This is a genomic window from Aeromonas popoffii, assembly GCF_037818705.1.
GTDB classification, from domain to species: domain Bacteria; phylum Pseudomonadota; class Gammaproteobacteria; order Enterobacterales; family Aeromonadaceae; genus Aeromonas; species Aeromonas popoffii.
On record NZ_CP149129.1, the window covers coordinates 1,842,440 to 2,073,125 of the forward strand.

General features: G+C 58.5%; 164 protein-coding genes, 1 tRNA gene, 1 other RNA gene and 8 pseudogenes (2 of these 174 cut by a window edge). 93 read left to right on the forward strand and 81 right to left on the reverse strand.

What is annotated here, in order from left to right; all coding sequences use genetic code 11:
- The 3 genes from WJM78_RS08640 to WJM78_RS08650 form a co-directional block, all read left to right on the forward strand.
- On the forward strand, nucleotides 1–6,427 hold the 3' portion of the coding sequence (locus tag WJM78_RS08640; protein WP_339015135.1) for an Ig-like domain-containing protein. Its footprint begins 11,573 nt before the window's first position; the window shows 6,427 of its 18,000 coding nt (coding positions 11,574–18,000); its start codon lies off the left edge, out of view; its stop codon occupies nucleotides 6,425–6,427.
- Nucleotides 6,428–6,601: 174 nt separating this feature from the next.
- Nucleotides 6,602–8,779 carry a type I secretion system permease/ATPase gene (locus tag WJM78_RS08645; RefSeq protein WP_339015136.1) on the forward strand — a complete coding sequence of 726 codons (2,178 nt, stop codon included), beginning with the start codon at nucleotides 6,602–6,604 and terminating at the stop codon, nucleotides 8,777–8,779.
- Complete coding sequence (locus tag WJM78_RS08650; protein ID WP_339015137.1) at nucleotides 8,776–9,951, forward strand: HlyD family efflux transporter periplasmic adaptor subunit; 1,176 nt, start codon at nucleotides 8,776–8,778, stop codon at nucleotides 9,949–9,951. Before WJM78_RS08645 ends, WJM78_RS08650 begins: the two co-directional genes overlap by 4 nt.
- A 139-nt stretch (nucleotides 9,952–10,090) precedes the next feature.
- On the opposite strand, the pseudogene WJM78_RS08655 reads toward WJM78_RS08650, so the two are convergent.
- A pseudogene (locus WJM78_RS08655) lies at nucleotides 10,091–10,767 on the reverse strand (transposase); the annotation flags it as partial.
- A gap of 169 nt (nucleotides 10,768–10,936) precedes the next feature.
- Here WJM78_RS08655 and WJM78_RS08660 point away from each other — a divergent pair.
- Nucleotides 10,937–11,347, forward strand: a complete 411-nt coding sequence (locus tag WJM78_RS08660) for a hypothetical protein (protein ID WP_339015139.1) — start codon at nucleotides 10,937–10,939, stop codon at nucleotides 11,345–11,347.
- A gap of 345 nt (nucleotides 11,348–11,692) precedes the next feature.
- On the opposite strand, the gene WJM78_RS08670 is transcribed toward WJM78_RS08660, so the two are convergent.
- Nucleotides 11,693–12,427, reverse strand: coding sequence for an EAL domain-containing protein (locus WJM78_RS08670; protein ID WP_339015141.1), 735 nt, complete (start codon nucleotides 12,425–12,427; stop codon nucleotides 11,693–11,695).
- A 326-nt stretch (nucleotides 12,428–12,753) separates the two neighbouring features.
- Here WJM78_RS08670 and WJM78_RS08675 point away from each other — a divergent pair.
- The 9 genes and pseudogenes from WJM78_RS08675 to WJM78_RS08710 all read left to right on the forward strand — a co-directional run.
- Nucleotides 12,754–13,006: pseudogene (locus tag WJM78_RS08675) on the forward strand (ATP-binding protein); the annotation flags it as partial.
- Between the two features lie 164 nt (nucleotides 13,007–13,170).
- A complete protein-coding gene (locus WJM78_RS08680) occupies nucleotides 13,171–13,518 on the forward strand; it encodes an ADP-ribosylglycohydrolase (protein WP_339015143.1) in 348 nt (115 codons plus the stop codon).
- A 629-nt stretch (nucleotides 13,519–14,147) separates the two neighbouring features.
- A complete protein-coding gene (locus WJM78_RS22815) occupies nucleotides 14,148–14,318 on the forward strand; it encodes an Arm DNA-binding domain-containing protein (protein WP_422388447.1) in 171 nt (56 codons plus the stop codon).
- Between the two features lie 173 nt (nucleotides 14,319–14,491).
- A pseudogene (locus tag WJM78_RS08685) lies at nucleotides 14,492–15,226 on the forward strand (IS3 family transposase); the annotation flags it as partial.
- Between the two features lie 383 nt (nucleotides 15,227–15,609).
- Complete coding sequence (locus WJM78_RS08690) at nucleotides 15,610–16,155, forward strand: fimbrial protein (RefSeq protein WP_339015145.1); 546 nt, start codon at nucleotides 15,610–15,612, stop codon at nucleotides 16,153–16,155.
- 774 nt (nucleotides 16,156–16,929) lie between these two features.
- Nucleotides 16,930–17,538, forward strand: a complete 609-nt coding sequence (locus tag WJM78_RS08695) for a fimbrial protein (protein ID WP_339015147.1) — start codon at nucleotides 16,930–16,932, stop codon at nucleotides 17,536–17,538.
- 125 nt (nucleotides 17,539–17,663) lie between these two features.
- Nucleotides 17,664–18,296 carry a molecular chaperone gene (locus WJM78_RS08700; RefSeq protein ID WP_339015801.1) on the forward strand — a complete coding sequence of 211 codons (633 nt, stop codon included), beginning with the start codon at nucleotides 17,664–17,666 and terminating at the stop codon, nucleotides 18,294–18,296.
- Nucleotides 18,297–18,414: 118 nt separating this feature from the next.
- Complete coding sequence (locus WJM78_RS08705) at nucleotides 18,415–20,886, forward strand: fimbria/pilus outer membrane usher protein (protein WP_339015148.1); 2,472 nt, start codon at nucleotides 18,415–18,417, stop codon at nucleotides 20,884–20,886.
- Complete coding sequence (locus tag WJM78_RS08710) at nucleotides 20,883–21,929, forward strand: hypothetical protein (RefSeq protein ID WP_339015150.1); 1,047 nt, start codon at nucleotides 20,883–20,885, stop codon at nucleotides 21,927–21,929. The genes WJM78_RS08705 and WJM78_RS08710 overlap by 4 nt, the downstream gene beginning before the upstream one ends.
- Nucleotides 21,930–21,948: 19 nt before the next feature.
- On the opposite strand, the gene WJM78_RS08715 is transcribed toward WJM78_RS08710, so the two are convergent.
- On the reverse strand, nucleotides 21,949–22,980 hold the full coding sequence (locus tag WJM78_RS08715; RefSeq protein ID WP_339015151.1) for an IS630 family transposase: 1,032 nt from the start codon (nucleotides 22,978–22,980) through the stop codon (nucleotides 21,949–21,951).
- Nucleotides 22,981–23,153: 173 nt separating this feature from the next.
- Between WJM78_RS08715 and WJM78_RS08720 the strand changes: the two genes are divergently transcribed.
- The 3 genes from WJM78_RS08720 (at nucleotide 23,154) to WJM78_RS08735 (ending at nucleotide 25,374) form a co-directional block, all read left to right on the forward strand.
- Nucleotides 23,154–23,852: a molecular chaperone gene (locus WJM78_RS08720; protein ID WP_339015152.1), complete on the forward strand. Its 699-nt coding sequence runs from the start codon at nucleotides 23,154–23,156 to the stop codon at nucleotides 23,850–23,852.
- Between the two features lie 275 nt (nucleotides 23,853–24,127).
- Nucleotides 24,128–24,709, forward strand: a complete 582-nt coding sequence (locus WJM78_RS08725) for a hypothetical protein (RefSeq protein ID WP_339015154.1) — start codon at nucleotides 24,128–24,130, stop codon at nucleotides 24,707–24,709.
- A gap of 416 nt (nucleotides 24,710–25,125) precedes the next feature.
- The gene (locus tag WJM78_RS08735) at nucleotides 25,126–25,374 is read left to right on the forward strand and encodes a DinI family protein (protein WP_021140432.1); all 249 of its coding nucleotides are present in this window, start codon (nucleotides 25,126–25,128) and stop codon (nucleotides 25,372–25,374) included.
- A gap of 149 nt (nucleotides 25,375–25,523) precedes the next feature.
- On the opposite strand, the gene WJM78_RS08740 is transcribed toward WJM78_RS08735, so the two are convergent.
- The 5 genes from WJM78_RS08740 to dcuC form a co-directional block, all read right to left on the reverse strand.
- Complete coding sequence (locus tag WJM78_RS08740) at nucleotides 25,524–26,348, reverse strand: DUF2927 domain-containing protein (RefSeq protein WP_422388443.1); 825 nt, start codon at nucleotides 26,346–26,348, stop codon at nucleotides 25,524–25,526.
- 25 nt (nucleotides 26,349–26,373) lie between these two features.
- Entirely contained in the window at nucleotides 26,374–26,877 is a 504-nt protein-coding gene (locus tag WJM78_RS08745; RefSeq protein ID WP_108536115.1) for a M48 family metallopeptidase, read from the reverse strand.
- Nucleotides 26,878–27,028: 151 nt separating this feature from the next.
- Nucleotides 27,029–28,672, reverse strand: coding sequence for a hypothetical protein (locus tag WJM78_RS08750; RefSeq protein WP_287146335.1), 1,644 nt, complete (start codon nucleotides 28,670–28,672; stop codon nucleotides 27,029–27,031).
- A 180-nt stretch (nucleotides 28,673–28,852) separates the two neighbouring features.
- Nucleotides 28,853–30,514 carry a bifunctional UDP-sugar hydrolase/5'-nucleotidase gene (locus WJM78_RS08755; RefSeq protein ID WP_339015156.1) on the reverse strand — a complete coding sequence of 554 codons (1,662 nt, stop codon included), beginning with the start codon at nucleotides 30,512–30,514 and terminating at the stop codon, nucleotides 28,853–28,855.
- 146 nt (nucleotides 30,515–30,660) lie between these two features.
- A complete protein-coding gene (dcuC, locus tag WJM78_RS08760; RefSeq protein WP_339015157.1) occupies nucleotides 30,661–32,013 on the reverse strand; it encodes an anaerobic C4-dicarboxylate transporter DcuC in 1,353 nt (450 codons plus the stop codon).
- A 337-nt stretch (nucleotides 32,014–32,350) separates the two neighbouring features.
- On the opposite strand from dcuC, the gene WJM78_RS08765 reads away from it, so the two are divergent.
- Nucleotides 32,351–32,950, forward strand: a complete 600-nt coding sequence (locus WJM78_RS08765; RefSeq protein WP_339015159.1) for a DUF922 domain-containing Zn-dependent protease — start codon at nucleotides 32,351–32,353, stop codon at nucleotides 32,948–32,950.
- 89 nt (nucleotides 32,951–33,039) lie between these two features.
- On the opposite strand, the gene mnmC is transcribed toward WJM78_RS08765, so the two are convergent.
- A complete protein-coding gene (gene mnmC / locus WJM78_RS08770; RefSeq protein ID WP_339015161.1) occupies nucleotides 33,040–35,058 on the reverse strand; it encodes a bifunctional tRNA (5-methylaminomethyl-2-thiouridine)(34)-methyltransferase MnmD/FAD-dependent 5-carboxymethylaminomethyl-2-thiouridine(34) oxidoreductase MnmC in 2,019 nt (672 codons plus the stop codon).
- A 90-nt stretch (nucleotides 35,059–35,148) separates the two neighbouring features.
- On the opposite strand from mnmC, the gene fabB reads away from it, so the two are divergent.
- Complete coding sequence (fabB, locus tag WJM78_RS08775; protein WP_042035490.1) at nucleotides 35,149–36,360, forward strand: beta-ketoacyl-ACP synthase I; 1,212 nt, start codon at nucleotides 35,149–35,151, stop codon at nucleotides 36,358–36,360.
- A gap of 62 nt (nucleotides 36,361–36,422) precedes the next feature.
- Here fabB and WJM78_RS08780 read toward each other — a convergent pair whose 3' ends face one another.
- From WJM78_RS08780 to WJM78_RS08790, 3 genes are all read right to left on the reverse strand, one after another.
- A complete protein-coding gene (locus tag WJM78_RS08780; protein WP_339015805.1) occupies nucleotides 36,423–36,917 on the reverse strand; it encodes a GNAT family N-acetyltransferase in 495 nt (164 codons plus the stop codon).
- Nucleotides 36,918–37,038: 121 nt separating this feature from the next.
- A complete protein-coding gene (locus tag WJM78_RS08785) occupies nucleotides 37,039–37,362 on the reverse strand; it encodes a DUF4377 domain-containing protein (protein ID WP_275930180.1) in 324 nt (107 codons plus the stop codon).
- 96 nt (nucleotides 37,363–37,458) lie between these two features.
- Nucleotides 37,459–38,745, reverse strand: a complete 1,287-nt coding sequence (locus tag WJM78_RS08790) for a citrate synthase (protein WP_339015164.1) — start codon at nucleotides 38,743–38,745, stop codon at nucleotides 37,459–37,461.
- Between the two features lie 425 nt (nucleotides 38,746–39,170).
- Between WJM78_RS08790 and sdhC the strand changes: the two genes are divergently transcribed.
- From sdhC to WJM78_RS08840, 10 genes are all read left to right on the forward strand, one after another.
- Nucleotides 39,171–39,560 (forward strand): succinate dehydrogenase cytochrome b556 subunit, encoded by a 390-nt coding sequence (sdhC, locus tag WJM78_RS08795; RefSeq protein ID WP_042035494.1) that lies wholly within the window; start codon nucleotides 39,171–39,173, stop codon nucleotides 39,558–39,560.
- Complete coding sequence (gene sdhD, locus WJM78_RS08800; RefSeq protein ID WP_042035496.1) at nucleotides 39,554–39,898, forward strand: succinate dehydrogenase, hydrophobic membrane anchor protein; 345 nt, start codon at nucleotides 39,554–39,556, stop codon at nucleotides 39,896–39,898. Before sdhC ends, sdhD begins: the two co-directional genes overlap by 7 nt.
- 1 nt (nucleotide 39,899) lies before the next feature.
- Complete coding sequence (gene sdhA / locus WJM78_RS08805) at nucleotides 39,900–41,666, forward strand: succinate dehydrogenase flavoprotein subunit (protein WP_042035497.1); 1,767 nt, start codon at nucleotides 39,900–39,902, stop codon at nucleotides 41,664–41,666.
- A 134-nt stretch (nucleotides 41,667–41,800) separates the two neighbouring features.
- Complete coding sequence (locus tag WJM78_RS08810) at nucleotides 41,801–42,517, forward strand: succinate dehydrogenase iron-sulfur subunit (protein WP_065401783.1); 717 nt, start codon at nucleotides 41,801–41,803, stop codon at nucleotides 42,515–42,517.
- 122 nt (nucleotides 42,518–42,639) lie between these two features.
- Entirely contained in the window at nucleotides 42,640–45,450 is a 2,811-nt protein-coding gene (gene sucA, locus WJM78_RS08815) for a 2-oxoglutarate dehydrogenase E1 component (protein WP_042035499.1), read from the forward strand.
- A 33-nt stretch (nucleotides 45,451–45,483) separates the two neighbouring features.
- A complete protein-coding gene (gene odhB, locus WJM78_RS08820; RefSeq protein WP_339015168.1) occupies nucleotides 45,484–46,668 on the forward strand; it encodes a 2-oxoglutarate dehydrogenase complex dihydrolipoyllysine-residue succinyltransferase in 1,185 nt (394 codons plus the stop codon).
- A gap of 121 nt (nucleotides 46,669–46,789) precedes the next feature.
- The gene (gene sucC, locus WJM78_RS08825) at nucleotides 46,790–47,956 is read left to right on the forward strand and encodes an ADP-forming succinate--CoA ligase subunit beta (RefSeq protein WP_108537620.1); all 1,167 of its coding nucleotides are present in this window, start codon (nucleotides 46,790–46,792) and stop codon (nucleotides 47,954–47,956) included.
- Nucleotides 47,956–48,828 carry a succinate--CoA ligase subunit alpha gene (sucD, locus tag WJM78_RS08830; protein ID WP_108537619.1) on the forward strand — a complete coding sequence of 291 codons (873 nt, stop codon included), beginning with the start codon at nucleotides 47,956–47,958 and terminating at the stop codon, nucleotides 48,826–48,828. Before sucC ends, sucD begins: the two co-directional genes overlap by 1 nt.
- A gap of 231 nt (nucleotides 48,829–49,059) precedes the next feature.
- On the forward strand, nucleotides 49,060–49,527 hold the full coding sequence (locus tag WJM78_RS08835; protein ID WP_339015170.1) for a GNAT family N-acetyltransferase: 468 nt from the start codon (nucleotides 49,060–49,062) through the stop codon (nucleotides 49,525–49,527).
- Nucleotides 49,528–50,063: 536 nt separating this feature from the next.
- Entirely contained in the window at nucleotides 50,064–50,501 is a 438-nt protein-coding gene (locus WJM78_RS08840; RefSeq protein ID WP_212513751.1) for a YcgN family cysteine cluster protein, read from the forward strand.
- 404 nt (nucleotides 50,502–50,905) lie between these two features.
- On the opposite strand, the gene pflB is transcribed toward WJM78_RS08840, so the two are convergent.
- From pflB to ycaO, 3 genes are all read right to left on the reverse strand, one after another.
- Entirely contained in the window at nucleotides 50,906–53,188 is a 2,283-nt protein-coding gene (gene pflB, locus WJM78_RS08845; protein WP_275930176.1) for a formate C-acetyltransferase, read from the reverse strand.
- A 45-nt stretch (nucleotides 53,189–53,233) separates the two neighbouring features.
- A complete protein-coding gene (gene focA, locus WJM78_RS08850) occupies nucleotides 53,234–54,082 on the reverse strand; it encodes a formate transporter FocA (RefSeq protein ID WP_042039345.1) in 849 nt (282 codons plus the stop codon).
- 379 nt (nucleotides 54,083–54,461) lie between these two features.
- On the reverse strand, nucleotides 54,462–56,222 hold the full coding sequence (ycaO, locus tag WJM78_RS08855) for a 30S ribosomal protein S12 methylthiotransferase accessory factor YcaO (RefSeq protein ID WP_339015172.1): 1,761 nt from the start codon (nucleotides 56,220–56,222) through the stop codon (nucleotides 54,462–54,464).
- Nucleotides 56,223–56,755: 533 nt separating this feature from the next.
- Here ycaO and asd point away from each other — a divergent pair.
- A complete protein-coding gene (asd, locus tag WJM78_RS08860; RefSeq protein ID WP_339015174.1) occupies nucleotides 56,756–57,871 on the forward strand; it encodes an aspartate-semialdehyde dehydrogenase in 1,116 nt (371 codons plus the stop codon).
- 614 nt (nucleotides 57,872–58,485) lie between these two features.
- On the forward strand, nucleotides 58,486–61,266 hold the full coding sequence (locus WJM78_RS08865) for a pitrilysin family protein (RefSeq protein ID WP_339015176.1): 2,781 nt from the start codon (nucleotides 58,486–58,488) through the stop codon (nucleotides 61,264–61,266).
- Between the two features lie 88 nt (nucleotides 61,267–61,354).
- Here WJM78_RS08865 and WJM78_RS08870 read toward each other — a convergent pair whose 3' ends face one another.
- From WJM78_RS08870 to WJM78_RS08880, 3 genes are all read right to left on the reverse strand, one after another.
- Entirely contained in the window at nucleotides 61,355–62,518 is a 1,164-nt protein-coding gene (locus tag WJM78_RS08870) for a PLP-dependent aspartate aminotransferase family protein (protein ID WP_339015178.1), read from the reverse strand.
- A gap of 95 nt (nucleotides 62,519–62,613) precedes the next feature.
- A complete protein-coding gene (locus WJM78_RS08875; RefSeq protein WP_339015180.1) occupies nucleotides 62,614–63,684 on the reverse strand; it encodes an isopenicillin N synthase family dioxygenase in 1,071 nt (356 codons plus the stop codon).
- Between the two features lie 436 nt (nucleotides 63,685–64,120).
- Nucleotides 64,121–64,759: an NAD(P)-dependent oxidoreductase gene (locus WJM78_RS08880; RefSeq protein ID WP_339015182.1), complete on the reverse strand. Its 639-nt coding sequence runs from the start codon at nucleotides 64,757–64,759 to the stop codon at nucleotides 64,121–64,123.
- A gap of 101 nt (nucleotides 64,760–64,860) precedes the next feature.
- Here WJM78_RS08880 and WJM78_RS08885 point away from each other — a divergent pair, with 101 nt between their 5' ends.
- The gene (locus WJM78_RS08885; RefSeq protein ID WP_339015184.1) at nucleotides 64,861–65,766 is read left to right on the forward strand and encodes a LysR family transcriptional regulator; all 906 of its coding nucleotides are present in this window, start codon (nucleotides 64,861–64,863) and stop codon (nucleotides 65,764–65,766) included.
- Nucleotides 65,767–65,864: 98 nt separating this feature from the next.
- Here WJM78_RS08885 and WJM78_RS08890 read toward each other — a convergent pair whose 3' ends face one another.
- Nucleotides 65,865–66,605: an SDR family oxidoreductase gene (locus WJM78_RS08890; protein WP_108536111.1), complete on the reverse strand. Its 741-nt coding sequence runs from the start codon at nucleotides 66,603–66,605 to the stop codon at nucleotides 65,865–65,867.
- Here WJM78_RS08890 and WJM78_RS08895 point away from each other — a divergent pair.
- A complete protein-coding gene (locus tag WJM78_RS08895; RefSeq protein ID WP_339015186.1) occupies nucleotides 66,583–66,918 on the forward strand; it encodes a hypothetical protein in 336 nt (111 codons plus the stop codon). The genes WJM78_RS08890 and WJM78_RS08895 overlap by 23 nt on opposite strands.
- 42 nt (nucleotides 66,919–66,960) lie before the next feature.
- On the opposite strand, the gene WJM78_RS08900 is transcribed toward WJM78_RS08895, so the two are convergent.
- On the reverse strand, nucleotides 66,961–67,881 hold the full coding sequence (locus WJM78_RS08900; protein WP_108536109.1) for a LysR substrate-binding domain-containing protein: 921 nt from the start codon (nucleotides 67,879–67,881) through the stop codon (nucleotides 66,961–66,963).
- Between the two features lie 161 nt (nucleotides 67,882–68,042).
- On the opposite strand from WJM78_RS08900, the gene metE reads away from it, so the two are divergent.
- Both metE and WJM78_RS08910 read left to right on the forward strand, forming a co-directional pair.
- On the forward strand, nucleotides 68,043–70,307 hold the full coding sequence (gene metE, locus WJM78_RS08905; RefSeq protein ID WP_339015189.1) for a 5-methyltetrahydropteroyltriglutamate--homocysteine S-methyltransferase: 2,265 nt from the start codon (nucleotides 68,043–68,045) through the stop codon (nucleotides 70,305–70,307).
- A 229-nt stretch (nucleotides 70,308–70,536) separates the two neighbouring features.
- A complete protein-coding gene (locus tag WJM78_RS08910; RefSeq protein ID WP_339015811.1) occupies nucleotides 70,537–71,202 on the forward strand; it encodes a substrate-binding periplasmic protein in 666 nt (221 codons plus the stop codon).
- An 86-nt stretch (nucleotides 71,203–71,288) separates the two neighbouring features.
- On the opposite strand, the gene WJM78_RS08915 is transcribed toward WJM78_RS08910, so the two are convergent.
- Nucleotides 71,289–72,410: a glycosyltransferase family 9 protein gene (locus tag WJM78_RS08915; RefSeq protein ID WP_339015191.1), complete on the reverse strand. Its 1,122-nt coding sequence runs from the start codon at nucleotides 72,408–72,410 to the stop codon at nucleotides 71,289–71,291.
- Nucleotides 72,411–72,833: 423 nt separating this feature from the next.
- Nucleotides 72,834–74,111 carry a D-amino acid dehydrogenase gene (locus WJM78_RS08920; protein WP_339015813.1) on the reverse strand — a complete coding sequence of 426 codons (1,278 nt, stop codon included), beginning with the start codon at nucleotides 74,109–74,111 and terminating at the stop codon, nucleotides 72,834–72,836.
- Between the two features lie 641 nt (nucleotides 74,112–74,752).
- Here WJM78_RS08920 and WJM78_RS08925 point away from each other — a divergent pair.
- A complete protein-coding gene (locus WJM78_RS08925) occupies nucleotides 74,753–76,138 on the forward strand; it encodes a tryptophanase (protein WP_339015193.1) in 1,386 nt (461 codons plus the stop codon).
- 97 nt (nucleotides 76,139–76,235) lie between these two features.
- On the opposite strand, the gene pbpG is transcribed toward WJM78_RS08925, so the two are convergent.
- The 9 genes from pbpG to nrfA form a co-directional block, all read right to left on the reverse strand.
- Complete coding sequence (gene pbpG / locus WJM78_RS08930; RefSeq protein WP_108537741.1) at nucleotides 76,236–77,156, reverse strand: D-alanyl-D-alanine endopeptidase; 921 nt, start codon at nucleotides 77,154–77,156, stop codon at nucleotides 76,236–76,238.
- 301 nt (nucleotides 77,157–77,457) lie between these two features.
- Nucleotides 77,458–77,913, reverse strand: a complete 456-nt coding sequence (locus WJM78_RS08935) for an NUDIX hydrolase (protein ID WP_339015195.1) — start codon at nucleotides 77,911–77,913, stop codon at nucleotides 77,458–77,460.
- Between the two features lie 315 nt (nucleotides 77,914–78,228).
- A complete protein-coding gene (nrfF, locus tag WJM78_RS08940) occupies nucleotides 78,229–79,434 on the reverse strand; it encodes a heme lyase NrfEFG subunit NrfF (protein ID WP_339015197.1) in 1,206 nt (401 codons plus the stop codon).
- Complete coding sequence (locus WJM78_RS08945; protein ID WP_339015199.1) at nucleotides 79,431–80,045, reverse strand: DsbE family thiol:disulfide interchange protein; 615 nt, start codon at nucleotides 80,043–80,045, stop codon at nucleotides 79,431–79,433. The genes nrfF and WJM78_RS08945 overlap by 4 nt, the downstream gene beginning before the upstream one ends.
- The gene (nrfE, locus tag WJM78_RS08950) at nucleotides 80,042–82,009 is read right to left on the reverse strand and encodes a heme lyase NrfEFG subunit NrfE (RefSeq protein ID WP_339015815.1); all 1,968 of its coding nucleotides are present in this window, start codon (nucleotides 82,007–82,009) and stop codon (nucleotides 80,042–80,044) included. Before nrfE ends, WJM78_RS08945 begins: the two co-directional genes overlap by 4 nt.
- 175 nt (nucleotides 82,010–82,184) lie before the next feature.
- Nucleotides 82,185–83,138, reverse strand: coding sequence for a cytochrome c nitrite reductase subunit NrfD (gene nrfD / locus WJM78_RS08955; RefSeq protein WP_042039325.1), 954 nt, complete (start codon nucleotides 83,136–83,138; stop codon nucleotides 82,185–82,187).
- A gap of 90 nt (nucleotides 83,139–83,228) precedes the next feature.
- Complete coding sequence (locus WJM78_RS08960; protein ID WP_339015203.1) at nucleotides 83,229–83,903, reverse strand: 4Fe-4S dicluster domain-containing protein; 675 nt, start codon at nucleotides 83,901–83,903, stop codon at nucleotides 83,229–83,231.
- Entirely contained in the window at nucleotides 83,900–84,544 is a 645-nt protein-coding gene (gene nrfB / locus WJM78_RS08965; RefSeq protein WP_339015205.1) for a cytochrome c nitrite reductase pentaheme subunit, read from the reverse strand. Before nrfB ends, WJM78_RS08960 begins: the two co-directional genes overlap by 4 nt.
- A 51-nt stretch (nucleotides 84,545–84,595) precedes the next feature.
- Nucleotides 84,596–86,032 (reverse strand): ammonia-forming nitrite reductase cytochrome c552 subunit, encoded by a 1,437-nt coding sequence (nrfA, locus tag WJM78_RS08970; protein ID WP_422388444.1) that lies wholly within the window; start codon nucleotides 86,030–86,032, stop codon nucleotides 84,596–84,598.
- 723 nt (nucleotides 86,033–86,755) lie between these two features.
- Here nrfA and WJM78_RS08975 point away from each other — a divergent pair.
- On the forward strand, nucleotides 86,756–99,604 hold the full coding sequence (locus WJM78_RS08975) for a retention module-containing protein (RefSeq protein ID WP_339015207.1): 12,849 nt from the start codon (nucleotides 86,756–86,758) through the stop codon (nucleotides 99,602–99,604).
- A 170-nt stretch (nucleotides 99,605–99,774) separates the two neighbouring features.
- Here the strand turns inward: WJM78_RS08975 and glpC are convergent, their stop codons facing one another.
- The 4 genes from glpC to WJM78_RS08995 all read right to left on the reverse strand — a co-directional run bounded on the left by glpC (nucleotide 99,775) and on the right by WJM78_RS08995 (nucleotide 104,699).
- A complete protein-coding gene (gene glpC / locus WJM78_RS08980) occupies nucleotides 99,775–100,977 on the reverse strand; it encodes an anaerobic glycerol-3-phosphate dehydrogenase subunit GlpC (RefSeq protein ID WP_042034214.1) in 1,203 nt (400 codons plus the stop codon).
- A gap of 103 nt (nucleotides 100,978–101,080) precedes the next feature.
- Nucleotides 101,081–102,358 (reverse strand): glycerol-3-phosphate dehydrogenase subunit GlpB, encoded by a 1,278-nt coding sequence (glpB, locus tag WJM78_RS08985; RefSeq protein ID WP_339015208.1) that lies wholly within the window; start codon nucleotides 102,356–102,358, stop codon nucleotides 101,081–101,083.
- Nucleotides 102,355–104,049, reverse strand: coding sequence for an anaerobic glycerol-3-phosphate dehydrogenase subunit A (gene glpA / locus WJM78_RS08990; RefSeq protein ID WP_339015209.1), 1,695 nt, complete (start codon nucleotides 104,047–104,049; stop codon nucleotides 102,355–102,357). Before glpA ends, glpB begins: the two co-directional genes overlap by 4 nt.
- 194 nt (nucleotides 104,050–104,243) lie before the next feature.
- Entirely contained in the window at nucleotides 104,244–104,699 is a 456-nt protein-coding gene (locus WJM78_RS08995; protein WP_339015211.1) for a YchJ family protein, read from the reverse strand.
- A 129-nt stretch (nucleotides 104,700–104,828) separates the two neighbouring features.
- Between WJM78_RS08995 and WJM78_RS09000 the strand changes: the two genes are divergently transcribed.
- From WJM78_RS09000 to WJM78_RS09015, 4 genes are all read left to right on the forward strand, one after another.
- Nucleotides 104,829–106,496 (forward strand): methyl-accepting chemotaxis protein, encoded by a 1,668-nt coding sequence (locus WJM78_RS09000; protein WP_339015213.1) that lies wholly within the window; start codon nucleotides 104,829–104,831, stop codon nucleotides 106,494–106,496.
- A gap of 105 nt (nucleotides 106,497–106,601) precedes the next feature.
- Nucleotides 106,602–107,813, forward strand: a complete 1,212-nt coding sequence (locus tag WJM78_RS09005; RefSeq protein ID WP_042034221.1) for an ROK family transcriptional regulator — start codon at nucleotides 106,602–106,604, stop codon at nucleotides 107,811–107,813.
- A complete protein-coding gene (locus tag WJM78_RS09010; protein WP_339015215.1) occupies nucleotides 107,810–109,393 on the forward strand; it encodes a sensor histidine kinase in 1,584 nt (527 codons plus the stop codon). Before WJM78_RS09005 ends, WJM78_RS09010 begins: the two co-directional genes overlap by 4 nt.
- The gene (locus WJM78_RS09015) at nucleotides 109,394–110,068 is read left to right on the forward strand and encodes a response regulator (protein ID WP_339015217.1); all 675 of its coding nucleotides are present in this window, start codon (nucleotides 109,394–109,396) and stop codon (nucleotides 110,066–110,068) included. It abuts the gene before it with no gap.
- A 109-nt stretch (nucleotides 110,069–110,177) separates the two neighbouring features.
- On the opposite strand, the gene WJM78_RS09020 is transcribed toward WJM78_RS09015, so the two are convergent.
- The 5 genes from WJM78_RS09020 to WJM78_RS09040 form a co-directional block, all read right to left on the reverse strand.
- A complete protein-coding gene (locus tag WJM78_RS09020; RefSeq protein ID WP_339015219.1) occupies nucleotides 110,178–111,710 on the reverse strand; it encodes a tripartite tricarboxylate transporter permease in 1,533 nt (510 codons plus the stop codon).
- A 9-nt stretch (nucleotides 111,711–111,719) separates the two neighbouring features.
- On the reverse strand, nucleotides 111,720–112,181 hold the full coding sequence (locus WJM78_RS09025) for a tripartite tricarboxylate transporter TctB family protein (protein WP_339015221.1): 462 nt from the start codon (nucleotides 112,179–112,181) through the stop codon (nucleotides 111,720–111,722).
- Between the two features lie 46 nt (nucleotides 112,182–112,227).
- The gene (locus WJM78_RS09030) at nucleotides 112,228–113,193 is read right to left on the reverse strand and encodes a tripartite tricarboxylate transporter substrate binding protein (protein WP_042034228.1); all 966 of its coding nucleotides are present in this window, start codon (nucleotides 113,191–113,193) and stop codon (nucleotides 112,228–112,230) included.
- A 247-nt stretch (nucleotides 113,194–113,440) separates the two neighbouring features.
- Complete coding sequence (locus tag WJM78_RS09035; RefSeq protein WP_042034229.1) at nucleotides 113,441–115,126, reverse strand: aspartate:alanine antiporter; 1,686 nt, start codon at nucleotides 115,124–115,126, stop codon at nucleotides 113,441–113,443.
- 774 nt (nucleotides 115,127–115,900) lie between these two features.
- Nucleotides 115,901–115,976 (reverse strand) — tRNA-Asn (locus WJM78_RS09040).
- A 133-nt stretch (nucleotides 115,977–116,109) separates the two neighbouring features.
- Here WJM78_RS09040 and uvrB point away from each other — a divergent pair.
- The 3 genes from uvrB to WJM78_RS09055 all read left to right on the forward strand — a co-directional run bounded on the left by uvrB (nucleotide 116,110) and on the right by WJM78_RS09055 (nucleotide 119,207).
- On the forward strand, nucleotides 116,110–118,122 hold the full coding sequence (gene uvrB, locus WJM78_RS09045; RefSeq protein ID WP_339015225.1) for an excinuclease ABC subunit UvrB: 2,013 nt from the start codon (nucleotides 116,110–116,112) through the stop codon (nucleotides 118,120–118,122).
- Entirely contained in the window at nucleotides 118,122–118,376 is a 255-nt protein-coding gene (locus WJM78_RS09050; protein WP_339015227.1) for a YkvA family protein, read from the forward strand. Before uvrB ends, WJM78_RS09050 begins: the two co-directional genes overlap by 1 nt.
- A 177-nt stretch (nucleotides 118,377–118,553) precedes the next feature.
- On the forward strand, nucleotides 118,554–119,207 hold the full coding sequence (locus WJM78_RS09055) for a DedA family protein (RefSeq protein ID WP_042034745.1): 654 nt from the start codon (nucleotides 118,554–118,556) through the stop codon (nucleotides 119,205–119,207).
- A 403-nt stretch (nucleotides 119,208–119,610) separates the two neighbouring features.
- Here WJM78_RS09055 and WJM78_RS09060 read toward each other — a convergent pair whose 3' ends face one another.
- Nucleotides 119,611–121,206: a methyl-accepting chemotaxis protein gene (locus WJM78_RS09060; protein ID WP_339015230.1), complete on the reverse strand. Its 1,596-nt coding sequence runs from the start codon at nucleotides 121,204–121,206 to the stop codon at nucleotides 119,611–119,613.
- Nucleotides 121,207–121,470: 264 nt separating this feature from the next.
- Between WJM78_RS09060 and hutW the strand changes: the two genes are divergently transcribed.
- Entirely contained in the window at nucleotides 121,471–122,841 is a 1,371-nt protein-coding gene (gene hutW, locus WJM78_RS09065) for a heme anaerobic degradation radical SAM methyltransferase ChuW/HutW (RefSeq protein WP_339015232.1), read from the forward strand.
- A 72-nt stretch (nucleotides 122,842–122,913) separates the two neighbouring features.
- Here hutW and xseA read toward each other — a convergent pair whose 3' ends face one another.
- From xseA to WJM78_RS09080, 3 genes and pseudogenes are all read right to left on the reverse strand, one after another.
- A complete protein-coding gene (gene xseA / locus WJM78_RS09070; protein WP_339015234.1) occupies nucleotides 122,914–124,284 on the reverse strand; it encodes an exodeoxyribonuclease VII large subunit in 1,371 nt (456 codons plus the stop codon).
- 90 nt (nucleotides 124,285–124,374) lie between these two features.
- Nucleotides 124,375–124,668: pseudogene (tolA, locus tag WJM78_RS09075) on the reverse strand (cell envelope integrity protein TolA); the annotation flags it as partial.
- 24 nt (nucleotides 124,669–124,692) lie between these two features.
- Entirely contained in the window at nucleotides 124,693–124,884 is a 192-nt protein-coding gene (locus WJM78_RS09080) for a hypothetical protein (protein ID WP_339015236.1), read from the reverse strand.
- Nucleotides 124,885–125,426: 542 nt separating this feature from the next.
- Between WJM78_RS09080 and guaB the strand changes: the two genes are divergently transcribed.
- From guaB to WJM78_RS09115, 7 genes are all read left to right on the forward strand, one after another.
- Nucleotides 125,427–126,890 (forward strand): IMP dehydrogenase, encoded by a 1,464-nt coding sequence (guaB, locus tag WJM78_RS09085; RefSeq protein WP_108537589.1) that lies wholly within the window; start codon nucleotides 125,427–125,429, stop codon nucleotides 126,888–126,890.
- Between the two features lie 83 nt (nucleotides 126,891–126,973).
- On the forward strand, nucleotides 126,974–128,554 hold the full coding sequence (gene guaA / locus WJM78_RS09090) for a glutamine-hydrolyzing GMP synthase (RefSeq protein WP_275931413.1): 1,581 nt from the start codon (nucleotides 126,974–126,976) through the stop codon (nucleotides 128,552–128,554).
- 358 nt (nucleotides 128,555–128,912) lie between these two features.
- Nucleotides 128,913–129,185: a hypothetical protein gene (locus WJM78_RS09095; protein ID WP_181364839.1), complete on the forward strand. Its 273-nt coding sequence runs from the start codon at nucleotides 128,913–128,915 to the stop codon at nucleotides 129,183–129,185.
- 668 nt (nucleotides 129,186–129,853) lie between these two features.
- A complete protein-coding gene (locus tag WJM78_RS09100; protein WP_275931414.1) occupies nucleotides 129,854–130,354 on the forward strand; it encodes a DinB family protein in 501 nt (166 codons plus the stop codon).
- Between the two features lie 319 nt (nucleotides 130,355–130,673).
- Nucleotides 130,674–131,591, forward strand: a complete 918-nt coding sequence (locus WJM78_RS09105; protein WP_339015241.1) for an IS5 family transposase — start codon at nucleotides 130,674–130,676, stop codon at nucleotides 131,589–131,591.
- 211 nt (nucleotides 131,592–131,802) lie between these two features.
- Nucleotides 131,803–133,146, forward strand: a complete 1,344-nt coding sequence (locus tag WJM78_RS09110) for a leucine-rich repeat-containing protein kinase family protein (RefSeq protein WP_339015243.1) — start codon at nucleotides 131,803–131,805, stop codon at nucleotides 133,144–133,146.
- A 235-nt stretch (nucleotides 133,147–133,381) separates the two neighbouring features.
- Nucleotides 133,382–134,029 carry a thiopurine S-methyltransferase gene (locus tag WJM78_RS09115; protein ID WP_108537788.1) on the forward strand — a complete coding sequence of 216 codons (648 nt, stop codon included), beginning with the start codon at nucleotides 133,382–133,384 and terminating at the stop codon, nucleotides 134,027–134,029.
- Between the two features lie 303 nt (nucleotides 134,030–134,332).
- Here the strand turns inward: WJM78_RS09115 and WJM78_RS09120 are convergent, their stop codons facing one another.
- Nucleotides 134,333–137,101 carry an insulinase family protein gene (locus tag WJM78_RS09120; RefSeq protein ID WP_339015247.1) on the reverse strand — a complete coding sequence of 923 codons (2,769 nt, stop codon included), beginning with the start codon at nucleotides 137,099–137,101 and terminating at the stop codon, nucleotides 134,333–134,335.
- A gap of 162 nt (nucleotides 137,102–137,263) precedes the next feature.
- Here WJM78_RS09120 and sixA point away from each other — a divergent pair, with 162 nt between their 5' ends.
- The 3 genes from sixA to WJM78_RS09135 all read left to right on the forward strand — a co-directional run bounded on the left by sixA (nucleotide 137,264) and on the right by WJM78_RS09135 (nucleotide 139,200).
- Entirely contained in the window at nucleotides 137,264–137,731 is a 468-nt protein-coding gene (gene sixA / locus WJM78_RS09125) for a phosphohistidine phosphatase SixA (protein ID WP_108537786.1), read from the forward strand.
- Nucleotides 137,732–137,864: 133 nt separating this feature from the next.
- Nucleotides 137,865–138,071: a DUF1107 domain-containing protein gene (locus WJM78_RS09130; RefSeq protein ID WP_042037401.1), complete on the forward strand. Its 207-nt coding sequence runs from the start codon at nucleotides 137,865–137,867 to the stop codon at nucleotides 138,069–138,071.
- A gap of 208 nt (nucleotides 138,072–138,279) precedes the next feature.
- Nucleotides 138,280–139,200 (forward strand): DMT family transporter, encoded by a 921-nt coding sequence (locus tag WJM78_RS09135; RefSeq protein WP_108537785.1) that lies wholly within the window; start codon nucleotides 138,280–138,282, stop codon nucleotides 139,198–139,200.
- A gap of 48 nt (nucleotides 139,201–139,248) precedes the next feature.
- Here WJM78_RS09135 and WJM78_RS09140 read toward each other — a convergent pair whose 3' ends face one another.
- Nucleotides 139,249–140,865: a peptide ABC transporter substrate-binding protein gene (locus WJM78_RS09140; RefSeq protein WP_212512342.1), complete on the reverse strand. Its 1,617-nt coding sequence runs from the start codon at nucleotides 140,863–140,865 to the stop codon at nucleotides 139,249–139,251.
- A 384-nt stretch (nucleotides 140,866–141,249) separates the two neighbouring features.
- Here WJM78_RS09140 and fbp point away from each other — a divergent pair, with 384 nt between their 5' ends.
- Nucleotides 141,250–142,284 carry a class 1 fructose-bisphosphatase gene (gene fbp, locus WJM78_RS09145; RefSeq protein WP_339015249.1) on the forward strand — a complete coding sequence of 345 codons (1,035 nt, stop codon included), beginning with the start codon at nucleotides 141,250–141,252 and terminating at the stop codon, nucleotides 142,282–142,284.
- An 83-nt stretch (nucleotides 142,285–142,367) separates the two neighbouring features.
- Here fbp and mfd read toward each other — a convergent pair whose 3' ends face one another.
- A complete protein-coding gene (gene mfd, locus WJM78_RS09150) occupies nucleotides 142,368–145,832 on the reverse strand; it encodes a transcription-repair coupling factor (protein WP_339015251.1) in 3,465 nt (1,154 codons plus the stop codon).
- A 9-nt stretch (nucleotides 145,833–145,841) separates the two neighbouring features.
- Nucleotides 145,842–146,417: a PilZ domain-containing protein gene (locus WJM78_RS09155; RefSeq protein WP_108537994.1), complete on the reverse strand. Its 576-nt coding sequence runs from the start codon at nucleotides 146,415–146,417 to the stop codon at nucleotides 145,842–145,844.
- A gap of 76 nt (nucleotides 146,418–146,493) precedes the next feature.
- Here WJM78_RS09155 and WJM78_RS09160 point away from each other — a divergent pair, with 76 nt between their 5' ends.
- From WJM78_RS09160 to lolE, 3 genes are read left to right on the forward strand one after another with little or no spacing between them, the layout of a single operon-like run.
- Complete coding sequence (locus WJM78_RS09160; protein WP_339015255.1) at nucleotides 146,494–147,729, forward strand: lipoprotein-releasing ABC transporter permease subunit; 1,236 nt, start codon at nucleotides 146,494–146,496, stop codon at nucleotides 147,727–147,729.
- 43 nt (nucleotides 147,730–147,772) lie between these two features.
- Nucleotides 147,773–148,471 (forward strand): lipoprotein-releasing ABC transporter ATP-binding protein LolD, encoded by a 699-nt coding sequence (gene lolD / locus WJM78_RS09165; RefSeq protein WP_339015257.1) that lies wholly within the window; start codon nucleotides 147,773–147,775, stop codon nucleotides 148,469–148,471.
- Nucleotides 148,471–149,712 (forward strand): lipoprotein-releasing ABC transporter permease subunit LolE, encoded by a 1,242-nt coding sequence (gene lolE, locus WJM78_RS09170; RefSeq protein ID WP_042037409.1) that lies wholly within the window; start codon nucleotides 148,471–148,473, stop codon nucleotides 149,710–149,712. Before lolD ends, lolE begins: the two co-directional genes overlap by 1 nt.
- Nucleotides 149,713–149,800: 88 nt before the next feature.
- Here the strand turns inward: lolE and yfbR are convergent, their stop codons facing one another.
- Both yfbR and WJM78_RS09180 read right to left on the reverse strand, forming a co-directional pair.
- Nucleotides 149,801–150,391, reverse strand: coding sequence for a 5'-deoxynucleotidase (gene yfbR, locus WJM78_RS09175; RefSeq protein ID WP_042037410.1), 591 nt, complete (start codon nucleotides 150,389–150,391; stop codon nucleotides 149,801–149,803).
- 94 nt (nucleotides 150,392–150,485) lie between these two features.
- A complete protein-coding gene (locus WJM78_RS09180) occupies nucleotides 150,486–150,920 on the reverse strand; it encodes a YccF domain-containing protein (RefSeq protein ID WP_339015260.1) in 435 nt (144 codons plus the stop codon).
- A gap of 427 nt (nucleotides 150,921–151,347) precedes the next feature.
- Between WJM78_RS09180 and tig the strand changes: the two genes are divergently transcribed.
- The 6 genes from tig to ppiD all read left to right on the forward strand — a co-directional run bounded on the left by tig (nucleotide 151,348) and on the right by ppiD (nucleotide 159,787).
- Nucleotides 151,348–152,658: a trigger factor gene (gene tig / locus WJM78_RS09185; protein WP_287147312.1), complete on the forward strand. Its 1,311-nt coding sequence runs from the start codon at nucleotides 151,348–151,350 to the stop codon at nucleotides 152,656–152,658.
- A gap of 86 nt (nucleotides 152,659–152,744) precedes the next feature.
- On the forward strand, nucleotides 152,745–153,368 hold the full coding sequence (gene clpP, locus WJM78_RS09190) for an ATP-dependent Clp endopeptidase proteolytic subunit ClpP (protein WP_181364722.1): 624 nt from the start codon (nucleotides 152,745–152,747) through the stop codon (nucleotides 153,366–153,368).
- Between the two features lie 70 nt (nucleotides 153,369–153,438).
- A complete protein-coding gene (gene clpX / locus WJM78_RS09195) occupies nucleotides 153,439–154,713 on the forward strand; it encodes an ATP-dependent protease ATP-binding subunit ClpX (RefSeq protein ID WP_042037414.1) in 1,275 nt (424 codons plus the stop codon).
- A gap of 141 nt (nucleotides 154,714–154,854) precedes the next feature.
- Complete coding sequence (gene lon, locus WJM78_RS09200; RefSeq protein WP_339015264.1) at nucleotides 154,855–157,209, forward strand: endopeptidase La; 2,355 nt, start codon at nucleotides 154,855–154,857, stop codon at nucleotides 157,207–157,209.
- Nucleotides 157,210–157,448: 239 nt separating this feature from the next.
- Nucleotides 157,449–157,721, forward strand: coding sequence for a nucleoid-associated protein HU-beta (gene hupB, locus WJM78_RS09205; RefSeq protein WP_005315375.1), 273 nt, complete (start codon nucleotides 157,449–157,451; stop codon nucleotides 157,719–157,721).
- 152 nt (nucleotides 157,722–157,873) lie between these two features.
- A complete protein-coding gene (gene ppiD, locus WJM78_RS09210; RefSeq protein WP_339015266.1) occupies nucleotides 157,874–159,787 on the forward strand; it encodes a peptidylprolyl isomerase in 1,914 nt (637 codons plus the stop codon).
- A 57-nt stretch (nucleotides 159,788–159,844) separates the two neighbouring features.
- On the opposite strand, the gene WJM78_RS09215 is transcribed toward ppiD, so the two are convergent.
- From WJM78_RS09215 to WJM78_RS09225, 3 genes are all read right to left on the reverse strand, one after another.
- Nucleotides 159,845–160,807: an IS1595 family transposase gene (locus tag WJM78_RS09215; RefSeq protein ID WP_339014202.1), complete on the reverse strand. Its 963-nt coding sequence runs from the start codon at nucleotides 160,805–160,807 to the stop codon at nucleotides 159,845–159,847.
- A 222-nt stretch (nucleotides 160,808–161,029) separates the two neighbouring features.
- Nucleotides 161,030–162,622, reverse strand: coding sequence for an ABC-F family ATPase (locus WJM78_RS09220; RefSeq protein WP_042037417.1), 1,593 nt, complete (start codon nucleotides 162,620–162,622; stop codon nucleotides 161,030–161,032).
- A gap of 1,068 nt (nucleotides 162,623–163,690) precedes the next feature.
- Entirely contained in the window at nucleotides 163,691–164,431 is a 741-nt protein-coding gene (locus tag WJM78_RS09225; RefSeq protein ID WP_052449365.1) for a LuxR family transcriptional regulator, read from the reverse strand.
- 222 nt (nucleotides 164,432–164,653) lie between these two features.
- Here WJM78_RS09225 and WJM78_RS09230 point away from each other — a divergent pair.
- Nucleotides 164,654–165,487, forward strand: a pseudogene (locus tag WJM78_RS09230) (IS1595 family transposase); the annotation flags it as partial.
- Between the two features lie 38 nt (nucleotides 165,488–165,525).
- On the opposite strand, the gene WJM78_RS09235 reads toward WJM78_RS09230, so the two are convergent.
- Nucleotides 165,526–166,730, reverse strand: a protein-coding gene (locus tag WJM78_RS09235; protein WP_265453242.1) for an IS3 family transposase whose coding sequence is annotated in 2 segments (ribosomal slippage) — nucleotides 165,526–166,412 and nucleotides 166,412–166,730 — 1,206 coding nt in all. Because the reading frame shifts where the segments join, the coding sequence is not laid out codon by codon here.
- A gap of 625 nt (nucleotides 166,731–167,355) precedes the next feature.
- Between WJM78_RS09235 and WJM78_RS09240 the strand changes: the two genes are divergently transcribed.
- Nucleotides 167,356–168,351, forward strand: a complete 996-nt coding sequence (locus WJM78_RS09240; protein WP_339015272.1) for a DUF2860 family protein — start codon at nucleotides 167,356–167,358, stop codon at nucleotides 168,349–168,351.
- 159 nt (nucleotides 168,352–168,510) lie between these two features.
- Here the strand turns inward: WJM78_RS09240 and WJM78_RS09245 are convergent.
- The 5 genes and pseudogenes from WJM78_RS09245 to WJM78_RS09265 form a co-directional block, all read right to left on the reverse strand.
- Nucleotides 168,511–168,692: pseudogene (locus tag WJM78_RS09245) on the reverse strand (transposase); the annotation flags it as partial.
- Between the two features lie 195 nt (nucleotides 168,693–168,887).
- Nucleotides 168,888–170,543 carry a cation acetate symporter gene (locus tag WJM78_RS09250; RefSeq protein ID WP_042037419.1) on the reverse strand — a complete coding sequence of 552 codons (1,656 nt, stop codon included), beginning with the start codon at nucleotides 170,541–170,543 and terminating at the stop codon, nucleotides 168,888–168,890.
- Nucleotides 170,540–170,851 (reverse strand): DUF485 domain-containing protein, encoded by a 312-nt coding sequence (locus WJM78_RS09255; RefSeq protein WP_275930314.1) that lies wholly within the window; start codon nucleotides 170,849–170,851, stop codon nucleotides 170,540–170,542. Before WJM78_RS09255 ends, WJM78_RS09250 begins: the two co-directional genes overlap by 4 nt.
- 109 nt (nucleotides 170,852–170,960) lie before the next feature.
- On the reverse strand, nucleotides 170,961–171,587 hold the full coding sequence (locus WJM78_RS09260; RefSeq protein WP_339015274.1) for a 3'-5' exonuclease: 627 nt from the start codon (nucleotides 171,585–171,587) through the stop codon (nucleotides 170,961–170,963).
- Between the two features lie 2 nt (nucleotides 171,588–171,589).
- Nucleotides 171,590–173,377: a putative nucleotidyltransferase substrate binding domain-containing protein gene (locus WJM78_RS09265; protein ID WP_339015276.1), complete on the reverse strand. Its 1,788-nt coding sequence runs from the start codon at nucleotides 173,375–173,377 to the stop codon at nucleotides 171,590–171,592.
- Between the two features lie 187 nt (nucleotides 173,378–173,564).
- Here WJM78_RS09265 and WJM78_RS09270 point away from each other — a divergent pair, with 187 nt between their 5' ends.
- The gene (locus WJM78_RS09270; protein ID WP_042037423.1) at nucleotides 173,565–174,371 is read left to right on the forward strand and encodes a crotonase/enoyl-CoA hydratase family protein; all 807 of its coding nucleotides are present in this window, start codon (nucleotides 173,565–173,567) and stop codon (nucleotides 174,369–174,371) included.
- Between the two features lie 74 nt (nucleotides 174,372–174,445).
- Here WJM78_RS09270 and WJM78_RS09275 read toward each other — a convergent pair whose 3' ends face one another.
- The gene (locus tag WJM78_RS09275) at nucleotides 174,446–175,939 is read right to left on the reverse strand and encodes an alanine/glycine:cation symporter family protein (RefSeq protein WP_042037424.1); all 1,494 of its coding nucleotides are present in this window, start codon (nucleotides 175,937–175,939) and stop codon (nucleotides 174,446–174,448) included.
- 302 nt (nucleotides 175,940–176,241) lie between these two features.
- On the opposite strand from WJM78_RS09275, the gene WJM78_RS09280 reads away from it, so the two are divergent.
- The gene (locus WJM78_RS09280) at nucleotides 176,242–176,679 is read left to right on the forward strand and encodes a GNAT family N-acetyltransferase (protein WP_108535741.1); all 438 of its coding nucleotides are present in this window, start codon (nucleotides 176,242–176,244) and stop codon (nucleotides 176,677–176,679) included.
- Between the two features lie 18 nt (nucleotides 176,680–176,697).
- Entirely contained in the window at nucleotides 176,698–177,513 is an 816-nt protein-coding gene (locus tag WJM78_RS09285) for a M90 family metallopeptidase (RefSeq protein ID WP_339015278.1), read from the forward strand.
- 81 nt (nucleotides 177,514–177,594) lie between these two features.
- Here the strand turns inward: WJM78_RS09285 and WJM78_RS09290 are convergent, their stop codons facing one another.
- The 8 genes from WJM78_RS09290 to WJM78_RS09325 form a co-directional block, all read right to left on the reverse strand.
- Nucleotides 177,595–178,191: an acetate uptake transporter gene (locus WJM78_RS09290; protein WP_042037427.1), complete on the reverse strand. Its 597-nt coding sequence runs from the start codon at nucleotides 178,189–178,191 to the stop codon at nucleotides 177,595–177,597.
- A 565-nt stretch (nucleotides 178,192–178,756) separates the two neighbouring features.
- On the reverse strand, nucleotides 178,757–181,648 hold the full coding sequence (locus WJM78_RS09295; RefSeq protein WP_339015280.1) for a DUF748 domain-containing protein: 2,892 nt from the start codon (nucleotides 181,646–181,648) through the stop codon (nucleotides 178,757–178,759).
- A gap of 420 nt (nucleotides 181,649–182,068) precedes the next feature.
- Complete coding sequence (locus tag WJM78_RS09300; RefSeq protein WP_042037440.1) at nucleotides 182,069–182,479, reverse strand: MerR family transcriptional regulator; 411 nt, start codon at nucleotides 182,477–182,479, stop codon at nucleotides 182,069–182,071.
- Between the two features lie 75 nt (nucleotides 182,480–182,554).
- Nucleotides 182,555–183,499, reverse strand: coding sequence for a hydroxymethylglutaryl-CoA lyase (locus tag WJM78_RS09305; RefSeq protein WP_212513514.1), 945 nt, complete (start codon nucleotides 183,497–183,499; stop codon nucleotides 182,555–182,557).
- A gap of 14 nt (nucleotides 183,500–183,513) precedes the next feature.
- Nucleotides 183,514–185,478, reverse strand: a complete 1,965-nt coding sequence (locus tag WJM78_RS09310) for an acetyl/propionyl/methylcrotonyl-CoA carboxylase subunit alpha (RefSeq protein WP_339015281.1) — start codon at nucleotides 185,476–185,478, stop codon at nucleotides 183,514–183,516.
- Nucleotides 185,475–186,308 carry an enoyl-CoA hydratase-related protein gene (locus WJM78_RS09315; RefSeq protein WP_042037431.1) on the reverse strand — a complete coding sequence of 278 codons (834 nt, stop codon included), beginning with the start codon at nucleotides 186,306–186,308 and terminating at the stop codon, nucleotides 185,475–185,477. Before WJM78_RS09315 ends, WJM78_RS09310 begins: the two co-directional genes overlap by 4 nt.
- 11 nt (nucleotides 186,309–186,319) lie before the next feature.
- A complete protein-coding gene (locus WJM78_RS09320; RefSeq protein ID WP_339015284.1) occupies nucleotides 186,320–187,921 on the reverse strand; it encodes a carboxyl transferase domain-containing protein in 1,602 nt (533 codons plus the stop codon).
- Entirely contained in the window at nucleotides 187,918–189,066 is a 1,149-nt protein-coding gene (locus WJM78_RS09325; RefSeq protein WP_339015286.1) for an isovaleryl-CoA dehydrogenase, read from the reverse strand. Before WJM78_RS09325 ends, WJM78_RS09320 begins: the two co-directional genes overlap by 4 nt.
- 252 nt (nucleotides 189,067–189,318) lie before the next feature.
- On the opposite strand from WJM78_RS09325, the gene WJM78_RS09330 reads away from it, so the two are divergent.
- The 9 genes from WJM78_RS09330 to ffs all read left to right on the forward strand — a co-directional run bounded on the left by WJM78_RS09330 (nucleotide 189,319) and on the right by ffs (nucleotide 198,842).
- On the forward strand, nucleotides 189,319–190,830 hold the full coding sequence (locus tag WJM78_RS09330; protein WP_339015287.1) for a CoA-acylating methylmalonate-semialdehyde dehydrogenase: 1,512 nt from the start codon (nucleotides 189,319–189,321) through the stop codon (nucleotides 190,828–190,830).
- Nucleotides 190,831–190,941: 111 nt separating this feature from the next.
- Entirely contained in the window at nucleotides 190,942–192,099 is a 1,158-nt protein-coding gene (locus WJM78_RS09335; RefSeq protein WP_181364678.1) for an acyl-CoA dehydrogenase family protein, read from the forward strand.
- Nucleotides 192,100–192,204: 105 nt separating this feature from the next.
- Nucleotides 192,205–193,005: an enoyl-CoA hydratase gene (locus WJM78_RS09340; RefSeq protein ID WP_042037436.1), complete on the forward strand. Its 801-nt coding sequence runs from the start codon at nucleotides 192,205–192,207 to the stop codon at nucleotides 193,003–193,005.
- Nucleotides 193,002–194,114, forward strand: coding sequence for an enoyl-CoA hydratase/isomerase family protein (locus tag WJM78_RS09345; protein ID WP_339015288.1), 1,113 nt, complete (start codon nucleotides 193,002–193,004; stop codon nucleotides 194,112–194,114). The genes WJM78_RS09340 and WJM78_RS09345 overlap by 4 nt, the downstream gene beginning before the upstream one ends.
- Before the next feature lie 77 nt (nucleotides 194,115–194,191).
- Nucleotides 194,192–195,112 carry a 3-hydroxyisobutyrate dehydrogenase gene (gene mmsB / locus WJM78_RS09350; RefSeq protein WP_339015289.1) on the forward strand — a complete coding sequence of 307 codons (921 nt, stop codon included), beginning with the start codon at nucleotides 194,192–194,194 and terminating at the stop codon, nucleotides 195,110–195,112.
- A 65-nt stretch (nucleotides 195,113–195,177) separates the two neighbouring features.
- Nucleotides 195,178–195,939, forward strand: a complete 762-nt coding sequence (locus WJM78_RS09355; protein WP_339015291.1) for an SDR family oxidoreductase — start codon at nucleotides 195,178–195,180, stop codon at nucleotides 195,937–195,939.
- A gap of 388 nt (nucleotides 195,940–196,327) precedes the next feature.
- The gene (gene arcD, locus WJM78_RS09360; RefSeq protein ID WP_339015293.1) at nucleotides 196,328–197,764 is read left to right on the forward strand and encodes an arginine-ornithine antiporter; all 1,437 of its coding nucleotides are present in this window, start codon (nucleotides 196,328–196,330) and stop codon (nucleotides 197,762–197,764) included.
- 91 nt (nucleotides 197,765–197,855) lie between these two features.
- Nucleotides 197,856–198,644, forward strand: coding sequence for a sulfite exporter TauE/SafE family protein (locus WJM78_RS09365; protein ID WP_339015295.1), 789 nt, complete (start codon nucleotides 197,856–197,858; stop codon nucleotides 198,642–198,644).
- A 101-nt stretch (nucleotides 198,645–198,745) separates the two neighbouring features.
- Nucleotides 198,746–198,842, forward strand: an RNA gene (gene ffs, locus WJM78_RS09370) — signal recognition particle sRNA small type.
- Between the two features lie 436 nt (nucleotides 198,843–199,278).
- Here ffs and WJM78_RS09375 read toward each other — a convergent pair.
- On the reverse strand, nucleotides 199,279–199,992 hold the full coding sequence (locus tag WJM78_RS09375; RefSeq protein WP_339015297.1) for a Crp/Fnr family transcriptional regulator: 714 nt from the start codon (nucleotides 199,990–199,992) through the stop codon (nucleotides 199,279–199,281).
- 410 nt (nucleotides 199,993–200,402) lie between these two features.
- On the opposite strand from WJM78_RS09375, the gene WJM78_RS09380 reads away from it, so the two are divergent.
- From WJM78_RS09380 to WJM78_RS09395, 4 genes are all read left to right on the forward strand, one after another.
- Nucleotides 200,403–200,741, forward strand: coding sequence for a hypothetical protein (locus WJM78_RS09380; RefSeq protein ID WP_339015299.1), 339 nt, complete (start codon nucleotides 200,403–200,405; stop codon nucleotides 200,739–200,741).
- Entirely contained in the window at nucleotides 200,741–201,124 is a 384-nt protein-coding gene (locus tag WJM78_RS09385) for a phage holin family protein (protein ID WP_339015301.1), read from the forward strand. Before WJM78_RS09380 ends, WJM78_RS09385 begins: the two co-directional genes overlap by 1 nt.
- Nucleotides 201,125–201,588: 464 nt before the next feature.
- On the forward strand, nucleotides 201,589–201,738 hold the full coding sequence (locus tag WJM78_RS09390; protein ID WP_157013264.1) for a lmo0937 family membrane protein: 150 nt from the start codon (nucleotides 201,589–201,591) through the stop codon (nucleotides 201,736–201,738).
- 308 nt (nucleotides 201,739–202,046) lie between these two features.
- Nucleotides 202,047–202,358, forward strand: coding sequence for a BON domain-containing protein (locus tag WJM78_RS09395; protein WP_042034919.1), 312 nt, complete (start codon nucleotides 202,047–202,049; stop codon nucleotides 202,356–202,358).
- 399 nt (nucleotides 202,359–202,757) lie between these two features.
- On the opposite strand, the gene WJM78_RS09400 is transcribed toward WJM78_RS09395, so the two are convergent.
- The gene (locus WJM78_RS09400) at nucleotides 202,758–204,413 is read right to left on the reverse strand and encodes a sensor domain-containing diguanylate cyclase (RefSeq protein ID WP_339015305.1); all 1,656 of its coding nucleotides are present in this window, start codon (nucleotides 204,411–204,413) and stop codon (nucleotides 202,758–202,760) included.
- 252 nt (nucleotides 204,414–204,665) lie between these two features.
- Nucleotides 204,666–205,544: a LysR family transcriptional regulator gene (locus WJM78_RS09405; RefSeq protein ID WP_275931451.1), complete on the reverse strand. Its 879-nt coding sequence runs from the start codon at nucleotides 205,542–205,544 to the stop codon at nucleotides 204,666–204,668.
- Nucleotides 205,545–205,709: 165 nt separating this feature from the next.
- On the opposite strand from WJM78_RS09405, the gene WJM78_RS09410 reads away from it, so the two are divergent.
- The 3 genes and pseudogenes from WJM78_RS09410 to WJM78_RS09420 all read left to right on the forward strand — a co-directional run bounded on the left by WJM78_RS09410 (nucleotide 205,710) and on the right by WJM78_RS09420 (nucleotide 209,463).
- Nucleotides 205,710–207,143, forward strand: a complete 1,434-nt coding sequence (locus tag WJM78_RS09410) for a glycoside hydrolase family 1 protein (protein WP_275931452.1) — start codon at nucleotides 205,710–205,712, stop codon at nucleotides 207,141–207,143.
- Between the two features lie 184 nt (nucleotides 207,144–207,327).
- Nucleotides 207,328–207,464 (forward strand): annotated as a pseudogene (locus WJM78_RS09415) (IS1 family transposase); the annotation flags it as partial.
- 364 nt (nucleotides 207,465–207,828) lie between these two features.
- Nucleotides 207,829–209,463 carry a methyl-accepting chemotaxis protein gene (locus WJM78_RS09420; protein WP_339015308.1) on the forward strand — a complete coding sequence of 545 codons (1,635 nt, stop codon included), beginning with the start codon at nucleotides 207,829–207,831 and terminating at the stop codon, nucleotides 209,461–209,463.
- Nucleotides 209,464–209,576: 113 nt separating this feature from the next.
- On the opposite strand, the pseudogene WJM78_RS09425 reads toward WJM78_RS09420, so the two are convergent.
- From WJM78_RS09425 to cra, 3 genes and pseudogenes are all read right to left on the reverse strand, one after another.
- A pseudogene (locus tag WJM78_RS09425) lies at nucleotides 209,577–209,918 on the reverse strand (IS1-like element transposase); the annotation flags it as partial.
- A gap of 308 nt (nucleotides 209,919–210,226) precedes the next feature.
- A complete protein-coding gene (locus WJM78_RS09430; RefSeq protein ID WP_108537700.1) occupies nucleotides 210,227–211,420 on the reverse strand; it encodes an aromatic amino acid transport family protein in 1,194 nt (397 codons plus the stop codon).
- A 437-nt stretch (nucleotides 211,421–211,857) separates the two neighbouring features.
- Entirely contained in the window at nucleotides 211,858–212,844 is a 987-nt protein-coding gene (gene cra / locus WJM78_RS09435) for a catabolite repressor/activator (RefSeq protein WP_212513219.1), read from the reverse strand.
- Nucleotides 212,845–213,140: 296 nt separating this feature from the next.
- Between cra and fruB the strand changes: the two genes are divergently transcribed.
- From fruB to fruA, 3 genes are read left to right on the forward strand one after another with little or no spacing between them, the layout of a single operon-like run.
- A complete protein-coding gene (gene fruB / locus WJM78_RS09440) occupies nucleotides 213,141–214,241 on the forward strand; it encodes a fused PTS fructose transporter subunit IIA/HPr protein (protein WP_339015313.1) in 1,101 nt (366 codons plus the stop codon).
- Nucleotides 214,241–215,230, forward strand: coding sequence for a 1-phosphofructokinase (gene pfkB, locus WJM78_RS09445; protein WP_339015315.1), 990 nt, complete (start codon nucleotides 214,241–214,243; stop codon nucleotides 215,228–215,230). The genes fruB and pfkB overlap by 1 nt, the downstream gene beginning before the upstream one ends.
- On the forward strand, nucleotides 215,227–216,963 hold the full coding sequence (fruA, locus tag WJM78_RS09450) for a PTS fructose transporter subunit IIBC (RefSeq protein WP_339015317.1): 1,737 nt from the start codon (nucleotides 215,227–215,229) through the stop codon (nucleotides 216,961–216,963). The genes pfkB and fruA overlap by 4 nt, the downstream gene beginning before the upstream one ends.
- A gap of 105 nt (nucleotides 216,964–217,068) precedes the next feature.
- Here fruA and WJM78_RS09455 read toward each other — a convergent pair whose 3' ends face one another.
- Nucleotides 217,069–217,320: a DUF1289 domain-containing protein gene (locus WJM78_RS09455; RefSeq protein WP_042034931.1), complete on the reverse strand. Its 252-nt coding sequence runs from the start codon at nucleotides 217,318–217,320 to the stop codon at nucleotides 217,069–217,071.
- Between the two features lie 150 nt (nucleotides 217,321–217,470).
- Here WJM78_RS09455 and mltA point away from each other — a divergent pair, with 150 nt between their 5' ends.
- Entirely contained in the window at nucleotides 217,471–218,622 is a 1,152-nt protein-coding gene (gene mltA / locus WJM78_RS09460) for a murein transglycosylase A (protein ID WP_275929863.1), read from the forward strand.
- An 85-nt stretch (nucleotides 218,623–218,707) separates the two neighbouring features.
- Here the strand turns inward: mltA and yfaE are convergent, their stop codons facing one another.
- The 5 genes from yfaE to ubiG form a co-directional block, all read right to left on the reverse strand.
- Nucleotides 218,708–219,028, reverse strand: coding sequence for a class I ribonucleotide reductase maintenance protein YfaE (gene yfaE / locus WJM78_RS09465; RefSeq protein ID WP_275929862.1), 321 nt, complete (start codon nucleotides 219,026–219,028; stop codon nucleotides 218,708–218,710).
- Between the two features lie 73 nt (nucleotides 219,029–219,101).
- Nucleotides 219,102–220,235, reverse strand: a complete 1,134-nt coding sequence (nrdB, locus tag WJM78_RS09470) for a class Ia ribonucleoside-diphosphate reductase subunit beta (RefSeq protein ID WP_108536887.1) — start codon at nucleotides 220,233–220,235, stop codon at nucleotides 219,102–219,104.
- A gap of 81 nt (nucleotides 220,236–220,316) precedes the next feature.
- Nucleotides 220,317–222,584: a class 1a ribonucleoside-diphosphate reductase subunit alpha gene (nrdA, locus tag WJM78_RS09475; RefSeq protein ID WP_042034935.1), complete on the reverse strand. Its 2,268-nt coding sequence runs from the start codon at nucleotides 222,582–222,584 to the stop codon at nucleotides 220,317–220,319.
- A 557-nt stretch (nucleotides 222,585–223,141) separates the two neighbouring features.
- Entirely contained in the window at nucleotides 223,142–223,828 is a 687-nt protein-coding gene (locus tag WJM78_RS09480; protein ID WP_287146536.1) for an HAD family hydrolase, read from the reverse strand.
- Complete coding sequence (gene ubiG / locus WJM78_RS09485) at nucleotides 223,828–224,544, reverse strand: bifunctional 2-polyprenyl-6-hydroxyphenol methylase/3-demethylubiquinol 3-O-methyltransferase UbiG (RefSeq protein WP_042034937.1); 717 nt, start codon at nucleotides 224,542–224,544, stop codon at nucleotides 223,828–223,830. Before ubiG ends, WJM78_RS09480 begins: the two co-directional genes overlap by 1 nt.
- Before the next feature lie 201 nt (nucleotides 224,545–224,745).
- On the opposite strand from ubiG, the gene gyrA reads away from it, so the two are divergent.
- Both gyrA and WJM78_RS09495 read left to right on the forward strand, forming a co-directional pair.
- The gene (gyrA, locus tag WJM78_RS09490) at nucleotides 224,746–227,541 is read left to right on the forward strand and encodes a DNA topoisomerase (ATP-hydrolyzing) subunit A (RefSeq protein ID WP_339015325.1); all 2,796 of its coding nucleotides are present in this window, start codon (nucleotides 224,746–224,748) and stop codon (nucleotides 227,539–227,541) included.
- Nucleotides 227,542–227,824: 283 nt separating this feature from the next.
- On the forward strand, nucleotides 227,825–227,995 hold the full coding sequence (locus WJM78_RS09495) for a hypothetical protein (protein WP_167335265.1): 171 nt from the start codon (nucleotides 227,825–227,827) through the stop codon (nucleotides 227,993–227,995).
- Nucleotides 227,996–228,069: 74 nt separating this feature from the next.
- On the opposite strand, the gene WJM78_RS09500 is transcribed toward WJM78_RS09495, so the two are convergent.
- Complete coding sequence (locus WJM78_RS09500) at nucleotides 228,070–229,125, reverse strand: PA0069 family radical SAM protein (RefSeq protein WP_339015327.1); 1,056 nt, start codon at nucleotides 229,123–229,125, stop codon at nucleotides 228,070–228,072.
- A gap of 176 nt (nucleotides 229,126–229,301) precedes the next feature.
- Here WJM78_RS09500 and WJM78_RS09505 point away from each other — a divergent pair, with 176 nt between their 5' ends.
- On the forward strand, nucleotides 229,302–229,889 hold the full coding sequence (locus WJM78_RS09505; protein WP_339015329.1) for a tetratricopeptide repeat protein: 588 nt from the start codon (nucleotides 229,302–229,304) through the stop codon (nucleotides 229,887–229,889).
- Nucleotides 229,890–230,123: 234 nt separating this feature from the next.
- A protein-coding gene (thrS, locus tag WJM78_RS09510) for a threonine--tRNA ligase (RefSeq protein ID WP_339015331.1) crosses the window boundary here: on the forward strand, nucleotides 230,124–230,686 show its 5' portion. Its footprint extends 1,366 nt past the window's final position; only the first 563 of its 1,929 coding nucleotides appear in the window; its start codon is at nucleotides 230,124–230,126; the stop codon falls past the right edge of the window.

Consider the following 230,686-nt stretch of genomic DNA (forward strand, 5'->3'; position numbering starts at 1 on the left):
TCTGGCGACGGTCGCGATTAGCGTTGACGCCATCACGTCTGATGATGTGATTAACGCGGCGGAGAAGAGCGCGGATCTGGTGCTGTCCGGCACCACGACCAACGTGGAAGCCAACCAGACCGTCAACATCCTCTTTGGTGGTAAGAGCTACACTGCCAATGTGGATGCCGACGGTAAATGGACTGCCATTGTGCTGTCTACCGATCTTGCGGGTCTGAAAGACGGTGATGCCAGCGTGCAGGTCAGCGTGATCAACGTGAATGGCAACAGCGCGTCGGCAGGTCGCGAGTACAGTGTGGACGCCACCGCCCCGTCCGTGACCATTGATAAGGTTGCCGGCGATAACATGATCAACGTCAGCGAAGCGTCCGCAGGAGTGACGATTACCGGCACCAGCACCGCCGAAGTGGGGCAGACGGTCACCGTTACGCTGGGCGGTAAGAGCTATATCGCGCAGGTGCAGCAGGGCGGTATCTGGAGCGTCAACGTGCCAGGCACTGACCTGTCCGCACTGGCGGATAACGGTTACACCGTGCAGGTTAGCGTGAGCGATGCTGCCGGTAACCCGGGCAGCGCGGGCAAAGCGATTACGCTTGATACCACGCTGCCGACCGTTAGCTTTAACGTCGTGGCGGGCGATGACGTCATCAACAGCGTGGAGCATGCACAAGCGCAGATCGTTAGCGGTACGACAACCGGCGCGAACGTCGGCGATAAGGTGGTGATTACCATCGGTTCTAGCCAGTACACCACCACCGTTGACGCCAGCGGCAATTGGATCGTGGGCGTACCAGCCAGCGTGATCTCCTCGCTTGCCGACGGCACCGTGACCATCAGCGCGACCATCACGGACAGTGCGGGTAACAGCAGCACCCAGACGCACGATGTTGTGGTTAACACCGTCTCCGTGGCGCTCACCGTCAACACTATTGGTGGCGACGATGTTATCAACGCGGTAGAGGCCGGAACCTCATTGGTGATTAACGGCTCAAGTGCGCAGTTCGCCAGCGGCACGCAGGTCACAGTGACCCTGAACGGTAAGAGCTATACGGCCACCATTCAGAGCGACGGCACCTGGAGCACAACCGTACCCGCCGTAGACGTGGGCGCACTGGCCGATGGCGCGCGCTTTCAGGTCTCTGTCTCTGCTCAGGACAGCGCGGGCAATAGCGCCTCGGCAACGCATAACATCAGTGTGGATACTACCGCGCCGGTGATCAGCGTTAATACGCTGTCGGGCGACGATGTGTTGAATGCGGCGGAAGCACAACAGCCGTTGACCGTTCACGGATCTTCCAATGCGGAAGCGGGTCAGACTGTGACCGTCACGCTGGGCGGCAAAACCTATGCCGCAACGGTCGGCAACGACGGTACCTGGACACTGGCCGTTCCAGTTGCAGACATAGCCACGCTGAGTCAGGGCGCGCTAACGGTAACCGCCTCGGTCAACGATAAAGCCGGTAACAACGGCCAGAGTACGCATACCTTAACGGTAGATACAGTAGCGCCAACCGTCACCATCAGCACCGTGGCAGATGACGATATCGTCAACAACGCCGAGCAGCAGGCTGGCCAGACTATCAGCGGTACCACCACGGCGGAACAGGGGCAGACGGTGACTGTCTCCTTCAACGGTCACAGCTATCAGGCGACCGTGGGGGCTGGCGGCTCGTGGTCGGTGTTTGTGCCGGGACGTGATTTTCTCGGTCTGAGTGACGGCGATTACACCATTACGGCAACGGTAAGTGATAAGGCCGGTAACCCGGGCAGCGGAACGCACGACGTGACGCTGAACGGTGACGTACCGACCATCACGATCAACACCTTTGCGAAAGACGGTATCGTCAATGCAGCCGAACACGGCACCCCTCTGGTTGTCAGCGGCACCACCGACGCGCCTGCGGGCCAGACGGTGACAGTGACGCTGAACGGCAAAACCTACACCGCAACTGTGCGGGCTGACGGCAGTTGGACTTACACGGTCGGCAGCGCAGACGTGACCGCGCTGGCGGATGGCGGTTCGTATGTGATTAACGCCTTGGTGAGCAACACTATTGGTAACAGTGTCAGCGATAATCATACGGTAACTGTGGATCTCACCGCGCCGTCTATGGGGATCAGCATTGATTCGTTGCAAAACGATACTGGCCTCCGCGCGAGTGATTTCATCACTAACGACAGCCATGTGATCGTTAACGGCTCCCTGACCGCACAGCTTGGCAACAACGAGAAAGCGCAGATTAGCCTAGATGGTGGATCAACCTGGATTGATCTGACCGTCACCGGTACCAGCTGGCGTTACACCGATGGCCGCACCCTGACGGACGGTACGTATCAGTATCAGGTTCGCGTTATCGATAATGCTGGTAACGTTGGGGCAACGGACAGCCAGGACGTGGTGATTGACCTTACCGCGCCTGCGGCAACCACCATTACCGTGGATTCCATTACACAGGATACAGGATTCTCTGGCAGCGACTTTATCACCAGCGACAACCAGATCAGTCTGAAAGGGACCATAGGGGGGGCGCTGGGCAGCGGTGACCACGCGCAGATCAGTCTAGACGGTGGTGTGACTTGGACCGACGTCAGCGTAAGTGGTTTGAGCTGGACCTATGTAGATAGCCGAACGCTGGCCGACGGTGATTATAACTACCAACTGCGCGTTGTTGACGATGCGGGCAATATCAGCGCCACCGCCAGCCAGGTAGTGACGATTGATACAGTCGTGCCGGACGCCAGCAAAACTATCTCCATCGACCGCATCAGCGATGATACCGGCCTGAGCAGCAGCGACTTTAGCACTAAAGATACCTCACTGACGCTTAACGGTTCACTCGGTGCGACGCTGCAAGATGGGGAATTTGTGCAGGTCAGTTTGGATAGCGGCATAACATGGCAGTATGCCACCGTTATCGGCAACAGTTGGTTCTATATTGATGGTCGTACGCTGGAAAATGCCACCTATGACTACTGGGTGCGTGTAATTGATACCGCGGGAAACGTCGGTGCGTCTGCACACCAGGAGGTGACGGTCGATCTTGTGGCGCCGGATAGCGCAATTACCGTTAGCATCGACAGCATTTCGACAGATACAGGCTATCGCGACAGCGACTACTTGACCAAGGATACGTCTCTGACCATCAATGGGTCCATCGGTGCCCCGCTGGGCAGTGGCGAATATGTTCAGATCAGCGTAGATAACGGTGTGGTCTGGCAGTATGTGACCATGAATGGTAATCGCTGGACCTTCGTTGACTCACGTGACCTGCCGGAAGGCGATCACACCTATCAGGTCCGTGTGGTGGATTTGGCAGGGAACACTGGCGCTACGGCTCAGCAGATTGTCACCGTTGACCTGACGCCGTCTGCTACCGCCGCGACCATTGTCAGCTATATCGACGAGGTGGGGTCGTTACGCGGCGAATTCGGGTCTGGTACGACAACGGATGATCGCCTCCCGGTGCTTAACGGTACCTTGTCTGCCGGTCTTTTGAATGGAGAACTGGTGCGAGTTTATAGCGCTGATGGCACGTTGCTTGGCGAAGCAAATGTGAACGGTATCGCATGGTCATTCGCACTGATCGATCCGCTGGTCGACGGCCAACAAGGTGAATTCTACGCGGTGGTTGTCGATGCCGCCGGAAACGAAGGCGCACATTCTCCGGTGTTTAATTTCACTGTTGACCTGCAAATGTATGTGGGGACTCAGGACACGTTGGATAACACGCCAATCATTACTGGTCGCGTTTATTTCGAGATCCTTGATGGTGAATACGTTGAAGTGACGGTCAACAATGTGGTTTACAGTTCCCACAACGGTGTCGTGGTCGTCGATCCGAAGAACAGTACCTGGTACGTGCAAATTCCTGACGGAGATGCGCTCGCACTGGGAACATATGATGTTAAGGCTGTGCTTTATAAAGCCGATGGTACGCATATTACGGCGGATGACTCCACGAATGAACTGACGGTATCTCCAACGCCGCAGATTAGCTTTACCTCAAATGCGGCGTCTTCTCAGGATACCGGTACTGCGTTGACCCTTGCTGAAGATGGTTCATGGCGTCTTCTCAGTAACTCGACGGTCTTCACGCAGAATGCGACCAGTTCGACGACGTTGGGATCATTTGGTTCCGTTGTCATCAGTGGTCCAGACAGACAGCAACAATCATCATTTGTCGATTTTGACCGCGATGGCCTGATGGATATCCTGGGGGCGGATACCGGCTTTGCGAACGGCCAGCAGTCGTTCAAATACAATGCTGATGGTACGTACACCACCTTCCAGGTAGGTTCCTTCGGTGTTGTGGGACAAACCAACGATGCTAACAGTAACACCTACAGCTGGTTTGGCGGCGTGATGGGCATTGATATTGATGGCGATGGCTATGTTGACATGGTCTACGGCGATGGCACTCCAAACGACTCCAATGCACGGGGCGGTTATGACACCCAGGTCGTGATGAACACGGACGGCACGGTCATCGGCTTCAATAAAAGCGGTGCGTACGTTGAAACCTCTACGATACAGGACGGTGTGGCATCAACCAACAATAACAACGCGCAGATGAGTCGTGATCTTTCCGGCGTGGATCTCAATAACGATGGCTATGTCGATATTGTGTATCACGGAACGACAGGAACCAACTTCACATCAGGTGGTGGTTCCAGTACTGCGACTACCCGGTTGGTGGTGGTGACCAATGGTGTGAATGCCAATGGTAACTATACGCTTACCAATACCCAGATTGTGACGGGCGTTTTCTCAGGAAACCAAGGAGCAACAAGCAACTACTTCACCACGATGACCTGGGCCGATCTTAACGGTGACGGTTATATGGATCTGTTTGTTGGGGGGCTGACCGGCCAGGGTAACGCCACCAGTGCCCTTTTCTACAACAATGGCTCTGGGAATTTAACTGCGGCGGCTAACGGTGTGGGAACAGGGTCGAGTATTCAGACCTTTGGCGACAGCGTGAATAGTATGTCCTCGCTGGCTGTGGACTGGAACGGCGATGGCAAGATGGACTTGATCGAAATTGCGGGTGCTGCGGGTAGTACTGTTGCCACTAACGCCAATAACATCGGTCTGCTGTGGCTGAATAACGGTGTGAACACCAGTACCAGTCAGGTTAACTGGACGTCGCAAACGCTGTTAACCGGTGCAAACCAGGGTAGTACTAACATTACGACAGGCGCGCTGGCGCTGGATCTCGATTATGACGGTGACCGGGATTTGGTTGTGTTCCGCGCGGCAGGCGGCAAGACGGAGTACATCGAAAACACCAGTACTATTAATGATGGCACCAGCATCATTCTGCGTATTTCTGATGCAAATGGTATTAATGCCTTCTATGGTAATACGGTGCTACTGGTGGATGATAATACCGGTAAGGTTGTCAGCTCGCAGGTGATTAACCCGCAGGGCGGCGTGAACATGAACGACTCCACCGGACTTGTTTATTTCTACGGTCTTGATGCGAGTAAGTCCTACAGTGCCGTATTGCTCTCCAGTGGTAATGACTTCGGCGGTGTATCGTCCGTGGGTTTCGACTCTTCCGGCGTTACGAATACTATCGAGAGCGTTAACGCCTCCTGGGCCGGTCTTAAGGCGGTAGAGAAGAACCATACTTATGTGCTGACGGCAGAAAATGGAGACTCGGCGGTTGATAGTTTGCTAGCCGCCACTGACGGTACCAACACAGTCGGTATTGTGGGGACAGGCTATAACGACACGTTATATGCAACGGCTGGCACACACATCTATAACGGAGGTGGCGGTAGCCGTGTGGTGTCGGATTTTAACGTCTGGTCCTCGGAAGGCGGTATGGATATCGTTGACTATAAACTTGTGGGCACGACATCGTTGAGCATCGACTTGAGTAAGACCACTATGCAAGATACCGGGTTTGGTTTTGCTCAGTTCGTTAACATAGAAGGATTAGCCGGTGGTACCGGTAATGATGCCTTTACCGGTAATGTAGCGGACAACTTCTTCGAAGGCCGTGGCGGTAATGACATCTTCAATATCGGTAGCGGTGGTCAAGATACGCTGCTCTATAAATTGATCAATGCGTCAGATGCCACGGGCGGCAACGGTAGTGATGTGGTGAACGGCGTTACCGTGGGGACCTGGGAAGGAACAGCGGATACGGATCGCATCGACCTGCGCGATCTGTTTTCTGGCAGCGGTTATACCGGCACAGGCTCGGCGAGCTATGTGAACGGTGTGGCGACGCTGGACAGCGGTGCGGGCAACATCACCGATTACATCGGCGTTGTGCAAAACGGCAGCAGTACCGAGATCCACGTTGACCTAGACGGGACGGGAGGCCAGTTCTCACCAACCACGCTGGTGACGTTGAGCGACGTGCAGACGGATCTGGCTACACTGCTGGCTAACCATCAACTGTTAATTGTGTAAAACAACGCCTCTGGGAGAAATCCTCGCAATCTTTTGCGTTTTTTACACGAATTGCGTTAACCCTATATTTCACAAGATTCTTTTCGGACCTGCTTGGAAGCTGTTCGGTTTTGAATCGTTTCGCAAAGGCATCATTTCAGTGCGAAATTACCGCACTGGACAGGGCGTAGCATTATGAATACACATCCGCAGTACGAGCCTTGGTTGCAAGGCATGCTTATTATCGCTAAGCACTATCGGCTGGACTTCTCTGCGGAGCATGTCCGGGTCACGATGAACCATGAAAGTCAGTCCCCGCACCAGTTGGTACTTGAAGAGATGGCACGCCAGCTCGGACTTGGGCTACGGGTGGTTGCTGCTGAGTCGGTCTCTCTTGACCCGTGGCGTTTGCCACTGCTCGCTGAATTTACCGAAGGGCAAATTGCAGTGATTAACCGCATGGACAGTGACGGGAATGTCAGCCTCCAGTTTAGCGGGGATGGCGGTCTGGAAACGGTCCTTGTGCGTGAAGAGCTGGGTTCGCGTTTAAAACGTTTACTGGTGCTGCGTCCGATTGAATCAACGCCGGATGCGCGCGTGGATGACTACATCAAGCCTTATGAGAAAAACTGGTTCTGGCAACTGGCACTGAAAGACTGGCGTCGTTACAGCGATATTATGCTGGTAGCGTTGGTTGCCAACGTGCTAGCACTGTCCGGGATGGTATTTTCCATGCAGGTATACGACCGGGTTGTGCCATCACAGTCGGAGGCTACACTGTGGGTGCTGTTTGGCGGCGTTATGATTGCCATCATCTTCGAATTCATTATGCGCATGCTACGCGTGCATATTTCCGATGTGGTGGGTAAACGCGCTGACCTGCGCATTTCTGAACGCGTCTTTGCCCACGCGCTGCGTATCAAAAATGGGGCTCGCTCCAAATCGACAGGATCGTTTATCGCACAGATCCGCGAGCTGGAGTCGGTGCGCGAACTGATTACCTCAACCACCATTGCTGCGATCTCCGATCTGCCATTCTTCCTGCTGTTTGTGTTTATTTTGTGGATGATTGGCGGTCCTCTGGTATTGGTTGTGCTGCTCGCCGTGCCGTTACTGCTTATTCCTGGCCTGCTGGTACAGTGGCCACTGGGGAAACTCTCCAGTGAAGGGATGCGCGAATCAGCCATTCGTAACGCCACGCTGGTTGAAGCTGTACAGGGCATTGAAGACATCAAACTGATGCGTGCCGAGCAGCGTTTCCAAAATCAGTGGAATAACACCAACGATGTCGCGGCCAACGTGGGCATGAAGCAGCGCTGGCTAACGGGGCTACTGCTGACCTGGACGCAGGAAGTGCAGTCGATTGTTTACGCGGCGGTGTTGCTGGTGGGTTGTTATCTGGTGATCCGCGGGGACATGACCATAGGTGCGCTGGTGGGGACATCGATCCTAGCGTCCCGTACGATTGCGCCATTATCACAGATTTCAGGCGTGCTTTCCCGCTGGCAATCGGCAAAAGTGGCGCGAAAGGGGCTAGACGATTTGATGCAGTGCCCGATTGACGATCCACTGCAGGGCAAGAAAGTGCATAAAGCCCATCTGCGTGGTGATTATGCGCTCGAAGGCGTTGGGTTTTATTACGACGAAGAAAAACTTACCGTTCTGAACATCAGCAAACTGCAGATACGTGCCGAGGAGCGTATTGCTGTGCTTGGCCGTAATGGTTCGGGTAAAAGCACTTTGCTGCACCTTCTGGCGGGCATGCAGGAGCCTCAGCAAGGTAGCATCCTGCTGGATGATATCGCGCTGAATCATCTGGATCCGTCCGATGTGCGCCGCGACATGCAACTGCTCAGCCAGCAGGCTCGGCTGTTCTTTGGCTCCGTGCGTGACAACATCCTGATGGGTAATCCACTGGCAACTGACGATGAAGTCCATCAGGCGCTGGTCAACAGTGGCGCTCTGGAGTTTGTCCGCAAGCAAAAAATGGGGCTGAACTACATCATCAACGAAGGTGGTGCTGGATTGTCTGGCGGTCAGCGTCAGGCATTGCTGCTGGCTCGTGCCCTGATTACCTCGCCTAACATTCTGCTGCTGGATGAACCAACCGCCTGGTTGGATGAGATCAGCGAGAAGCAGTTTATCCAGCATCTTAATCAGTGGTTAGGCAAGCGCCGGACGCTGGTGGTGGCTACTCATCGTCTGCCGATCCTGGAGCTAGTCGATCGTATCATTGTGCTGGAAAACGGTAAGGTGGTGATGGATGGCCCTCGCGATAAGATCTTTCGCCAGTACAGTAGTGTCCTGCAAAAGGCACCACAGCGTACCGTTACCATGAAACCGGCGGCGGTAGCAGAGGAGGGCGTAGCATGAATGATTTTGCCCGCTTTAACTGCCGTCTGAAGGAGCCGCCCCTGCCGCGATCAACGTGGGTGGCATGGTCGCTGTTTGCCCTGCTGACGATATTTGTCACTTGGGCGAGCGTGTTTCATCTTGATGAAGTAACCACCGGTAGTGGCAAGGTGATCCCGTTTTCCCACGAACAGGTGATCCAGTCCCTGGAAGGGGGCATCATCCACAGTCTGCTGGTGCGCGAAGGCGACATCGTCGAGCGCGGTCAGCCGTTGGCGCAGCTTGACCGGACGAAAACCGAGTCAAGCGTGCTGGAGAGTGCGTCTCGCTTGAATGCTGCTATGGCAACGGCTGCACGTCTGAATGCGGAGGTGAACGACACGGAGCAGGTTTTCCCATCTGAACTGGATGATGACGTGGAATTGGTCAGGCAGGAGACGGCGCTGTATCAGTCACGCCGCGAGAGTCTTGAAAAAGGGTTAGCCGGCTTACGCCAGGGGGTAGAGCTTGTGCAGAGCGAGTTGGCGTTAACCCGCCCGCTGGTGATGCAGGGGGCGGCCAGCAAGGTTGAAGTCTTACGTCTTGAGCGCCAAAAAAATGAGCTTGAGAACAAAATCATAGAGATGAAAAACCAGTATTACGTCCGTGCCCGAGAGGAGCTGGCGAAAGCGAATGCGGAGATCGAAGCGCAGCGTTCTGTGATGAAAGGGCGTGAAGATTCCCTGACTCGTCTGACATTTAATGCGCCGGTAAGAGGCATCGTTAAGGATATCGACGTCACTACGTTCGGAGGTGTCATCCCCCCGAACGGTAAGCTGATGAGTCTGGTGCCGCTTGACGATCAGATGGTGATTGAAGCGAAAATTTCCCCGCGGGATGTTGCCTTTATCTATCCGGGTCAAAAAGCGCTGGTGAAAATTACCGCGTATGACTACTCCATCTACGGTGGACTGGAAGGTGAGGTGACGATGATTTCGCCGGATACGCTGCAGGATGAGGTGAAAAGGGATGTTTACTACTATCGCGTCTATATCCGTACGAACAGCAACCATCTGACGAACAAACAGGGTAGGGAATTTGCGGTGTTTCCAGGTATGATTACCACCGTTGATATAAAAACGGGAAGTAAAACTATTATTGATTATCTACTAAAACCGTTGAACAAAGCTAAGGAGGCATTGAGAGAGAGATAAAACGTCGCTCACGAGCCTAGGTGAGAGTGCGATCAAGTTGGTCATCATGAGTGACATGCCCACATTTTAAATTTTCATTATTCCATGCATCGGTCTCATTCCCTCCCAAATACGGCGCTTTAGCGCATGCTCCCCATGCCCTTATCATCTGGTCCACTCGAACCAGATTCGCCAGCGTAAACAACATCGCCAATTGGTTGTCGTTTTTTCGGAGCCCCTTGTACCGCGTTTTCACAAAGCCAAACTGGTATTTGATGAGCCGGAACAGTTGGGGCGAATGCTGGATTTGAGCTTCTCAAATGCAATCACCGCTTTGTTTTTACGAGGGTGCTTTTTTGAGCTACTTGAGCTTGCCGGGGTGCATGGAAATCGCCCATGCGGCCTTTACATCGACCAGCGAGCCTTGCTTCATCAGATGCCAGCCTCACAGAGCCACGGGTTGACGGCGTCAAAGAGTTGGCGTGCCAGTTGGTGCTGCTCCAACAGATGGCGGAAGTTCATGACGGTCGTGCGGTCAGGGATGGCCTGGTCCAGGGAGAGTTTGGCAAACAGACGTATCGAGGCAATCTCCTAGAGTGCGTCTTCCATGGTGCCGTCGCTGAGGTTATACCACTTCTGCATGCAGTGAATGCGGAGCATGATGTCGAGTGGATAGGGACGACGACCGTTACCCGCTTTGGGGTAGATAGGTTCGATGAGACCGAGCATTCTGGCCCATGGGATCAAAGCGTCCATGCGGGTCAAGAATATCTCTTTGCGGGTTTTGCGGCGTTTACCATTGAACTCGCTATCCGCGAAAGTGCGTTGATGACTCATGCTGAACCTCATCTCTAATATCAGTAGGGGACATGATCTCACTGAGCGGGCTTAATTGGATCTGTGCTGGGTAGCAAAGCCGAAAAAAACATAATTTACCCTCATAAAAACCGGATGTTAGCCGATAAGATAATCATTCTACAGAGAGCATTTAAAATGGAGCTGGGTGATGAAAGAAAATATCATAACAATGTTACTTCTGATTCTTAGTGGAGCGTGTAATGCTAATGCACAAAAAGGCAATGTAACTTGGTATGCGATAGCAGCCAAGGAACATTCAGACTTTATATCACTAACACATAGGGGCCTTCAAAAAATAAATATATTAAATGTTGATCAAATTCATCAGACTCTTGCTGTGCGTATGCACCTTGGTGATGGATGCTATGAGATGTATGCTCGCACCTTGCCTGATTGCATAGAATGCCCGACCGTAAAGTTTAATAATATAATTGTGACGGAAAAGTTCAGTAGCATTCCTGATGAAGCTGGAATATATATGCACTACGAAATTAAAGAGCAACCTAAACGCAGTTTTATTGAGGCTGGATATGATATGGTAATATATTGGAAGTCGTGATTTGCATATGTGTGTACAGAGTGTGCTCTGGCCTCAAACCGGAGTCTTGTTTGCTCTACTTTAGAGCCGCTAACAAAACTGAGTTGATTTGAATGATGCCAATCCCCATATAGGTAGCATGACACGAAATCATCAGTTAGCAGCTCTGGAAATCTCTGAAACTACTCCTGCCACTTCAACAGCTTTCGCTAACGTCTTGATGACCATGCGGTTCTAAATGGCATTCTGCTTGTCCTTACAATCGGTATTGCGTGGGAGGACCTGCCCCAGTCGCGGGGTGTTGGCAGCGGGATGACATGCTGATGCCGCCTGCGTGCGAGAGGCGTGATGAATGTCCGGGCCCGATCAGGCCCAACGGGAGAGGGGTGAGGGCATGGCGTAGGCGTAGCCCTGCTGGTAGTCGCAGCCGAGCCGGTTGGCTATCTCGATATGTTGCAGTGTCTCGACTCCTTCACACACCACCTTCATGCCTAGTCGTTGCAGGTATTCCACCAGACCGGCCAGCATTTTGAAGGCATAGGGCGTGCGTGCTGCCTGCAGCAGCAGGGAGCGATCTAGCTTGATTATCTCGTAGGGCAGCGCCATTACCCGCTGGAAGTTGCACTCCTGAGTGCCGAAGTCATCGCAGGCGATGTGGGCGCCATGAGCACGCAGCACCTCGAGCAGTGCCCTGTGCTTGCTGCGCAGCGGAGCGTGCTCAAGCACCTCGAACCAGATCTCCATACCCACCTTATGCGCCTGCATCAACACCAGCAGCAAGAGGTTCTGATAGGTCGGGCTACACAGCGTCGGGTTGAGGTTGATAGAGAGCAGATAGGGGCCGGACTTTGCTAGGGTCGGCAGATCGCGCATGATGGCCCTAAGCATGACGATGTCCAGATGCAGGGATTCATCCTGGCTTAGGGAGAGAAAGTCGATGCCCTGATAACTCTGTTGTGCCGGCTCCCAACGTCGGGCCAGTACCTCATAGCCTTTGACCTGATGATCGCGGCCTATGATCGGCTGGTAAAAGGGCACTGCGACCTCGGCCACGGTTGCCATGTCATTCATCGGATACTCTTCTTTTTTAAACGCAAACATGGCACTCACCTGATTAATGGATATGGTTGCATATAATACAGGAGGAAATGATCAAAATGCCGTAGGAATAGTCTGATAACTGGCAGGATTTAGTGACGTCAATATAGGGGATTTGTTGCCCATGATGCATGGCTTGAAGGGGGAAGTGGAGATCAGATCACCGCTTCCTCAGTTAGGGAAGGTGCGAATAAGTCATATGGCATAAAAGCGCCACCTACTAATTAATTGATTTTAAATGGATAAAATTTCCATTTTTTGTTCATCAAGTACTTATTCGCATATTCCTTAGTTCTATTCAAGAAGCACCGATTTGGGAAACAGCGCCCTGGGGATTGGAAGCGGTAAATGCCGAGCAGCGCAACGCACTGCTGGAAATCATGGATGATCTGTATGGGAAATACTCGACGGAAGTGGTCAGCTAGTTGCCAACTGAAGAGTGGTACGCGAGCTTGGGGGACAACACCCATGGCAGATGCGATCCTGGACCGGCTGATGCACAACGCTCACCGGCTGTCACTGAAGGGAGAATCGATGAGAAAGAGGAGAAGTGAGTTGACCCAATCTGAACCGTCGAGTTAGAAACGAGATGACGTGAGCGCGTTAAGGATCAGGGTTTTCACGTTGGCCGGAATGGCTGTTCAACTTCGCCGGAATACGCAAATATGACATGAGCTCTATATTTCGAGAGTAATAGCTTGCTGGGGGGAAAATCCTAGTTTGAAGATCAGGATGCGTTTCGTCTGTTGGCGCTGCTACTCGACAAATTGCTGCGAGGAGGGCGCGGCAGCCGTCAGGCCAAGCTGGATGGACTCACGCCAAGTGTGATGGAGCAGCGGGCGCTGGCGGCCATATCCCCGAATAGCGGCGCTGTGGTGCGTGGCAGCTGGCGGCGCAAGTCACGCAATCAGCTGGGCCATGCCAGCTGGCTGGATGTAGTGGAGACAGCCCTCTGGTGCTTCTGGCATGGGGACGATTCGGCCAGCGGCGAGGTATTGCTCGGCGTACTGCTGGGGCGGGATGAGCGAGTGCGGCTTGTTTATGGTCTGCTGGTGGGTGCTTTCTACATGGGTGAGCCTTTTAGTCTCGAGTGAGGATGTTTGAATTCTTCAGCAACTTATTTAAATATAAAAGAAAAATGAACTTCTGCAGTTTATGTCCACGAACTTCTGCATGTGGTGTTTCAAATATGAAACAGCTGGACGGGTCTGGCTTGGCTCTATTACGGCAAAAAACGGATGAAGTTCTGTCGGTTAAGTTGCTCGGACGAATACTGTTACTATCTGTAGCAATGCCTCTCAAATTTTACCACGTCCCAATTGTGTACCGCTCTCATCAGCGTTAGAGCCATAAACCTTTATAAATCCGGTTATTAAAAAAGACATATTGCAAAACGTGGAAATAGAAGGTTTGCTGTGTGGCTTGGTTCTTTGATGTGCTCATGTATTCTTTTATGTTCACGCTTCTGATTGATTTTTCAGGGTTTAGTGTCGCTGTGGTGAGGTGTAAATGCCGAATACACTTTCATCGTTCACCCGAACCTGACGTTGTTCAATGGCCTGCTGGTACATTATCTGGTACAGAACACCCCATGAGAGTGGTACAAAATTTTATGGGGTAGCAATGGCATTATCAGATAACTGGCTTCGAGGGGGAATGGTAAACCATATGCTGGCCCGAGCGAAGTGAGTGACGGTGATGGGGTTAGTGTCAGGGTCTGCTTATTGCGTTCCAGGTTCGGCATGTGGTCGACGGGAAGCGGATCCGGACCTCTTTTGGTCGGTATCCGACTCTGACCCTGAGAGAAGCCCGGATCAAGGCCGATGAGCTCAAAAGGGTGCCGCGCCAATCAGTGCATCGATGCCATCGGCGAGCGGGCCCCAAAGGGCGTTAATGGGATGGTCGTCTCTCTCTCATCTATGGAAACTTATATTCGCCACGTTGGCACTCAGATACCGTTTGGGGGAGGAAAGCCCCCCCATTAATACCCCCTGATTTAGGCAGCTCCACCTTGTATTGTAAAAATCAGCCCCATCAGAATAGCTCATACTAGATTGGCCCCTTGAAGATGCAGCCTTACTTGGCCGTATCATGGAGGCGATGGCAGAGCTTCCCTCCTATGGCTATCGCCGGGTCTGGGCGCTGTTACGGCGTCAGTCAGAGGCAACACGACTGCCTGTAGTAAACGCTAAGCGGGTACATCGCGTTATGCGCGATCATGGCCTGCTGCTGGAAAGAAAACCGGCGGCACCGTTGGCCCAGCAGGCACATAAGGGGCGTGTTGCCGTCAAAGAGAGCAATCGACGTTGGTGCTCGGATGGCTTTGAATTTCGCTGTGATAACGGTGAAAAACTACGTGTCACGTTCGCCATGGACTGCTGCGATAGGGAGGCGTTGGACTGGGCGGCCAGTACCGGGGGTTACGACAGTGACACAGTGCAAGATGTCATGCTGAGATCTGTCGAACGTCGCTTCGGGGATGCGTTGCCGGCATCACCGGTAGAATGGCTGACAGATAATGGTTCGGCGTATCGAGCCCATGAGACCCGCGCGTTTGCACGAGAAATCGGGTTGGAGCCCAGAACGACGGCGGTGAGAAGCCCACAGAGCAACGGTATAGCGGAGAGCTTCGTGAAGACGATGAAGCGAGACTATATCGAGATGATGCCGAAACCAGATAGCCGAACAGCGGTAGGCAATTTGGCCATCGCGTTTGAGCATTATAACGAGCACCACCCGCACAGCGCCTTGGGATACCGTTCACCCCGGGAATTTCTGCGCAGTCGGGTATCACAACCCTAAGCGGGAAAAAGTGTCTGGACCTATGGGGTCAAATCCACATACCCCCTCTTTTTGGCATAAGAAAAATTCGTATCAACCTGATAAATATCAGTTTTTTTACACATAATATTTCTTGATATTAGTTCACTGCGCAGGTTTGCCTTTGCACGGTAGTATTTATCCCAACAGCAAGGCAGGACAAAACAGTACAGGATGTTGATGAGCGTTAATCATTGCTCTCTGATAGGCCCATAAGGAAATGAAATAATACCTATGTTAAAGACTGCAGGGAGGTGTCTAGCGCTGTTTATCGGCCGGTATGACATTGAATATCGTCCACCGTCGAATATATCCCGCAGTGGGAACACTGAACTCTTTAACTTAAAAAAGACAGGTAAATTAACATGAAAAAATTAGCTCTCGTTTCATCCATGGTTGCCGCATTCGGTTCTGTCGGTATGGCGCAAGCCGCCTCTACCGGTACCATCAACTTTAGCGGCGAACTGACTAGCAACACCTGTGACGTTGTTGTTGATGGCCAGGGAGCGAATGCCACCGTCACTCTGCCTACTGTCGGCATCAACCAGCTGGACAGCGCCACGAAAACAGCCGGTGACACAGGCTTTGTGATGGCACTGAACAACTGTTTTGGCGCCTTGGAGACTGCCTCTGCTTACTTTGAAGCGGGTGCATCAGTGGATCCCATTACTGGGCGACTGAAGAACCTGACGGGCACGGCATCAAACGTAAGCCTGCAACTGCTCGATGGTTCTAGCGCGTCTCAGGCCGTCATCCAGGCGGGTAACACCAATCAGGTGACGAAAACCGAGTATAAAGATGTGTCTGGCAATAGCACGACACTGCCATACATAGTACGTTATTATGCTGAAGACCAAACCACAGCCGGAACCGTGGTCAGCAATGTAGTCTATACAATTCAATATCAGTAATCTTTTCCGGGAGGGGAATATCTCCTCCCTATCTCATATTGGGTCTGGTGTGTTGACGAAACCGCGTGCTCACACACCCGCCCTGCTTTTTCCCCTGACTGCCGCCGCCATATTCAGTACCTGCTAGTGTGGTAATCAGTGGCCCCTGTGTTATTGACCTTGATGTGGCCTCATACATCGAGACACTCTTTTCCGCTTGGGGTTGTGATACCCGACTGCGCAGATATTCCTTTTGAACGGCGGATGATAGCGCTCGTCACAGTGTAACCGGCGTGCTGGCAAAATGGTAATGGTGGGAATACCGCGAGTTAGATGGATTGACTCAAGCAAGGCGTCGAACCACCTTGCGCATCAGTCAGTGCAACGCAGGTCATGTCCGCGGTGCGTGATGGACCCGTTATGAATGGCGTCAACCGAGCCACATAACATATGAGGTGCCATCCCTGGCCATCAGACACGCTTGTCAGGATATGTGGCAGCAATACCGATTGGGATTATTCCTACATTTAGAGTCGGTGTCGGCTGCTATACGGGGCCGTAAGCTGTCAGTATGATGACAAAAGTTGTCGTTCCGAATAGTAAATCACGGCACTGGTGCAGCATCTCTCTACCCGTGGCATTGAGCCGGAGCCCCGGTGTCAACCTTGTCATATCAGGCGTTGCCACCCGATGGCCGGAATACTTGATACAACAAGTTTTTCGGCAAGGTGTAGCAATATTCGGATCAGTTATGTAGCTACTATACATAATCAGCAACAGACCATGAATTAGCCCATGTCTACTTATATTGCCATTCTGGTTATTATAAAAAATGGGCGATCTAACCAAGCTTATAGGCGATATTTAACCATGAAGAAAAATGTAATTTCCGCAGCTCTGTTGTTTTCCCTTTCAGCAATCGGCATGAATGCAAACGCTGATGAAATTCAATTTAGCGGTGTCATCACCGCAGCATCGTGCCAGCTTGTCGGTGGCGGAAATCTGGTTATGCAACTCCCTACCTTCGGTACTGAAGCTGTGCAAAACGTCGGTCAGCATAATGGTGTAACCAGCCTGAATGCGCAGGTTGTGTGTCCCGGGACAACTGACGATGGAACGGTTACCATGGCGCTGATGCCAAATCCGAATAGCTTTACAGGTAAGGTTCTTAACAATACTGCAGCTCCTGCAGGTGCTGCAGAAGGTGTCGGTATTGTCGTAATGGGTAACGATGGTCAGCCTTTGGACTTCTCAGAAGGTAGCGCTGCCAATATTACGGCTCCCATGATCGCTGGCAATGCCAACATTATGATTTCAGCGACTTATGCAAAAGATGGCTCAGGGACGGCTGTTTCTGCTGGTGAAGTGAGTGCCGTACTGCCTTTCGTAATGACTTACGAATAATAGATGATCAATGTGAGGCATGGCTTCGGCCATGCTCTCCATATCAGAGTAAAGTCTATGCGTATATTTTTTTCCTGCTGACGTGTTTTGGTGTAATTATTTATCCTACTTACGTAAATGCATCTATTAGTCTTTCTGCTACGAGGGTAATTTATGAGAGTAAACAAAAAGATGCATCAATAAATGTTGTCAATAATGGAAACAAAGAAGTCTTGATACAAAGTTGGTTGGCTCAGGAGGATAATAATAATCCACCTCCATTTGCGGTAACCCCTCCACTGGTTAAAATGAAAGGAGGCCAGCACCAATTATTACGGGTCTTGTATCAGGGGCACAGCTTGCCACAAGATAAAGAGTCGGTATTTTGGCTTAATGTACAAGAGATACCACTGCAAGTTGAGGGTGATAACCAGCTACAGTTAGCATTAAGGCAGAGAGTGAAGCTCTTCTATCGCCCAGCTGGATTAAGCGGAACTGCCAATCTTGCATCAACTCAGCTTAACGTCACTGTTAGAGGTAACAAGTTGGAGTTTTATAATCCAACGCCTTACTACATCAATATGCTTTGGTTTCGCCAGGGTAATTTAACACTAAAAGGAAAAATGATTGCGCCGAGAGATTCGCTCACAATCGACTCTCCTGGGATAAGGTCAACTGGTGAATTTGACATCGCCGTTATCAATGATTTTGGTGGGCAAACCATATTTAATGGGAAGCTTATAAATGGACTTTCCGCAGGCATGCGGGGTAATAAATAATCTCAACTCATCAGATTTAAAGGTTGTGTGAGATTGATTGTTAATTTTTATTTGAAATGTTGGGTTGTTTTTTCTGCCGCCACAGAATAGGTACTAGCTCAACAAAAAAGGTTGCTCAATGTCTCTCAATCTGAAAAAGAAGTGTTTTTTCTCTGCCTATCTGAGCGGAATTATAGCCGCTACTGCCACAGATGGGGCTTTTGCTGACTCTGAAAACGTGAGTAGCAAGCCTAAATTCAACAGCGCTTTCTTGCAAGGTGGCAGTGAACTGGATCTTGAGCTTTTTCTTAAACAAGGAAATATTGCTCCAGGGCAATATCGGGTTGAGCTGTATCTCAATGAACTGCTTTTCTCTATGGAGAATATAGTTTTTTCCTCCCGTGAGGGTGAGGTTGCACCTTGTATCACTCTAGAATTGATGGAAAGGCTTGGCGTCAAAAGTGAGCTACTCAGCAATGTTATATCTTGTGTGGACCTGGCGCAGATAGAACATGCTAGTTGGGACTATGATACCGGAGCCCAGAAACTGCGCCTTTCCATCCCCCAAGCCGCTTTAAAACGCAGCACTCGAGGTTACGTAGACCCAGCTTTATGGGATCAGGGGGTCAATGCTGCGTTTGTTAACTACAACTTGCAAAGCCGATTTGATCATCATCGCAATTATACTGATAGCCATAGCCACTATCTTGGCATGAGTTCGGGGGTGAATATTGGCCCTTGGCGTTTGCGTAATCAAAGTCAGCTCAACGGTGTTAATGACAAAGGATATTGGCAAAGCCTGCGTACCTTCGCAGAAAGGGATCTGACTGACTGGCGAAGTCAGCTCAGTGCTGGTCAGATCAATAGCAGTTCAGACATATTTAATAGCCAATCCTTATTGGGACTGCAGATCCGCTCTGACGATGCAATGCTACCCGACGAGCTACGTGGCTACTCGCCGGTTGTAGTCGGGGTTGCTGACACTAATGCCACGGTTGAGATCCGTCAGGGTGGCAACCTGATCTTCAGTGCGCCTGTGCCCCCCGGTCCCTTCGAATTTCGCGATATACCTACATTCGGCAGTAATGGTGACTTGGAGATCACAGTTATTGAGGCGGGTGGCACCCGCAAAGTACGGACCCAAGGGTTTGGCATGCTACCTGTGATGGTTCGCGAAGGGACTAGCCGCTATCAGTTCAGTTTGGGCCAGCTTGAGACAGACCTGTTACCGGCGACAGAGTCTTGGTATTCCTCAGTGGATGGAGCTTATGGCTTCCTGCCAAATCTTACCCTATATGGTGGGGTTGAGGGCATGCAGCAGTATTATGCTCTTAATGCTGGCTTAGGTTTTGGTAGCAGCTTGGGTTCCTTTTCGTTTGATGTCACCCACTCCGACAGCGACACTCGGATGGGGCATTATCAGGGGCAGAGTTATCGTTTTCGCTATGGACGGGTATTTCATGATGTAGGCACCACGTTGGCGCTTTCGGGTTACCGCTATGCGACGGAAGATTATCGTAGTGTTGATGACCATATCAATGATTTCAGCCCCAAGGGGGTGACTTCTTATGGTTCCCGGACTCGTTCTAATATGCACCTTTCGGTCAGTCAGCAACTCGCCAGTGATTGGGGGCAACTTACATTGGCCGCAAGTGAAACTGGTTACTGGGATCGCAAGCCAACTTCACGCTCGCTCTCGGCGAGTTATGGCAACAGCTGGCAACGCCTGAGCTATCAACTGGGGGCGGAGCGTAACCACAGTAGTTGGCGCGATGAGACTCAATTTACTTTTTACGCATCACATCCGCTCTCTTGGGGTGAAGGAAAGCACCGCCTCTCTATTGGAGGCAGTCAGCAGACGTGGGAACAAGGGAGTAATAGGTCTCATACCAACAGACAAAATGTTGGCCTCTCTGGTAATTGGGATGCTTATAGTTACAACCTTGACGCAAGTCGTGACAGTTTGGGAAATCAACGTTGGTCTGCGAGCAGCACCCTGCGCTCTGCCTTTGGTGAAGGCGGTATAGGCTTTAGTCAGGGTAGTGATTATCACACTGTGAATACCCACTGGGCAGGATCATTGATCGTCCATAACGGTGGCAAGCTCAACGCGGCACCCACCTTCTATGACGGCGCCATCTTGGTGGAGGTTCCTGGTCAGGAGGGGGTTGGTTTCAATAGTAGCCGAGCTAAAACCGGCTCCAATGGCTTTGCCCTGCTGGAAAACAGTACTCCCTATCGGCGCAATCAGGTCTCAGTAGATAGCCAGACTTTAGCTGCAGGGGTTGAGCTGGAAAACGGCGCAGCGCAAGTAGTACCGCGTAGGGGGGCGATAAGCTATGCCCAAATTTCTGCACGCAAGGTCATCCGAGTTCAGTTTACTCTGCTCGATGACAGTGGTCAGCCCTATCCTTTTGGTACGCAGCTTGAATTGAGCAATGGCACTCTGCTCGCCTTGGCTGACCCCAATGGCCGTGCTCTGGCGCTACTCGATCAACCGCAAGGGGAGTTGGTGATAGTTAGAAGAGATGAGCGTTGCCAGGTACCCTACCGGCTTACCGAAAGTAACGCTGGTAACTTTAACAGCGCGGTCTTGCAGTGCCGAAGATGACAATAACCTCTGATCATTGGTACCTGCTTAAAAAATCATATTATGAAAACGGTAAAATTAGCATCATGATGAACTTAAATAAATTATGCTTGATATTTCTTTTTATTTTTTCAAATGGTGCCATAGCTTGCACTTCAGTTTATACCACGTTAGATTTTTCTACCGCTATAACGAGGGATTTTACCGGTGGTCAGCATGCAGTTCCTCTTGGGACTTTAGGTAACATGTCAACTGAAAGGAGCATACCAACAGTTTTTTCTAATTGTAATAGTACTCTTCCTACAGAAACGTCCTATTATGCGCAATACAATGGTGCATTAGGGAACCCGGTGACCCATTATAGTGGGGCCGGACACACTGTTTATCAACTGCCTAATGTTCCTGGTATTGGGGTGTCATTTTTTATGGCTGATCCGAATATGCCATGGAATCAGCTAAGGAGTACAAAATCCTTAATGATTAAGAGTAATTACCCCGGTATAGGATTCAAATCTCGAGTGCAATACCATATTATCGGTGAGTTGAAAAATGGCAATTATAATGTACCAAGGAGACACGTTGGGAACATGACGGTTGAGGGTACTAAGACAGTGACCCCAGTTCAGTTATGGTCACCCCAAACGACCATAACAGTAAATGTGGCATCATGTAAACTCGATGTCCCCCCTTTAGTTAACTTGAATCCCGATATTTCTAAACCGACACAGTTTAATGTGACTGTCAAGGGATGTAGTGGAAGGACAACTGTGTCTACATCTTTCAGTGATGCTAACAGTCCTGCTACAACGAGTACATCGCTGAAAAACAACGGGACGGCAACTGGGTATGCTCTTAAATTAGAAGTTGTTAATGGTGGTGCGGTGCAAATACTCCCTGTCGCTTCGAGCGGTGCGAGCTCGCGTCCGGGGGAGATTCCGATGGGGACTGGAAATGTAAATGTTCCTTTAGTAAAGAGTTTTAATGCCATAGTGACTAAGGATGGTGGTAAACCACAACCTGGTACGTTAGATTTTAAAGCCATTGTAGGTGTTTCGTATCGCTAAATAACTGATCCTAATAGTGCTACACCTTCGCTGTGCCATAGCCATTCCCAGGGAAAGGAGACACGGTATCCATGAAGTGTTTCACTCGAGTCAGCAGGTTGGCCATCCCTCTGCATTGATGATTGCGCGTGATGGTTTCATGTAACTTGTGCCACAGCCGTTCTATGTGATTAACCCAAGGACTGTAAACTGGCTGGAATACCAGGCAGAACTTGGGATGCTTCTTCAACCATCGCTCGGTCTGTTTGCTTTTGTGAATGATGTAGTTATCGAGGATCAGCGTGATGGTTTTGGCTCGTCGGTTGTGGTGACGCAGCTTTTCCAGCATGGCGATAAACAGGGATGAGTTTTTCTTTATCCCGCTGACGTAAAGTACTCTTCCGTTGCCTGCGTGGAGAGCGCCTGCCAGGTAATGTTTTGCATTCTGCCCCGGTGTGACAACCCGCTTTTGCTGCGCTCTGAACATCCAGTCGGCCCCTAATTTGGGATTGAGGTCTATATCGACTTCATCCTCATAAAACACCGGATTAGCGGCATCACAACGGGCCAGAGCAGCGTCGATATTCGCCATTTTCTCCTGATAGGCCGGGTCTTTTATCCGCAAGGTCGGCACGGGCCTGCGCCAGACAATGCCCATACGAGGTAACCATCGACGAAGTGTGGAGGCTGCCATATTGAGCCCTGTTAACCGATTGATTTTGATGGCCAATAGCTCAGTACACCAACGGCTGCGCTGATAACCAAAATCTTGAGGAGAAAACTGCATGAGCAACACCAGTAAGGTGACAATCTTGGCGATAGGTAAGACTGGGGCTCGGCCAGCCGGTAAGGCTTCTAACGCACCCACACCTTCATCTCGATACCACCGAAGCCAACGGCCGATGGTCGAGCGAGCAGCGCCGGTAAGGTGATGAATATCAGTGATCGTGTGTCCTTCATGTAACAGCAAGATTGCCATCAAGCGACGAGCATGCCCTTTATCACGCGTGGCATGGATGATTTTGTGAATGCGGCGCCGTTGTGATCGTGGCAGGGGTGGTAGGATAGGCATCAACTCAGTCCTTTGGGCGTGGCTTTTTTTGTTTGGCGACTAATGAGATCGCACAAACTGGACTGAGTTCCCTTCCTCCGGTGATCTACTATTCGGAACAGCTATTTAGTATGTGGAGCTGATGACAGATCATCATACATATGCGCGATCTATTTGAGGACTAAGGAAAGAAGATGCGAGCATTTTTTTTGATGTTAACGCTGTTGGCAACTTTTATTTCTAGTTATGCTAACGCCACATTTTATCTATCTACAACACGAATTATTCATCACGAATCGATGAAAGAGTCATCATTTGAAGTTTACAACACAAGTGATGATGAAATACTTATTCAAGGGTGGCTAAGTGCGGACAAAAGTGAGGTGCTTCCATTCGCCATGACACCACCTCTTGTTAAAATAGCCCCTCAAAAAAGCAATATGTTTCGTATTTTTTATGAGGGGTCAGGTCTGCCAAAAGATAGGGAGTCATTTATTTGGGTGAATGTATTGGCAATTCCTATGTCTTCGAAGGTAGATGATAGTCTACAAGTCGCTCTTCAACAGAGTATTAAGCTATTCTATCGACCATCGAATTTATCTGGTGATGCTAGAATCGCACCAGAGTTACTAATGCTATCACTAAAAGATAATCTATTGGTTGTCCGAAATACGACGCCATATCATGTAAATATAATCTCATTCAGGAAAAATGGGGTTGAGTTTGAAGGCGATATGATTCCTCCATATGGAGAAAGTGCGATAACAGCAACAGGAATAAATGGAAATGGCAATATTGAAGTAGTTGTCATTAATGATTTCGGTGGGGAAGATACATTTGAAGGAGTGTTAAGAAATGGTAAGCTAAATAAATTTAAAATAAAGAATCAGTAACGTGCGGAATCAGTTTAGAAAGAGAATTAAAGTAATTTTAGTTATTGTGTTTAATATATTCTGATTGGCTTGCAGAGTGCAGTTTAAAATCGTGAAATAGAAAGGGTGAATATCTTGATTTATATTTTTTTATAGCTCCATGGCGTTTCAATTGGCGACGTTGGGTTAAAAAATCTAAATTTATTTGGATTGTAGCTATTTTTTATTTCGGGTTTGCATTTGCTAATAATGAAGAAGGTCATATTTCCATTATAGATTACGACCAGTCTTCAGAATTGCTGTTTGTCAATATTGTAACCTCTGCCATTGGTAACCCGACTCTCTATCTCAATGCCGATGGTATCCTCTCCGAGCTTGATCGCTTTGAGTTAATCGGTGAGTACAACATGGCGGTTCACTTACCATGTAATGATTTCAACCGGGATGACATCTTGGTCTACAAGAAAGGGGGAGCGACTCTGAGACTAGGGCTGGATGCCATCACCTGCGAGCGTCCAAAGGGTCGCCTGCGGCAGCCGAGGCTGGTCTATAGCAACGCCCACTGCATCATCGACCCTAGGGGCACTTCTCTGTGGCGGGTCGGTACGCAGCTTGCGGAAAAAAACGGCTACTCGGTCTACCAGAATATGTACGCCGTATTTCTCGCCAATCGCCAACACTTCGTCGATGAAGATATCACCCGGATGCAGGATAGCCTGCTGATCTGCCCTCCGGAAGAGATGATCGCTGCCATTGACAAGCGCCATGCTGCCGAGATGTTTCAAGAGGCCGAGACGTTTCGGGTGGCCAGCAGTATGCAAAAGGGGGCGCCTGTACGCAGCGAAGAGGCGAGATCCCCTGATGAGAGTGACGAGTAACTGGTGCTGGTAATCGCCCCTGCCGAAGAGGGTGAAGAGTGCGTTGTTTCCCAAATCAACCATCAAGCCACAACTGCCCCAGCGTCAAGTGACCGTTACCCCCGGCGCTTTCTGACAGGCAGACCAAGGGTGTTCAGTTGGTTGATTGCACCTACATACGCCATCCACTCCTTGATCGTCGTCCCCTGGCAACCAGGGCGCATGCGCTATCCATTTTTTTGCTCGGCTATACTCCACAGCTTCTTTGAGGATCTCGTTCTTCATGGTCTTCTTCTCGGGCAGACGCTAGCGTTCTCGTTATCTGCTATGTCGCAGCGAGTTTGATTGAAGGGTGGTCCGGGGAAGGAGATAATCCCTCCTTTACTTTTGATTTTTACTGTATAAAAATACAGTTATAAATCATGGAGACTTATCCTATGCGTCTGGAAATCATCATCGACAAGAAACATCAGATCCCTACCACCACCATGGAGGCGCTGCGTCAGGAGTTGCTCAAGCAGTTGGGCGAGAAGTTCCCCGACCTGCATGTGCGGGTCGCACCGGGCGGTGCCATGGCGATGACGGTCAGCCGTGCCAGCAAGGAAGACAAGGAGCTGGCGGAGGCCATGGTGCAGGAGGTGTGGGAGAACGCTGACAGCTGGATGCCGGAAAACGCCGCCTCCTGAGGCTCGCTGGCCGCCCTGAGTCGTGTATGGCAGGCGCCAGAAAGACTCAACAAGGATCAGAGAAAACGCAGCCCCGGCTGCGTTTTTCCGTTTCTGGCCACACATGGAATTTACCTGCTCACATCGTGCTGGAAGGGGGATCCTGCGCCTTACAACCCGGCCCAGCGCTTGAGGCTATTGACCTGTACCCGCTGGTTGGCCTGGGCTATCTCGCGGTGGGCACGCAGCGCCTTGATGGCCTCGGGCAGGGCGGCGTGGACCTCGGCGGCCGTCATGCCGGGATGCAGCGCGGGGTGATAGGCAAGCTTGAGCAGCACATAATCGAGTCCGGTCGGGAAGCTGTCGATGCTGTTGTCGTTGAAGATGGAGGGAAACACCTTGTCCGAGTCGTTGGGCAGGCCCATCACCTGGGTGAGTTCTTCTACTACGCAATCGAGAAAACGCCCCTTGGCCCGGCTGTAATCTACCGGAATGATGACGGTGGCGCGGGCTATCTCATAGCGGGCATTGGTGGCGAAGTTGGCTATGCACAGCCCCTCTTTGAGCGCCATCTTGATGGAGGCATCCTGGCCCATGGTCCGTTTGGCCCAGCTCGCCATCTGCGAGTGTTGGGTCATGATCAGGGTGATGTTGGCGTTGTCGTTCACCAGTGTGATCGGGCGACCTATGATGCTGGCCAGATGCTGGCTCTGGATCTTGACCACCTCGGCCTGCAGCGGCTTGTCGCCAAATTCATTGATGAGCCTGAGACGGATGGGTTGCTGCCAGCGGGAGAAACGCACATTCTGCTCGTGGCCATATTCCTGTTTCATGGCGACTTCGAAGAAGCTCTGCGTCAGATAGGCGTCGCTCTGCCAGTGGTCGGCGGCGTGCAGGGAAAGCGGTGGGAGCAGCAACACCAGACTCCACAGGCTCATCAAGCCTCCCTTGAATGTGCGAGCACGGGGCAGTAGCGGATGGCGCAATGGGATCATGTTTCCTCCTTGAAACGGCAATCGGTCAGCGCGCGGCGCGCTCAATATCGCGCCAAGTGAGCCAGAGTCTGAGATCAAACTCCAGTTGATGATAGTCCGGCTCCATGTGTTGACAGAGCTGGTAGAAGGCTTTGTTGTGATCCTTCTCCTTCAGGTGGGCCAGTTCGTGCACCACTATCATCTTCAAAAAGGCGGGGTGAGCCTCCTTGAACAGGGCGGCGATGCGGATCTCGTTCTTGGCCTTGAGCTTGTTGCCCTGTACCCGGCTGACATAGGTGTGCAGGCCGAGGGCATCCTTGATCACGTTGATCTTGCCATCGAAAATCACCTTGGACAGCGGCGCCGAGCTTTTCAGATAGCGGTTCTTCAACTCCATGGTGTAACCCAGCAGCGCCTTGTCACTCTGGATCAGGTGACTGTCCGGGTAGCGTTTTTCCAGCATGTCGCCGAGCTTTCCCGCCGCGATCAGCTGTTGTACCTGGGCTTTGAGCGGGTCCGGGTAGCCCCCGAGATAGGTCAGTTCCGCCATGGTTTGTCACTCGTCACATCAAAAAAAGAGCGCCATTGTAGTCATCCCGCGTTGGCTTGGGTAGGGCTTGCTCTCTTTCCTGCGTGTGTTCGTCCAAGCAAAAGGGCCGTCACTGTGATCAATGACGGCCCTTGCTGGCGATGGTGCGGGATCAGCGCCTGCGATAAAGGCCGGGGTCCACCTCTTCATACTGGTTCACCAGAAATTGATAGAAGGCGAGGCTGGAAGGGGAGCTCGGTTTTTTCAGCTCGTCGGCAATCCGTTCCGGCTTGGCGATGATGAACTTGGGACTCTGGCGCTTGATGTCGGCCAGCACACGTTCACGCACGTCGTAGGGCGGATTGACGTTGGCAAAGAAGAGATAGGCGGAGGCCGGCTGGCGATCGGTCCACAGATAATATTGCGGCTGTATGCCATCGACCCAGATCTTGTCGGTCGGGCCGGTTTCGGCCTTGATCCGATCGACCCGTACCTGGGCCGGCAGGTTGAACGGCGTGCCCTTCAGGCTACCTTCCCAGGCGTTGTTGAGCAGCAGGACCAGCATGGCCAGCGAGGCGAGCCAGGGGGTGGCACTGCGCACATCCCAGGCGCGCCACAGGGGCACCAGGATCAGCACGGGCAGGGCCCACAGCAGACTGTTGCCGAGCACTTCCCGCACCCGTTCCAGCGACCACTCCTTGGTGCTCCAGCCGTAACCGAGCTGCTGGGCCAGCAGCCAGCTGGCGGTCAGCACCACCAGCGAGATACAGAGCAGGCCGAGGCCATCGGCTTGCTGCTCACTGCGATCCAGCAGGCAGGCGAGCGGCAACAGGGCCAGCGGCAGATAGAGCACATCGTAGTGATCGAACACATGGCCGGAAACGGAGTTGGCGACCAGGGTGAACACTACGCCGAACAGGGTGGCGCACAGGACGGGCAGATACCACTCCTGCCGCCGGCTCATCATCAGTATGATGAAGGCGGGTAGCAGCATGATGAGGCCGGTGCGCAGCAGGCCGACGCTGCCCACATCTGGCGAGAAGCCGTTACCGTAGCTGCCCTCGAAGAAGATGTCGAAGGCGTAATACTTGAATTCGGCCAGCAGGCTGTGGTGCTGGAAGTAGGCAAGCAAGGGGGCGCCTATCAGCGCCAGTCCCAGCAGGCTGGAGAAGAGCAGGGCGAAGGCGCAGCGCCACTGTTCGCGCAGGCACCAGTGGCAGAACAGCACCAGATACCAGGCGCCCCAGAAGGCGCCGTTGTTGGTGCGCATCCAGGCTACGATGGCAAAGGTCAGCGCCGCCACCAGGGCAGGTCCCCAGCTGAAGCGCTTGTCCAGCAGCATGGTGATGAAGGCCCATTGGGCGAGGAGGGCCAGATGGAAGGTCCAGTCTTCGGTCATGTTGCCGTAGTAATAACGGGTGCTGTAGAGCGCCAGCACCGCCAGCATGCTACCGAGGCGTGCGCGCAGGGAGAGGCCGAGCTGGCCGAATGCTTGCCAGCTGGCCAGCAGACCGAGCCAGCAGAGCGCCCACTCCAGCAGCCAGATCCCGAAGAAGCCACCCAGGTGGTAACCGAGTGCATTGAGGGCGAAGATCATGGGGCCCTTGATGTCGACCATGTCCCGGTAGAGCACGCCCCCCTCACTCCACATCTTGCCCATCACAGCGAACAATGAAGCATCGAAGCCGGGGGCCATGCCATGAAACAGCGGGTTGCGCAGGCAAAACAGCAAGGCCAGCAGGCCAGTGAGCAGGATCACCAGCGGCCTAAGGCCCGGATTGACACGAGGAGGGGTAAAGCGGATGACATGATTCATGGGTGACCTGTTCCAGCTGGGAAGTCTCGAAAGCGGGCCTATCTTGCCGAGCCTGACTGCGCTATGCAATGGGCGTGGCAGATGTGCTTGAAATAATTTGCAAAAGTGCCGCCTTCTGGCAAGAAAGCGGCACTTTTTATGACAAACGTGGCAGAAGTGGTGGTCTGAGTCCCACTGGGTTCACGACATGGCGCCAGGGCCCTGATACACCAGCAGCGGCGGCATGACACTCAGCTCGGGCAGATAGCGGGCCCAGCGGATGAAGGCATCCGCCAGCGTGATGCCGAGCTCCTGATTGTGCTGGGTCAGGGTGCGGGCCAGCGCCGTGTAGCCCTCCTTGCCGGAGGCGGTATAGGCGCTTGATACCCCCCGGTAGATAGCATCGGCCTCGACCGGCTGCCACTGACCCGGGCTCGCCTCCCACTCCAGCCGGGTGATCCTGGCCCCTTTGGGCTTGTCTGCCTGGTAGCTGAAACGGACGCCGGCAGTATAAGGGAAGCTGCCGCTGCCGTTACCCGTCACGCCGTTGTTGGTGGCGTTGTCGATGGCCCCCTCCAGCGCCTCGGCCAGTTCATGGCCGTGCACCCGATAGAGGGTGAGCGGAATGGCAAAGGGCAGCAGGCGACCGGCGATATCCGCCTCGCTGAGCGGCCCGGGTTCGAGGGCGCAGCGCACGCCCCCTGCGTTGTGCAGGGCGAAATCCACCTGACCGACCTGTTCACGGGCACCGGTCAGCATGGCGTGAGCGACCAGGGGGGCAACCTGGCTGCCGGCTGGCAGGTTGGCGTCGGGCAGGCGCTGATGGTGCAGTGGCCCGGCGAGCCGGGTCACAATGCGCTGGGTCATGGTTTCGAGCTCGGGCCGGTAGCGCTTGGCCAGATGCGCCTCAAGTTCAGGCGCTGGCTCGCAGAAGTGCAGACCGGCTGGCGGCGCTGAGTCAAACGGCCAGGGTTGCCAGGGCAGCCACTCCAGCTGGCCCTGGCTGCGCCGCACTCGGCCGCGCGCGTCAAATTCCAGCTCGCACACCCCGAGGCAGAGCGCGCTGTGGGCCGCATGCAGTATGGCGACGTCGTTCACCATCAGCGGATAGCTGCCGTCGCTCTCGAGCCCGAGCGGAGCCAGATCCCCCAGCTGACTGTGAGTGTGGCCACCGATGATGAGGCTGAACTCCGGAAAGCGAGCAGCCAGGCGTTTGTCCTGCTCAAGCCCCAGATGGCTCAGCAAGATGATGTGGTGAATGCCTTCGGCCTTGATGTCGCTGATCGCGGCGACCAGCGTCTCCTCGATGCCGTGAAAATGGGTATAGGCATCGGGATTGGCGATGGCGGCCATCTGCGGCAGTGTGATGCCGAGCAGGGCGAAGGGCACTCCGTCTATGATGCGTTTGTGCCAGGGGCGGCTGGCGTCATGGAGCATGGGCAGGCCCCTCAGCCGCAACGGGGTATCGGCCGGTTCCTGACTGCTGTCCAGGTTGGCGGCCAGCACTGGGAAGTCGAGCTGGCGCAAAAACTCCACCAGAGGACCGTTGCCCAGATCGAACTCGTGATTGCCAATCACCATGGCATCCGGCTGCAGCAAACTCAGCAGATCTGCGTTGGCTCGCCCCTTGAAACGGTTGAAATAAAGCGAACCCTGGAAGGTGTCGCCGCCGTGCAGGAGCAGGCAGGTCTGACCCGCCGCGTCTGCCTGCTGACGCAGGGCGGTGAGCCGGGAAAGGATGCGGGCATAGCCGCCACATTGAGTACGCCACTCGGACTCGCCAACGGGGGAGAAGCGCATGGGGGCGCCATCGAAATGGGAGTGGCAGTCACTGAAGTGGGCAAGTTGAACCGTAATACTCATCTCGGTCCTCCTTAGAGAAAAAAAGAGCTCAGAGTCTACTCCAACCTCGGGGGAAGATACCAGCCCGGCAGGACGCCGGGCTGGTGAGGAAAGCGCCAGTTCTGGCAGGGGCCAGAGTCAGTCCCCCCGCAGGTTCAGGCCGAATGTCAGGCGGGGACCATGATCTGGGTGGCGAGGATCACCACCACCAGGCCGACGGCGACCGGCACCGAGGTGCGCTTGACCACCTCGAATGGAGAGAGATTACCCATGCCCGCACAGGCAACCACCACGCCGGAGACCGGGGATATGGTGCGGCCAAGGTTGGAGGCCTGCAGCATGGGGATGACCAGGTAGGCAGGATTGACGCCCAGGCTGGTGGCAAGATGGGGAATAAGCTCCACGAAGGCGTAGAAGGGAGCGTTGCCGGAACCCGTGGTAAAGGCGGCCAAGGTGGTGATGACCACCAGTACCAGCATGATGACGAGGCCGCCGGTACCAAAGCTTTGCGCCAGACCCAGCAGGTTAGCGATGAAACCGAGCCCCATCAGACCCTGGGCAAACACACCGGCCCCCACCAGCAGCATGACCACGCCAGCGAAGGCGTCAGCCATGCTGCGCCAGCACACCTGCAGACCGTCGAGCAATTCCTTGCCATTGCGCTTGCGCACCAGTTCCAGCAGGGCGGCCAGCACCAGACAGATGATAATGATGGTCACTATGTCGAGCTTGGGGCCCAGTTTCCCGTCAAACAGCAGCACGCCGATGATGGGGGTGAACGGCAGTATGGCGTAGAAGCCGGGGGCGTCTGTGATGAGATCGCCCGGTGCGACAGGTTCGTTGTGTTCGTCCGATTTCTGATCCAGGTAGCGCTGCCAGAAGAAGTGAGTCACCGCCATGCAGGCGATGGCAATCAGCGAGATGGGCAGAGTCAGCTTGAAGGCAAAATCCAGCAGCGGCATGTTGGCGGCCTGAGCAGCCATCACCACGTCACCGGAGGTCGGTGCCAGAATGATGGCGGCTGGCGAGGCGCACACCGCCGCCGCCGCGCCACGGGAGATCCCCATGTTGACCATCAACGGGAACAGGGTGGCCATCAAGAGGACGCCCAGACCGGTTGCAGAGCTCACCGCCAGCGACATGGCGCAGGCCACCAGATAGGCGGCCACCAGCAGGATATAGGGTGATTTGATGATGCCGAGCGGCTTGCTGGCCAGTTTCACCAGTATGGTATTGGCACCTATGTGGCTCATGTAGCCGGCAAAACCGCACAGCACCATGATCAGCATGCCAAGGCCACCACCACGATCCACCAGCAGGAAGCGCACATATTCAAAGACGTCGGTGGCCACGTGACCGGTGGAGGTGACGCTGGCAGGCAGTACGGCCTTGCCCATCAGGGCGGTAATGGTCAGCAGCAGCAGACCGCCACTGAGCAGCACCCCGGTGGCCGAGTAGCCCTTGAAGATGTAGCGACCCACGGTCAGGGTGACCAGGGTGCCAATAAGGAGTTCCATCATAGAGTGAGTTCCTGAGTCCGAAATTGAAGGTGGATACATTTTTGGCGTCAACGTGGAGGGTCATCTGACCCATCCCGAAAAGTATCAACATAAAACTCGACGATTGTTATCCAATCAGGGATGGCTCACCATGATGTCAATCATCACTTGTGATCTTGCTTTCAAATCAATGAAAGCGCGGGGTTGCGACTTGTCAATCTGATACTCGGGCTTTTTGACGGGAGTGGGTGACAGTCGCAGGGATCGCGGTTAATCTCCTGCGTCGAGTATTAATACGTTGATAATTAATTAAAATAACACCCCGAGCATCAACGAGGTCAAGGCAGCATAAATGGGAATGATCAGCAAAGTTTTCATGGTGGCAGCCTTGCTGTATACCGCCACAGCAGGGGCCGAACGTTCTCGTTATACCGGCATCAAGGTCGAGCCTGACATCAAGGTTGATTTCCAGTTTTACCGGGTGTTTGGACCGGATGTCGTCAGTGTGTCCCGCCAGATAGCAAAACAGGGGCAGACCCAGGCCCGCGGCCATATCGGCATGGCCAGCTACCAACTTTCCTGGCAGTTGCAGACCCGCCCCGAGGCCGACCGCTGCGCGCTGGAGCAGGTCAGGATCACCACCCGCATCAAGGTAATGGTACCGAACTGGATGGACAAGGCGAGGGCCTCTGCTGCAGAGCGCCAGAAGTGGGACACGCTGGTGACCGCCATGTTCGATTATGAGAGCCGTCACAAGCAGATCTTGCTGGAGAGCGTCAGCCAGCTTGGCATCCAGTTGGCACAACTGCCGGTGGAGCGCGATTGCGCCGCCCTGCAATATCAGGCCTGGCAACAGGGGCAGGGGGTGCTGGCCAGCACCCGTGAGCGCTTCACCCAGTTGCAGCAACAGACGGATCACGGCCGCACATTGGGGGTGATCTGGCCCAAGGGCATCTAGCGCCTTGGTCGGCGTTACCAGCGATAAAAACGGGCTCCCGGTGGGGAGCCCGTTTTTATTGGGGTGGATTCGCCAACCGGGGCTGGCGGTCAGTTGAGGGGCTTGCCCTTGAGCAGTTTGCGCACCCAATAGCGCGCCGGATGGAGCGCTTCCAGCAGATCGGCGGATAGCGGTAGCGGATCGCCACAGATCTCGCTGGCAAGCAGCTCACCGCACAGCGGCGCCGAGCAGAGGCCCCGTGAGCCGAGCGCCCCCAGCACATACAGGCCGGGATGCAGTGGTAGCGGCGCTGCATGTGGCTGATCAAATTGGAGCCTGGCGTAGTGATCTGCCAGGCTTGCCAATCTGGCGATTGGCCCCATCACCGGCAGGTGATCCCGGCTGGCGCAGCGCACGCCCACCCGTGCCTCGTTGCCACTGATATTCACCTCGGCTGGCCAGATCTGCTCCGGCAGGCAGGCTTGCAGCCGGGTCTGGTTTTGCAGCTGTTCTTCTGCGCGAAACTCGAGGCTGTGCTGGTTACGGCCATAGCTGGCACCGATACAGTGCTGCTGGTTGTGCGCGGGCGTGAGGTAGCCATCGTAACAGAGCACCGTCTTGAGCCGGCTCAGAGTGGCCGTGGTCGGCACATGGCTCACCTGACCGCGCACCGGATAGAGCGGCAGCTCGGCAAAGGGGAGCAGGGCGGGCAACTGATGACCGGCGGCCACGACCAGATTGGGGGCCTGCCATTGACGCCTCTCATGGCTTTCAACCCGCCAGCCATCTGCTTGCTCATAAATAGCCGTGACTGGGCAATCGTATTCCACTTGCAGCAGGCCGCTGGTTTGCGCCTCCTTGATGGCTGCGCGGGTGAGATCGGCCGGACAGAGCCAGCCCCCCAGCGGATAGCTGACCCCGGCATGACCCGAGGGCAGGCCACATTCGTGTTCGGCTTGAGTGGGCGTCAGTGGGTGCATCAGCGCGGGCGGGAAAGGGCCCTGTTGCATCTTGGCCAGCTTGGCGCTGGATTTGTCGTCATAGCCAAGCTGCACCACACCGCACAATTCAAAGGCGATGGCATGGCGCTCGGCCAGGGTCAGCAGCCGTTGGCGTGCATAACCGAAGGCCAGCGAGTAAAAGCGTGACAAGGCATCGTGCTCGCCGTTGAGCAGGGGATAGAGTGCCCCCTGTCGATTACCGGAGGCGCCGGTAGCCAGTTCATTGTCCTCGCAGAGCAGGGTGACCTTGCGGCCCCGCTCCACCAGCGAGAGCGCCGTCATGGCCGAGGCGATGCCGCCGCCAATGATCAGCACCTCGCCGTCTTGCCCCGCCGGTCTGGCATACCAGGGGGCGATGGTGCGCTGTGGTGTCTTGTCTACCCGCTCGCCTGCCAGCATTGCCCACTTGCTGCCATGGCCCTTGACCTTCTTCATGGCAAACCCCGCGGCAATCAGGCCACGACGCACGAAGCCGGCGCTGGTAAAGGTGGAGATGGTTGCACCGGGACGAGCCAGGCGGGCCAGGCCCTCGAATAACTCTTGTGTCCACATCTCGGGATTTTTTGCCGGTGCGAATCCATCCAGATACCAGGTATCCACCAGCCCCTGCTCACCATGAGGCACTTGCGGCAGCATATCCTTGATGTCCCCCAGCCAGAGATCGAGTCGAATGCGGCCGCCCGCAAAGTGCAGACGATGGCAGCCAGGGACGGGCAGTGGCCACTGTGCGATGAGTGCCTGGCTGAAGGGGGCAAGCTCGGGCCAGGCGGCCAGTGCCTTGCGAAGATCGCCCTGGGTGAGGGGGAATTTTTCGAAACTGATGAAGTGCAGACGGGCGCCGTTGCCGGTGTGGGGAGCCTGTTCAAGGAAGGCTTTCATTGTCGCCAGAAAGTTAAGGCCTGTGCCGAAACCTGTTTCACCTATCACGAAACTGTCACTATTGTGGTGAGAAAATCGCGCTGGCAACCCATTTTGCTGCAAAAAGACGTAGCGGGTTTCACTTAGACCGTTATCATTGGAAAAGTACACATCCCCGAAGTCACTGGAGAGTGGAGTTCCCGCTTCATTCCAGTCCAATCGGGCATGATGTAAGGATGTTTGACTCACGTTTCCCTCTGCTCGCGTCATAAGAACGCGGGCATTCTACGTGAAAGCAGACCAGTTTGGCAGCCGAAAGCGGGTAGACTTGGCGCCAGTTTTTCCAGACGAGATGAATTAATGAGAAGAGCAGTGATCACCGGTATCGGCGTCATCTCCAGTATCGGCAACAACAAGGAAGAAGTGCTGGCCTCCCTGAAATCAGGTAAATCTGGCATCACCTATTCCGAGCAGTTCGAGCAGCACAACCTGCGTAGCCGTGTCTGGGGTAACATCAAACTCGATCCGTCTGAACTGATCGACCGTAAAGTCATGCGTTTCATGGGTGACGCTGCGGCCTATGCCTATCTCTCCATGCAACAGGCAATTGATGATGCCGGGTTGCAGGAAGATCAGATCTCCAACGAGCGTACCGGCCTGGTGGTCGGTTCCGGTGGTGCATCCGGCAAGAACACCTCAGAGTCCTGCGACATTGCCCGTGAGAAAGGCGTCAAGCGGGTGGGCCCCTACATGGTGCCGCGCACCATGTCTTCCACTACCTCTGCCTGCCTGGCGACCCCGTTCCAGATCAAGGGTGTCAACTACTCTATCAGCTCTGCCTGTGCCACCTCTGCCCACTGCATCGGTCACGCCATGGAACTGATCCAGCTGGGTAAGCAGGACGTGGTCTTCGCCGGCGGCGGTGAAGAGCTGGACTGGTCTTCCACCATACAGTTTGACGCCATGGGTGCCCTGTCCACCAAGTACAACGACACCCCGGAAAAAGCGTCCCGTACCTATGACGCCAACCGCGATGGTTTCGTCATCTCCGGTGGCGGTGGCATCCTGGTGGTCGAGGAGCTGGAACATGCCCTGGCCCGTGGTGCTCACATCTATGCCGAGCTGACCGGTTACGGTGCCACCTCCGATGGCTACGACATGGTCGCTCCGAGCGGTGAAGGCGCTGTGCGTTGCATGAAGATGGCGATGCAGGGTGTGGGCAAGGTTGACTATATCAACACCCACGGCACCTCCACTCCGGTGGGTGACACCAAGGAGCTGGAAGCTATCCAGACGCTGTTTGGCACTAACGGCCCCAAAATCTCCGCGACCAAAGCGATGACCGGCCATGCGCTGGGCGCTGCGGGCGTGCATGAAGCTGTCTACTCCCTGCTGATGATGGAACACGGCTTTATCGCCCCCAGCATCAACATCGAGACCCTAGACGAGAAGGCTGAGGGGCTGCCCATCGTACGCGAGTACGAGGCGGCTGATCTCAATACCGTCATGTCCAACAGCTTCGGCTTTGGCGGTACCAACGCATCACTGGTGTTCAGCAAGTTCAAGGCTTGATGAGTCGATGATGTGAAAAAAGGCGCCGCAAGGCGCCTTTTTTATTGGCAATCGGTCGACCCTCAGGCGAGGTCGGTCAAGGGTAGCCGCATATAGACAGCGTCCTCACCGTACTCGTCCAACGATTTGGGAGTGTTGGCGGGCACAAAGCCCTGCTTGCGCCAGAAAGTCGGGGCATCCTGCACCGCCACCAGCCCGGCATACTCGTAGCCTTCCGCGCTGGCAAAGGCGAGGGCGGTTTCCAGCAGCCGCTGGCCAATGCCCTTGCCGCGCGCCTGTGCTGACACGGCCAGATCGTGCAGGTAGAACTCGTCGTTCCCCGCCAGCGTCTGCATGGGTACCGAGAGGGCGGGGGGCTGGTGGGCGCGCCAAGGATGGCAGAGCAGGTAACCCAGTACCTTGCCCTGATATTCGGCCACCCAACAACAGTCGGGAGCCAACTCGGCCTTGCTGCTCATGACCTCGAGGGGTTCAGGATCCAGCTGATGATAACACTCATCCTGAATGGCCATGATGGTGGGCCAGTCATTGGCCCGGGTCGTGCGTATCTGGATCATCGTCATGGGGCATCGCTGCTTGGGTGTGCTGATTACATAATATGTCTGTCAGCCAGCGTACCAGAATGCGTTCATGAACTGAATGACAACCTCCAAATGAGGCTCTTTGTGGCCGGTATTCTTAACGAGCGGTCTGCTTGCTGACCTGCTTGATCAGGTGATAACGCAGGGAAGGGGCATCCGCTGGCACGTCGTTGAGCCGCTCCTTGCTGACGGTCAGCTGGTACTGGTAGCCAGGTTCAAATTGAAAGCCTTCTATCTGCTGATAAAACAGGCTCCAGGCTTGCTGCTCATCGCTGCGAGCCTGCATGCACAGCATGGGGCCGACACCGACGCAGTCGACCAGCTGGCTGTTGATGTAGAGGGTTTCCCCTTGTAACGGGGTCGTCGGTGCGTTCTGACAGGCGGTAAGCAGCAGGGCGGCGCTGATGAACAGTGGTCTCATGATGGACTCCTTCTGATCGACAAGGGGGGCATTAGAGCGGTAAATAAAAAGGCGGTCAATGACCGCCTTGCTGACAAACCGTGTCGATTCAGTGCATCAACGCTGATCGAGCGGGGTGAATTCCCGTTGGGCCAAGCCGGTGTAGAGCTGACGCGGACGGCCGATCTTCTGATCCGGGTCCGAGTGCATCTCGTTCCAGTGGGCAATCCAGCCTATGGTGCGGGAGATGGCGAAGATCACGGTGAACATGGACATAGGGATGCCGATGGCCTTCATGATGATGCCGGAGTAGAAGTCCACGTTCGGGTAGAGCTTCTTCTCGACGAAGTAATCGTCCGACAGCGCGATGCGCTCCAGCTCCATGGCCACATCCAGCAGCGGATCCTTGATCTGCAGCTCTTCGAGCACCTCGTGACAGGTCTGGCGCATCACCTGGGCACGGGGATCGTGGTTCTTGTAAACCCGGTGACCGAAGCCCATCAGACGGAACGGATCGTTCTTGTCCTTGGCCTTGGCGATGAACTCGGGAATGCGATCCACAGAGCCAATCTCTTCGAGCATCTTGAGACAGGCTTCGTTGGCACCGCCATGAGCTGGTCCCCACAGGGAGGCGATCCCGGCGGCAATACAGGCAAACGGGTTGGCACCGGAGGAGCCGGCCAGACGCACGGTGGAGGTGGAGGCGTTCTGCTCGTGATCCGCATGCAGGGTGAAGATGCGGTCCATGGCGCGTTCGACGATGGGGTTGACCTTGTACTCTTCGGTCGGCACGCCAAACATCATGTGCAGGAAGTTGCCAGCATAGGAGAGGGCATTGCGCGGCTGCATGAATGGCTGACCGATGGAGTACTTGTAGCACATGGCGGCCAGGGTCGGCATCTTGGAGAGCAGACGGAAGGCACAGATCTCGCGGTGCTCTTCGTTGTTGATGTCGAGCGCATCGTGATAGAAGGCGGACAGCGCACTGACCACACCACACATGATGGCCATGGGGTGGGAGTCACGACGGAAGCCGCGGAAGAAGAAGGCGATCTGCTCGTGCACCATGGTATGGCGGGTGACCAGACGCTCGAACTCGGTGTACTGCGCCTTGGTGGGCGCCTCGCCGTACAGCAGTATGTAGCAGACTTCGAGGTAGCTGGCCTGGGTGGCCAACTGGGCGATAGGGTAACCACGGTGCAGCAAGACACCCTGATCGCCATCGATATAGGTAATGGATGATTTACAAGCACCGGTGGCCATAAAACCGGGGTCAAAGGTGAAGTACCCTTGCGCGCCCAATTTTCTGACGTCGATCACGTCGGGTCCGATAGTCCCAGACAGGATCGGTAGTTCTACCGGGTCTTTACCGGGCAGGTGTAGGGTGGCTATCTTATCAGCCATAGCACGTCTCCTTTGCTCTTTTATAATTTGATTCCAGCTCTACTTTATTACGAGTTTGATGACGCTGGCAAAGGTTCTGACCTGTACCAGGGGCAGCTGGAGCGCCCTATTTGAAACAGAGTTAAGGGGTGCTGTCAATTTTTCTGGATGAACATTAATGGCTTGTTAAATGAGTTGTGAGATCTGGTTTACGGTTTTGGGTTTTCTTTGTAGCTAATTGATTGTCATTGGTTAAGCCCGCCGATATACTGCGCCTCGTGGGTGATGGCTGTCGGTGTTTGAAACGCTTGTGCAAAGTCGGATGCGATATTGAAAATGTTGTTTTTGGCTTTTTTGAGTTGTTTTGGTAACAAAAACCTAGCAAATGCCACTCCGTGCCCTCATAAGCGTGTAAAAACAATAACTAACGTGCTCAATGGAGCTGAGTGGGCAAAGCCGTGAAAAATAAAAAGAGACCTGTAAACCTCGACCTACAGACGATCAGCTTTCCTGTCACCGCCATCGCTTCCATCTTGCATCGTGTCTCAGGGGTGATCACCTTTGTGGCGCTCTCTGTCTTGCTGTGGATGCTTGGTACTTCACTCGCCTCTCCCGAAGGATTTGAAACCGTGGTGTCCATCATGGACAACTTCCTGGTCAAATTCGTGTTGTGGGGGATCCTGACTGCGCTGGCGTACCACATTGTGGGCGGTCTGCGTCATCTGGTCATGGACATGGGCTATTGGGAAGAGCTGGAATCCGGTAATCAGAGTGCCCGTGTGGCCTTCGTGATCACCGCGGTTTTGGCGGTATTGGCGGGAGTACTGGTATGGTAACCAATTCTGCAACATTCGGGCGCAGCGGTGTTCATGATTACATCCTGATCCGTGCCACCGCCCTCATTATGACGGCTTACGTCCTCTATCTGGTTGGCTTTGTCGCGTTCAATGACATCAGCTACGAGGTGTGGACCGGCTTCTTCGCCAAAACCTTCACCAAGGTATTCACCCTGTTGGCGCTGCTGTGCGTATTGATCCATGCCTGGATCGGTCTGTGGCAGATACTGACCGACTATATCAAGCCGGTGGGGCTGCGCGGTGCGCTGCAATTTGCCCTGGTAGTGGTGCTGTTTGTCTATTTGATGACCGGCTTCGTTGTACTGTGGGGGGTGTAAGGTGACTATTCCAACTCGTGAATTTGATGCGGTCGTGATCGGTGCTGGTGGGGCCGGCATGCGCGCCGCGCTCTCGATTGCCCAGTCCGGCAAGAGCTGCGCTCTGTTATCCAAAGTCTTCCCGACCCGTTCTCACACGGTTTCTGCCCAGGGCGGGATCACGGTTGCGCTGGGCAATGCCCACGACGACAACTGGCAGTGGCACATGTATGACACGGTGAAAGGTTCCGATTATATCGGCGACCAGGAAGCGATCGAATACATGTGCAAGACGGGCCCCGAGGCCGTCTATGAGCTGGAGAACATGGGCCTGCCCTTCTCCCGCTTTGACAATGGCTCCGTCTATCAGCGTCCGTTTGGCGGCCAGTCCAAGAATTTTGGTGGTGAACAGGCGGCCCGCACAGCGGCTGCGGCCGACCGTACCGGTCACGCTTTGCTGCACACCCTCTATCAGCAGAACGTAAAGAACAAGACCACCGTCTTCTCCGAGTGGTATGCGCTGGATCTGGTGAAAAACCAGGACGGTCACATCGTTGGCTGTACCGCCATCGACATGGAGAGTGGTGAAGTCGTCTACTTCAAGGCCAAAGCCACTGTGCTGGCCACCGGCGGCGCCGGTCGTATCTACCAGTCCACCACCAATGCCCACATCAACACCGGTGACGGTGTCGGCATGGCGCTGCGCGCCGGGGTAGGGGTGCAGGACATGGAGTTTTGGCAGTTCCACCCGACCGGTATCGCCGGTGCCGGGGTGCTGGTGACCGAAGGTTGCCGTGGTGAAGGCGGTTATCTGCTCAACAAAGACGGCGAGCGCTTCATGGAGCGTTACGCGCCAAACGCCAAGGACTTGGCAGGCCGCGACGTGGTGGCCCGTTCCATCATGATCGAGATCCGCGAAGGCCGTGGTTGTGACGGTCCCTGGGGCCCGCACATCAAGCTCAAGCTGGATCACCTTGGCAAAGAGGTGCTCGAATCCCGTCTGCCGGGTATCTGCGAGCTCTCTCGCACCTTCGCCCATGTGGATCCGGTCAAAGAACCCATCCCCATCATCCCGACCTGCCACTACATGATGGGCGGCGTGCCGACCAACGTGAATGGCCAGTGTCTGACGCAGGATAAAGATGGCAACGACGTCCCCGTGGTCGGTCTGTTTGCCGTGGGCGAAATCGCCTGCGTCTCGGTACACGGTGCCAACCGTCTGGGCGGCAACTCGCTGCTGGATCTGATCGTGTTTGGCCGCGCTGCGGGCATGCACCTGGTCAACACCCTGGGTGAGATGGAACATGGCCGCGAGGCTTCCGAGTCTGATCTGGCCGCCGCGCTGGCCCGTTTCAATCGCTGGGAGAACAACCGCGACGGGGAAGATCCGGTTCAGATCCGCAAGGATCTGCAGACCTGCATGCAGAACAACTTCTCCGTGTTCCGTGAAGGGGATGCCATGGCCGAAGGGCTGGCCGAGCTGAAGCGCATCCGCGAGCGGCTGAAGAATGCCCGTCTGGACGACACCTCCAAGGAGTTCAACACCCAGCGCATCGAGTGCCTGGAGCTGGACAACCTGATGGAGACGGCGTTTGCCACTGCGGTGGCGGCCAACTTCCGTACCGAGAGTCGTGGTGCCCACAGCCGCTTCGATTTCCCGGATCGCGACGATGAGGGCTGGCTGTGCCATAGCCTCTATCATCCGGACACCGAGTCCATGACCCGTCGCGCTGTCAACATGTCTCCGAAAACCCGTGAGGCATTCCCACCCAAGGTGCGGACTTACTGACCAATGGCGGAGACAAGCACAATGAAGGTCACATTATCGGCGTATGGCTACATTCGCCGGTCTGTGCAGAGGTGGGAGGCCTTCCCATCTCGCTTCTTCAAGGTGCGGACTTAACGATTGCGGAGCCAAACACAATGAACGTCACATTCTCTGTCTATAGATACAATCCGGATGTTGATAACGTCCCCTATATGAAGGAATATCGTCTTGATATTCCTGAAGGTTCCGACATGATGGTGCTCGATGCACTGATCCAGCTGAAAGAGCTGGATCCCACGCTCGCCTTCCGCCGCTCCTGCCGCGAAGGGGTCTGTGGATCAGACGGTCTCAACATGAATGGCAAGAACGGTCTTGCCTGCATCACCCCGCTCTCCGATCTGCTGAAAAAGGGCAATAGCGTCATTATTCGCCCCTTGCCTGGCCTGCCGGTGATCCGCGATCTGGTGATCGACATGACCCAGTTCTACACCCAGTGGGAGAAGGTCAAACCCTTCCTCATCAACGATGAGAAATTGCCGCCCGTGCGTGAGCACCTGCAATCCCCCGAAGAGCGCGCCAAGCTGGATGGCCTGTACGAGTGTATTCTCTGTGCCTGCTGCTCCACTTCTTGCCCCTCCTTCTGGTGGAACCCGGACAAGTTCATCGGCCCGGCCGGGCTGCTCGCCGCCTATCGCTGGTTGGCCGACAGCCGCGACACCGCCGCCAGCGAACGACTGGGTAACCTGGATGACGCCTTCAGCGTGTTCCGTTGCCACGGCATCATGAACTGCGTGAACGTCTGTCCCAAAGGCTTGAACCCGACCAAGGCCATCGGTCAGATCAAGTCGATGCTGCTCAATCGGGCTGTTTAGTATCAGGGCCAGGGCGTCACGCGCCAGGCCCGACCTCTGGATAGCCATCCGTCCCCATGGCAGGATGGCTATTTAAACCCTACAAGCTGCGCTGCAGTGAACAAGATGTACAAGGGATAGAAATGCATAACGGCGTGATGAAGGCCTGGTTGGAGTCATCTCACCTGGCTGGTGCGAATGCAAGCTATATTGAGGATTTGTACGAATCCTTTCTGGAAGACCCCGAATCCGTAGCCGACGAGTGGCGCAGCCTGTTTGAACAGCTGCCTCAGGTCAATGGCCATGCGGTAGAACAACCTCATTCCCGAGTCCGCGATTATTTCCGTCGTTTGGCCAAGGATCCCTCCCGTTACAGTGCGGCTGTGTCCGATCCGCAAGTGGATGCGAAACAGGTACGGGTGCTGCAACTGATCAACGCCTTCCGCTTCCGTGGTCACCAGAATGCCAATCTGGATCCCCTGGGACTCTGGACCCGTGAAACCGTTGCCGAACTGGATCCTGCCTTCCACAACCTGCAGGGCGCCGACATGGAGGCCACCTTCAATGTGGGCTCCTACGCGATTGGTCGCGAGACCATGGTGCTCTCCGATCTCTACGCCTCGCTCAAGAAAACCTACTGCAGCAGCATAGGTGCCGATTACATGCACCTTACCTCCACCGAGGAGAAACGCTGGCTGCAGGACAGACTCGAATCCATCGAGGCTAAGGGCAGCTATAGCATTGAGGAGAAGACCCGTATCCTCGAGAGCCTGACCGCCGCCGAAGGGCTGGAAAAATACCTGGGCGCCAAGTTCCCCGGTGCCAAGCGCTTCTCGCTGGAAGGGGGCGATGCCATGGTGCCCATGCTCAAGGAGCTGATCCGTCGCGCCGGTGAGCAGGGCTGCAAGGAGGCCGTCATCGGCATGGCCCACCGTGGTCGCCTGAACGTGCTGATCAACGTGCTTGGCAAACGGGCACAGGAGCTGTTCGACGAGTTCGCTGGCAAGCATGGCGAGTCCTGGGGCACAGGGGATGTGAAGTACCACATGGGCTTCTCCTCCGATTTTGCGACCCCGGGCGGCAACGTCCACCTGGCGCTGGCGTTCAACCCGTCTCACCTCGAAATCGTCAACCCTGTGGTCATCGGCTCGGTCCGTGCCCGTATGGACAGACGGGGTGACAAGGATGGCTCCAGCGTCCTGCCCATCACCATTCACGGTGACTCGGCCATCGCCGGGCAGGGTGTGGTTGCCGAGACCTTCAACATGTCCCAGACCCGTGCCTATGGCGTGGGCGGGACTGTGCGCATCGTCATCAACAACCAGGTGGGCTTCACCACCTCCAACATGCGTGACGTGCGCTCCACCGAATATTGCACCGACATCGCCAAAGCGGTGCAGGCCCCCGTGCTGCACGTCAACGGTGACGATCCGGAAGCCGTGGTGCTGGTGACCCAGATTGCACTGGATTACCGCAACACCTTCAAACGCGACGTGGTGATCGAGCTGGTCTGCTACCGTCGTCACGGTCACAACGAGGCGGACGAGCCCAGCGCAACCCAGCCCTTGATGTACCAGAAGATCAAACAGCATCCGACCCCGCGCAAGATCTACGCCGATCAGCTGGTGGCGGAAGGCAGCATCAACCAGGAGCTGGCCACTACCCAGGTCAATGACTATCGCGATGCCCTGGACAAGGGGGAGCGGGTGGTCAAGGAGTGGCGGCCGATGGAGCTGCACTCCGTCGACTGGACCCCGTACTTGGGCCACGACTGGGCCATGCACTATGACGCCAGCCTGGCGCTTGATGAGCTCAAGTCACTGGGTGAGCGGGTCAGTCAGTATCCGGCTGCCCATGTATTGCAACGCCAGGTCGAGAAGATTTACGAAGACAGACGCACCATGGCCGCCGGTGACAAGCTGGTGGACTGGGGCTTTGCCGAGACCCTGGCCTACGCCTCGTTGGTAGCCAAGGGCTCGCGCATCCGCATCACGGGGCAGGATTCCGGCCGTGGCACCTTCTTCCACCGCCACGCCGTGCTGCATAACCAGAACGATGCCAGCACCTACACGCCGCTGTGCAATATCCACGATGAACAGGGTCCATTCGAAGTCTTCGACTCCGTCCTGTCTGAAGAGGCGGTACTGGCGTTTGAATACGGTTATGCCAGCGCCGAGCCGGCCGGCCTCACCATCTGGGAAGCCCAGTTTGGCGACTTCGCCAACGGTGCCCAGGTGGTGATCGACCAGTTCCTCTCCTCCGGCGAGCAAAAGTGGGGCCGTATGTGCGGCTTGACCATGCTGCTGCCGCACGGTTACGAGGGCCAGGGCCCGGAGCACTCCTCCGCCCGTCTGGAGCGTTATCTGCAAATGTGCGCCGAGCACAACATGCAGGTGTGCGTGCCCTCCAACCCGGCTCAGGTCTACCACATGCTGCGTCGCCAGGTGATCCGCCCGATGCGCCGCCCGCTCATCGTGATGTCGCCCAAATCCCTGCTGCGCCACCCGATGGCGGTCAGCAAGCTCGAAGAGCTGGCGCAAGGCACCTTCCAGAACGCCATCGGCGAGATCGATGCGCTGGATCCCAAAGGGGTCAAACGGGTGGTGTTCTGCTCCGGCAAGGTCTACTACGACCTGCTCGATGCCCGTCGCAAGGCCGAGCAGCATGATGTGGCCCTGGTGCGGATTGAACAGCTCTATCCCTTCCCGGAAGCAGAAGTGCGCGCCATTCTTGCCGATTACGACCACGTCACCGATTTTGTCTGGTGTCAGGAAGAGCCGCAGAACCAGGGTGCTTGGTACTGCACCCGTCACCACTACGATGGTGTGCTGCCAAGCGGTGCCCGTCTGCGTTATGCCGGTCGTCCGGCCTCGGCCTCTCCTGCCGTCGGTTACATGTCGGTCCACACCAAGCAGCAGAAAGCCCTGGTGGAAGACGCCCTTACTCTGGCCTAAGCCCTGAACAAGAAGTAACAAGGAACTGATTACATGACTATCGAGATCAAGGTACCGGACCTGCCGGAATCAGTGGCGGATGCCACCATCGCCACTTGGCACAAGAAGCCGGGTGATCTGGTTGCCCGTGACGAAGTACTGGTTGACATCGAAACCGATAAAGTCGTGCTGGAAGTCCCCGCGCCGGAAGCCGGCATCCTCGGCGACATCCTGCAAGCGGAAGGGGCGACCGTGTTGTCCCGCCAGCTGATCGCCACGCTCAAGCCAGCTCCCGTGGCCGGTGAAGAGACCAAAGAGAAGCCGGTAGACGCGGTTGCCGATGATGGCGCCGAGGCCTTAAGCCCCGCGGTACGCCGTCTGGTGGCAGAGCATGCCATCGACGTGACCAAGCTGACCGGCACCGGTAAAGGTGGTCGCATCAGCAAGGAAGATGTGGAAGCTTTCATCAAGGGTGGCAACAAGCCGGCCGCTGCGCCGGCCGCTGCTGCCCCTGTGGCTGCGGTAGCGCCGCTGGTTGGTCGCACCGAGAAACGTGTGCCCATGACCCGTCTGCGCAAGCGTATTGCCGAGCGTCTGCTGGAAGCCAAAAACACCACCGCCATGCTGACCACCTTCAACGAGATCAACATGGCGCCCATCATGAAACTGCGCAAGCAGTACGGCGAGATCTTCGAGAAGAAGCACGGCATCAAGCTCGGCTTCATGTCCTTCTACGTCAAGGCGGTAGTGGAGTCCTTGAAGCGCTACCCGGAAGTGAACGCGGCGCTGGATGGTGACGACATCGTCTACCACAACTACTTCGACGTCAGTATCGCTGTCTCCACCCCGCGCGGGCTGGTGACGCCCGTGCTGCGCGATTGCGACAACATGAGCCTGGCCGACATCGAGAAGGCCATCAAGGATCTGGCGGGCAAGGGCCGTGACGGCAAGCTGACCGTGGATGAACTGACCGGCGGCAACTTCACCATCACCAACGGTGGCGTGTTTGGCTCCCTGATGTCCACCCCCATCATCAACCCGCCGCAAAGCGCCATCCTGGGGATGCACAAGATCCAGGACAGACCCATGGCAGTCGATGGCAAGGTCGAGATCCTGCCGATGATGTACCTGGCCCTCTCTTATGATCACCGCATCGTCGACGGTCGTGAGTCGGTGGGCTTCCTGGTCTCCATCAAGGAGCTGCTGGAAGACCCGACCCGTCTGTTGCTGGATGTCTAGGCAATCAGCGACATTCCGAGCAAATTAGAAAGATAACGAGGGGCCGCCCAGGCCCCCATTCACAGGGGATTGAGAAACACGAGCCCCGGACGGAAATACCTACAACACGGATAGAGCATCTATGAATCTGCATGAATATCAGGCAAAAAAGCTGTTTGCCGAGTATGGCCTGCCGGTCTCCGAAGGTTATGCCTGTGCTACCCCGCAGGAAGCGGCTGAAGCGGCTGACAAAATTGGCGGCAATACCTGGGTCGTCAAGTGCCAGGTCCACGCTGGTGGCCGCGGTAAAGCGGGCGGCGTCAAGCTGGCCAAGAGCAAGGACGAGATCCGCGCCTTTGCCCAGAACTGGCTCGGCAAGAACCTGGTGACCTATCAGACTGACGCCAACGGTCAGCCGGTCACCAAGATCCTGGTGGAATCCTGCACCGACATCGCCAAGGAGCTCTATCTGGGCGCCGTGGTCGATCGTGGCAGCCGTCGCGTGGTCTTCATGGCCTCTACCGAAGGTGGCGTGGATATTGAAAAGATTGCCCACGAAACCCCGGAACTCATTCACAAGGCCGCCATCGATCCGCTGGTAGGCCCGCAGGCCTATCAGGCGCGCGAGCTGGCCTTCAAGCTGGGTCTGGTCGGCGATCAGATCAAGCAGTTCACCAAGATCTTCATGGGTCTGGGTCAGATGTTCCTGGATTGCGACTTCGCCCTGCTGGAAATCAACCCGCTGGTGATCACGACCCAGGGCAACCTGCACTGCCTGGATGGCAAGATCAACATCGACGCCAACGCGCTGTATCGTCAGCCCAAGCTGCGCGAGATGCACGACCCGTCTCAGGATGACCCCCGCGAAGCGCATGCCGCTCAGTGGGAGCTGAACTATGTGGCGCTCGATGGCAACATCGGCTGCATGGTCAACGGCGCGGGTCTGGCCATGGGTACCATGGACATCGTCAATTTGCACGGCGGCTCACCGGCCAACTTCCTGGACGTCGGCGGCGGCGCTACCAAGGAGCGCGTGACCGAGGCGTTCAAGATCATCCTCTCTGACAGCAAGGTGCAGGCCGTGCTGGTCAACATCTTCGGCGGCATAGTGCGTTGCGACATGATCGCGGAAGGCATTATCGGCGCGGTCAAGGAAGTGGGGGTCAAGGTGCCCGTGGTAGTGCGTCTGGAAGGCAACAATGCCGAACTGGGTGCCCGTAAACTGGCCGACAGCGGCCTCAATATCATCGCCGCAACGAGTCTGACTGACGCAGCTCAGCAAGTGGTTAAAGCAGCGGAGGCCAAATAATGAGCGTTCTGATCAACAAAGACACCAAGGTGATCTGCCAGGGCTTCACCGGCGGTCAGGGTACTTTCCACTCCGAACAGGCGATTGCCTACGGTACCCAGATGGTCGGCGGCGTGTCGCCGGGCAAGGGTGGCACCACCCACCTGGGCCTGCCGGTGTTCAACACCGTGCGTGACGCAGTCGAAGTGACCGGCGCCACCGCTTCCGTCATCTATGTGCCGGCGCCCTTCTGCAAGGACGCCATCCTGGAAGCCATCGACGCCGGTATCAAGCTCATCGTCACCATCACCGAAGGCATCCCGACCCTGGACATGCTCGAGGTCAAGGTGAAGCTGCAAGAGACGGGCGTGCGCATGATAGGCCCGAACTGCCCGGGTGTGATCACCCCGGGTGAGTGCAAGATCGGTATCATGCCGGGCCACATTCACAAGCCGGGCAAGGTGGGTATCGTCTCCCGCTCAGGCACCCTGACCTACGAAGCGGTCAAGCAGACCACGGACGAGGGCTTCGGCCAGTCCACCTGTGTCGGTATCGGTGGTGACCCCATCCCGGGTTCCAACTTCATCGACATTCTGGAGATGTTCCAGAACGATCCCAAGACCGAAGCCATCGTGATGATCGGCGAGATTGGCGGCAGCGCCGAGGAAGAAGCGGCGGCCTACATCAAGGCCCACGTCACCAAGCCGGTGGTCTCCTATATCGCGGGCGTGACCGCCCCGGCTGGCAAGCGCATGGGTCATGCGGGCGCCATCATCGCCGGTGGTAAAGGCACGGCAGCAGAGAAATTTGCCGCCCTGGAAGATGCCGGCGTGAAAACCGTGCGTTCCCTTGCCGATATCGGCAAGGCCCTGCGTGAAGTAACCGGCTGGTAAGTTCTTTAGCCTGTTATCTCTGAAACAAAATGCCGACCTGATGGTCGGCATTTTTTATGCCAAATGGTTTGACATGGTTGTTCATTTTCGCGAATTTAAGAATGATTTGTGCTGCGCCAGGGCTCGCAGAATTCGAGAAATAAGCCAATAGCGATGACGATTCGAGCTCATCCTCGAGTCTGAATGTTCGTCGCCACGAATGACATGATGCTTACTTGGCAAAGAGGATGTATGGAAATTTCATTGCTTGCGGACCATCCAGATGAAGTATCGAAAATAGTCGACTGGTATTTCGATGAATGGGCCTCTCATGTACAAGACGTTACGAAAGAGATGGTACGTAAAAAAGTTGAAATCAAAGCCTCAAATCGGGATATCCCATTTAGTCTGGTCGCACATGACGAGGAGGAACTGGTTGGAACATTGGAGCTGAAAATTCAGGAAAATAAAAAATACCCTGAATATGAGTTTTGGATCGGAGGCGTCTATGTTCCATCGGCGCATCGCCGAAAAGGTATCGCCAAAAAATTGATGAGCGCGGCTAGAGAAATGGCGGTTTCCCGTGGTGTTTCGACTTTGTACTTGCAGTGCGAAACACATAACGTTGACTTTTATCGTGACCAAGGCTTCAACGCGATACATCAATCAACCCATGGTCACTGGGAAACCACCATCATGGTATGGCATGCCGCCACATAAATATTGTTGAAAAAGCGTGTACTGCACTCGGTCAGCCTATTATACGCGTGAAAACCGTGCGGTCGTTCGCCGATATCGGCAAGGCCCTGCGTGAAGTCACCGGCTGGTAATGCTCGTTAGCCCGTTATCTCTAATAAATGGGGTTCACTTCACGATGGGCGGCATTTTTATGGATAAAAGTAAAAGGTGGGTTTTGTAGGCTCAGCGGATTATCATCCCCGTTCTTAAATACCTTTTTATATGAGAGCGGTAGGTTCGATTAACCGGTAGGCGTAATCGGAGGCTCGCGAAGCCATTATAAAGAAAACGCCCCATTTATCATTCTCGATTGCTGGGCTTTGGTAAACGGTGGATTACCCGCCCTACAAACTAAAAATGTAATAGGTTGGCGCTTAGCGCAGCGAATCACACTGTTTATCCAACCTTGTGCAGATCAGGCGTTTCCCCGTTTATCTTGAAAAATCGGGCCATAAGGCGTATAACCACGCGCTTTACTGGTCTATTTAGCGAGCCCCTCCATGCAGCAAGTCGAGAAAATGCAGCCAACTCCTTTTTGGCAGGAAAAGAGCCTGCAACAGATGACCATGACGGAGTGGGAGTCCCTGTGTGACGGCTGCGGCAAGTGCTGCCTGAACAAGCTTATTGACGAGGACACCGACGAACTGGTGTTCACCAACGTCGCCTGCGATCTGCTCAATACCAAGACCTGCCAGTGTTCCGATTACGGCAACCGCTTCCAGAAAGAGCCCGATTGCCTGCAGATCACGGTCGACAAGATTGCCGAGTATGACTGGCTGCCCTCGACCTGTGCCTACCGGCTGCTGGCCGAGGGGCAGACCCTGCCCGAATGGCATCCGCTGATCACCGGCAGTCGCTCCGCCATGCATCAGGCCGGTCAGTCGGTGCGCGGCAAGGTGGTCCACGAAGCCCATGCCGGTGAGTGGATCGATCACATCATCACCTGGGCGAGCTGAACCCGGATCGGCCAAGCCGTTATCCGGCCCACAGTACCGTTGATATGCCGCAGGGGCAGGGGAGTCATACTCTTCTGCCCCTGTTGCTAGCTGGTGGCCTGCTACGAGCGATACACAGGCTCTGCCTCATCCTGCACCTTCCCTGTGAGAGAGTGCACTGAGCACGCCTTGCGGGGGCTATGGGGGACTATCGAAGGCTCCCGTTGCGGCTTTCCGTTTTATTGAAAAGAGGGAAAAGACGGGGGCAAGAGGGGGAAGGGAGAATCCATCCCAGTCACTTCCTGGTGAAGGGGGAGGGCTGTCAGATCCCTATCGAGTGGATGACTGCGGGCAAACAGACATAAAAAAACCGGCGCCTGGGCGCCGGTTTTTAGTCACTGCAACTCTTGCTTGGCAATAAGCGATTACAGAGAAGCGGTGAAGGTACGGGTGATGACGTCTTGCTGTTGCTCTTTGGTCAAAGAGTTGAAGCGAACGGCATAACCGGATACGCGGATGGTCAACTGCGGATACTTCTCCGGGTCTTCCATGGCGTCCAGCAGCATTTCACGGTTCATCACGTTCACGTTCAGGTGCTGACCACCTTCCAGGTTGGTCTCGTGATGGAAGTAACCGTCCATCAGACCCGCCAGGTTGGATTTCTGCGCTTCCATGTCTTTGCCCAGGGCGTTCGGCACGATGGAGAAGGTATAGGAGATACCATCTTTGGCGTAAGCGAACGGCAGCTTGGCGACGGAAGTCAGGGAAGCAACCGCACCCTTCTGGTCACGACCGTGCATCGGGTTGGCACCCGGGCCGAACGGCGCACCGGAACGACGGCCATCCGGGGTGTTACCCGTTTTCTTGCCATACACCACGTTGGAGGTGATGGTCAGTACGGATTGGGTAGCCACGGCGCCACGGTAGGTGTTGAGCTTCTGAATTTTCTTCATGAAGCGTTCTACCAGGTCACAGGCGATATCATCGACGCGAGCGTCGTTGTTACCGAACTGCGGGTACTCACCATCGATTTCGAAGTCGATGGCCACGCCATCTTCGTCACGAACCGGCTTGACCTTGGCGTACTTGATGGCAGACAGGGAGTCAGCCGCAACGGACAGACCGGCGATGCCGCAAGCCATGGTGCGATACACATCACGGTCGTGCAGCGCCATCAGGGAGGCTTCGTAGCTGTACTTGTCGTGCATGTAGTGGATGATGTTCAGGGCTGCCACGTACTGCTTGGCCAGCCAGTCCATGAAGTGATCCAGACGAGCCATCACGTCGTTGTAGTCGAGGAACTCGGAGGTCACCATCTCGGTCTTGGGACCGACCTGGATCTTGAGTTTCTCATCCATACCGCCGTTGATTGCATACAGCATGGTCTTGGCCAGGTTGGCACGAGCACCGAAGAACTGCATCTGTTTGCCGACGATCATCGGGGACACACAGCAAGCGATGGCATAGTCATCGTTGTTGAAGTCCGGACGCATCAAGTCGTCGTTTTCGTACTGAACAGAAGAGGTCTCGATAGATACCTTGGCGCAGTACTTCTTGAAACCGACCGGCAGCTTCTCGGACCACAGGATGGTCAGGTTCGGCTCAGGGGACGGGCCCATGGTGTACAGGGTGTTCAGCATACGGAAGCTGTTCTTGGTGACCAGGGTACGGCCATCAACGCCCATACCTGCCAGGGTCTCGGTCGCCCACATGGGGTCGCCGGAGAACAGTGAATCGTACTCAGGGGTACGCAGGAAGCGAACCATGCGCAGCTTCATGACCATGTGGTCCATCAGCTCCTGGGCTTCTTGCTCGGTGAGCACGCCTTTTTTGATGTCACGCTCGATGTACACGTCCAGGAAGCTGGAGGTACGACCGAAGGACATGGCAGCACCGTTCTGGGACTTGACTGCCGCCAGGTAGGCGAAGTAGGTCCACTGGACGGCTTCTTTGGCGGTCTTGGCCGGTACGGAGATATCGCAACCGTACTTGGCAGCCATGACCTTCATCTGTGCCAGGGCACGGTACTGCTCGGAGATCTCTTCGCGCAGACGGATGGTGGCTTCCAGGTTGACGCCGTTTTCCAGGTCAGCTTGCAGGGACTTGAACTGGGCCAGTTTGTCGGCCATCAGGAAGTCGATGCCGTACAGGGCAACACGACGGTAGTCACCTATGATACGGCCACGGCCGTAGGCATCCGGCAGACCGGTGATAACACCAGACTTACGGCAGTTCAGGATGTCTTTGGTGTAAACGTCAAACACGCCCTGGTTGTGAGTCTTGCGGTACTCGGTGAAGATCTTCTCGACCATCGGGTCCAGTTGACGACCGTACACTTCGCAAGACGTTTTAACCATCTTGATACCGCCGTTGGCGATGATGGCGCGCTTGAGCGGCTTGTCGGTCTGCAGACCTACAATTTGCTCCAGGCTCTGATCGATATAGCCGGCATCGTGAGCGGTAATGGTGGAGGGCAGGTCAGTATCAAAATCGACCGGCGCATGAGTGCGGTTCTCGATTTTGATGCCTTCCATGACCTTGTCCCACAGCTTGGTGGTCGCGTCGGTCGCGCCAGCCAGGAAGGACTCGTCACCTTCATACGGGGTGTAGTTCTTCTGGATGAAGTCACGAGTGTTGACAGAGGACTGCCATTCACCGGCCGCGAAGCCTTCCCATGCTTTTTGGAACTGTTCGTTAAGTTCTGCCATTTTCATTACCTCACACGGTATTGATGTAGTATCCCGCAATCATCCTTAATGATGACGACGGAAGATAAACCAGTAAGTCAGACCAACCATGACGCCACCACCAATGATATTACCAATGGTGACGGGAATGAGGTTGTGTAGGACGAAGTTGGATACGGTCAAGTCGGCGAAGGTCGCCGGATCCTGGCCGACAGCCTGCCAAAATTCCGGGCCTGCTACCGCATGGATAGCGATACCGACCGGGATCATAAACATGTTTGCGATGCTGTGCTCGAAACCGGAGGCCACGAACATGGCGACGGGGAGCAGCATGACCATTACCTTGTCGGTAGCACTGCGGGCGCCGAAGGCCATCCACACGGCGAGACACACCATGAGGTTGCACAGAATACCGAGGGCAAGGGCCTCGAAGAAGGTGTGATGGATCTTGTGCTGGGCCACTTTCAGGGCGTTCAGGCCCCACTGACCATTTGCCGCCATGTATTGGGCCGACATGATGATGAGCGCGACTATGATGAGACCGCCGATGAGGTTGCCGAAGTAGACCAGACCCCAGTTCTTGAGCAGTTGGCCCCAGGTGATGCGATTGGCCGCTTTGGCGACCAGCGTCAGGGTGCTGGAGGTGAACAGCTCGGCACCGAGTAGCACACAGAGGATAAGACCGAGGGAGAAACAGAGTCCGCCGACCAGCTTGCTGAGGCCCCAGGCGACATTGCCGGTACCCGTGGTGACTGTGATAAAAAAGACAAAAGCGATGGCGATGAAAGCGCCTGCTGTGATGGCCAGAGGGATGACCTTGCATGCCGGTTTGGTTGCCTTGGCATAGGTTATATCTTCTGCCAGTGCAGCGATGGCTTCTGGCTTGAGACAATCAAAGGGAGATTCTGCTTTCAATTCTCATGTACCTGCTGTTTTGCCTGTGGAAATCATAACAAAGGGCCAGATCGTCAAAATTGACTCCGATCAAGAATTGCAGATTGTGAATGTAATTTTACTACAAAAATTTGAGTCCCCTGGAAGCTTCCCGTTACACTAGGTTTCAGCTGAAACAGAAATGCCGGTTTTTTAATATAATGATTTTAAAGAATTTATTGGTCAGGTTTGAAAAGGTGTGCTGGCAAGGCATCTTTTCATCCTCCTCACATCATGGACTCGGCGTTGGCAACCCCCTAAGAGGTATTTTTTGTTTTTTATTTCATCATTGAATAACACATCCCCTGCCGGGGCACCATAAAGCAAAAGGGGCCATCAAGGCCCCCCAAAGACTACCACATCAGGCCCAATGATGGGCTCGCTTGGCTTTTTGCAGCTTTTCATACGCTGCCAGCAGCTTCTGGTGCTGAGGGAATTGGGCGAGCGACAAGTCGGCCGCCTCCAGTCCGTGGAAACGCGCTTCGCCGCTGGCGTTGGCCCATGCCTGTGCCAATGTCTCTTCGCCATACATGCGGGTAAACACGGCGCGGTACTGCTCCGGATCCCGCTCCTCGTCGATGAACAGCTCGACGCAGGCACGCAGGGCACGGTAATAGTTGGCGCGATCCGCCGGGAACACCGACTGGTTGAACTCCATGGTCCAGTCGATGAGATCCAGTGCCGTCTCCAGCTCACCGGCGGCCAGTGCCAGCATGGCTTTCAGCTCACCGACGCGCAGGGTGTGCAGGGCGGAGCCCTTGGCGGCGGCGATGCCCAGCAGCTCACGCACACGGGTGCGTTCGTCGTGCCCCTCTTCATCCAGTTGATCAAACAACGCCATATACTGCTCGGCATCCCAATCAAGTGATGGCAGCGCCAGGATCACTTCGCGCAGGTTGGCCCCCATGTTGTTGTTGGCCAGCAGCAAGTCCTCGGCCGGATAGATGTCGGACATGCCCGGCACCAGAATGCGGCAGGCGTAGACGCCCAGGTGCTCGTAGTCGGCGATGTAGACCGGCTGCTCCAGCTCGTGGAAGATGCCGATCAGATGATCGAACTCCTCCTGCGAGGTGCCGCGAAAATCCCAGTCGGCGAACGCGAAGTCCGCATCCTGCTTGAACAGATCCCAGCTGATGAGGCCCGAGGAGTCAATGAAGTGGGTCTCCAGGTTGTGGTGATCTGCGACCTGTTCGTTATCAAATGACGGCGGTACAAACACGTCGAGATCTTTGAGACCACGTCCTTGCAGCAGTTCGGTGACGGTGCGCTCGAAGGCCACTTCGAAGCGCGGGTGGGCACCGAAGGAGGCAAAGCAGGTGCCGTTGCTCGGGTTGAGCAGCACCACGCAGATGACCGGATAGCGGCCACCCAGTGAGGCATCGAAGCTGTAAATCGGGAAACCTTCCGCTTCCAGCGCCGCGATGGAGGCAGCAATCCCCGGATAACGGGCAATCACTTCCGCCGGGATCAGCGGCAGGCTCAGGGCCTCGGCGATGATCTTGTTCTTCACGTGGCGCTCGAACACCTCGGAGAGCGCCTGAGTGCGCGCTTCGGTGCGGGTGTTGCCGGCGCTCATGCCGTTGGAAACATAGAGGTTGCCGATGATGTTCATCGGGATATAGACGGTCTCGTGATCGGATTGGCGCTCAAACGGCAGCGCGACGATACCGCGCTCCTCGTTGTTCGACTGCAGATCCACCAGCATGTCGGCGGTCACTTCGCCGTCCGGGTTGTAGAACTTGCGGGTAAAGCTGTCGAGCAGGCCAGCGGGGAACTGATCCCCCACGATGGGGAACCACTTCTCGTTCGGGTAGTGAACGAAGTCGCCGTTGGCTACCTGCTCGCCCAGATAGAAGTCGGCGAAGAAGTAGTTGGTGGAGAGACGCTCGAAATATTCGCCAAGGGCCGAGGCCAGCGCCGCCTTCTTGCTGGCACCCTTGCCGTTGGTGAAACAGAGGGCGCACTCCTTGTCCCGGATGTGCACGGACCAGACGTTGGGCACGGGATTGAGCCAAGAGGCCTCTTCGATATTAAACCCCAGGGCTTGCAGCTTGGTCTGGAAACGGTCGATGGAGTCTTCCAGTGCCGCGTCCTTGCCGGGAATAAAAGTGTGGTCGGTCATCACAATATCCTGATTTTTATTGGCTCATGTTTGGCCGCAGATAATAGCAGGGGTCGGCGCGTTTGGCAGGCAAAAAACGGGGACAGGGCCCCGTTTAGCTATCGACAGATCCGGGATCGGCAGTCGGGTCAGCCGATAAACTTCAGGCCCGGGATCCCGCCGATGATCAGCAGCAGGCACAGTATGCGGACGAGGGGCGGGCGCGTTGAACAGCCAGCTCCACATCCGCTTGGTATCGACTGCGTAGGCGGTACCGAGCGGCCTGTTTGGCCAGCATGGCGAGAACAGCCCGCTCATCCCCATGGTAGCGGGGTCAGCAGGGTCGTCTCCTGGGGGCCAGCTGGCGGATATTGCAGCGAACGGCACAGAATATTGCGCAATTCGACTTGCACCCGCCGTCACAATCCGTAATGTGGGCAGACGCATTTTTCGCAACACGTATTTTGTAATCTACTTGTGAACGGCCCACGCCGGACAAGGGGTTACGGGTTTCAATACACAGTTTCAATAGCAGCTATCCAGGGTAGGACATTATGAAAAAAGTAGGTTTGGTCGGTTGGCGTGGCATGGTGGGTTCGGTACTGATGAGCCGGATGCTGGAAGAGAAGGATTTTGCCCGCATTCAACCCACCTTCTTCACCACCTCCCAGGCCGGTGAGGCCGCCCCCAATGTCGGCGTGGATGCCGGTACCCTGCAGGACGCCTTCGATATCGAGGCGCTGGCCGAACAGGATATCATCATCACGGCGCAAGGCGGCGACTACACCAAGGATGTCTATCCCCGCCTGAAAGCCGCTGGCTGGCAAGGCTACTGGATTGACGCTGCCTCCTCCCTGCGGATGGAGAAAGACGCCGTCATCATTCTGGATCCGGTCAACGGCGACGTGATTGAGCATGCCCTGAACGACGGCATCAAGACCTTCGTTGGCGGCAACTGCACCGTCAGCCTGATGCTGCTGGCCCTCGGTGGCCTGTTTAAGGCCGATCTGGTGGAGTGGGTGAGCGTGGCCACCTATCAGGCAGCCTCCGGCGGCGGTGCCCGCCACATGCGCGAGCTGGTCACCCAGATGGGCCTGCTGCGCGACGAAGTGGCGGTGGAGCTGGCTGATCCCGCCTCTGCCATCCTCGATATCGAGCGCAAGATCACCGAAAAGACCCGCTCCGGCACCCTGCCGGTGGACAACTTCGGTGTGCCGTTGGCCGGTGGCCTCATCCCCTGGATCGACACCAAACTCGACAATGGCCAGAGCCGCGAAGAGTGGAAGGGCCAGGCCGAGACCAACAAGATCTTGGGGATCGAAGATGCCGCCATCCCGGTGGATGGTCTGTGCGTGCGGATCGGTGCCCTGCGCTGCCACAGCCAGGCGTTTACCATCAAGTTGAAACAGGACGTGCCGCTGGCTGAGATCGAAGCCCTGCTGGCCGCGCACAACGACTGGGTGAAGGTGATCCCCAACGATCGCGACATCACCGCCCGCGAGCTGACTCCGGCTGCCGTCACCGGCACCCTCAGCATCCCGGTGGGGCGTCTGCGCAAGCTGAGCATGGGCCCGGAATACCTGGCCGCTTTCACCGTGGGCGACCAGCTGCTGTGGGGCGCCGCCGAACCGCTGCGCCGCATGCTCAACATACTGCTGGATCGCGGTTGATCCAACCTGGGTGAGTGTGAAGCAGGGGGCCGCGGCCCCCTGTTTTTTTGCCTGTTTTAGCGCGAAGAGTGTGGGCTTTCTGGTGCAATAGCAGAGTCACCCTGACAGTGCTCATGCAGAGGAATCGTCTCGTTATTTATCGAATTGATATTATTCATTTCCGGTTGCTTATTTTCTCCTGACTCAACAGTAAATCGTTACTCCAGTGATGAATGCATGCATGTGCGCCTTTTAACACCTTGAAACAGGGTAATTAATCCACGTTGGAAATAAGGCTTGTGGTGGCCATGCTGAATGCTTTTCTCTGCTCATCTCATCGCTTGTTACAAATGAAAATGCCCGCAAGATATCCCTCAGGGCCCCGATTGATTACACTTGGCGGCCTTGGCCCTGTGTGCTGCCCGTGTGCAGGCATGGCACCCATGGCGGGCAAATATTGATATAAGGTTCAGTCACCTGACGATGTGTCGCCAGCATTCTGGCCTGCCAGCATGGTTCATCTCATCATACGAATAGAGATGAATGATGGGGCGGCTGGCGAATTGGCGTGAATATGACGTAAGTGCAACAACAGAAAACAATAATAATGTTCAGGCTTGAGAATTGGGAAACACATGAGAGTCACGTGGAGTCTATTGTATTTATTCTGTGGTGTTGCCCTGGCTGGCCCTGTGCTGATCAAGGAGCAGAAGAGAGTAGCCAATCCGCTGATCGTGCCTTATCAGCAATATCGGCTGGATAACGGTCTGACGGTGATACTGACGCAGGATCACTCGGATCCGCTGGTGCATGTGGAAGTGAATTATCGGGTCGGGCTTGCGCAAGAGGTGCCAGGTCAGTCCGGCATGGCGCATTTGTTCGAACACATGATGTTTCAGGGCTCTGCCCATGTGCGGGAGGAGGGGCATATCCGTCTGCTGCAGCAGGTGGGGGGGCGTGACATCAACGGGCTGACGACACGGGATCAAACTCGCTATTACCAGACGGTGCCGGCCAATCAGCTGGAGAAAGTGCTCTGGCTGGAGTCGGATCGCATGGGGTTTCTGCTGGATGCGCTCTATCAGCAAACGTTTGACGCCAAGCGTGACGTGGTCAGGAACGAGCGAGCCGACCTGGTCGACACGCTTGCCTATGGCCGGGTGCTGGAGGTGTTGAACCGTACCCTCTATCCACCCAATCACCCCTATTTCAACACGCCGTTTGGCAGGATGGCGGATCTGGATCGCCTCACCCTGGAGGACGTGCGCCAGTTTTTCCTGCGCTGGTATGGCCCCAATAATGCCACTCTGGTGATCGGCGGAGATATTCAGCCGGCGCAAACCCTGGCCTGGGTCGAACGCTACTTCGGCACCTTGTCGCCAGCCCCCGGTCAGGCTCGCTCTGTGCCCCGGCCTGTGGCGCTGAAAAAGAGTCGGTATCGTACCCTGACAGCCCAGGTACAGGACCCCATGCTGGTGCTGGCCTATCCGACCGTGTCGGCCCAGGACCCGGGTTTTGAAGCCCTCGATCTGCTGGCCGATCAACTGGGGGGCTCCGCCAGTGGCCTGCTGCAACAACAGTTGCAACAGAGTGGCAAGCTGGTGTTCGTGTCTGCCCGTCATGAGTGCGGCGTGCTCGCCTGTATGCTGGTGATCCAGGCTATTCCGAATCTGGATCAGGGCGCCGAGCTTGAACCCATCAAGCGCGAGATTGACGGTGTCATTGCCAGACTGGCCCAGGAGGGCGTCCCCAGGGCCCGGCTCGAGCACTCTGCCAATGCCTTGCGTGCCAACCAGATTTGGTCGCTGGACAGTATGGCCGGTAAGGCGGAATTATTGGGCACGGGCCACAGCCTGTTTCAGGAGCCCAATTACCTGCATCGCTATCTCGAACGGATGGCGCGGGTGACACCCGCCGAGGTAAAACGGGTCCTGGACCACTATGTACTGCACAAACCCCGGGTGGTGCTGAGCGTGGTGCCCGAGGCGCATCAAGCGTGGCAGGCCGGTCCGGTCAATTTTGTCGAACCGCCCCCCTTGCCGCGTACCCTGGTAGGGCCTCTCTTGCACTCACGCCCAGTCAAGGAGACCCTGGACCGGCGTCAGGAACCGGCCAGTGGCGGGGCGTTGCCCGTGCCACTGCCCACCTTGTGGCAAGCCAGCCTGGGGGGGCGGGTCTCCTTGCTCGGTCACTACAGCGATGAGGTGCCCGCTTTTGTCATGCGCATCAACTGGCCTGGTGGGTCTCGGGCCGAGCCAGAGGGCAAGGCCGGACTGGCTGATCTGACTGCCGGCATGCTTTCCCAGGGCAGTGAGCAGTGGCAGGCTGCCGCCATTGAGGAGCGGGCGCGTCAGCTGGGCGCCAGCCTCAGTTTTGGCTATGAGGCAGGCTACAGCCAGATCACGGTGCAGGGGATGACCTCCCACTTCGATGAGACGCTGGCGCTGGTAAGGGAGCTGTTGTTGCAGCCAGCCTTGCGACCGGCAGATTTCCAGCGCCTCAAGCTCCAGACCCAGCAATGGTTGAAGCAGCAAGTGCGAGAGCCCCAGTGGCAGGCCGATCAGCAGTTTCATGCGCTGATCGACGGTTTGGCCAGGGTGCCGGATCCACAGGCACAGTGGCAATCTCTGACCCTGGATGATGTGCGCGCCTTCTATCGGTCTGTCTATCGCAGCGGGGAGGCCAAGGTGGTGGTGAGCGGGGATCTGGCGCAGGAGAAGGTGGTGAGTGCACTCTCTTTTCTGGTTGAGCCAGAGGGGCAGTCGCCCAGCCTGCGGCCCCTCGGCTTTACCGGCCAGCAGGCCAAACGGGCCATCTATCTGCTGGATAATCCCGGCGCCAGCCAGAGCCTTGTTCGCATGGGGCGCCGCGCCATGGCGAACGACGGGTTTGGTGAGCAGTTCCTGGCCGGGTTGATGAATGCCTCCCTGGCGGATCGGCTGCATATCCGCCTGCGTGAAGAGCTGGGATACACCTACTTCATCGATACCGCCTTCAGTGGCAACAGTCAGGCGGGTTATTTTCTGCTGCAAAGCAGCGTGCGCACCGAGGTGACCCGGGCCGCCCTGCAGCAGATCCTGCAAGAGCTCGACAAATACCAGCGGCAGGGCCCGACCCGACTGGAGGTGCGTACCCTGAGTGAAGGTGTGCTCAACCGTCAGGCGCTGGACTACGAGACGCTGCCGCAGGAGGTGGAGTACATGCTGCCCATCTTGCTGGCGCAGTGGCCGCAGGATTATGTGGAGCAGCGGGTACGGACGGTCAGCCAGCTGTCGACACTCACCTTGCGAGACTTGGCCCGCCGCTGGCTCGACCCCGATGACATGGTGATCCTGGTGGTGGGGGATGCCAAGGTGCTGGCTCCCGCGCTCGCCACCCTGGGTTGGCCGGTGCAGCGGCTCTCTGCCGCACCTTGATGAGGGTGTTTTTCGGTGCTGATATCAACAGCCCGCCCCATTTTCAGGGGGCGGGCTGTTTTTTTAAGCCGTGAAAGGGGCCAGGGCATCAGGCGACGGCCAGCGCCGCCGCCAGATCGGCGATCAGATCGTCGGCATCTTCTACCCCGATGCTGAAGCGGATGAGATCGTCATTCACTCCGGCGGCGAGACGGCTCGCCTCGTCCATGGCGGCGTGGGTGGTGCTGGCCGGATGGCAGGCCAGGCTCTCCAGATCGCCCAAACTCACCGCCTGCACGAACAGCTGCAGGTTGTCGAGCAGGGTGGCACAGCGGGCAAAGCCGCCTTCCAGCTCTATGCTCACCATGCCGCCAAAGCCACTGGCGAAGGCGCCGAGGGCATCGTGGCCCGGGTGGCTGACGAGGCCCGGGTAGATCACCTTCTTCACCGCCGGGTGGGCGGCCAGGAACCCGGCCACTTTCTGCGCGTTGTGCAGGTGGGCATCCATGCGCAGTGGCAGGGTCTTGACTCCCCGTTGCAGCAGGTAGGCCTCCTGCGGGCCTATGGGGGAGCCGATATGCTTGAGGGCCACGGTGCGGATAGATTTCATCAGCGCGTGGGAGCCAGCCACTACCCCGGCGATGATGTCGCCGTGGCCACCCAGATACTTGGTGCCGCTGTGCATCACGATATCGATGCCAAGCTCCAGCGGACGCAGCAGATAGGGGGTGAGGAAGGTGTTGTCACACACGCTGATGGCGCCCACCTTGCGGGCTGCTTCCACCACCAGTCGTGGATCCACCACCTTGAGGGTGGGGTTGGTCAGGGTTTCGAACAGTACCACCTTGGTGGCGGGGCGAATATTGGCCAGCAGATCCTGATCGCTCTCGTAGGCGGTGACTGTGATGCCAGCGCGGCTGAAGGTCTGTTTGAGAAACACATCGGTACCGCCATAGAGCGGGCCGATATAGGCTACCTCATCGCCGCAGTCGGCCAGGGCATACATGATGGCGCTGACCGCTGCCATGCCGCTTGCCACCACCAGCGCTTCGTCGGCGCCCTCAAGGGCGGCCAGTTTCTGCTCCAGCTCGGCTGTGGTGGGGTTGCCAAAGCGGCTGTAGATAAAGCCGGGGGCCTGACCTGCGAAACGCTCCTTGCCCGCCTGGGCATTGAAGTAGCTGAAGGTGCTGCTCTGATAGATCGGGGTGGTGAGGGCGCCGGTCTGGGGATCGATCCGTTGGCCGCTGTGCACGCTCATGGTTTTGAATTTCATTCTATTACTCCGTCATTGCCAGGCTGTGGCTTAACTGCTTGTGTCATCTGATGGCGGGACGCTGCGGCATCCCACGTCTAATCGGTGTGGCAGCGTCAGGCTGGCTGCGGTTGGCGCCGCTCGCTGTTTGTCGTCTGCCCGCTTGCCGGCTGCTGGTTGGCTGAAGCCGGGGCGGCGGCATAGTGGCGGGCTGCCACGTCGGGGTGGGAGCGCAGCCGCCCTTTGAGCACGTTCTCCCCCACCTGATAGAAGAGCGGGTTGGCGGGGTCGCTCTCGGGGCCTTGTGCCTGCGCTGCCAGTTCGGGGGAGAGGGTGAGCAGGGGCACGGTGGCATCGAGCCGCGCCGCCATAAAGAAGGCGCAGGAGAGGCGTGATACCCCGGGCGGCGGGCTCACCACTCGGTGCAGGGTCGCCTTGAGATAGCCGTTGGAGGCAAGCTCCAGCAACTCGCCGATGTTGACCACCAGCGCACCCGGCAGGGGCGGGACCGGGATCCAGCCGGTGGCAGTCTCCACTTCCAGCCCGGAGTGATGGTCCTGCATCACCAGGGTCAGGTAGCCGGGATCCTTGTGGGCGCCGACCCCCTGACTGCTGCTGCCCGTCTCTTGCCCCGGGTAGTGGATCAGCTTCATGTGCTGGTAGGGGGCGCCGCGAATGCTCCCCTCGAACACCCCGACCGGCTGTTCCAGCACCTCGGCAAAGGCGGCGAGCAGGGTGAGGGTGATGTCGCTCATCCGTTCCTGCCAGGTCAGCAATTGCGTTTTCATCTCGGGCAGGGCGGCGGGCCACTGGTTGGGGCCTATCAGCCGCTGCCAGGGGGAATGGATCTCGTCCTCTGCCAGCGCAGGCGCTTCATTCATAATGTCGAACTGCTCGCGCCGGTCCGGCCGCTGGCGGGTGAGCTCGGCACCCACCTGGTTGTAACCGCGAAAATGGGGAGAGAGCACCATCTGCACCGCGCGTTTTTCCGGCTCCGGCAGGGCGAAAAAGCGGGCCGCCAGCGCCAGGGTCTCTGTCTGTTGCGCCTCGCTCAGGCCATGGCCTGTCAGATAAAAAAAGCCAATTTCGCGGGCCGCTCGGCCAAGCTGGGCCAGCATCTGACGACGAGTGTCAGGGGCGCCTTCGAGTGCGGCGAGATCGATGTTCGGCAGTGGTGAATGTGCCATGTGCACCTCCTCATTGTCTGAGCGCCGGGCTGTTTTCCGGCCACTCAGTGCAAAAACGACAGCGCGTCGATCGGTGGTGAGCCACCGGGCCGATCGGTAAAGATGGCGCCATTTGGATTGAGGGTGATGCTACTGTTCGGTGTTATAAGACGGAAACAACAAATTATTCTTAGTTATATACAAAAATCGAAATAGAATTCGACACTCATTCGGGTGGGTGTTTATTGAGCGGTCTATGGGGCCTGGTACCGACAGTCCCACCAGCGCAGCGGGCATCCGGCTATTGCGAGAACAAGCGTCTGGCTGGCATAGCGGTCACTGGCGGGAGTGGGCCGGGCTATCGGGGACGGGAAGCAAGCAGGGGGGCTGATGCCTCCCTGCTTGTTATGTGCGTTGAGCGGGGATCAGGCAAAGGCCTGCTCCCCGCGTTACCTACTCAGTAGCCCAGGGTAAAGCGCTGGCGCAGGTGGGCCGGTTTTTCCACCTCGTTCAGCACGCCATCGGCCAGATCGCCGACAGAGATCCCGGCAGGTTTGTCGCCGCTGAACAGCACCTGATCGCCACCGAGGTGATAGCCACCGCGCTTGTCGCCGGGTTCGAGGAACACGGGCGGGGAGACGAAACGCCAGTCGAGGGTGGTTTCATGGCGCAGGGCGGTGAGACCGTCGCGGGCCGCCAGGGCGCCCTGCTTCCACTCGGCCGGGAAGTCCGGGGTATCCACCAGCTGTACGCCGGGGGCGATTTCCAGACTGCCGGCACCACCGACCACCAGCAACCAGCTGTGGGCTGCTTTGGCTGCCGCGACTATGGCCTTGGCCCCTTTGAGGTACTGGTCGTAGATGTCCGGTGCACTCCAGCCCGGGTTGTAGGCGCTGATCACCCGGTCGTGCCCCTTGAGCACCTCGGTCAGTGCCTGGGGGTTCTGGGCATCTACCGCCACGGCGGTGACCTGCGGGTGGGCAGCGACTTTGCTGACATCGCGGACGATGGCGGTGACGTGATAGCCGCGGCTGACGGCTTCATTGAGGATGGCTGTACCGACAAAACCGCTGGCACCGATCAGGGCAATTTTCATGGGGGATTCTCCTTCACTGTTGGAATGAGGCTATCCTACGCCGTCGAATGTGATTTAATAATCGGCTATGAAATTGATTCACTTGTAAGCTGGATTTAACAATGGAACAGCTCAAACGTTACGCCATCTTTGCCGCCGTGGTGGAGGCGGGCAGCATGACGGGCGCCGCTAAGGCCCTGGGCATGACTCCCTCCGCCGTCAGCCAGCATATCAGCCAGCTGGAGAGCCTGCTTGGCCTCCCCCTGCTGCACCGCTCCACCCGTCGTCTCAACCTGACCGAGGCGGGGGAAGTGGTGTGGCAGGGATGCCAGTCGTTGCAACAGACATTGAACCAGACCGAGTTGCGCCTTTCCGAGGTACGCGACAGCCTGCTCGGCGAGGTGCGGATCACGGCGCCCGTGGGGATGGCGGGCCAGCCGTTGGCGCGGGCCTTGTCGCCGCTGTTGCAGGCCCATCCCGGCCTGTGCATCCAGATCATCGCCGACGACGAGAAGCGGGATCTCATCGCCGAGCGCATTGACGTGGCGCTGCGGGTCGGCACCCTGTCCGACTCCACCCTGGTGGCGCGCAAGCTGGGCCAGACCCGGATGCTGCTCTGTGCCTCGCCCGCCTATCTGGCACGCAAGGGGACACCGCGTAGCCCGGCAGATCTGCTGGAACACGACTGGCTAGCGGCGGACATGCTGAGCGGGGGCCTGACCTTCTTCGACGACAAGGGGCAGGGCCACAAGGTCAAACCCAAGCCCAGGGTGGTGTGCAACAACGTCTTGCCGCTGCGCCAGTTCACGCTGGTGGGGCAGGGGGTCTCGCTGCAACCTGAGGGGGAAATCGCCGAGGATCTCGCCCAGGGTCGGCTGCTGGAGCTGCTGCCGGGCTTTCGGGTGCCGCCCATGGAGATCCACGCTATTACTCCCCAGCGGGAGATCCCGGAGAAGGTGCGACGAGTGATCACGGCCCTGCGCAGCCACTTCGCCGAGCCGTCGGGGGCCGTGCCGGCGCGCCCCTGAGCCGGGTGACTGACAGGGGGCGCGCCATCTTGTCTTGACTTGCTAAAAGCAGAGGGCAGCCTGTTGGCTGCCCTCTGTCGCTTGCATTGATCCCGGCGCTATTTCATATAGAGGCCGCCGTTGATGGACAGGGTTTCCCCCGTGATATAGGCGCCCGCCTCACTGGCGAGAAAGGCCACGGCGGCGGCGATCTCCTCCGGCTTGGCGAGGCGGTGCATGGGAATATCGGCCTTGATGCTGTCGAGGATATCGCTGCGGATCGCCTCCACCATGGGGGTGGCGGTGTAACCGGGAGCGATGGCGTTGACCGTGACCCCGAAGCGGGCTCCCTCCGCCGCCAGCGCCTTGGTGAAGCCCAGCATGCCCGCCTTGGCTGCCGAGTAGTTGACCTGACCGAACTGCCCCTTCTGGCCGTTGACCGAGGAGATGTTGATGATGCGGGCATCGCGCTGCTCGCACATGGCGTCGAACAACGGCTGGGTCACGTTGTAGAGGCTGCACAGGTTGGTCTGGATCACCTCGAACCACTGCTCAGGTGTCATGCGCTTGAAGGCGCCATCCCGGGTGATGCCGGCGTTGTTGACCAGCACGTCCACCCGGCCCTCGTCCTGCAACAGGTGACCCAGTGTTGTACGACACATGGCGGTGTCTGTCACATCCAGTGGCAGTAGCCGCACTTGATCCGGTCGATAACCCTGCTCCCCGTACCAGTCGTGGGCCGCTGCACCGTTGCCGCTGGAGTGGGTGGCAATGATGCGATAGTCCTGGGCCAGCAAGGCGGTGGTGATAGCAGATCCTATGCCGCCACGGGCTCCGGTGATCAAGGCAATTTTTTTCATCTTTGCTCTCCCTGAAAAAAGATTCGAACGAGGACTTTATGGGCTTTTCAGGCTAATTGATATATTTGTTTTAAAACAATCTGACAGGGAAATGCGTTACTTTTGTGACAGGTTGACAACCTGGCTTGACGGCTTTGTTGAAGGCATGGGGGGCGGCTATGTTGAATGTGGCCACTTGGGCGGGCATGCCCCTCTGCTGGTCGCGTTCCCGACCCTCAATGACACCGATCTTCCCCACTCGTATCCCCTGGCCGTGCTGGCAGCTGCAGCGGATCTTCTTGCACGAGACAGGGCAGACGATGGCCCACGCTGAAAAGACCCTTAACTGACCTGTATTGCCCCATCGGCGGTGTTTTTACGCCTCTTTTTGCTCACCCATCTTGCTGCGAATGCGCTCGAACAGGCTCTGCAGGCAGGCTTGATCCTTGTCGGCGGCGCGCACTGCGCCATACATATGACGGCGGACTCCGCCCCCCAGCGGCCTGGCTTCGAGCAAGCCCTGTCGCACAAACTCCTCGCTGGCCCAGCGCGGCAGGGCGGCGACCCCGAGCCCGGCGGCGGCCATCTGCAGCATGACGGAGGTATTGTCCACCAGCTTGCAGCGGGCGGGCTCCACGCCGGCGGGTTGCAAAAAGCGGCTGAAGATATCCATGCGGCTGCGCTCCACCGGGTAGACCAGCAGCACCTCTGGCCCAAGGTCGCTCGGCTCGATGCGGCTCTGGTGGCAGAGGGGGTGATCCGGCGCCATCACCAAGTTGAGGTCGAAGGCAAACAGCGGTTCGAAGTGGAGATCGCCGCGGGCCTGCACGTCCGAGGTGAGCAGCAAGTCGAGCTGACCGCCGAGCAGGGCATTGATGGCATCAAAGCCGGGCACCGACTCCACCTCCAGATCCACCCCCGGCCACTGGCGGCGAAAGTCGGGCAAGAGCGGCAGCAGCCACTGGATGCAGCTGTGGCAATCGAGCGCCAGATGCAGCCTGCCCGCATCGCCGCTCTGCAGGGCGTGCAGTTGCTTCTCGGTCTGGGATAGCGCGGGCAACACCTGGCGGGCCAGACTCAGCAGCAGCTGGCCTGCCGCCGTCAGCACCAGGGGGCGGCTCTTGCGCAGGTAGAGCTCCAGATTGAGGCGGGTCTCCAGCTCTTTGAGCTGATGGGAGAGGGCTGACTGGGTGAGGTTGAGAGTCAGCGCGGCACCGGCCAGCGACCCCTGCTCGGCCAGCGCGGTCAGGGTTCTCAAGTGCTTGATTTCCAGACCTGCATTGCTTGGCACTGCCATAACATGGCTCCTTGTTGCATCAATCGCGGATTTTTTGAGAGGCTGTTGAAAAGGATTCAATAGCCAACGCCACCTTATCTTGTCATTTTGGATGTGTAAACATCTGGATGGCCAAATCATCCAGTTTCCCATCAGATGAATGAGCATAAGGAATTGGACCTATGACACGAGCACACACACTAGGCTTCCCCCGTATCGGCGCCAAGCGCGAGCTGAAATTTGCCCTCGAATCTTACTGGCGTGGCGAGACCACTCAGGCGGAACTTATCGCCACCGGCAAGAGCCTGCGTGAGCGTCACTGGCAGGCCCAACGCACCGCCGGGGTCAACCTGCTGCCGGTGGGGGATTTTGCCTGGTACGATCAAGTGCTCGGCACCAGCTTGCTGGTGGACGCAGTGCCTGCCCGTCACCGCCACGGTGACACCGATCTCGATACCCTGTTCCGGGTGGCCCGTGGCCGTGCGCCGACCGGCCCGGCTGCCGCCGCCGCCGAGATGACCAAGTGGTTCAACACCAACTATCACTACCTGGTGCCCGAGTTCAGCCGCGACCAGCGCTTCAAGCTGGGCTGGAGCCAGCTGTTTGACGAAGTGGAAGAGGCCAAGGCGCTGGGACTGCCAGTCAAGGCTGTGCTGCTGGGGCCCGTCTCTTATCTGTGGCTTGGCAAGGAGAAAGAGAGCGGCTTTTCGCGCCTCGAACTGCTCGACCGTCTGCTTATCGTCTACCAGGAGATCCTGGCCAAGCTGGCTGCACAAGGCGTGGAGTGGGTGCAGATCGATGAGCCGGTGCTGGCGCTGGACCTGCCGGACGAGTGGCGGTTGGCCTATCTCAATGCCTATGAGCGCCTGAGCGGTCCCTGCAAGCTGCTGCTCACCACCTATTTCGGCTCGGTTGCCCATCAGCGCGACATCATCACCAGCCTCAAGGTGGATGGCCTGCACCTGGATCTGGTGGCGGCACCCGAGCAGCTTGAGACGCTGGTCCCGCACCTGCCGGCCCAGTGGGTCATCTCTGCCGGGGTGATCAATGGCCGCAACGTCTGGCGTGCCAATCTGGCCAAGCTGGCGCCGACGCTGAAAGCATTGAAAGAGAAGCTGGGCGAGCGGCTCTGGGTAGCCTCTTCCTGCTCCCTGTTGCATAGCCCGGTGGATCTCACCCTGGAGCACGAGCTGGACACCCAGACCCGCAGCTGGTTCGCCTTCGCCCTGCAAAAGTGCTATGAGCTGGGGCTGCTCTCCGACTATCTCGATGGCGGAGCTCTGGACAAGATCACCGCCTACAGTCAGCCTATCGTGGCGCGGGAGTCCGACAGCCGGGTACACAAGAAAGCGGTACAGTCGCGCCTTGCCAGCCTGACCAACAGTGATTTCGACCGCCAGAGTGCCTATCCGGTGCGAGCGCAGGCCCAGCGCCATGATCTCAAGCTGCCGCTGTTGCCGACCACCACCATAGGCTCCTTCCCGCAGACCTCGGAAATTCGGGTGCTGCGTCAGGAGTGGCGGGCCGGTCGCATCGACGATAGCGCCTACGAGGCGGGTATCCAGGCCCAGATAAAGGATGCGATCGAGCGCCAGGAGGCCATCGGGTTGGACGTGCTGGTGCACGGCGAGGCCGAGCGCAACGACATGGTGGAGTATTTCGGTGAACTGCTGGACGGTTTTGCCATCACTCGCTTCGGCTGGGTGCAGAGCTATGGCTCCCGCTGCGTCAAGCCGCCGGTGATCACCCGCGATATCGACCGCCCGACCCCCATGACCCTCGAGTGGACCCGGTTTGCCCAGAGCCTGACTGACAAGCCGGTGAAGGGGATGCTGACGGGCCCGGTGACCATCCTCTGCTGGTCCTTCCCGCGCGAAGATGTGAGCCGTGAGCAGTCCGCCCTGCAAATTGGCCTGGCCATTCGCGACGAGGTGGCGGATCTCGAAGCTGCCGGCATCAAGATCATCCAGATCGACGAACCGGCGATCCGCGAAGGCTTGCCCCTGCGCAAACAGGATCACCAGGCGTATCTGGACTGGGCGGTGCGCGCCTTCCGTCTGAGCGCGAGCCCTGTGGTGGACAGCACCCAGATCCATACCCACATGTGTTATAGCGACTTCAACCTCATCATAGAGGCGGTGGCAGCGTTGGATGCGGACGTGATCACCATAGAGACCAGTCGCAGCCAGATGCAGCTGCTCGAAGCGTTCGAACGCTTCAACTATCCCAATGAAATCGGGCCTGGCGTGTATGACATCCACTCGCCGAACGTGCCGAGCCAGAGCTGGATTGAGGGCTTGCTGCGCAAGGCAGCCAAACAGATCCCGGCCGAGCGGCTCTGGGTCAACCCGGATTGCGGCCTCAAGACCCGCGGTTGGGAAGAGACTGAGGCGGCCCTCAAGGTGATGGTCAATGCCACCAGGGCGCTGCGGGCCGAGCTGGCTTAGTTCGGCAGTCATGCTGGCAACACAGCAGTAAACCACGACAGAGTACGGGCATAATGAAAGAGGGAAGGCGCATGCCTTCCCTCTGTTTTTGTGCGGGCGCGTGCGTTAGGCTCAGGGCTGGGTGATGTGGGCGGGGCAGGAAATGATGAAAACAGGTGTCTGGATCGGTTGTCTATGGGCGCTGTTGCTGGCCAGTTGCCCCCTGGCTGCTCCAGGCCCCTCGCTCAACATGGTCTATTTCGATGATTTTGCCCCCTACTCCTGGCGTGACGAGCAAGGCAAGATGCGGGGCATCATGGTGGATGTGATGGACAGTGTCGCGGCCGAGCTCGGCATCCGCGCCACTCATCAGGGGTATCCCTGGCTGCGGGCCCAGAAACTGGTGCTAGCCGGCCAGGCCGATGGCTTTGTCACTGTGCCTACCCGGGCGCGGGGGGACTACACCCGGGTGGTGGAGGAGCCGGTCGCCTTCTCTACCCTGACCCTGTTCACCCAGGCGGGGCACCCCCAGCTGGCGCGGCTCAATCAGGCTCGCACCCTGGCGGATCTCAAGACGTTCACCATCCTCGATTACATAGGCAATGGCTGGGGCAAGGAGAATCTGGTGGGATTCAAGGTCCATCTGACCATGAACGTGGACAACGTCTTCAAGATGCTCTCTGCTGGCAGGGGGGATGTGATGATCACGGATCCCATCGTGGCCAACTTCAAGCTTCGCCAGCTGGGGTTGACGGGGCGCATCATAGAGGTGCCGCTTCAGCTGGGATTGACCCCGCTCACCCTCTGCATCGCCCATACCTCTCCTTTTCAGCGCCGGGCGCCCGAGTTCTCCCGCGTCCTGGTCAGGCTGCGTCAGAGTGGCGAGCTGGCTCGCATTGAGGCGCGTTATCGGTGAGGCTGTTGCACCCTGGCGCCGGATCACGGCTTGTTAAAACAAAGAGGGCGGCCAAGGCCGCCCTCTTTGTGGCTGCGTCATCGTGGTCAGTGTGCCACCAGCTGGGGGGCCTGGGATGGGCTCTGGTATTGCGCATTGGAGAGGGCGGGTTGCCGCTCTCTGGGTGTTTGCGCACGTGCCAGCGTCTCGGCCAGCCAGTGGGGATCGAGGGGAATGGCGTTGCGATCGTTGACGACCAGGTTGCGGTGCTGGGCCCCGAGGCAGCCGTAGCGCTCGGGATCTGTCTGGGTAAAGAGGCCCAGGCAAGGCACGCCGCTGGCGGCGGCCAGATGGAGCGGGCCCGTGTCGCAGCTGACAAAGAGCGCGAGGCCGCTGGCGAAGCGGGCCAATTCGCTCAAGTTGCGCAGGGAGACCGGCATGTCGCCCAGCAGAGGCAGGGGATCGGCCGGATCATTGAACTGGATCAGCAGGGCATCCGGGCGTTGGCGGCGCAGATCCCCGAGCAGCCGCTGCCATTGGGGGAGGGAGAGCCCCTTGCCCTTGCGGGCGCCGGTGAAAAAGCCGATAAGGGGTCGGCCCGGGTGGCTCTGTATCAACGCCGTCAGGTGTGGGCAGGCGGTGTGCAGCATACTGCCCAGTTCAATCTGATCGGCGAGGCTTGCGTGCAGGCCGAGCAGTTGCAGCGGCTGGTGGGCATAGTGGCACTGGTCGTTGGAGGCGATCGGTCGATCGAACAGCACATCCCCCCTGGCTTCCTCAAAACCCAGCTTCTCGCTGGCGCGCACCCAGGCGGCGATGAGGTGATCCGTGCTGGAGGCGAACGGTACATAAACCTGGTCATACTGTTGGCGCCCCAGGCGCCACAGCACGGGCAGGGCCGCGATCAGCTGCTTACCCTGCAATCTGACCTGATGCACCTGTTGCAGTTTCAGATCGGCCAGAAAGGGGAGCAGTTGGCCACCGCTGCACACCAGCTCGATGTCGGCGTTGGGGTGGGTACTGCGTACCTTTTGCAAAAAGGGCAGCAAGAACAGATTGTTGCCGATGCGGTTCGTGCTGCGAATGATGAGGATCCGTTGGGCTGGCTGGCTTGAGGCTGGCAGCCTGCCGCGTTTGGCAAGCCAGGCGAGGGCTGCCCGCTCCAGCCCGGTTGTCCAGCAACGGCGCTGGCCGTCGAAGCGACGCAGGGCGTCTCTGATGGTGCTCATGATGAGTGGCTCTGTTGATGAAATTGACATCAAGGGTACACGGCAAGTCTTAAGAAAGCGTTAAGAGAAGAGAAAAAAGGGATCGTTACCCATTGTTTTTGTGAGAACTTTCTGCGGCGTCACATTTTGGATGCAACCGTGTGCATCCGGACATCACTTTGTTGATGAAAAATACAAACAGGGCGGCCGGCGGACCGGACGCCATGTTTGTGTGAGCCGCTTGCCTGCGCGCTGGCCTCTGCCGTGGCAGTGACGCTGGCCTTTCTCTGCAACAGGCTACCTAGGCCGCGTTCCCCAGCCGAGCGAGTGCATCGCGACCCGCCAGGGCGATCTTGCCCAGGAGCAGTACGGTGAGCTGCTCGGCAGCAGTCGCCAGGATCGGCAGGCCTTGCTGCAGGATCAGGCCTTGTGGCAGTCTCAGTCTCAGCCGTAGCGGGCCAGGGTCAGCCCCTTATCGCTGATGGTGGGCGTGTTGCCGCTGATGAGATCCGCCAACAGCTGGCCCGACCCTGCCGCCATGGTCCAGCCCAGGGTGCCGTGGCCTGTGTTGAGCCAGAGCCCTGGCACAGGGCTTGGGCCCACCAGCGGGGTACCGTCTGGCGTCATAGGCCGCAGCCCGGTCCAGAACTCGGCCTGCTGTATGTCCCCCCCTTCAGGGAAGAGATCCCCCACCACCATGGCCAGGGTGTCGTAGCGTTTCGGGTTGAGCGCCAGGTTGAAACCCGACAGCTCCGCCATACCGCCGACCCGGATCCGATCATCGAAGCGGGTGATGGCAACCTTGTAGGTTTCATCCAGCACTGTACTGCGTGGCGCCGCATCGCGGTTGGCCATCGGCAGGGTGAGGGAGTAGCCCTTGACCGGGTAGACTGGCAGATCGAGCCCAAGCGGGCGCAGGAAGCCGGTGGCATAGCTGCCCAGCGCACAGACGATGGCATCGGCCTTGAAACGCTGCTCACCGGCCCGCACCGCTACGGCGCGCCCCTGCGCCAGTTCAATCTCGTCGATAGCGCAGTTGAAGACAAATTCCACCCCGAGTTTTTGCGCCTCGGCGGCCAGTGCCTTGGTGAAGCGGAAGCAATCGCCGGTTTCATCACCCGGCAGGCGCAGGCCGCCCACTATCTTGCCGCGTACCCGCGCCAGCGCAGGCTCCACCTCCTCACAACCGCTGGCATCCAATGACTGGTAGGGCACGCCATACTCTTCCAGCACCTCGATATCCCGTTTGCTGGCATCAAGCTGGGCCTGGCTTCGAAACAGCTGCAGGGTGCCGAGCTGGCGTCCCTCGTAATCCAGGGCCAGCTCATCACGCAGCCCCTTCATGCAGTCACGGCTGTATTCGGCAAGGCGCACCATGCGCCCCTTGTTGATGGCATAGGCAGTCGGAGTGCAGTTGGCGAACATCTTCAGCATCCAGCGCAGCTGAAATGGATCCGATGTAGGGCGCACCGTGAAGGGGGCGTGTTTTTGCAGCAGCCACTTGGCGGCCTTGAGGGGAATGCCGGGCGCCGCCCAGGGCGCCGCGTAACCGGGAGAGATCTGACCGGCATTGGCATGGCTGGTCTCCAGCGCCACTCCTTCCTGCCGTTCCAGCAGGGTCACCTGATGACCTGCCTTGGCCAGATACCAGGCGCTGGCTACGCCAATCACGCCACCACCCAACACCACTATCTTCATCACACCATCCTTGTCGTTATGCAGGCGCCACCGGCCGATCCTGCTGTTTTTATGAGGGCTGGCCCGCTCCCGTTACTGCGTTTGTCGCGAGCGGACAAAGAGAGGGACCCAGCGCACAGGCCACACGTTATCACCGGTAGCGTGATCGGCAAATCCACTCGTTTGAAAATATGATTTATCACTGCGTTAACATTTATTGCCAGCTGATAATGATGATTTATCACAATAATGCGATGTTTATGACTGCGGCAGGATGTGTTGGTGGGGGCCTGGGCTGGCTGGTTCCGCATTCACCCCATGATCGTCTATGCGGCCAAAGGTAACTGGGTTGTTAAATTTGTGCGCCCGATCGCAACGGTGATGCGTGTCGCTTGTCGCCCCATACAGCCTCTGCCTAGAGTGGTCAGCGCATTGCATGGTGCATGCGCGTTTTACTGGCTTGCTCGTGTTAGACCACCACAGGAAAGGATGTGATGACCCGAACTGCTGACGCCCCATCAGGCTGGCCCACCGCCAGTCCCCACACACTGCCCTGGTATCTGCAAGATATAGTGCTGGTGTGCGACTTCCCTCGCCGCTGATCTCCCTGCGTTAACCCCACTTGTTTTCATTTCATATTGGTGACTGTCGCCAGGTGTTCGCACGGCTGGTGCAAGGAGAAGATCATGCGTCGTATACCCGAACCGTTTCGTATCAAGATGGTCGAGCCCATCAAGCAGACCACAGGCGCCGAGCGCCGCACCGCACTCGAGGCCGCAGGCTGGAACCCCTTTCTGCTGCTGGCAGAGGATGTTTACATCGACCTGCTGACCGACAGCGGCACAGGTGCCATGTCGGATCGCCAGTGGGCCGGCATCATGATGGGGGATGAGGCCTATGCGGGCAGCCGCAACTTCGTTGAACTGGAGCGCACAGTGCGCGAGATCTTTGGTTATCAGCATGTGATCCCCACCCACCAGGGACGCGGGGCAGAGCAGATCCTCTTCCCCGAGCTGGTCAAGCGCTGCCAGGGCAAGGCGCCGGTCTTTATCTCCAACTACCACTTCGACACTACCAAGGCCCATGTGGAGTTGGCGGGGGCGCGGGCCATCAACCTGCTCACCCCGCAAGCCCTCGACACCACGGCCCCTTATGCCTGGAAGGGGGATTTTGATCTCCCTCGTCTGACCGACACCCTCGAGACCGTCGGGGCCGACAACGTGGCCGGTGTCATCATCACGGTGACCTGCAACAGCGCCGGTGGTCAGCCGGTCTCCATGGCCAATATGGAGGCGGTCTCCGAGCTGGCCCGTCGCCACCAGATTCCGGTGGTGATCGATGCCGCCCGCTTCGCCGAGAACGCCTGGTTTATCAAGGCGCGCGACCCGGCTTACGCCAAGACAGGCATCGGGGAGATAGTGCGCCAGATGTTTGCCCTGGGGGACATCTTCACCATGTCGGCCAAGAAGGACGGGCTGGTCAATATCGGTGGTCTCTGCTGTTTCAAGGAGGATCTCGACCTGTTTCGTGCAGTGCAGGTGCGCTGTGTGGCGATGGAAGGGTTTGTTACCTATGGCGGCCTCGCCGGGCGGGACATGGCGGCGCTCGCCATCGGTCTGCGCGAGGGGATGGATGAGGAGTATCTGACCTATCGCATCGGTCAGGTGGCCTATCTGGGCGAGCGGCTGGCCGAGGCGGGCATTCCCATTCAGACACCCACTGGCGGTCATGCGGTGTTTGTGGACGCCAAAAAACTGCTGCCCCATATTCCGGCCGAGCAGTTCCCGGCCCATGCGCTTGCCTGTGCGCTCTATCTGGAAGGGGGCGTGCGTGGGGTGGAGATCGGCTCCCTGCTGCTGGGGCGCGATCCCGCCACCGGCAAGCAGGAGGCGGCAGACTTCGAGCTGCTGCGCCTCACCATTCCGCGCCGGGTCTACACCCGGGATCACATGGACTATGTGGCCGACTGCCTGATCGCGGTGAAGGCGCGGGCCAGCGAGCTCCGCGGTCTTACCTTCGACTACGAGCCGCCGTTGCTGCGTCATTTCACCGCGCGGCTCAAGCCGCTCTAACGCTCCGACGGTGTAACCCGGGGTATTGGCACGGCATCAAAAGCAAAGCCCCCGCACGACAGTGCGAGGGCTTTTTACCGTGAGCGTCTGAAGCATATTACTGGCTGCTGAACAGCTTGGGCTGGGGGCGGGATTGGGCAGTCAGGCTCATGCGGCCGGAGGTCTCCAGCCAGGATTTGATCCGTTTGGCATCCGCCACCCGGGAGTTGGGGGTATCGGCATTGAGCAGCACCAGGATCACCGGTTCGCGGTTTATCTGGGTTGCCATCACCAGGCAGCGCCCCGCCTCGCGAATGTAACCCGTCTTGGAGAGGGTGACAGGCCAGCTGCCTTCACGCACCAGGCGGTTGGAGTTGAGGTAGTGCAATTGGCGCTTGCCGTTGCGCACCATGCGCTCCTCGGTGGAAGAGTACTGGCGAATGAGTGGGTAGGCAGAGGCAGCAGCCACCAGTTTGGCCAGATCATGGGCGCTGGAGACGTTGCGAGGGGTGAGCCCCGTGCTGTCTGCGAACTGGGTGTTCCACATGCCGAGCATGCGGGCCTTGGCATTCATCGCCTCGACAAAGGCGCGCTGGCCCCCCGGGTAATGTCTGGCCAGTGCGGAGGCCGCGCGGTTTTCCGACGACATCAGGGCGATGTGCAGCATGTCGGCCCGGCTCAGACGCGATCCTACCGCCAGCCGCGACCCTGTTCCCTTGAGACGATCCACATCGGCCATGGTGACGGTCAGCATTTCGGAGAGGCGCTGATTGGCATCGAGCACCACCAGCGCCGTCATCAGTTTGGTGATGGAGGCGATGGGCATCACCCGATTGGCATTGCGCTCTGACAGCACCTCGCCGGTGCGTGGATTGGCCACCACGAAGGCAGCCGAACTCAGGGCAAGATCGTTGCGCGGTTCCAGAAAGCGTTTGGGGGAGTGGGATGTGGCCGTAAACGGATTGGCTTGGGCGCTCTCCATGCTGACGGGAACGAGGAAGGCACCGAGCAGCAGGGTAAGAAAAGGACGAATAATCATGTTTTGACGCTACCGTGAATGACTGGAACATTTGGCTAAGTTATATGACGGTAATTGACGCTTCACAACGTCTAATGGCCCGATATTTCAATTTAATGGGATCGTACGCCTTGAAATCCCCATGTTGACGGCTAAATGACGACTCGATCGGGGAAATATCCAACCATGAGCGAGTCTGATACATGTCAGCGTCACCCGTCACGGTGGCGCACTATATATTGCGTCTCTGGGGCCAGGCGGCCCGTTAATCCCCCTTGCGGTGGCGCAAGCGGCACCACCTGCGTTGAGAGAGCCTGCATTTTCAGGCTTCTGTTGCTACTCGCATCAGCGCCGAGGGACTGCGCTCGACAAAATAGTGCCAGACATGGTCATAGAGCGCCTGCTGGCCGGGAAAGCTCACCAGTCCCTTGGCCTCGGCCAAGGTGCACCAGCGATATTCGGTGTGCTCGTCGTTGAGGGTGACCACCTGATTGGGCGGGCAATAGACCACAAATACCGGCACTACCTCCACCGTATTTGAAGTGCTTTCGTAAAATTGTTCCAGATAATGGGCTGTGTATAACTCGCAAACCGTGATACCCGTCTCTTCGCCAAACTCGCGAATAATGGTCTGCCAGCCGGTTTCCCCCGCCTCAATCGTGCCAGCCACATGGCACCAGAAACCGCCCTTTACGCGTTTCATCACCAGCAGCTTTGTTTCGCCATCCATCGTTGAGAGGGCGACACCGGAGACGGCTTTACAGCGAATGGGGATCATGGTTTTTTCTCGCTTGGTTTGCCGTCTGTAATTAAAACGACAGGGATAAAGGGGTCTTAAATGAAAAACGTCTCCGCTGGCAGACCAATGGCGTCTATTTCATTCAGGCTGCTCTTGGCCAGATAGTTTGCCACCAGATTAACATCCACCCAGTCGCCGGCATATGTCGGAAATCGTTGGCTTACATGGCAGTAGAAATAGTCTGGAAAGTGGAACAGCTTGCTGGATAAATATGCGTCATCTCTGCCAGGAGATGATTAACGTCTGTGGTCGAGGCGCAATATTACGACGACGACATACCCCCAATCAACCGGGTTATCCCCCCATCATTTTCGCCGTCTGGATCGCCTCGATAAGCGCCGCACGGTTGATGCGAGGGCGCTCGCTATCGAGCAGCTGTTGCCACAGCGCAATGGCCCGGGTGTAGCGGCCGTGCAGGAAATGATCGGCGGCGAGCAGCATCAGGGCGCTTACTTCCCCTGCATCCTGCTTGAGGGCGCTCTCCAGCAGGCGGGTTGCCTCCGGGGTAAGCTGCTGGCCCGCCTGATAGTAGCGCACGGTGGCCTGGGCGGCTTTAGTCGCCGCGCTGGCCCCCCCCTCCAGCAGGGCAAGGCGCTGATAGGCGAGCAGGGCGTTGTCATATTCGCCCCGATAGAGATAGAGCTGACCGAGCGCCGCCCAGCTGTCGAGATCGGCGGGGCTGCGCTGCAAGGTTTGATGCAGACTCCCCAGCTCCTTTTCCTGCAGGTCCCACGGGCTCAGCCCTGCAAGCGGGTCGGGACGGGATGCATGAGCCTGCCATGCCTGATAGCGGCCGCTGCTCATATACACAGTGGCAACGGCAGCGATTGCCAGGATGCCAAGCAACAGCAAGACGAGGGTGTGGCGGCTATTGCGACCGCGATTGTCACGCTGGTTGGTCAGTTGTGCGTGAAGGGCCAACTCTGTGGCGGGTGTGGCATTGGCAAGGCGGGCGGCGCTTAGCTCCCTGTAGATCGGCTGGTCGGGTGAGAGGCCTGCTTGCTCCCCATGCATGATCAGCAGATTCAATTCGCTGCGAGGATCGGCTGCGGGTTGATGGATTGTCTCAACGATTGCCTTAACGACAGGGATGGTCTGCGTCTTTGTGCGTGTCAGGCGGCGAAACAGGGTCAACAGCGCGAGCCCCAACAGCAGCAGGGGACCGCCCCACAGCAGCGCCGTGCTGCTCTTGAAGGGGGGATCGTAGCGGACGAAATCGCCAAAGCGCTCCGTCATGCGGGCGATCACCTGCTCGTCGCTCTGTCCCTCGTCCACCCAGCGATACACCTCGAGCCGAAGATCCCGGGCGATGGGGGAGTTGGACTCCACCAGATTCTGGTTCTGACACTGGGGGCAGCGCAGGGCGCGGGCCAGCTCTTGCGCCCGATGTTGCAGCTCGGGATGGCGAAACTGATAGGTATCGACCCCGCTGGCAAATGCAGTTGCACTCAACAGCATGCCGAGGGCCAGCAGGGCTCTGGCAAGAGGACGGCACATCATGACTGTGTCTCCCGAGTTGGTATTGCAATAGATGGTGCAATAGCTGGCGTTCTAGATGGTGCAGTCGTGGCGGCCTTCGCCTGCGCGTCTGCTCGAGCCTTGTCGAGCAGCGGTGCAAACTGGCGCTGCCAGATCTCGTTGGTGAGCGCGCCGGTGTGGCGGGCAAGCAGGGTGCCATCGGCGGCAAACAGATAAGTTTCCGGCGTGCCGTAGACGCCGAGCTCCAGCGCAAGTTTACCGTCGGGGTCGGCCAGCACGGCGCGATAGGGGTTGCCCGCCTGGATAAGCCAGGCGCGGGCCGCCTCACCCTTGTCCCGATAGTTGAGGCCGTAGAGGGGCACTGTGCCCGCCAGCTCGGTGAGCCGCGGATGTTCGGCGCGGCAGTTGACGCACCAGCTGGCCCAGACGTTAAGCACAAAGGGCTCACCCTTGAGGCTGGCGGTCTGGATCGGACTCCCATCCAGCAGATTGTCGCTCTGCCACGCAGGTAGGGTACGCCCCAGCGTCGCTTCATCCTGACGATAGGGATCTTGCCCGAGACCGAGCCAGAGCAGGGCGCCGAGGCCCAGCGTCAGCAGCAGGGGAACAAAGAGGCGCAGGCGGGATCTCATAACGCCTCCTGTTCGAGCCGGTGATGGGAGGCACCAACCGCAATGGGGCGGGAGGCAAGCAAGGGGCGACGGGCGAGCAGGCGCAGGGTGCCGCCCGCGATCATCAACAGGCCGCCGAGCCAGATCCAGCGCACCAGCGGCTTGTAGTGCAGCCGCATGGCATAGGCATCGGGCCCCATCTTCTCGCCCAGCACCACGTAGAGATCGCCAAACAGCCCCCATGCTATGCCCGGTTCATTCATGTTCATGGTGCGCACGCTGTAGTGGCGCCGCTCCGGCGTCAGCCGCGCTACCTCTTTACCGTCCTTATGCACGCTAAGCGTGATGCGCTCGGCGGTGTAGTTGGGGCCGCGCACCGGCTCTCGCCCCTCATAGCGAAACTCGAACGCGCCGAGTCGGTAGGGCTGGTTGGCACCAAGCACTGTGCCCCCTTCCTGACTGTGGTGGCTCACTTGGGCAATGCCGAGGGCGCACACCGCCACCCCGAGGTGGGCCAGCAAGCTGCCGAGCCGCTTGAACGTCAACTCACGAAGTGAGGTCAGTTGTGAGAAAGGGAGTAGCAGGCTGGCCATCAGCCAGAGGCTCACCATATTGGCGAGGATGCCGCTCCAGCTGCCGGAAAAAGATCCCTGTTCCAGATAGGCAAGGCTAAGCAGCCCGCCGCCAAGCAGGCCAAACAGCGGCGGCAACAGGGTGTTGAGCCGAGGACTTGCGGCAAGCTGCTGCCAGCGCAGGCGCGGAAGCTGGGTCATCAGCCCCATCAGCAGCAGCGCCAGCGGCACGAAGATGGTGTTGAAGTAGGGGGCACCCACCGAGAGGGAGCCCAGATGGATCGACTGGAACACCATGGGGTAGAAGGTGCCGAGCAGCACACTGGCGCAGGCCACGCAGAGCAGCAGGATGGCGCCACCGAGCAGTCCCTCCTTTGACAGTAAGCCGAAGCTGGCGTAGGGGGCGCGGGTGTCGGCGCGCAGCGCAAACAGGGTGAGGGCGCAGGTTAACAGCAGCCCTAGCAGCAGCAACAGGGTGAGGCCGCGGTTGGGATCCACCGCAAAGGCGTGCACCGAGGTGAGTACCCCGGAGCGCACCACAAAGGTGCCGAGCAGGCTCAAGGCGAAGGTGAAGATGGAGAGCAACAGCACGGCGTGGCCGTAGGCGCCGCGCTTCTCGCAGACCACAAGGGCGTGCAGCAGGGCAGTGCCGAGCAGCCAGGGCAGCAGGGAGGCATTTTCCACCGGATCCCAGAACCACCAGCCGCCCCAGCCCAGTTCGTAATAGGCCCACCAGGAGCCCAGCACGATACCGGCAGTGAGAAAGATCCAGGAGCCGAGCGCCCAGGGGCGGCTCCAGTGGGCCACGGCGCCATCCAGCCTGCCCGAGTGCAGCGCCGCCATGGCGAAGGCGAAGTTGACCGCAAAGCCGACGTAGCCGAGATAGAGCAGGGGCGGGTGAATGATAAGACCGATATCTTGCAGCATGGGGTTAAGATCGCGCCCCTCCAGCGGCCCCGGGAATTGGCGGTCAAACGGGCTGGAGAAGATCAGGGTATAGAGGGCAAAGAGCCCGACGATCAGCCCCATGATGGCCAGCACCCGAGCGGTGATCAGCGGATCGACATGCTTCGAACAAATCGCCACCAAGGCCCCCCACAAGGCCAGTGCAAAGACGAAAAAGAGCATGGAGCCCTCGTGGCCGCCCCAGACCGCAGCCAGTTTGAAGCCCAGGGGCAGGGCGCTGTTGGCGTGTTGGGCCACATAGCTGACGGTGAAATCATCCCGGGCAAAGCAGCTGGCGAGCAGCAGCAGAGCAGCCCCCAGCAGGGCGGCATTGAGCAGCGCCAGCGGCTTGGCGCTGCGCAGCAGGGTCGGGGAGGCGAGGCGCAATCCCAGCCAGGGCAAGGTGCCCTGCAGCAGCGAGAGTGCCGCCGCCAGTAGCAGTGAGAGATAGCCAAGCTCCGCCAGCACAAAACCTCCAGGTTCAATCTTTGATCTCATTCATGTCATGGCACATACGCCGCCTTGTCTCCTGTTTGGCGGGGAGACTCCGCAGGCAGCGGGTGTGGCATCACCAGAAATTAATTGGGCCAGCAACAAACCAGCGCCAGTCTCCCCTAGGTGGCTGGCGCTGGAGATCATACCTTTAAACTACTGTCATCTGGCCGGCGTAGAGCACGAAGTAGCGCAGCAGCAAGATCCCCATCAGGGTCAGGCTGCAGATCAGTACCAGATGGCCGTTCCTCTCCCGTAGCCGAGCGGGCATCAGCAGGGCGAGCAGCTGGGGCAGTAGCATGCCGATCCCCACCACCCCGACCCAGAACACCTGAGCCCAGAAACCGCTGCCGATGGCAGCCCACATCGCCACCTCTTTCTGGCCGCCACCAAAGTAGAGGCCGGTAAAGAAGCAGACCAGCAGCAACAGCTCCACCGCCAGCACCGGCCGCTCGAAGCGGTGGACAAAGCTCACCCCCTGACTGTGGTGGTTCTCCCTGAACAGGGTCACCGCCAGCAAGATGGTGGCGGCAATGCCGGAGCTGATGCCGGAGACCAGAAACAGCACCGGTAGCACCGGGTTGTTGAGCAGCGGATAGGTTTTGAGCGCCGAGAGCAGAAAGCCGGTGTAGGCCCCCAAGAGCACGGCGAGCAGTAACAGCAGCGGTGCCAGCAGCCGTTCGATGCGGGCGAGCCAGCCGATGAGATTATCCACAAAGGCGAACTTCTCTTTCAGCAACCGGCGGCGCAGCGTCTCAATATCGGCTCTGAACACCACCGCCAGCCAGGCGAACAGCACAGCCATATAGAGCTGGAACAGCATGACCCCCATCGACATCACGGAGTCGAACTGGTAGTGGAACATCAGCTTCCAGAAGGTCCAGGGGCGGGCCAGGTGGAAGATGAGGATGAGCAGTCCCAACACGACGCTGAGCGGCGCCAGAATGGCAGTCGCCTTGATGATGCCGCTCTCGCTGCCAGCCCCCTTGCGGCGCAATAGCACCGAGAGGGTGGTGGCGCCGGCGGAGATGCCGAGCAGAAAGAGATAGATTGCGATCGGCCAGTCCCAGACAAGAGAAGGGAAATGAAAGGCGTCATGCCACATGGTTATTCCCTCCCTCTGTTACTGCCGGGGTCGATGGCGATGGGGCAACTCCCCACCCCCGCGAGGGGCAGTGAAAGGCCGCTTGCATGGTCATGAGGTTATCTCCCCTTTGGGTACGCGGTACATCTTGGGCGAGGTGCCGAGCGCCTGCTTGTAGCGATAGCTGGTCTCCTTCACCAGCCGCTGTGCGATGGGGCTGCCCGGATCATCCAGATTGCCAAACACCAGCGCCCTGGTGGGGCAGGATCCCACACAGGCTGGCTCCTTGCCCGCCGCCAGATTGGTCTTGCGGCAAAAGTCGCACTTGTCGGCGACCTTGGTCACCGGGTTGATAAAGCGCACCTGGTAGGGGCAGGCGGCCAGACAGTACATGCAACCGACGCACAAGTCCGGGTTCATCTCGACGATGCCATCCTCCGCCCTGATATGGGAGGCCCCGGTGGGGCAGACGTGCACGCAGGGGGCGTTATCACAGTGCTGGCACGATTTACGAAAGAAGCGGTACTCGGCATCGGGAAATTCACCGACGGGGCCGGAACGGATGATCTCGAGGCGCGAAACCCCTTCCGGCACCTGATTCACCTCCCGGCAAGCATCCATGCAGGCGGTGCAGCCGATACAGGCCGTCTCGTCGTGGATCATGCCATAGCGCACCCCGTTGATGGTCTGGCTGTGGGTGAGGGCAGTCGCGCGAACAGGCCCCGTCATCATGATGAGGGCCCCCGCGCTCATCCCCGCCATGAAGTGACGGCGAGAGCAGCTCATTGTGCCTCCTTGCCCGGGGCGGCGTTCGTGGCTTTGATCGCCTCATGCTGCTTGTTGTGGCAGTCGACGCAAAGCTTGATGCGGGATTTTTCAGGGATCCCCGCCATGGGATCTTTGGCCGGGTGCAGCTGGTGACAGCTGGTGCAGGTGAGCTTGGTGGCGTGCACGTCGTGAGCCCAGAGTGCCTCGCGCAGGGGTTTGGGCTCGTGGCAGCTCATGCAGACCCCGTTTTGCTCGGCGATGGGGTAAGCCTCATCGCTTTGCGTGTCGTTGGCGCTGCTCAGCTTATCTTGCAATGCGCTTTGCTGGTCGTTGAAGCTGTCACTGAACCGCATCACATCCTTGACCCCTTCCCTGTGCTGGGGAGAGGGCAGGCCGTGGCAGTTGGTGCAGGTGACCGGCGCCAGGTTGTTGGGGTTGGTTGCCTGGCCATGCTTGCCGTGCATGCCGTAGGCCTGCTCCTTGTGGCAGTCGGTACAGGCCGCATTGGGATTGCGTAAAAACTCCACCTTCTGTGTGGCCGGGGCAGGTGTGGCCGGAACAGGGACGGCTGCCGGTTCGGCCGCCTGACCCTGCAGGCTGGTGAGCAGCATGGCTGCCATCAGCATCAGTCGTAAGAAATCCATCGTTAAATCACCCATAGGAAGCTTCCATCCGCTGCGAGCCCGATCTGGTCGGGCCCGCAGGCGCCATTACTGTGCCAGCCGTCCGGCCGCTTTGGCCTCGGCATCCCAGGCGGGGACTGTGGTCTTGAGGAACTGGGCCTTGTCGCTGTTCATCTGTTTCATATCCATGCCAAGGCCGGTTTGGGCCTTCTCCTTGCTGGAGATGTCGGGGATGGCGATCTCGTGGCTGATCCCTTTGGTCGCCAGCAGGCGAGCCAGCTTGGTGCGGGCGTCAGCGGCCTTGTCCAGCGCGCTGCCAAGTACCTTGAGGGCCACTTCGGGGGCGTGCATCTGCACCCCGTGGGAGGCGATGGCATAGTCCCAGCGCCACTGGGCGTGACGGATGTCCTGCAGAATGTCCTTCATCTCGGCGTCGGTGGCACCGGCATCCCAGGCCGCCTTGGCCTCGAAGTGGGCGTGCACCAGCTGCTTCTCGACCTTCAGCTTGGTCTCGATCACCGCCTCTTTGCGCTGCTGGACTATGCCTTGCAGCATCTCCTTGCTCTGGGTGTGGCAGTTGCGGCAGGTCTGCTCGAAACGATCGAAAGGGTTGCCCACCTTGTGATCCGTGTAGACCTTGCCCTGATCGTTTTGCACCTTGGGCATGTGGCAGTCGACGCAGGCGACGTTGTTCTGGCCGTGAATGCCGGCGCGCCAGGTCTCGTATTCCGGATGCTGGGCCTTGAGCATGGGCGTCCTGGAGAGGGCGTGAGTCCAGTCGGCGAAACCGATCTCGTCGTAATACTCTTCCATCTGCTCAACCGTGGTGCCCTTGTCCCAGGGGAATTTCACCGCCTTGGTGGGGCCGCTGAAGTAGTATTCCACGTGGCACTGGCCGCACACCTGAGACTGCTGATCGAAACGACCTTGCTCTTTGAACGGCTTGCCGATGGCGGTCATGGCCCGATCGGCATAGGGACGGGAGAGGTGCAGGGCCGGTTTGCCCTCCTTGAACTCTTTCGAGGCGGTGTCGTGGCAGTCGGCGCAGCCGATGGTGTTGACAATCTCCGGCCCCCCCTTGGCCCACATCCCCTTGAAGTAGCCATCCTCGCCTTTCTCATCGATAACGCGGGCCACATCCGGGCCTTTGCAGCTCCAGCAGGCCATTGGCAGCGGGCCATCTTCGGCAGTTTTAGGGGCGCCGGTGCGCAGGGTCTCGCGCACATCGGTCAGGGCATAAAAGTGGCCGCGTGGCTTGTTGTAATCCTTGGCAAAGGGATAGCCTCCCCACAGCACGATCATATTGGGATCTTCGGCCAACGCATCGGTGCGCGTCTCGCTCTCGCGGGTGGCCTGCCAGCTGGTGAACTGATCGGTGTGATCCTTGGCGAACAGCTCACTGCGTGCCTCTATCTTGCCCTTGGTGGTTGTCTCATCAGCCTGTGCAAAGCCGCTGGCACCAAGCCAGCTGGTTAGCAGCAGGGCAGCGAAGCCCAGTTTGGTATGCCTGTGTTGTGAACCCACGTTTATCACTCCCAGATAAATGTCCTGGTCTGACCCTTTCCATCTTGTTGCGTGGATTTCATCCCCATTGGGCGGGGTGGGCAGACGTGTGGTTGGCGATGAATAAAACCGCGCAATATGTGATTTCTAGAGGCTTACCCTATCAAATAGGTAAATTTAATGATGATTAATCAGCAGGAGAGTTGTGCCAGATCAATTGGTGCACCGGATTGATCGTTGAAATGAGATCTCGATTAAATTTTATGAAAACTCAACTCCTTGTTCACCGCAGAACATCCGATGTAAGGGGGGTATCGATACCGTCATGAACGAGCCATGTTGCTGCCAATCCCGTTTGCCATTGTCACAACGCGGATTGCATCGCCATTTCGTATGTGGATTTTTTGACTAAATATGCATTTTAGGCATATTGAGTGCGAACCATGTGGCGCGCCAGCAGTCGTCAGTTCATCGAGGTGCTGGGCAAATTTCTCGTCACGCGACCGAAATGCTCACATGCGAGCGAATAAGCCTGTTACTAGAGGGGTGGAGGCGGGGCCATTCAAATCTTGTTTTGTTCAAGAACCCTTGCCTGATGCACAAAGTTGTCAGTTAAGGCCATTTAATCGCTTTTGTTGTCGAAAATAGCGAAAAGACCCAAGCTGCCTGGTGCGGTATGATTATTGAACAAATGAGTATCCGGTTGATACTGATATCAGTGCGTAAAATGGTACTGGAGGCTGTATGGCTGAGTTGCAAATTGAAACGTCCACGGTGATCACCCAACTTGAGGGCTCTGTGTTTGTCATCAATGCAGATGGATCTGCCATACGCGCAAAGGTGGGGATGGCGTTGCAGCCGGGGGACCGCCTCCAAACCGCCCAAGGAGGCCATTTTCAACTAGCCGAGCCGGGCAGTGATGCCACCGGTGAGCAAGCGGTTGCCGTCAAACCTGAGCCTGCCACTCCCGCTGGTGATGGGCAACTGGCCGATCCGGAGCTGGCCTCGTTGCAAGAGGCTATCCGCCAGGGGATAGACCCGACAGCTCAATTCCAGGAGACCGCGGCGGGCAATGCTGCCGCGGCTGCAGGTAATATCGGCGGTGTCGCCGGTTCCAGCTCGGGCGGATTCGTTGTGGTCGATCGTACCAATGACGCTACCCTGGCCGAGGCTGGTTTCGACACCTATCACACAGCTCAACCTGAGGGCGATGAGCTGCTGTTTTCCGAAGAGCGCGACCTCTTTGCCGCTATCACCATCACCGACCCCCAAACCAGCGACAACATCATCAATGCCGATGAAGCGGCGGGCGTCATCATCCGCGGCACTGTGTTCGATGTGGAGGTGGGCCAGCCGGTCACCGTCACCCTTATCGACCAGGCGGGAAATTCACTGACAGTAACGACCGTGGTGCTGCCTGGCTTGGTCTGGGAGGCCAACTTTGGCGATGTCACCGGCAAGCTGGTGGATGGCCCGCTGCAGATTGTGGCCAATACCCAGGATCAGGCGGGCAACAATGCCAACGACACCGGCCAGACCCTGCTCGATACCATCACCACCATTACTCTGGATCTCGCCGATGAGAGCGACAGCGGTGCCAGTCAGACCGATGATCTGACCCGCGACAATACCCCGCTGCTGCAAGGGAAGGGGGAGCCCGGCGCCACCGTGACCCTGAGCCTTGGCGGCAGCGTGCTCACCGTCCTGACGGTGGATACCGCCGGTAACTGGCAATATCAGTTGCCGCAGACCCTGGCCGATGGCCAGTACCAGTTTCAGGTCAATTCAGTGGATATTGCCGGCAACCGCGCCAGCGATACCCTTGTTATCAATGTCGATACCCAGGCCTTCATCGACATCGATGATCTCGATACCGCCGCCCTGTTTGGCAATAACAGCGCCACCCTGAGCGGTTCCAGCAGCAATGTGGAAGCGGGTCAGAATGTCACCATCACCCTGGTCGACAGCAATGGCCAGCCGCTGCTGACTACCTCGGCGCTGGTAGGGGCCGATGGTCGCTGGCAGGTGAGCGGCCTTGATCTCTCCGGCATCAATCAATCCTTTGAAGTGCGTGCCAGCGTCACCGATTTGGCGGGCAACAGCGCAAGCGATGGCGCACCGCTGATCGGTCAGAGCGAGACCCTGACACTCTCCGAAGCAGGTTTGGCCGATGGCCCGGTGACCGCGACCGGCAGTCTCAATACCGGTGCCGGTCAGGATGGCAATCTGCAAGTTCAGTTTGCTGCCGACCAGAGTGCGCTGGAAGGGCTGGGATTTGTCAGCCACGGTGTGCCTCTCGGCTACACCATCAATGGTCAGACCCTGACCGCCACCGCCGGTGGTTCGACCGTCTTCACCCTGACCCTCAACAATGACGGCAGCTACCGCATCGTCTGGAGTCAGAGTCTGGATCACGGTCAGGACACGTTGCGCCTGCCGTTCAACCTCGAATATCGCGATAGCGACGGCGATCTGGTGAAGGCGCCGTTGGTGCTCACTCTGGTGGACAGCAATCCGCCCAGCTTCGACATCCCGGCCATTCCCCTGACCGAAGATGCCTTTACCAACGGCGCCGCCGTGGTGGGCGAGAGCAGCTTTGTGGTCAAACACACCGCCGATCCCCTGCTGGTGGATTCGCTGGTGTTCAGTAACCAGAGCCAGACCCTGGCCACCCTCAACGGTGCCGGGCTGGGGAGTGATGGCCATCCGCTGACGTTCGAATTTGCCGGTGATCGCACCCTGGTGGGTTACTACCTGGATGGCAGTGGCAAACGGGTAGAGGTGCTGCGCGCCGAGCTGAAGGCTGAGCAGCAGGGCAGCGATCTGGCTGGTCGGGTAGTTGTCACCCTCACCGGGCCGCTGGATCATCAGGGCAGTGACAGCCTCTCCCTCGGTTTGCAGGTGAGCGCCAACGAGATCGACGGCGATAGTACCAGTGCCAACCTGACGCTGACCGTCAATGATGGCAGTGATCCCGCATTGGGCATCGACAAGGGGGTTGCCCTGCAAGAGGGGGACAACCAGAGCATTGATGGTCAGCTGCCGGTGATGGTGGGCAGCGATCGTCTGGTTTCCCTCAACTTTGATGCGAACCAACCGGCGTTGGCCGGGCTGACCAGTCAGGGCAAGGCCACCAGTGTCGAGGTCAATGACAACCAGCTGATCGTCAAGGATTGGCAGGGCAAGGCTATCCTCACCGTCACCATCGAGCTGGATGGCAAATACAGCGTTTCTCTGACCGGCGTGTTTGACGAGCCGGTGGCGACTAACAGCCTCAACCTCGGCCTGAAGGTACAAGGCAGCGACTTTGACGGGGACAAGAGCAATCTTGGCACCCTCAATATCACCATTACCGACGGTGTTTTGCCGCAAGTGAATCCGGTTTCGGTCACCTTAAGCGAAGATAGCGACTGGCAGCTGTGGCAGAGCCTGTCTGGCGATCTGGCCATCACGGTAGGCAGCGATCCGTTGGCCAGCATCACCTTCGATGCTAATCAGCCGGGGTTGCAAGGGTTCACCTCGGGCAAGCAGGCCGTTGCCATCACGGTAGCCGATCACCGTATCGAGGGGCATACCCCCGATGGCAAGCTGGTGTTTGAGTTGTCCCTCGGCGATGACGGCAAATACAGCGTCACCTTCCATCAGCCACTGGATCAGGGCAGTGCAAATAGCTTGCTGCAAGCGGGCTTTTCCCTGCTCGACAGTGATGGCGACAAGGTCTCCTCCACCCTTACCGTGGCGGTGGGCGATGGCGCCAACCCGACCATCTCTGCCGTGACTGGCACCACGATGACCGAGACGGCGCAAGGTGAGGCGGCCGCCGTCAGCACCATGAGTTTCTCGGTGGCGCACGGCAGTGATGCCCTCGACCCCAACTCCCTTGGCTTTGATATCACCGCTATTCAGGGCACCCTGACCGGGTTGACCAGTCATGGCAATCCGGTCACTTTCTCCCTCGATGCCAACGGTCAGTTGGTCGGGACCGCCGGTGGGCAGGTGGTGCTGCGCGCCGAGCTGAGTCTGGTCGACAACAACGGCAACTGGAGCGTCACCGCCAAGGTCACCCTGACCGGCGAGCTGGACCACAAGGGGAGCGAATCCCTCAAGCTGCCGCTTGTCGTCACCCTGGCTGACCAGGATGGCGATAGCGTCGGCACCACGCTGCCGCTCACCATTGTGGATGGCAAGGCGCCGAGCTTTATCCCCGGCACCGGCGTGACGCTGGATGAGGGGGGCCTCACCGGCAGTAACAGCCTGAGCCAAACCGGCCACTTCGATGTGCAAGCCGGGTCGGATCGGGTGGCCGAAGTGGCCTTTGCTGATATCAACCAGCAACCGGTTCTCACTGCTCTCGGCCAGAGCGTCAAATACGAGCTGGTTGATGGGGATCCCGCCATCCCTGGCAGTCAGTTGCTCAAAGGTTATGTGATGGTGGATGGCCAGCAGGTCGAGGTATTCGAGGTTACGCTTTCCGGCAGCCTCGATCAGGCGGGCAAGAACGGGTTTGACTATCAGGTGACCCTCTATCAGGGGCTCCATCAGGGCGGCAACGCCGTGACCGAGCTGCCCATCAAGGTGATCGTCAACGACTACGACAAGGCGGGCGGCAACAACGACAGCACCAGCGGCACCCTCAATATCACGATTGGGGAAGGGGAGAAACCGACCCTCACCCTGACCGGCGTGACGCTCAATGAAGGGCGTTTCGATGGCGCCAACTCGGCCACCGATGACCAGCAGGCGAGCGGCAAGATCGCCATCCAGGCCGACTCAGACCCCGTGGTCGATGTGCGGTTGGCCCTCTCCGGTCAGGTCATGGATGCCAGTGGCAAGCCCATTACCCACAATGGCGAAGCCTTGACCTGGAAGGCCGTTGGCACGGATGGCCACAGCTTCCAGGCGGTGACCAGCGGCGGTCTGGTGGTGATGACGGTAACCATCCCCACTGTACCCGCCAGCATCGCCGCTCACACCAGCGCAGAGATCAACTATCAGGTGACGGTGCATACCAATCTGGATCACGGTGCCGACAACAAGTTGGAGCTGACCCTGCCGGTCGAAGTCACCGACAGCGATGGCAGCCAGAGTCAGGGCTCAGCCACTATCACAGTAAGTGACAGCGCCGATCCTGCGCTCGGTCTGGACAAGGGGGTCGCCCTGCAAGAGGGGGGCAACCAGAGCATCAATGGTCAGCTGCCGGTGACGGTGGGCAGCGATCGTCTGGTCTCCCTCAACTTTGAGGCCAGCCAACCTGCGCTGGCGGGGCTCACCAGCCAGGGCAAGGCGACGAGTTACGAGGTTAAAGACAACCAGCTGATCGTCAAGGATTGGCAGGGCAAGGCTATCCTCACCGTCACCATCGAGCTGGATGGCAAATACAGCGTCTCCCTGACCGGCGTGTTTGACGAGCCGGTGGCGACCGATCGACTTAATCTCGGCTTGAACGTACAAGGCAGCGACGTTGACGGGGACAAGAGCAACCTCGGCACCCTCAATATCACCATTACCGACGGTGTTTTGCCGCAAGTGAATCCGGTTTCGGTCACCGTAAGCGAAGATAGCGACTGGCAGCTGGGGCAGAGCCTGTCTGGCGATCTGGCCATCACGGTAGGCAGCGATCCATTGGCCAGCATCACCTTCGATGCCAATCAGCCGGGGTTGCAAGGGTTCACCTCGGGCAAGCAGGCCGTTGCCATCACGGTGGCCGATCACCGTATCGAGGGGCATACCCCCGATGGCAAGCTGGTGTTTGAGTTGACCCTCGGCGATGACGGCAAATACAGCGTCACCTTCCATCAGCAGCTCGATCAGGGCAGTGCAAATAGCTTGCTGCAAGCGGGCTTTTCCCTGCTCGACAGTGATGGCGACAAGGTCTCCTCCACCATTACAGTCGCGGTGGGCGATGGCGCCAACCCGACCATCTCTGCCGTGACTGGCACCACGATGACCGAGACGGCGCAAGGGGAGGCGGCAGCCGTCAGCACCATGAGTTTTTCGGTGGCGCACGGCAGTGATGCCCTCGACCCCAGCTCCCTTGGTTTTGATATCACCGCGATTCAGGGCACCCTGACCGGGTTGACCAGCCACGGCAATCCGGTCACCTTCTCCCTCGATGCCAACGGTCAGTTGGTCGGGACCGCCGGTGGACAGGTGGTACTGCGCGCCGAGCTGAGTCTGGTCGACAACAACGGCAACTGGAGCGTCACCGCCAAGGTCACCCTGACCGGCGAGCTGGACCACAAGGGGAGTGAATCCCTCAAGCTGCCGCTTGTCGTCACCCTGGCTGACCAGGATGGCGATAGCGTCGGCACCACGCTGCCGCTCACCATTGTGGATGGCAAGGCGCCGAGCTTTATCGTTGGCACTGGCGTGACGCTGGATGAGGGGGACCTCACCGGCAGTAACAGCCTGAGCCAAACCGGCCATTTTGATGTGCAAGCCGGGTCGGATCGGGTGGCCGAAGTGGCCTTTGCCGATGCCAACCAGCAACCGGAACTCACTGCTCTCGGCCAGAGCGTCAAATACGAGCTGGTTGATGGGGATCCCGCCATCCCCGGCAGCCAGCTGCTCAAAGGTTATGTGATGGTGGATGGCCAGCGGGTCGAGGTGTTCGAGGTCAAGCTGACTGGCAGCCTCGATCAGGCGGGCAAGAACGGATTTGACTATCAGGTCACCCTCTATCAAGGGCTTCATCAGGGCGGCAATGCCGTGACCGAGCTGCCCATCAAGGTGATCGTCAACGACTACGACAAGGCGGGTGGTAACAACGACAGCACCAGCGGCACCCTCAATATCACGATTGGGGAAGGGGAGAAACCGACCCTCACCCTGACCGGCGTGACGCTCGGCGAAGGGCGTTTCGATGGCGCCAACTTGGCCACCGATGACCAGCAGGCGAGCGGCAAGATCGCCATCCAGGCCGACTCAGACCCTGTGGTCGATGTGCGGTTGGCCCTCTCCGGTCAGGTCATGGATGCCAGTGGCAAGCCCATTACCCACAATGGCGAAGCCTTGACCTGGAAGGCCGTTGGCACGGATGGCCATACCTTCCAGGCGGTGACCGGCGGCGGTCTGGTAGTGATGACTGTGTCCATCCCCACCGTCCCCGCCAGCATCGCCGCTCACACCAGTGCGGAGATCGGCTATCAGGTGACGGTGCATACCAATCTGGATCACGGCGCTGACAACAAGTTGGAACTGACTTTGCCAGTCAAGGTCACTGATAGCGATGGCAGTGTGACCACCGGCAACACCACGGCGGTGATCTCTGATGCGGCCGATCCAGTGATCACCAATGTCGAGGGGGGGACCGTCAAGGAGTCGGATCTCAATGGTGGCGGTGGCCAGCATGGGGGGACCAGCCCGTCAGGCATGGGCGAAGTCGCCGTCGGCCAGGTGACGATTGCCGCCGGGAGCGACCGGGTGGTCTCTCTGCAACTGGATGTGGCACGTTTCAACGCCCTCAACAGCCTCACGTCGGGGGGCAAGGCGGTCACCATCGGCGCCGATAGCCAGCCGGGCGTGTATCTTGGCAAGGACAGCGCGGGCAAGGTTATCTTCAAGCTGACTTTGGATGTCTCCGGCCGTTATACCTTCGAGCTATCCGGCAATCTGGATCACAGCGTCCAGGGCAAGGATCTGCTGGATATCCAGCTGCCGTTACAGGCGCGAGACAGTGACGGAGACCTCAGCGCCGAAGTGATTGGCCATGTGAGCGTGCAGGATGATGTGCCCGTGGCCGTGGATGCGAGCAAGACCCTGAATGAAGGTGCGAAAGTGACCGGCGATCTGCTGGCCACCGCCAGCGAGGGGGCGGACGATGCGGTGGTGAAATCGGTGACTATCAATGGTACCGAACACCCCATCGCAGCTAGCGGCAACACCACCATCGCGGTGGCTGACGGCACAGGGCAAGTCATCGGCACTCTGGTGATCAATGCCGAGGGAACCTACAGCTTTACCGCCAAATCGGGCATCGATCACAGCAACACCACGCTGGTGCAGCAGATTGAATTTCATCTGGTGGACGGGGACCGAGATACTGATGATGGGGTCCTGACCCTGACCATCCAGGATGAGGCAGGCAAGCTCACCGTGAGCGCGGCCACCGGCCAAGAGGATACGGGGGCGACCAATCCCGGCCAGGGGATCCCCATCACCATGAACCTGGATATAGGCGACTTCGATCGGGGCGAGCATGTGGAGCAGTTGCTTATCCAGGCACCGGCCAATGCCCAGGGCATCTTCTACTTGAACGGCATCGCACTCACCACCATTACCCAGGGTGGCAAGACCTGGTATCAGGTGCCGCCAGAGGCCATGGTGGCGGTGGCCAATACCAATGACAGGTTCCAGCTGACCGGTGTCACCTTCGTACCAAATCATGACTACTCGAGCTACAACAACGGGGGCAGCGCGCTGCGCTTCCCGGTGCAATTACAGGTGGGCGTCACCGAGGGGAACAAGCCCCCGGTGTTGACCGGCAATCTGGACATTACGGTAGAGGGCATTGCCGACAAGCCGCTCTGGGATGGGGCGAGCACGAATCAGCACTACAGCACCAATGAGGACAGCACCGGCATCGCTCTAAATGTGAAGGCCGCGCTCACCGACACCGATGGCTCCGAAACCCTGAGCTACCAGATCAAGTGGGAGTCGGGCCAGGGCAGCCTGACCCTGAATGGCAAGGTGCTCACCCCGGGGGCAAACGGCCTCTACACCGTTGCTGGCGGCGACATCAACAAGATAATCGTGGTGCCCGGTAAGGACTACAGCGGTGACATCAAGCTGGTGGTGACACCGGTGAGCACAGAGAATATCCCTGTGGTGACCGACAAGGTGACAGCCCTCGGCGATCCGTTGGCGGTGGTGATCAACGTCAATCCGCAGGCGGATGATGCCAAGCTGACCATTCGTGATATTCAGGGCAAGGAAGACATCTTGCTCGATCTGGGTAGCAAGATCTCCCTGGCTCAGCTGGGTGACAAACTTGATGGCTCCGAGCAGATGTTTGTCCGCATCAGCGGCTTGCCTGCCGGGGCAACCTTGCTGCTTGGCGGTGTAGCGGTGGGCCAGAATGCGGCGGGCTACTACGAGGTGCCCTATGACCGCATTCGCGAGCTCAAGCTTGAACCCCCGAAAAACAGCAACGTCGATTTCGATCTCACCGTCAAGGGAGTGGTGAAAGACACCGCAACGCTGACCGATGCCAATGGCCAGATCCATACAATGGTCAACGAGAAGGAGACCGGCGCCCAGACCATCCATGTGGATTTGGTTGGGGTCGTGGATAAACCACACGTCGAGTTGGGCGGCACAGGTTGGGCGTCTGAAGGGGCAGGGTACGCCATCACGGTGGCCGAGGATGGCAAGGCGCCGCTCAACTTCAAACTGGCATCCGGTGAGTGGGTAGAGACCCCTCTCGATCACTCGGAAAGTCTCAACATGGTGTTGGGTGGTTTGCCAGACGGAGCCAGGGTGTTCGATGCCAGTGGCAATGAGTTGACCCTCACCTTTGCCGGACTCGATGCCAGTGGTAAACCGACGTATCAGGTCAATGTGTCGGATCTGGGCAATCTGCAGATCCAGCCGCCACCCAATAGCACCGCTGATCTGCATCTGATTGCCAAGGTCGTGGTGACCGAGAGCGATGGCGATCAGAAGAGCTTCGATGTGCCCCTGCACATCAAGGTTGAACCGGAGATCGATGCGACCCACTACAGCAAGACCAGCCATGGTCTTGAAGATCAGTTCGTTGCGCTCGACTGGCATCCGGTGTTGACCGATGGGGCCGAACAGGTGACTGGTCTGACGCTATCGGGCGTGGCAGATGGATACCAAATCTGGTTGCGTGCAGGTGGCGTTGATACCCAGATCGCCATCAGTGGGGGCAATGTCTCGTTGACCTCCGCTCAACTCGACAGCCTGCTCAAGGGTGGGCAGCTGTTGGTGAAAGCGCCGGAAGATAGTGACAGGGATATTACGATTCAAAGCCATGTCACCGTGACCCAGCATGATGTGGATTCCAGTGTGGTGGCTAACAAAGTGATTGATGGGCAACTGCACGTCGATATCCAGGCGGTGGTGGAACTCGATGGCAATCTGGTACAAGTCGGGGGGGCTCTGGTCAGTCCTGATGGAGATGACATTCCGCTCAACGGTGTCTTTGTTTTTGAGGATCTGGATCTTAGCAGCAGTGAGACCATCAACTATCTGGTGATAAGCGAGTTGCCTCCCGGTTTCGTGGTGGTGGGGGGGATTAACGATGGTCTGGGCAACTGGACTGTACCGAGTAGCTCGCTTGGCCATTATTCTTTACACGCTCCTGGTGGTTATCCTGGTGGTACCGTCACCTTCAAGGTGAGTGCCCAAGTGATCGATCTTGGCGATAACAATGAACATGATGTCAGTATGCCGGCTTATCGTAAGCTGACGGCCACTGCCGAGTTTAAAGATAAAATTGAGTCAAATCAGGTTGCAGCAACCGTCGACGTTGACAACAGAGCCCCTATAACCGGCGTAGAAGATCACGGAGTCAACGTTGGTGCCCAGCTTAAGAACATGGTTACCCTTGGCGCTGCGGATATGGGCGATGATGAACTCAGTATCGTTATCACCGGTCTGCCAGCCGGGGTGAATGTAGAGGGGCTGACCTTCGACTTCGTCAATAACGAGTATCTGATCAAGCTGCCGGGCGGCCTCAGTGACCTTGACAGGCTGACTCTGACCCTGCCGGAGGATTATGCTGGCAACAACCTGCATTTCAATGTGCGGTTGGTCAACACCGATACGGTGAGCGGTGATACCAAGACAGTCGAGAAGCAAGTCACTCTTTCCATCACCCCCGAAGTGGATATCAACGGCGGCCAGGATGGTCACCCTGAGCTGACGCTGCAGGTGAGGGATGTGAACGGTCAGCCGAGTAACGTTGAAGACACAGTGACTCACCTCAACCTCTCGGTCAAACTGGCCGATATCAGCCCGAGCATTGCGGATGGCGGTCTCGAGACTGTGGAGAAGGTGACCATTACCGTCGATCCCAAGTTTGGCTATTTCCTGGTGGGCAACCAGCCACTGACCACGCTGGTGGTGAGCGATATGGCGGCGCTCAAGGATCTGGTATTTGTGCCAAAAGAGCACTTTAGCGGCAAGGTACCGCTGGATATCAAGGTCGATATTCTGGATACCGCCACCACGGGCACGGCGCAAGGTAGCTGGAACGGGCATGTGGAATTTGAGGTCAAGCCGGTCAACGACCCGGCCACGCTCACGGTACACAATGTGGCAGGCAATGAGGATGGCACGGTCAACCTCGCCGGATTTGGCGCGGCCCTTGTCGACAACGATGGCTCGGAACAGATAGTCGCGCTGCAGATCAAGGGGGTACCGGATGGCTTCACGCTGTCGGCTCCAGCGGTCAACAATGGCGGTGGCGTCTGGCAGATCCCGGTGGGGACTGACTTCTCCAAACTGACCCTGATCCCGCCAGCGGATTTCAGCGGTAGCGTGGATCTCTCCTTGAGCGCCTTTACCCTGGACAAGGGGCTCTCTATTCCGCTCGAGACCAGCGGCAGCTTCACCGTCACCGTCAATCCGGTGGGGGATGTCATCATCGCCGACATTCAGGACAAGGCGAGTGGCACCGAAGGGGATGTGATCACCCTGGATCTGGGGCTAGAGACCCACGATACCCAGGTAACCGGCGGCACTGCCGCTAATGTCCATGAGCATGGCCCGGAGCAGGTGCGGGTCACCATCGAAGGGGTACCGGATGGTGCCCAGATCCGCTTGCCAAACGGCGTTGCTGGCACTGTGGTTGATCTGGGAGGGGGGCGTTGGCAAGTGACCACGGATGGCGGCAAGCTGGGGGCTGTCGAACTGGTGACCAATGACACCAACGGGACGCTGGATCTCAAGGTGACGGCCCAGAGTCTCGACAACGGCGCCCTTGGTCCCGAGGTCAATAGCACCATCCATGTGGATCTGAGCCCGGTCAACGATGCGCCGGTCAACGTGCTGCCTGCGACAGCGCTGGTGGCCGAGGAGGACACGCCGTATACCATTAACGGTTTGCAGGTGAAAGATGTGGATGCGGGCAGCAGCCCCATTGAGGTACGCCTCTCGGTCGAGCACGGTACCCTCAATCTGGCTACGGGCAGCGGGGTGACCGTGAGCGGAAACGGGTCCGGTACGCTGGTGCTTAGCGGGTCGCTTGATGCCATCAATGCGCTGCTGTCCGGGGGGGTGACTTATCAGGGTAAGCAGGACTTCAATGGCCAGGATCAGCTCACCATGGTGACCAATGATCTTGGCAATACCGGCAGCGGCGGTGCTCTTGGCGATACCGATGTGGTGGCGATTGAAGTGCAGCCGGTCAACGACGCGCCGATCAATCAGGTGCCGGGCAGCATGACGGTGAAAGAGGATGGTTCGCTGTCGCTTTCCGGTATCAGTGTGAAGGACGTGGATGCAGGCACTGCCCCCATGTCCATGGTGCTGCGGGTCGAGCACGGTGTGCTAACCCTGCTGGGTGCTAGCGGCGCCGTGGGGGTGCAGGGTGCAGGTACCGGCGAGATCACCCTGGTGGGTTCTCTTGTCGATATCAATAACCTGCTTGCCAGCCAGCTGCACTATGAACCAGCCAAGGATTTCTGGGGCGATGACAATCTCACCATCACTACCTCGGATCAGGGTAACACGGGGTCGGGTGGGGCGCTGACCGACAGTGCCCAGATCGGCATTACTGTGACCGCCGAGGCGGACGATCCGCGCTTGAATCTGGGGGCTCATGAGATCCACGCCCTGCAGGGGGCCTGGGTACCGCTCAACCTGAGCGCCAGCGTGGTCAGCCCCGCGCCGGGTGAGCTCTCCGTTCGCATCCACAACCTGGGCGGCGGCCAGGTAGTGGACGAGCATGGCCAGAGCGTGGGTCATGCCGACAGCAACGGTGACTGGCTACTGCCGATGGATCAATCCGTGCCGATCTATCTCAAGGATCTGCCGGTGGGAGATCACGCCCTGACCCTGAGTGCAGAGTCCAGTGTGGGTGGCGCTATCATCAGTTCCCCGTCCGATACGGTCATCGTCCACAGCCAGAGCGGCCATGACCTGCAGGGCTCGGATCAGAGTGACTGGCTGTTTGGTTCCGGTGGAGATGATCAGATCCTGGCTGGCCAGGGGGATGACGTGCTCAGGGGGGGCCAAGGCAACGACATTCTGACTGGCGGTGCCGGCAGCGATCTCTTCGTGTGGGGAAGTGGTGATGAGGGGACGGCGGCGTTGCCTGCCATGGATACCATTACCGACTTTCGCCCGGAAGAGGGGGACAAGATCGATCTGACTGACATGTTGCACGGGGTGACCGACAACAGCGTGGATGGCTTGCTCAATCACCTCTCCGCCAGTGTGGCCACCGGCAGCAGCGGGCTGAGCGACGTGAGTCTCTCGGTATCACCGGCGGGGGATGGCCAGGTGACTCAGCAGATCACCCTGAAGGACGTGGACTTGAGCAGCTGGCATGTTGCCAGTAGCTCGTCCCACGATATCTTGCAGTCCATGCTTGATAACCAGAGTTTGATCATCCAGCACCCTTGATGCGCTGAACACGCAAACGAGTAAAGGTAGAGCCGGCGATTGCCGGCTCTTTGTTTATCCATTCGCGGGCGATTGTGTTATCAGACCAGTGCCTGGGCCAGCAGGTGGATGGGGTGTGCACAGCGGAAATCGGAGTGCTCATCTCTATATCCATCTGCCACTGTGGTCCCTTATGCCAGCGCCTGAGCCAGAAGGTGGATGGGATGTTCGCAGCGAAATGCCGTGCTCATCTCGATCTGCCATTTGCAGGTCTCGCAGTCGGTGATGACCAGATCAGGCTTGAGGCGGTTTATCTGATCAAACAACCCTTCACCTATGGCCTGGCTGGTCTCGTAGTTCTCCGACTTGAAGCCGTAGGTGCCGGCGATGCCGCAGCACTGGGACTCCAGTACCGTCACCTTGACCCCGGGAATGGCGCGCAGCAATTCGAGTGTGTAGATGACGCCGCCCATCTTCTCCATGTGGCAAGGGGTATGGTAGGCGATGTGCAGGTCCAGCGGCTTCATGGCCGGTTTGTTGCCCTTGTAGAACTCGTTCCACAGGAAGCGGGTCACCAGCGAGATGCGATCGCGCACCTTGTGGTTGTCCTGCTCCAGCAGGTGGGGGTATTCATCCCGTAGGGTGAAGCCGCAGGTGGAGGAGGTGGCCAGCAGCGGCATCTCGTTGCCGAGCAGAGTGTTCTCCAGTTGCTTGATGTTGAAGGCCGCCTGCTGCTTGGCTTTGTCCATGAAGCCGTTGGCAATCAGCGGCACACCGCAGCACTTCTCCCGCTCCAGCAGTTGCATGCCTATGTTCATGGCGTTGAGCACTTGCACCAGCTCCTTGCCAAGCTGCGGGTGGTTGTAGTTGACGTAGCAGCCGTGGAAATAGGCTATCTGGCGCTCATATTGGGCCTGGCTGGCTTTCTGCTTCTTGTACCAGCCGCGGAAGGTGCCTTGCGAATACTTGGGCAGGTCGCGGTGGGAGGAGACCCCCAGCGCCTTGTCCAGTACCAGCTTCATGGGCTTGAGCCCGGTGGTGAAGTTGACCACGGGCGCCATCAGGGTGGACATGCCGCCCATCAGATCGGTGTGGGAGAGCACGAATTCGCGGATCCCGGGTTTGAAGCCGCTGTACTTGTGTTTGGCCTTGGCGATGATGTCGCCGATGCGCACCCCGCTCGGGCAGGCCACTTCACAGCGCTTGCAGTTGGTGCAGTACTTGAGGGCACTGTCGAACAGCTCAGGGCTCTTGATGCGCAGCCGCTCCCCATCCGGGCCCGCCTGTTTCGGGCCGGGGTAGGCGGGATTGGCCTTGGCCACCGGGCAGTAGGCGGTGCAGACGGTGCATTTGATGCACTGATCGAAAGTTTGGTTGGCGTGATCCAGTAGCATGATTTACTCCTCCCGGGCCGGATTGAAAGCGCAAGGGACGCGGCAATGGGGTTGTCGAGCGGGCAGCGAACGGCCCGCAGTCAGGAAATGCAGGGTTGGCATCTCACACCCCTGCCAGAATATGGCAGGCGGCCTGCCAGCCGGTGGCAACGGCGACACCGGAGCCGGAGCCCTCTTTAATGGGGTCGTAATGGGCCAATACACTGCCAGCACCATAGAGGTTGGTGAGCGGCTTGCCGCCGCGCATTACCCGCAGCGTGTCATCCGTCTTGACCCCGAAGCCCATGAAGGGGTGGTGGTCGAACAGGCGGCGACCGGCCCAAGCGTCACGCTCCTCCAGACTCAGCACATCGGCATTGAAGATAGGCTCGCGAATGCCACGCAGCCGGGATTCGAGGCCGCGACTGAAGAAGCTGCCGGAGGCGAGCACGAAGTTGTCCGCCTCGAACAGTTGGTCATCGCCATTCTGGCTGTGTACGCCTATGACTCTGTCCCCCTCATAGCGGGCGCCCAGCACCCGTTCGCTGGTGAGGAAGGTGCCGCCAAGGGCCAGGAAGCGGCGCTTGAGGGCCTCTTGCATCCGCATGCCGATGAGTGACGGCGGCATGGTCGCCACCTCCTTGATGATGCAGCCGGTGCGTTTTTCCAGCTCCGCCAGACGGGGGCCGACCAGCCCCAGCGACAGGCAGGCGGGCAATACAACATGGCGGCAACCGGGATCGCTGCTCTCGTGCACTATGCGGCAGATCTCGCGAGCCAGATCTGCCAGCAGATCGGGCTGGTCGCCCTGTTGTTTGTCAAACAGGCGGGCTATGTCCGCAGAGCGAAACTCGTGGGGATTGCGGCTGAATTCGGCGAGCTGGGGCAGGCGAATTTCGCCCGTCATGATGTGGCAGTGGGCGAAGCGTGGATGGGTCGCCAGGTTGGCGGCCGCGAGCGCCGGGTGAAAGTCGCGAAACCCTTCCAGGGTAGCCAGCAAGATGGCATCGGGGGCCGGTGCATCTGTCAGGCAGGCGCAGGTGTGGGGCGACAGCCAGGTGGATTTCAGGGTGCCTATGGGGGTCAGCCGCTGGTGGTTGGTCTCCTGGCGAAACAGGGGCAGCCCCTGCTCTTGGCAGTGGCGCTGCAGATCGGCAAGGCTTGCCTCTATGTTGGTCAGGCCTACTTTGCTGTAAGGGTGATCCGGATGCTCGGCCATGAAGGCGGGCAGGGCGGTGCGGGGATCGCCGTCGCTCTCCAGCAGATCGATGGAGCCGGAGGAGAAGTGCAGGGCACTCTGGCCAGAGGCCATCAGCAGCGTCTTCTGACCCGCTTCGGCGAGGCGCAGCGCCGCCGAGAGGCCCGCCATGCCGCCGCCTATCACGATACTGTCAAATTTCATGACTGCACTCCTTGAGCCAATGGGGCCTGGCTGTGGTCTTCTGTCTTGGTCACGGGGTCGAGAGGAAAGGGAGGCTCGGCCACCAGATGGGGCGCCGTCCACTCTCCCAGACCAAACAGCCCTTCGTAGATCCAGTAGGTAAACTCCGCTTCACGCAGGGCATCGCCCCACAGCACGGGGCGGGTGCCCTTGTAACGCTCTTCCAGGAACTGGCGCAGCATGACGCAGGCCTGACGGCCATCGGCCTTGCCATACTCCTGCATCAGGCCGGCGGCGCGATAGGCGCACAGTTCACCCTGACAGGGGCCCATGCCCAGACGGGTGCGGCGGCGCAGGTCGATGAGGTTGTCCACGTCCAGCTCGCGCAGGGCATATTCGATTTCACCCGCGGTGACCATTTCGCACTCGCAGATGAGGGCGTTGGCCTTGGGATTGTCACGGAAGAAGGCGATGACCCGCTCGCCGTGGCGGTATTGGGCGGAGCCTTCGACCGGCACCGACAGACCGGGTGCGGAAACCTTCTCCGGATCCCGTGAGCCGGGCAGGCTGAGTTCGGCAGTGCGGCACGGCTTGGTGTTGCCTAGCTTCTTGGCGATGAGGTCGGTGGCCCACTCGGCCATCAGCCGATAGGTCATCAGCTTGCCGCCGGTGATGGTGTTGAAGCCCTTGAGGCCGTCGCGATCGCTGTGATCGAGCAGGACTATGCCGCGGCTGATGTTGCGGCCGGTCTCGTCGCCATCCACCGCCACCAGGGGGCGAACCCCGGCGTAGGCGCGCAGCAGACGGGTGCGCGCCATGATGGGAGCGAGCTTGATCCCCTCGCGCAGCAGCACTTCCACCTCGTCAGGATCCACGGTGAGCTGGTCAATCTTGTGGTAGTCGATGCGGCTGGAGGTGGTACCGATGAGGGAGATGGTATCGCCCGGCACCAGAATGTCCGCATCCGCCGGTTTGCGGGCGCGGTTGAGCACCATCTGGTTGATGCGGTAATCCATGATGAGCAGCGAACCCTTGGCCGGGAACATGCGGATGCCGAGATCGGCGTACTCGCAGATCTGCTGGCCCCAGATCCCGGCGGCATTGATCACCTCCTGACACTCCACCTCGAACGCCTCGCCAGTGCGGGTGTTGATGGCCTTGACGCCATGGACCCGATCCTGGGTGCGGAGTAGCCCCAGCACCTTGCTGTGGGTGAAGATGCGCGCGCCGTGTTCTTTGGCATCCAGCACGTTGGCGGCGGCGAGGCGGAAGGGATCGACAGTGCCGTCCGGCACTTGAATGGCGCCGATCAGCGCCGGGTTAACGTTGGGCTCGAGGCGCAGCGCATCAGACGGATCCATCTGGCGTGCATCTATGCCTGCCAGAGCGCAGGCATTCATGAAGGTGTTTTGAAAATTGATGTCATCTTCCGGCAGGGTGACGAAGAGACCGCCCGTCTCCTCGACGCAATGGCTGGCGATCCGCTTGAGGATGCGATTCTCCTGAATGCACTCGCGGGCGGATTCCGGATCCGTCACCGCGTAGCGGGCACCCGAGTGGAGCAGGCCGTGGTTGCGGCCGGTGGTGCCGGCGGCGATGTCATCCCGTTCCAGCAGGATGCAGTCGATGCCGCGCAGTGCGCAATCGCGCATGATGCCGGCTCCGGTGGCGCCACCCCCTATGATGACGACTTGTGTGGTTATTCTTTTCATTGTTGCCCGTCTCATCTCTTCCAGATGACGCCAGTGTGGCGCCTCTCGGGCCGAAAATGTTTGATATGGGCCAAATTAATGCTCGTAAACGCTCATTTGTGTGCGAAATAATGAGCAAATCGTGATTCTTGTCACACTCCCGTATTAAATGAGAAGGGGCCATCAGGGCCCCCTCTGCATGAGTTAGCCGTCACTCAGCCACAGCATTTCTTGAACTTCTTGCCGCTGCCACAGGGGCAAGGGTCGTTGCGACCAGCCGGCAGTGGTGCCGGATCCTGCTCGCCATCTGTGTAGACCCAGCGTCCCTGATGGCGCACGAAGCGGGAACGCTCATGCAGACAGTGGCGCTCATCCCCCTCCTTGAACCAGGCCTTGAACTCCACCACGCCGGTTTTGTCCGAAGGGCCGCCTTGGGCGGCGAGGATCTCCAGCCCGTCCCAGCGGGTGTCGGTGTGGGAGAGTTGATCAGCCGTCAATCCCCCCAGATGATCAGGGTGCCAGCTGTGCACCAGATAGTCGCCCAGTCCCAGCACGAAGGCGCTGTAACGGGAGCGCATCAGCTGCTCCGGGGTCTGCGCCTCGGCCCCCTGGTGCAGTGATCCACAGCACAGTTCGAAAGAAAGAGTTGAACCGCAAGGACATTTTTTCATATGTCAGCCCATCAGGGTCGATAGAGGAGGTGCGGGGATTGTAGCGAAAGCGGGTCCCTGCCGACCAGCGCCCTATACTGGTTAGGTAGGAACGAAACACCAATAAAGACAGCTGTAAGGATGTGAAAGATGACGCTAAAGCAGAAAATTTTGTTGCTGGGAGCTATCCCCGTGCTCCTGATGGCCCTGGTGGTCAACCTCAGCAACTACATGATGTTCAAGAGTGATTTGGAAGCTGATCTGGTGGTGGCGCGGGAGAATGCGATCCAGGATCGCAAGGCATTGCTCAGCAGCTACCTGATGCTCGCCAAGACGGCCGTCGACAGGGTCTACAACCAGCCAGACTCCCCGGAAGCGCGCAAGCAGGTCACCGAGATCCTGCGACCATTGCGCTATAGCAGCGATGGCTATTTTTTCATCTATGACTTTCAGGGCAATACCGTATTGCTGCCGACCCGCCCCGAGATGGAGGGTCAAAACCGCTGGCAGGACAAGGATGCCAAGGGCAAGCTGTTGATCCAGGAGATCATCAAGGCGGCGCGCCAGGGGGATGGCTTCTCCGAGTACTGGACCGCCAAGCCCTCCATCGGGCGGGATGTGCCCAAGCTCTCCTTCAACCTGGTGCTCGACAAGTATCAGTGGGTCATCGGCACGGGTTTTTACATCGATGACATCGACAACGAGCTGGCGGCACTGCGCGCCGAGCGTGAGAGCAACATGCACAACTCCTTGCAAAGCAGTGTGCTGTTGATCCTGGTGATCTTGGGATTAACCCTGGCAGTGACAGTGCTGATCGGCAATCGGGTCACCCGACCGCTGGCAGATGCGGTATCGGCCCTCAATGACATCGCCGACGGGGAGGGGGATCTGACCCAGCGCCTCAAGGTGCAGAGTCATGACGAGATTGGCCAGCTGGCCACCGCCTTCAACCGCTTCGTCGAGCGGATCCAGTCGGTGGTGAGTCAGGTGGGGGAGACCAGCAATCATCTCTTCAGTGCGGTGGAGAAGCTGCACCACCTGAGCGAGCACTATGACCATCAGATGCACGGCCACAGCCGGGAGACGGATCAGGTGGTCACCGCCGTGACCGAGATGAGCTCCACCGCTCAGGAAGTGGCGGCCAGCGCCTCCAACGCAGCCACTGCTACCAGCGACGCAGCGCGCGAATCCGATGCCGCCCGTGGGGTGGTGGATTCCGCCATCAACAGCATCAACCGACTGGTGGACGAGGTGCATACCGCCTCCGGCGTTATCGAGCAGCTGGCGCACGAGACCGGCAAGATAGGCTCCGTGGTTGAGGTCATTCGCGGCATTGCCGAACAGACCAACCTGCTGGCACTCAACGCCGCCATCGAAGCGGCGCGGGCGGGCGAGCAAGGGCGCGGATTTGCGGTAGTGGCGGACGAGGTGCGCTCCCTGGCGGGCCGTACCCAGCAGAGCACCAAGGAGATCAACGAGATGCTGCAGCGGTTGCAAAGCGGTGTCAAACAGGCGGTAGACGTGATGCAGGCCAGCGAGGAGCGCAGCCAGGAGACGGTACAGGAGGCGAGCCATATCGCCACCTCCCTCGACAGCATGGTGATGGCGGTCAGCACCATCAATGATATGAACATACAGATAGCGACGGCGGCCGAGGAGCAACATGCGGTCTCCGAGGAGATCAACAAGAACCTGGTGGCCATACAGCAGATCGTCAGCGAGCTGACCGATGCGGCTGTGGCGTCCAACAGTACCACCCGCGACTTGGCCAGCACGGGTGACAAATTGCGCAAACTTGTCTCCCAATTCCGCTACTGATCGCATTTTTGCCGTCTGGACGTGATTTCCAGACGGCAAATTTGGGGATTGGCGGAGAATGTGGGAAAATTGTCACCATCCGCTCTTTTCGTTAACCCATATCCTATGAATGAGATCGTGAAAGGCAGTATCGATTTGATCCGTCAGCTCAACTATGGTCTGGTCTACGCCAGCCTGGAGGAGCACAAGGAGCTGTCCCGTACCGATCTGTCCCGTTTGACCGGCCTCTCTCCGGCCAGCATCACCAAGATCACCCGTGAACTGCTCGATGGCGGTCTGGTGGTGACCTGTGGCGAGAGCTCGGTGGGCCGTGGTCGCCGTCAGACCCTGCTGCGCATCAACGAGCGTCGCTTCCAGTTCCTCTCCATGCGGCTTGGCCGTGGCTATGTGGACATGGCCCTGTTCGATCTGGCCGGTCGCTCCCTCGCCCGTCATCGTCACACCTTCAGCGAGGCTGAGCGTGCCGACCTGCTGGTCAGCCTGGTGCGCGCCATCCAGGGTTTCCTGCCAAAGAAAGCGCTGCGCCTTGCCTGTATTGCACTGTGCCTGCCGGGGCAGGTGGAGCGCCACTCCGGCATGGTCAAGCATTTCCCCTTTTATGATCTGCGTAACTGGCCGCTTGGCCCCACCCTGCAACAGGCGTTCGAAGTACCCGTGCTGGTCAGTGGCGACGTGCGCACCTGGATCCAGGCCGAGCGCGAGTGGGGGGCCGCCAAAAACTGCGCCGATGCGGTGCTGGTGTTCGTGCACAACGACATAGGTGTCGGCATGGTAGTCAATGGCCAGCTCATCGAGAGCGAGTCGGCCCTGCTCGGCGATCTCAGCCACCTGCAGCTCGAGCCCTATGGCCAGCGTTGCTACTGCGGTGGCTTTGGCTGCGCCTGTACCCTGGTGACCAATCAGGCACTGGAGGCGCAATACCGGGAGCTGCGTGAACGCATGCAGGAGCATGATCTGCCCGAGAGCGTTACCATCCGCGAGCTGTGCGAGCTGGCGCTGGCGGGCAACAGCCTGTGCCAGGACATATTGCATCAGGCGGCCGGTCGTCTCTCACGGGTGCTCTCCAACCTCATCTGCCTGCTCAATCCGGGCAAGCTGCTGCTGGGGGGGGAAATAACCCGCGCCGATCGGCTGCTGTTCCCCATGCTGCACCAGTCTCTGGCCAGCCAGTTGCCGGCCGAATACCTGGTACGGCTGCAAATCGAGTCTACCCACTTTTACGAAGATCCCACCAAGCCCACCTCGGTGCAGGTGCACAAGGTCCTGCGCGACGGCAGCCTGCTGCTCGACCTGTTGCGAGGTGACAAGGAGGCATGAGACTCGGGTTGCAAGGACGCTTCCTGCTGATGCTCTGTCTGGTCAGTCTGCTGCAACTGGTGCTGCTGAGCGGGGCCAGCTACTACTACGTTTCCGAGCAGCGCTACCGCGAGGTGGGGGATCAGGCCCTCGACGTGGCGCGGCTGGTGGCTCGTGAACCCGGGATCATCGCCGGGGTGAAGCGGGGTGATACCGCCCGGCTCAACCTGCTGGTGGAGCGGATCCGCGCCGAGGTTGGCGCCAGTTACATCGTCATCGGCGACAAGGAGGCGCGGCGGCTGGTGCACCCCAATGCGGATCGCATCGGCCAGCCCATGGTCGGTGACGATCCCAAGCGAGCCCAGCAAGGGGAGGCTTACACCTCCCGGGCTGAGGGATCGCTCGGGGTTTCAGTGCGCGGCAAGGGACCAATCCGCGACGAGATGGAACAGGTCATCGGCGTGGTGTCGGTCGGTTATCTGGTGCGCGACATTGATGCGGATCTGCAGGGTTTTCTGCGCTTTGGTCTGGCGATGACTCTGATTATCGTCTTGCTCAACAGCGCCGCTGCTGCCTGGCTGGCACGCCGCTACAAGCGGGCCCTGCTGGGGTTCGAGCCCGAGCAGATCGGGCGCCTCTATGCGGAGCTGGATTGTACCCTGCGCACGGTGCGTGAAGGGATCCTCACCATAGATGAACAGGGGCGGCTCACTTCCCTCAACCCCAATGGCATCCGGTTGTTGCGCCTCGACGAGCAGGCGGCGAGGACGGCCATAGGCCAGCCCATCACCCGCTTGTTGCCGGAGAGCCGCATGCTCTCCCTCATTCAGGATCCCCGTCCCCAGTTTGATGAAGAGATAGTGCTCAACGGTCAGCAGCTCATCGTCAACCGGCTGCCGCTGGTGCGGGACGGCAAGCTGATCGGCGCCGTGTCGAGCTTTAGGCGCAAGGATGAGCTGGCCGAGCTCAGTGCTCAGCTCTCCCAGGTGCAGGCCTACAGCGACTTGCTGCGGGTACAGACCCACGAACACAACAACCAGCTCGGCACCATTGCCGGCCTGATCGAGCTCGGTGCCACCCAGGAGGCGCTCGCCTTCATCGGGCGGGAGGCTGCTACCGAGCAGACCCTGCTCAGCTTCCTGATGGGGGCCATCGCCAAGCCCAAGGTGGCAGGGCTGCTGCTTGGCAAGTATCACAGGGCCCATGAGCTGGGGTTGATGCTGGAGGTCGACGCGGAGGCTCATCTGCACGACATTCCCCTTCGTGTCAGCGGTTCCCAGCTGGTGACAGTGTTGGGCAATCTCATCGACAATGCCTTCGAGGCGACCCGTCGCCACGGCGCGCCTTATCAGCCGATCCGGGTCTCGTTGAGCGATCTCGGCCAGGATCTCATTCTGGAGGTGGAAGACGGGGCGGGCGGCATAGATCCCGCCCTGGCGGACAGGTTGTTCGAGCGCGGCGTCAGCAGCAAGGTCGAGCCCGGTCACGGCATCGGCCTCTCCCTGGTGCGCAAGACCCTGGATGCTCTGCAGGGGACCATCACCATCGAAGCCACGGCGCAGGGAAGTTGCGTCGTCTGTTACATTCCCAAGGAGGTGTGAGTGATCAAGATCCTGATCGTCGAAGATGATCCGGCCATCGCCGAGATCCACCTTCGATTCGTGCAGCGGCTGGCGGGCTTCGAGGTGCTGGGGGTGGCGCTCACCCTGTTCGATGCCAGAGAGCAGATAGCCATCCTCCAACCCGATCTGGTGTTGCTGGATGTGTGGCTGCCGGATGGTGAAGGCTTTTCCCTCTTGCGTGAACTGCGCCAGGCGGGGGCCAGCCTGGATGTGATCTTGCTCACTGCTGCGCGGGAGGCGAGCGCCCTGCAGGAGGCGATGCGGCTCGGGGTGGTGGACTTTATCCTCAAACCCGTGGTGTTCGAGCGGCTACGCGATACCCTGGGCAACTATGCCGAGAGCCGCGCCGCCCTGGCGGCCCTTGCCGATATCGATCAGCAGGCGGTGGATGCCCTGTTTGGTACACCGCTACAGCAGGTGGCGGCCGGTGGCCTGCCCAAGGGAATAGACGCGCTCACCTTGCAACGGGTACTGGCGGCATTGACCAGTGTCGGGGCCAGCGCCGAGGAGATAGGCAACCGGGTGGGGGTGAGCCGTACCACGGCGCGCCGCTATCTGGAGTTTCTGGTGGGTCAGCAGCTGGCGAGCCCGGAGCTGGAATATGGCACTGTGGGCCGGCCGGAGCGGCGCTATCAGTCAATACAGAAGCGCTAACACGGATGCGCCAGCACCAAGCTGCCAGTCGCGATATGCTGGCAGCATGGGAATTGCCCCATAAAAAGAGCGCCTTTCGGCGCTCTTTTGCTTCATGAAAACCCTGGATTCAGGTCGGATCGGACTGCAGACTGGCAGCCGGTGCACGACGGGACTGCCACCACTGCCAGACTGGCAACAGCAGCATCACCAGAGTCACCAGCGTGAAGCCGAGGGTAATGGGTCGCTCCCACAGGAAGCTCAGTGAGCCGTCGTTGATCACCAGGGCCCGGCGCAGGTTATCCTCCAGCATGCCCCCCAGAATGAACCCGAGCAGCATGGGGGCCATGGGGAAGTCCAGCAGGCGCAGGCCGATGGCGATCAGCGCTACCAGTACCATCACATAGATGTCCATGGTGTTGAAAGAGACCAGGTAGACCCCGATCAGCGAGAACAGCAATACCATGGGAATGAGCACGGGGCGCGGCACCTGCAGTATCTTGGCCAGATAGGGAATGAGCGGCAGGTTGAGGATCAGCAGCACCACGTTGCCCAGATACATGGAGATGATCACCGACCAGAATACCTCCGGGTGCTCCATGAACAGGCGCGGGCCTGGCTGAATACCGTAGGCGATGAGTGCCCCCAGCATCAGCGCCGTGGTGCCCGAGCCCGGGATCCCCAGAGTCAGCAGGGGCACGAAGGCGCCACTGGAGGCGGCGTTGTTGGCCGCCTCCGGTGCGGCTATACCGGTCAGGCTGCCCTTGCCGAACTCCTCCTGCCTGCGCTTGCTGGCGAAGTTGCGCTCGGCGCCATAGGCCATGAAGGAGGCGATGGTGGCGCCAGCGCCCGGCAGCACACCGATAAGAAAGCCCATCACCGAGGAGCGCGCTATGGGCGGCGCTATCTCTTTTACCTCGGCCTTGCTCAGCTTGAGGGAGCCGAGTTGCTGGATCTTGCTCGCCTCCTCCTTGCTGGTGTCTTTGCCCGGGCGCAATACCGTCATCAGGATCTCCGCCAGGGCGAAGGTGGCCATGGCCAGCAACAGGAAGGAGAAGCCATCGCGCAAGTCCGGCAGGCCGAAGGTGAACCTGTCCACCCCGACGCTGCGGTCGATGCCGACAGTGGAGAGCATGATGCCGAACAGCGCCATGATCAGTGCCTTGAGCACCTGGCCCTTGCCGGCAAACGCCGCCACCGCGGAGAGCCCCAGCACCATGAGGGCGAAGTAGTCTGCTGACTGGAAGGAGAGGGAGACCTTGGCGAGCAGGGGGGCCGCCACCATCAGGAAGATGGCGGACAGGGTGCCGCCGGTGAAAGAGGCGTAGGCGGCGATGGCCAGCGCCTTGCCCGCCTGTCCCTTGCAGGCCAGCGGATAGCCGTCGATGGCGGTGATCATGCTGGCCGAGCAGCCCGGGGTGTTGATCAGGATGGAGGAGGTGGATCCCCCAAACATGGAGCCGTAGTAGACCCCGGCCATCAAGATGATGCCGGAGGCCGGATCCAGCCCGTAGGTGATGGGGATCATCAGAGCGATGGCGGTGACCGGCCCGAGGCCCGGCAGCATGCCGATGAAGGTGCCGACGAAGCAGCCGACGATCACCATAAAGATGTTGATGGGCATCATGGCGGTGCCCAGTCCTTGCAAAATGCCGTCTAACATGGATTCTCCTTATCCCAGCAGTTGCGTGAATAGCCGACCCGGCTCGAGGTAAACGTTGAGCCCTTTGGTCAGCAGTGCCCAGAAGATGAGGGTGAAGGGCAGGCTTACCTTGCAGGCGAAGGCGAGGCTCTGCTCGCCCATCAAGCGGATCCCGCCGATGAGGAACAAGGTGGTGGCGATGACAAAGCCGAGCCAGCCGAGGGCCAGCCCATAGACCAGCATCAGCAGCAGCAGGGCAAATACCAGCCGCCAGTTGCCCGTTTCGCGCTGCAGCCGTTCCCCGCCCGGAAAGCAGATCAGCAGCAGGGAGAGCAGGGTGCCGACGCCAGCCAGGGCATAGGGCAGGGTGCTGGCGGTAAAGGGTTCATATTCGTCCCCCGGGTAGCCGGGGATCAGGGTGGCGTGATAGCCGTACGCGAGGGAGAGCAGCAAAAACAGCAGCCCTCCGAATCGCTCCTTGGTCAGGTGCATGACGATGACTCCGATGGGCGGGACTGGCCCGCCACAGGTTGAGGGATCACTTGATGAAGCCGAGCTCGCGCATCAGGCCGCCAATCTGCTGCTCCTGCTGGTTGAGGAAGGCGATGAACTCGGGACCGGACTGGTAGAGATTGGTCCAGCTGTTGCGGGCCCTGACCGTTTCCCACTCTGGCTTGTCGTACATCTGCTTGAGCAGGGCGGCGAATTCGGCGGATTTTTCGACGCTGACGGCGGGGGAGGCAAAATAGCCGCGCCAGTTGGCAAAGACAGTCGGGTTACCCTGCTCGCTGAAGGTGGGGATCTCGCTGGCATCCGGCATGCGCTCGGGTGCCGTGACACCGAGGATCCGCATCTGGCCGGACTTGACCGCCTCCATCGCCTCGCCAAAGCCGGTGGAGAGCACCTGGGTTTCCCCTGAGAGCACCGCTGCCATGGCGCTGCCGCCGGCGTCATAGGCCACGTAACGCAGCTTGCTGGCATCCGCCCCGGCATTCTTGAAGGTCATGGCCGCCACCAGGTGATCCAGGCTGCCACGGGCGGAGCCGCCGGCTATCTTCACCTTGGCGGGGTTGGCCTCATAGGCTGCCAGCAGCTGGGGCCAGTTCTGGTAGGGGGAGTCCAGCGGCACGGCCAGCGCCTGATAATCGGCAATGATGGCGGCGACCGGGGTGAGATCCCTAAAGGATTGAGGTAGCTCCTTGGAGAGGGATTTGACGATGATGGGGGTGGAGTTGACCATCAGCGTCTTGTTGGACTGGGCCGAGGTCTCGATCAGGTGGGCGATGGCCTTGGCGCCGCCACCGGCCGAGATGTTCTGATAGGAGGCGGTGGTGATGAGGCCGGACTTGGTTAGCGCCTCGCCCGTGCCCCGGGCTGTGTTGTCCCAGCCACCGCCGGCGCCACCCGGGATCAGGAAATGAATCTCATCTATCTTGGCTTGCACGCCGAGGCTGGCGCCAAGCAGGCAGCAGAGCAGGGTGCGCTTGAGGGTTCCTTGCAACATGGTGTACTCCTTTGGATTGTTGCGGGAAGGTTAATTAATCGCGATGGGTTGTAAAACAATCTGACCGTAATGGCCATTAAGGCTGTTGTGGTCATTGTGTTCATTCTGGTCATGGCGGTATGAGAGGCTTCGTCTGGTTAGGCCGGGTGAGAAGCGGCGCTGTGGGTCGACGCTGCGTGCGGGTGATGGGGGGGAAATGAAGAAGGGAGCCAATATGGCTCCCTTCTTGTTGTGGTGCGATCCTGTGCTAGAACCAGAAGCCGATGATGAAGGAGCCCGCCAGGGTCAGCATGACGTTGGCCACCGCATAGGTGCCGGCATAGCCGAGAGCAGGGATGGAGCTGTTGGCCGCCTCGTTGACCACATCCATCGCCGGGGCACAGGTGCGGGCGCCCGTGATGGCCCCCAGCAGCAGGGCCGGGTTCATCTTCAGCACCCAAATCCCGAACAGGTAGCCCACCAGCACTGGCAGCGTGGTCACCAGCATGCCTGAGAAGAGCACCACCATACCCACCTCACTGAGGTGATCGAGGATGCCGCCACCGGCTTTCAGACCCGTACTCACCATAAAGACGGCGAGTCCCAGATCCTTGGCCAGGCGCAGGGCGCCCGGCGGCACATAGCCGACCGTGGGGTGGTTGGCTCTCAGGTAGCCCATCAGGATCCCCGCCAGCAGCAGGCCGACGGCGTTGCCCAGACCAAACTCGAGCTGACCGAACACCAGGGAGACGGAACCGATCAGCAGACCCAGCACAAAGAAGGTGGTGAAGGCCACCAGATCCGTGGTCTGGCTGTGGATGCTGATGAAGCCTATCTTGTTGGCCAGCAGCTTGACCCGCTGCTTCTCGCCACTGATCTGCAGCACGTCGCCCTTTTGCAACATGATGTTGCGATCGAACGGCATCTCGATCTGGGAGCGCACCACCCGGTTGAGGAAGCAGCCCTTCTCGGTGAGGTTGAGCTCCACCAGATGGCGGCCCACCACAGCATCGTTTTTCACCACTATCTCTTCGGTGACTATTTGCAGGTCAAGCAGGTTGCGGTCGAACACCTCCTTGCCGTTGCGATAGTTGACGTCAAGCTTCTCGTGGCTCTCGGGATAACCGACCAGGGCGATCTCGTCCCCCTCCTGGATGACGGCGTCACCATCCGGGCTTGCCAGTATGCCGTTGCGACGGATCCGCTCCACATAGCAACCTGTGTGGGGATAGATGCCGGTTTCACGCAAGGTGCGTCCCCCGATCCAGGCTGCCAGTTCGGGGCCGACCCGGTAGGCGCGGATGATGGGCAGATAGGTCTTGCGGCTCTCGCTGTCGGAAAGCCCCCGCTCGCGGGCTATCTTCTGGGCCTCGGTGTTGAGGTCCAGCCGTGCCAGGGAGGGGAGGTAGCGCACCACCAGCATCAGTCCGACCAGACCCACCAGATAGGTCAGGGCATAGCCGATCCCCATGTTGTCGAGCACGGGTTGCATGTCGGTGCCGTGGGGCAGGTTGAGCAGGCCGCTGCGCAGGGCATCCTGTGCCCCCACCAGGGCCGGGGTCGAGGTGAGTGAACCGGCCAATATACCTGCCGCCATGCCTGGCCCCAGGTTGAAGAACTTGGCCAGTCCCACCGTCAACAGCAATGCCGTCAGCAGGATCACCAGGGTGAGGGTGATGTAGTGGATGCCATCGCGCAGGAAGACACTGAAGAAGTGCGGTCCCGCCTCTATACCCACGCAGAAGATGAACAGCATGAAGCCGACGTTCTCCGTGGTGGCGGTGAACTCGAAGCCCATCTGGCCGAACAGCAGGGCGGTAAACAGCACGCCTATGGTGTTGCCAATCTGGAAATTACCGACTCTGACTTTGCCTAGTAGCAGGCCGAAGGCCAGTACCACGAACAGCAGCAGGGAGTCGCTTTGATGTAGCAGTGTCACGAAATCTATGGTCATGCCCGGAAAAACCGAGGAAAAAAGTGGGGCCGATATTGTGCCGGATCCCTCATCAATAAAGAAGTGTCAAAGGGGGATTAATCGGCAGTAAAGCATCCCGCTGTTGCCATGGTCGAGGGAAACCTCGGGGCTGGCAGGAAAATAACCTCTATTTTCGTCTGTTTGCCCCGCTGTCAATGAGTGATTCCTGCTATCTGCACTCCCGGCCCGTACAACCCGCTTGAAAATTTATTACCTGCTGTTTGGCGGCCAGGTTTCGTATTTTTTCAGCATATCTGACTGGGGGGGATGGACCGAAATGGAAACCGGTATTGGGTGGCGGGTGGGGGGATGACCCATGGTGCAAGGGATGGCGAAAAGATATCTGGAAAAAGTATCTGATCAGTGGCCTTTTAACCCATTTGAAGTGGCGCTCAAAAACAGCAGAAAGTGGGGATCGCAAAGGAAATGGGCCGTCGCTGGCGGCGATGGCCTGCGAAGCTAGGCCGTGACTGGCTTTGGCTGACTTACCCACAGAATCTGTGGATAACCCTGTTCATGAATCTTGGTGATCAGCCTGCAGGCCGCGCCAATACTGGGGTACAAGGGCTGTTCAAAAAATACCTGAAGAAAAATGTTTCTATAAAAATCAAATAGTTATGTGTGGCAGAACAAAACGCTGTCGAGCCAGGAGAGGAAACAAAGAGAGGTTGTCACCGCAGGGCGCGGCTTGTGCATTAAAATTGGCAGAGGAAAGTACTAAAGTGGATAACTTGCACCGAGATGGTGAGGAATTGGCTCCCCCGACTGGACTTGAACCAGTGACATACGGATTAACAGTCCGCCGTTCTACCGACTGAACTACGGGGGAACATCAGGCAAGGAGGGGCACTATACAGAGCTCGCTTTTCGAGGTCAATAGCCGCTTTGGCAAGAGAGTGGATACCCAGGTTACCCCAACTCGGAGTACACTTCTGCCTTGCTGTTTTTTGTCGGGAGTCGTCATGAGCAAGTTATTCCAGTTGGCCAGCCAGTTTGAACCTGCGGGAGATCAGCCAGAGGCGATCGCCCGCCTGCTCGATGGCATCGAGTCCGGCCTCGCCCACCAGACCCTGCTCGGGGTGACTGGCTCGGGCAAGACCTTCACCATGGCCAACGTGATCGCGACCCTCAACCGCCCCACCATGATACTGGCTCCCAACAAGACGCTGGCGGCCCAGCTCTATGGCGAGATGAAAGAGTTTTTCCCCGAGAATTCGGTGGAGTATTTCGTCTCCTACTACGACTACTACCAGCCCGAGGCCTATGTGCCGACCACAGACACCTTCATCGAGAAGGATGCCTCCATCAACGATCACATAGAACAGATGCGGCTGTCGGCCACCAAGGCCCTGCTGGAACGGCGGGACGTGATCATCGTTGCGTCTGTGTCGGCCATCTATGGTCTGGGGGATCCTCAGGCCTACCTCAGCATGATGCTGCACCTCAAAGTCGGGGACGTGATCAATCAGCGGGACATACTGCGCCGTCTCGCCGAGCTGCAATACACCCGCAACGACATGGCGTTTCAGCGTGGCACCTTCCGGGTGCGTGGCGAGGTGATAGACATCTACCCCGCCGAATCGGACAAGCTGGCGCTGCGGGTGGAGCTGTTTGACGAAGAGGTGGAGCGGCTCTCCCAGTTTGATCCCCTGACCGGCGCCATCGAGCAAACGGTCGTGCGCTACACCATCTACCCCAAGACCCACTACGCCACCCCGCGCGAGACCATTTTGGGTGCCATCGAGCACATCCAAGTGGAGTTGAAGAGCCGTCGGGAGCAGCTGTTGTCGCTCAGCAAGCTGGTGGAGGAGCAGCGCATCAGCCAGCGCACCCAGTTCGACATGGAGATGATGCAGGAGCTGGGCTACTGCTCCGGCATCGAGAACTACAGCCGTTACCTCTCCGGCCGCGCGCCGGGGGAGCCGCCGCCCACTCTGTTTGACTACCTGCCGGGGGATGGCCTGCTCATCATCGACGAGTCCCACGTCACGGTGCCGCAGATCGGCGCCATGTTCAAAGGGGACAGATCCCGCAAGGAGACGCTTGTGGAGTACGGCTTCCGGCTGCCCTCGGCGCTCGACAACCGGCCGCTGAAGTTCGATGAGTTCGAATCGCTGATGCCGCAGACCGTGTTTGTGTCGGCTACCCCGGGCCCCTACGAGCTGGACAAGTCCGGTGGCGACGTGGTGCAGCAGGTGGTGCGTCCCACCGGCTTGCTCGATCCCGAGATCGAGGTGCGCCCTGTCACCACCCAGGTGGACGATCTGCTCTCCGAGATCCGGCTGCGTGTCGCGGTCGAGGAGCGGGTGCTGGTGACCACGCTCACCAAGCGGATGTCGGAGGACTTGACCGAGTATCTGGCGGATCACGATGTGCGGGTGCGCTACCTGCACTCTGACATCGATACGGTCGAGCGGGTGGAGATCATCCGCGATCTGCGCCTCGGCAAGTTCGACGTGCTGGTGGGCATCAACCTGTTGCGCGAAGGGCTCGACATGCCGGAGGTCTCCCTGGTGGCCATTCTGGATGCGGACAAGGAGGGCTTCCTGCGCTCCACCCGATCGCTGATCCAGACCATAGGCCGCGCCGCCCGCAACCTCAACGGCAAGGTCATTCTCTATGGAGATACCATCACCAACTCCATGAGGGTGGCCATCGAGGAGACAGAGCGCCGCCGCACCCTGCAGCACGCCCACAACCTTGAACACGGCATCACCCCCAAGGGGCTCAACAAGTCGGTGGGGGACGTGATGGACATGGGGGGCAGCCGCAGCGCGGGCAAAGCGGGGAGGGGAGGGCGCAAGGCCGCCGAGCCGCAAGGGGAATACCATGCCCGTTCTGCCAGCGAGATCGCCAAAGAGATCAAGCGGATGGAAGAACAGATGTTCCAGCATGCGCGGGATCTGGAGTTCGAACAGGCGGCCGCGCTGCGAGACCAGATCCAGCGGCTGCGCCACGAGTTGATCGAAAGTTAATGGGCAAACGCTGGCTCATCTGGCGGCGTGTGCGTCGCCTCTATCTGGGCTTTCGCCACCCGGCCACGCCCTGGTGGGCCAGGGGGCTGGTGATCCTCATCTTTCTTTATGGCATCAGCCCGGTGGATCTCATCCCCGATGTGGTGCCCCTGCTCGGTTGGCTCGATGATGTGACGCTGCTGCTGGTGTTGCTATGGGGCTGGGATAAATGCCTGCCAGCGCACGTTAGCGCGGCACTGGATAAGCGTGACTGAACCACGGTTGGCCTGGCTGGTGTCGAGAAGATGCATTTCCTCTTTGATGGTATTGTCATGACGAAGATAGCGTCGTACGGGTTGCGTTTAACCGGGATAAAAGAGGATTGTGGGAAGATTGTGGCTCGGAATGCATTGGCGTAGACTCCACGCCGTTCACTTTATGGGTATGAGAAAATGGATCTGATCCTGTTTGCGATTGATTTTATTCTGCATGTTGATGTGCATTTGAAAGAGCTGTTTGAAAACTATGGTATCTGGGTTTACGCCATTCTGTTTTTGATCATCTTCTGCGAGACAGGGCTGGTCGTCACCCCCTTCCTGCCGGGTGACTCCCTGCTGTTTGCTGCCGGTGCGCTCACCGTCGGCAGCGTGCTGGACGTGCACACCCTGGCCGCCGTGCTGATCATCGCCGCCGTGCTGGGCAACGTGGTCAACTACACCATAGGTCACTTCTTCGGGGAGCAGCTGTTCCGCAATCCCGATTCCAAGATCTTCCGTCGCGACTATCTGGACAAGACCCACGCCTTCTATGCCAAGCATGGCGGCAAGACCATCATCATCACCCGCTTCCTGCCTATCGTGCGTACCTTTGCTCCCTTCGTGGCGGGCATGGGCGCCATGACCTATCCGCGCTTCCTGGTGTTCAACCTGGTGGGCGGCCTGCTGTGGGTGCTTTCGTTTGTCTACGCCGGCCACTTCTTTGGCAATCTGCCTGTGGTACGTCAGAACTTTACCCTGTTGATCTTCGGCATCATCGGCATCTCGCTGCTGCCCATGGTGATCGGCATGGTGAAGGCCAGGATGAACGCCAGCAAGGCGGCACCCTGATCCACATATTGTATGGGTGAGAGATCAGTATGAGAAAAGGGGTGCCAAGGGTGCAATGCCGATAAGTGAAGGGTCCATTGACCGCTCCTGCTGAAGTGTGAAAATCCGAAACGTGTTGATTGGTTTCGGATTTTTTATGCGTATCACTCAGGCTCCCGACTTTCTTCACGCCAGCCAGGCTGCCCAGCTTGGGTCGCTCTTCCACCTCATTCCCCCACGCTCATCACTACCCTGCTCGGCGAAGAGGACGTCACGACCAGAAGAGAGCGACGTTACCCCCGCAGCGTGAAGCCAAGACCACCGCAGTACAGTGTGAAAAAGGCCAATAAAAACAATGCCAGTCAGGCTTAACTGACTGGCATTACGACCCCGTGTCGCGCTTTTTGTTGAGCGGCGTTACGCCTTACCAGCGGTAGGTCTTGAGCAACTGTTCCAGCTTCTGGCACTGCTCCACCAGCTGGATGCTGGCGAGATTGGCGGCGTGCGCCTGACCCAGGGTGTCGTTGGAGGTGTTGCGAATGTCGCTCACCGAGCTGTCCACCTCGCTGCAGACCCTGTCCTGCTCCTCGGCAGATTGCGCCATCTGGGCGTTGAGATCGTTGATGCTGGCGATGCGACCTATGATGTTTTGCATGGCGGCCAGGGTTTCCTCGGTCTTGTGGATGCTCTCGTCCGCCTTGGATTTTGCATCCCCGATCACCGCAACGGCGCTCTGGGCCTCTTTCTGCAGTGCCGCGATCATCTGGGAGATCTCCTCGCTGGCGGCGCGGCTGCGGTTGGAGAGGGCGCGTACCTCGTCGGCCACCACCGCAAAACCGCGACCCTGCTCGCCGGCGCGGGCCGCCTCTATGGCGGCGTTGAGGGCCAGCAGGTTGGTCTGATCCGCAATCCCCTTGATCACTTCCAGCACGCCATCGACGGCCAGGCAGCGATTGTCGAGCTGCTGGATCACCCGATCGACCCGCGCAATCTCGGCGGACATCTCGCCCATGTCAGTGATGGAGTGCTGGGCGAGGCGACTGGTGTTGGCCGCATCCTGGTTGGTGAGGGCGGAGAGCTCGGCACTGTGACGGGCGTGCTCTCGCACCTCGTGGGAGCTGGCGGCCAGTTCGCTGACGGCGGCGGCGACCTGGGTGGTCATTTGTTCCTGCTGGCGGGCCGAGCCTTCGGTCTGGGTCGCGACCTGCCTGATCTGGTTTGACTCCTGATAGAGCTGCTGGGTCGCGTGCTCCACCTCCTGCAAGCTGTGGCGAAACCCCTGCACCATGTCGCTGACGGCGCGGGTCATCTGGCCCAGCTCATCCCGGCTCGGGTTGAGCAGGGGGAGGGAGAGATCCCGCTCCTTGGCCATGCGAGTCATGGTCAGTTGCAGGTGGCGCACCGGTCGCTTGATGTAGCGCTGCAGCACCCAGCCAAGCAGGCCGAAACCGAGCCCGAACACCGCCACCAGGCTACCGCTCAGGATCAGGTTGTTGTGGCGAATTTCGCCGAACGTGTGGCTGAGGTCGTAACTGATCCGCACCGCCCCCATGACGGTGCCTTCCGGCACCTGATGGCAGGTGGTGCACTGGGTGCCGCGGTACTCTTTGTACGCCTTGAAGGGCTTGACCAGGGTGAGCCGATTGCCCTGCTGCTCAAGTATGGTCTCCCCTTGCGCGATGGCGCGCTGGTCCCAGCTATCCTCTGCCTGCTGATCCGGGTGACCGGGTCCGAACAAGTCAGTCACGGCGGGGGCGCGGATCAGGCGAGCCTCGACGATCCCCGCCTCGCTCTTGAGCTTGGTCTGCACGATTTGTCGGTTGGCGATGGCCCCCGTCATCATCATGACGTTGAGCTGATCCATGTAGGTGTTGGCGGCGCTCTCGACCTTTTCACCGGCCAGCCGGATGGCGAGATCCCGTTGCAGCCAGGCGGAGAGTTCGAAGCTGAGGGCGAAGGTACAGCCGATTACCAGGGTGAGGGGGAGGAAGATTTTCCAGTTTAATGACAGATTTTGCATCGTTTGCAGGGTCCATGCGCAGGTGGGCGAGCGTCAATGCCGGGCGACTCTCCTCACGCTCGCTCGTCAGGGCGGGGGAGATGGTTCTCTATCGGCACACACTACCCCATCTTGAGTAAATTATCTGTTAACTGGATCCATGATGGAGGTTAAGGATGGGTAGCAAAGCTGGGTTGTTTGAGTGTGGTTTGATCCAGCACAAATTTGGCATTAATTGATAGTGGTTATCATTTGCATTATTTCCATGTGGTAACCCAGCCAGTGATGACATTACACCTGACCCCGACCATGACCGGACTCGACACGCCGGATCCCCTTAAATTTGCCTTCGGTGCCAAAACCTCGGCCCATGCCAGTCGGGGTGGTATTCGCCCCTTCACCCTCGACCCTGGCGGCTGGCAAGCCTGGTGGCAGCAAGAGAGCGAGGCGGGTGAGCGGGCGCTCTACATCCATATTCCGTTTTGCCGCAAGCGCTGCAGCTTTTGCAATTTCTTCGAAAATGGCGCCAATCCGGCGCGTATGAGCCGTTACATGGCGGCTCTGTGCGACAGCCTGAAGCAGGCGGCGGATACCCCCTTTGGACAGAGCCAGCCCTGCTCTGCCGTCTATGTGGGGGGCGGCACACCGACTGACATGGCGGTCGAGGATCTGGCGCGATTGGCCAGGGCTATCCAGGGTTTTCCGCTGACCGCAGATGCCGAAGTGACCCTGGAGGGGCGCCTCAATGGCTTTGATGATGCCAAGTGGCAGGCCGCGCTGGCGGGTGGCTTCAACCGTTTCTCGTTCGGGGTGCAGAGCTTTGACACCCGGGTGCGCCAACAGGCGGCCCGCTTGGATGACAGGCAGACCCTGCTGGCCCGTCTGGCCGAGCTGACCCGGGATGAGGCCGCTGTGATAGTGGCGGATCTCATCTTTGGCCTGCCGGGGCAGGATGATGCGGTGTGGCGCCAGGATATCGCGGACGTGATGGCTTGCGGGGTACAGGGCGTGGATCTCTATCAGTTGATCGCCATGGCGGGTACCAATCTGGCGCGGGCACAGGAGAAGGGGTCGCTGGGCTGGGCGGCCGATGGTCAGCAGCGGGCCGGCATGTATGCCTATGGCGCCCAGACGCTGGAGCAGGGCGGCTGGCAGCGACTCTCCTGCAGCCACTGGCGGCGCGGCGACGCCGAGCGGAGCCGCTACAACCAGATGGCCAAGCGCGGCGCCGAGATCCTCCCCTTCGGGGCGGGGGCCGGAGGCAGCGTGCACGGCCACGGCCTCATGTATGGCCGGGATCTGGCCCTCTGGCACGAGGCGCTGGCCAGAAAGCAACGGGCGCCCGGCATGGTGATGGGAAAGAACCCCAATGCCCTCATGGACGGCCTGCTGCGCGGTGCCCTCGACAGCGGCTGGCTGATGCTGGCTCGTCTGCCCGCGTCGCTGCGGGCTCACCTGCTGCCGCTGTTTGAGGCCTGGCAGCGGCACGGGTTGGCGACGCTCACGCCGGGGCAGCTTGAACTGACCCTGGCGGGGCGTTTCTGGCACGTCAATCTGCAGGCCGGCTTGTTCGAGTTCTTGCAACGCAACCCGCTGGCGGGATCGGACATTGTGCCCGCTCACCCGGCCGACATGGTGCGGCATTCGCTGGTATGACTGACAGGGGGCAACGATAGAGAAGGGGATAAAACGGGGTGGGGGGCGCTGAAAAGCGCCCCCCGTGTTTGGTTATCGGTTGTGCGTCTCTTCCACCCGCACCTGCAGATACCCCTCTGCGAGCGTGGTGACCAGGGTTTGCCCGGCGTTCACCTGGGCGGCGCGGCTGATCACCTCACCGCTTTGGGTGCGAGTGATAGAGTAACCCCGCCCCAGGGTGGCGAGCGGGCTTACACCGTCGAGGCGCGCGGTGAGCATGGCGAGGCGGTGGCTCGCCAGATCCTGGCGTTTGGCGATCAGCGCATAGAGCCGCTCTTCGGCCAGCTGGTGGCGGCGCTTGCCTGCGGCCAGTAACCGCTCCGGGCTTTTGCCTTGCAGGCGCAACTCCAGGTTGGCGAGGCGCCGCTCCCCCTGATGCAGCCGTTGACTCATCAGCTGTTGCAAGCGGGCGGAGAGCTCATCAAGGCGCTGGGACTGCTGCTCCAGTCGCCGTTTTGGATCCTGATGGTCGAGCCTTTTTTGCAGCAGCGCGAAGCCGTGGCGGGCGGCGATCTGGTGGCGGCCAACGCCCTGTGCCAGTCGTTGCCACAGATGGGCGAGGCGCTGGACACGGGCCTGATTGTCTGGCGCGACCAGCTCGGCGGCGGCCGACGGGGTCGGGGCGCGCAAGTCGGCGGCAAAGTCGCTGATGGTGACATCCACCTCATGGCCCACGGCGCTGATAACGGGAATGGCGGAGTGGGCAATGGCGCGTGCCACCGCCTCTTCGTTAAAGCACCAGAGATCCTCGAGCGAGCCGCCGCCGCGCCCGACGATCAGCACATCCACCTCGGCGCGGCGATTGGCAAGGGCAATCGCAGAGACGATCTGGCTGATGGCCGCGCTCCCCTGCACCTGGGTCGGGTAGATAAAGAGGGGCAGATCCGGCGCGCGGCGTTTAAGCACCGTCAGCATATCGTGCAGGGCGGCGCCGGTGGCGGAGGTGATGAGGCCCACGGCGCGCGGTTCACGGGGCAGCGGCCGCTTGCGGCTCTCGTCAAACAGCCCCTCGGCACCGAGGCGGCGCTTGAGCTCTTCAAAGCGCAGGGCCAGCACGCCGTCGCCAGCGGGTTGCATCGATTCGATGATCAGCTGGTAGTCGCCGCGCGGCTCATAGAGGGAGACTCGCGCCTGCACCAGCACCTGCATGCCATCTTGCGGGCGAAACGCCACCCGCCGGTTGTTGCCCTTGAACATGGCGCAGCGCACCTGGGCACCCAGATCTTTGAGCGAAAAGTACCAGTGGCCGGAGCTTGGCATCGCCAGATTGGAGAGCTCGCCGGTCAGCCACACCAGCCCCAGATCCTGCTCCAGGATCATGCGCACGGCGCTGTTGAGGCGGGTGACGGTAAAGACCTGCTGCTCGCGGCCGTTCGCCGCATTGGATGGGGTAAATCGGTTCAATGGCGTACCTGTGGTCTGCTCCGGCGGGGCCGGGATAAAACGATGGCCGCTATCTTAACTCAGAGCGTCTCAAGAACCGAGATGTGGATGTCATAGAGCTGGGTTTAGCTGGATGTTGAATTCTTTGATCATCTCATATGTTTCTTTTGTTTTAGGGGCTGGAAATTTGTAGACTTTTTTGGCGGCATCAACACCCGCATTACATAGTTCGGTGTTACCAGAGATTATGTTTACTTGAGTGATCTTGCCATCTGGGGCCATGTGGATATTTAACTTGCACTCTTGCCCCTTCATCTGGTTGGTGAGTTTTAGTTTACTCTCAAGCCTGTTTTTGATCACTACCGTATATTCATCTGTCTCGCTTAGAGGTTTGCCTGTATATTGCTGAAGTTGTTTTGTTAACTGCTTCTACATTATTTCCTGCTCGGACATAGCCGCAGATGGATCGGGGTTTGATTCATAATTATCCCTGTGATGGACAGTGTCTATATATTCTGTAATAACGGGTTCCCATTTTGAAAAATGATAGCCGCCAATACTTCCAGCGATCAGGCCGAACAACAAGGCAATCAGCGAGTTTAATCTTATAGTAAATGCCATGTTTAAAATACCTCCTTTATTCTTATCAATATTGGCATCTGGATATTTTTGATACTTATGCTGAGTTGTTTAAAACCGTTATCCAGTTATTTTCAAGATGTTTGGGCACACCATATCCAACGTTTGGTTGGGGATCATACGAGACTTTATTTGTTCTTTGCCACAGAAATTTTCGCCAGTGAAATAAATCCCATCATGCGTGGCGCTATTGCTATAACGCCTCTGGTTCTACGGGTTTGGCACGGCAGTCACACACCGCCCGAGCAGGTGGAGGAGAGGCACAGGCACTGGGCGTCGCTCCGAGGTAAAGGAGCGGGGGAGTGCGGCAAGCAGGCTTTTTGCATAAAACCACACTTGGTCAACTTTTTTGCCCTGAAATGGCCATTTCAGCACTGATAATCTTGGATTTTTAGCCCGTTGGCCCCTCAAAAAGAGGCTACGCCATAAAAAATTCAAAAAACTTCTTTACCAGTGACCAATCGGTGAGTAAACTTCGTCGGCAATATTTTACACCCCCACTTCCTCAACGGTGAGATATTGCCATGCTCAGGATTACCAAAGAAGCGTTAACCTTCGACGATGTACTGTTGGTTCCCGCCCACTCCGATGTTCTTCCCAATACTGCCGATCTGCGTACCAAGCTGACCTCCTCTATCAGCTTGAATATCCCAATGATTTCCGCTGCCATGGACACAGTGACCGAAGCCCGTCTGGCTATCGCACTGGCTCAGGAAGGCGGTATCGGCTTTATCCACAAGAACATGTCCATCGAGCAGCAGGCTGCAGAAGTGCGCAAGGTCAAGAAGTACGAGAGCGGCGTGGTCACTGACCCCGTCACCGTACGCCCTGACATGACCATTGCCCAGGTCAAGGAGCTGAGCCACAAGAATGGCTTCGCCGGCTACCCGGTTGTGACCGAGGGTAACGTGCTGGTCGGTATCATCACTGGCCGCGACGTGCGTTTCGTGATCGACCTCTCCCAGACAGTCGAACAGATCATGACCCAGAAAGATCGTCTGGTGACCGTGCGTGAAGGGGCCCCTCGTGAAGAGGTGGTTGCCCTGATGCAGAAGCACCGTATCGAGAAGGTGCTGGTGGTCAACGCCGATTTCAAACTCAAGGGCATGATCACCGTCAAAGACTTCCAAAAAGCCGAGCGCAAGCCGAACGCCTGTAAAGACGAGCGTGGTCGCCTGCGCGTCGGTGCTGCCGTCGGCGCCGGTGCTGGCAATGAAGAGCGCGTCGCCGCCCTGGTGGAAGCCGGTGTGGACGTGCTGCTGATTGACTCTTCCCACGGCCACTCCCAGGGCGTGCTGGATCGCATCAAGGCGACCCGCGATGCCTATCCTGAGCTGCAAATCATCGGTGGCAACGTGGCCACTGCCGCCGGCGCCCTGGCGCTGGTTGCGGCTGGCGTCAATGCGGTCAAGGTGGGTATCGGCCCGGGCTCCATCTGTACTACCCGCATCGTAACCGGTGTTGGCGTGCCCCAAATTACCGCCATCTCCGATGCCGTTGATGCGCTGGAAGGCACTGGCGTCCCCGTGATTGCCGATGGCGGCATCCGTTTCTCCGGTGACGTGGCCAAGGCCATCGCCGCTGGCGCCAGTTGCGTCATGGTGGGCTCCATGTTTGCCGGTACCGAAGAGGCTCCGGGCGAAATCGAGCTCTATCAGGGTCGCTCCTTCAAGTCCTACCGTGGCATGGGTTCTCTGGGCGCCATGTCCAAGGGCTCCAGCGACCGTTACTTCCAGACCGACAACGCCGCCGACAAGCTGGTGCCGGAAGGGATCGAAGGGCGCGTACCCTACAAGGGCCGCCTCAAAGAGATCATTCACCAGCAGATGGGCGGCCTGCGTTCCTCCATGGGATTGACCGGCTGCGCCACCATTGACGACATGCGCACCAAGGCTGAGTTCGTGCGCATCTCGGGTGCAGGGATGAAAGAGTCCCACGTCCACGATGTGACCATTACCAAAGAAGCCCCCAACTATCGGATGGGCTGATAAAACGGGGCTACGGCCCCGTTTCTCCACCCCTTTTTATCCCCGAGCTTTTTGTTACAACATCAGCCTGATGCAGGAATAAAATGACTAAAGACATTCACCAGCACCGTATCCTTATCCTCGACTTCGGTTCCCAGTACACCCAGCTGATTGCCCGCCGTGTGCGCGAGATCGGTGTTTACTGCGAACTGTGGGCCTGGGATGTGACCGAAGCGCAGATCCGCGAATTCAACCCGAGCGGCATCATCCTCTCCGGCGGCCCTGAGTCTGTGACCGAAGCGGGCAGCCCCCGTGCCCCCGAGTATGTGTTCAACGCCGGTGTCCCGGTGTTCGGCATCTGCTACGGCATGCAGACCATGGCCGAGCAGCTGGGTGGCAAGGTGCAATCCTCCACCGAACGTGAATTCGGTTATGCCCAGGTTGAAGTGCTGGGCCAGACCAATGCCCTGCTGCGTAGCATCGAAGATGCCATCGCCCCCAACGGCAATGCGCTGCTGGATGTGTGGATGAGCCACGGCGACAAGGTCACCGCCATCCCGGCCGACTTCACCACCATCGCCCAGACCGCCACCTGCCCCCACGCGGCCATGGCCAATGAGGCCAAGCGTTTCTACGGCGTGCAGTTCCACCCGGAAGTGACCCACACCCGTCAGGGTGCCCGCATGCTGGAGCACTTCGTTAAAGACATCTGCGGCTGCGAATGCCTGTGGACCCCGGCCACCATCATCGATGACGCCGTGGCCCGTATCCGCGAGCAAGTGGGTGATGATGAAGTGATCCTGGGCCTCTCCGGCGGTGTCGACTCCTCCGTGGTCGCCATGCTGGTGCACCGCGCCATCGGTGATCGCCTGACCTGCGTGTTCGTTGACAACGGTCTGCTGCGCCTGAACGAGGGTGAGCAGGTGATGGAGATGTTTGGTGACCACTTCGGTCTCAACATCATCAAGGTCGAAGCCGAAGAGCGCTTCCTCTCTGCCCTGGCGGGTGAAAATGAGCCGGAAGCCAAGCGCAAGATCATCGGCCGTGTCTTCGTCGAGGTGTTTGACGACGAAGCCAAGAAGCTGAAAAATGCCCGCTGGCTGGCACAAGGCACCATCTATCCGGATGTGATCGAATCGGCCGCCAGCGCCACCGGCAAGGCCCACGTCATCAAGTCTCACCACAACGTCGGCGGCCTGCCGGCCGAGATGAAGATGGGTCTGGTCGAGCCGCTGCGCGAGCTGTTCAAAGACGAAGTGCGCCGTGTCGGCCTCGAGCTGGGCTTGCCCTACGACATGCTCTACCGTCACCCGTTCCCGGGCCCGGGTCTGGGCGTGCGCGTGCTGGGTGAAGTGAAGAAAGAGTACTGCGATCTGCTGCGTAAAGCCGATGCGGTCTTTATCGAAGAGCTGCGCAAGGCCGACCTCTACAATCAGGTCAGCCAGGCGTTCGCCGTCTTCCTGCCGGTGCGCTCCGTTGGCGTCATGGGCGATGGCCGCAAATATGACTGGGTGATTGCGCTTCGCGCCGTCGAAACCATCGACTTTATGACTGCTCACTGGGCCCATCTGCCCTATGACTTCTTAGGGAATGTGTCGAACCGCATCATCAATGAGATCAACGGTATCTCTCGCGTGGTGTACGACGTCTCCGGCAAGCCGCCCGCAACCATCGAATGGGAATAAGCGGCTCACGCCCTTCTGCCCTTTGAGCATAAAAATGCAAAAAGACGCCCTTGCGGCGTCTTTTCTTTTTCCAATCGTTTGCGCCTCACTTTTCTGCCCGATAGCAGCTATTGCCCAACCTTGCCCCTGTCACATGTAACAGGAGGTGATTTTGGGCATCGGCACTAGGCTCTCTCATGCCCATCGAGACCGCTGTTATCAAGCCTTATCAAGCAATGCGGACAACGATGTGGCAAAGGGGAGCCAGCGCGCCAACCGGCCAGAAGGCACCCCGGTGGAGACCGGAAACCACTTGAATCAACGGGGCGGATCCCGAACAGCCATACGAGTAGGGACAAGAGATCACGGAGGGTTTGTTATGTCAGAACAAGCAGTGCTTGTTGGCGGATGGACGGCTTACCACAAGCTGACCGCAGAAGATCAGGCCGTATTCAACCAGGCGATGAAAGGATTTGTCGGGGTGCAGTACACACCCTTTGAAGTTTCCACCCAGGTGGTAGCCGGCACCAATTACCGTTTCAAATGCAAAACCACAGTGCCGCTTGCCAAGCCGATCCACGGTGAAGCCGTGGTGCAGATCTTCCAGTCTCTGGATGGGTCGGCCCATATCACCTCCATCACCCCGATCTGATTTGGTTGCGGGGTAAGGCGGGGAGGGGGAATGATCCCAACCGGTTAGCCCCAAACCCACCAATAAGAAAAGACGCCCGAGGGCGTCTTTTCTTTATCTACGAGCCGGCACCACTGATATGTGGCCAGTATTTGTTCTTATTAATTAATTTATTGATCTTGCTCGGGAAACTATCATCATCCGCTTTTGCTTATCTGCCTTGCTCGCTAAGATATCCGTCTGGATATGGCCTCTTTAGAGTCACCAATGAATCAGACCAGAGACATCGCGTGGATAAAAAGCCACAAACTAGAGGCTGTCTGGCGGTAGCTTGGCTGTTATTCGGGAATGGCACGGGCAAGCCGAGGCCACAGTTGATGTCAGAGCATCACGGTACTGACTTGTTCACGCAGGCGTAGTTTGGTGGTGCTTTCCATGGCTGACTCCCAAACTGTTTTTTTATACAGTGGTAATGGTAGAGCAAAAAGAAGAAGTCAAATGAATACGTTAAGATGCCAGTGATGGTGTGGTAATGTAATGATTTAAATGAGTTTTTTGAGGTGGTTATGAAGATGACGCGGAGTTATACGGAAGGCTCTGCTATTGGATGAGTACCGCCTTCCATCTAATCATTGTTAGGTGCTGGAGCGAGAAAGCACTGCCCTCAACAGAAAATGGAGACTTCCAAGTTGCTGTTTACAAACGCATTTAAGTATAAACAATGGGCTAACTCTGAACTGCTGACTTTCGGAGAGCGCCAGTTGCACTTGCTTCCGGAGAGCGATGCAGTCTTCTTCATTAGAATCCTTAACCACACCACGGTAGTTGACAGTTTATTTATCAGCCGAATGTCAGGAACCCCAGAGCTTTACTCTGCTGACAATACGGTAGAAACACCAACGTACCCAGAGCTAAAAGAACGAATTGAGAGGAATGACTCATGGCTTGTGCATTTCTCCTCAACAGCTACTCCAGAAATCCTGAGCCAAATCATCTCTTTTACATTTACTGACGGTGAGCATGGAAAACTATCAATAGAAGAAGTCATGCTTCACCTATTAACTCACGGTAGCAATCACAGAGGTATGGCTTCGCGAACATTAGCATCAAATGGACTTGAGCGTCCGAAAGATACATTCACTCGATATCTGCATGAGGTGGAGCCTTTTAGAAGGGAAGGAGCTCGGTGAGCCGGCCTCTAATAAATGGTTCAATCCGTTTGCTTCGCTCACTGGGACGGGCTAAAGCTCGCCTCTTAACCAAGCGTTAGCATTTACAAGTGCCATAGGGTGCAATGAAATTGCACCACTAATTTGGTACTCCATTACTTGTGCGAAAGCCGCGCTGTAAACGGTGCAATGCGCTGCGCTTATTGCACCCTATGTGTTTCGTCAATTCGATGGGACGGTGTTGCTGAGCGCGGCGTTGTTGCCCAAATCAGAGTGACCTGAATTGAACTTATGGTGGAGACGGCGATCTGATCACCAAATCCCTCTTCAAATCAGCATCATGGGCAAGTCGCTTCACGCCATATCCAACTGGTCACAGTACAACCGTTCCCTGGTCAAACGCGGCTCGCTAACGTTCTGGGTTGATGAGAATGTCGTTCATAACTGGTTCCATCAAGAACATCATGGCCGACGGGGACGAAGCGCCCTCTACACCGACCAGACCATCTGTACCTTTCTCATGCTCAAGGGCATTTTCAATCTCTCCCTGCGGGCGACACAGGGCCTGCTCGACTCGCTGTTTGAGCTGATGAATGTGCCGCTGTGTGCCCCCGACTACAGCTGTGTCAGCAAGCGCGCCAGTACAGTGAAGGTGATATACCGCCAGCCACACAAGGGCAAGGTGAGCGATTTGGTTATCGATTCCACCGGCTTGAAAGTGTTTGGCGAGGGCGAATGGAAGGTCAGAAAGCATGGCCATGACAAGCGACGGGTCTGGCGCAAATTGCATCTGGCGGTGGACCCGGCGACCCACGACATCGTGGCAGCCGAGGCCTCGTTGGAAAATGTTCATGATGCCGAGGTGTTGCCGACCCTGTTCAATCCGCTACGCCGAGCACTTGGGACCGTGTATGCCGATGGCGCATATGACACCAAGGCCTGCCATCAACTGATAAAGCGCAAAGGAGCCAAGGCCTGTATTCCGCCGCGCAAGAATGCCGGTTTATGGGAAAAGGGGCATCCACGCAATGAAGCTGTTCTGGTGATGCGTAAGGAGGGGCTGACTCACTGGAAGCAGCAGTCCGGGTATCATCGGCGCTCATTGGCTGAGACGGCGATGTGTAGGTTCAAACAATTGCTGACGGGAAAAATCAGTCTACGTAACTACAACGGACAAGTGGGAGAGATCATGGCCTACGTGTGTGCGATGAACAAACTGAATGCCCTTGGTCTGCCTGTTAGAAAGCCCCAAGTGTAGCTATCACCTGGGGCTGGGGAAGTTGTGGCCTAATCGCTAATTTGGGCAACAACGCCGCTGAGCGCCATGCTCCGTCACCAAGGCAACAAAAGGGGCGATCTGCGCCCCGAATTCTCTATAATGCCCCCCTTTAAAATCGCCGGACTCAGGTTCGGCGCGCGTTGATGGCGGGCTACGCCGTCAGGGCGGTCATCAGGATTGAGAAACGGTTATGCATACTCTGGAACAGCTGCGCGCGGGTGAACTGTGCGGTGCCCGCCATCTGAAGCTCTCTGAAAACCTGACGGTTTTTCCCCCCGAGATCTTGAGCCTGAAAGAGACGCTGGAGGTGCTGGATCTCACCGGCAACCAGCTAAGCACGCTTCCTGACGAGCTGGCCGGGTTCACCAAGCTGCGCATCCTCTTTTGCTCCGATAACCGCTTTACAGCGTTGCCCGAGGTGCTGGGGCGCTGTCCGGCGCTCACCATGGTGGGTTTTAAGGCCAACCGGATTGCCAGCGTGTCGGCCAAAGCGCTGCCTGCGGGGCTGCGCTGGCTGATCCTGACCGACAACGTCATTGAACGGCTGCCCGATGAGTTGGGTCAGTGCGATGCCCTGCAAAAGCTGATGCTGGCGGGCAATCGCCTGCGCGAACTGCCCGCGAGCCTTGTCAACTGCCGCAAGCTGGAGCTGCTGCGCATCGCCGCCAACCGGATCGAACGCTTCCCCGACTGGCTGCTGTCGCTGCCGCGTCTCGCCTGGCTCGCCTATTCCGGCAACCCCTTTAGCGAGGGGGAGGAGGCGCGGGCCATCGATGATGCCCATGTCGCGACCCTTGATTGGGACACGCTGGCACTGGGCGAACTGCTGGGGCAGGGGGCCTCTGGCGTTATCCATAGTGCCACCCGCGTCACGTGCGACGGATTGCAAGGTGACGGGCCGCAGGCGGTGGCGGTCAAGTTGTTCAAGGGGGCGGTGACCAGCGACGGTTTGCCTCATTGCGAGATGGCGGCCTCGCTGGCGGTGGGCACTCATCCCAACCTCATCAGGGTGCTGGGGCGGGTGGCGGATCACCCCTCCGGCATGCCAGCGCTGGTGATGGCGTTGATAGACCCCAAGTTTGCCAATCTGGCGGGGCCGCCGAGCCTGGACTCCTGCACCCGGGATGTGTATCCCGATGCGCTGCGCCTGAGTGTGCCGGATGCGCTGGCGCTGGCGCATGGTATTGCGTCGGTGGCGGGCCATCTGCACCGTGCGGGCATCATGCACGGGGATCTCTACGGCCACAATATCCTCTTTGCTCGTGAGCCTGGCGCCCCGGCCCACGCCCTGCTCGGGGATTTTGGCGCGGCCTCCTTGTATGACCGCAACAACCGCGAGCGGGCGCTGGGCCTTGAGCGGCTCGAGGTGCGCGCCTTTGGCTGCCTGCTGGAGGAGCTGCTTGCGCGCTGTGAGGCAGAGTCATCACAGCTCGACGAGTTGCATCGGCTGAGCGCGGCTTGCCTCTGTGACTCGCCCGCCGAGCGCCCTGATTTTGCCCATATCGAAAGGGTGCTGGCAGCGGCGCGTGGGTGATCTGTTGGCCGATGTTGTGCGCCCACCCACATGTTGTCATCTGTTGAACTGCCTGACCCATAACGTAGTTACACAGGATCAGGGCCACCTTGTTGCCACAAACGTGTCAAAAATAGGGGGTATCGCCGTGTATCGCGTTGTCATCGTCTGTCTGACAAAAAGGGCAGGGGAAGGGTTGCGCGGTGCCGGTTAAGTTGTGATATTGAGGCATCTTTAGCACAGAAGGGTAATAACGATGGAAGCGGCGTTTTGGCATCAGCGTTGGGAAGAGAACCGGATTGGCTTTCATCAGGCGGATTTCAATCGCTGGCTGCAATCCTGGTGGTCTGCCCAGCAACAGGAAGAACCCGTGCTGGTGCCCCTGTGCGGCAAATCCCGCGACATGCTCTGGCTCAATGGCCTGGGGCACCCCATCGATGGCTTCGAGCTCTCTGCGCTCGCCATCGAACAGTTTTTCAGTGAAAACCAGCTCACCGATACCCTCGGCGAGCTGGGCCCCTATCAGTGTCATCAGCACGGCTCCCTGCGCATCCATCAGGGGGACTTTTTTGCCGCCCCCGAGCTGGGGCGTCGTTACCGGCTGGCCTATGACAGGGCAGCCCTGATCGCCTTGCCGACGGACATGCGCCGTCAGTATGCGGAGCTGATGAGCCGCCTGATGGAAGCCGGTGGCCAGATCCTGCTGGTGACCCTGGAGTATCAGCCGGAGCAGCAGCGGCAGCCGCCCTTCTCGGTGGGGGAGATGGAAGTGCGCACCCTGTTCGAGCGCGATTTTCGAGTGGAGGTGTTGGGCCGGGCGGCAGAGGTGGACCACCCCAGGGTGCTCTCCGGTCAGCTCTCCTATTTCGATGAAGTGGCCTATCGCCTGATCCGCCGGGGCTGAAAGTGTGATCCCGCTCGACAAAGCCACAGATCACGGACTCTTTGCTACCTCCTTTGACATAGATCAACGTGGCAAGGGAGTGGCGTGCCTATGATGAGCCTGTTTCTCAATCACTGTTGATATTGGCAGGTGCGCTCTGGTTTGAACCATCCGGTCCACCATCAACACAGTGTCTGATTTTCACGCTCATGTTCACTTTTGGCGGCCTTGGTCGCAATTGATTATGGTTTTTCCAGCCGACCCCCAGGGGTCGGCTTTTTATTGGGCGGGATTGGCTGATGGGCGAGAATGTCTCTATCAGGCCTAGCAGGTGCTGGCATTGAGCCGGAACGCTTTGGGATCATCGATAAACTGACCTGTGATGCGCTCGTCGTGCTCGTGGCCCTGGCCATAGCTGCAGAGGATCAGCCGATCCGAGGTGCGTGAGCGCAGCTGTATGATGAAGCGCACCAGATCGGCGCGGCTCAGCATGCCCACCTCATTGCACACCCTTTCGCGTTGTTCAAAGCCCAGATCCTTGTTGCCTATGCTGACCCAGAGCCGTTGGCCGCGACTGCGCAGGTTGGCATCCCGCTCGCTCAGCTGGGCTTGCAGTCCCGCCTTGCTCTCTTGCCACTGCTGCTCGGTGAATTCGAGCATGGCCAGGGGAAAGAGGTCGATAAACTCCTCTACGGCATCGAGCAGGATCTGCGGCCCTGCCACCGGGGACTGGATATAAAAGATAAGGCCGGGGTGGCGGTTGAGGGGCAGGTTGCCGGCACCCACCACGTAGCCGAGCTGCTGGCGGGTGCGCAGCTCGTGGAAGAAGCTGGATGACATGATGTGGTTGGCCAGGGCGAAGCAGGCAAGATCCCGCGCCCGGGTGGTGCGGGACTGGTAGTAGACCAGCAGCGCCGAATCTTCGTGTTCACAACCCTGCTCGCGGATCAGGGTGCCTCTGTCCTGAATGGAGATCAGCGGGCGGCGGGTCTCGGCACTGGGCTGGCTGTTGGCGCCGAGATGGCGTTCCAGCAGGGCGGCCAGTTCGAGTGCCTCGGCGGCGTCCCAGTCACCGTGTACCAGGGCTTCGATGTGCACCTCGCCAAACAGTTGGGCGACAAACGCCGGCATCTCGCCAAGCTCCACGGTGCGCAGATGGCGCAGCAACTGCTCGAACGGCGGGTTGTTCGGCTGCAGCAAACTGGTGAGCTGGTTGAACAGCTGGGAGATGGGGCGAGCCTTGGACTGGTTGTCCCAGTTGCGGATGAGCTGCTCCTTGATCTCGGCGAAGCGGTTCGGATCCGGATAGCCCAGAGTGCGGTTGCCGAGGATCATGTCGAGCAGCAGCGGTTGTTTGTCGGCAAAGCCGCTCAGGTTGATGGTAAAGCCGCCCTGGTGGGCATAGATCTGGTAGCCCAGCCCCGCCAGCTCCGCCGGGTAGGTGAGGGCGTTGAGGTGATCGGTGAGCAGCTCCACCGCCAGCCGTGCCATGGCGATGTGGCGTGGGCTTTTGACCGCGTGCTCACTGTCGATGGAGATGTAGAGATTGCCCTTGGGCACGCTGAACTGATGTTCGTGCAGATGCCAGAGCCGAAACCCTGGCCTGTCGATGAGGCAGGCGGGCATGTCGGCCTGCAACGCCGGCTGGCGCGGATCGAGCCGGCTGCTGATAAAGGGATTGGGCAAGGGCAGGGCGAGTGACGGGTCAGGTTTGCTCTGTTGCCAATGGATCTTCTCAGCCTCCGTGATGACGTCGACGCCATAGGGGGTCTGATACCAGCGGGCGAGGCGATCTGTGGCCAGCTCTGGCGCCGAGATGGTCATGCGCAGGTTGTGTGGGGTGAGCTTGGCGAGCAGGCGGCGGATCAGCGCCTCGTCGTATTCGCGCATCATGTAGTCGCCGTAGAGCAGGTCTTCGGCTTTGTAGCTAAAGAGGTTGAGCACCAGCCCGGAGACGGTGTCGAGTGCCCGGCCCCGCTCCTGGAAGCGGAATGCCGACTCGAGCACGGTGCGCTTCTCTTCGTAGCGCCAGCTTTCCACCCCGCCGTGTTCGATGAGCTTCAGATAGCCGAACAGGGCGGCCACTATCTCGTTGACGTGTTCGAGCCCAAGCGGCGTAAGGCCGAAGCTCACCCCGAAATCCTTGAAGTTGGCACCGCTGATGCCCCCCCCGGCGGAGAGCTGGTTGACCCAGCCTTTCGCTTTCAGCAGGGAGAGCAGGCTGCCATCCCCTTCATAACCGATGAGGTGGCTCAGGAAGGTGAGGGGTTTTTTGTCATAAAACTCGTCGACGTTGGGCAGTGGGAAGGTCAGCGCCAGCTTGCGGGTCTCCTTGACCGGATTGATGCGGATGCGGATGCCGAGATCGTCGAGGCGATAGAGGGGGTGCGTCAGGGGCGGTATTCCCAAATTGCGATTCAAAATGGGAGCGAAAAAGCGATCGCACCACGCAATCTGGGTCCCGATGGATTCAGGCGAGATCATCACCAGCGCCATGCGATCTGCGCTGTAGTGAGATTCGTAGAACCGGATGAGATCGGCACGCAGATCCCGACCGGGCAGATCGGCCAGGGTATCCAGGTTGCCGACCGAGAATTTGGAGAAGGGGTGGGCCGGGTTGACCGTCTCTTTATGTACCTGGTAGCTGCGGCGCACATCGTCCTGCAGCTTGAGGCGGTACTCGGAGTCGACTGCGTTGCGCTCCTTGTCCACCCATTCGGGGGTGAAGGTGGGGCAGATGAAGAACTGGGAAAAACGGTCGAGCCCGGCCTCGAAGAAGCCGTTGTCTATCTCGAAAAAGAAGTTGGTGAACTCGGTGCCGGTCCAGGCGTTGTTGCTGCCACCATGACGACTCATAAATTGCTGGTACTCACCCGGTTTGGGATAAGTACGAGTGCCCAGGAACAGCATATGCTCCAGGAAATGAGCCATCCCCTGTCGATCGGCCGGATCGTCGAAATGACCTGTGTTGACGGCCAGGGAAGCGGCTGACTTGTCGGTATCGGGATCGCAGATCAACAAGACCCTGAGCCGGTTTGCCAGCTCCAGATAGTGGTACTGCCGATGGTCATTAGGACTGGCATATGGGCTCATTGGGGCGTGACTCATGTTGGATTTATTTGAATTTAAACATGATTATCGACCCCGCTATCCAGTGAGGCAAACCCTTTTCTGAGAGGTAGCGCAATTGTTTCCCCCAGCATGGCGGGGTAAGATCCCCCCGCTATCAAAACAGGCCCCTTGGGCGAGGTTGTAATGAAAATCTACATCATGCGTCATGGCCAGGCTGGCATGAATGCGAAAACAGATGAACAGCGTCCACTGACCGAGCAGGGCATTAAAGAGTCCATCCACATGGCAAGTTGGCTGGCGCCCCAGCTGGATGGCGAACTGGGTTTGGTTGTTCACAGCAATTATCTGCGTGCCAGACAAACCTGGCAGAGCATATGCAATCAATTACCCAAGGCCGCCAGGGTCGAGGAGAGCAGCGAGATCACCCCCTATGGCGACCCGGCGTTTGTCGCGAGCTATCTCACTGCGCTGGCGGCAACACATGACAATATTTTGATGGTCAGCCACCTGCCGCTGGTGGGGTATCTGGTGCACAGCCTCTGTCCTGCGGCGGGTGCGCCCATGTTTGCCACCTCGGGTCTGGCCTGTATCGAGTGGCAAGATGACAAGGGGGTCTTGCTCTGGTTGGAAGGACCACATACAATACGCTAAAAGTTAATAAAAAGTTATAAATTGGTTTTTTGGGGAAGAGAGTCGCGATTTTTCCGGATGTTTATATAGATTTTACGGAATTATTTCGCAGAAGCTGCTGTCATACGGATACAACTGCAAGAGGTTGCAAACGATGAGAGTGTTCAAGAAGTACCTGCCACTGATGGTGGCAAAACATGTCAAAACCTTCTTCAAGGGACGGATCTATATCCACGGCAGGGGGCGTTTTGATTTCCAGTCAGGCTTGCTGATGATGCCAACGCCAGCTGACATCCCCCACCGCCAGACCGTGGTCGAGGTCAACGCCATGATCTCCAGACTGCACATGGATGCGGCGTGATTGCTTCACCATTCCATCCCGTCGCTTCATGCCCGCCCCCGTGCGGGCATGATTGTTTTTGGCCCTGATCTGCCCACATTGGCTCTGTTCGATGCCGTTTCAAACCTGCCTGCCTTGACAAGGCTGGCCGGTACTTGCTAATCCTGCTTGCCTCTCTATACTCCCGACTCCCGCCGGGAATACCCGCTCGTTTTTTCTGGATATAGTGATGCCCTTTGCCTTCTTGTTTCCCTTCTCCTGCATGGCCATCTGGGCCGGCAATGGCATTGTCAGCAAGCTGGCGGTCGGGGTGCTCTCACCGGCGGCGCTGGCTTGGTCGCGATGGATGGTGGCAGCCATCATTTTGACGCCTTTCCTCGCGCACCGGGCCTGGCGGGATCGCGCCAAGCTGCGGGCCGGCTTCTATCACCTGGCGGCGTTGGCCCTGCTCGGCATGGTGCTGAACCAGACCTTCGGCTACTACGCGGCGCAAACCCTGGGGGCGACCGAGATAGGCCTGATGATGGGGCTGACTCCGTTGATCACTGTGCTGCTCAGCATCTGGCTGCTGCGTGAGCGTCCGACCTGGGGCGCTCTGCTCGGTGGCGCCATCTCCATTCTGGGGCTGGCCATCTTGCTGGGGCAGGGGGATCCCTCCCGTTTGATCACCCGGGGCATTCACATCGGATCCGTCTATATGCTGCTGTCGGCGGCGACTTATGCGCTCTACAGCGTGCTGCTCAAGAAGTGGGATCTGGGGCTGGACAACTGGTCCATGCTCTATGGCCAGGTGCTGTGCAGCCTGCTGTTTCTCACCCCGTTTTACCTGTTGGTGGACGGGCAGTGGCCAGATGGCCGCGCGCTCTGGCTCATCCTCTACGCCGGTATCCCTACCTCGGCCTTGTCACCCTGGCTCTGGATGCAGGGCATAGCCCTGCTGGGGGCGAGCCGTACCGCCATCTTCATGAACCTGTTGCCCGTGATGACGGCGGCGCTGGCCATCAGCTGGCTGGGGGAAAAGCTGACCAGCTATCACCTGATAGGGGGCGGCATGACGTTGCTCGGGGTCTTGCTGGCGCAACTGCTGGTCAGGCCCGTGGTACTGCGTCGCCGTGCTAGAGGGGCGCTGGCGAGCTGTCGGGAAGATTGAAAAAAAGACCGCCTTCGAGGCGGTCTTTCTGTTTAGGGGGTGAGGGCGTCACTGCGCGGTGAGGTAGAGGTCTTTCGAGTAGACCACGTCTTGCGGGTTCTGATAGGGATAGCCCTTGATACTGGGCTTGAGTAGCCGTGACTTGACGTAGAAGTAGACGGGGGCGATGGGAGCCTCGTCATCGATCAGTGCCTCGGCCTGCTGATAGAGCTGGTTGCGCTCGGCCGGATCCTTGGAGTCATGGGCCTTGGCCAGCAGGGCATCATACTGCTTGTTGAACCACTTGCCGCTGTTGGCGCTGCTGCTGGAGGTCATGATGTCGAGGAAGGTCGAAGCATCGTTGTAATCCCCGTTCCAGGAGTAGCGGCTGACGCCGAAATCCCCCTCATTGAGCGCGGACACCATGGTTTTCCACTCCATGTTGTTGAGCTTGGCGCTGACTCCCAGGTTGTGCTTCCACATGGAGGAGATGGCCAAAGCTATCTTCTTGTGGCTCTCGTTGGTGTTATAGAGGATATCCACATCCAGCGGCTTGTCCGGGCCGTAGCCCGCCTCGCTCAGCAGCGCTTTCGCCTGTTTGATGCGCTCCTCCTTGCTCAGCAACTGGCTGACTGGGCGCTTGAGCTCGAAGCCGTCCACGCTCGGCGGGGTCAGGCTGAAAGCGGAGAGTTGACCTTGCCCCAGGATCTTCTCGGTGATGGTGTCCCTGTCGATGGCAAGCGACAGCGCCTTGCGCACTTTCGGGTCGTCGAATGGTTTGCGCTGGGTGTTGAACACATAGTAATAGGTGGCGAGCATGGGCGCGTTGACCAGCTCTTCAGGGCTCTTGCTCTTGAGCTGTTTGTACTGCTCCAGCGGATAGGTAGTGTAGTGCAGTTCACCGGCGCGATAGCGGTTGTAGGCGGCGGTATCCGAGACTATCTCAAGATAGAGCACCTTGTTGAGCACTGTGTTCTGGTTATCCCAGTAGAGGGGATTGCGCTCGGCGATGAGCCGCTCGTTGGGGGTCCACTCCTTGAGCACAAAGGCGCCGTTGGAGACGATGTTGCCTGGCTTGACCCACTCATGCCCGAACTTCTCTATGGTCGCCTTCGGCGCCGGGAAGGTGGTGTAGTGAGAGAGGGTTTTGAGGAAGAAGGGCACCGGGTTCGTTAATGTGATCTGCAGGGTATGAGCATCGATCGCCTTGATGCCCAGCGTATCCGGACTCTGCTTGCCCTGTACCACCTCACTGGCGTTGGTGACGCCGGTCAGCTCGATGAACCAGGCATAGTTGGAGGCATTCTTGGGATCCGCCGCCCGCTGCCAGCCATAGACATAATCGGCCGCCGTTACCGGCTCGCCGTTGGACCATTTGGCATCGGGCCTCAGCTTGAAGGTGTAGACGGTGCCCGTGCTGTCGAGCTCGTAGCCAAGTGCGCCGGCAGGTTGCAGTTTACCCTTGCCATCCAGGGTGTAGAGCCCCTCGAACAGGTCGTTGACGATATCGCTGCCCGCGCTCTCTTCCACCATCTGGGGATCGATGGAGGCGGGTTCCGTATTGATGTTGCGAATGAAGGTTTGCTGCTCCGCAGGTAGCAGCTGGGTACCGGCAGGTACCTGGGCCGCCATGATGGGGAGTGCGAACAGGGCAGCAACCGTGCCGGCAATGAGAGTCCTTTTCATTGAATATCCTTATGTTTTTTTGCTTCCAACGCCTGGCCAGTGTGCGGGATCGATCTGGAGATCTCAAGAGGAGGGCACTGACCTTGCCGTCAGCTACCCAGATAGGGGGGCCAAGTGGGCCGTTGCACCCACCATGGCGGCCTGTTCGTGACTTTGCATCACGAATTAACATGGTGAAAGTTACCGATTGACACCGGTTTAAGCGTGTTTTTGTGGGGTCTGGAGGGCCATGATGCGCATTTATCCAGCGGCTTAATTCGCTGCAAAAACAAAAAACAAACGTTACATTAGGTTACAAAACAAGGCTGCCGAGGATCGGCACTTTTTTTGTCGATGCGTGCAAACGTTTTCAAAGCCAACGGAAACGATCTTAAAGGAACAATAATGCGAAACATGATCACCATGGGCGAGTTCATCGTCAAAAAACAGGCGGATTATCCCACCGCGACCGGGGAGTTGACCTCGTTGCTCAGTTCCATCCGTCTGGCCGCCAAAGTGGTGAACCGGGAGATCAACAAGGCGGGGCTGGCAGATATCATTGGCTCCATGGGCGCTGAGAACGTGCAGGGCGAGGTACAGCAGAAGCTGGATGTGTACGCCAACGAGCGTTTCAAGGCGGCGCTGGAGGCGCGCGGCGAAGTGTGTGGCATGGCGTCTGAAGAGGAGGAGGATTTCGTCTCCTTCGATTCCGAGCTCTCCCGTCACTCCAAATACGTGGTGCTGATCGATCCCCTCGACGGCTCGTCCAACATCGATGTCAACGTCTCGGTCGGTACCATCTTCTCCATCTACCGCCGCGTCAGCACGTCCGGTGCCGGTGTCACCCTGGAAGACTTCCTGCAGCCGGGCAACCGTCAGGTCGCTGCCGGTTACGTGGTCTACGGCTCCTCCACCATGCTGGTCTACACCACCGGCTTTGGTGTCAACGGCTTTACCTACGACCCGTCCATTGGCTGCTTCTGCCTCTCCCACGAGAACATCCGCATCCCGGAGGAGGGCAAGATCTATTCCATCAACGAGGGCAACTACATCAAGTTCCCGGACGGGGTGAAGAAGTACCTCAAATATTGCCAGGAGCGGGACGAGGCGACCCACAGACCCTACACCTCCCGTTACATCGGCTCTCTGGTCTCCGATTTCCATCGCAATCTGCTCAAGGGCGGCATCTACATCTATCCGTCCGGTACCAACTCCCCGAACGGCAAGCTGCGCCTGCTCTATGAGTGCAATCCCATGGCGTTTCTGGTGGAGCAAGCCGGTGGTAAGGCCTCAGACGGATTTGGCCGCATCATGGACATCCAGCCCACCGCACTGCATCAGCGCACCCCTTACTTCGTCGGTTCCACCAAGATGGTGGAGCGGGCCGAGGCCTTTATGCGGGAGTTTTCCGCCCATGAGGATCCTGCCAATCAGGGTTAATACCCGGATGTTGTGCCTGCGATGAGCAGATAAAAAACGGGAGCCGAATTGGCTCCCGTTTTGTTTGAGTGAGGTCACTCGTCTCAGTGACTGGTATGGCTGGCAAGATCCGCCAGCAAGCCATCCACCAGTTTCAGGCGCATGGCCCGGTCCGGGGTCGGCACCTGGAAGCGCAAGCGGGTCGGCCCGTCCATCTTGTAGATGCGCGGCTGCTCGGAGAGCAACTTGACCAGATAGCCAGGGTTGACGCGGGTCTCCTGGGTGAAGTCCAGGTAACCGCCGCGCTCGCTCATCTCCACCCGGCGAATGCCCAGCGCAGTGGCGCGCTGGCGGAAGGCGGCCAGCTCCAGCAGGGTTTTGGTCGCCTCCGGCAGCAGGCCAAAGCGGTCGATCAGCTCCACCTTCAGCTCGCGCAGCTCCTGCTCATCGGCCGCGCTGGCGATGCGCTTGTACATGGAGAGGCGCATGTTGACGTCCGGTATGTAGTCGTCCGGCAAGAGTGCGGGCAGGCGCAGCTCCACTTCGGTGTGCTGGCTCATCAGCTGCTCCAGCGACGGCTCCTTGCCATTTTTCAGCGCCTCGACCGCCTGCTCCAGCATCTCCATGTAAAGGGTGAAGCCGACCGATTCGATCTGGCCGCTCTGATCGTCGCCCAGCAACTCGCCGGCACCCCGGATCTCCAGATCGTGGGTCGCCAGCGCAAAGCCGGCGCCAAGATCCTCGAGCGAGGCGATGGCTTCAAGCCGCTTGACCGCATCCTTGCTCATCAGCTTGGGATGGGGGGTGAGCAGGTAGGCATAGGCCTGGTGATGGGAGCGGCCAACCCGGCCCCGTAACTGGTGCAACTGGGCCAGCCCCAGATGATCGGCGCGGTCCATGATGATGGTGTTGGCACTCGGCACGTCTATGCCGGTCTCTATGATGGTGGTGCAGACCAGCAGGCTGAAGCGCTGGTGGTAGAAGTCCGACATGACACGCTCAAGATCGCGCTCGCGCATCTGACCGTGAGCGATGCCGATGCGCGCCTCGGGCACCAGCTCGGCGAGATCGCTGGCGCATTTCTCGATGCTCTCCACGTCGTTGTGCAGGTAGTAGACCTGACCGCCACGCTTGAGTTCACGCAGCACCGCCTCGCGGGTGACCGCAGGCTCCTGCTGGCGCACGAAGGTCTTGATGGCGAGCCGTTTGGCGGGCGGGGTGGCGATGATGGAGAGATCCCGCATGCCAGCCATCGCCATGTTGAGGGTGCGCGGGATCGGCGTCGCTGTGAGGGTCAGGATATCCACGTCGGCCCGCAGCGCCTTGATCTTCTCCTTCTGGCGTACCCCGAATCTGTGCTCCTCATCGACCACCAGCAGCCCCAGATCCTTGAAGGTGAGCTCTGAGCCCAAGAGCTTGTGGGTGCCGATGATGATGTCCACCTTGCCCTCGCGCAGCTCTTTCATGACGGCATTCTGCTCCTTGGCGGAGCGGAAGCGGCTCAGCACCTCGACTCGCACCGGCCAGTTGGCAAAGCGATCGCGGAAGTTGTCGTAGTGCTGCTGGGCCAGCAAGGTGGTCGGCACCAGCACCGCCACCTGCTTGCCGCCATGGACCGCCACGAAGGCGGCGCGCATCGCCACCTCGGTCTTGCCAAAGCCCACGTCGCCGCACACCAGCCGATCCATGCTCTTGGCCTGACACATGTCCCCCAACACAGCGTTGATGGCATTGAGCTGATCTTCTGTCTCCTCGAACGGGAAACCGGCGGCAAACTGGCGGTAAGCCTCCCTGTCGTGCTGGAAGGCAAAACCGTGACGGGCTGCCCGCAGGGCGTACACATCCAGCAGCTCGGCCGCCACGTCGCGCACCTTCTCCGCCGCCTTGCGCCGCGCCTTGACCCAAGCCTCACCGCCCAGCTTGTGGCTGGGCGGATTGTCGGAGCCGGTGTAGCGGCTGATGAGGTGCAGGCTGGTAACCGGCACAAACAGCTTGTCACCACCGGCATACTCCAGGGTCAGGAACTCGGTGGGCAGGCCGCCGGCATCGATGGTTTCAAGCCCGAGATAGCGGCCGACCCCGTGATCCAGGTGCACCACCGGCTGGCCCTGGGTCAGCTCGCCGAGGTTGCGGATCACCGCATCTGAGCTTAGGTTCTTGCTCTTCTCCCGCTGGCGTTTGCTGCGTACCTTGCCCCCCAGCAGCTCGGTCTCAGTGATAAGGGCGAGTGCGTCCTTGCCGCTCTCCTGCAGAAGGAAGCCCCGCTCCAGCGGCGCCACCAGCAGGCCGTGGCGCGCCTTGCTCGCCATGAAGGCCTCGAGGGAGGAGAACTCCTTGGGCTGCAGGGCGATGCGCGCCAGCAGATCGCCGAGCACCTCGCGTCGCCCTTCTGATTCCACCGCAAACAGGGTGCGGCCCGTGAAGCTGTCCAGGAACTGGCCCAGCGCCAGCATGGGTTGCTCCTTGCTGTGATCGAGCTGCAGCTCAGGCAGGAGGGCGATGGGGAGATCCCACTGGCCGGCCCCGCCGTCGGTGGCAGCCTCCTGCAACCGTACGGCGCCATAGTGGCCGAGCGCCGCAAACAGCTGCTCCACCGGCAGGTAGATCTGTTGAGGGGGCAGCAGCGGGCGCGTGTTGTCCCAACGTCTGTCCTCATAGCGCTGGCCTATGTCATTCCAGAACCGCTGGGCCGCGGGATAGATCTCCCCTACTGTGAGCAGCAAGGTGTTGTCCGGCAGATAATCGAACAGGCTGGCTGTCTGGTTGAAGAAGAGCGGCAGATAGTATTCGATGCCCGCGGGCCAGCGCCCCTTGCTCACCTCCTGATAGACGGAGCCCTCGGCGCGCGACAGCTCGAACTGTTCGCGAAATTGGCCACGGAACAGCTCGATGGCCGCCTCGTCGGTGGGAAACTCCCGGGCCGGCAGCAGGCTGACCGTCTTGACGGGGTCGCTGGATCGCTGGGTCTCGGGATCAAACGGGCGTATGGAGTCCACCTCGTCATCGAAGAAGTCGATGCGATAGGGGCTGTTGCTGCCCATGGGGAACAAGTCGAGCAGTGAGCCACGGGCGGCAAATTCTCCGTGCTCCAGCACCTGCTCCACCGCCACGTAGCCGGCTTCGGCCAGGCGTCCCCGCAACTGTTGCAGGTTGAGACGCTGGCCGGCCTTCACCATCAGGCTGTACTTGTCGAGATAGGCCCGGGGGGCACAGCGCAGCATCAGGGTGGAGATGGGCACGATCAGCACGCCGTTGCTCATCTGCGGCAGCTTGTAGAGGGTCTCGAGGCGCTGGGAAATGATGTCCTGATGGGGGGAGAAGGTGTCGTAGGGCAGCGTCTCCCAGTCCGGGAACATCAGCACAGGCGAGCCCTGCTCTGCCAACAGGAACTGAAGCTCCTGCTCGAGGCGCAGGGCACTCGGGGTATCGGCGGTCACCAGCAGGACGGGGCGGTTGGCCTCCTGGGTGAGGCGGGCGGCAACCAGCGAGAGGCTGCTGCCTGTCAACTGGCCGAGCGTTAATTTTTGGCCCGCCTTGGCGGGCAAGGCGGGAAGCTTCATTGGCATCATTCGATTCTTTTAACGTTGGCGGTCTTGAGCACGAAGTTTGAGTTGCTTGGATTGCACATGCAGGCTGGCACGCACCAGCAGTTCGCGGTCATCCTCGCGGATCCTCACATAGTCGAGCAGCACGTGGATGCCGTGTTCGCTCGGTTCCAGCTGCTTGACCTGGGCATAACAGTAAATGGCGGAGGCCTCTTCCCGCAGGAATATCTTGAGCCGCACTATCTGGTGCAGGTGCGGCGGCTCGCCATGGCCCTGGTGCGGATGCAGGTAAGTGAGCTGGCCGGCGCTAAAGCGCAGCGTGTGGAAACGATGCTCGGGGTGATCCTGCACCGACAGCACATAGCCCATGATCATGTCGATCTTGCGGGACTGCTGATTGACTATCTCCACCAGGTCGTGCATCGACTCGTTCTGGTTGCGCATCAGGCGACTGGTCACTATGTCGATGGAGGTGATGGAGGAGGCGATGCGAAAGGGTTCGGGCAGTTCGGCTTCCAGTGCCTCCAGCGTCGGCAGATGAAAGTCACCGGGCATGGGGATCACATTGACCGGGGTGGCATGGGTGACGCTGAAGAACTGTTCCTGCATGGAGGCTATCCCTTGTTGTCATAGACGGTTTCCCTTTATTATCCGGTATCTTATTTTGTTGGCAACGTAGATATCCTTGAAGACTGGACTTTTTCAGCCACTGTCGCTGGCCATTGGCCTTCGTTACGCAGGCTCACGACGCAGTAACCGCTTCGTTTCATTCATCTCCCTGTTTTCCACCTTTGGTATCGCCATCGGGGTTGCGGCCCTGATGGTGGTCATCTCTGTGATGAACGGCTTCGAGGGGCAGCTCAAGGGGCGCATCCTGGGGGTGATCCCCCATGTGGTGGTGACCAATCAGGCTGGCCGTATCGACGCCCAGCCCGCAGGTTTACCCGATCTGGCCAACTTGCCCCATGTGATTGCCAGCGCCCCCATGCTCGACAGCGAAGGCATGTTGCAGAGCCCGGGTCAGCTCACTGGCGTCAGCGTGCAGGGCATAGACCCGGCCCTGTGGCCAAAGGAGGACATATTGCACGCCCAGATGCAGATGGGACGCCTCGACAGTCTGCAGCGCGGTGACTATCACATAGTGCTGGGGCAGGGGGTGGCCAATCGCCTCCAGGTCTCCATGGGCGATCAGGTTCGTCTGATCCTGACCGAAGGTACCCGTTTCACCCCCTTTGGCCGGGTGCCGGCCCAGCGGCTGTTTACCGTCTCCGGGATCTTCGGGGTGGGTGCCGACGTGGACAGCCAGGTCGCGCTGATCGCGCTGGGGGATGCCCAGCGCCTGCTGCGCCTGCCGACAGAAACCGTCGGCGGCATTCGACTCTGGCTGAATGACCCCTTCGCCGCCGACCAGGTGATAAAGACGACGCTGCCAGATGGACTGGAGTGGCAGGACTGGCGCCGCGAGCGCGGCGATCTGTTCCAGGCGGTTGCCATGGAGAAGCGTATGATGGGGCTCATGCTGGTGCTGATCATCGCGGTCGCCACCTTCAACATCCTCTCTGCCCTGGTGATGGTGGTCACCGACAAGGAGGGGGAGGTGGCCATTTTGCGCACCATGGGCATGAACGAGGCAGGGATAGTCAAGATCTTCATGGTGCTCGGCGCCTCCAGCGGTGTGATTGGTGCCCTGCTCGGTGGTCTGGTCGGGCTCGGCCTCTCTCTGGGTCTTAACCCCCTGCTCGATGCGGTGGGGCTCAACCTCTACATGACGGCCGGTGGCAGCGGCCTGCCGGTGATCGTGGAGCCGGCCCAGGTCATCACCATCTTGCTGGGGGCCGTGCTGCTCAGCTTCAGCGCCACCCTCTATCCTGCGGCCCGTGCGGCGCGGGTGAAACCGGCCGAGGCGCTGCGTTATGAATAATTCATCTTATATTGTTACATCTGGCGTTAGTGGAGCCCCGTTTATGAATGACCCCTTCTCCTGTGAACCTCTGCTGCGTTGTCAGGCACTGAATCATGTCTATAAAGAGGGCGAGCTGGAGACCCAGGTGCTCAAGGGAATCGACTTGTCCGTCGCCCCCGGCGAAATGCTGGCGGTGGTGGGCAGCTCGGGCTCGGGCAAGACCACCCTGCTGCACCTGATGGGGGCGCTGGACAATCCGTCGAGCGGCGTTGTGCTGTTCAAGGGGCAGGATATCCATCATTGGGACAGTCGCACCCAGGCCAAATTCCGCAACCAGGAGCTAGGGTTCGTCTACCAGTTCCACCACCTGCTCGCCGAGTTCACCGCACTGGAGAACACAGCCATGCCGCTGCTGATCGCCGGCGAGTCGGTGGCCAGTGCCACCGACAAGGCGACTCGCATGCTGGGGCGGGTGGGGCTCTCCCATCGCCTCAATCACAGACCCTCCGAGCTCTCCGGTGGCGAACGCCAACGGGTGGCCATCGCCCGTGCCCTGGTCAATGAGCCGAGCCTGGTGCTGGCGGACGAGCCCACCGGCAACCTGGATCACGCCAGTGCCACCGCCGTCTACGAGCTCTTGTGCGAGCTCAACCGCGAGCTGGGTACGGCGTTTGTGGTGGTCACCCATGATCTCAGCCTGGCTGCCAAGCTCCATCGGCGGGTGACCCTGGTGAGCGGCATCATGGCGGAGGTTGCCTGATGTTCAAACCGCTGCCCCTCTTTCTGGGCCTGCGTTACAGCCGCTCCCGTCGTCGCAACGGCTTCATTGCCTTTATTTCCGCCTCCTCCCTCATCGGCATCGCCCTGGGGGTGATGGCGCTCATTCTGGGTTTGTCTGCCATGAACGGGTTCGAGCGGGAGCTGAAAGACAGAGTGCTCTCCGTGGTGCCTCATGGCGAGCTGATGGGGATGGAGGCGCCGCTGCCCGACTGGCCCACGTTGCGCGACTACCTGCTGGCCCAGCCCGGCGTGGAAGCCGCCGCGCCCGTTATCCGGCTTGATGGGCTGCTGGAGCACGGCAATGCCCTCAAGGGATTGCAGGTACGCGCTGTGCTGCCCGAGCTCGAAGCCAATTTGTCCGAAGCGGGCAAGTACATGACGGGGCGCGGTCTGCGCGAGTTGCAGGCGGGTGAGCACGGGCTCATTCTCGGCAAGACCATCGCCGACAAGCTGGGGGTCACCATCGGGGATACGGTCGCGCTCTTGCTGCCTCAGGCGGGCGATGCATCCGCCATCAAGAACCCGAAACGCGAATCCCTCAAGGTGGTGGGATTGCTCGAGATCGGTGGCCAATTAGACGGTGTGCTCGGCTTTATGCACCTGGCCGATGCCCAGGCCATCACCGGCATGGGCAGTGCGGTGGAGGGCTTCAGCCTCAAAGTCACGAACGTGCTCAAGGCGCAGTCCATCACGGTGGCCGCCGCCCAGAAATTCCCGCACTACGTCTACATCAGTAGCTGGATGAGCCGCCAGGGGTATCTCTATCAGGACATCCAGATGGTGCGTACCGTCATGTACGTGGTGATGCTGATGGTAGTGGCGGTGGCCTGCTTCAACATCGTCTCCACCCTGGTGATGGCGGTGAACGAGAAGCGCAGCGAAATTGCCATCTTGAAGACTATGGGGGCTAGCCCAGGCCAGATCCGGCTCACCTTCGTCATTCAGGGCATGGTAAACGGTGTGATGGGGGCGCTGCTCGGTGCCCTGCTCGGCGGTCTGCTCTCCAGCAAGCTGACCCAGATCCTGAGCTTCATTGAAGGGGTGATCGGCCACCGGTTCCTCAACCCTGACATCTATTTCATCGACTTCCTGCCCACCGAATTGCATCTGCAGGATCTGTTGATCGTGACCGGAGCGGCCATACTGATGAGCCTGTTGGCGACGCTTTATCCCGCCTGGCGGGCGAGCGGACTGGTGCCATCCCGCGAGCTGGGTCACTGATGCGCGGCATCTGAGCCGCCGATAAAGAACGAAGGGCCCGCCGGTGCAAACCGGCGGGCCCTTCTGTTTTCAGGTCGTGTGGCGTGGCTTAGTGCGCGTTCAGCTCATCGAGCGGTAGCGAGAAGCTGGCCACGAAGACGTCGATGAAGTAGCGCATCTGCGGGCTCATCCGTGCTTCCAGCATCCCCTCCAGCCGTTTGCGGGCCGGTTCGAACTCCCGGTTGCCGACGCTTAACTCCTCCAGACACTTGGTGTAGGCGCAGAGGGTATCGGCATCCTTCACCAGTCGGGCCAGTTCGGCATCCTGCGCGCCCGAGTCCAGCAGGGGGCGAAAATCCTCCATCAGTTCCGGTGGCAGCATAGCGAGCAAACGCTGCTCGGCGGCCAGCTCTATCTTCTTGTACTCCCGGGCAATTTCGGGATTGAAGTACTTGACCGGGGTTGGCAAATCGCCGGTCAGCACCTCGCTGCTGTCGTGATAGAGCGCCATCACAGCGGCGCGATCGGCGTCCACATTGCCACCGAACAGTCGATTGTGGATGAGCCCAAGGGCGTGGGCCACCATGGCCACTTGCAGGCTATGCTCGGCGATGTTTTCGGGTTGTATGTTGCGCATCAGTGGCCAGCGATAGATGAGTCTCATGCGGGCGAGATTGGCGAAAAAGTGGCTGGGAAGCATGGCTGGCCTCGGGCGGTAGCAATGAAAAAGGGCAGACTCTAGTCTGCCCTTTTTTTGCGGCGCAGGCAGCTTGCCTGTGCGATTTTCGTGGTACTCAGCGAATGTAGCGACCGGATTCGGCTTCGTGATTGGTCACCACCATCTGACCAATGGGGGCAAGGGCGATCAGCGCCAGCTTGAGGTGCTGGATACCAAACGGAATACCTATGATGGTCACGAAGCAGGCCAGCGCCGAGGCGATGTGGCCGATGGCCAGCCAGATCCCGAGCACCAGGAACCAGAGGATGTTGCCGATCAACCCCAGGGTGCCTGTGCCTATGTCACTCTGCCCTGTCATGCTCTTGCGGCTCACCGCCTGCTTGCCAAACGGGAAGAAGGTGAAGATGCCGATGACGAAGCAGGCACGACCCCAGGGGATCCCGATCAGCGAGACAAAGCAGAGCAGAGCTGCCAGCCACCAGGCCAGCCCCATGAAGACGCCCCCCAGTAGAAACCAGAGCAGGTTAAACAAGAAGCGGAAAAAGGCCATGTTGGTCACTCCAGACTCATAAATTTGGTTGTCACCATAGCGAGCAGCAGCCATGGACGCAATGGTTGATGTGATGGGGTGGACAATTTGGGTCGCAGTCCACGAACAGGGCGGCTTTTTCGCGGGAAATGAGCTGAAAAAGTAGGCCTTTGCGCGAAAAAAGGTGAGCAAGTGCAAATTCTTGTGTATCGCGCGCTTGAAGTCGGGCCAGGGCTTCCCCATATAAGAGTCAGATTTGCGCGAATTGTGCCTTCGGCCCCTCGTTGGGGGATGTGTGGCTCGACTCGACCAAAGTGCGCCGCTATAATGCCGCGTCATCTTTTCTCATCACAAAGACAGTCGTTGTCTTTATAAACAGGAAGACTCCGGGCTTTGCCCAGGGGCAATAAGGGTCAGCACACAGTGCTGAGTTGAACGAGGTAAAAGAATGCAAGTTTCTGTAGAGACAACCCAGGGTCTGGAACGCCGTCTTACCATCACTGTACCGGCTGCTACCGTTGACGCTGCCGTGCGTAAAGAATTGAATGGCCTGGCCAAAACCCGTCGCGTCGACGGTTTCCGTCCTGGCAAGGCGCCGGTTACCATCATCAAGAAGATGTTCGGTGCCATGGCTCACGCTCGCGTTGCTGATGAAATGATGCAGAGCAACTTCATCAAGGCCATCATCGAAAACAAATTGAGCCCCGTCGGTGCCCCGACCATGGACCCGAAAGAGATCCAGGAAGGTCAGGACTTCGTCTTCAGCGCCACTTTCGAAGTGTACCCCGAGTTTGAAGTGGCTGGCCTCGAGACCATCAAGGTCGAGAAGCCGGTTGCGACTGTCAAGGATGCGGATCTGGCCAACATGATCGACACCCTGCGCAAGCAGCACGCCACCTGGGCTGATGTTGATGCCGCCACTGCCGATGGCATGCGTGTGACCATGGACTTCATCGGTTCCATCGATGGTGATGAGTTCGACGGCGGCAAAGCCGAAGGCTTCAACCTGGTACTGGGTGCCGGCCGCATGATCCCTGGCTTCGAAGACGCCATCATGGGCAAGAAAGCAGGCGACGAGTTCACCATCGACGTGACCTTCCCGGCTGACTACCACGCTGAAAACCTGAAAGGCAAGGCGGCCAAGTTCGCTGCCAAGCTTAATAAGGTTGAAGAGCAGATCCTGCCTGAGCTGACCGAAGAGTTCGTCAAGCGTTTCGGCATCGAGAGCGGTAACGTTGAAGAGCTGAAAGCCGAAGTGCGCAAGAACATGGAGCGCGAACTGGCTCAAGCCCTGAAAAACAGCGTGAAAGAGCAAGTGCTGAACGGCCTGGTTGAAGTCAACCAGATCGATCTGCCGAAGGCTGCCGTTGCGCAGGAAGTTGACGCCCTGCGTCAGCAGGCCCTGCAGCGTTTCGGTGGTTTCCAGGGCGGCAACGCACCTGAGCTGCCGGCCGAGTTGTTCCAGGCCCAGGCCGAGCGTCGTGTTCGCGTAGGTCTGCTGCTGGGCGACGTGATCCGTACCAATGAGATCAAGGCTGACGATGCCCGCGTGACCAGCATCATCGAGTCCATGGCCACTGCCTACGAAGATCCGAAGGAAGTGATCGAGTACTACCAGAAGAATGAGCAAATGCTGAATGGCGTGCGCAATCTGGCGGTTGAAGATCAAGCCATCGACCTGATCCTGTCCAAGGCACAAGTGACCGAGAAAGAAGTTGCCTTTGACGAAGTGATCAATAAGTCCGGTGCCGCTGCCTAAGAACATTTGACTTAAGGTCAAGACTGTTAAGTATAATGGCTCGTGTGATCTCCACTCGGGCCATTTTATTTTAGGGACAATGCCTTATGTACAAGAACTATAACGATGTGACTGAATCCCCACGCAATGCGCTCATCCCCATGGTGGTAGAGCAAACTGCAAAAGGGGAGCGTTCCTACGACATCTATTCTCGTCTGCTGAAGGAGCGGGTGATCTTCCTGACCGGTCAGGTCGAGGATCATATGGCGAATCTGGTGGTAGCCCAGTTACTGTTCCTGGAGTCAGAGAATCCTGATCAGGACATCAGCATCTACATCAACTCTCCGGGGGGTGCCGTCACGGCCGGCATGTCCATTTATGACACCATGCAGTTCATCAAGCCGGATGTCAGCACAGTTTGCATGGGGCAGGCCTGCTCCATGGGGGCCTTCCTGCTGGCCGGTGGTGCCAAGGGCAAGCGTTTCTGCCTGCCTAATGCCCGCGTGATGATCCATCAGCCGTTGGGCGGTTTCCAGGGCCAGGCATCTGATATCCAGATCCATGCCCAGGAGATCCTGAAGATCAAGAATACCCTGAACGAGCGTCTGGCCTTCCACACCGGGCAGGACATGGCCAACATAGAGCGTGATACCGACCGTGACAATTTCATGTCCGCCGATCAAGCCGTGGCTTATGGTCTGGTAGACGGTATCCTGAGCCAGCGCGGCTGAGCAGGGTGTCCCGGACTGTTGTAAACTCAACAGGACGATCCATCCTCTATTGATAAAACGAGGTTGCTGAATGACAGAAAAACGCAAGGGTGAGGGTGATAAGCTGCTCTACTGCTCTTTTTGCGGCAAAAGCCAGCATGAAGTGCGCAAGCTGATCGCTGGCCCTTCCGTCTACATATGTGATGAGTGTGTCGAGCTGTGCAACGACATCATCCGCGAAGAGATCCGCGAGATCTCTCCCAAGCGTGATGGTAGCGAGCTGCCGACCCCTCATGAAATCCGTGCTCACCTGGATGACTATGTGATCGGGCAGGAATATGCCAAGAAGGTGTTGGCCGTGGCCGTCTACAACCACTACAAGCGTCTGCGCAACAGCAGCGAAGCCGGTGGTGTGGAGTTGGGCAAGTCCAACATTCTGCTGATTGGCCCGACCGGTAGCGGCAAGACGCTGCTGGCCGAAACACTCGCTCGTCTGCTGGATGTGCCGTTTACCATGGCCGACGCCACCACTTTGACCGAAGCCGGTTATGTGGGCGAAGACGTGGAAAACATCATCCAGAAGCTGCTGCAAAAGTGTGACTACGACGTAGAGAAGGCCCAGCGTGGCATTGTCTACATTGATGAGATCGACAAGATCTCCCGCAAGTCAGACAACCCCTCGATTACCCGCGACGTGTCCGGGGAAGGTGTGCAGCAGGCCTTGCTCAAACTGATCGAAGGCACTATTGCTTCCGTCCCGCCGCAAGGTGGACGCAAGCACCCGCAGCAGGAGTTCTTGCAGGTTGACACCTCCAAGATCCTCTTCATCTGTGGTGGTGCCTTTGCCGGTCTGGACAAGGTCATTGAGCAGCGATCCGTCAAGGGCACCGGCATCGGTTTTGGCGCTGACGTCAAATCCAAGAATGCCAGAGCGACCCTGAGCGAAAACTTCGCCAAGGTGGAGCCGGAAGATCTGATCAAATACGGTCTGATCCCCGAGTTCATCGGTCGTCTGCCGGTGGTCGCGACCCTGACCGAGCTGGACGAGGCAGCCCTCATCCAGATCCTGAAAGAGCCGAAGAACGCGCTGACCAAGCAATATGCCGCGTTGTTTGATCTTGAAGGGGTGGAGCTGGAGTTCCGTGACGACGCCCTGAACGCCATCGCGCGCAAGGCGATGGAGCGGAAAACCGGTGCCCGTGGTCTGAGATCCATCGTGGAAGCCGTGTTGCTCGATACCATGTATGACCTGCCGTCCTTGGACGGTGTCAGCAAGGTGGTGATCGACGAGACGGTGATCAAAGGGGACTCCGCGCCCTTGATGATCTACGAAAATCCCGAGACCCAGGCCGCTGCATCAGAGTAACAGTCTGATTTTTAATCAAATGAAAGGGGCTTTTTGCCCCTTTCATGCTTTTTACGGTTTCGGCGATTGAATCTCATCTCTGCGCCCCCATATACTCAGCCAAGCGCTTTGCCAACGGTATAACAAGCCGAGAGGACATATATGAACCTAGAGCGTTCAGAACGCATCGAGATTCCCGTCCTGCCTCTTCGTGACGTGGTGGTTTACCCCCACATGGTCATTCCACTCTTTGTGGGGCGGGAAAAATCCATTCGCTGTCTGGAAGCGGCCATGGAGCAGGACAAAAAAGTTCTGCTGGTGGCCCAGAAGGATGCGTCAACCGATGAGCCAACGGTGGAGGAGATCTTCACCGTCGGGACTGTGGCCAATATTTTACAGATGCTCAAGCTGCCGGATGGCACCGTCAAGGTGCTGGTGGAGGGTGGCCAGCGTGCCCGTCTTGAGCGGATGATCGATGACAAGGACTTCTTCGTCGGTGAGGCGCAGTACATCGCCTCCACCGCTATCGACGAGAAGGACCAGGATGTGCTGGTACGCTCCGCCATCGGTCAGTTTGAAGGCTATATCAAGCTCAACAAGAAGATCCCGCCCGAGGTACTGACCTCGATTTCGGCGATCGACGATGCTGCACGTCTGGCCGATACCATGGCCGCGCACATGCCGCTCAAGCTCGAAGACAAGCAGAAGGTGCTGGAAATCGCCTCTGTGTCCGAGCGCATCGAGTTTCTGATGGCGATGATGGAGTCGGAGATTGACCTGCTGCAGGTCGAGAAACGCATCCGTACTCGCGTCAAGAAGCAGATGGAGAAGAGCCAGCGTGAGTATTACCTCAACGAGCAGATGAAGGCCATCCAGAAAGAGCTGGGTGAGCTGGAAGACAGCCCGGACGAGTTCGAAGCCCTCAATCGCAAGATTGAAGAGGCGGGGATGCCGGAGGAGGCCCGTGACAAGGCCCAGGCCGAGCTCTCCAAACTGAAGATGATGTCCCCCATGTCTGCCGAAGCCACCGTAGTGCGCAGCTACGTGGACTGGATGGTGCAGGTGCCGTGGAAGGCGCGCTCCAAGGTCAAGAAAGACCTTGGCAAGGCGCAAGAGGTGCTGGACGCGGATCACTTTGGCCTGGAGAAGGTCAAGGATCGCATCCTTGAGTATCTGGCAGTGCAGGCGCGGGTGAACAAGCTCAAGGGGCCCATCCTCTGTCTGGTCGGGCCTCCCGGTGTGGGCAAGACCTCGCTGGGCCAGTCCATCGCCAAGGCGACCGGTCGCAAGTACGTGCGCATGGCGCTGGGTGGGGTGCGTGACGAGGCGGAGATCCGTGGTCACCGTCGTACCTATATCGGTTCCATGCCCGGCAAGCTCATCCAGAAGATGGCGAAGGTTGGCGTGAAGAACCCGCTGTTCCTGCTCGATGAAATCGACAAGATGAGTTCGGACATGCGTGGCGATCCCGCTTCCGCTTTGCTGGAAGTGCTGGATCCGGAACAGAACAACAGCTTCAACGATCATTACTTGGAAGTGGATTATGACCTGTCGGACGTGATGTTCGTGGCCACGTCCAACTCCATGAACATCCCGGGTCCGTTGCTGGACCGGATGGAAGTGATCCGCCTCTCCGGTTACACCGAAGATGAGAAGCTCAACATTGCCAAGCAGCATCTGGTTGCCAAGCAGATCCAGCGCAACGGCCTGAAGGAGTCCGAGATCACCATCGAAGATTCTGCCCTGGTCGGGGTGATCCGCTACTACACCCGCGAGGCGGGGGTGCGGAATCTGGAGCGCGAGATCTCCAAGATTTGTCGTAAGGCGGTCAAGCGCATCCTGCTGGACAAGAGCATTAAGCATGTTCTGGTCAATCAGGCCAACCTCAAGGAGTTCCTCGGGGTGCAGCGTTTCGATTACGGCAAGGCCACCGATCAGAACCAGGTGGGTCAGGTATGTGGTCTGGCGTGGACCGAAGTGGGCGGCGATCTGCTCACCATCGAGACCACCAACATGCCGGGCAAGGGCAAGCTCACCTACACCGGCTCGCTCGGTGACGTGATGCAGGAGTCCATCCAGGCCGCCATGACGGTGGTGCGGGCCCGTGCCGAGAAGCTGCGCATCAATGCGGACTTCTACGAGAAGCGCGATATTCACGTGCACGTGCCGGAAGGGGCGACCCCGAAAGACGGTCCGAGCGCCGGTATCGCCATGTGTACCGCCCTGGTCTCCAGCTTGACCGGCAATCCGGTCCGTGCTGATGTGGCCATGACGGGGGAAATCACCTTGCGCGGCGAAGTCTTGCCCATCGGCGGTCTCAAAGAGAAGCTGCTGGCGGCGCATCGCGGTGGTATCAAGCGTGTGCTTATCCCGAAAGAGAACGAGCGTGATCTCGAAGAGATCCCGGACAACGTCAAACAAGACCTTGAAATCTATCCGGTTCGCTGGATTGACGAGGTGCTGGAACTGGCGTTGCAGGACAATCCGCAGGGGTTTGAGCGCGTTTCTGACGTGTAAATGTTGATGCGCCGCAAATTTGGCGCATTCGGGGGGTGGTTAAGGCTTGCATGCGCCGGGTAACGGCAGTAGCCTTGACCCCGTTCGGGGACTCATGATGAGTCGCAATGCGTGATGTGGCGCGGGTTTGCGCTAGATTGTCACTTGCAACTGATCAGGAGGCTTGCTATAAAACCTCCACTTGTTGTGGCCAGGGAAATCGGCGCCGCAGCGATGTTCGATAAAAGGGGAATATAAGAGTGAATAAATCTCAACTGATTGACAAGATTGCAGACGGTGCTGATATCTCCAAAGCCGCTGCTGGCCGTGCGCTGGATGCTTTCATTGACGCCGTAGGTGAAGCACTGAAAGAGGGTGACCAGGTTGCTCTGGTGGGTTTCGGTACTTTCGCCGTGCGCGAGCGTGCTGCCCGTTCTGGCCGTAACCCGCAAACTGGCGCGACCATCGAAATCGCCGCTGGTAAAGTTCCTGCCTTCAAAGCCGGTAAGGCCCTGAAAGACGCGGTCAACTAAGTCCGGGCGCTGATATCACATCGGCCACCGTCCTTGGTCGCAGACCAGACAAGTGAGAGGGCTCTCCCTCATACTGATTGACCAAGGCGCATCGCAATCGGTGCGCCTTTTCATTATTTACGCCCATCGAGTTCGGGAGCATAAGTACACACATGATGTTGGATAAACTACGCGAAGGGGCGCAAGGCAAGGTAGCCAAGGTTATCTTGGGCCTGATCATCCTCTCCTTTGCCTTGGCCGGTGTAGGTAGCTACCTCAATGGCCCGGCACGTACCGCCCCCGCCACCGTCAACGGCAATGAGATCAGCTCGGCTGCGCTGGAAAATGCCTATCGTAACGAGCGGGCCCGCATGGAATCCCAAATGGGGGAGTCTTTCAGCCAGTTGGCCGCCAATCCCGCTTACATGAAGCAGTTCCGCCGCGGTGTGCTGGACCGACTGATCGATCAAGCCTTGTTTGACAGCAAGGCTCGCGAGCTGGGTCTGCGCGTCAGCGACGAGCAGATCAAGCAGGCCATTCTCGCCATGCCGGAGTTTGCCGAAGATGGCAAATTCAACAATGACCGCTACCTGCAGCTCATTCGTCGTGCCGGCATGACTCCCGAGATGTTCCGTGACTCCCTGCGCCAGGACATGGTGCGTCAGCAGCTGATGGGCGCCTTGCTGGGCTCCGAATTTGCACTCAAGGGTGAAGCCGAGCAGCTCGACCGGCTCTACAACCAGACCCGCGATCTGCGCCTGGTGCGTCTGGCTGCTGCCGCCTACCTGGGAGATGTTCAAGCCTCCGATGAGGAAGTGGAGCAGTACTACAAGACCAACAGCGCCCGTTTCATGAACGACGAGAAGGTCAAGGTCGACTATCTGCTGTTGGATGCCGCCACCCTCGGCAAGGATATCCAGGTCACCGAGCAGGATGCCCAGGATTACTACGATCAGCACCAGGACCTGTTCCAGCGTGCCGAGCGTCGCCGTGTGGCGCATATCCTGATCCCATTTGGCAAGGACGAGAACGCGGCCGAGCAGAAGGCTGACGCCTTGCTGACCCAGGCCCAGGGGGGGGATGATTTCGCTGCGCTGGCCAAGGCCAACTCTTCCGATACCTTCTCCGCCAAAAAAGGTGGCGAACTGGACTGGTTCGAGAAAGGGGTGATGGATCCTTCCTTCGAGAAGGAGGCTTTTGCCCTGAACAAGGCGGGCGATCTCTCCACCGTGGTGAAGAGCCCGTTCGGCTTCCACATCATCAAACTGTTGGGGGTTGAAGCTGCCCAGACCAAGCCGTTTGCCGATGTGAAAGCAGACACCATCAGCCGTCTGCAAGCTGACAAGGCCAAGGAGCTGTTCTTTGCCGAGCAGCAAAAGATGGCTGACAGCAGCTTCGAGAACCCGGATTCGCTGGACTTTACCGCCGATACCATGGGGATGAAGGTACAATCTTCCGATTACTTCACCCAGGCGACGGCGCCAGCTCCGCTGAACGATCCCAAGGTTCTCTCCGTTGCCTTCTCCGAGCAGCTGCGCGATGACAACACCAACTCCGACGTGATCGAGCTGGCGGATGGCAAGGCCCTGGTCATGCACATCACCGGCCATCAACCGAGAGCGGCCAAACCGCTGGTGGAGATCAAGGAGCAGGTGATTGCTGCCATCAAGCACGACAAGGCCAGTGAAGTGGCCCGTGGCAAGGCGCAGGTTCTGCTGGACAAGCTGAAGGCCGGTGAGAACATTCAGGCCGATCTGACCGCACTGGGTCTGAAGGTGGAGACGCACAGCGGCGTTGTCCGCTTCACTCAGGATATGGATCAGAACCTGCTGGCGCAGGCGTTCCGTATGCCTCATCCGCAGGATGGCAAGCCGAGTGTCGAGCTGGTGACCGAAGCCAATGGCGATCGTGTTGTGGTGGCCCTGGACAAGGTCAACGTGCCCAAGGAGCCATCCGAGATGGTCAGCCTGCTGCAAGGCCAGCTTGGCCAGGGCAGGGCCCAGGCGAGCTACCAATCGCTGATCGAAGAGTTGCGCAAAGCGGCCAAGATTGAGTACTTCACCGATGTGGAAGCCACCGTCGAATAAACCCGACCGGTTCTCATCCATTGAAAACGGCTCCGTGATGGGGCCGTTTTTTTATGGCTATGTCCCAATTACGTGTTGCATGGGGCGCCCCAGCGCCTCATGCAAACATGCTTTGATATTTACGCCTTTTCCGTAACGCTCCAGCATCCTGCGCCAACCCAGGTAGTTCTTCAGGTAGTGCGTCGCCACGCCATGGAACCGCTCCATCCACTCTTTCAACCGATGGTGATACCCGTTTACGTGCTGGATGTGATACGCACCGACCACCCGTTCGCCTTGACGATTGCGCACCACCTGATGGGTTACACCCTGTTCTTTGCTGAAACAGGCATACACACCCGCTCCATCGCTACACAGCACCGCATCCGGTGACACCAACGGCTTCAACACCGCGATGACCGTCTCGGCATCTATTTTCTCCAACTGGAAATCCGCATGGTGGCCTTCACGGTCTTGTACCACCATCACCGGGATGTAATCTGGCCCGGTTCCACGAGTTCGACCTTTACCACCGCGATGACGTGCCGGACGCGGCAGTCCCCGCTGCCCCTTGAACGATTCAAGGAAGAAGGTCTCATCAACCTCAACGATGCCCTCTTCCCGGGTGGCCTGATGGGTTGCCATCGCGCGCAAGAAGCGGTGACGCCAGAGGAACGCGGTGTTTTTGCTGACCCCACAGCGCCGCGCGGCTTGGCGGACAGTCAGTCCCTCGATGAGGGCTTGCGCGTAGTCTTCCCAGCACTGGGCTTTGCGCAACCGTGCCAGAGGAGTTTTAGTCAAAACGGTGCTGGTGCGCAGACACAGTTTGCAACGGTAGCGGCGCAGTCCCCGACTCCATCCCCAGGGTGCCAGCTGGGTGACATCAGCCTGACAATGTGGGCAGCCACTGCATGCCGGTAACTGAGTATTGAGCGAGGTAATGGTGTGGGGTGCAGTGAGCTCCTGCTGAGCAACACGGCGCTGGCGCAGGGTTAACTGGGGAAAAAGGGACAACAGGTGTTGAAAGGCTGGGGTATCCATGATGGTAGACCTCAAGGTGATGGCCTACTTCAAGATTAGCCTTTCAACACGTAATTGGGACAGAGCCTTTTTTATCTGTTGGGGTGGTGCTGAAGTCGTTATGTTGGCTGCGTTGGCTATACGCGACCAAGATTGACCATCAGCAGGGGACGATAGCCGACCATAAAAAAACCGGCAATCGCTTGCCGGTTGTTTCGATGGAGGCGCCTTGACAGGCGAAGCTTACACCACGCCCTGAGTGCGCAGGTAATCCTCGTAGGTACCGCCGAAGTCGCGGATGCCGCTCTCGGTCAGCTCCATGATGCGGGTCGCCAGGGACGACACGAACTCACGGTCGTGGGAGACGAAGATGAGGGTCCCTTGATACATCTCCAGCGCCAGGTTCAAGGATTCGATGGATTCCATGTCCAGGTGGTTGGTCGGCTCATCCATGATCAGGATGTTGGGACGCTGCATCATCAGCTTGCCGAACAGCATGCGACCCTGCTCGCCACCGGAGAGTACCTTGACCGGCTTCTTGATGTCGTCCTGAGTGAACAGCAGACGACCCAGCACGGAGCGTACCGCCTGCTCGTCTTCGTTGGCCTGTTTCCACTGGGCCATCCAGTCGAACACGTTGAGATCGGTGTCGAAATCGTCGGCGTGATCCTGGGCGTAGTAGCCGATCTGGGCGTTCTCAGACCACTTGATGGTGCCGCTGTCCGGTGCCAGCTCGCCCATGAGGGTCTTGATCAGGGTGGACTTACCGATGCCGTTGGTACCCAGAATGGCGACCTTCTCGCCCACTTCCAGCATCATGCTCAGGCCCTTGAACAGGGGCGCCTCACCATAGCCTTTGGCAACGCCTTCCACTTCCAGGATGTTGCGGTAGAGCTTCTTCTCCTGCTCGAAGCGGATGAAGGGGTTCTGACGGCTTGAGACCTTCACTTCCTCAATCTTGATCTTGTCGATCTGCTTGAGGCGGGAGGTAGCCTGGCTGGATTTGGAGGCGTTGGCGCTGAAACGGGAGACGAAGGATTGCAGATCGGCGATCTGGGCCTTCTTCTTGGCGTTGTCAGAGAGCAGACGCTCGCGGGCCTGGGTGGCGGCGGTCATGTAGTCGTCGTAGTTGCCCGGGTAGACGCGCAGCTCGCCGTAGTCCAGATCCGCCATGTGGGTACAGACCGAGTTCAGGAAGTGGCGGTCGTGAGAGATGATGATCATGGTACTTTCACGATCGTTCAGTACCTGCTCCAGCCAGCGGATGGTGTTGATGTCCAGGTTGTTGGTCGGTTCGTCCAACAGCAGGATGTCTGGGTTGGAGAACAGCGCCTGCGCCAGCAGCACCCGCAGCTTCCAGCCCGGCGCCACTTCGCTCATGGGGCCGTTGTGCAGCTCGATGGGAATACCGGCACCCAGCAGCAGCTCGCCTGCGCGGGCCTCGGCGGTGTAACCGTCATACTCGGCGACCAGACCTTCCAGCTCGGCGGCCTTCATGTAGTCGTCGTCGGTGGCTTCCAGGTTGGCATAGATGGCATCGCGCTCGGCAATGGCGGCCCACAGCTCGTTATGTCCCATCATGACCACGTCCAGCACGCGCATCTCTTCGTAGGCGAACTGATCTTGGCGCAGCTTACCGATGCGCTCATTGACGTCCAGGCTCACATTACCGCCAGTAGGCTCAAGGTCGCCACCGAGGATCTTCATAAAGGTGGACTTGCCACAGCCGTTGGCGCCAATCAGGCCATAGCGGTTGCCGCCGCCAAACTTGACGTTGATGTTCTCGAACAGCGGCTTGGCGCCGAATTGCATGGTGATATTGTTGCTGCTTAGCATAGGGTTTAAATAAAATCCTTAATTATCAATGCATTATTGCACTGGTTAGAAACTTTGGGGCGCTATTGGAGCACATGCCCATTTTTTGTATTGCACTCGAAATCAGGTCGGCCTCACTGCGGATCCGATCCATTCTCCATAGACCTCTTGCAACATCCTTGCTGAGCTGGGGCCCATTTGTTCAGCTATGAAAGCAAGATTTCCGTGAGCAGTGATATTCCAACTGGCAAAGTATGCCGAAGTTGATAGGCACGACGATACCGCCCCCCTGACTTTTTGATTGCAGCCCGCCATGGCGCCACCAGGAAAACTGCGGAGTAAAACGGTGCTCTACCTGGTACAAACGTGGTTGGACGAAATACTGGGCGCAATGTTTGGCGCACGATCATGCCACCTAGTAGGTGCATGTCAATCTTTGCGTCCGAAAGAGCCCCAGTTATCTTCAATTGTTCCTGTCATGCGGCCAGCGCCGGCGGCATCAGATGCACTATTCGTGTGTGATTTGCCTTCGGCAGTTTGCATCGCATCTTCTGTTGAGTGATGGTGCATCGGAGGTGGAGCACGCGCTGCGCAACATCGGCATCCTCCCAGCTAACAGCGCGTAACTCACCACAGGGCGGATGCCGGTATAGGCCATCACCAATAGCATGTTCCTGAATGGCTTGTTAGAGGTCACCTACAGCAGGTTTTGACACTGCCTGTGCTCGAAAGGGTCTGCATACTTTCCTGCACTTCATTTTGCCGTATGCACACGGACATTAAGTTCCCTTTCCAAACATGCAAAGGTGGTATTTGTCTGGTGAGCCTCGATGTTTGTCGGCTGTGTAAGTTACAAGACCGGGCCAGGAAAGGGCGGGGGAGGATTGATTCGGGGTATTACCACCGGATTTTTTACGCGCTCCGGCAGCATCTTTGGACGCCCTGACATTGGGGCCGTCAGGGCATCATAGGTCAACGTCGATGAGCACCCATTGAGCAGCGGTTAGCTGGTCACTGCATACATTGCTCTTCAGCTGTTGAGAAAATATGAGCTGACATCGTTATCACTTTAATAACACAGCCTAAGCCTTACAAATAATCCTCGATCTTAGCTAGGGTTAGGTCAGGACGTAGAAGCCCTCCCATGGCAGCCTTAGCGATGGCTTGATAGCGGTTCACCGAGTTTGTTTTCTGCACAGCTTCCTTGATGTGGTAATTCACAGTCCTCGCAGAAAGTGAGAGTATTTCGCCCATCTCTTCAGCCGTTTTTCCTTCACTGGCCCAAAATAGGCACTCTACTTCGCGAGCACTCAATGCTGGCGTCCGCTCTGTCGAGCTAACGACTCGGATCCCAGCATTAAATATGTAGTCTGTAACCCACCGTAATATTGGACTGACCGCCTTGATATCCAAATTATTCTCTTCAGTGATGAAAGACAAGATTCCTGACTCCCCACCAGTACCACGAAATGGGAAGGAAACACCATCATGCAAACCACATGCTTTCGCCTCAGCCATCAATGCCAGGGCGCCATTGGGGAGAATTGGCTCAAGATGGAGGTCTTGCCAATAGATTGGCAATAGTCGCTGCATGGCAAGATAGATGACGGGGTCTCTTGACAACATGTTTTCTTTGCCATAGCGATTGACCCAGGTCTCATTGCAATGTGAAAAAATAATGGCTTTAGGGCGAGTTAGGCTCTGAGGGACCATCAAGGCGAAACGATACTGGTTGAACCCCATCGTCTGCGCAAACGCCATCAGAGCCTGATTGAGTTCAACGTCAGTCTTAATTTGGTTGAATGTCTCTACAAATCTTGTAATGTCCACTCGGACTCCTTGAGCTTGAGCCCATAGTAAAAATGACAATGTAATTAATCGTGTTGACTAATTGTATTGTCGCAGCATGAGCTTGCTACAGCCTGAACATTATTGAGTAATTGGTCATTTTAATCAAAAATAAATTGCATGATGACTTTAATAAAGGCTCTGTCCCAATTACGTGTTGAAAGGCTAATCTTGAAGTAGGCCATCACCTTGAGGTCTACCATCATGGATACCCCAGCCTTTCAACACCTGTTGTCCCTTTTTCCCCAGTTAACCCTGCGCCAGCGCCGTGTTGCTCAGCAGGAGCTCACTGCACCCCACATCATTACCTCGCTCAATACTCAGTTACCGGCATGCAGTGGCTGCCCACATTGTCAGGCTGATGTCACCCAGCTGGCACCCTGGGGATGGAGTCGGGGACTGCGCCGCTACCGTTGCAAACTGTGTCTGCGCACCAGCACCGTTTTGACTAAAACTCCTCTGGCCCGGTTGCGCAAAGCCCAGTGCTGGGAAGACTACGCGCAAGCCCTCATCGAAGGACTGACTGTCCGCCAAGCCGCGCGGCGCTGTGGGGTCAGCAAAAACACCGCGTTCCTCTGGCGTCACCGCTTCTTGCGCGCGATGGCAACCCATCAGGCCACCCGGGAAGAGGGCATCGTTGAGGTTGATGAGACCTTCTTCCTTGAATCGTTCAAGGGGCAGCGGGGACTGCCGCGTCCGGCACGTCATCGCGGTGGTAAAGGTCGAACTCGTGGAACCGGGCCAGATTACATCCCGGTGATGGTGGTACAAGACCGTGCAGGCCACCATGCGGATTTCCAGTTGGAGAGAATCGATGCCGAGACGGTCATCGCGGTGTTGAAGCCGTTGGTGTCAGCGGATGCGGTGCTGTGTAGCGATGGAGCGGGTGTGTATGCCTGTTTCAGCAAAGAACAGGGTGTAACCCATCAGGTGGTGCGCAATCGTCAAGGCGAACGGGTGGTCGGTGCGTATCACATCCAGCACGTAAACGGGTATCACCATCGGTTGAAAGAGTGGATGGAGCGGTTCCATGGCGTGGTGGATTTGACCCCATAGGTCCAGACACTTTTTCCCGCTTAGGGTTGTGATACCCGACTGCGCAGAAATTCCCGGGGTGAACGGTATCCCAAGGCGCTGTGCGGGTGGTGCTCGTTATAATGCTCAAACGCGATGGCCAAATTGCCTACCGCTGTTCGGCTATCTGGTTTCGGCATCATCTCGATATAGTCTCGCTTCATCGTCTTCACGAAGCTCTCCGCTATACCGTTGCTCTGTGGGCTTCTCACCGCCGTCGTTCTGGGCTCCAACCCGATTTCTCGTGCAAACGCGCGGGTCTCATGGGCTCGATACGCCGAACCATTATCTGTCAGCCATTCTACCGGTGATGCCGGCAACGCATCCCCGAAGCGACGTTCGACAGATCTCAGCATGACATCTTGCACTGTGTCACTGTCGTAACCCCCGGTACTGGCCGCCCAGTCCAACGCCTCCCTATCGCAGCAGTCCATGGCGAACGTGACACGTAGTTTTTCACCGTTATCACAGCGAAATTCAAAGCCATCCGAGCACCAACGTCGATTGCTCTCTTTGACGGCAACACGCCCCTTATGTGCCTGCTGGGCCAACGGTGCCGCCGGTTTTCTTTCCAGCAGCAGGCCATGATCGCGCATAACGCGATGTACCCGCTTAGCGTTTACTACAGGCAGTCGTGTTGCCTCTGACTGACGCCGTAACAGCGCCCAGACCCGGCGATAGCCATAGGAGGGAAGCTCTGCCATCGCCTCCATGATACGGCCAAGTAAGGCTGCATCATCACGCTGGCGATGATGACGACCATCTTGCCAACCCGGTTTTCGATGAACACGAACGGATAGTTGCGCACGCGATACATTAAGAGCCTGGCTCACTGCACTTAATCGTCGTCCCCCGGCAACAAGGGCGCATGCGCAATCCATTTTTTTGCTCGGCCATACTCCACGGCTTCTTTGAGGATCTCGTTCTCCATGGTCTTCTTCCCGAGCAGACGCTGGAGCTCTCGGATCTGCTTGATAGCCGCAGCCAACTCGGAAGCAGGGACAACATCCTCACCTGCGGTGATCGCTGTGAGAGAGCCCTCCTGGAATTGTTTGCGCCATTTGAAAAGCTGGTTGGCGTTGACGTCGTGCAAGCGAGCAACATGAGAGACGGTCATCCCGGGCTCAAAGGTCTGCTGCACGATGGCGATCTTTTCTTGTGGAGTCCGGCGTCGACGGCGCTCGACCCCTGTTAACACTTCGACCATCTTCTCGTTGTGACTCGCGGGTTGGGACTCAAACTCTCTTAACTGACTTGCATTAAGCCCTTGTAGCCCGCTTTCTTATGCCAGAGCCGTAAGCAGTCAGAGCGGGGTTAATGGGATGGGCGGTGGACCTGGGGCGTTCAGTTTGTTTATCGCGCTCATATACGCCATCATTACTCCCACTTGGCCGCTGTAGTTACGCAGACTGATTTTCCCCGCCAGCCATTGTTTAAACCGGCGCATCGCCGTTTGCGCCAGCGAGCGACGGTAGAGTTGCACTTATACCTGTCTCAGATGGTTCATTTTTGCGGTCACTTTTGTCGTGTATAACGCCAACGACGATCTATTTTTAAAAAAATTGACCCACATCCCAAAAACATCTGATTTTTAGCAAGTAAATGATAAATCACTCACATTTTTTAACCTCATTTGGTATTATCAGTGGCATGATCCCCATACCTAATTCAGCGCATGCCGATAAAGACATCGTCCTGCCATGAGGGCGCAGCAATCTAAGCGTAAGCTTCATCAGATACCTCCCGAATAGACAGTGGTGTCCGGGAATCAACAGCCACCTATTCAAGCAGCTAGCGGGAAAATTCAAACATTTTTTGGGGTGTTTAAGTCAATGAAAAAACTATCATTTATTGCAGTGGCACTGCTTGCAACAACCTCTGTCAATGCTGAGATCATCAAGATCCCAACTCAATCTGGTTTCTCAGGTTTTGTCATAGGGGGGGTCGGCACCCTTGAGTACAAATCGAATATGTACAAAGGCCCGAATGATGACAATGACCGCCATGCTGGCTTGTTCAACTCACCAGAAAGCCACTCTTCTGTGACGCCGATTTTTGGTGCAGATCTCCGTTATACATTTGCAGAGACGCGTACTCAGCTGTTCCTTGGTAACCTTATCCAAGATGCGGTGCGTTTTGACTTCACCCAGCAATTAGGTGTGCGTCAGCAGATGGGAGATAAAGGGATTGTAGCTCTGGCTTACGTTTTCCCGCTGCTGCCGGCAGATACTTGGTCTGACCCCTATGCAGAAGGCAATCGCCATGAGACAGACATGAAGTCCGGGGGGGGCCGTTTAGCGTGGGATCAGATTTGGGGAACCCATTTCAACACTTCCTTCACCATGCGCAAGTTCGATATTTCTGAGGAGCGGAGCGGTCAGAGCCTGGGCCTCAGCAGCGCACAACGCGACATGCTAGATCGTAACGGCACCACCAGTGATGTTACTCTGTCCTATGACTGGATCTTTACCCCCGGCCACGTGCTGCGCCCAGAGCTGGTATACAGCAAGGGTAGTTTCGATGGCAGTGCCATGAGCTATGATAAGACCCAAATCCTGCTGTCTCACGGCTACAACAACAGTCAGTGGTCATTGGTCAGCAACATCTATCTCGGCCAAATGAGCTACGATGAAGTCAATCCCATCTTCGGTGACAAGGCTGATTCTGACGAGTTTGGTATCAGCGCGAGCTTCTTTTGGCACCGCTTGTTTGACGTGAAGGGACTCAACGGATTAATCAGCGCCTCTTATAGAAAAAGTGACTCTGACATCAACTTTTATGATGCCAGTATCAGAAGTATCAATACTGGTCTTGTTTATCATTTTTGATGAAATGGGACCCCACAACGCCAGCTGCAATGCTGGCGTTTTCAATAGGAGTTGCAACCGAGTTGAACGCCCCCACACCACGCAGACTTTTTACAATACATATAGTGTCACTTTAAGAGAATCAGTCAGATGAGTCTGACTTCACCGTGCTTTCTGACGGGTGCGGGTGGTATTGCTGACACAGCCATTGACTAGGGCGCAGAGCGGCATATTCATCAACTCGAACAGGGAGTCGAGCAACCCCTGAGTCGCTCGCAAAGTCAGGTTGAAAATACCCTTGATCATCAGGAAGATGAGATGGCTTGGCCGGTATAGACCTGACTGCGGCCCCGCCTCCCCGGTAGGTTCTGTTCAAACCGCGTCTATTTGGGCAACCATGCTTCTTCCAACTCCTTGAGGAAGCTATCAGGGAGTCATCCATCCCCGAAAATGTTAGCAAGAACAGTGAGCCGTGCCCATTGCACTCGGGTTGCCGCTCATGATGGGCAACTATGAAAAAAGCCGGCACGGGGCCGGCTTGCAAAGGGGAATTGCGCTTAGTGAGCGGTGGCGCTGGAGGCGCCGAACCCGGTTTGTGAGCGGACGAACTGGGGCAGGAACTTGGCGTGTTCCTCGGCTGCATTCTGCGACTTGTCGGTGACCGAAAACAGCCAAATCCCGATGAAAGCCACTGCCATGGAGAAGAGGGCTGGGTACTCGTAGGGGAAGATGGCCTGGGCATGGCCCAGCACCTTCACCCACACGGTCGGGCCCAGGATCATCAGGCTGACCGCACTGATCAGCCCGAGCCAGCCACCGTAGACGGCGCCACGGGTGGTCAGGCGTGACCAGAACATGGAGAGGAACAGCACCGGGAAGTTGCAGCTGGCCGCGATGGAAAAGGCCAAGCCCACCATGAAGGCGATGTTCTGCTTCTCGAACAGGATCCCCAGACCAATGGCGACCACCCCCAGCACCACAGTGGTGTACTTGGAGACGCGCAGCTCGTCGGTTTCGTTGGCCTTGCCCTTCTTGATGACGCTGGCATAGAGATCGTGGGAGACAGCCGAGGCGCCCGCCAGGGTCAGGCCAGAGACCACCGCTAGTATGGTGGCGAACGCGACGGCCGAAATGAAGCCGAGGAACAGGCTGCCACCGACCGCATCGGCCAGGTGAATGGCCGCCATGTTGGTGCCGCCCAGCAGGGCGCCGGTGGCATCCTTGAAGGCCGGGTTGGTGCTGACCAGCAGGATGGCGCCAAAGCCGATGATGAAGGTCAGTATGTAGAAGTAACCGATGAAGCCGGTGGCGTAGAACACGCTTTTGCGCGCTTCCTTGGCATCGCTCACGGTGAAGAAACGCATCAATATGTGGGGCAGGCCGGCGGTGCCGAACATTAGGGCCAGGCCCAGCGAGATGGCGGAGATGGGGTCAGCGACCAGACCGCCCGGGCTCATGATGGCGATCCCTTTCTCGTGCACCTTGACCGCTTCGCTGAACAGAGCGCCGATATCGAAGTTGACCGATTTCATCACCATGATGGCCATGAAGCTGGCACCGGAGAGCAACATTACCGCCTTGATGATCTGCACCCAAGTGGTGGCCAGCATGCCGCCAAACAGCACGTAGAGCACCATGAGTATGCCGACCAGCACCACGGCGACGTGATATTGCAGGCCGAACAGCAGCTCGATGAGCTTGCCTGCTCCCACCATCTGAGCGATCAGGTAGAGCGCGACCACCACCAGAGAGCCGCTGGCGGAGAGGGTGCGAACCTCGGTCTGCTTGAGACGGTAGGAGGCCACGTCGGCAAAGGTATATTTGCCGAGGTTACGCAGCCGCTCCGCGATCAGGAACAGTATGATGGGCCAGCCCACCAGGAAGCCGATGGAGTAGATGAGGCCATCGTAGCCTGAGGTGTAGACCAGGGCCGAGATGCCGAGGAAAGAGGCGGCGGACATGTAGTCACCGGCGATGGCCAGCCCGTTCTGGAAGCCGGTGATGCGACCGCCGGCAGCATAGTAGTCGGAGGCCGAGCGGTTGCGCTTGGAGGCCCAGTAGGTGATGAACAGGGTGCCCGCCACGAAGATCACGAACATGACGATGGCCGAGATGTTGAGGGGCTGGCGATGGACTTCACCGGTCAGCGCGTCGGCCGCCAGCAGGGGGGAAGAGGCCAGCGAGGCCAGCAACAGCAGAGACTTGCCTTTCATGACTGTACTCCCTTGAGGATCTTCTGGTTCAGCTCGTCAAACTCGCCGTTGGCCCGGAACACATAGATGCCGGTCAGCACGAATGAGGCAAGGATCAGCCCCACCCCGACCGGGATGCCACGGGTGATGGTGGAGCCTTCGCTCAAGGGGGTGCCGAGCCAGTCGGGGGCAAAGGCGATGAGCAGGATGAAGGCCAGGTAGAGCCCCAGCATCAGGATGGAGAGGGTCCAGGCGAAGCGCTGACGTTTGGTGATCAGCTCCTGGAAGTTGGGATCTTGCTGGATCCGGAGATAAGTTTGCTGTTCCATTGCAGTGCTCCATGACATTGAGTGTCAGCGGTGGATGAAGGGAGGCCCCTACCGAGCAGCAGATCTGCTCATGTAACTGAAATGTGAATTAAATGTTTCTTGTGGGCAATTAGACTTTGGGATAAGTCAATGGGCCGCCTTGAGCCAGACGCAGGTAGATGAGGCCGGTCGTGATGGCGTCACTCAGGGCGTCGTGAACGGGCAGGGGGGGCAATGCCAGATGCTGGCAGATGGCGGCCAGATGCAGGTCGATGGCCGCGTCGGGATAGCGCCGATAGAGGCTGTCGTGATAGAGGCGGCTCACCTCTATGCCCCGCTGGGGCAGGGTTAGCCCCCACAGTTTCTGGCAGGCCAGGTTGAGAATGCGCAGGTCGTAGGCGATGTGATAACCCACCAGTTCGCGCGGGCCGATAAAGTCGAGCAGCTGGCGCAGCGCGGCTTCCAACGTTAATCCCTGTTGCAGATCCTGATGACGCAGGCCGTGGATCACCACAGACTGCGTGCTCAGACTGGCGGGCGCTTGCACCCGCAAGGAGAGGGCCTCTCCGGTGATCAGCCGGTTGCCCTGGATGCGCACTGCGCCGATGGAGACTATCTCCGCCCGCTCGGGATCCAGGCTGGTGGTCTCGAAATCGAGGGCAATCCGCTCATCGCCCGGCGGTAGGGTGAAGAGTGGAGCGAACTCCCCCTCACGGAAAGCGCGGCCAAGCCAACGGCGTCGCCAGTGGTTCCACATGCCTATTGTCTCAGACGAAAGTGCAAGGTGAGCCACTGCTGGAACTTCTTCACCTGATGCAGCGCCTGGCGCAGTAGATCCCGCTCGCCGTGACTGAGCTCACCTATCTGCACCCGGCTGTCGCCCCCCTTGAGCTGGCTGCGCAGCCTCAAGCGGATAAAGAGCCGGAACGCCTCCGCCAGATTGCTGCCATAGCTGGCACTGAGCCGATCGCACGCTACCAGCGCCTCGATACGCCCCAGGGTGGAGGTCTCCAGAATGGCCGCTTCCAGCGCCAGCATGCGGATGCCGTGCACCAGAGGGAAGAGGCCACCCCGCTTGAGATCCAGCCCATCCGGCGCCCGCTCCAGCCTGCCAAACAGGGTGAGCGGGGCATGAAAGGCCACCGCCGGCCGCACCATCTCCGCCAGCAGATCCCGCCGATCGGCCAGTTGCTCCCGCAGCTTGCGGGCGATGGGAGGCAGCAAGTTGCGATCCCCGGCGATGGGGTGGGTATCGGCCAGGGTGGCGAGCCAGAGCAAGTCAGTCTCGCCCGCGTTGACGCAGGCCCGCTCAATCTCCTGTTGCCACTCGTTGACCTCTTTCACCCAGTTCGGGTTGTTGACCATCACCCGGCCGGGGCAGGGCGGATAACCGAGCCGTTCCAGCAGGGCGCTGAAGGCGGCCAGATCCGCTTGCTGATCCGGCCAATGCAGGCCGGTGGGCAGGATCAGGGCATTGTCCTGATCGGTTTTCTGGATCTGCTCGCCGCGTCCCTCCGAGCCCAGCATCAGCAAACACACCTTGTCCTGTACCTCGGGGGGGATCAGCAGGGCAAAGGCCTTGGCGATCAGCTGCTCGTTGATGGTGGCGATGAGCCTCATCAGGAAGGCGGTGTGGATCCCCTGGGCAAACAGCGAGCGGGTCAGTTGCTGCTGCTCGCGGGCCACCGCCTCCAGCGCGGGCAGGGAGTCTGCCCGGGCGATGCGCAGCGTCAGCACGTGGGAGTGAGTCGAGAAGAGCCCCAGCACCTGAGTCAGTTGCAGGATCCCCGCTACCTCGTTGCCGCGCCACACCACCAGTCGCTTGATGCGGTGACGGGTCATCAGCAGCAGGGCATCAAACAGATAGCTCTCCAGCGGCAGACCAATCAGCTGCGTGGGGGTCAGCACCGAAAGGGGCGCGGTGAGCGGCAACCCCTTGAGGGTCAGGGCGTGGAGCAAGGTCTTGCGGGTCGCCAGGGTGAGCGAGCCGTCGTGGGCGGGGTAGAGCAGGCAATCGGTGCCTTGCGCCACCATGGCTTCGGTGGCCGCCAGCAGGCTGAGCCGGTTTTCGACGACGAGCGGCGCCTGCAGATGGTCGGGTTCTATTCTGGTCAGAATAAATTCCGCCAGATTTTTCTGGCCCAGCCGTTCCCGTTGTGACTGCTGTTGTTGCCGCTCGGCCAGATTGGCGGTGAAGTAGCTGGCCAGTGCCGGCGTCTGTTCACAGAGGGCCAGAAAGGTGTGGCGGGGGATCAGTTGGCAGAGTGTATCTTCCAGCGCCGTGAAGTTGTGGCGGCAGCGACCGTCAAACTGGGCCCGCACGTCGAACAGATCATCGGCCCCGTAGTCACCGAAGTGGTGGTGAGGCGCGGACTCCTCTACCGTCCCCTTGATGATGAGATAGAGGCCTGGCGGGACATCGCCGGCATTGAGCACCACCTGGCCCGCGCGGAAATAGCAGATGGAAAGGCTCTGCGCGAGCCGCTGGTGCGCCTCGGCGTTCAGGCAGTCAAACGGCGGGCGGGCAAAGTTGAACAGAGTGGTCATGGCAATCCTTGGCCGGTGGCGTCAGGTCAGTCTGACAAAGCGGTGGCGTGTGAGCTAGCCGACTTTAGTCGCACGCAGCATCTGCAACGGGAAACGGATGCCCTCACTGTACCTGGTGATCACACTCTGATAACGTTGTGGTATGACCAGTGAGTCAATGACAGGGATCAAGGAGAGGACAAGGGAGATGGAAAAACCAAGGGTCAAGTGCGAGATCCGGGACGGTATCGCCGAAGTGATGCTGGCGCGGGGGGACAAACTCAATGCGCTGGATAGAAGCATGTTCGGCGCCATCGACGAGACGCTGCGCCAGCTGCAGCAGCACAAAGGGTTGCGGGCCGTGATCCTGCACGGTGAGGGACGTGCCTTCTGCGCCGGACTGGATGTGAAGTCCATGCTCAAGCAGCCGGTGGCGGCGCTCGACATCCTCAAGCGTGAGGCCGATGAAGCGACCAACCTGGCCCAGCGGGTGGCCTACGGCTGGCACCAGCTGCCGGTGCCGGTGATTGCGGTGACCCAGGGGGTTTGTTTCGGTGGCGGCCTGCAAATTGCGCTGGGGGCTGATTTTCGGTTCAGCACCCCGGATTGCCGCTTCTCGGTGATGGAGATCAAGTGGGGCATTATTCCCGACATGAGCGGCAGCGTCACCCTGCGCAACCTGATGGGGGTGGACACGGCCATGGAGTTGGCCATGAGTGGGCGCGAGCTGGATGCCGTCGAGGCCAAATCCCTCGGGCTGGTGAGCCGGGTCTGCGAGGACCCGCTGGCAGAGGCGCGCGAGTTCGCCAGGACGCTCATCACCAAGTCGCCAGATGCATTGGCGGGGATCAAGCAGCTCTACCATCAGGCCTGGGCGCGCAGCGATGAGGTGATGCTCAAGGAAGAGACCCGTTTGCAGAGACAGATCCTGGGGCGGCCCAATCAGTGGCGCGCCACGTTCAACAGCCTGTTTCGCTGGCGCTTGCCATTCGGGCCGAGGCGCAATCCGCTCTGACCGCGAGCAGATAAAGTGCAAAAGAAATGGCAGCCGAGGCTGCCATTTTTATCGATGTCTTATGTCATTGCGGTTCAGGAGATCTTGCGATCCGGCTCGAACGGGTGGCCGGCCTTCTCCTGTTCCAGGTTGTCTTCGGAGCGGTGACCCATCCAGTAGTCGGCGTTCTTGATGCCGAGTTTTTCCGGGTGGAACACGGGATCCTGCCCCTTGGCCTGCTGGGCTTCATAATCCCGCAGGCAGGCGAAGGCGGTCTTTTGCAGCAAGAGGATAGCGATGATGTTGAGCCAGGCCATCAGGCCGACCCCGATATCACCCAGCCCCCAGGCCAGATCGGCGGTCTTGACGGTGCCATAGACGGTGGAGGCCATTAGCGTCAGCTTGAGCACGAAGGTCAGCCAGGGACGGTTCACCTTGCGGTTGATGTAGGCGATGTTGGTCTCGGCGATATAGTAGTAAGCGACTATGGTGGTGAACGCGAAGAAGAAGAGCGCGATGGCCACGAACATGCTGCCAAAGCCGGGCATCATGCTCTCCATGGCGGTCTGCACATAACCCGGGCCCGCTGCGATGCCGGCAATGCCAGTATAGAGGGCGACGCCATCCGGTCCCTGTACGTTATAAAGGCCTGTGATGAGCAGCATGAAGCCGGTGGCAGAGCAGACGAACAGGGTATCGATATAGACGGAGAACGCCTGAACCAGACCCTGTTTGGCCGGGTGGCTCACCGCTGCTGCGGAGGAGGCGTGTGGCCCTGTACCCTGGCCCGCTTCGTTGGAGTAAACCCCGCGTTTGACCCCCCACATGATGGCCAGACCCAACACGGCGCCAAAGCCGGCATCAAAGCCGAAGGCACTCTTCCAGATCAGCAGGATCACGCCCGGCAGGGCCGTGATATTGAGGGCGATGATGACGCAGGCCACTATGATGTAGCCCAGCGCCATAAAGGGCACCACTGTACTGGCGAAGCTGGCGATCCGCTTCACACCACCGAAGATGATAAAGCCGAGCAGCAACGCCAGAGCGGCGGCGGTGACGTTCGGATCGATATCAAAGGCAGTTTGCAGGCTGGAGCCGATGGAGTTGGCCTGCACCCCCGGCAGCAGCACGCCGCAGGCGAAGATGGTGGCGATGGCGAAGGTCCAGGCATACCACTTCATGCCGAGCCCTTTCTCGATGTAGAAGGCCGGTCCGCCGCGGTATTCGCCGTTGATCTTCTCCTTGTAGACCTGACCCAGGGTGGACTCCACGAAGGCGGAGCTGGCGCCGAAGAAGGCGACCATCCACATCCAGAACAGGGCGCCCGGGCCACCGAAGGTGATGGCCGTGGCGACACCGGCGATGTTGCCGGTACCGACCCGGCCAGCCAGGGTCATGGCCAGCGCCTGGAAGGAGGAGACACCGGCATCCGTGCTCTTGCCGTCAAACATCAGCCGGATCATCTCCTTGATGTGACGCAGTTGCAGGAAGCGGCTGCGCAGGGAGAAGTAGAGGCCTACCCCCAGACACAGAAAGATGAGCGCTGGGCTCCAAATTACCCCATTGATGGCATTGACGATCTCATTCATGTACAACAACTCCTTTGTCGTGCTGTCTTGGCGGGGTCTGCGCCCCGCTCCCTTAAAATAGTGGGTGACCAAGAGGGTCATTTCATCGTGTGCGGGACTTTCAACTGCCAAGTCCGCGGGTTTTAACATATCCATTTGTTCGTGGGCTTCCCAGTGAAATATGTTGTTAACTTGTTAATTTGTGAATTGACATTAACAAATGGCCGATTTGACTGGACACAATACGGCATAAGCCCCTTATCATCGTCGTTTGCACCTCGATGTATGGAGGGGGCTGAGACAGAGCAAAATGGAGGCCAACGATGAAGATGGACAGTGAAGAGTGGCAGATCCGGCCCGCCGCGCAGGCGGATGCCGATGCCATGGCGCAGCTGTTCGGGCAGCTCGGCTATCCGGCCAGCACGGCCGAGGTGGGCGAGCGCGGGGGTAGGCTGGATCCGGCTACCGAGGTGCTGCTTGCGTGTCATGGGACTGACGTGGCGGGTGTGCTGGTGTGGCACCGCCTGCGGCCATTGCATGTTGCACCAGACTGGGGCCTGATCTCGGCGCTGGTCGTCGATGAAGGTGCAAGGGGGGTGGGTGTGGGGGCTGCCTTGCTGGCGGCGGCAGAAGCCAGCGCCCTGGCGCAGGGTTGCAGCCAACTGGAGTTATCCAGCAGTCTCAAGCGTGAAGAGGCTCATCGCTTCTATCTGGCGCAGGGCTACCTTGAACGCCCGAAACGGTTCGTGAAATTATTCTGATCAGCAAGAGGAGTCTGCGTGTTCTGGTCCAGGTTATGGAGTCTGTTTGGTGGCGCATCCCGGCAGGAAGAGAATGCCCCGGGAGCGTTGGAGTGGCAGCAAGCACTGGCGGCCGTGCCCATTTTGCAAGGATTTACCCGCAGTGATCAGCTGAGGCTGGTTGCGCTGGCGCAGCAGTTTCTGGCTCGCAAGACACTCACCCAGATTGGCGTCGAGCTCACTCCTCGCCAGCAGGCGGTGCTGGCCCTGCAGGCCGTGCTGCCCATTTTGCATCTGGGGCTCGACTGGTATCGCGGTTTTCACGAAATCATCCTGATCCCCGAGCCGGTAACTCGCCGTCAGGAAGTGCAGGATGAGTTCGGTCTGGTAAGCGAGTGGGAAGAGGAGAACGCCGGTGAGTCCTGGCCGCAGGGGCCGCTGGTGCTGGCCTGGAGCGAGTTGCAGCAGGATGGGGATTGGGATGGGTTCAACCTGGTGATCCACGAACTGGCCCACAAGCTCGACATGCTGGGGGGGGAGGCTGATGGTGCGCCACCACTGCCGGCAGGCATGGAGCCGCGCCAGTGGACCCAGGCGTTGCAGGGGGCATTCGATGCCATGAACGCCCAGCTGGCCCGCGACGAGGTGACCGCCATCGATCCCTATGCCGCCGAGCATCCGGCCGAGTTTTTTGCCGTGTGCTGCGAGAGCTTCTTTACCGATCCGCAGCGCTTGCAGCAGGTCTATCCCGCGGTATACCGGCAACTAAGCCAGTTCTTTAGCCAGGATCCCGCCCTGCGTTTTCCGGCGACCCGCTTGTTGGCGGGAGAGGCGCAAACGGGGTCACTTGTCTGATAACCGATCCGCAGATGATGTAATCTGAATAGCAAAAAGGCACCCGAAGGTGCCTTTTTCACAATCTGAATCGCTTGCCTATCAGGCAGCGGCTTTCAGTTGCACGGCTGCGGCTTTCTTGTGATCGCCAATCGGCAGCACTGTGCGGCCAAATTGCTCGTTGATCACGGTGGCCATGGCCAGGTAGATGGCGCTGGCGCCGCAGATGATGCCTTCGAAACCGGCGATGGTGCCGATCAGGGTGCTGCCGGTGAAGTCACGGGCGGCCAGCAGGAAGAACAGCACTGTCAGGGAGGCAAACACGAACTGCTTCACGCGCGGGTAGTTGACGGTGCCAACCAGCATGAACAGGGTGAACATGCCCCACATCAGCAGATACCAGCCCATGTAGGCAGCGGGAGTGGCTTCGGCCAGACCCATGGTCGGCATCACCAGCAGGAACACCAGGCTCCACCAGAAGGTGCCGTAGGAGATGAAAGCGGTGACACCGAAGGTGTTGCCACGCTTGAACTCCATAATACCGGCAATGATCTGGGCCAGACCGCCATAGCACAGGCCCATGGCCAGGATCATGGCGCTGATGGGGAAGAAACCTGCGTTATGGATGTTCAGCAGAATGGTGGTCATACCGAAACCCATCAGACCCAGAGGGGCAGGGTTGGCCAATTTTTCGCTCACGTGGCGTTCTCCAAAAAAATAGAGGTGGGGGGTTGATAAAAGACGCGCGATTTTAGGCAGGCTCTTGGCCCCGAGCAAGAGGGGGAACCGCAGAAATGGTAAAAAACCACACGAAATTTTACCCCATGAACCATTCGTGCCATTCAGGTAGATAACAGGTGAATGAATAGCGCTGAAAAGGTTTGTTTTTTGTATGAAAAACGCCACTTCTGAAAGTAAGCAACATGGGGCGTGGGCATGTTTGACTGCCGCGCCTTGTCCCTCTTTTTTATTGCCCGAGTGGTATCCGGCTAAAAAACAGCCTCATATGCCATCAGACAAGAATGTGTCACTGCTATATCAAGTTGAGACAGACCTCAGCTTATGTTGGGAGTCTGCCGGTTGGGCAGGGGCCCAAGCAGGGATAGCATGGCTGACAACGGGAGCATCAGGAAATGGGGGCACGGGTAGTCGCACCAGCGCCATCTGCCTGGCGCATAGCACCGCTATAATAGCGCCGCAATATGGCGATGTGAAAAGATAACCGGCAGGGTGATCAAGGGGGGGGCTTTTGGCTCCCCGTTGCTCAATCATCCAGGGTCAGGACGACCTTGGCTTCCTTGTCCGTTTCCCGCACCTGGCTGTCGAGCACAAACAGCCGTTCTGGCGCGATTCCCTGGGTATCCACCAGATACTCCTTGGTGTTCTGGGCGCGGCGCATGGCGAGGTTGCGCAGGGACTTGGTGGTGATCAGCTGCTGATCCCGCAGCAGGATCTCCGCCTGGGCGCGCAGGGCCGGGCTCGATTTATCCAGTTTCAGCCGATCGGCCAGATCCCCAAGATCCTCATTGAAGCGCGCCTCATAGGCCTCGGCCAGTGCCGCTTGCAGGACGGGATCCTGCTCCAGCAGGGAGAGGTCGACCGGGGCGCCCGTGATCTTGGCCAGCGCACGTTCCAGCTTCTGGCGCTGCAAGATGGGGCGCTCCTCGTTGAAATTGACCTTGCCGCGAATGTTCATGCTGAGCCTGGGTCTCTCCTTGAGGGCCTGTGCCAGCTTTGCGAGCTTGGTCTGCTGGGTGGGTGTGAGATCCGGCTCACCGGGCAGGAAGAGCAGTTCGTCCAGATCCTCGGTGCCTCCGGCCAGGGAGGCCAGCAGGGAGAAGGGGGAGGTGATGGCCTTGCTGAGTGTGTTGCTCAGCACATCCCAGAAGATGTTGCCCAGGCTGAAATCCGGCTGATCCAGATTGCCCTTCACCTTGAGGTTCATCTGGATGACGCCATTGGCGTCGCTGAGCAGGGCGATGGCCAGCCCCAGCGGCAGATCTTTGGCCTGTTCACTCTTGATCTTCTCCCCCAGTTGCAGTTTTTTGATCGTGATGTCGTTGTTCCCCTCCAGCCGGTTGCCCCTCAGCTTGTAGTTCAGCTTCATGGAGAGCTGCCCCTTGTCGATGGCGTATCCCGCATAGGTGCTGGAGTAGGGGGTGAAGGTGGTGAGCTCGAGGTTGTTGAAGGTGACGGCCACGTCCAGCACAGGTTGTTCGATCAGCAGGTTGGTGCCGCCGCGAATGGTCACGGGGGCATAGCGGTCAACCTTGCCGTTGAAGGCGAGATCCGAACGCTGGCCGGGAATGTTGCTGATATGGCGGCTCTGACCCGTGAGGGAGGCGATGTCCACCACGAACTCCGGGCTCAGGCTGCGATCCGCAAAGCGCAGGTTGCCCTGCTCGGTACGGATCTGATCTATGGTGATGCGGGGAACGGGCCCACTGGCCGGCTTGGTCCCGGCGGCTTGCGGCAGCAGCAGTTGCTGGACGTTGGTCACCCTGTCCTCGTTGATCTCGATGCGGGCAAAGGGCTTTCGCAGCAAGATGTCGCCAATTCTCACCTGCTGGCTGATGCCGTCATAGTGCAGTCCGCTCAATTGCAGGTGCTCTATCTGCAGCAGGCGTTGATTGTCGGCCCGATCCAGCACAGTGAGACGCTCGATGTCGAGCCCACCCGTGACGTCGAGCTGGCTCAGCGTCCCCTTGGCATCGGTGGCGATGGCCAGCTTGGTGCGGCTGGCGAGCAGGCCATCGCGCACGCTGATACGCAGCAGATCCTGCAGGTAGGGTTGGGCCCACTTGAGGGGCAGTCCCTGCTGCCTGATCTCCCCGTTGAGGGCGAAAGGGGTGAGGGTAAGGGCACCGTCAAACGCCAGCGTACTCTGGGCGTTGAGGGTGGTATTGAGGGTGAGCGGGCTGCGTTGGCCTGCCTGGCTGCTCAGGGGGCCGAGGGTGAGGGTCAGCCCGGATAGTTCCCGCAATTGCGGCTTGCCGCTGCTCGACTCGGTCAGCTTGAGCTCGCCCTGGCTGATGCGGGTCTCTTTGAGCGACCAGCGCCACGGCTTGCCGCTATCCGCTTGTTTGCCCGCCGGCTGGGCGGCGGACAGCGGGATCAGCAGGGCGGCCAGATCCAGTTGTTGGCTGGCATCCAGGGCGGCCGTGATGGCTGGGGCCTTGAGCGCTATTTGGTCGATCTGGATCGATTGCTTGCCGCCATCCATGGCAATGCCTGCCAGCGCCAGCTGCTTGAAGCGGGCAAACTCGGCGCCCTGGCTCTGCTTGAGCTGCCAGTCGTTCAGGGTCAGCTTGCCCTTGGTGAGTTGCCAATCCAGCCCTTGCTTGCCCGGCGTGAGCTGGTAATCCAGCTCGGCACTGGCCTCGCCCTTCACCAGATCGACCTTAAGATAGGCGGCCCAGAGCGGTGCGAAGGGTGAGAGCGCCAGCTTGCCCAGGCTAAGCCTGCCCTTGCCTGCCCCCGTCATGATATCGAACTGACCGCTGGCCTTGAGCGGGCTGTGTTGGTTGAGGCTGGCGCTCAACTGAAACGGGTTGGTGTGGGCGGGCGCCGTGGTGAAATCCGGCAGCTGCAGTTCGAGCCCGCTCAGGGTGAGCGGCGGCACCCAGCCCGGGCTGCTGCTCTTGCGACTGTCCTGATAGCGGATATGACCCGCGGTGGCGGCCAGCCTGGTTATCTGTATCAGGGGAGGTTCGCTGCCAGCCGGCTCGGGCGTCTGCGTTGGGGTCAGCAAACGGGTCAGGGCGTCGGTCAGGTTGAAGCGGATGGTCCCCTTGTTGTCCGGGAGACGAACAAGCTGCACCGTCGGCCGGGTGAGGGTTGCGTCACTCAGTATGATGGCTTTCTGCCGCCAGCTTTCGCCCAGAGCGGGGATAATCTGCAACTGCTCGAAGGCGATGATGGGTTGCTGTTTTTCATCGAGCAATACCGAGGGACCGATGGCGAGGGAGGGGTGACGCAGGCCGACGCTTATCTCCCCCAGGGTCAGGTTCAGGCCGTAATGCTTGGCCAGCCAGCCCGGCAGGTGGCGCTGGGTGAGGGTGGGGGCTTGCCATAACAGGATGAGCAGGGAGATGAGCAAGACGGCGCTAAGGTAAAGGACATAGCGCAACAGGCGGGCACGCAGGGGCTTGGGCATGAGGCTCTCCAATTGATGCGTATAGGGTACCAAAATATCAGGAGACGATCGTGGCTCCGATTGATGCCTTGCGCCGTACTTTGTCCAACGGCGTATCGCTCTTTCGCTGCTCTGCAACTGGGCCAGCCAGGCTTCCAGCTGGCTAGCTGTTGGAGTGAAGCTCGTACGGCTGATCCCATTTGTCCGATCGCAGCAGGCGGGCGACTTGCTGCGGATACTGTTTGCTGCATCGCGTTGAGTTCGGCGATGAGATCCCGCGTCAGCCCGCGATAGCGGTTTTCACCCTCCTTGATCACGAAGGGGGATAAGGGTAACCCCCGACCTGGAACAGGGGGGGCATGCCGTGGAGCAGAGCAATAACAACCCGTAGCACCAGTGTTTCATGGGGGCACCAGGGCGGTGAGATGATCCCAGATTCGGTTAATCTGCGCTGGTTTTCAAGCTGTTAAGGGAATTTGCGCAGCGTTGCTCGGCCGCCTCCAGCTCCGCCATCACCATCTGGATGTCTTCCAGTTGCTGGCGCAGGGATTGGCGCTTGGCGTCGATGAGCTGGATCATGGAGTGAAGCTGGGTTTTGCTCGATCTGTCCGTGTCATACATGTCGAACAGCTCGCGGATCTCCGCCAGGCTGAAGCCGAGTCGTTTGCCGCGCAGGGTCAACTTCAGCCGGATCTTGTCCTTGTGGCTGTAAATGCGGGTCTGGCCCTCCCGGGTCGGGGTGATCAAGCCTTCATCCTCGTAGTAGCGGATGGTGCGCGGCGTGATATCAAATTCGTGGGCCAGCTCGGAGATGCTGTAGGTGATCTCCTTGCCGGGCAGGGGATCAGTCATCATGGTGCGCTCCTGTAGCAAATCGGATCTGTCGTCGCGTGGACCCCGAGAGGCCGGGCCCGCTTGACGGGGGGGTCAGAGATCATGATCTGCTCCTGTTGACAGTGCGGCGCGAAGCCGCATGGCATGGGCGTGCAGGGCCTGGCCGACCCGGGAGCCGTTGGGACGACCGAGTTGCTCGCTCACCCACTGACCGGTGGCGGCCAATTTATCGAGACTCACCCCTGTGCTCATGCCAAGCCCGTGCAACAGGTAGACCACCTCCTCCGAGGCGACGTTGCCGGAGGCCCCCGGCGCATAGGGGCAACCGCCCAGCCCGGCTACCGAGCAGTCGATGGTGCGGATGCCGCGCTCCAGCGCCGGCAGCAGATTGGCCAGCCCCTGGCCATAGGTGTCGTGAAAGTGCACCGCGAGCCGGCCCGCCGGGATCTCGTGCAGCACCGCATCCAGCATGGGCGCGACCGTGCCCGGGGTGCCGACCCCTATGGTGTCGCCTAAAGAGATCTCATGACAGCCAAGATCCAGCAGCCGCTCGGCCATGGCCGCGACCCGTTTCGGACGGGTCGGGCCGTCGAAGGGGCAAGCGATGACGGTGGAAAGATAACCCCGTACCCTGATGCCGAGGTGGCGCGCCTCCTGCACCAGGGGGGCGAAGCGCACCAGAGACTCCTCCACGCCGATGCCGATATTGGCGCGGGTGAAGCCATCGGAGCAGGCGGTGAAGAGGCCAATCTCGTCGACCCGGGCGGCAATGGCCGCCTGCAAGCCCTGCAGGTTGGGCACCAGGGCGCCGTAACGGGTCGCTCCCTTGCGCGGCAGGGCCTTGAAAAGTGCTGCGGAGTCCGCCATCTGCGGCACTTTTTTGGGTGAGACGAAGGCCCCCACCTCGATGCGCTGCAGGCCGCTCTCGGCCAGGCGCGCGATCAGCTCCAGCCGCTGGACAAGCGGCAGGGAACTGGCCTCGTTTTGCAGGCCGTCGCGCGGGCCCATCTCCACCAGGCTCACCTTGTCATCCTGCATTCCGGATTCTCTCTTCATGACCCGCTCTCTTGTTGATCCACGGCATCGGCAAAGCGCACCAGTATGGCCCCCTGACTTACCTGTTCCCCTTGCTTGCATTGCAGGGTCTCGATCACCCCATCCCGGTCGGCTTTCAAGACGTGTTCCATCTTCATCGCCTCCAGCACCAGCAGGGGTTGGCCCTTGCTGACGCGCTGGCCGGCCTCGACCAGCAGCGCCACGACTATGCCGTGCATGGGGGCCGTTGCACCCTGGGCGGCGCTGGTGTGCTGATCATGATGAGGCTGATGGTGTTGATCATCGGCGCAGAAGCGGATGCGCTGGTCATCGAGCTGTAACACGAATTCGGTGGCGGTCAGTGCCTGGACGGGGTAGCGCTGCCAGCGTCCAGCGTGTTGCAGGCGGAGATGATCGGTGCCCAGTTCACAGGGGAGTGAGCTCCCCTGCCACGTCAGCGTGCCGGCGTGCCCGGACAGGGTCAGCACCCGGGCCTCGTCGCCGATGCGCACCGCCGCCGTCCAGTTTCTGCTGGCCCCCAAGCGAAAGCCGCGGGCCTGTTGCCAGGGAGTGGCATCGGCACTGCGGCTGGCGAGCCAGAGGGTGGCCAGCGGCCAGGCCAGTTCCGGGATGGCTTGCGGCTCGGTGGGGATGGGCCACTGGGTGTGATGGTGCATGGCCAGTACGTCCGGCTCCTGACACAGGCGCAGCAGCAGCGGTCCGTTGTGCACCAGGGGGCCGAGCGCCAGCGCCGCCAGCGCATCAGCCAGCTTGGCAAACGCTTCGGTTCGGCTCTGGCCGTGGGCGATGAGCTTGGCAATCATGGGATCGTAATAGGGGCTCACCTCATCCCCGGCGGCGACCCCGGTATCGATGCGCACACCCTTGGGCCAACTGAGCCAGGCGATGGGGCCGCTGGCGGGCAGGAAACCGGCCCCTACATCCTCGGCGTAGAGGCGAGCCTCCACCGCATGGCCGCGCAGCACCACCTTATCCTGGGTGAGCGGCAGCGGCTTGCCTTCGGCCACCGTCAGCTGCCAGGCCACCAGATCCTGACCGGTGACGCACTCGGTGACCGGATGTTCCACCTGCAAGCGGGTGTTCATCTCCATGAAGAAGAACTCATCCCCGCACAGCAGAAACTCGATGGTGCCGGCACCTCGATAGTCGATGGCCCTGGCGGCGGCGACGGCCGCCTCGCCCATGGCGCTGCGCAGGCCAGGCGCTATGTTCGGCGCGGGGGCCTCTTCAATTACCTTCTGGTGGCGGCGCTGCAAGGAGCAGTCCCTGTCCCCCAGATAGATGGCGTTGCCCAGGCTATCGGCAAACACCTGCACCTCCACGTGGCGGGCGCGGGCCAGATAGCGCTCAAGCAGCACATGATCATCCCCGAAGGCGGCCAGCGCCTCGCGTTTGACCGCCGCCAGCGCCTCGTCGAATTCGTCGATCTGATCGACCCGGCGCATCCCCTTGCCACCGCCGCCGCTGGCGGCCTTGATAAGCAGCGGGAAGCCAGTCAGCAAGGCCTGCTCGCGCAGCCACTCGGGGCGTTGATCCACGCCGTGATAGCCGGGTAGCACAGGCACGCCGGCTGCCAGCATCAGCGCCTTGGCGTCCGATTTGTCGCCCATGGCGAGGATGGCGCTGCCGCTGGGGCCGATAAAGCGCAGGCCACGTTGTTCACAGGCGGTGGCAAAGTCGCTGTTCTCTGACAGAAAACCGTAGCCCGGGTGGATGGCATCGGCCTTGGCCTGCTGGGCGATGCGCAGCACTTTGGCGGCATCGAGGTAGCTCTCCCGTGCGGGAGCTGCCCCCAGATGCCAGGCTTCGTCGGCTTCCCGCACATGCATGGCGCAGGCGTCAGCGTCCGAGTAGAGGGCGATGGTGTGGATGCCAAGGCGCCGGGCTGTCTTGATGATGCGCACGGCGATTTCGCCTCTATTGGCAATCAACAGGCGCTTGATGGGGTGATCGTGGGTCATGCTTCATCCTTGAAACGGGGGCGCCAGGCGGGAGGGCGCTTGTCGAAGAAGGCCTGCATGCCCTCCTGGGCTTCGAGCCCGACCCGTACCCGGGCGATAGTCTCGACGGTTTTCTCTTCATGCAGGCGAGTGCCATGGCTCTCGATGGCGGTCAGCAGCCGCTTGGTCTCTTTCATCGCCTCCGGGCCGTTGTGACAAAGCCGCAGGGCCAGCGCGCGCCCTTGCGCCAGCAACTGATCCGGCTTGGCCAGCTGGTGCGCCACATTGAGCCGACAGGCGGTGATGGCATCGAAGGGTTCGGCGCTCAGCATGTAGCGGCGCGCCTGGCGCATGCCCATGGCACGCACCACATAGGGGCTGATCACCGCAGGCACCAGTCCCAGACTCACCTCGGAGAGGCAGAAGCGGGCATCCTCGCTCGCCAGCACCAGATCGCAGGCGCAGACAAGGCCCAGTGCGCCGCCATAGGCCGCGCCCTGCACCAGCGCCACTGTGGGGAAGGGCAGCTCGTCCAGGGTGTGCATCAGCCGCGCCAGCACCCGGGCGTCTTCGCGGTTGTGCTCGAAATCGGCGTGGGCCAGGTTGCGCATCCAGTTGAGATCGGCGCCAGCGCAAAAGTGCTTGCCCTCTGCCCGTAGCAAGAGGGCATGGGGCCGCTCGGCGTGGCCGTGGCGATGGGCCAGATCGTCGAGGCAATCGAGCAGCCCCAGCATGAGGTCGGCATCGAAGGCGTTGTGGCAGGCGGGGCGCGAGAGCACCAGCTCGGCCAGCGGACCGTGACGCTCCAGGCGAAATCCTTGCTGAGCGCCGCTGAAAAGTGGATCGGACATGTCGAGCTCCTTTACATCCGGAAGATGCCGTATTGTTCCGGGCCTGTCTCGGCCCCCTGACAAGCGGCCAGTGCCAGCGCCAGTACGGTGCGGCTCTGGGCTGGATCTATGACGCCATCATCCCACAGCCGAGCGCTGGCGTAGTAGGGGTGACCCTGCCGTTCATACTGGGCGATCACGGGCGCGCGGATGGCCTCCGCCTCCTGCTCGCTCAACGGCTTGCCCTCGGCGGCCAGCTTGTCGCGGCGCACCTGCACCAGCACGCTGGCGGCCTGTTCCCCCCCCATCACTGAGATGCGGCTGTTGGGCCAGCTGAACAGAAAGTCGGGCTCATAGGCGCGGCCGCACATGCCGTAGTTGCCGGCACCAAAGCTGCCGCCGACGATGAGCGTTATCTTGGGTACCCGGCTGCAGGCCACGGCGGTGACCAGCTTGGCCCCATGCTTGGCGATGCCTTCCCGCTCTGCGGTACTGCCCACCATAAAGCCGGTGATATTTTGCAGGAACAGCAGGGGGATCCCGCGCCTGTTGCAGAGCTGGATAAAGTGGGCGCCTTTCTGGGCGCTGTCGCTGTGCAGCACGCCATTGTTGGCGAGGATCCCCACCTGCATGCCTTCGATCCGGGCGAAGCCGGTGACAAGCGTGGTGCCAAACAGTGCCTTGAATTCGTCAAACTCGGAGCCGTCCACCAGGCGGGCGATGAGCTCGCGGGCGTCGTAAGCGCGCTTGAGGCTGGTCCCCACCAGACCGTAGAGATCTTCTATCGGATAACAGGGGGCTTCATAGGCCGGAGTGGATTGCGTGGTGTGTTCTCCCAAGTTGCTGACCAAAGTGCGGGCGATTGCCAGCGCATGGGCATCGTCACGGGCCAGGTGATCCGCCACGCCTGAGTGAGCGCAGTGCACCTCGGCGCCGCCGAGGGCCTCGGCGCTGATCTCCTCGCCGGTGGCTGCTTTGACCAGTGGCGGCCCCGCCAGAAAGATGGTGGCCTGTTCCTTGACCATGATGGATTCGTCAGCCATGGCGGGTACATAGGCACCGCCTGCGGTGCAAAGCCCCATCACCACCGCCAGCTGGGGGATGTTCTGGGCCGACATGCGGGCCTGGTTGTAGAAGATGCGACCGAAGTGTTCCCGGTCGGGAAAAACCTCGTCTTGCATGGGCAGGAAGGCGCCGCCGGAATCCACCAGATAGAGGCAGGGCAGGCGCAGCCGCTCGGCGATGGCCTGGGCCCGCAGGTGTTTTTTCACCGTGAGCGGGTAGTAGGTGCCCCCCTTGACGGTGGCATCGTTCACCACCAGCAGGCAGAGCCTGCCCGCAATCTGGCCCAGCCCCGTGATGATACCGGCGGCGGGCACCGGTTCGTCATAGACCTGCCAGGCGGCCAGCGCCGACAGCTCGAGAAAGGGAGAGCCCGGGTCCAGCAGCTGGTTGATGCGCTCGCGGGGCAGCAGCTTGCCACGGGCTTGATGGCGGGCGTTGTTGGCCTCGCCGCCGCCTTGGGCTATCTCGTCGAGACGGGCATTGAGATCCTCGACCAGTACCAGCATGGCCGAGCGGCCCTCGGCAAACTCGGGACTCGCCGTGTCGAGGCGGGAGTGGATACGACTCATGCGTTTTCTCCCATCAGCTCGCGGCCGATAAGCCAGCGGCGAATTTCCGAGGTGCCTGCGCCTATCTCGTAGAGCTTGGCGTCCCGCAGCAGGCGACCCGTGGGGTATTCGTTAATGTAGCCGTTGCCCCCCAACAGCTGGATGGCATCGAGCGCCATCTGGGTGGCGTTTTCTGCGGCAAACAGGATGGCGGCGGCGCAATCCTTGCGGCTGGTGCGGCCCTGATCGCAGGCGCTCGCCACCGAATAGACCAGCGCCCGGCTGCTGGCGAGGCGGGTGTACATGTCGGCGAGCTTGCCCTGTACCAGCTGGAACTCGCCGATGGCCTGGCCGAACTGCTTGCGCTCGCGCACATAGGGCAGCACCACGTCCATGCAGGCCTGCATGATGCCAAGGGGGCCCGCCGCCAGCACCACTCGCTCGTAATCGAGCCCGCTCATCAGCACCTTGACCCCGCCGTGCAGGGGGCCGAGCAGGTTCTGTTGCGGGATGCGGCAGTGGTCAAATACCAGCTCGCAGGTGCTGGAGCCGCGCATGCCGAGCTTGTCGAGCTTCTGGGCCGTGGTAAACCCGGGCGTGCCCGCCTCGACGATAAAGGCCGATATTCCCTTGGGCCCGGCCTGGGCATCCGTCTTGGCATAGATGACGAAGGTATCGGCATCCGGGCCATTGGTGATCCACATTTTGTTGCCGTTCAGGACGAAATGCTCCCCCTCGCGCGCGGCGGTCAGGCGCATGCTGACCACGTCGGAGCCGGCTTCCGGCTCACTCATGGCCAGGGCCCCCACGTGCTGGCCACTGACGAGGGAGGGCAGATAGCGCGCCTTTTGATCAGGGGTGCCGTGGCGGTGGATCTGGTTGATGCAGAGGTTGGAGTGGGCGCCGTAGGAGAGGCCGACCGAGGCGCTGGCGCGGCTCACCTGCTCCATCACCAGCACGTGGGCCAGATAGCCGAGGCTCACGCCGTCATACTCCTCCGCCACCGTGATACCGTGCAGCCCGAGTTCGCCCATTTGTGGCCAGAGATCGCGCGGGAAGACGTTGCTGTGATCGATCTCGGCGGCGCGCGGCGCTATCACTTTCTGGCAGAAGGCCTCGACCTGCTCGGTCAGGGCGCAAAGGGTCTCATCCATCACTGCGTGCATCCTGCTCTCCTTTGAATGACGGGGGCTTACCGGTCTGACTGCCCCGACGAGCCGAAATAGGGGGCCAAACTGGTCAGTCCATTTGTGTGTTAAGTTTACGTTATCGTAAACGTAAATTGATTGTTAGTCTAAGGTAAATTTGTCGGGTGGCGGCTGCAAGGCGGCTCGTTTCCCCTCCATCAACCGAACTCAAGGAGTGAGCGGCATGACCAGCCAGTACCCATTGCAGTCTGCCAGCAAGGAGAGCAGGGCATGAGTAACCATCAGACCCAGTACGGCGATGTGCCGCTTTATATCGGTGGCGAGGCCTGTGCCTCCACGAGCGAGGCGTGGATCGAGGTGACCAATCCGGCGGATCAGAGTCTGCTGGCGCGGGTGCCGAGGGCTACCCCGGCTGAGGTGGAGCGCGCGGTGCGTAGTGCCCACGACGCCTATCTGCTGTGGCGGGATGTGCCAGCCCCCGAGCGGGCGCGGGTCATGTTCAACTACCAGCATCTGCTAAAAGCCCATCACGATGAGCTGGCCTCCCTGCTGGCCCAGGAGACCGGCAAGAATCTGGCGGACGCCAAGGGAGATGTGTGGCGCGGTATCGAGGTGGTGGAGCAGGCCTGCGGCATCGCCAGCCAGACCATGGGGGAGACCATGGGTAACGTGGCGCGCCGGGTCGATGGCCACTCCTGGGTGCAGCCGCTGGGGGTCTGTGTCGGCATCACGCCGTTCAATTTTCCCGCCATGATACCGCTGTGGATGTTCCCGCTGGCGGTGGCCTGCGGCAACGGCTTCGTGCTCAAGCCTTCCGAGCAGGATCCGCTCACCCCCATGCGGCTGGCCGAGCTGTTCACCGAGGCGGGGGCCCCCAAGGGCATCCTCTCCGTTGTACACGGCGGCGCCGAACAGGTGGATGCGCTGTTGTGCCATCCGGATGTGAAGGCGGTCAGCTTTGTCGGCTCTGCCCGGGTCGGGGCCCACGTCTATCGCACCGCCACTGAACACCTCAAGCGGGCCCAGTGTTTCGTCGGTGCCAAGAATCACATGGTGATCATGCCGGATGCCAACAAGGGGCAGGTGCTGAGCAACCTGGTGGGGGCAGGCGTCGGCGCGGCCGGGCAACGCTGCATGGCCATCAGTGTGGCGGTATTTGTGGGCAGTGCCCGGGAGTGGATCCCCGAGCTTGCCGCCGAGTTTGCCAAGGTGAGGCCAGGGGTCTGGCACGATCCCGAGGCGGCCTACGGTCCCCTCATCTGCCCGGAGGCGAAAGTCAGGGTAGAGGGCCTCATCGAGGCGGGGATCAAGGAGGGGGCCGAATGCCTGCTCGATGGCCGCGTCTGTGATGTGGCGGGTTATCCGGTGGGCAACTGGGTGGGGCCGACCCTGTTTCGCGGTGTGACCCCAGAGATGCGAATTTATAAAGAGGAGATTTTCGGCCCTGTGCTCGCCTGCCTGGAAGTAGCCAATCTGGACGAGGCGCTGACCCTCATCAACACCAACCCCTACGGCAACGGCACCTCTATCTTCACCGGCTGCGGCGCTGCGGCCCGCAAGTTTCGTCACGAGGTGGCTGTGGGTCAGGTGGGGATCAACGTGCCCATTCCGGTACCGCTGCCATTTTTCTCCTTCACCGGCTGGCGCGGCTCCTTCTACGGGGATCTGCACGCCTACGGCAAGCAGGCGGTGCGCTTCTACACCGAGACCAAGACGGTGACCGAACGCTGGTTCGACGAGGAGATCCCCACAGGCCCCAATATGACCATCAGCCTGCGTTAAGGGAGAAAGAGACAGGACTGGGCAATGCCGACTGGCGCGAACCTGGCTATCAACCTGCGTTGCGCGTGGGTCAGACAGACAACAGACACAGGACACAAGGAAGCGGACAAAATGGATTTTACCCTGACCGAGGATCAACAGGCTTATGTCGAGGTGGCGACCGCCTTTGCCAATGAGGCGCTCAAACCCCATGCCGCCCGTTGGGACAGAGATCACGAGTTTCCCATTCCCACCATCAAACAGGCGGCGGCGCTCGGCTTTTGCGGCCTCTATACCCCGGAACAATATGGCGGGCTTGGCCTGCCCCGGCTCGATGCCAGCCTCATCTTCGAACGCCTCGCCATGGGCTGCACCTCTACCACTGCCTACCTCACCATCCACAACATGGTGAGCTGGATGTTGGGCAGCTGGCTGCCTGGCGATGTCGCCGAGCAATGGGTGCCCAGGCTCGCCAGCGGCGAGCTGCTGGGCTCTTATTGTCTCACCGAGCCGGGGGCGGGCTCAGATGCGGCGGCACTCAAGACCCGTGCGGTGCGTGACGGCGAGAGCTATCTCATCGACGGCAGCAAGGTGTTCATTTCGGGGGCAGGCAGCACGGACGTGCTGGTGGTGATGGCCCGCACCGGGGGCGACGGGGCCAAGGGGATCTCTGCCTTCATGGTGCCCGCCGACAGTGAGGGGATTGTCTACGGCAAGGCGGAGGAGAAGATGGGCTGGAACAGTCAGCCCACCCGTGAAGTGGCCTTCAACGGGGTGCGCATTCCCGCGAATTATCGATTGGGTCAGGAGGGGGAAGGGTTCAAGTTTGCCATGCAGGCGCTGGATGGCGGGCGCATCAACATCGCCACCTGTTCTGTGGGTACCGCCCAGCAGGCGCTGGACGATGCGCTGGCCCATGTGCAGCAACGCCAGCAGTTTGGCCACCCTATCAGCGAATTTCAGAGCGTGCAGTTTCGCCTCGCCGACATGGCCACCGAGCTGGCGGCGGCTCGCCTGATGGTACGTCAGGCCGCTGACAAGCTGGACCGGGGGAGTCCGGACAAGAGTGCCTGGTGCGCCATGGCCAAGCGTTTTGCCACCGATGTAGGTTATCGCGTCTGTGACGAGGCTCTGCAACTTTTTGGCGGCTATGGTTATATCCGCGAGTATCCGCTGGAGCGCTACCTGCGTGATACCCGGGTCCACCGCATCCTGGAAGGCACCAACGAGGTGATGCGGCTGATCATCGCCCGCCGCCTGCTGGCAGATCCCGGTCTGTCGCTGGCTTAACACATTATTTGCCCCTGAACCGTCGTCAGGCTTTGTGAGTCAGTCGAATGTTGGCTCCATTCAACCCTGTCATCATGGGGCAGTCTCATTTACAAGGACAATGCAATGACAAGGATCAGGCTCGAATATCACGGTCACGTGGCTTACATCACCTTCGACCATCCGCCCGCCAACACCTGGACCCTGGCCAGCTTGCAGGCCTTCTTGCAGATGATGGTGGAGCTCGAGAGCCGCCCCGATGTGGTGGCGTTGGTGATCCGCGGGGCGGGGGACAAGTTCTTCTGCGCCGGCGCCGATCTCAAGATGTTTGCCGATGGCGATCTGGATCATGCGCGTGAGGTGGCCGAGGCCTTTGGCCGCGCCTTCCAGGCACTGGCCGATTTCCACGGCGTCAGCATAGCCGCCATCAATGGTTATGCCATGGGGGGCGGGCTGGAGGTGGCGCTGGCCTGCGATATCCGCATCGCGGAACAGCAAGCCATGCTGGGACTGCCGGAGGCCTCTGTGGGCTTGCTGCCCTGCGCCGGTGGCACCCAGCGCCTCACCGAGCTGGTGGGGCCAGGTTGGGCAAAGCGGATGATCCTCTGTGGCGAGAAGGTCAATGCCACGTTGGCCTACGAGATGAGGCTGGTGGAGGAGGTGGTGAAAACGGGGCACGCCTGGGACGCGGCGCACCAGATGGCCCAGCTGGTGGAGCGCCAGAGCCCGAGCGCCCTGCATGCCTGCAAGCGCCTTATCAATCAGGGGCGCTGTGGCCCTCGTGATGGTGCCTTGCCGCTGGAGCGTCATATGTTCCTCAAGCTGTTTGAGGACGCCAACCAGCGTGAAGGGGTGGCGGCCTTCCTGGAGAAGCGGCCCCCGTGCTGGCAATACGAGGTATCTGCAAAGCAGGGGGAGGATTCATGAATGACGCGGTACGTGTAGCCACCCACCCCACGGCGGATGGCCATCATATCGGCGTGTTGACCCTGGACAGTCCTGCCTCCCTCAACGCCCTGAGTCTGCCGATGATCCAGGCTCTGCAGCGTGCGCTCACGCAGTGGGAGCAGGATCCCGGTGTGGTTTGCGTGGTATTGCAAGGGGCTGGCGAGAAGGCGTTTTGCGCCGGCGGTGACATCCGTTCCTTCTATTACCGCAAACAGGAGGAGAGCGAGCAGGCGCTGTTTGGATATGCACGGGATTTTTTTGAGCAGGAGTATCGGCTCGATCACCATATTCACCGCTATGCCAAGCCCCTCATCTGCGTGGCGGATGGCATCTGCATGGGGGGCGGCATAGGCCTGTTCGCTGGCGCCGACTTTCGGGTGGTGACCGAGAAGAGCCTGTTCGCCATGCCAGAGGTGACTATCGGTCTCTATCCCGATGTAGGGGCCAGCTGGTTTTTAAGCCGGATGCCGGGACGACTCGGACTCTGGCTCGGGCTCACTGGTGCGCGTTTCAACGGCGCGGATGCCATCGGCCTGGGACTGGCGGATCACGCCATGACCAGCCGCGAGCGGGCTGACTTGTTGCCGCGGCTGGCCCAATTGGGGTGGGGGGGAAAGGTCGCGCCGCGCGAGCAGATCGCACAGTTGCTTAGCGGCTTGCAGGCAGAGGCAGACCAACTGCTGCCAGCCCCTGTGATCATGCCCCATCAGGCCAAGATCGATGCCCTGCTGGCCGGGCGCACCCTGCAAGGGGTACTGGATCGGTTGTACGATGCTCTCTTCGAACCCGAACTGGGCGAGGGGAGCCTGGCGCAGGCCCGCGACATCTGTCGCGGCGGCAGCCCCATCAGCCGCGCCATCCTGTGGCGCCAGTACTGGCAGGCGCGCCGCCAGTCGCTGACCGAGGTGTTTGCCGATGAGCTGGCGCTCTCGGTTAACTGCGTGCTGAGGGGGGATTTTGTAGAAGGGGTGCGTGCGCTGCTCATCGACAAGGACAAATCACCTCGCTGGCAGGCGCCACCGCCCGGCACTGACTGGCTGGATGCCTTCTATCGCTGGCCCGAAGGGAAAAACCCCCTGACGCCTTGAGCCTGAGAGCGTCAGGCGCCAAGGCGGATGAATAGACACAGGTTGCTGGATAACCAGCACGGCAAGGAGCAGACAAGATGACACGGATAGGGTTTATCGGGCTGGGCAACATGGGTGGGCCCATGGCCGCCAACCTGGCCAGGGCGGGGCATGGGGTTCAGGTGTTTGACTTGATGCCAGAGAGTGTTACCAAGGCGATCGCCGCGGGTTGTATCGCCGCAGGAGATGCCCGCGAGGCGGTGGCCGATTGTGAGGTGGTCATCAGCATGCTGCCCGCCGGTGAGCATGTTCGGGCGCTTTGGCTTGGCGGCAATGGTGGACAGGATCTGCTGGGGGCCTTGCCTGCGGGGGCTCTGGTGATCGACTGCTCCACCATAGACGTGGCCTCGGCTCGCCAGATCGGGGAGGCGGCCAGGGCGCGCGGCATTCGCTTCATCGATGCGCCCGTCTCGGGCGGGGTGGCGGGGGCGAGCGCGGGGACCCTCACTTTCATCGTCGGTGGTGAACTGGCGGATTTCGAGGCGGCCAGGCCTATTCTGGCTCACATGGGGCAGAATCTGTTTCATGCCGGGGCGCTCGGGGCGGGCCAGATCGCCAAGATGTGCAACAACATGCTGCTTGCCATCCACATGGCGGGCACCGCCGAGGCGCTGGCGCTCGGGGTGAAGGAGGGACTGGATCCGGGCGTCCTCTCCACCATCATGGGCAAGAGCTCGGGCAACAACTGGAGCCTGGAGCGTTACAACCCCTGGCCTGGTGTGATGGAGAACGTGCCCGCCGCCCGCCACTATCAGGGGGGCTTTATGACCCGGCTGATGGTCAAAGATCTGGGATTGGCGATGGCGCTGGCCGAGCATGCCCACAGCGCCGTGCCCATGGGGGCGCTGGCTCGTAACTTGTTCAACCTGCACGCGACGCAGGGCCATGAGCACAAGGATTTTTCCAGCATCGTTGAGCTCTATCTGGATAAAACGCCGGACCCGTCACAGGCCGGTTAGTCTGCGGCAGTGTGCGCATCACCTCATCAAGCGGGCTGCAACTCAGTTAACAACAAGGAGTACCCATGGATATCAAGCAGAAGGTCATCGCCGTCACGGGGGCGGGGCGGGGGTTTGGCCGTGCCATCGCCCTGAGGCTCGCGGAGCAGGGCGCCATACTGGCGTTGATCGATGTGAATCGCACCGATCTGGAGGTGACCGAAGCGGAGCTGCGCAGTCGTGATGGCCAGTGCGCCCTGTTCGTCTGCAACGTGGCGAGTGAAGCCGAGGTGGAGACGACCTTTGCTGCGATCAAAGAACAATTGGGTGGCCTGCATGGCCTCATCAATTGCGCCGGGATCCTGCGGGACGGCATGCTGATCAAGGTGAAAGAGGGAGAACTGGTGGAGAAGATGAGTCTGGCCCAGTGGCAGGCTGTCATCGATGTCAACCTGACCGGCACTTTCCTCTGTGGTCGGGAAGGGGCAGCCCTGATGGCCAAGGGCGGGCAGGGCGGCGTGATAGTCAACATCTCCTCCATTGCCCGTGCCGGCAACATAGGCCAGAGCAACTATGCCGCCAGCAAGGCGGGGGTGGCCTCCCTGGTGGTCACCTGGGCGCGGGAGCTGGCTCGCCATGGCATTCGAGTGATGGGCATAGACCCCGGGGTGTTTGCCACCGACATGACGGCGGCGATGAAACCGGAGGCGATGACCAGGATGCAGCAGGCCATCCCGGTCGGCAGCCTGGGGGAGGCGCACCAGCTGGCTGAAACCGTGCATTTTATTCTCGCCAATGACTATCTGTCCGGGCGCATGATAGCGCTCGATGGCGGCTTGCGGCTCTGAGTTTATCGGCGGTGAAGAAGATACCCCTGGCCTCTGGCACAGGGGCATTTTTATTGAACCCTTTGTCAGCAAGCTGGCTACACGCCCTGACGACAAGCTGCATGCTCATGCAGGGCCGATCTGGAAAAACGGGGGCGAAGTCATGGGGAAATGTGAAATATCAACGGGTCTTTCTTAATTTGAGCCAGCTCACAGGCGCTTGAAGTCAGTGCTGTAGAATTGCGCGCGGTCAAGACGGCGCATGATTGACGGTACGAGGGATTGCGGTCGGAATAGTCATGCAATATAGTTGCCGCCTTTTTCACGGGGTACGGATTTTTCGCCCCTCCCATATTGCGCGCTGTATGAATACGGATGCTCAGCCGCCGCTTAATCAAACAGGATTGAGATGGACAAGAAACTAGGGCTCGGCGCCCTCATCTCGCTGGTGATCGGCTCTATGGTCGGCGCCGGGGTCTTCAGTCTGCCACAAAATATTGCCGCTCATGCCAGCGCCGGGGCCGTTGCCCTGGGGTGGGCCATCACAGGTCTTGGCATGATCTGTCTCGCGCTGGTTTACCAGAATCTCTCCACGCGCCGCCCGGATCTCGATGGCGGTATCTTCAGTTATGCCAAGGCCGGTTTTGGCGATTTCATCGGCTTCAACGCCGCCTGGGGTTACTGGCTCTGCCAGCTGCTGGCCAACGTCTCCTACGCTATCGTCGTGTTTAGCGCCCTGAGCTACTTCTTCGATACCCCGGACAATGTCATCTTCGGCGACGGCAACACCCCCGTGGCCATCACGCTCGCCTCCATCCTCATCTGGTCCGTGCACGCCCTGGTGCTGCGCGGGATCCAGGTTGCGGCGCTGGTGAATATTGTCACCACCATCGCCAAGATGGTGCCGCTCATCGTCTTTTGTGTCGCTGTGCTGCTGGCGTTCAATATGGACACCTTCACCCTGGATATCTGGGGCCAGAACAACATGGAGCTGGGCTCCGTGATGGATCAGGTCAAGTCCACCATGAAGGTGACGCTCTGGGTCTTTATCGGGATTGAGGGGGCCGTGGTGGTTTCGGCCCGTGCCCGTCATCGCAAGGATGTGGGTCGTGCCACTGTGCTGGCACTGCTCGGTGCGCTGGCACTCTACGTCATGGTGACCCTGTTTTCTCTGGGGGTCATGAGTCAGCCACAATTGGCCGCCCTCAAGAATCCGTCCACCGCCATGATCCTGGAAGCCGTCGTGGGCCCCTGGGGCGCCTGGCTCATCAACATAGGTCTGGTGATCTCGGTGATGGGGGCTCTGCTGAGCTGGACTGTGCTGGCGGCGGAAGTGCCCTACATAGCGGGCAAGACAGGGGTCTTCCCTGGCTGGTTTGCCAAGGAGAACAAAAATGGCTCGCCCAAGGTGTCGCTCTGGTGCTCCACCTGCCTGGTGCAGACCTTCCTCATCATCATCTACTTCCAGAGCAGCACCTATCTGGCGCTGGTCAACATTGCCACCTCGGCGGCACTGGTGCCCTATGTCTTCTCTGGTGCCTATGGCCTCAAGCTGGCGCTGAAAGGGGAGACCTACGAGGGCCAGCCCCACCAGCGCAAGCGTGACCTGCTGCTGGCACTGATGGCCACCCTCTATGGCTGCTGGCTGGTCTATGCCGCCGGCGTCGAGTATCTGCTGCTGGTGGCGCTGCTCTACAGCCCCGGCATCTTCATCTACTGGAAGGCGCGTCAGCACCACGGGCTGCGCGGCCTCAACCGGTTGGAGCAGGGGATGACGGCGGCCCTGCTCGGGTGCGCCGTACTGGCCTTCTACAAGGTGATGGACGGTACCATTCCCTTGAGTTAACCGGCACAATGAAGAGATGGCCCAAGGGCCATCTCTTTTTTTATGCGCGTTCTGGCCTGGATGGTCAGGCGCCGCCTCGGAAGGAATTGTTATGCTGTTTATGGGTTATCTGCTGCTGGGTGCTTTCGCGGGCATGCTGGCGGGGCTGTTCGGGATCGGCGGCGGTCTCATCATAGTGCCCGTGCTGGTACTCAGTTTTCACGCTCAGGGGGTCCCCCCCGATATCATTACCCATCTGGCATTGGGTACCTCGCTGCCCACCATGATCTTCACCGGTTTCAGCTCATTGCGGGCACATCAGGAGGCCGGTGTGGTCGACTGGGTGGTGATCCGCCGCTTGGGGGCCGGCATGCTGATCGGCGCCTGGCTTGGCGGCATGACAGCCAACCTGCTCAGCGCCAGCACCCTCAACATCATCATCGGCTGCTTCGCCTGGACCATGGCGCTGCAGATGGGGCTCAACCTCAAGCCCAAGGCGGAGCGGCACCTGCCGGGACCTGTCGGCACCGGCATCGCGGGCACCGTTATCGGCTGGATGTCGGCGTTATTTGGCATCGGCGGTGGCTCGCTCACCGTGCCCTATCTCAGCTGGAACAGCGTGCCCATACGCAGCGCCGTAGCGGCCTCTGCCGCCTGCAGCATGCCCATCGCCCTGGCGGGCAGCCTCAGTTACCTCTATGCCGGCTGGGGCAATGCCTCCCTGCCAGAATGGAGCCTGGGTTTCATCTACCTGCCCGCCTTACTCGGCATAGTGCTCACAAGCACCCAGTTTGCCCGTGTGGGGGCAAAGCTTGCCCATAGACTTTCCCCGCAACGGCTCAAGCAGGCGTTCGCCCTGCTGATGTTGCTGGTGGGGGCCAAGTTCATGCTGTTTAGCTGATTCATTCGGCAGATTGTTGAAAAATAAGGCAAACGGTTCGTCCCTCGGTAGAAAGCCATTGCAATGAAACGGGACTTTGCTATTCTCGTCGCCGGTGGCCCCATTGGTCCTCTCGCATTGATAACTCGTCAACCTGGTCAGGACCGGAAGGTAGCAGCCAAGGCGGGGGACTCGAGTGCCGGGATGCGGCTGGTGGGGCCACCACCTTTTTCAGAAACTCATCAAGTCACTCCCTATCTCCCTATCTCCCTATCTCCCTATCTCCCTATCTTGTATCTCGGTAATCCACTTTGTATGGATGACTGGCAACACCCGCAATCATTCTCTGACTCAGTCACCATCAGGGACAGAGGCGTTTTATTTACCTCAGAACAGTCCGGTTCGGTTCTATGGCTGCAATTGATGTCCTGTAAAACCACCACAACATATTTCGCTTGGCAAACAGGGACGACCATCCATGCCCAGGTTGTGTTCTCAACGTGTTCAAATTTCAGGCGCCGCAATGTTAAACCATGAATAGGGCCTCTAAAGAGGCCCGTTCAGGTGATTTTGAAGTGAATAAATGCGGTATTTCTGGAAGGATGGGGCCCCATAGAATGGGGCGAGCGTTTTTCGACTACTTTAGGAACGCAGCCTAATGCATATAAGGCAACAGGCGTTCCGTCTCCTGCTTGACCACCAAGTAACACTCACAGCTCAATTGCTCCAGTTTGGGGCGATCCAGTACTGTGATTTGGCCACGATGATATTCGATGACCCCCTGTTTTTGGAGTTTGCCCGCCGCGTCTGTGACGCCTTCACGGCGTACCCCCAGCATGTTGGCGATCAATTCCTGGGTCATGGTCAGCTGGTTGCCGGGTAATCTGTCCAGTGATAGCAATAACCAACGGCACAACTGTTGATCAATGGAGTGATGCCGATTGCAGACCGCCGTTTGTGCCATCTGAGTCAGCAACGACTGGGTGTAACGCAACATGAGATGCAGCATATCGCTGTGGAGATGGAACTCGGATTTTAACCGCTGTCCTTTCAGGCGGTAGGCGTGACCTGCGCTCTGCACAATCGCTCGATTAGTGGTGCTTTCTCCGCCCATAAACAGTGCAATGCCGATCAACCCTTCATTACCGACGACAGAAATTTCGGCTGATGCCCCGTTTTTCATCACATACAACAGCGAGACGATAGAATCGAGAGGAAAATAGACATGGTGCAGGGTATCGCCGGATTCATAGAGAACCATCCCTAACGGGAAACTCATCAATTCAAGATGGGGCTGCAATCTGCTATATGTGTCAGCTGATAGTGCAGCCAGCAGGTGATTTTGCTGGGGATGGTAATTATCCGTCATGCACATTCCAAATTATAAATAAATCATTACCCAGCCTAACATAATCACACATCGCGCGCCTGCAGTTTGTGCGCTACAGCACATACGGGGATATAAATACGTGACGGTGATGGTACAAATGCGCTTTATGTGTTCTACCGTACAGACCCCCTTGGCCTGCAAGATTATGATCTTGATCGAAAAGGAATATATTGGTAGTCAAATTTATAGCGTGGTGAACTGATGTGGTAGGCTGAATTAGCCTCCCTGCAAATAGGGGTTATCCATTTACTCCTGCGTTGACCCGTGTCTTATGTAACACCGCCAGGTAATATTTTAATCCATGGCCGGTGTCCTTTCGCTAAGTCTCATGTTGTCAGGTCGGATAGTGATGGTTTCATCCGCCTTTTATCATATTGAATGGGAGAGCAATGATGAGTGAACAAAAGCAAGTCATGTCAGGCAAGAGTGTTTCTGATTCGGTTGACGATACCAGCAAGACGTTGCATGACGCTATCGACAGTACATCGCAGACAGTGTCTCCTGCGCTTAACAATTTGAGCGAATGCTCTCATAAAGCGGTGAATAAATTAGCTGACGTTGCTGTTAATGTTGCCGAATCCCTTGAGCAGGAAAGCGATAGTCTGCGAAAAATGAAAGTTAAACTTCTCGAACAGTGTCGTGCACATATTAATGACAAGCCGCTCATGGTGCTCGGTCTTGCCATCTCCTCCGGATTTTTAGTGGGTTGGTTACTGAAGAAGCGTTAATGAAAATGAAGCAGACCTCAGATAGTGCACCTATTTCTGACGCAGAATTGACACCGACGAAACCGGTGTCAATTACCAGCTTGGTGACCTCTATTTGGGGGTTGCTTAGTGAACAACTGCAAGAGCGATTGCAGTTATTCAGGCTGGAAGTTCAGCAAGCAGTGAGCAGCCTGATTGGCCTGCTTGTCTGTGGTCTGATCGGGGCTTTTTTATTAATCAGCTTGTGGTTGATGTTGGCCGCGGCCTCACTATTTTGGTTACTCGAGCAGGGAATGGCTACAAGTAGCGCCTTATTCATCATCAGTATTGGCAATGGACTTGCAATTGGCGGGGTTATGATAAGGTTTCGTCGTTATCAGCAGAGCATATGTATCAATGAGTAGTTAACCCATACCATCAATCAGATAAGCCCTCAACTATGCTTGGATCGTCTTTATGAAGCTGCCTGTAGCGTGTCACACCAGCCTCGTTATTCAAGGCTCCCGACAGGAGAAGATTGCCATCTTGAGGCAGCGGCTGCAGTCTCGTCAGTTGAAGATAGTCGGGCTGTCTCATCTCATGAAACGAGGGTTTCAATCGAACTTAACCCATCCTCTTACGCTTTGTTCTGCTGTCTGCGCTGGTTTTTTGCTCGGTTATGAGGGGTTGCAAAGGCAAGGTGCGCAAGTCACAACCAACAGGGTGAAGTCACGTTTGGCGTCGGGAATAGATATGTTTTTGCTGGTATCTCGGTTGTTTAGTCAGCTTGAACAGAAAAATAAAGACATGTCACACCCTAAATAATACACGGCAGAAATGCTAAATATTATATTCATGAGCAATCATGACCCATTACTTAGGAGAGTGTATGCTATATACCCTTGCTATAATTATGCTTCTACTTTGGGCTGTTGGCCTGGTAACCGCCACCACACTTGGTGGTTTTATTCATGTGCTGCTTGTTATTGCGGTAGCTTTTGTTTTGCTGCGGATTATTCGAGGGAATCGAGGTCTATGACATGTTCGCTGATGCGCATGCTGAAAGTGGCTAATTTCAGTGGTTACCTTGTAAATATACTTGAAGAGTAACTAAGCGTCATGTTCGTTAGCGCACAGACAGCAAGATGAGATGACAGTAAATTGGAGTGTAACAAGCCAGCCAATAAAATGTAGGCTGCTTTGTTAGAGAAAGGCGAATGCATATTTTGTGGTTCACAGTCCGCGCTTGCTATGCAAACGTCAGTATTCATAGATACGATTTTTAATGAATCATGCATTCCTGTTGTCGTAATTAGAATGTTTAACCTTATTTGGAGAAGACCTTAAATGAAAACTACAAATCGATTTTCAATTTTATTGGCTATTGCCGTTCTGATGACTGCGGTAGGCTGTGCATCAACATCAACCAAAGAAGGCACTGGCGAATATGTTGATGATTCTGTGATTACCACCAAGGTTGTCGCAGCCATATTTAAAGACCCGGATCTGAAATCGGCTGAAATCAATGTTGAAACCTTTAAAGGCGTCGTGCAATTGAGTGGTTTTGTTAAAGACAGGGCCAATATCAGCAAGGCGGTTTTTGTTGCAGGAAGCGTTAACGGTGTTACCTCTGTCAATAATGATCTGCGTTTGAAGTAGGGGGGAGGAAAGGCAAATCCAAGCCGGGTGACCCAGTGGCTTGACATCTGAATATAACCCGGAGCGGATCCTGTCATGCGATCCCTCCGGGCCCGCATTAATAAACGGGCTCGCACAAGCCAGTGTGATATTGAAGCCGACCGTCGATGTTATGCGCCTTATACAGGGCGCGTTTGATCTTTATCGACGCAACGATTGCTCTGCGTGTAGGGAGTAAGCTATTCGCCTGACACAGATCTCCTTGGTACAAGCCGTCTGAACAGGTTTGGTTCGTCTTCAACATTTCCGCAGTATCCCGCCCCATGTTGCACCTGATCCCCACGATAAAGCGTGCCATAGCACGGCGTTCGTTTAAGCGATCCCATGGCCAGGTCCTGTGCGCACCCCCAATGACGGTGGCTAGCTGGTGATCACGTGCTCCTGGGTATCAGCAGGCGGTGCTACTAGAAGGGGGGGCGCGTCGTCATGGATGAGGGCACCTTGGTCGTTGGCCACCACAGTTTGGTTGCGACCACGATGCTTGGCTTCATAGAGCGCCTTGTCGGCCTGCTTCAACACGGCACTGAGATCGTCGTTCCCCTCGCCAGGCCAATAGGCGACGCCGAGCGAGATGGTAATGTGCCCGGTGCCGGGCATGGGATGGGCGGCTACCCGTTGGCGCAGCCGTTCGGCGATCTCGTGGGCAAGGTGAAGCGACAGCTCGGGCAGCAGCACCAGAAACTCCTCGCCACCGCTGCGACACAAGGCATCTGCCTGTCTGGCTCCCTGCTGCATCAGGCTGGCCAGCGCGCTGAGCACCTGGTCCCCGACATCGTGGCCGAAGCTGTCATTGATCTGCTTGAAGTGGTCTATGTCCAGCGCTATCACGGCGAGGGGCCGGCCCAGGGCCTGATAGTGATCCAGCATCTGCTGCATGCCCCTTCGATTGGAGAGGCCCGTCATAGCGTCAGTGTGGCTGTCGCTGTGCAGCTTATCGATCTTGGTATTGAGCAGACCCAGCCCTTTGAGCATGGCTTGCTTGAGCTGGGCCGCCTCGAAGTACCAGACCCGGATCCTGGCGATGTTTTTCAGTGCCTCCTGCTGATCCATCAGCTTGGCCTTGTTGGCCAGCTGCCACAGGGGCTTGGAGATGAAGATGGCGGAAATCCAGATGAAGAGCAGGATCAGCAGATTGATGGGAATGAGCTTGAACAGCACTGTCATCATCTGCGTGTCCAGCCCGGCCAGGGTGGCGGTGCGGGGACGCTGTGCGACGACTCCCCAGTGGGTCTGCTGGATGGGGGCGAATCCGGCCAGCATGTCAGTCCCCTCGTCATTTGTCAGTTCCAGCGCCCCCTCTTCGCCGTTTAGTACCTTGTCGACCACCGCATTGTCGCGGATCTTTTCGCCTACCCTGGCGTTGTCCGGGTGGTAGATGCGAGTTCTGTTGCGGTCAACCACATAAAGGGAAGAGCCATCCCGGTAGTAGTGCTGGCCCAATATGCCGGAGAGCATGTTCTGTGACTGGAGGTAGATGGTGCCCGTCACATAGCCCAGATAGGTTTGCTCCTTGTCGAAGATAGGGTAGGAGATGCTGATGAGATAGTTGCCCGAGAGTGAAACGAACGGATCCGTGATCATCGGCTGGTGGGTCGTGATGGACAGCTTGGCGCTTTGGGAGGTGAGCTTGGCACCCTTTATCTGCAGCGTATCGGGATAGACGGCCATGACCATGGCATCGGCATTCACGATGGCCACCGAGTTGAAGGTCGCCGTTTGCTGTTGCAGTCGCCGCACTTCGCTCAAGAGGGTATTGTGATCCGTCATGGCGGGGGCGAGGAGGGCGGCGCTGTAGGCCAGCTGGCTCTGACTGGACTGGATCATGGTGTTGGTCATCTCGGCCAGCTTGGCCGCATAGACGCGATTGGCATCCAGGGTGTTGCTGATCAGCAGTGCCCGCTGTGCCTCGTAAGTGGCATAAAAACTGTTGCCCAGGGTCGCCATGACGCTGATGACGGCCAGTACGAGTATGAGGCGGCGCAGGTCAATTTTCAGGAACCGAGGAAGAAGTAGCATGAGCAGGAAGGCGTCCGGTATCAAGGTGCGGTAGTGGAAATAAGCCGGTTGATTCTAATGGAGCCAACTGTCGAAAAGCTACTACTATCCGGCCTGACCTACCTACCTTAATGCCTTGATCGAAAAGATGATCTGGTCTCGCTTCCCCATCATTGGCAGACGCGGTTCACGCAATAAAGGCCGTCATGGGGCCGCCATCTCTGGTGGGGACCTCTCCCGCGAGGGAGAGGCGGCGGGGGGGCGTGGCAGAGGTTAATCCGGTTCGACCGCTGGCGCCGTCATGGTAGCGATAATCTGCCAGAAGGCATCAATGAGCGGACCCTTGCCGTGGGGCGGGCGAATGAGACCGATCGTCCAGCTTGCCTCGGCTTCGCGCAGGGGCAGGGTGAGCACATCCGGGTGCTCTATGGTGGTGGAGGAGGGCACCAGGGTCCAGGCGATATCCGCGGCTGCGGTGGCGACCCCGGCGGCGAAGTCATTCACGTACTGGATATCGCGAAAGCGCACTCCGCTCTGGGCCAGGTAGTGCATCAGGTTGTCGTAAAACGAGGGCGCCTTGTCCCGGCGCAGAATGGCCAGCGGCTTGTCCACCAGATCCGCCAGCTCGTGTACCTCTCTGTAACTGGCGGGCAGTACCGCGACAAAGTGCGCTTGCACCACAGGTAGGCAGTGCCACCCCTTGGGGGCAGGCAGGCGGCAAAAGCCGATATCCAGCCTGCCTTCGCTCAGGGCCAGCAACTGGTGATGGGTGGAGAGGTCGTTGAGCTCTATGGTCACCTGCGGGCGCTCGGCCCGAAAGCGCGCGATGGCGGCGGGCACCAGTATCTTGGTGGCAACCCCGAAGCCGACGCGCAGGGTGCCGCTATTGCCTGCCAGCGCGTCGCGAGCGGTGCGCCCTAGCTGTTCGCTCTGGGCTACCAGGGCACAGGCATCCTCATAGAGCGCCCGACCCAGCACGGTCAGGCGGGTGCTGCTGGCGTTGCGCTCGAACAGCTCACCGCCAAATTCCTCCTCCAGCCGCCTTATCTGCTTGCTCAGGGCCGACTGGGTGACATGCTGGCGCACTGCCGCCTGACCGAAGTGCAACACCTCCCCCAGGGTCACGAAGGCTTTCAGATCCCGTAGCTCCACCACAGCTCCTTTCATTCCTGTTGGGAATGTTGAATGGCCACATTTGTCATTGGACGGAATTTTAGAACTGTTCGATGCTTATGCCAATTTATTCGGGGCGCCTTGTATGGGGGCGTCGACGTATCAGAGATGGCTGAACCATCAGCGCAGAAGGAGCAACACCAGATGCATCACCACACGCTCAATGACTTCCCGAAAGATTTTCTGTGGGGCGCCGCCTCCGCCGCCTATCAGGTGGAAGGGGGCTGGAATGCCGATGGCAAGGGGCCCTCGGTGTGGGATCTCTTCACCAAGTTGCCGGGCAAGACCTTTGAGGGCAGCAACGGCGACGTGGCGGTCGATCACTATCACCGCATGGAGGAGGACGTGGCGCTGATGGCGGAGATGGGGCTCAAGGCCTATCGCTTTTCGGTGAGCTGGCCGCGCATCTTCCCCACCGGCCGGGGTGAGGTGAACGAAGCGGGTCTGGCCTTCTACGAGAAGCTGATTGACACCCTGCTGGCGCACAAGATCGAGCCGGTGCTTACTCTCTACCACTGGGATCTGCCGCAAGCGCTGCAAGAGGAGTACGGCGGCTGGGAAGACAGACGCATCATCGAGGATTTCGAGCGCTACTGCGTGACGCTGTATCAGCGCTTTGCCGGCAAGGTGAAGTACTGGGTGTCGCTCAACGAGCAAAATTACAACCTGACCAACGCCTATCAGCTCGGCACCCATCCGCCCGCAGTGCAAGACCGCAAGCGCTTCTTTGCTGCCAACCATATCGCGTTTCTGGCCAATGCCCGGGTGATCAAGGCGTTTCGCCAGCATGTGCCAAACGGCCTGATCGGCCCGAGCTTCGCCTATTCGCCCGCCTATCCGGCGTCGTGTGACCCCGAAGACATGCTGGCGTTCGAAAATGCCGAGGAGTTCACCAGCTACTGGTGGCTGGATGCCTACTGCTTCGGCCGTTATCCCCAGGCGGCGCTTGCCTATCTGAAAGAAAATGGCGAGGCGCCTGAGATCCTGCCCGGCGATCTGGCGCTGCTGCGTGAAGGCATGCCAGATTATATTGGCGTCAACTACTACTACACCCTGACCTACACCGATAACCCCTTGGGCGGTCAGACCCTGCAGCGCATCAACACCACAGGGCAGAAGGGCACCACCCCCTCGAGCGGCATTCCCGGTCTTTACAAAACGGCGCCCAACCCGCATCTGGAAACCAGCAACTGGGACTGGGCCATCGACCCGACCGGGATGCGTATCGCCCTGCGCCGCCTCTCTTCCCGCTATGGTTTGCCGCTGATGATCACCGAGAATGGCCTCGGCGAGTTTGACCAACTGGGGGCGGGTGACAAGGTGGACGATGATTACCGCATCGCCTACCTCAAGAGTCATCTCATCGCCTGTCAGGAGGCGCTGCAAGACGGGGTTGAACTGATTGGTTATTGCGCCTGGTCCTTCACCGACATCCTGAGCTGGCTCAACGGCTATCAGAAGCGTTATGGCTTCGTTTATGTGGACCGCGATGAGCAGGGCGGATCCTTGCGTCGCATCAAGAAAGAGAGCTTCCACTGGTATCAATCGGTGATCGCAAGCGACGGCAAGACGTTGTAAATCACTCGGTTTGGATTGCGTTGGTACAACAGGCTCTGCCACATCAGGCAGAGCCTGTTTATTTATGGTGTGTATGGCGCAGATGACGGGCTTAGGGAAGTAAAGAAGGTGCAATTCACACTTCAGATGCCACTCTGGGTAGAGGCGACCATCCCATTAACCATGCCGAGATACATCTGACCGGAAAATATTCATCCAGCGTATTGAGCGTAACAACCTGACGCTCAGAACGTGCCTCAAGCGACGGGCCCGTAAAACCATCTGTTTTTCTCGATTTTTGAAATCCACGAGAAAGTCATCGGCGCCTTTATTGAAAAACACCACTGCAATTTATTGGAGGTATTATCTGGCTCCATATGGGAACTCCCAACTCATATAAGGAGTTCATTCGCATCCCTTTATGGTTTTTAAAAAGCTTTTTGATAATAGTGAATTATTGCGGCAAGTCACATTTTAAACTATATTACTCTGCTATGTTCAATATAAAATGCCGTTTGATTAATATCTGCTAGGAGTAAAGGGCAGTAGTGGTAATTGAATTTTCCACCATTAAAATATGGTGATGTTGTAATAGGTGCATTCTTTATTAGCTCTGCATTTTAATTCTCATATAAAAACAATGGATGAGAATTTAATAAAATAAACACTCAGATGAAAACAACGTTATCTATAAAAAGAGGTCTACATGTTAAAGCGGTTAACGATTGGGCAGAAGCTATTCGGCGTATTAGGCTTGGTGGGTATATTCATATTGAGTCTTATGTCGTATGAGGTGTCTAAAATATCCCATCTTGACGAAATAACAACGGTAATGGCTGAAAATCTTTTGCCATCTGTTAGTTATGCTGGAACGATGCAAAAAACATTGCAGAGCGCAAGGAGAAGTCAGCTGGCAGCAACGATTTATTTTTATAAAGGAAATCAGCCGGAGATCATTTCTCGGAAAGAACAAGTTAAAAATTTACAGTTGACCTATAATGCTGCCGCTCAAAACTATCTATCTTTGGACTTTAACTCACCTGAGGAAGAGGCTGTTTTTAATGAGTTAAACAAGATGGGGAAAGAGTATTTAGCCTCACTGGAATCATATTACAATGCAATGATACGCAATGATACGCATCAAGTGGATATGATTTTCAGCGACATTACAAGTATAAATAATGTTCTCCAGTTAGCTGACAAGTTGGATGATATAAATGTACGGGTAGGCCATACCCTTAATGATGAGTCTGAATTGGTTTATTATTCAGCTATGCGAAATAGTACTATACTAGGGATTGTATGTATTATATTCATGCTTTTTGTTTTGCGTTATTTAAATCGCCAAATTAAAACACCGATTAACGCGCTCCTTACAATAGTTGATGCAGTCTCTAACGGGGACCTTACAAAGACGGTCAAGTTACAAGAGTTTAATCTCGATGAGATAGGCATGCTTGCATCGGGTATTTCTAAAATGCAAAACAATCTACATAAACTAGTAAGTGAGGTTTCTGGTTCTATTGTGCAGTTAAGTTCCTCTGCGGAGGAAATTAGTGCGGTAGCAAAATTGTCTGCTGAGAGCATGAATAAACAGCAAAATGAACTTCATCAACTTGCTACTGCTATGAATGAAATGCAAGCAACAGTTAAAGAAGTGTCAAGAAATACCTCGGATGCTGCCAACACTGCCACATTAGTGAGCCGTTCGGCGGAACATGGTTCAGAAACTGTAATTAATACAATTGCAAGCATAGAGAGTGTTGCTGAATCTATTGAAAAAACAGCGTTAGTAATTAATCAACTTGATGAAAATAGTCATAATGTTGGTGTTGTACTGGATGTAATTCAAGGTATTGCGGAACAAACTAATTTATTAGCCCTTAATGCAGCAATTGAGGCCGCAAGGGCTGGTGAACAAGGCCGGGGATTTGCTGTTGTGGCTGATGAAGTGCGTACATTAGCAAAGCAGACTCAAGACTCGACCACAAAAATAAATACAATTATACAAGAGCTACAACAAAGAGCCTCGCACGCCGGCCACACCATGCAACTTAGTCAAGCGATTGTACATGATACAGTCGAAAAGGCTCAAGAAGCTGGCACTGTGATCGCCAATATTCGTCTGGCAACAAACGAAATATCACAAATGAGCACCCAAATCGCAACAGCAACAGAAGAGCAAGAAGTAGTAAGTGAGGAGTTGAATCGTAACATATCAAATATTAGCGTTGCAGCAGAGGATGTCTCCGCTGGAGCGAATCAAATGTCGCAAGCTTGTGATGAATTAACGAGACTTGCTAGCCAACTGCAGGGTTTGATTGGTAGCTTTCGTACATAATAATCAACGATAGCCCTAGGCTATTTATCTAATATAAATGCCTCAGTAATCGTTATGTACTGAGGCATTACTATATGATCCCAGCGAAGCGCAAAAACCGTTTACGCCATCATCAGTTCACAGATAAGCGCCGCATCATCCAACACAACGTTTTCGGTAGTTACTTGCCTTGGTGCGAGTTTTTTAAGACGCGCGGCACGGTGTAAATGCCAATGTAGCGGATGCGAGCGGTGGCACCGACACCTGAGCCGTTGAAGCTCATCTCGACAATCTTTTCTTTTACGCCAGGTTTACGGGCTTCATAGGTGTAAGTGAGCTGAAAAACGTGGGGACAGGCAGGGCAACGACAGCGAAGGTGACCGGCAGGGGGCTTACCATGGCGATATACGCAGTCGAGTAGCAACGAGGGCAGTAAACGAGGATGGATGCCATGAAGATATGAGTCTCAAAATCATCACCAAGATAAGTTATCTATGTTTGAAGAAGATATTCTAATTCCTTTCCTTTATTTACATTTGAAGGGCAATGGTTTTTAAAAATAACACATGGTCCGGATGTCAATCAGCAGTACCCAGTTGTTGACCAAGCTGTGACTCTGCAGTTGGCTTGAGGTGCAATTGTCGATGGATTATCCATAGCCAAGATCCATTAAGCGTCTGAGTTTTCCGTCATTGCAGTGAGCTTGACCCTGTCACGATCAAAAAGCCCCGCCAATGTCCGTTGGCGGGGCTTTGCTATATGGACCATTTCATACCGGTCAGTATTAGAGTGCGGGCAGCATCCCGAGGCTGACGCTGACCTGTACTCCGACGATCAGCACGCCCATGGCGGCGGTCAGACCAAGTGCCACCACGCCACCCGGGGCGCGGTAGTGGTGGGCGGGCGCCTGTTTGCGGCTCTGCCATACCAGCGCCACCGGCAGCAGCACCGCCAGTATCGCCAGGGCGATGGCGGCGTAGCCGAGCGCCATGATAAAGCCCTGCGGGAAGTAGAGGGCAAACAGCAGGGGCGGTACAAAGGTGATAAGACCGGTCTGGCTGCGGCCCTGCCAGTTGTCCTTGCGGCGGGTCACCTTGGCCATAAAGTCAAACAGCCCCAGCGTCACTCCGAGGAAGGAGGTGGCGAGTGCCAGATCGGCAAACAGGTGCATCGCCTGATTAAACGCGGGCCAGCTCACCAGTTGACCGATGTTGGCCAACAGGCTATCGAGCGCACCGCCGGTTTGCAGCAGCGCTTGCTGGCCGAGCAGACCGAGGATCGCCACCTGCCACAGCACATAGAGGATCAGCGGCAGGGCAGAGCCCCACACAAAGACCCTGCGCAGCTGCTTGGGGCAGTCGCCAAGGTAGAGCATCACGCTTGGAATGGAGCCGTGAAAGCCGAACGAGGTGAAGATGACCGGCAGGCCCGCCAGCAGCAAGCCTTGACCCAGCGGCATGGAGAGCAGGTGCTGCCCTTCGGCGCGGGGTAGCAGCAGTGCCAGCACCGCCACCATGATCACCAACTTCACGGTGAACATTAGCCGGTTGAGGTAATCCACCTGCTTGGTACCGACACAGACCATGCCGCCAAACAGCAGGGTAAAGGCCCATGCCGCCTGCTCCTGAGTCAGCGTCATGCCCGCATCGGCCAGCGCTTGTGCCAGCAGGCTGCTGCCGCCGCTGATGTAGGCGGAAGCCAGCGAGTAGAACAGCATCAGGATACAGAAGGAGGCGATGCGCTTGCCCCAGGGACCGAGCAGATGATCCGCCAGCTGGTGCAGGTACCACTTGCCGGTGTTGAGGCTCGCCTCCACCTGTAACATGGCGGTGAAGGCCATCAGGGCCCAGAGACCGACCATCAGCATCAGGGTGGCAGGGCCGCCAAGGGAAGAGGAGGCCAGCGGCAGGGCCAGCATCCCGGCGCCTATGGTGGTGCCAGCAATCAACAGGGTACAACCCAGGGTTTTGGTGTTCATGTTATCCATCCGAAAGTAGCGGTGTCAGTGCAAACCAGTGGTGCACAGTGTTTACGTCAACAAGAGGGCCAATGGGCGTGATCAGAAGGCGCCTCCGGGGATAAGGCCGGAGGCTAGCAATATCGGAACGGGAACATCTGTACCTAAAACCTGTCAGTTGTAAAAGATGGTTGCCACGTTAGCGGATCAAAATAACGGAAACAATCCCTTTTATGCGGATCTTGTGCTGGCTTGTGGCAATAAGTGGCAATAAAAGATGACAGACATGACTAAGTGCCGAAAAAATAGGCTGGGGCAGGGGGCGCCCATTCTTGCAAAGGCGCCAGGCATCGGGTTTGGGAGGGGTTGACTGCCGCAGGCAGAGAGTGTGCGGGCATGGGATGAAGAGAAGCAACGCTGCCGAACTTATGGGGTAAATCGGCCCGGCAGCGAGGTGGTCAGCGACGGCGTTTGAGGGTGCGGCTGACGTAGTACAAGCCACTCTGGTATTCGCCGTTGACGGCCTTGAGCGCCAGTTCCAGCGCCTGACTGGCCAGTGCATCGTGCTGCTGGGGCAGGGAGTTGATGCCAAAGGGGAGGAAGTCGAGCAGCCGATCGTCCCCGAAGGTGGCCATGGCGAGCTGGCTCATATCGGTTTCTTGTTCCAAGAGATAGTCGAGCACCCCCTCCATCAGGATATAGGAGGTGGTGATCAGTGCCTCCGGCAGCTGGCCCAGCTGCTGGTGCAGCGCCTTGATCAGGCGATACCCCTCGAGGCGGGAGAAGTGATCGCCCTCGCACAGGTGGCGCGCTGCGCTGTGACTGGCAACCGCCTGTTCGAAGCCTGCTTTGCGCTCCTCACTGATCGTGAGTGCTGGCAGGGCGGTGATCAAGGCGATATGGCGCAGGGCGGGGGTGAGCAGGGAGCTGGTGAGATCAAAGCTCGCCTTCTCGTTTTCACTGGCGACGGTGACGAACTGGTCGGCGGCCATGGCCCGGTCGATGGCGAGGATCTGGCTGCCTTGCGCCTGTAATTTGCCGTAGAAGGGGTCGTCCGGCGGCAGGCAGCTGGCGACCAGCAGGGCATCCACATGGCGGCTGACCAACATCTGGGCCAGCTCTTTTTCGGTGGCGGGATCATCTTCCGAGCAGACGATCAGCAGCTGATAGCCCTGCGCCCGCGCCCCCTGTTCCAGCCGCTTGGCCAGCTTGGCGTAACTGGCGTTTTCCAGGTCAGGCAGGATAAAGCCGAGGGTCTTGGTCTGGCCGCCACGCAGGGAGGCGGCACGGCTATCCGGCTGATAGTTGTGAGCGGTGACCACCGCCATCACCTTGTCGCGGGTAGCCTGGCTGATGCGGTATTGGTCGGCCTTGCCATTGATCACATAGCTGGCCGTGGTGCGCGAGACACCGGCGAGGGCGGCGATTTCATCCAGTTTCATCATATTGGCTCTGTTTGAGTTGCAAGGCCCACGGTCACTGCCGGGTGAGGGCACCGAAAAGTGTGCGCAGGATCATATCATTGAAAAGCACCCTTGGTGGGTACTTGATCAATCCGCTGAAACGATTCAGTCTGAGTGTAGGTGAAACGATTCAGCCTGTCAGTAACGAATAGGCACAGTGGCCTGAAAATCGGGCCACGATCACAATCAACCCCGATCTTGTCTATTGTCAGCAGGCGAGTTACCCGAATGTTCAATTGTGTTGTACCGGCGCGGCCGGAACCTGATGGAGAGTCTCTATGTTGAAGTTGGCGCGAGAGCAAATCTTGCTGGGACAGTCGGTGGCGACCAAGTCGGAAGCCATTGCACTGCTGGCAGGCAAACTGACCGAAGCCGGTCTGGTAGAAGCAGGCTATGTGGATGGGATGCTGGCCCGCGAGGCGCAGCATGCTACCTATCTTGGCAGCGGCATCGCCATTCCTCACGGCACCACCGACACCCGCCATCTGGTGAAAAGCACCGGTGTCATGGTGGCCCAGTTCCCCCAGGGCATCGAGTGGGATGAGGGGCAGATTGCCTATGTCGCCATCGGTATTGCCGCCAAGTCCGACGAGCATCTGGGCATTTTGCGTCAGCTCACCCATGTGCTGGGTGATGAGCAGGCTGCCGCGCAATTGAAAGAGGCCACTGATGCCGACACCATCATCAACATCCTGACCGGCGCCACGGCTGCGAAAGAGGCGCAATACCTGACCCTGGCGGATTTCCCGGCCGATGATCGCGACCAACTGCTGTTGGGTGCTGCCGCCCGCGCCAAGTCAGCGGGTTGGGGCGATGCCACCATGGTGACGTCGCTGCTGGCAAGCGATCCCGCCTATCTGGGCGAGGGGATCTGGCTGGCTCGTGCGCAAGCCGCCCAGACCGGTTGGGTGCTGGCAACGCCGAGCAATGCACTCACCGCAGGTGATCTGCCGGTCAGCGCCATGCTGCTGCTGTGTGCCGCAGATAGCAGCCATCTGCCGCAACTTGAGAATCTGGCCAAACTGGCCGCCGCCGGTCAACTTGCAACGCTGGCGGGCAGCGATGGGCTGGCCATGCTGCAGGCCGGGCCCGCGAGTGGTCTTGCCGAGACCTTCACCATCATTAACCCCCACGGCCTGCATGCCCGTCCGGGTGCCATGCTGGTCAAGGTAGCCAAAGAGTTTGAATCAGACATTCGCGTTGCCAATCTGGACGGTAGCGGCGAAGCAGTCTCCGCCAAGAGCCTGATGAAGGTCATTGGTCTTGGCGTCAAGTGCGGTCACCGTCTGGCGTTTCGCGCCGAAGGGGTGGATGCCGAAGCGGCCCTCAAGGGGATCGGCGAGGCCATCGCTGCCGGTCTGGGTGAGGGGGCACACTGATGAAGATTGTCACCATTACCCTCAACCCGGCGCTCGATCTCACTACCCGTCTCGAGGCGATGAACCTTGGTGAAGTGAATCTGGTGAGCGAGGCGTCCTTACGCGCCGCGGGCAAGGGGATCAACGTCGCCATGGTGTTGAAAGATCTGGGCCGCGACGTGGGCGTGACCGGCTGGCTTGGCGCTGACAATGAGCAGAGTTTTGTTTCCCTGTTTACAGAGCGCGCGCTGGCTGATCACTTTGTGCGTGTAGCGGGCAGCACCCGTATCAACGTCAAGCTCTCCGAGCACTCGGGCCGGGTGACCGATCTCAACCTGCCGGGGCTCACCATTCACGAAGGGGAAGTGAGTGCCCTGGAGCAGGCCATCGACGAGTTGGCACCGCAAGCCGAGTGGTTCGTGCTGGCGGGCAGCCTGCCCAAAGGGGTGGCCCCCAGTTACTGCGCCCATCTTATTCGCTTGCTCAAGGCCAAAGGCAAGCAGGTGATCTTCGATTGCAGCGGCGCGGCCTTAAGCGAAGGCATCAAGGCTGCGCCGACCCTGATCAAACCCAATCTGGAGGAGCTGAGCCAGTGGGCCGGTCGTCCCATCAAGACCCTGAGCGAGCAGGCCGCTTGCGCCCGCGAGTTACAGACTCAGGGTATCGCCCATGTGGTGATCTCCAATGGCGCCGATGGCCTCGTCTGGTTTGGTCCTGATGCCACCTGGCAGGCCATTCCGCCGCGTATGAATGTCATCAGCACAGTCGGTGCCGGCGACTCACTGGTGGCGGGGCTGACCCACGGTCTGAGTCTTGGCTGGGCGCCGGAGCAGATCCTGCGTCTGGCGACCGCCGTTTCGGCACTGGCAGTCAGTCAGGTGGCGGTCGGTTTTAGCGATATCAGTGTGCTCAACCCCTTACTTGAGCAGGTGCGCGTACAGCGTCTGGATGATCTGGCACCGGTTCAATGCAATACCCCCTCAATGAAAAACTCAGGAGATGCCCAATGAAAGCAATCTTGGTTACGGCTTGCCCAGCGGGCATAGCCACCAGCTTTCTCGCTGCAAAACGGATAGAACAGCAGGCCAAACTGGCAGGCTGGGAGCTCACCCTCGACGTCGGCGCCAGCGTGCAACCCCGTCAGGTGCCGAACAAGGAGCAGATTGCCGCAGCCGATTTGGTGCTGGTCGTGGCAAGCGCCCCGGTGGATCTCGCCGCCTATGATGGCAAGCCGGTCTATCAGGGGAGTATGGATCTCGCCCTGCAGGATCCGGCCGCCTTGCTGGAGGCAGCCACCAGCGGAGCCAGCGTCTATCGCCATCAAGCCGACTCCGCCGTTGCCAATGCTGCCGCCAAACCGGCCGCCGCTGGCAAGCGCATCGTGGCGGTGACCGCCTGCCCGACCGGGGTGGCCCACACCTTTATGTCGGCGGAAGCGCTCGAGACCATGGCCAAGCAGCTGGGTTACCAGATCCGCGTCGAGACCCAAGGCTCGGTTGGTGCCCAAAATGCCCTGACTGCCGAGGATATTGCATCTGCCGATCTGGTGTTCCTCGCCACCGATATCGAAGTGGACATGGCCCGTTTCGATGGCAAGCAGGTCTATCGCACCAGCACGGGCGCTGCGCTCAAGAAAACTCGCGCCGAGCTCGACAAGGCGTGGAATGAGGCGACACTCTATCGCCACAGTGGCGGCAGCCAGCCCAAGAAAGAGGAAAAAGCAGGCCCCTACAAGCATTTGCTCACCGGTGTCTCCTTCATGTTGCCGATGGTTGTCGCGGGCGGTCTTATCATCGCGCTCTCGTTCGTGTTCGGGATTGAAGCGTTCAAGGTAGAAGGCACCCTGGCCGCCGCCCTGATGCAGATCGGTGGCGGCTCGGCTTTTGCCCTTATGATCCCGGTGCTGGCCGGTTACATTGCTTACTCCATTGCTGACCGCCCGGGTCTCGCGCCCGGCATGATTGGCGGTATGCTGGCAAGCTCGCTGGGCGCCGGTTTCCTTGGCGGTATCGTGGCCGGTTTTCTGGCCGGTTACAGCGCCAAGTACCTGAGCGACAAGGTACGTCTGCCGGTGACCCTGGAAGCGCTCAAGCCCATCCTCATTATTCCGCTGTTTGCCAGCCTGTTTACCGGTCTGGTGATGATCTACGTGGTGGGTGGTCCGGTGGCTGGCATCATGAATGCCATGACCGAATTCCTTAATAATATGGGCTCTGCCAACGCCGTGCTGCTGGGTGTCATTCTTGGCGCCATGATGTGCTTCGACATGGGCGGTCCGGTCAACAAGGCGGCCTATGCCTTTGGTGTGGGTCTGCTGGCCTCCAAAACCTACGCCCCGATGGCGGCTGTGATGGCGGCCGGTATGGTACCGGCACTGGGGATGGGGATCGCGACCTTCCTGGCACGCACCAAGTTCATCAAGGCGGAGCAGGAAGCGGGTAAAGCCTCCTTTGTGCTGGGTCTGTGCTTCATCTCCGAGGGGGCCATCCCGTTTGCCGCCAAGGATCCGATGCGCGTCATCCCGGCCTGTATGGTCGGCGGCGCCCTGACCGGTGCGCTCTCCATGCTGTTTGGCTGTGAGCTGATGGCCCCCCACGGCGGTCTGTTCGTGCTCTTTATTCCCCACGCCATCAGTAACGTCATGCTGTATATCGTGGCGATTGCGGCAGGCTCGCTGTTGACCGGTGTCTCCTACGCCATGCTCAAGCGCGGTGAAGCGCAGGGCAAGCTGGCGACGGCCTGAGTGGTGCAACGTAAATAAATGCAATTATTGACAAGGCGGCCTGCGGGCCGCTTTTTTGTGGCTGATGAGAAAGGGATAAAAGAGGGGGAGGATAGTGGGGAAAAGTCAAAAGTCCCAGCCGGCCTGCTCTTGCTCACTGGCCTGGATGGCCTCTTGTGCCTTGCGACGCGCAGCGTCCACCCGGGCCTTGCGACCACGGCACAGGCGCATCACCTCCTGCTGCTCGGTGGGGGTCATGGTGAGCCAGTTGAAACGCTCCTCCCGGTTGCGCAGGCAGCCCTTGCAGTAGCCCTTGTTGTTCACTTCGCATACCCCGATGCAGGGGCTCTGCAGCGGGAAGATCTCGAGCTGTTCCATCCATGGCCTCTCACACCTTGTTACCTTGTTATAACCCAGAAGATCCCCTTAGGAGAAATCTGTTGCCAAGGGGCTGATGGCGTTTGCTTTCCCCCTGCAAATTTGGCATCTTCCCCGCCAAGCATGAGGCTTGGTGTTACATGAGGACATATGAATAAACATGCGTACTGGCTGACCGCCGCAGTGCTGGGGCTGGCCGGTTGTGCGGGCAACTCTGAGCAAGCACCGGTGCCCAAGAAGAAACCCGATGCCAGATGTTTTCTGAACTGCGAGGTGCCGGTCAATCTGGGCAAGCAGTATCTGGACGGCCCCCTGCCGGATGATCTGGTGCGGGTAGAAGGTGTCAACAGTCTCCAGCACGCTGACTTCAGTAAGTTTGGTCCCCAGAGCCAGCTGGTGCTGGAGCGTTCCGGCAAGATGACCCGTCGCTATGGCGAGCTTTATAGCCAGCTCTCCCGCTGGGTGGCCAATGGCGGCAACCCGGCCCATATCACCCAGTACGGCATCAGCCTGGCCCAGATGGGTGGCGCCGATCGCATGGGCAACGTGCTGTTTACCGGTTATTACTCGCCGGTACTGGAGGTGCGTCATCGCCCGGATGCCAAGTACAAGTACCCCATCTATGCCATGCCCAAGTGCGGTGGCCGTTGCCCGAGCCGGGCCGAGATCCATCAGGGGGCCCTGGCCAACCGTGGGTTGGAGCTGGGTTACAGCAAATCCCTCATCGACAACTTCCTGATGGATGTACAGGGCTCAGGTTTTGTCCACTACGGCGATGACGATCGGCTGCAATACCTGGGTTACAGCGGCAAGAATGGTCATGGCTACGTGAGTATCGGCCGGGTGTTGATCGACCGGGGTGAGGTGCCCAAGGAGAAGATGTCCATGAAGGCCATCAAGGATTGGGCCAACAGCAAACCGGAGGAGAGCGTCAAGGAGCTGGTGGAGCAGAATCCTTCTTATGTCTTCTTTGAGCGTCGTCCCACCAATGACGTGATTGGGGCGGCCGGCATTCCGTTGCTGCCGCTGGCGGCCGTGGCGGCTGACAAGACCCTGCTGCCGATGGGCACGCCGATCCTAGCTGAAGTCCCCTTGCTCGACAAAGAGGGCAACTGGACCGGCAAACATCAGCTGCGGCTCCTGATCGCGCTGGATGTGGGGGGCGCCGTGAAGAAGGGGCACCTGGATCTCTACCATGGCATGGGTGAGGAGGCCGGTGTGGCCGCCGGTCACTACAAGCACTTTGGCCGGGTCTGGAAGCTGGGCCTGCACCAGGGGCCGACCGCCGCCCCCTGGCTGTGAGTCAAACCAGTTAGCCGCAATAAAAAAGCCGCCGGAGTCAAATCCGGCGGCTTTTTGTTTGGCAACGCGTGTGGTGCTTGCTGCGTCAGCCTTTCCTGATGTCCAGCCGGATGGCCCCGACCGGTTTGCAGCAGCAGGGTAGGCACTCGCCTGGGGAGACGAATGCCAACGGCACATTGGCATAGTGCACCGAGCCTGCCAGCAAGGGCGTGCGGCAGGCGCCGCAATAGCCGCTGCGGCACTGGAACTCCACATGATGGCCGTGGCGCTCCAGGGTCTCCAACACGCTCTCGCCGGGATGGGCGAGCAGGGTACCGTCGCGGGTCTGCACCAGCGGCGCCTGTGTGGCCTCTTGCTGTGTTGCAGGCTGCGGGGCAGTGGCCAGCGTGTTGGTGGCGTCACTCACAGCTCAAAGTCACCGAGATCATTTGCGTGTACTTCGCTGTCGATCAGGTCGACCAGCATATCGGGTAGCTGACTCACAGCTCGAAGTCACCGAGATCGTCGGCATGTACTTCGCTGTCGATCTGGCCGACCAGGTAGGAACTCACTTCCACTTCCTGCGGGGCGACCTGCACGTTGTCAGAGGACAGCCAGGTGTTGATCCAGGGGATCGGGTTTTGCTTGGCGCCGGCAAAGGCTGACTGCAGACCGACCGCACTCATGCGCAGGTTGGTGATGTACTCCACGTACTGGCAGAGGATGTCCTTGTTCAGGCCGATCATGGAACCGTCCTGAAACAGGTACTCGGCCCACTCTTTCTCCTGAATGGCGGCTTCCTTGAAGATCTCGAAGCAGGCCTGCTCGCACTCGGCGGCAATCTCGGCCATCTCGGGGTCGTCCTGGCCAGTGCGCATCAGGTTCAACATGTGCTGGGTGCCGGTCAGGTGCAGCGCTTCGTCGCGGGCGATCATCTTGATGATCTTGGCGTTGCCTTCCATCAGTTCGCGTTCGGCGAAGGCAAAGGAGCAGGCGAAGCTGACGTAGAAGCGGATCGCCTCCAGCGCATTGACGCTCATCAGGCACAGGTAGAGCTTCTTCTTCAGCTCGCGCAGTGTGATGGTGCGCATCTGTCCGGCGACGCTATGGGTCCCTTCACCGTGCAGGTTGTAGAGTGCGGTCGCCTCGATCAGATCGTCGTAGAAGCAGCTGATGGAGCCAGCGCGCTTCAATATCTGCTCGTTGGTGACGATGTCGTCAAACACCTGGGCCGGGGTGTTGACGATATTGCGAATGATGTGGGTGTAGGAGCGCGAGTGGATAGTCTCCGAGAAGGCCCAAGTCTCGATCCAGGTTTCCAGCTCCGGAATGGAGACCAGTGGCAGCAGCGCCACGTTGGGGCTGCGACCCTGGATGGAATCCAGCAGGGTCTGGTACTTCAGGTTGGAGATGAAGATGTGCTGCTCGTGGGGCGGCAGGGCCTGATAGTCGATGCGGTCGTGGGAGACATCGACCTCTTCCGGGCGCCAGAAGAAGGAGAGCTGTTTCTCGATCAGTCGCTCGAACACTTCGTGCTTTTGTTGATCATAACGGGCCACATTGACCGATTGGCCAAAAAACATCGGCTCTTTGAGCTGGTCGTTTTGGGTTTGGCAGAAAGTTGAATAGGCCATGGTTACCAGAATGTATTAAATGGATTAAACAGGAGAGCGGGAGCTTGTCGCTCCCGCCCGGTTGTCAGATCTTGCAATGGCTTATATTTTACAAGCCCCACCGGCACAACCGTCATCTTGCATATCGGCTTGTGCGTCATCCGCACCATCACGGGTGTTGTGATAGTAGAGGGTCTTGAGGCCGTATTTGTAAGCGGTCAGCAGATCCTTGAGCAACTGTTTCATCGGCACCTTGTTGCCTTCAAAACGGGCGGGGTCGTAGTTGGTGTTGGCGGAGATCGCCTGATCCACAAACTTCTGCATGATACCGACCAACTGCAGATAGCCATCGACGCTCGGTTGCTTCCAGAGCAGTTCGTATTGATCTTTCAGGCGATGATACTCGGGCACCACCTGTTTGAGAATACCGTCCTTGGAGGCCTTGACCGATACCAGGCCGCGCGGCGGCTCTATGCCGTTGGTGGCGTTGGAGATCTGGCTGGAGGTCTCGCTTGGCATCAGGGCGGTCAGGGTGGAGTTGCGCAGACCCACAGTGCGGATCTCTTCACGCAAAGTTTCCCAATCCAGGTGCAGCGGCTCGTTGCACAGGTTGTCGAGATCCTTTTTATAGGTATCGATGGGCAAAATGCCCTGGGCATAAGTGGTCTCGTTGAACGCCGGGCAGGGGCCGAACTCGCGGGCCAGCTGCACGGAGGCTTTCAGCAGGTAGAACTGGATCGCCTCGAAGGTGCGGTGCGTCAGCGCCAGACCGGAACCGTCGGAGTAACGGGCGCCGTTTTTGGCCAGGTAGTAGGCGTAGTTGATGACGCCTATCCCCAGGGTACGACGGTTCATGCTGCCTTTCTGGGCAGCCTTGAGCGGGTAATCCTGATAGTCGAGCAGGGCATCCAGGGCACGCACGGCGAGATCGGCCATCTCTTCCAGATCTTCCAGCTTCTCGATGGCGCCGAGGTTGAACGCGGAGAGGGTGCACAGGGCGATCTCGCCCTCTTCGTCATCCACGTTGTTGAGCGGCTTGGTCGGCAGCGCGATTTCGAGGCAGAGGTTAGACTGGCGTACCGGCGCCACGCTCGGATCGAACGGGCTGTGGGTGTTGCAGTGATCCACGTTCTGGATGTAGATGCGACCGGTACCGGCACGCTCCTGCATCATCAGGGAGAAGAGGTCGACCGCCTTGATGGTCTTCTTGCGAATGGCCGGGTCCTGCTCGTACTTGACGTAGAGCGCCTCGAACTTGTCCTGATCGGCGAAGAAGGCATCGTACAGGCCAGGGGCATCGGATGGTGAGAACAAGGTGATGTCGCCGCCCTTGATCAGGCGCTGGTACATCAGTTTGTTGATCTGCACGCCGTAGTCCATGTGACGGACCCGGTTCTCTTCCACGCCACGATTGTTTTTCAGGACCAGCAGGCTTTCCACCTCGGTGTGCCACAGCGGATAGAAGAGGGTGGCCGCCCCGCCGCGCACGCCGCCCTGGGAGCAGCATTTGACCGCAGTCTGGAAGTATTTGTAGAAGGGGATGCAACCGGTGTGGAACGCTTCGCCACCACGGATGGGGCTACCCAGACCACGGATACGGCCAGCGTTGATGCCGATACCGGCGCGCTGGGAGACATAACGCACGATGGCGCTGGCGGTGGCGTTGATGGAATCCAGGCTGTCATCACACTCGATCAGCACGCAGGAGCTGAACTGGCGAGTCGGGGTCCGCACGCCGCTCATGATGGGCGTCGGCAGGGAAATTTTGAAAGTCGAGACTGCATCGTAGAAGCGCTTGATGTAGTCCAGACGGGTATCTTTCGGGTACTTGGAGAAGAGGCAGGCTGCTACCAGGATGTAGAGGAACTGCGGGCTCTCGTAGATCTCGCCGGTGACGCGGTTCTGCACCAGGTACTTGCCTTCCAGCTGCTTGACGGCGGCGTAGGAGAAGTCCATATCACGCCAGTGATCCAGGTGCTCGTTGAGCGCCTCAAATTCGGCCTGGGTGTAGTCGGTCAGCAGGTGCTTGTCATATTTGCCCATGTCTACCAGACGGGCGACGTGTTGGTAGAGATGGGGCGGTTCGAACTGGCCGTAGGCTTTCTTGCGCAGGTGGAAGATGGCCAGACGGGCAGCCATGTACTGGTAATCCGGGCTTTGCTCGGAGATCAGATCAGCAGTGGCCTTGATGACGGTTTCGTGGATATCGGCGGTACGGATACCGTCATAGAACTGGATGTGGGACTTGAGTTCCACCTGGGATACCGACACGTTGTCGAGTCCCTCGGCGGCCCAATCCAGCACGCGGTGAATTTTATCCAGATCGATGGGTTCTTTGTGGCCGTTACGCTTCGTCACAAACAAGTTCATTGGCTGATGACCTTTGTAGTTGATTCCCGAAAAACCATCGCACGGCCTTGACCGCCTGGTCGTGATCGACTGCGGGAGCGGGGGCATGTTGTGCGATGAATCACAAGATATAGTGTTATTTTAAGTTCGAGCTACAAGATAGTGAGGTCTACCCGGCTTTGCAATCTGTGGATAAGGCATTAGCTGTGGATAAATTGTGGGTGTTGCGACCCATGTTAGTGGCTGCTCACAGTGAGTGGGTTTTCATGCGTCCGATCCGGTAAATGCAAGCCTGATGATCGAACATGGAAAATTTAAATAACTTTTTTTGCTTGCGAAAACGGGGTGTTTTTACTAGCAAATTCAGTCTGGTTATCCCTTGTGCAGCCTGGGTCAAAAGGTGTCCTGTCCCTGTCGGTTAGCGGTTGCCAAACGGCAAAAATGGGAGATCACTCCTGACCTCCCATCGCATCCTTGCGTACCCGTATGCCCCAGCGGGTGGTGCTCAATTAGGTCTCTTTTGGCAACAAAACTGCCTTTATGATCCATCAATGCCTGTGACCAGGCGGATCATGGGGTCAGGTTACCTCGTAACGCAGCCAGTGGTGCAGGGCCTGTACCGTATCAAAGTGCAGATCTGCGCCCCAGTCGGCGGGATCCTCGTCATCGCTCAGATAACCCCAACCCGCGACGGCGGTGCGCATACCGGCGTTGCGGCCCGCTTCGATGTCGCGCACATGATCCCCTACGTAGAGGCAGTGGGCTGCCTCGACCCCTAGCTGGTCGCAGGCGAAGAACATGGGCGCGGGGTCGGGCTTGCGTACCGGCAGGGTATCGGCACTGACCGTCACGCCGCAGCTGGCAAGCTCGGGCAAGGCCGCCAGCAGTGGCTCGGTGAGAAAGCCCGGCTTGTTGGTGACTATGCCCCATGGCAGGGCGCGTTCGTCCAGCCATTCAATGAGCTCCAGCATGCCCTCATAGGGACGGGTACCGACACACAGGTGGGCGGCGTAGAAGTCGAGCAGCGCGGCGCGCAGGCGAGTGGCGCCCAGCTCCTCGAGCAGCTCATCGCCAAGCCCGGCCCTGAGTAGCCCGAGCGCCCCGTTGGAGGTGGTCTGGCGAATGATGGCATCAGAGAGCGGGGCAAAGCCTTCGCTCACCAGCACATGGTTGACGGCCGCGCCCAAGTCAGGTGCGGTATCGAGCAAGGTGCCGTCGAGATCAAACAGCACGCAGCGCAGCGGCGCCGGGTGAGAGTCGCCCATCAGCCTTGCTCCGGGCGGATGAATTCCACCATGTAGTTGACGTCGACGTTCTTGCCGAGTTTGAACTGGCCGGTCAGCGGCGAATAGTGTACGCCGCTCATGTCCCGCACCAACAGACCCGCCGCTTCACCCATGCGGCACAGTTCGGCGGGGGTGATGAATTTTTTGTGATCATGGGTGCCCTTGGGGATCATCTTCATCAGGTATTCGGCCCCCAGGATCATCATCAGATAGGCTTTCGGGTTGCGGTTGATGGTGGAGATGAACACCCGTCCGCCGGGGCGTACCAGGGTGGCGATGGCGCGCAGCACTGAAGCCGGATCCGGCACGTGCTCCAGCATCTCCATGCAGGTGACCACGTCATACTGGCCAGGGGCCTGGCCGGCATGCTCCTCCGCCGTCATCTGCTGGTATTGGAGCTCCACGCCCTGCTCGAGGGCGTGGAGGCGGGCGACGCCGAGCGGCTCCTTGCCCATGTCGATGCCCATCACGCGAGCGCCCCGACGGGCCATGCTCTCGGAGAGGATGCCGCCCCCGCAGCCGATGTCGAGGACCTGCTTGCCAAACAGGCCGCCGCTCTTGTCGGTGATCCAGTCAAGGCGCACCGGATTGATTTGATGCAGTGGCTTGAACTCGCCCTCCATGTCCCACCAGCGGGAGGCGATGGCTTCAAATTTGGCGATTTCTGTCAGATCGACATTGGCATCACTATTCATTTTCTGATGATCCTGTGGCAGGGCGCGCAGGTAGCAAGACTTGGGCGCAATCTATTGTCCTGGCGGGCATTATAACGGACACACTTTGTCACACCAGCCCGACTTGTTATCCGGATTTGTGGCTTAAGGTATTTGGCTCAGTGTGTTACCATGACGCGCTGTTTAAGCCAAAGAACAACTAATTAGGGATTAAGGCTTTCTATGAGCGATCTGGCCAGAGAGATCACGCCGATCAACATCGAAGAAGAGCTCAAGAGTTCCTATCTTGATTACGCCATGAGCGTGATCGTAGGACGAGCTCTGCCGGATGTGCGTGATGGCTTGAAACCGGTTCACCGCCGCGTTCTGTTTGCTATGAACGAGTTGGGGAACGACTGGAACAAGCCCTATAAAAAATCGGCCCGTGTGGTCGGTGACGTAATCGGTAAATACCACCCGCACGGCGACATTGCCGTGTATGACACCATCGTCCGCTTGGCGCAGGATTTCTCCATGCGCTACATGCTGGTCGATGGTCAGGGCAACTTCGGTTCGGTCGACGGCGACAGCGCCGCCGCCATGCGTTACACCGAAGTGCGGATGGCCCGCATCTCCCACGAGCTGCTGGCCGATCTGGACAAAGAGACCGTGGACTGGGTGCCCAACTATGATGGCACCGAGATGATCCCGGCTGTCATGCCCACCAAGGTGCCCAACCTGCTGGTCAACGGCTCATCCGGTATCGCGGTGGGCATGGCGACCAACATTCCTCCTCACAACCTCACCGAGATAGTCAACGGCTGTCTGGCGCTGATCGAAAATAGCGATCTCACCATCGATGAGTTGATGACCTATATCACAGGGCCTGATTTCCCCACTGGCGCCATCATCAATGGTCGCGCCGGCATAGTGCAGGCTTACCGCACCGGTCGCGGCTCCGTCTATGTGCGCGCCAAGGCCGAAGTGGAAGTGGACGACAAGACCCATCGTGAGACCATCCTGGTTCACGAGCTGCCTTATCAGGTGAACAAGGCGCGGCTGATCGAGAAGATCGCCGAGCTGGTCAAAGAGAAGAAAGTCGAGGGCATCAGTGCCCTGCGCGATGAGTCCGACAAGGACGGCATGCGCATCGTTATCGAGATCAAACGTGGCGAGTCTGGCGAGATTGTGCTGAACAATCTCTACAAGCACACCCAGCTGCAGACCACGTTCGGCATCAACATGGTGGCGCTCGATAACAACCAGCCCAAGGTGATGAACCTTAAAGACATCCTGGATGCGTTCCTGCTGCACCGCCGTGAAGTGGTGACTCGCCGGACCGTGTTCGAACTGCGCAAGGCGCGGGATCGGGCCCACATCCTTGAAGGTCTGGCGGTCGCGCTGGCCAACATAGACCCCATCATCGAGCTGATCCGTCACTCCGACACCTCTGCCGACGCCAAAGCCAAGCTTGTAGCTCGGGGATGGGATCTCGGCAACGTGGCCGGCATGCTGGAAAAAGCAGGCGACGACGCGGCCCGTCCGGAGTGGCTGGAGCCGGAGTTCGGCATCCGGGAAGGTCAATACTTCCTGACCGAACAGCAGGCCCAGGCCATCCTGGATCTGCGTCTGCACAAGCTGACCGGCCTCGAGCACGGGAAGATCCTGGAAGAGTATCAATCTCTGCTGGATCTGATCGCCGAGCTGCTGTTCATCCTGGCAAGCCCGGAACGGTTGATGGAAGTGATCCGCGATGAACTGCTGGCCGTGCGCGAGCAGTATGGCGACGAGCGCCGCACCGAGATCAGCGCCTCCAGTGCCGAGATCAACATCGAAGATCTGATCACCCCGGAAGACGTGGTCGTGACCCTGTCTCACCAGGGTTATGTGAAGTATCAGCCGCTCTCCGACTACGAGGCCCAGCGCCGCGGTGGTCGTGGCAAGTCGGCCACCCGGATCAAGGAAGAGGACTTTGTGGAACGTCTGCTGGTGGCCAACACCCACGACACCATTTTGTGCTTCTCCACCCGTGGCAAGGTCTACTGGCTCAAGGTGTATCAGCTGCCGGAGGCGTCCCGTGGCGCCCGTGGTCGTCCGATCATCAACTTGCTGCCGCTGGAAGAGGGTGAGCGCATCACCGCCATTTTGCCGGTGAAAGAGTACGCTGACGACAAGTATGTCTTCTTCGCCACCGCTGACGGTACCGTGAAGAAAACCAGCCTGTCTGCGTTCAGCCGTCCGCTCTCCTCCGGGATCCGTGCCATCAACCTCAAAGAGGGCGATGAGCTGATCGGGGTGGACATCACAGATGGCAGCAACGAGATCATGTTGTTCTCCGATGCGGGCAAGGTGGTTCGCTTTGCAGAAGGTAGCGGCCGTGCCGATGCCGCCGATGCCGATGTCAGCGATGAGGTCGACGGGGATGACGAGAGTGTCATTGACGCCGGTAACGACGACGATGGCAGCGACAACGGCGAAGGCACCGAAAGCAAGGGTACCTTCAAGGGCGTGCGTCCCATGGGTCGTACCGCCGGTGGGGTACGTGGTATCCGCCTGCTCAATGGTGACAAGGTGGTTTCCCTGATCGTCCCCCGTGGCGAGGGTGCCATCCTGACCGCCACCGAGAACGGTTACGGCAAGCGTACCGCGCTGACCGAGTACCCGACCAAGAGCCGTGGTACCCAGGGCGTTCGCTCCATCAAGGTGGACGAGCGTAACGGCAAGGTGATCGATGCGATCCAGGTCGAAGATACCGACCAGATCATGCTGATCACCAATGGCGGTACCCTGGTCCGTACTCGCGTTGCCGAGGTGAGTGTCATTGGCCGTAACACCGGCGGTGTGCGTCTGATCCGTACCGGTGAAGACGAGACCGTGGTTGGCCTGCAGCGTATCGCGGAGAGCGACGAAGAAGAGAACGACATCGTGGCCGTTGACGGTGAGGTGTCCGAAGGCACTGATACCGCGCCAGATGCCGGCTCTGCCGATGCAGGATCCACTGAAGGGTCCACTGAAGAGGGTGCCGCGAGCGACGAATAATCGCCCGTTTGCCTTACATGCGAAAGAGCGGCCCTTTGGGTCGCTCTTTTTGTTGCTGCAGTTTGCACCAGATGGCGAGCGCCCACAGGTCTGATGGATCAGCCTGATCCTGTTGCTGTACGCGTCGCTGATCACTTGCACCGCTAGCATTGCCGTACTCCTCCTTAATGTCGTTGTCCCCAATTCATCATGCTTGCGTCATCCCCCTGTCATGGGATGAGGCCAAGCTACCCCTGTCGCATTTAACAGACGGCGATGTGTAGCCATCAAACAGGAGCACCTTATGACTAGCTGGGTAATGTGGGAGATCTGGTGGAGCCGGGTATGGGGCGAACATCAACCAGCATCGCTGACAGAGGAGTATGAGGACGAAGTGGCCCATGAGCCATCACGACTGCCAGCCGAATTGATCGCGCAGGGCAAGGCCACGCACTCGCCTCGGCCAAGGGGGTGAGGCCCTGCTCGTCGGCAGGGTTTGTGGTGGCCGGCGAAGAGGGCGTTGTGAGCGCGGTTGACTTGTCGGGGCGATCAGAACAGCCGCAGTTGTTCGCCCGGGCGAATGAAGCCGTCCCGCCGCAGTTGAAGATGGCGCTGGCCCAAGCCCAAGCGCTTGCTGATGAGCCGAAAGCGCTGGGCGAGCAAGTCGGCAAACTGGCCTTCACCGCGCATGCGGGCGCCAAAGGCGGGGCTGTTGAGTCCGCCATCCCGACTGGCCCGTAACTGGTTCAGGATGGCCTCCTTCTGGCCGGGGTAATGCTCATCCAGCCAGTCGCTGAACAGGGTGGTCAGCTCGTGGGGCAATCGCAGCAGTATGTAATCGGCGCAGTGGGCACCGGCCTCGGCCGCCGCCTTGATGATCTGTTCCAGCTCAGGCTCGTTGAGGCGCGGGATCATGGGCGCGGCCAGCACGCCGACCGGTACCCCGGCCTGTGCCAGCTTCTCGATCACCTTGAGCCGACCCGTGCCTGTGCTCGCCCTGGGTTCCAGCTGTCGCCGCAGGGTTTCATTTAATGTCGTCACCGACACCATCACCTGGCAGAGCCCCTCCCGGCCCAGCGCGGCCAGCAGATCGAGGTCGCGCAATATCATGGCGCTCTTGGTGATGATGCCGACCGGATGGCGATGGGCCAGCATCACTTCCAGCAATTGGCGGGTGAGGCGATAGTGATGCTCGATGGGCTGGTAAGGATCCGTGTTGGACCCCAGCACGATAGTGTCCGGCTGGTAGCCGGGTCTGGCGAACTCCTGACGCAACAGCTCGGCGGCGTTGAGCTTGGCAAACAGTCTGGTCTCGAAGTCGAGGCCGGGGGAGAGCTCCAGGTAGGCATGACTGGGTCTGGCATAGCAGTAGATGCAGCCATGTTCGCACCCCTGATAGGGGTTGATGGAGCGACCAAAGGGCACATCCGGTGAGCGGTTGTAGCTGATGATGCTGCGGGCGGTTATCTCCTTCACCTCGGTGCGGGGATCACTGGCGGAAAATGCCGCTTCCCACTCGGTTTGGGCCCAGCCGTCATCGACCGTGTCGACCCGCTGGCCGCTGAAGCGGTGATCAACATTGTGGAAACTGCCTCGTCCTGCCATCACATCATGCCAACACTGTTTATATATACAGTTATCTTGCAAGTGAGCGCATCGAAATACAAGCCCCTGTTTAGTAATCGTTGCCTGAAACGGCATGGCAAATGGATCTCTTGCTTGATCCCGTCGCTACATTTCGTTTACATAGACAAAGTGCGAACTGGATCACGGAAATCATCATGAAACCCATTGTCTCCCGCTGGCTGTTTATCGGTGTGCTTGGCCTGGTCATCTGGCGGCTGATCCCGCTCTCCACCGAGCAGGCGCTGGCATCGGCCAACCGGGCCTGGCGTAGCGGCCAGTTCGAGACGGCGACAAAGATTTGGCAACCGCTGGCCGAGCAGGGGCTCCCTCGTGCACAGGCGCTGATGGGGTGGAGCCACGAAGTGGGGCAGGGCACAGATCAGGACATGGATCTGGCCATCAGCCTCTATCGCCAGTCGGCGCAGGCGGGCGATGCCTTTGGCCAATACCGGCTGGCGGAGGTCTATCTGCGCGGCGCCGGGGTGAAACGGGATCTGCGGCAGGCATTTCACTGGATGGAGCTGGCGGCCCGCAACGGTGACGTGCCCGCCATGCTCAAAGTTGGCGTGCTGCACCTGATGGGGGTGAGTGGTCGGGTCGATCTGCCTCAAGCCAAGCAGTGGCTCTATCAGGCCTCGCAAAAGGGTAACAAGCTTGCATTGAAGGTGTTGGAGGAGCTCGCATTGGCCGAGGAGGGGAGCAGTACCTTCGATTTCAACTGGCAACCCCTGCTTGGTGGCTAACTGGCAAGCGCCTCATTTGGCTGTAGAAAATCTCATCAAACCCGATACACCCCCGACTACTTCTGGTAGCATGGTTCGGTTTTTGGTTTGCCTTGTGCCGTTAAGCAAGCTGTTTGCGGTGCTGGGCGCCTCTGCAAAGTGCTGTAGAGAGCCAGAACATCACCCTTTTTGAATGATTTTTCCATCCCGCATGTGCCCTTTGGTAGGGGGCACCACTGTATAAGGAAACACACAATGCCAATCATTACTCTGCCTGACGGCAGCCAACGTCAATTTGCTCACTCCGTTTCCGTCATGGACGTGGCCGCGGACATAGGTCCGGGTCTTGCCAAGGCGTGCATTGCCGGTCGGGTAAACGGTGAACTGGTGGATGCCTGCGAGCTGATCGAAGCCGATGCTTCCCTGGCCATCATCACCGCCAAAGACGAAGAAGGTCTGGACATACTGCGCCACTCCTGTGCTCACCTGCTGGGTCATGCCATCAAGCAACTTTGGCCCCAGACCAAGATGGCCATTGGTCCCGTCATCGATAACGGTTTCTACTACGACGTTGATCTGGATCGCACCCTGACCGACGACGATCTGGCTGCCCTGGAAGAGCGCATGCTGGCGCTGGCCGCCAAGGATTACGACGTCATCAAGAAGAGAGTCTCCTGGCAGGAAGCACGCGACGTGTTCGACGCCCGTGGCGAGTCTTACAAGGTCGAGATCCTGGATCAGAATATTGCCCGTGATGATCAGCCCGGTCTCTATCATCACGAAGAGTACGTCGACATGTGTCGCGGCCCGCACGTGCC

Coding starts and splice junctions, on each gene's coding strand:
- WJM78_RS08645 (WP_339015136.1), top strand. CDS start 6,602: ATGAATACACATCCGCAGTACGAGCCTTGGTTGCAAGGCATGCTTATT.
- WJM78_RS08650 (WP_339015137.1), top strand. CDS start 8,776: ATGAATGATTTTGCCCGCTTTAACTGCCGTCTGAAGGAGCCGCCCCTG.
- WJM78_RS08660 (WP_339015139.1), top strand. CDS start 10,937: ATGAAAGAAAATATCATAACAATGTTACTTCTGATTCTTAGTGGAGCG.
- WJM78_RS08670 (WP_339015141.1), bottom strand. CDS start 12,427: ATGTTTGCGTTTAAAAAAGAAGAGTATCCGATGAATGACATGGCAACC.
- WJM78_RS08690 (WP_339015145.1), top strand. CDS start 15,610: ATGAAAAAATTAGCTCTCGTTTCATCCATGGTTGCCGCATTCGGTTCT.
- WJM78_RS08695 (WP_339015147.1), top strand. CDS start 16,930: ATGTCTACTTATATTGCCATTCTGGTTATTATAAAAAATGGGCGATCT.
- WJM78_RS08705 (WP_339015148.1), top strand. CDS start 18,415: ATGTCTCTCAATCTGAAAAAGAAGTGTTTTTTCTCTGCCTATCTGAGC.
- WJM78_RS08710 (WP_339015150.1), top strand. CDS start 20,883: ATGACAATAACCTCTGATCATTGGTACCTGCTTAAAAAATCATATTAT.
- WJM78_RS08715 (WP_339015151.1), bottom strand. CDS start 22,980: ATGCCTATCCTACCACCCCTGCCACGATCACAACGGCGCCGCATTCAC.
- WJM78_RS08720 (WP_339015152.1), top strand. CDS start 23,154: ATGCGAGCATTTTTTTTGATGTTAACGCTGTTGGCAACTTTTATTTCT.
- WJM78_RS08735 (WP_021140432.1), top strand. CDS start 25,126: ATGCGTCTGGAAATCATCATCGACAAGAAACATCAGATCCCTACCACC.
- WJM78_RS08740 (WP_422388443.1), bottom strand. CDS start 26,348: ATGATCCCATTGCGCCATCCGCTACTGCCCCGTGCTCGCACATTCAAG.
- WJM78_RS08745 (WP_108536115.1), bottom strand. CDS start 26,877: ATGGCGGAACTGACCTATCTCGGGGGCTACCCGGACCCGCTCAAAGCC.
- WJM78_RS08750 (WP_287146335.1), bottom strand. CDS start 28,672: ATGAATCATGTCATCCGCTTTACCCCTCCTCGTGTCAATCCGGGCCTT.
- WJM78_RS08755 (WP_339015156.1), bottom strand. CDS start 30,514: ATGAGTATTACGGTTCAACTTGCCCACTTCAGTGACTGCCACTCCCAT.
- dcuC (WP_339015157.1), bottom strand. CDS start 32,013: ATGATGGAACTCCTTATTGGCACCCTGGTCACCCTGACCGTGGGTCGC.
- WJM78_RS08765 (WP_339015159.1), top strand. CDS start 32,351: ATGATCAGCAAAGTTTTCATGGTGGCAGCCTTGCTGTATACCGCCACA.
- mnmC (WP_339015161.1), bottom strand. CDS start 35,058: ATGACGCGAGCAGAGGGAAACGTGAGTCAAACATCCTTACATCATGCC.
- fabB (WP_042035490.1), top strand. CDS start 35,149: ATGAGAAGAGCAGTGATCACCGGTATCGGCGTCATCTCCAGTATCGGC.
- WJM78_RS08780 (WP_339015805.1), bottom strand. CDS start 36,917: ATGATCCAGATACGCACGACCCGGGCCAATGACTGGCCCACCATCATG.
- WJM78_RS08785 (WP_275930180.1), bottom strand. CDS start 37,362: ATGAGACCACTGTTCATCAGCGCCGCCCTGCTGCTTACCGCCTGTCAG.
- WJM78_RS08790 (WP_339015164.1), bottom strand. CDS start 38,745: ATGGCTGATAAGATAGCCACCCTACACCTGCCCGGTAAAGACCCGGTA.
- sdhD (WP_042035496.1), top strand. CDS start 39,554: ATGGTAACCAATTCTGCAACATTCGGGCGCAGCGGTGTTCATGATTAC.
- WJM78_RS08810 (WP_065401783.1), top strand. CDS start 41,801: ATGAACGTCACATTCTCTGTCTATAGATACAATCCGGATGTTGATAAC.
- sucA (WP_042035499.1), top strand. CDS start 42,640: ATGCATAACGGCGTGATGAAGGCCTGGTTGGAGTCATCTCACCTGGCT.
- odhB (WP_339015168.1), top strand. CDS start 45,484: ATGACTATCGAGATCAAGGTACCGGACCTGCCGGAATCAGTGGCGGAT.
- sucC (WP_108537620.1), top strand. CDS start 46,790: ATGAATCTGCATGAATATCAGGCAAAAAAGCTGTTTGCCGAGTATGGC.
- sucD (WP_108537619.1), top strand. CDS start 47,956: ATGAGCGTTCTGATCAACAAAGACACCAAGGTGATCTGCCAGGGCTTC.
- WJM78_RS08835 (WP_339015170.1), top strand. CDS start 49,060: ATGGAAATTTCATTGCTTGCGGACCATCCAGATGAAGTATCGAAAATA.
- WJM78_RS08840 (WP_212513751.1), top strand. CDS start 50,064: ATGCAGCCAACTCCTTTTTGGCAGGAAAAGAGCCTGCAACAGATGACC.
- pflB (WP_275930176.1), bottom strand. CDS start 53,188: ATGGCAGAACTTAACGAACAGTTCCAAAAAGCATGGGAAGGCTTCGCG.
- ycaO (WP_339015172.1), bottom strand. CDS start 56,222: ATGACCGACCACACTTTTATTCCCGGCAAGGACGCGGCACTGGAAGAC.
- asd (WP_339015174.1), top strand. CDS start 56,756: ATGAAAAAAGTAGGTTTGGTCGGTTGGCGTGGCATGGTGGGTTCGGTA.
- WJM78_RS08865 (WP_339015176.1), top strand. CDS start 58,486: ATGAGAGTCACGTGGAGTCTATTGTATTTATTCTGTGGTGTTGCCCTG.
- WJM78_RS08870 (WP_339015178.1), bottom strand. CDS start 62,518: ATGAAATTCAAAACCATGAGCGTGCACAGCGGCCAACGGATCGATCCC.
- WJM78_RS08875 (WP_339015180.1), bottom strand. CDS start 63,684: ATGGCACATTCACCACTGCCGAACATCGATCTCGCCGCACTCGAAGGC.
- WJM78_RS08880 (WP_339015182.1), bottom strand. CDS start 64,759: ATGAAAATTGCCCTGATCGGTGCCAGCGGTTTTGTCGGTACAGCCATC.
- WJM78_RS08885 (WP_339015184.1), top strand. CDS start 64,861: ATGGAACAGCTCAAACGTTACGCCATCTTTGCCGCCGTGGTGGAGGCG.
- WJM78_RS08890 (WP_108536111.1), bottom strand. CDS start 66,605: ATGAAAAAAATTGCCTTGATCACCGGAGCCCGTGGCGGCATAGGATCT.
- WJM78_RS08900 (WP_108536109.1), bottom strand. CDS start 67,881: ATGGCAGTGCCAAGCAATGCAGGTCTGGAAATCAAGCACTTGAGAACC.
- metE (WP_339015189.1), top strand. CDS start 68,043: ATGACACGAGCACACACACTAGGCTTCCCCCGTATCGGCGCCAAGCGC.
- WJM78_RS08910 (WP_339015811.1), top strand. CDS start 70,537: ATGGTCTATTTCGATGATTTTGCCCCCTACTCCTGGCGTGACGAGCAA.
- WJM78_RS08915 (WP_339015191.1), bottom strand. CDS start 72,410: ATGAGCACCATCAGAGACGCCCTGCGTCGCTTCGACGGCCAGCGCCGT.
- WJM78_RS08925 (WP_339015193.1), top strand. CDS start 74,753: ATGCGTCGTATACCCGAACCGTTTCGTATCAAGATGGTCGAGCCCATC.
- pbpG (WP_108537741.1), bottom strand. CDS start 77,156: ATGATTATTCGTCCTTTTCTTACCCTGCTGCTCGGTGCCTTCCTCGTT.
- WJM78_RS08935 (WP_339015195.1), bottom strand. CDS start 77,913: ATGATCCCCATTCGCTGTAAAGCCGTCTCCGGTGTCGCCCTCTCAACG.
- nrfF (WP_339015197.1), bottom strand. CDS start 79,434: ATGATGTGCCGTCCTCTTGCCAGAGCCCTGCTGGCCCTCGGCATGCTG.
- WJM78_RS08945 (WP_339015199.1), bottom strand. CDS start 80,045: ATGAGATCCCGCCTGCGCCTCTTTGTTCCCCTGCTGCTGACGCTGGGC.
- nrfD (WP_042039325.1), bottom strand. CDS start 83,138: ATGTGGCATGACGCCTTTCATTTCCCTTCTCTTGTCTGGGACTGGCCG.
- WJM78_RS08960 (WP_339015203.1), bottom strand. CDS start 83,903: ATGAGCTGCTCTCGCCGTCACTTCATGGCGGGGATGAGCGCGGGGGCC.
- nrfB (WP_339015205.1), bottom strand. CDS start 84,544: ATGGGTGATTTAACGATGGATTTCTTACGACTGATGCTGATGGCAGCC.
- WJM78_RS08975 (WP_339015207.1), top strand. CDS start 86,756: ATGGCTGAGTTGCAAATTGAAACGTCCACGGTGATCACCCAACTTGAG.
- glpC (WP_042034214.1), bottom strand. CDS start 100,977: ATGCTACTGGATCACGCCAACCAAACTTTCGATCAGTGCATCAAATGC.
- glpB (WP_339015208.1), bottom strand. CDS start 102,358: ATGAAATTTGACAGTATCGTGATAGGCGGCGGCATGGCGGGCCTCTCG.
- glpA (WP_339015209.1), bottom strand. CDS start 104,049: ATGAAAAGAATAACCACACAAGTCGTCATCATAGGGGGTGGCGCCACC.
- WJM78_RS08995 (WP_339015211.1), bottom strand. CDS start 104,699: ATGAAAAAATGTCCTTGCGGTTCAACTCTTTCTTTCGAACTGTGCTGT.
- WJM78_RS09000 (WP_339015213.1), top strand. CDS start 104,829: ATGACGCTAAAGCAGAAAATTTTGTTGCTGGGAGCTATCCCCGTGCTC.
- WJM78_RS09005 (WP_042034221.1), top strand. CDS start 106,602: ATGAATGAGATCGTGAAAGGCAGTATCGATTTGATCCGTCAGCTCAAC.
- WJM78_RS09010 (WP_339015215.1), top strand. CDS start 107,810: ATGAGACTCGGGTTGCAAGGACGCTTCCTGCTGATGCTCTGTCTGGTC.
- WJM78_RS09020 (WP_339015219.1), bottom strand. CDS start 111,710: ATGTTAGACGGCATTTTGCAAGGACTGGGCACCGCCATGATGCCCATC.
- WJM78_RS09025 (WP_339015221.1), bottom strand. CDS start 112,181: ATGCACCTGACCAAGGAGCGATTCGGAGGGCTGCTGTTTTTGCTGCTC.
- WJM78_RS09030 (WP_042034228.1), bottom strand. CDS start 113,193: ATGTTGCAAGGAACCCTCAAGCGCACCCTGCTCTGCTGCCTGCTTGGC.
- WJM78_RS09035 (WP_042034229.1), bottom strand. CDS start 115,126: ATGACCATAGATTTCGTGACACTGCTACATCAAAGCGACTCCCTGCTG.
- uvrB (WP_339015225.1), top strand. CDS start 116,110: ATGAGCAAGTTATTCCAGTTGGCCAGCCAGTTTGAACCTGCGGGAGAT.
- WJM78_RS09050 (WP_339015227.1), top strand. CDS start 118,122: ATGGGCAAACGCTGGCTCATCTGGCGGCGTGTGCGTCGCCTCTATCTG.
- WJM78_RS09055 (WP_042034745.1), top strand. CDS start 118,554: ATGGATCTGATCCTGTTTGCGATTGATTTTATTCTGCATGTTGATGTG.
- WJM78_RS09060 (WP_339015230.1), bottom strand. CDS start 121,206: ATGCAAAATCTGTCATTAAACTGGAAAATCTTCCTCCCCCTCACCCTG.
- hutW (WP_339015232.1), top strand. CDS start 121,471: ATGACATTACACCTGACCCCGACCATGACCGGACTCGACACGCCGGAT.
- WJM78_RS09080 (WP_339015236.1), bottom strand. CDS start 124,884: ATGGCATTTACTATAAGATTAAACTCGCTGATTGCCTTGTTGTTCGGC.
- guaB (WP_108537589.1), top strand. CDS start 125,427: ATGCTCAGGATTACCAAAGAAGCGTTAACCTTCGACGATGTACTGTTG.
- guaA (WP_275931413.1), top strand. CDS start 126,974: ATGACTAAAGACATTCACCAGCACCGTATCCTTATCCTCGACTTCGGT.
- WJM78_RS09095 (WP_181364839.1), top strand. CDS start 128,913: ATGTCAGAACAAGCAGTGCTTGTTGGCGGATGGACGGCTTACCACAAG.
- WJM78_RS09105 (WP_339015241.1), top strand. CDS start 130,674: ATGGGCAAGTCGCTTCACGCCATATCCAACTGGTCACAGTACAACCGT.
- WJM78_RS09110 (WP_339015243.1), top strand. CDS start 131,803: ATGCATACTCTGGAACAGCTGCGCGCGGGTGAACTGTGCGGTGCCCGC.
- WJM78_RS09115 (WP_108537788.1), top strand. CDS start 133,382: ATGGAAGCGGCGTTTTGGCATCAGCGTTGGGAAGAGAACCGGATTGGC.
- WJM78_RS09120 (WP_339015247.1), bottom strand. CDS start 137,101: ATGAGCCCATATGCCAGTCCTAATGACCATCGGCAGTACCACTATCTG.
- sixA (WP_108537786.1), top strand. CDS start 137,264: ATGAAAATCTACATCATGCGTCATGGCCAGGCTGGCATGAATGCGAAA.
- WJM78_RS09130 (WP_042037401.1), top strand. CDS start 137,865: ATGAGAGTGTTCAAGAAGTACCTGCCACTGATGGTGGCAAAACATGTC.
- WJM78_RS09135 (WP_108537785.1), top strand. CDS start 138,280: ATGCCCTTTGCCTTCTTGTTTCCCTTCTCCTGCATGGCCATCTGGGCC.
- WJM78_RS09140 (WP_212512342.1), bottom strand. CDS start 140,865: ATGAAAAGGACTCTCATTGCCGGCACGGTTGCTGCCCTGTTCGCACTC.
- fbp (WP_339015249.1), top strand. CDS start 141,250: ATGCGAAACATGATCACCATGGGCGAGTTCATCGTCAAAAAACAGGCG.
- mfd (WP_339015251.1), bottom strand. CDS start 145,832: ATGATGCCAATGAAGCTTCCCGCCTTGCCCGCCAAGGCGGGCCAAAAA.
- WJM78_RS09155 (WP_108537994.1), bottom strand. CDS start 146,417: ATGCAGGAACAGTTCTTCAGCGTCACCCATGCCACCCCGGTCAATGTG.
- lolD (WP_339015257.1), top strand. CDS start 147,773: ATGAATGACCCCTTCTCCTGTGAACCTCTGCTGCGTTGTCAGGCACTG.
- lolE (WP_042037409.1), top strand. CDS start 148,471: ATGTTCAAACCGCTGCCCCTCTTTCTGGGCCTGCGTTACAGCCGCTCC.
- yfbR (WP_042037410.1), bottom strand. CDS start 150,391: ATGCTTCCCAGCCACTTTTTCGCCAATCTCGCCCGCATGAGACTCATC.
- WJM78_RS09180 (WP_339015260.1), bottom strand. CDS start 150,920: ATGGCCTTTTTCCGCTTCTTGTTTAACCTGCTCTGGTTTCTACTGGGG.
- tig (WP_287147312.1), top strand. CDS start 151,348: ATGCAAGTTTCTGTAGAGACAACCCAGGGTCTGGAACGCCGTCTTACC.
- clpP (WP_181364722.1), top strand. CDS start 152,745: ATGTACAAGAACTATAACGATGTGACTGAATCCCCACGCAATGCGCTC.
- clpX (WP_042037414.1), top strand. CDS start 153,439: ATGACAGAAAAACGCAAGGGTGAGGGTGATAAGCTGCTCTACTGCTCT.
- lon (WP_339015264.1), top strand. CDS start 154,855: ATGAACCTAGAGCGTTCAGAACGCATCGAGATTCCCGTCCTGCCTCTT.
- ppiD (WP_339015266.1), top strand. CDS start 157,874: ATGATGTTGGATAAACTACGCGAAGGGGCGCAAGGCAAGGTAGCCAAG.
- WJM78_RS09215 (WP_339014202.1), bottom strand. CDS start 160,807: ATGGATACCCCAGCCTTTCAACACCTGTTGTCCCTTTTTCCCCAGTTA.
- WJM78_RS09220 (WP_042037417.1), bottom strand. CDS start 162,622: ATGCTAAGCAGCAACAATATCACCATGCAATTCGGCGCCAAGCCGCTG.
- WJM78_RS09240 (WP_339015272.1), top strand. CDS start 167,356: ATGAAAAAACTATCATTTATTGCAGTGGCACTGCTTGCAACAACCTCT.
- WJM78_RS09250 (WP_042037419.1), bottom strand. CDS start 170,543: ATGAAAGGCAAGTCTCTGCTGTTGCTGGCCTCGCTGGCCTCTTCCCCC.
- WJM78_RS09255 (WP_275930314.1), bottom strand. CDS start 170,851: ATGGAACAGCAAACTTATCTCCGGATCCAGCAAGATCCCAACTTCCAG.
- WJM78_RS09260 (WP_339015274.1), bottom strand. CDS start 171,587: ATGTGGAACCACTGGCGACGCCGTTGGCTTGGCCGCGCTTTCCGTGAG.
- WJM78_RS09265 (WP_339015276.1), bottom strand. CDS start 173,377: ATGACCACTCTGTTCAACTTTGCCCGCCCGCCGTTTGACTGCCTGAAC.
- WJM78_RS09270 (WP_042037423.1), top strand. CDS start 173,565: ATGGAAAAACCAAGGGTCAAGTGCGAGATCCGGGACGGTATCGCCGAA.
- WJM78_RS09275 (WP_042037424.1), bottom strand. CDS start 175,939: ATGAATGAGATCGTCAATGCCATCAATGGGGTAATTTGGAGCCCAGCG.
- WJM78_RS09280 (WP_108535741.1), top strand. CDS start 176,242: ATGAAGATGGACAGTGAAGAGTGGCAGATCCGGCCCGCCGCGCAGGCG.
- WJM78_RS09295 (WP_339015280.1), bottom strand. CDS start 181,648: ATGCCCAAGCCCCTGCGTGCCCGCCTGTTGCGCTATGTCCTTTACCTT.
- WJM78_RS09300 (WP_042037440.1), bottom strand. CDS start 182,479: ATGACTGATCCCCTGCCCGGCAAGGAGATCACCTACAGCATCTCCGAG.
- WJM78_RS09305 (WP_212513514.1), bottom strand. CDS start 183,499: ATGCAGGATGACAAGGTGAGCCTGGTGGAGATGGGCCCGCGCGACGGC.
- WJM78_RS09310 (WP_339015281.1), bottom strand. CDS start 185,478: ATGACCCACGATCACCCCATCAAGCGCCTGTTGATTGCCAATAGAGGC.
- WJM78_RS09315 (WP_042037431.1), bottom strand. CDS start 186,308: ATGTCCGATCCACTTTTCAGCGGCGCTCAGCAAGGATTTCGCCTGGAG.
- WJM78_RS09320 (WP_339015284.1), bottom strand. CDS start 187,921: ATGAGTCGTATCCACTCCCGCCTCGACACGGCGAGTCCCGAGTTTGCC.
- WJM78_RS09325 (WP_339015286.1), bottom strand. CDS start 189,066: ATGCACGCAGTGATGGATGAGACCCTTTGCGCCCTGACCGAGCAGGTC.
- WJM78_RS09330 (WP_339015287.1), top strand. CDS start 189,319: ATGAGTAACCATCAGACCCAGTACGGCGATGTGCCGCTTTATATCGGT.
- WJM78_RS09335 (WP_181364678.1), top strand. CDS start 190,942: ATGGATTTTACCCTGACCGAGGATCAACAGGCTTATGTCGAGGTGGCG.
- WJM78_RS09340 (WP_042037436.1), top strand. CDS start 192,205: ATGACAAGGATCAGGCTCGAATATCACGGTCACGTGGCTTACATCACC.
- WJM78_RS09345 (WP_339015288.1), top strand. CDS start 193,002: ATGAATGACGCGGTACGTGTAGCCACCCACCCCACGGCGGATGGCCAT.
- mmsB (WP_339015289.1), top strand. CDS start 194,192: ATGACACGGATAGGGTTTATCGGGCTGGGCAACATGGGTGGGCCCATG.
- WJM78_RS09355 (WP_339015291.1), top strand. CDS start 195,178: ATGGATATCAAGCAGAAGGTCATCGCCGTCACGGGGGCGGGGCGGGGG.
- arcD (WP_339015293.1), top strand. CDS start 196,328: ATGGACAAGAAACTAGGGCTCGGCGCCCTCATCTCGCTGGTGATCGGC.
- WJM78_RS09365 (WP_339015295.1), top strand. CDS start 197,856: ATGCTGTTTATGGGTTATCTGCTGCTGGGTGCTTTCGCGGGCATGCTG.
- WJM78_RS09375 (WP_339015297.1), bottom strand. CDS start 199,992: ATGACGGATAATTACCATCCCCAGCAAAATCACCTGCTGGCTGCACTA.
- WJM78_RS09380 (WP_339015299.1), top strand. CDS start 200,403: ATGATGAGTGAACAAAAGCAAGTCATGTCAGGCAAGAGTGTTTCTGAT.
- WJM78_RS09385 (WP_339015301.1), top strand. CDS start 200,741: ATGAAAATGAAGCAGACCTCAGATAGTGCACCTATTTCTGACGCAGAA.
- WJM78_RS09390 (WP_157013264.1), top strand. CDS start 201,589: ATGCTATATACCCTTGCTATAATTATGCTTCTACTTTGGGCTGTTGGC.
- WJM78_RS09395 (WP_042034919.1), top strand. CDS start 202,047: ATGAAAACTACAAATCGATTTTCAATTTTATTGGCTATTGCCGTTCTG.
- WJM78_RS09400 (WP_339015305.1), bottom strand. CDS start 204,413: ATGCTACTTCTTCCTCGGTTCCTGAAAATTGACCTGCGCCGCCTCATA.
- WJM78_RS09410 (WP_275931452.1), top strand. CDS start 205,710: ATGCATCACCACACGCTCAATGACTTCCCGAAAGATTTTCTGTGGGGC.
- WJM78_RS09420 (WP_339015308.1), top strand. CDS start 207,829: ATGTTAAAGCGGTTAACGATTGGGCAGAAGCTATTCGGCGTATTAGGC.
- WJM78_RS09430 (WP_108537700.1), bottom strand. CDS start 211,420: ATGAACACCAAAACCCTGGGTTGTACCCTGTTGATTGCTGGCACCACC.
- cra (WP_212513219.1), bottom strand. CDS start 212,844: ATGATGAAACTGGATGAAATCGCCGCCCTCGCCGGTGTCTCGCGCACC.
- fruB (WP_339015313.1), top strand. CDS start 213,141: ATGTTGAAGTTGGCGCGAGAGCAAATCTTGCTGGGACAGTCGGTGGCG.
- pfkB (WP_339015315.1), top strand. CDS start 214,241: ATGAAGATTGTCACCATTACCCTCAACCCGGCGCTCGATCTCACTACC.
- fruA (WP_339015317.1), top strand. CDS start 215,227: ATGAAAGCAATCTTGGTTACGGCTTGCCCAGCGGGCATAGCCACCAGC.
- WJM78_RS09455 (WP_042034931.1), bottom strand. CDS start 217,320: ATGGAACAGCTCGAGATCTTCCCGCTGCAGAGCCCCTGCATCGGGGTA.
- mltA (WP_275929863.1), top strand. CDS start 217,471: ATGAATAAACATGCGTACTGGCTGACCGCCGCAGTGCTGGGGCTGGCC.
- nrdB (WP_108536887.1), bottom strand. CDS start 220,235: ATGGCCTATTCAACTTTCTGCCAAACCCAAAACGACCAGCTCAAAGAG.
- nrdA (WP_042034935.1), bottom strand. CDS start 222,584: ATGAACTTGTTTGTGACGAAGCGTAACGGCCACAAAGAACCCATCGAT.
- WJM78_RS09480 (WP_287146536.1), bottom strand. CDS start 223,828: ATGGGCGACTCTCACCCGGCGCCGCTGCGCTGCGTGCTGTTTGATCTC.
- ubiG (WP_042034937.1), bottom strand. CDS start 224,544: ATGAATAGTGATGCCAATGTCGATCTGACAGAAATCGCCAAATTTGAA.
- gyrA (WP_339015325.1), top strand. CDS start 224,746: ATGAGCGATCTGGCCAGAGAGATCACGCCGATCAACATCGAAGAAGAG.
- WJM78_RS09495 (WP_167335265.1), top strand. CDS start 227,825: ATGACTAGCTGGGTAATGTGGGAGATCTGGTGGAGCCGGGTATGGGGC.
- WJM78_RS09500 (WP_339015327.1), bottom strand. CDS start 229,125: ATGGCAGGACGAGGCAGTTTCCACAATGTTGATCACCGCTTCAGCGGC.
- WJM78_RS09505 (WP_339015329.1), top strand. CDS start 229,302: ATGAAACCCATTGTCTCCCGCTGGCTGTTTATCGGTGTGCTTGGCCTG.